At 53.4% G+C, this 230686-nt stretch carries 204 protein-coding genes, 8 tRNA genes and 2 pseudogenes (1 of these 214 running past the window's edge); 142 read left to right on the plus strand and 72 right to left on the minus strand.

The genetic code is table 11. The features are described from left to right. Together arsB and arsC are read left to right on the plus strand one after the other, a co-directional pair. On the plus strand, positions 1–987 hold the 3' portion of the coding sequence (gene arsB / locus P2W74_RS04180) for an arsenite efflux transporter membrane subunit ArsB (protein WP_276294013.1). It extends 303 nt beyond the left edge of the window; only the last 987 of its 1290 coding nucleotides appear in the window; its start codon lies beyond the left edge, outside the window; its stop codon occupies positions 985–987. 12 nt (positions 988–999) lie between these two features. Beyond that, positions 1000–1425, plus strand: coding sequence for a glutaredoxin-dependent arsenate reductase (gene arsC / locus P2W74_RS04185; RefSeq protein WP_276294014.1), 426 nt, complete (start codon positions 1000–1002; stop codon positions 1423–1425). Between the two features lie 221 nt (positions 1426–1646). On the opposite strand, the gene P2W74_RS04190 is transcribed toward arsC, so the two are convergent. Together P2W74_RS04190 and P2W74_RS04195 are read right to left on the minus strand one after the other, a co-directional pair. Beyond that, positions 1647–2762 (minus strand): hypothetical protein, encoded by a 1116-nt coding sequence (locus P2W74_RS04190; protein WP_276294015.1) that lies wholly within the window; start codon positions 2760–2762, stop codon positions 1647–1649. Between the two features lie 23 nt (positions 2763–2785). Beyond that, complete coding sequence (locus P2W74_RS04195) at positions 2786–4096, minus strand: MFS transporter (protein WP_276294016.1); 1311 nt, start codon at positions 4094–4096, stop codon at positions 2786–2788. A gap of 360 nt (positions 4097–4456) precedes the next feature. Between P2W74_RS04195 and P2W74_RS04200 the strand changes: the two genes are divergently transcribed. Then, a complete protein-coding gene (locus P2W74_RS04200) occupies positions 4457–6262 on the plus strand; it encodes a glycoside hydrolase family 2 protein (RefSeq protein ID WP_276294017.1) in 1806 nt (601 codons plus the stop codon). Here the strand turns inward: P2W74_RS04200 and P2W74_RS04205 are convergent. Then, positions 6259–7839 carry a hypothetical protein gene (locus P2W74_RS04205; RefSeq protein ID WP_276294018.1) on the minus strand — a complete coding sequence of 527 codons (1581 nt, stop codon included), beginning with the start codon at positions 7837–7839 and terminating at the stop codon, positions 6259–6261. The genes P2W74_RS04200 and P2W74_RS04205 overlap by 4 nt on opposite strands. A 251-nt stretch (positions 7840–8090) precedes the next feature. Here P2W74_RS04205 and yjdI point away from each other — a divergent pair, with 251 nt between their 5' ends. Together yjdI and P2W74_RS04215 are read left to right on the plus strand one after the other, a co-directional pair. Further along, positions 8091–8321, plus strand: a complete 231-nt coding sequence (gene yjdI / locus P2W74_RS04210; protein WP_276294019.1) for a 4Fe-4S mono-cluster protein YjdI — start codon at positions 8091–8093, stop codon at positions 8319–8321. 11 nt (positions 8322–8332) lie between these two features. Beyond that, positions 8333–8605: a GNAT family N-acetyltransferase gene (locus tag P2W74_RS04215; RefSeq protein ID WP_276294020.1), complete on the plus strand. Its 273-nt coding sequence runs from the start codon at positions 8333–8335 to the stop codon at positions 8603–8605. Positions 8606–8683: 78 nt separating this feature from the next. Here P2W74_RS04215 and P2W74_RS04220 read toward each other — a convergent pair whose 3' ends face one another. Continuing rightward, positions 8684–9613, minus strand: coding sequence for a LysR substrate-binding domain-containing protein (locus P2W74_RS04220; protein WP_276294021.1), 930 nt, complete (start codon positions 9611–9613; stop codon positions 8684–8686). Positions 9614–10004: 391 nt separating this feature from the next. Here P2W74_RS04220 and P2W74_RS04225 point away from each other — a divergent pair, with 391 nt between their 5' ends. From P2W74_RS04225 to P2W74_RS04255, 7 genes are all read left to right on the plus strand, one after another. After that, a complete protein-coding gene (locus tag P2W74_RS04225; protein WP_276294022.1) occupies positions 10005–10610 on the plus strand; it encodes an ankyrin repeat domain-containing protein in 606 nt (201 codons plus the stop codon). A gap of 81 nt (positions 10611–10691) precedes the next feature. Beyond that, complete coding sequence (locus P2W74_RS04230) at positions 10692–11525, plus strand: oxamate carbamoyltransferase subunit AllH family protein (RefSeq protein WP_276294023.1); 834 nt, start codon at positions 10692–10694, stop codon at positions 11523–11525. Further along, positions 11503–13050 (plus strand): acyl-CoA synthetase FdrA, encoded by a 1548-nt coding sequence (fdrA, locus tag P2W74_RS04235; RefSeq protein ID WP_276294024.1) that lies wholly within the window; start codon positions 11503–11505, stop codon positions 13048–13050. Before P2W74_RS04230 ends, fdrA begins: the two co-directional genes overlap by 23 nt. Beyond that, positions 13050–14468: a YlbE family protein gene (locus P2W74_RS04240; protein ID WP_276294025.1), complete on the plus strand. Its 1419-nt coding sequence runs from the start codon at positions 13050–13052 to the stop codon at positions 14466–14468. Before fdrA ends, P2W74_RS04240 begins: the two co-directional genes overlap by 1 nt. A 117-nt stretch (positions 14469–14585) precedes the next feature. Continuing rightward, positions 14586–16136, plus strand: coding sequence for a permease family protein (locus tag P2W74_RS04245; protein WP_276294026.1), 1551 nt, complete (start codon positions 14586–14588; stop codon positions 16134–16136). Between the two features lie 24 nt (positions 16137–16160). Beyond that, positions 16161–17111: a carbamate kinase family protein gene (locus P2W74_RS04250; RefSeq protein WP_276294027.1), complete on the plus strand. Its 951-nt coding sequence runs from the start codon at positions 16161–16163 to the stop codon at positions 17109–17111. Between the two features lie 12 nt (positions 17112–17123). Beyond that, on the plus strand, positions 17124–18506 hold the full coding sequence (locus tag P2W74_RS04255) for an amidohydrolase family protein (RefSeq protein ID WP_276294028.1): 1383 nt from the start codon (positions 17124–17126) through the stop codon (positions 18504–18506). Positions 18507–18578: 72 nt separating this feature from the next. On the opposite strand, the gene P2W74_RS04260 is transcribed toward P2W74_RS04255, so the two are convergent. Next, on the minus strand, positions 18579–19484 hold the full coding sequence (locus tag P2W74_RS04260; RefSeq protein WP_276294029.1) for a nickel/cobalt efflux protein RcnA: 906 nt from the start codon (positions 19482–19484) through the stop codon (positions 18579–18581). A gap of 120 nt (positions 19485–19604) precedes the next feature. Here P2W74_RS04260 and rcnR point away from each other — a divergent pair, with 120 nt between their 5' ends. Continuing rightward, positions 19605–19877, plus strand: a complete 273-nt coding sequence (gene rcnR, locus P2W74_RS04265) for a Ni(II)/Co(II)-binding transcriptional repressor RcnR (RefSeq protein ID WP_192613352.1) — start codon at positions 19605–19607, stop codon at positions 19875–19877. A 31-nt stretch (positions 19878–19908) separates the two neighbouring features. On the opposite strand, the gene P2W74_RS04270 is transcribed toward rcnR, so the two are convergent. Both P2W74_RS04270 and P2W74_RS04275 read right to left on the minus strand, forming a co-directional pair. After that, positions 19909–20223, minus strand: coding sequence for a hypothetical protein (locus tag P2W74_RS04270; RefSeq protein ID WP_276294030.1), 315 nt, complete (start codon positions 20221–20223; stop codon positions 19909–19911). A gap of 71 nt (positions 20224–20294) precedes the next feature. Further along, entirely contained in the window at positions 20295–20996 is a 702-nt protein-coding gene (locus P2W74_RS04275; RefSeq protein WP_276294031.1) for a helix-turn-helix transcriptional regulator, read from the minus strand. A 596-nt stretch (positions 20997–21592) separates the two neighbouring features. Here P2W74_RS04275 and P2W74_RS04280 point away from each other — a divergent pair. Together P2W74_RS04280 and P2W74_RS04285 are read left to right on the plus strand one after the other, a co-directional pair. Beyond that, positions 21593–22438: a winged helix-turn-helix domain-containing protein gene (locus P2W74_RS04280; protein WP_276294033.1), complete on the plus strand. Its 846-nt coding sequence runs from the start codon at positions 21593–21595 to the stop codon at positions 22436–22438. After that, positions 22428–22895, plus strand: a complete 468-nt coding sequence (locus tag P2W74_RS04285) for a hypothetical protein (RefSeq protein WP_276294034.1) — start codon at positions 22428–22430, stop codon at positions 22893–22895. The genes P2W74_RS04280 and P2W74_RS04285 overlap by 11 nt, the downstream gene beginning before the upstream one ends. 65 nt (positions 22896–22960) lie before the next feature. Here the strand turns inward: P2W74_RS04285 and P2W74_RS04290 are convergent, their stop codons facing one another. Next, positions 22961–24190 (minus strand): amino acid permease, encoded by a 1230-nt coding sequence (locus P2W74_RS04290; RefSeq protein ID WP_276294035.1) that lies wholly within the window; start codon positions 24188–24190, stop codon positions 22961–22963. A 142-nt stretch (positions 24191–24332) separates the two neighbouring features. Next, positions 24333–24788, minus strand: a complete 456-nt coding sequence (locus tag P2W74_RS04295; RefSeq protein WP_192613346.1) for a multidrug/biocide efflux PACE transporter — start codon at positions 24786–24788, stop codon at positions 24333–24335. A gap of 104 nt (positions 24789–24892) precedes the next feature. Here P2W74_RS04295 and P2W74_RS04300 point away from each other — a divergent pair, with 104 nt between their 5' ends. From P2W74_RS04300 to P2W74_RS04320, 5 genes are all read left to right on the plus strand, one after another. Continuing rightward, positions 24893–25768 (plus strand): LysR family transcriptional regulator, encoded by an 876-nt coding sequence (locus tag P2W74_RS04300; RefSeq protein WP_276294036.1) that lies wholly within the window; start codon positions 24893–24895, stop codon positions 25766–25768. 111 nt (positions 25769–25879) lie between these two features. Continuing rightward, entirely contained in the window at positions 25880–27058 is a 1179-nt protein-coding gene (locus P2W74_RS04305; protein WP_276294037.1) for an acetyl-CoA C-acetyltransferase, read from the plus strand. 440 nt (positions 27059–27498) lie between these two features. Then, positions 27499–28335 (plus strand): 5-dehydro-4-deoxy-D-glucuronate isomerase, encoded by an 837-nt coding sequence (gene kduI, locus P2W74_RS04310; protein WP_276294038.1) that lies wholly within the window; start codon positions 27499–27501, stop codon positions 28333–28335. A gap of 56 nt (positions 28336–28391) precedes the next feature. Continuing rightward, positions 28392–29153, plus strand: coding sequence for a 2-dehydro-3-deoxy-D-gluconate 5-dehydrogenase KduD (kduD, locus tag P2W74_RS04315; protein WP_192613342.1), 762 nt, complete (start codon positions 28392–28394; stop codon positions 29151–29153). A gap of 205 nt (positions 29154–29358) precedes the next feature. Beyond that, entirely contained in the window at positions 29359–30066 is a 708-nt protein-coding gene (locus P2W74_RS04320) for an aspartate/glutamate racemase (RefSeq protein WP_276294039.1), read from the plus strand. On the opposite strand, the gene P2W74_RS04325 is transcribed toward P2W74_RS04320, so the two are convergent. Then, positions 30038–30973 carry a LysR family transcriptional regulator gene (locus P2W74_RS04325; protein ID WP_276294040.1) on the minus strand — a complete coding sequence of 312 codons (936 nt, stop codon included), beginning with the start codon at positions 30971–30973 and terminating at the stop codon, positions 30038–30040. The two genes, P2W74_RS04320 and P2W74_RS04325, sit on opposite strands and share 29 nt — an antisense overlap. A 119-nt stretch (positions 30974–31092) precedes the next feature. On the opposite strand from P2W74_RS04325, the gene lysA reads away from it, so the two are divergent. Beyond that, a complete protein-coding gene (lysA, locus tag P2W74_RS04330; protein WP_276294042.1) occupies positions 31093–32355 on the plus strand; it encodes a diaminopimelate decarboxylase in 1263 nt (420 codons plus the stop codon). Here lysA and P2W74_RS04335 read toward each other — a convergent pair. Further along, positions 32347–33363, minus strand: coding sequence for a LacI family DNA-binding transcriptional regulator (locus P2W74_RS04335; protein ID WP_276294043.1), 1017 nt, complete (start codon positions 33361–33363; stop codon positions 32347–32349). The two genes, lysA and P2W74_RS04335, sit on opposite strands and share 9 nt — an antisense overlap. 4 nt (positions 33364–33367) lie before the next feature. After that, a complete protein-coding gene (galR, locus tag P2W74_RS04340; RefSeq protein WP_276294044.1) occupies positions 33368–34405 on the minus strand; it encodes an HTH-type transcriptional regulator GalR in 1038 nt (345 codons plus the stop codon). A gap of 601 nt (positions 34406–35006) precedes the next feature. On the opposite strand from galR, the gene aas reads away from it, so the two are divergent. Both aas and lplT read left to right on the plus strand, forming a co-directional pair. Further along, positions 35007–37166: a bifunctional acyl-ACP--phospholipid O-acyltransferase/long-chain-fatty-acid--ACP ligase gene (gene aas / locus P2W74_RS04345; protein WP_276294045.1), complete on the plus strand. Its 2160-nt coding sequence runs from the start codon at positions 35007–35009 to the stop codon at positions 37164–37166. Continuing rightward, positions 37159–38352, plus strand: a complete 1194-nt coding sequence (gene lplT, locus P2W74_RS04350) for a lysophospholipid transporter LplT (protein ID WP_276294046.1) — start codon at positions 37159–37161, stop codon at positions 38350–38352. The genes aas and lplT overlap by 8 nt, the downstream gene beginning before the upstream one ends. A gap of 90 nt (positions 38353–38442) precedes the next feature. Here lplT and P2W74_RS04355 read toward each other — a convergent pair whose 3' ends face one another. The 4 genes from P2W74_RS04355 to mutH all read right to left on the minus strand — a co-directional run bounded on the left by P2W74_RS04355 (position 38443) and on the right by mutH (position 41450). Further along, positions 38443–39483, minus strand: a complete 1041-nt coding sequence (locus P2W74_RS04355; RefSeq protein WP_276294047.1) for an NADP(H)-dependent aldo-keto reductase — start codon at positions 39481–39483, stop codon at positions 38443–38445. 119 nt (positions 39484–39602) lie between these two features. Then, positions 39603–39821: a lipoprotein YgdR gene (gene ygdR, locus P2W74_RS04360; protein ID WP_042288923.1), complete on the minus strand. Its 219-nt coding sequence runs from the start codon at positions 39819–39821 to the stop codon at positions 39603–39605. A gap of 144 nt (positions 39822–39965) precedes the next feature. Further along, positions 39966–40679 (minus strand): TerC family protein, encoded by a 714-nt coding sequence (locus tag P2W74_RS04365; RefSeq protein ID WP_276294048.1) that lies wholly within the window; start codon positions 40677–40679, stop codon positions 39966–39968. A gap of 75 nt (positions 40680–40754) precedes the next feature. After that, entirely contained in the window at positions 40755–41450 is a 696-nt protein-coding gene (gene mutH / locus P2W74_RS04370; RefSeq protein ID WP_276294049.1) for a DNA mismatch repair endonuclease MutH, read from the minus strand. 684 nt (positions 41451–42134) lie between these two features. Between mutH and rppH the strand changes: the two genes are divergently transcribed. From rppH to recD, 12 genes are all read left to right on the plus strand, one after another. Beyond that, positions 42135–42665: an RNA pyrophosphohydrolase gene (gene rppH / locus P2W74_RS04375; protein WP_162381426.1), complete on the plus strand. Its 531-nt coding sequence runs from the start codon at positions 42135–42137 to the stop codon at positions 42663–42665. Between the two features lie 12 nt (positions 42666–42677). Continuing rightward, on the plus strand, positions 42678–44924 hold the full coding sequence (gene ptsP / locus P2W74_RS04380; protein WP_276294050.1) for a phosphoenolpyruvate--protein phosphotransferase: 2247 nt from the start codon (positions 42678–42680) through the stop codon (positions 44922–44924). A gap of 287 nt (positions 44925–45211) precedes the next feature. Then, a complete protein-coding gene (lgt, locus tag P2W74_RS04385) occupies positions 45212–46087 on the plus strand; it encodes a prolipoprotein diacylglyceryl transferase (RefSeq protein ID WP_276294051.1) in 876 nt (291 codons plus the stop codon). A gap of 6 nt (positions 46088–46093) precedes the next feature. Further along, the gene (thyA, locus tag P2W74_RS04390; RefSeq protein ID WP_276294052.1) at positions 46094–46888 is read left to right on the plus strand and encodes a thymidylate synthase; all 795 of its coding nucleotides are present in this window, start codon (positions 46094–46096) and stop codon (positions 46886–46888) included. Positions 46889–47071: 183 nt separating this feature from the next. Then, complete coding sequence (locus P2W74_RS04395) at positions 47072–47542, plus strand: prepilin peptidase-dependent protein (protein ID WP_276294053.1); 471 nt, start codon at positions 47072–47074, stop codon at positions 47540–47542. Continuing rightward, the gene (locus P2W74_RS04400) at positions 47533–48096 is read left to right on the plus strand and encodes a prepilin peptidase-dependent protein (RefSeq protein ID WP_276294054.1); all 564 of its coding nucleotides are present in this window, start codon (positions 47533–47535) and stop codon (positions 48094–48096) included. Before P2W74_RS04395 ends, P2W74_RS04400 begins: the two co-directional genes overlap by 10 nt. Continuing rightward, complete coding sequence (locus tag P2W74_RS04405; RefSeq protein ID WP_276294055.1) at positions 48093–48500, plus strand: DUF2509 family protein; 408 nt, start codon at positions 48093–48095, stop codon at positions 48498–48500. The genes P2W74_RS04400 and P2W74_RS04405 overlap by 4 nt, the downstream gene beginning before the upstream one ends. Beyond that, on the plus strand, positions 48485–48808 hold the full coding sequence (locus P2W74_RS04410; protein ID WP_276294056.1) for a prepilin-type N-terminal cleavage/methylation domain-containing protein: 324 nt from the start codon (positions 48485–48487) through the stop codon (positions 48806–48808). The genes P2W74_RS04405 and P2W74_RS04410 overlap by 16 nt, the downstream gene beginning before the upstream one ends. 12 nt (positions 48809–48820) lie before the next feature. Beyond that, on the plus strand, positions 48821–52189 hold the full coding sequence (gene recC / locus P2W74_RS04415; protein ID WP_276294057.1) for an exodeoxyribonuclease V subunit gamma: 3369 nt from the start codon (positions 48821–48823) through the stop codon (positions 52187–52189). Positions 52190–52367: 178 nt separating this feature from the next. Continuing rightward, positions 52368–55256, plus strand: coding sequence for a pitrilysin (gene ptrA / locus P2W74_RS04420; protein WP_276294058.1), 2889 nt, complete (start codon positions 52368–52370; stop codon positions 55254–55256). Continuing rightward, on the plus strand, positions 55249–58788 hold the full coding sequence (recB, locus tag P2W74_RS04425; RefSeq protein ID WP_276294059.1) for an exodeoxyribonuclease V subunit beta: 3540 nt from the start codon (positions 55249–55251) through the stop codon (positions 58786–58788). Before ptrA ends, recB begins: the two co-directional genes overlap by 8 nt. Then, positions 58788–60632, plus strand: a complete 1845-nt coding sequence (gene recD, locus P2W74_RS04430) for an exodeoxyribonuclease V subunit alpha (protein ID WP_276294060.1) — start codon at positions 58788–58790, stop codon at positions 60630–60632. The genes recB and recD overlap by 1 nt, the downstream gene beginning before the upstream one ends. An 83-nt stretch (positions 60633–60715) precedes the next feature. Here the strand turns inward: recD and argA are convergent, their stop codons facing one another. Next, positions 60716–62047 (minus strand): amino-acid N-acetyltransferase, encoded by a 1332-nt coding sequence (argA, locus tag P2W74_RS04435; protein ID WP_276294061.1) that lies wholly within the window; start codon positions 62045–62047, stop codon positions 60716–60718. 233 nt (positions 62048–62280) lie between these two features. On the opposite strand from argA, the gene amiC reads away from it, so the two are divergent. Beyond that, positions 62281–63534 (plus strand): N-acetylmuramoyl-L-alanine amidase AmiC, encoded by a 1254-nt coding sequence (amiC, locus tag P2W74_RS04440; RefSeq protein WP_276294062.1) that lies wholly within the window; start codon positions 62281–62283, stop codon positions 63532–63534. A gap of 91 nt (positions 63535–63625) precedes the next feature. Here amiC and P2W74_RS04445 read toward each other — a convergent pair. From P2W74_RS04445 to P2W74_RS04455, 3 genes are all read right to left on the minus strand, one after another. After that, positions 63626–63702, minus strand: a tRNA-Met gene (locus tag P2W74_RS04445). A 47-nt stretch (positions 63703–63749) separates the two neighbouring features. Beyond that, positions 63750–63826: transfer RNA gene (locus P2W74_RS04450), tRNA-Met, on the minus strand. A 49-nt stretch (positions 63827–63875) separates the two neighbouring features. Further along, positions 63876–63952, minus strand: a tRNA-Met gene (locus tag P2W74_RS04455). A 206-nt stretch (positions 63953–64158) separates the two neighbouring features. Between P2W74_RS04455 and mltA the strand changes: the two genes are divergently transcribed. Both mltA and tcdA read left to right on the plus strand, forming a co-directional pair. Next, the gene (mltA, locus tag P2W74_RS04460; protein WP_276294063.1) at positions 64159–65256 is read left to right on the plus strand and encodes a murein transglycosylase A; all 1098 of its coding nucleotides are present in this window, start codon (positions 64159–64161) and stop codon (positions 65254–65256) included. Positions 65257–65332: 76 nt separating this feature from the next. Further along, positions 65333–66139, plus strand: a complete 807-nt coding sequence (tcdA, locus tag P2W74_RS04465; protein ID WP_203360150.1) for a tRNA cyclic N6-threonylcarbamoyladenosine(37) synthase TcdA — start codon at positions 65333–65335, stop codon at positions 66137–66139. Between the two features lie 100 nt (positions 66140–66239). Here the strand turns inward: tcdA and csdE are convergent, their stop codons facing one another. After that, entirely contained in the window at positions 66240–66683 is a 444-nt protein-coding gene (csdE, locus tag P2W74_RS04470) for a cysteine desulfurase sulfur acceptor subunit CsdE (RefSeq protein WP_276294064.1), read from the minus strand. Beyond that, entirely contained in the window at positions 66683–67888 is a 1206-nt protein-coding gene (csdA, locus tag P2W74_RS04475) for a cysteine desulfurase CsdA (RefSeq protein WP_276294065.1), read from the minus strand. The genes csdE and csdA overlap by 1 nt, the downstream gene beginning before the upstream one ends. A gap of 192 nt (positions 67889–68080) precedes the next feature. Here csdA and P2W74_RS04480 point away from each other — a divergent pair, with 192 nt between their 5' ends. The 4 genes from P2W74_RS04480 to rlmM all read left to right on the plus strand — a co-directional run bounded on the left by P2W74_RS04480 (position 68081) and on the right by rlmM (position 71082). Continuing rightward, positions 68081–68308 carry a YgdI/YgdR family lipoprotein gene (locus P2W74_RS04480; RefSeq protein ID WP_276294066.1) on the plus strand — a complete coding sequence of 76 codons (228 nt, stop codon included), beginning with the start codon at positions 68081–68083 and terminating at the stop codon, positions 68306–68308. 350 nt (positions 68309–68658) lie between these two features. Continuing rightward, positions 68659–69576 carry a glycine cleavage system transcriptional regulator GcvA gene (gene gcvA / locus P2W74_RS04485; protein WP_276294067.1) on the plus strand — a complete coding sequence of 306 codons (918 nt, stop codon included), beginning with the start codon at positions 68659–68661 and terminating at the stop codon, positions 69574–69576. Positions 69577–69593: 17 nt separating this feature from the next. Next, the gene (locus tag P2W74_RS04490; RefSeq protein WP_192613313.1) at positions 69594–69989 is read left to right on the plus strand and encodes a DUF423 domain-containing protein; all 396 of its coding nucleotides are present in this window, start codon (positions 69594–69596) and stop codon (positions 69987–69989) included. Further along, the gene (gene rlmM, locus P2W74_RS04495; RefSeq protein ID WP_276294068.1) at positions 69982–71082 is read left to right on the plus strand and encodes a 23S rRNA (cytidine(2498)-2'-O)-methyltransferase RlmM; all 1101 of its coding nucleotides are present in this window, start codon (positions 69982–69984) and stop codon (positions 71080–71082) included. Before P2W74_RS04490 ends, rlmM begins: the two co-directional genes overlap by 8 nt. A 19-nt stretch (positions 71083–71101) precedes the next feature. On the opposite strand, the gene fucR is transcribed toward rlmM, so the two are convergent. The 4 genes from fucR to fucI form a co-directional block, all read right to left on the minus strand. After that, positions 71102–71821, minus strand: coding sequence for an L-fucose operon activator (gene fucR, locus P2W74_RS04500; RefSeq protein WP_276294069.1), 720 nt, complete (start codon positions 71819–71821; stop codon positions 71102–71104). A 43-nt stretch (positions 71822–71864) separates the two neighbouring features. Then, positions 71865–72287 (minus strand): L-fucose mutarotase, encoded by a 423-nt coding sequence (gene fucU, locus P2W74_RS04505; RefSeq protein ID WP_276294070.1) that lies wholly within the window; start codon positions 72285–72287, stop codon positions 71865–71867. Between the two features lies 1 nt (position 72288). Next, positions 72289–73707 carry an L-fuculokinase gene (fucK, locus tag P2W74_RS04510; RefSeq protein ID WP_276294071.1) on the minus strand — a complete coding sequence of 473 codons (1419 nt, stop codon included), beginning with the start codon at positions 73705–73707 and terminating at the stop codon, positions 72289–72291. 125 nt (positions 73708–73832) lie between these two features. Then, positions 73833–75608, minus strand: coding sequence for an L-fucose isomerase (gene fucI / locus P2W74_RS04515; protein ID WP_276294072.1), 1776 nt, complete (start codon positions 75606–75608; stop codon positions 73833–73835). 450 nt (positions 75609–76058) lie between these two features. Here fucI and P2W74_RS04520 point away from each other — a divergent pair, with 450 nt between their 5' ends. The 7 genes from P2W74_RS04520 to fucO all read left to right on the plus strand — a co-directional run bounded on the left by P2W74_RS04520 (position 76059) and on the right by fucO (position 84237). Continuing rightward, positions 76059–77558 (plus strand): sugar ABC transporter ATP-binding protein, encoded by a 1500-nt coding sequence (locus P2W74_RS04520; RefSeq protein ID WP_276294073.1) that lies wholly within the window; start codon positions 76059–76061, stop codon positions 77556–77558. Between the two features lie 3 nt (positions 77559–77561). Beyond that, positions 77562–78545, plus strand: a complete 984-nt coding sequence (locus tag P2W74_RS04525; RefSeq protein WP_276294074.1) for an ABC transporter permease — start codon at positions 77562–77564, stop codon at positions 78543–78545. Between the two features lie 73 nt (positions 78546–78618). Then, on the plus strand, positions 78619–79569 hold the full coding sequence (locus P2W74_RS04530) for an ABC transporter substrate-binding protein (protein ID WP_192613305.1): 951 nt from the start codon (positions 78619–78621) through the stop codon (positions 79567–79569). Between the two features lie 54 nt (positions 79570–79623). Further along, positions 79624–81204, plus strand: coding sequence for an FGGY-family carbohydrate kinase (locus P2W74_RS04535; RefSeq protein WP_276294075.1), 1581 nt, complete (start codon positions 79624–79626; stop codon positions 81202–81204). A gap of 64 nt (positions 81205–81268) precedes the next feature. Further along, the gene (locus tag P2W74_RS04540; RefSeq protein WP_276294076.1) at positions 81269–82267 is read left to right on the plus strand and encodes a LacI family DNA-binding transcriptional regulator; all 999 of its coding nucleotides are present in this window, start codon (positions 81269–81271) and stop codon (positions 82265–82267) included. A gap of 146 nt (positions 82268–82413) precedes the next feature. Then, positions 82414–83061, plus strand: a complete 648-nt coding sequence (gene fucA / locus P2W74_RS04545; protein ID WP_276294077.1) for an L-fuculose-phosphate aldolase — start codon at positions 82414–82416, stop codon at positions 83059–83061. 27 nt (positions 83062–83088) lie between these two features. Continuing rightward, a complete protein-coding gene (gene fucO, locus P2W74_RS04550; protein ID WP_276294078.1) occupies positions 83089–84237 on the plus strand; it encodes a lactaldehyde reductase in 1149 nt (382 codons plus the stop codon). Positions 84238–84341: 104 nt separating this feature from the next. Here fucO and xni read toward each other — a convergent pair whose 3' ends face one another. The 5 genes from xni to queF all read right to left on the minus strand — a co-directional run bounded on the left by xni (position 84342) and on the right by queF (position 90785). Continuing rightward, entirely contained in the window at positions 84342–85097 is a 756-nt protein-coding gene (gene xni, locus P2W74_RS04555; RefSeq protein WP_276294080.1) for a flap endonuclease Xni, read from the minus strand. Positions 85098–85208: 111 nt separating this feature from the next. Further along, positions 85209–86576 (minus strand): L-serine ammonia-lyase II, encoded by a 1368-nt coding sequence (gene sdaB, locus P2W74_RS04560; RefSeq protein ID WP_276294081.1) that lies wholly within the window; start codon positions 86574–86576, stop codon positions 85209–85211. Positions 86577–86634: 58 nt separating this feature from the next. Then, positions 86635–87924, minus strand: coding sequence for an HAAAP family serine/threonine permease (locus P2W74_RS04565; protein WP_276294083.1), 1290 nt, complete (start codon positions 87922–87924; stop codon positions 86635–86637). Between the two features lie 535 nt (positions 87925–88459). Beyond that, positions 88460–89824 (minus strand): nucleotide 5'-monophosphate nucleosidase PpnN, encoded by a 1365-nt coding sequence (gene ppnN, locus P2W74_RS04570; RefSeq protein WP_276294084.1) that lies wholly within the window; start codon positions 89822–89824, stop codon positions 88460–88462. 112 nt (positions 89825–89936) lie between these two features. Then, on the minus strand, positions 89937–90785 hold the full coding sequence (queF, locus tag P2W74_RS04575) for an NADPH-dependent 7-cyano-7-deazaguanine reductase QueF (RefSeq protein WP_276294085.1): 849 nt from the start codon (positions 90783–90785) through the stop codon (positions 89937–89939). Between the two features lie 68 nt (positions 90786–90853). On the opposite strand from queF, the gene syd reads away from it, so the two are divergent. The 6 genes and pseudogenes from syd (at position 90854) to P2W74_RS04605 (ending at position 95178) form a co-directional block, all read left to right on the plus strand. Beyond that, the gene (syd, locus tag P2W74_RS04580) at positions 90854–91399 is read left to right on the plus strand and encodes a SecY-interacting protein (protein ID WP_276294086.1); all 546 of its coding nucleotides are present in this window, start codon (positions 90854–90856) and stop codon (positions 91397–91399) included. Between the two features lie 633 nt (positions 91400–92032). Beyond that, positions 92033–92362, plus strand: a complete 330-nt coding sequence (locus P2W74_RS04585) for a YqcC family protein (protein WP_276294087.1) — start codon at positions 92033–92035, stop codon at positions 92360–92362. Continuing rightward, the gene (truC, locus tag P2W74_RS04590) at positions 92362–93144 is read left to right on the plus strand and encodes a tRNA pseudouridine(65) synthase TruC (protein WP_276294088.1); all 783 of its coding nucleotides are present in this window, start codon (positions 92362–92364) and stop codon (positions 93142–93144) included. The genes P2W74_RS04585 and truC overlap by 1 nt, the downstream gene beginning before the upstream one ends. Before the next feature lie 18 nt (positions 93145–93162). Further along, positions 93163–93612 carry a flavodoxin gene (locus P2W74_RS04595; protein WP_276294089.1) on the plus strand — a complete coding sequence of 150 codons (450 nt, stop codon included), beginning with the start codon at positions 93163–93165 and terminating at the stop codon, positions 93610–93612. Between the two features lie 115 nt (positions 93613–93727). Beyond that, positions 93728–93954, plus strand: a pseudogene (gudD, locus tag P2W74_RS04600) (glucarate dehydratase); the annotation flags it as partial. 81 nt (positions 93955–94035) lie between these two features. Further along, on the plus strand, positions 94036–95178 hold the full coding sequence (locus P2W74_RS04605; RefSeq protein ID WP_276294090.1) for a glycerate kinase: 1143 nt from the start codon (positions 94036–94038) through the stop codon (positions 95176–95178). An 84-nt stretch (positions 95179–95262) separates the two neighbouring features. Here the strand turns inward: P2W74_RS04605 and barA are convergent, their stop codons facing one another. After that, positions 95263–98019, minus strand: a complete 2757-nt coding sequence (gene barA / locus P2W74_RS04610; RefSeq protein ID WP_276294091.1) for a two-component sensor histidine kinase BarA — start codon at positions 98017–98019, stop codon at positions 95263–95265. 57 nt (positions 98020–98076) lie between these two features. On the opposite strand from barA, the gene rlmD reads away from it, so the two are divergent. The 5 genes from rlmD (at position 98077) to eno (ending at position 105816) form a co-directional block, all read left to right on the plus strand. Then, on the plus strand, positions 98077–99375 hold the full coding sequence (gene rlmD / locus P2W74_RS04615; protein ID WP_276294092.1) for a 23S rRNA (uracil(1939)-C(5))-methyltransferase RlmD: 1299 nt from the start codon (positions 98077–98079) through the stop codon (positions 99373–99375). 51 nt (positions 99376–99426) lie between these two features. After that, the gene (relA, locus tag P2W74_RS04620) at positions 99427–101664 is read left to right on the plus strand and encodes a GTP diphosphokinase (RefSeq protein ID WP_276294093.1); all 2238 of its coding nucleotides are present in this window, start codon (positions 99427–99429) and stop codon (positions 101662–101664) included. A gap of 112 nt (positions 101665–101776) precedes the next feature. Next, on the plus strand, positions 101777–102568 hold the full coding sequence (mazG, locus tag P2W74_RS04625) for a nucleoside triphosphate pyrophosphohydrolase (protein ID WP_276294094.1): 792 nt from the start codon (positions 101777–101779) through the stop codon (positions 102566–102568). Between the two features lie 227 nt (positions 102569–102795). Continuing rightward, entirely contained in the window at positions 102796–104433 is a 1638-nt protein-coding gene (gene pyrG, locus P2W74_RS04630; protein ID WP_276294095.1) for a glutamine hydrolyzing CTP synthase, read from the plus strand. An 87-nt stretch (positions 104434–104520) separates the two neighbouring features. Next, positions 104521–105816 carry a phosphopyruvate hydratase gene (eno, locus tag P2W74_RS04635; RefSeq protein ID WP_203360178.1) on the plus strand — a complete coding sequence of 432 codons (1296 nt, stop codon included), beginning with the start codon at positions 104521–104523 and terminating at the stop codon, positions 105814–105816. A gap of 56 nt (positions 105817–105872) precedes the next feature. Here the strand turns inward: eno and P2W74_RS04640 are convergent, their stop codons facing one another. Then, entirely contained in the window at positions 105873–106697 is an 825-nt protein-coding gene (locus P2W74_RS04640) for a MurR/RpiR family transcriptional regulator (RefSeq protein WP_276294096.1), read from the minus strand. A gap of 166 nt (positions 106698–106863) precedes the next feature. On the opposite strand from P2W74_RS04640, the gene P2W74_RS04645 reads away from it, so the two are divergent. The 4 genes from P2W74_RS04645 (at position 106864) to P2W74_RS04660 (ending at position 110554) form a co-directional block, all read left to right on the plus strand. Then, positions 106864–108423, plus strand: coding sequence for a PTS transporter subunit EIIC (locus tag P2W74_RS04645; protein ID WP_276294097.1), 1560 nt, complete (start codon positions 106864–106866; stop codon positions 108421–108423). Then, positions 108420–109109, plus strand: coding sequence for an N-acetylmannosamine-6-phosphate 2-epimerase (locus P2W74_RS04650; RefSeq protein ID WP_276294098.1), 690 nt, complete (start codon positions 108420–108422; stop codon positions 109107–109109). Before P2W74_RS04645 ends, P2W74_RS04650 begins: the two co-directional genes overlap by 4 nt. Before the next feature lie 71 nt (positions 109110–109180). Further along, positions 109181–109852, plus strand: coding sequence for a 7-carboxy-7-deazaguanine synthase QueE (gene queE / locus P2W74_RS04655; protein WP_276294099.1), 672 nt, complete (start codon positions 109181–109183; stop codon positions 109850–109852). A gap of 459 nt (positions 109853–110311) precedes the next feature. Continuing rightward, entirely contained in the window at positions 110312–110554 is a 243-nt protein-coding gene (locus P2W74_RS04660; protein WP_276294100.1) for a hypothetical protein, read from the plus strand. A 72-nt stretch (positions 110555–110626) separates the two neighbouring features. Here P2W74_RS04660 and queD read toward each other — a convergent pair whose 3' ends face one another. After that, positions 110627–110989: a 6-carboxytetrahydropterin synthase QueD gene (gene queD, locus P2W74_RS04665; protein WP_203360183.1), complete on the minus strand. Its 363-nt coding sequence runs from the start codon at positions 110987–110989 to the stop codon at positions 110627–110629. A gap of 304 nt (positions 110990–111293) precedes the next feature. Between queD and cysJ the strand changes: the two genes are divergently transcribed. From cysJ to cysH, 3 genes are all read left to right on the plus strand, one after another. Beyond that, complete coding sequence (gene cysJ / locus P2W74_RS04670; protein WP_276294101.1) at positions 111294–113093, plus strand: NADPH-dependent assimilatory sulfite reductase flavoprotein subunit; 1800 nt, start codon at positions 111294–111296, stop codon at positions 113091–113093. Further along, the gene (cysI, locus tag P2W74_RS04675) at positions 113093–114805 is read left to right on the plus strand and encodes an assimilatory sulfite reductase (NADPH) hemoprotein subunit (protein ID WP_276294102.1); all 1713 of its coding nucleotides are present in this window, start codon (positions 113093–113095) and stop codon (positions 114803–114805) included. The genes cysJ and cysI overlap by 1 nt, the downstream gene beginning before the upstream one ends. A 99-nt stretch (positions 114806–114904) precedes the next feature. Beyond that, on the plus strand, positions 114905–115639 hold the full coding sequence (gene cysH / locus P2W74_RS04680) for a phosphoadenosine phosphosulfate reductase (protein WP_276294103.1): 735 nt from the start codon (positions 114905–114907) through the stop codon (positions 115637–115639). Positions 115640–115709: 70 nt separating this feature from the next. Here cysH and P2W74_RS04685 read toward each other — a convergent pair whose 3' ends face one another. Next, on the minus strand, positions 115710–116753 hold the full coding sequence (locus tag P2W74_RS04685) for an aminopeptidase (protein WP_276294104.1): 1044 nt from the start codon (positions 116751–116753) through the stop codon (positions 115710–115712). 251 nt (positions 116754–117004) lie between these two features. On the opposite strand from P2W74_RS04685, the gene cysD reads away from it, so the two are divergent. The 12 genes from cysD to rpoS all read left to right on the plus strand — a co-directional run bounded on the left by cysD (position 117005) and on the right by rpoS (position 126790). Continuing rightward, positions 117005–117913: a sulfate adenylyltransferase subunit CysD gene (cysD, locus tag P2W74_RS04690; RefSeq protein ID WP_203360188.1), complete on the plus strand. Its 909-nt coding sequence runs from the start codon at positions 117005–117007 to the stop codon at positions 117911–117913. 9 nt (positions 117914–117922) lie between these two features. Next, positions 117923–119350 carry a sulfate adenylyltransferase subunit CysN gene (gene cysN, locus P2W74_RS04695; protein WP_276294105.1) on the plus strand — a complete coding sequence of 476 codons (1428 nt, stop codon included), beginning with the start codon at positions 117923–117925 and terminating at the stop codon, positions 119348–119350. Then, a complete protein-coding gene (cysC, locus tag P2W74_RS04700; RefSeq protein WP_276294106.1) occupies positions 119350–119955 on the plus strand; it encodes an adenylyl-sulfate kinase in 606 nt (201 codons plus the stop codon). The genes cysN and cysC overlap by 1 nt, the downstream gene beginning before the upstream one ends. A gap of 49 nt (positions 119956–120004) precedes the next feature. Next, complete coding sequence (locus tag P2W74_RS04705; RefSeq protein WP_276294107.1) at positions 120005–120328, plus strand: DUF3561 family protein; 324 nt, start codon at positions 120005–120007, stop codon at positions 120326–120328. Positions 120329–120534: 206 nt separating this feature from the next. Beyond that, positions 120535–120846 (plus strand): cell division protein FtsB, encoded by a 312-nt coding sequence (gene ftsB / locus P2W74_RS04710; protein WP_276294108.1) that lies wholly within the window; start codon positions 120535–120537, stop codon positions 120844–120846. 17 nt (positions 120847–120863) lie between these two features. Beyond that, a complete protein-coding gene (gene ispD, locus P2W74_RS04715) occupies positions 120864–121574 on the plus strand; it encodes a 2-C-methyl-D-erythritol 4-phosphate cytidylyltransferase (RefSeq protein ID WP_276294109.1) in 711 nt (236 codons plus the stop codon). Further along, positions 121574–122053, plus strand: a complete 480-nt coding sequence (gene ispF, locus P2W74_RS04720; protein WP_003034167.1) for a 2-C-methyl-D-erythritol 2,4-cyclodiphosphate synthase — start codon at positions 121574–121576, stop codon at positions 122051–122053. Before ispD ends, ispF begins: the two co-directional genes overlap by 1 nt. Beyond that, positions 122050–123099 (plus strand): tRNA pseudouridine(13) synthase TruD, encoded by a 1050-nt coding sequence (truD, locus tag P2W74_RS04725; RefSeq protein ID WP_276294110.1) that lies wholly within the window; start codon positions 122050–122052, stop codon positions 123097–123099. The genes ispF and truD overlap by 4 nt, the downstream gene beginning before the upstream one ends. Beyond that, on the plus strand, positions 123080–123841 hold the full coding sequence (gene surE / locus P2W74_RS04730) for a 5'/3'-nucleotidase SurE (protein WP_276294111.1): 762 nt from the start codon (positions 123080–123082) through the stop codon (positions 123839–123841). Before truD ends, surE begins: the two co-directional genes overlap by 20 nt. Continuing rightward, positions 123835–124461 (plus strand): protein-L-isoaspartate(D-aspartate) O-methyltransferase, encoded by a 627-nt coding sequence (locus tag P2W74_RS04735; RefSeq protein WP_192613265.1) that lies wholly within the window; start codon positions 123835–123837, stop codon positions 124459–124461. The genes surE and P2W74_RS04735 overlap by 7 nt, the downstream gene beginning before the upstream one ends. A 140-nt stretch (positions 124462–124601) precedes the next feature. Continuing rightward, a complete protein-coding gene (gene nlpD / locus P2W74_RS04740) occupies positions 124602–125735 on the plus strand; it encodes a murein hydrolase activator NlpD (RefSeq protein ID WP_276294112.1) in 1134 nt (377 codons plus the stop codon). A gap of 62 nt (positions 125736–125797) precedes the next feature. Beyond that, the gene (gene rpoS, locus P2W74_RS04745; RefSeq protein WP_000081498.1) at positions 125798–126790 is read left to right on the plus strand and encodes an RNA polymerase sigma factor RpoS; all 993 of its coding nucleotides are present in this window, start codon (positions 125798–125800) and stop codon (positions 126788–126790) included. A 125-nt stretch (positions 126791–126915) separates the two neighbouring features. On the opposite strand, the gene P2W74_RS04750 is transcribed toward rpoS, so the two are convergent. Next, entirely contained in the window at positions 126916–127320 is a 405-nt protein-coding gene (locus tag P2W74_RS04750; RefSeq protein ID WP_276294113.1) for a MarR family winged helix-turn-helix transcriptional regulator, read from the minus strand. Between the two features lie 170 nt (positions 127321–127490). Here P2W74_RS04750 and P2W74_RS04755 point away from each other — a divergent pair, with 170 nt between their 5' ends. From P2W74_RS04755 to P2W74_RS04765, 3 genes are read left to right on the plus strand one after another with little or no spacing between them, the layout of a single operon-like run. Continuing rightward, positions 127491–128084: a non-oxidative hydroxyarylic acid decarboxylases subunit B gene (locus P2W74_RS04755; protein WP_276294114.1), complete on the plus strand. Its 594-nt coding sequence runs from the start codon at positions 127491–127493 to the stop codon at positions 128082–128084. After that, a complete protein-coding gene (locus P2W74_RS04760) occupies positions 128084–129511 on the plus strand; it encodes a non-oxidative hydroxyarylic acid decarboxylases subunit C (RefSeq protein WP_276294115.1) in 1428 nt (475 codons plus the stop codon). Before P2W74_RS04755 ends, P2W74_RS04760 begins: the two co-directional genes overlap by 1 nt. Positions 129512–129521: 10 nt before the next feature. Next, entirely contained in the window at positions 129522–129758 is a 237-nt protein-coding gene (locus tag P2W74_RS04765) for a non-oxidative hydroxyarylic acid decarboxylases subunit D (RefSeq protein ID WP_276295126.1), read from the plus strand. Between the two features lie 40 nt (positions 129759–129798). Here P2W74_RS04765 and P2W74_RS04770 read toward each other — a convergent pair. Further along, positions 129799–129942 (minus strand): annotated as a pseudogene (locus tag P2W74_RS04770) (protein-serine/threonine phosphatase); the annotation flags it as partial. A 93-nt stretch (positions 129943–130035) separates the two neighbouring features. Between P2W74_RS04770 and P2W74_RS04775 the strand changes: the two are divergent. Next, positions 130036–130566, plus strand: coding sequence for a hypothetical protein (locus P2W74_RS04775; protein ID WP_276294116.1), 531 nt, complete (start codon positions 130036–130038; stop codon positions 130564–130566). A gap of 255 nt (positions 130567–130821) precedes the next feature. Here the strand turns inward: P2W74_RS04775 and P2W74_RS04780 are convergent, their stop codons facing one another. Further along, positions 130822–131676, minus strand: a complete 855-nt coding sequence (locus tag P2W74_RS04780; RefSeq protein ID WP_276294117.1) for a tetratricopeptide repeat protein — start codon at positions 131674–131676, stop codon at positions 130822–130824. A 109-nt stretch (positions 131677–131785) separates the two neighbouring features. Beyond that, positions 131786–134347, minus strand: coding sequence for a DNA mismatch repair protein MutS (gene mutS / locus P2W74_RS04785; RefSeq protein WP_276294118.1), 2562 nt, complete (start codon positions 134345–134347; stop codon positions 131786–131788). A 372-nt stretch (positions 134348–134719) separates the two neighbouring features. Between mutS and P2W74_RS04790 the strand changes: the two genes are divergently transcribed. Further along, positions 134720–134890 carry a hypothetical protein gene (locus tag P2W74_RS04790; protein WP_192613263.1) on the plus strand — a complete coding sequence of 57 codons (171 nt, stop codon included), beginning with the start codon at positions 134720–134722 and terminating at the stop codon, positions 134888–134890. On the opposite strand, the gene P2W74_RS04795 is transcribed toward P2W74_RS04790, so the two are convergent. Continuing rightward, positions 134887–135504, minus strand: coding sequence for a Fic/DOC family protein (locus P2W74_RS04795; protein WP_276294119.1), 618 nt, complete (start codon positions 135502–135504; stop codon positions 134887–134889). The genes P2W74_RS04790 and P2W74_RS04795 overlap by 4 nt on opposite strands. Positions 135505–136393: 889 nt before the next feature. Between P2W74_RS04795 and P2W74_RS04800 the strand changes: the two genes are divergently transcribed. From P2W74_RS04800 to P2W74_RS04845, 10 genes are all read left to right on the plus strand, one after another. Beyond that, positions 136394–136888, plus strand: a complete 495-nt coding sequence (locus tag P2W74_RS04800; RefSeq protein WP_276294120.1) for an SH3 domain-containing protein — start codon at positions 136394–136396, stop codon at positions 136886–136888. A gap of 23 nt (positions 136889–136911) precedes the next feature. Beyond that, positions 136912–137415, plus strand: coding sequence for a type VI secretion system lipoprotein TssJ (gene tssJ / locus P2W74_RS04805; RefSeq protein ID WP_276294121.1), 504 nt, complete (start codon positions 136912–136914; stop codon positions 137413–137415). Positions 137416–137443: 28 nt separating this feature from the next. Then, a complete protein-coding gene (gene tssK / locus P2W74_RS04810; protein ID WP_276294122.1) occupies positions 137444–138787 on the plus strand; it encodes a type VI secretion system baseplate subunit TssK in 1344 nt (447 codons plus the stop codon). A gap of 17 nt (positions 138788–138804) precedes the next feature. Further along, entirely contained in the window at positions 138805–140043 is a 1239-nt protein-coding gene (locus P2W74_RS04815) for a DotU family type VI secretion system protein (RefSeq protein ID WP_276294123.1), read from the plus strand. A gap of 2 nt (positions 140044–140045) precedes the next feature. Continuing rightward, positions 140046–143666 carry a type VI secretion system membrane subunit TssM gene (tssM, locus tag P2W74_RS04820; RefSeq protein ID WP_276294124.1) on the plus strand — a complete coding sequence of 1207 codons (3621 nt, stop codon included), beginning with the start codon at positions 140046–140048 and terminating at the stop codon, positions 143664–143666. 16 nt (positions 143667–143682) lie between these two features. After that, a complete protein-coding gene (gene tagF / locus P2W74_RS04825; protein ID WP_276294125.1) occupies positions 143683–144399 on the plus strand; it encodes a type VI secretion system-associated protein TagF in 717 nt (238 codons plus the stop codon). Positions 144400–144410: 11 nt separating this feature from the next. Beyond that, positions 144411–145427, plus strand: a complete 1017-nt coding sequence (gene tssA / locus P2W74_RS04830) for a type VI secretion system protein TssA (protein ID WP_276294126.1) — start codon at positions 144411–144413, stop codon at positions 145425–145427. A 75-nt stretch (positions 145428–145502) separates the two neighbouring features. Then, entirely contained in the window at positions 145503–146027 is a 525-nt protein-coding gene (gene tssB / locus P2W74_RS04835; protein WP_276294127.1) for a type VI secretion system contractile sheath small subunit, read from the plus strand. 3 nt (positions 146028–146030) lie between these two features. After that, positions 146031–147530 carry a type VI secretion system contractile sheath large subunit gene (tssC, locus tag P2W74_RS04840; RefSeq protein ID WP_203360209.1) on the plus strand — a complete coding sequence of 500 codons (1500 nt, stop codon included), beginning with the start codon at positions 146031–146033 and terminating at the stop codon, positions 147528–147530. Positions 147531–147629: 99 nt separating this feature from the next. After that, entirely contained in the window at positions 147630–148295 is a 666-nt protein-coding gene (locus P2W74_RS04845; protein WP_276294128.1) for a hypothetical protein, read from the plus strand. Positions 148296–148488: 193 nt separating this feature from the next. Here the strand turns inward: P2W74_RS04845 and P2W74_RS04850 are convergent, their stop codons facing one another. After that, positions 148489–148704: a hypothetical protein gene (locus P2W74_RS04850; RefSeq protein ID WP_276294129.1), complete on the minus strand. Its 216-nt coding sequence runs from the start codon at positions 148702–148704 to the stop codon at positions 148489–148491. 270 nt (positions 148705–148974) lie between these two features. Between P2W74_RS04850 and P2W74_RS04855 the strand changes: the two genes are divergently transcribed. The 17 genes from P2W74_RS04855 (at position 148975) to P2W74_RS04935 (ending at position 168270) form a co-directional block, all read left to right on the plus strand. After that, complete coding sequence (locus tag P2W74_RS04855; RefSeq protein ID WP_203360212.1) at positions 148975–149457, plus strand: Hcp family type VI secretion system effector; 483 nt, start codon at positions 148975–148977, stop codon at positions 149455–149457. A gap of 626 nt (positions 149458–150083) precedes the next feature. Then, the gene (locus tag P2W74_RS04860) at positions 150084–150482 is read left to right on the plus strand and encodes a hypothetical protein (protein ID WP_276294130.1); all 399 of its coding nucleotides are present in this window, start codon (positions 150084–150086) and stop codon (positions 150480–150482) included. 103 nt (positions 150483–150585) lie between these two features. Then, positions 150586–150978, plus strand: a complete 393-nt coding sequence (locus P2W74_RS04865; RefSeq protein ID WP_276294131.1) for a hypothetical protein — start codon at positions 150586–150588, stop codon at positions 150976–150978. A gap of 4 nt (positions 150979–150982) precedes the next feature. Further along, the gene (locus tag P2W74_RS04870) at positions 150983–151405 is read left to right on the plus strand and encodes a hypothetical protein (RefSeq protein WP_276294132.1); all 423 of its coding nucleotides are present in this window, start codon (positions 150983–150985) and stop codon (positions 151403–151405) included. Between the two features lie 89 nt (positions 151406–151494). Then, positions 151495–153243, plus strand: a complete 1749-nt coding sequence (gene tagH / locus P2W74_RS04875; protein ID WP_276294133.1) for a type VI secretion system-associated FHA domain protein TagH — start codon at positions 151495–151497, stop codon at positions 153241–153243. Then, positions 153240–154037, plus strand: coding sequence for a PP2C family protein-serine/threonine phosphatase (locus tag P2W74_RS04880; protein WP_203360217.1), 798 nt, complete (start codon positions 153240–153242; stop codon positions 154035–154037). The genes tagH and P2W74_RS04880 overlap by 4 nt, the downstream gene beginning before the upstream one ends. Positions 154038–154053: 16 nt before the next feature. After that, positions 154054–155028 (plus strand): hypothetical protein, encoded by a 975-nt coding sequence (locus P2W74_RS04885; protein WP_276294134.1) that lies wholly within the window; start codon positions 154054–154056, stop codon positions 155026–155028. Positions 155029–155037: 9 nt separating this feature from the next. Then, positions 155038–155850 carry a type VI secretion system accessory protein TagJ gene (locus P2W74_RS04890; protein ID WP_276294135.1) on the plus strand — a complete coding sequence of 271 codons (813 nt, stop codon included), beginning with the start codon at positions 155038–155040 and terminating at the stop codon, positions 155848–155850. Continuing rightward, positions 155843–156406 (plus strand): type VI secretion system baseplate subunit TssE, encoded by a 564-nt coding sequence (gene tssE, locus P2W74_RS04895; RefSeq protein ID WP_276294136.1) that lies wholly within the window; start codon positions 155843–155845, stop codon positions 156404–156406. The genes P2W74_RS04890 and tssE overlap by 8 nt, the downstream gene beginning before the upstream one ends. A 2-nt stretch (positions 156407–156408) precedes the next feature. After that, on the plus strand, positions 156409–158280 hold the full coding sequence (gene tssF / locus P2W74_RS04900; protein WP_276294137.1) for a type VI secretion system baseplate subunit TssF: 1872 nt from the start codon (positions 156409–156411) through the stop codon (positions 158278–158280). Continuing rightward, a complete protein-coding gene (tssG, locus tag P2W74_RS04905; RefSeq protein ID WP_276294138.1) occupies positions 158277–159320 on the plus strand; it encodes a type VI secretion system baseplate subunit TssG in 1044 nt (347 codons plus the stop codon). The genes tssF and tssG overlap by 4 nt, the downstream gene beginning before the upstream one ends. Before the next feature lie 35 nt (positions 159321–159355). Then, positions 159356–161971 carry a type VI secretion system ATPase TssH gene (gene tssH, locus P2W74_RS04910; RefSeq protein ID WP_276294139.1) on the plus strand — a complete coding sequence of 872 codons (2616 nt, stop codon included), beginning with the start codon at positions 159356–159358 and terminating at the stop codon, positions 161969–161971. Positions 161972–161997: 26 nt separating this feature from the next. Further along, positions 161998–163431, plus strand: coding sequence for a serine/threonine protein kinase (locus P2W74_RS04915; RefSeq protein ID WP_276294140.1), 1434 nt, complete (start codon positions 161998–162000; stop codon positions 163429–163431). 37 nt (positions 163432–163468) lie between these two features. Further along, positions 163469–164935: a phospholipase gene (locus tag P2W74_RS04920; protein ID WP_276294141.1), complete on the plus strand. Its 1467-nt coding sequence runs from the start codon at positions 163469–163471 to the stop codon at positions 164933–164935. 41 nt (positions 164936–164976) lie between these two features. Further along, a complete protein-coding gene (locus P2W74_RS04925) occupies positions 164977–165693 on the plus strand; it encodes an ankyrin repeat domain-containing protein (RefSeq protein WP_276295127.1) in 717 nt (238 codons plus the stop codon). 138 nt (positions 165694–165831) lie between these two features. Continuing rightward, on the plus strand, positions 165832–167760 hold the full coding sequence (locus tag P2W74_RS04930; RefSeq protein ID WP_276294142.1) for a type VI secretion system Vgr family protein: 1929 nt from the start codon (positions 165832–165834) through the stop codon (positions 167758–167760). A 45-nt stretch (positions 167761–167805) separates the two neighbouring features. Next, positions 167806–168270, plus strand: coding sequence for a hypothetical protein (locus P2W74_RS04935; RefSeq protein WP_276294143.1), 465 nt, complete (start codon positions 167806–167808; stop codon positions 168268–168270). A 228-nt stretch (positions 168271–168498) separates the two neighbouring features. Here P2W74_RS04935 and sitD read toward each other — a convergent pair whose 3' ends face one another. From sitD to P2W74_RS04955, 4 genes are read right to left on the minus strand one after another with little or no spacing between them, the layout of a single operon-like run. Beyond that, positions 168499–169335 carry an iron/manganese ABC transporter permease subunit SitD gene (gene sitD / locus P2W74_RS04940; protein ID WP_276294144.1) on the minus strand — a complete coding sequence of 279 codons (837 nt, stop codon included), beginning with the start codon at positions 169333–169335 and terminating at the stop codon, positions 168499–168501. Beyond that, positions 169326–170186, minus strand: a complete 861-nt coding sequence (gene sitC, locus P2W74_RS04945; RefSeq protein ID WP_203360232.1) for an iron/manganese ABC transporter permease subunit SitC — start codon at positions 170184–170186, stop codon at positions 169326–169328. The genes sitD and sitC overlap by 10 nt, the downstream gene beginning before the upstream one ends. Before the next feature lie 2 nt (positions 170187–170188). Continuing rightward, positions 170189–171004 carry an iron/manganese ABC transporter ATP-binding protein SitB gene (gene sitB / locus P2W74_RS04950; RefSeq protein WP_276294145.1) on the minus strand — a complete coding sequence of 272 codons (816 nt, stop codon included), beginning with the start codon at positions 171002–171004 and terminating at the stop codon, positions 170189–170191. Continuing rightward, entirely contained in the window at positions 171001–171918 is a 918-nt protein-coding gene (locus tag P2W74_RS04955; RefSeq protein WP_276294146.1) for a metal ABC transporter substrate-binding protein, read from the minus strand. Before P2W74_RS04955 ends, sitB begins: the two co-directional genes overlap by 4 nt. Positions 171919–172107: 189 nt before the next feature. On the opposite strand from P2W74_RS04955, the gene P2W74_RS04960 reads away from it, so the two are divergent. Then, complete coding sequence (locus P2W74_RS04960; RefSeq protein ID WP_276294147.1) at positions 172108–172452, plus strand: nitrous oxide-stimulated promoter family protein; 345 nt, start codon at positions 172108–172110, stop codon at positions 172450–172452. Positions 172453–172551: 99 nt separating this feature from the next. Here the strand turns inward: P2W74_RS04960 and flhA are convergent, their stop codons facing one another. The 6 genes from flhA to hypA form a co-directional block, all read right to left on the minus strand. Further along, positions 172552–174633 (minus strand): formate hydrogenlyase transcriptional activator FlhA, encoded by a 2082-nt coding sequence (gene flhA / locus P2W74_RS04965; RefSeq protein ID WP_276294148.1) that lies wholly within the window; start codon positions 174631–174633, stop codon positions 172552–172554. A gap of 136 nt (positions 174634–174769) precedes the next feature. Beyond that, positions 174770–175780 carry a hydrogenase maturation carbamoyl dehydratase HypE gene (gene hypE / locus P2W74_RS04970; protein ID WP_276294149.1) on the minus strand — a complete coding sequence of 337 codons (1011 nt, stop codon included), beginning with the start codon at positions 175778–175780 and terminating at the stop codon, positions 174770–174772. Beyond that, positions 175777–176898 (minus strand): hydrogenase formation protein HypD, encoded by a 1122-nt coding sequence (hypD, locus tag P2W74_RS04975; protein WP_203360238.1) that lies wholly within the window; start codon positions 176896–176898, stop codon positions 175777–175779. The genes hypE and hypD overlap by 4 nt, the downstream gene beginning before the upstream one ends. Further along, positions 176898–177170, minus strand: a complete 273-nt coding sequence (hypC, locus tag P2W74_RS04980; protein WP_276294150.1) for a hydrogenase 3 maturation protein HypC — start codon at positions 177168–177170, stop codon at positions 176898–176900. The genes hypD and hypC overlap by 1 nt, the downstream gene beginning before the upstream one ends. Then, the gene (gene hypB, locus P2W74_RS04985) at positions 177161–178033 is read right to left on the minus strand and encodes a hydrogenase nickel incorporation protein HypB (protein WP_276294151.1); all 873 of its coding nucleotides are present in this window, start codon (positions 178031–178033) and stop codon (positions 177161–177163) included. The genes hypC and hypB overlap by 10 nt, the downstream gene beginning before the upstream one ends. 3 nt (positions 178034–178036) lie before the next feature. After that, positions 178037–178387, minus strand: a complete 351-nt coding sequence (hypA, locus tag P2W74_RS04990; protein WP_162381912.1) for a hydrogenase maturation nickel metallochaperone HypA — start codon at positions 178385–178387, stop codon at positions 178037–178039. Between the two features lie 200 nt (positions 178388–178587). Here hypA and hycA point away from each other — a divergent pair, with 200 nt between their 5' ends. The 9 genes from hycA to hycI all read left to right on the plus strand — a co-directional run bounded on the left by hycA (position 178588) and on the right by hycI (position 186469). Continuing rightward, positions 178588–179049 carry a formate hydrogenlyase regulator HycA gene (gene hycA, locus P2W74_RS04995; protein WP_203360240.1) on the plus strand — a complete coding sequence of 154 codons (462 nt, stop codon included), beginning with the start codon at positions 178588–178590 and terminating at the stop codon, positions 179047–179049. 144 nt (positions 179050–179193) lie between these two features. Continuing rightward, positions 179194–179805 carry a formate hydrogenlyase subunit HycB gene (hycB, locus tag P2W74_RS05000; RefSeq protein ID WP_192613224.1) on the plus strand — a complete coding sequence of 204 codons (612 nt, stop codon included), beginning with the start codon at positions 179194–179196 and terminating at the stop codon, positions 179803–179805. Next, the gene (hycC, locus tag P2W74_RS05005) at positions 179802–181628 is read left to right on the plus strand and encodes a formate hydrogenlyase subunit 3 (RefSeq protein ID WP_276294152.1); all 1827 of its coding nucleotides are present in this window, start codon (positions 179802–179804) and stop codon (positions 181626–181628) included. Before hycB ends, hycC begins: the two co-directional genes overlap by 4 nt. A 2-nt stretch (positions 181629–181630) precedes the next feature. Further along, positions 181631–182554, plus strand: coding sequence for a respiratory chain complex I subunit 1 family protein (locus P2W74_RS05010; protein WP_192613222.1), 924 nt, complete (start codon positions 181631–181633; stop codon positions 182552–182554). A 16-nt stretch (positions 182555–182570) separates the two neighbouring features. Continuing rightward, a complete protein-coding gene (gene hycE, locus P2W74_RS05015) occupies positions 182571–184280 on the plus strand; it encodes a formate hydrogenlyase subunit HycE (protein WP_203360243.1) in 1710 nt (569 codons plus the stop codon). Between the two features lie 9 nt (positions 184281–184289). Beyond that, positions 184290–184832: a formate hydrogenlyase subunit HycF gene (gene hycF / locus P2W74_RS05020; RefSeq protein ID WP_276294153.1), complete on the plus strand. Its 543-nt coding sequence runs from the start codon at positions 184290–184292 to the stop codon at positions 184830–184832. Next, positions 184832–185599 carry a formate hydrogenlyase subunit HycG gene (gene hycG / locus P2W74_RS05025; RefSeq protein ID WP_192613219.1) on the plus strand — a complete coding sequence of 256 codons (768 nt, stop codon included), beginning with the start codon at positions 184832–184834 and terminating at the stop codon, positions 185597–185599. The genes hycF and hycG overlap by 1 nt, the downstream gene beginning before the upstream one ends. Then, positions 185596–186006 carry a formate hydrogenlyase maturation HycH family protein gene (locus tag P2W74_RS05030; protein WP_276294154.1) on the plus strand — a complete coding sequence of 137 codons (411 nt, stop codon included), beginning with the start codon at positions 185596–185598 and terminating at the stop codon, positions 186004–186006. Before hycG ends, P2W74_RS05030 begins: the two co-directional genes overlap by 4 nt. Beyond that, complete coding sequence (gene hycI, locus P2W74_RS05035) at positions 185999–186469, plus strand: hydrogenase maturation peptidase HycI (RefSeq protein ID WP_276294155.1); 471 nt, start codon at positions 185999–186001, stop codon at positions 186467–186469. The genes P2W74_RS05030 and hycI overlap by 8 nt, the downstream gene beginning before the upstream one ends. Positions 186470–186517: 48 nt before the next feature. Here hycI and P2W74_RS05040 read toward each other — a convergent pair whose 3' ends face one another. From P2W74_RS05040 to P2W74_RS05060, 5 genes are all read right to left on the minus strand, one after another. Next, positions 186518–187942 (minus strand): 6-phospho-beta-glucosidase, encoded by a 1425-nt coding sequence (locus P2W74_RS05040; RefSeq protein WP_276294156.1) that lies wholly within the window; start codon positions 187940–187942, stop codon positions 186518–186520. A 22-nt stretch (positions 187943–187964) separates the two neighbouring features. Then, on the minus strand, positions 187965–189419 hold the full coding sequence (ascF, locus tag P2W74_RS05045; protein ID WP_276294157.1) for a PTS cellobiose/arbutin/salicin transporter subunit IIBC: 1455 nt from the start codon (positions 189417–189419) through the stop codon (positions 187965–187967). 2096 nt (positions 189420–191515) lie between these two features. Further along, the gene (locus P2W74_RS05050; RefSeq protein ID WP_276294158.1) at positions 191516–191971 is read right to left on the minus strand and encodes a hypothetical protein; all 456 of its coding nucleotides are present in this window, start codon (positions 191969–191971) and stop codon (positions 191516–191518) included. 541 nt (positions 191972–192512) lie between these two features. Beyond that, the gene (locus P2W74_RS05055; protein ID WP_276294159.1) at positions 192513–192992 is read right to left on the minus strand and encodes a hypothetical protein; all 480 of its coding nucleotides are present in this window, start codon (positions 192990–192992) and stop codon (positions 192513–192515) included. Between the two features lie 25 nt (positions 192993–193017). After that, the gene (locus P2W74_RS05060; protein WP_276294160.1) at positions 193018–193497 is read right to left on the minus strand and encodes an Hcp family type VI secretion system effector; all 480 of its coding nucleotides are present in this window, start codon (positions 193495–193497) and stop codon (positions 193018–193020) included. A 294-nt stretch (positions 193498–193791) separates the two neighbouring features. On the opposite strand from P2W74_RS05060, the gene P2W74_RS05065 reads away from it, so the two are divergent. The 3 genes from P2W74_RS05065 to hypF all read left to right on the plus strand — a co-directional run bounded on the left by P2W74_RS05065 (position 193792) and on the right by hypF (position 197861). Beyond that, positions 193792–194805 (plus strand): LacI family DNA-binding transcriptional regulator, encoded by a 1014-nt coding sequence (locus P2W74_RS05065; RefSeq protein WP_276294161.1) that lies wholly within the window; start codon positions 193792–193794, stop codon positions 194803–194805. A 145-nt stretch (positions 194806–194950) separates the two neighbouring features. Further along, positions 194951–195496 (plus strand): electron transport protein HydN, encoded by a 546-nt coding sequence (gene hydN, locus P2W74_RS05070; RefSeq protein ID WP_192613214.1) that lies wholly within the window; start codon positions 194951–194953, stop codon positions 195494–195496. A gap of 103 nt (positions 195497–195599) precedes the next feature. Continuing rightward, positions 195600–197861 carry a carbamoyltransferase HypF gene (gene hypF / locus P2W74_RS05075; RefSeq protein WP_276294162.1) on the plus strand — a complete coding sequence of 754 codons (2262 nt, stop codon included), beginning with the start codon at positions 195600–195602 and terminating at the stop codon, positions 197859–197861. A 75-nt stretch (positions 197862–197936) separates the two neighbouring features. Here hypF and norW read toward each other — a convergent pair whose 3' ends face one another. Together norW and norV are read right to left on the minus strand one after the other, a co-directional pair. After that, the gene (norW, locus tag P2W74_RS05080; protein ID WP_276294163.1) at positions 197937–199070 is read right to left on the minus strand and encodes an NADH:flavorubredoxin reductase NorW; all 1134 of its coding nucleotides are present in this window, start codon (positions 199068–199070) and stop codon (positions 197937–197939) included. Continuing rightward, a complete protein-coding gene (gene norV, locus P2W74_RS05085) occupies positions 199067–200515 on the minus strand; it encodes an anaerobic nitric oxide reductase flavorubredoxin (RefSeq protein WP_276294164.1) in 1449 nt (482 codons plus the stop codon). The genes norW and norV overlap by 4 nt, the downstream gene beginning before the upstream one ends. A 187-nt stretch (positions 200516–200702) precedes the next feature. Here norV and norR point away from each other — a divergent pair, with 187 nt between their 5' ends. Next, positions 200703–202220: a nitric oxide reductase transcriptional regulator NorR gene (norR, locus tag P2W74_RS05090; RefSeq protein ID WP_276294165.1), complete on the plus strand. Its 1518-nt coding sequence runs from the start codon at positions 200703–200705 to the stop codon at positions 202218–202220. Here norR and gutQ read toward each other — a convergent pair. Next, positions 202217–203182 carry an arabinose-5-phosphate isomerase GutQ gene (gutQ, locus tag P2W74_RS05095; RefSeq protein WP_276294166.1) on the minus strand — a complete coding sequence of 322 codons (966 nt, stop codon included), beginning with the start codon at positions 203180–203182 and terminating at the stop codon, positions 202217–202219. The two genes, norR and gutQ, sit on opposite strands and share 4 nt — an antisense overlap. A 290-nt stretch (positions 203183–203472) precedes the next feature. Here gutQ and mltB point away from each other — a divergent pair, with 290 nt between their 5' ends. The 15 genes from mltB (at position 203473) to luxS (ending at position 214838) form a co-directional block, all read left to right on the plus strand. Further along, positions 203473–204552: a lytic murein transglycosylase B gene (gene mltB, locus P2W74_RS05100; protein WP_276294167.1), complete on the plus strand. Its 1080-nt coding sequence runs from the start codon at positions 203473–203475 to the stop codon at positions 204550–204552. A 215-nt stretch (positions 204553–204767) separates the two neighbouring features. Then, positions 204768–205265: a nicotinamide-nucleotide amidase gene (gene pncC, locus P2W74_RS05105; RefSeq protein WP_276294168.1), complete on the plus strand. Its 498-nt coding sequence runs from the start codon at positions 204768–204770 to the stop codon at positions 205263–205265. A gap of 80 nt (positions 205266–205345) precedes the next feature. Further along, positions 205346–206407: a recombinase RecA gene (gene recA / locus P2W74_RS05110; protein ID WP_276294169.1), complete on the plus strand. Its 1062-nt coding sequence runs from the start codon at positions 205346–205348 to the stop codon at positions 206405–206407. Between the two features lie 103 nt (positions 206408–206510). Continuing rightward, the gene (recX, locus tag P2W74_RS05115) at positions 206511–207011 is read left to right on the plus strand and encodes a recombination regulator RecX (RefSeq protein ID WP_276294170.1); all 501 of its coding nucleotides are present in this window, start codon (positions 206511–206513) and stop codon (positions 207009–207011) included. A 254-nt stretch (positions 207012–207265) separates the two neighbouring features. Beyond that, positions 207266–209893 carry an alanine--tRNA ligase gene (alaS, locus tag P2W74_RS05120; protein WP_276294171.1) on the plus strand — a complete coding sequence of 876 codons (2628 nt, stop codon included), beginning with the start codon at positions 207266–207268 and terminating at the stop codon, positions 209891–209893. A gap of 238 nt (positions 209894–210131) precedes the next feature. Further along, positions 210132–210317 carry a carbon storage regulator CsrA gene (gene csrA, locus P2W74_RS05125; protein ID WP_000906486.1) on the plus strand — a complete coding sequence of 62 codons (186 nt, stop codon included), beginning with the start codon at positions 210132–210134 and terminating at the stop codon, positions 210315–210317. 344 nt (positions 210318–210661) lie between these two features. Then, positions 210662–210754: transfer RNA gene (locus P2W74_RS05130), tRNA-Ser, on the plus strand. Between the two features lie 3 nt (positions 210755–210757). After that, positions 210758–210834: transfer RNA gene (locus P2W74_RS05135), tRNA-Arg, on the plus strand. A gap of 93 nt (positions 210835–210927) precedes the next feature. Continuing rightward, a tRNA-Arg gene (locus P2W74_RS05140) sits at positions 210928–211004 on the plus strand. Between the two features lie 194 nt (positions 211005–211198). Further along, positions 211199–211275, plus strand: a tRNA-Arg gene (locus P2W74_RS05145). Between the two features lie 62 nt (positions 211276–211337). Continuing rightward, positions 211338–211414 (plus strand) — tRNA-Arg (locus P2W74_RS05150). A 138-nt stretch (positions 211415–211552) separates the two neighbouring features. Next, a complete protein-coding gene (yqaB, locus tag P2W74_RS05155; RefSeq protein WP_276294172.1) occupies positions 211553–212119 on the plus strand; it encodes a fructose-1-phosphate/6-phosphogluconate phosphatase in 567 nt (188 codons plus the stop codon). Beyond that, positions 212116–212544, plus strand: coding sequence for a YqaA family protein (locus tag P2W74_RS05160; RefSeq protein WP_192613202.1), 429 nt, complete (start codon positions 212116–212118; stop codon positions 212542–212544). Before yqaB ends, P2W74_RS05160 begins: the two co-directional genes overlap by 4 nt. 72 nt (positions 212545–212616) lie before the next feature. Continuing rightward, on the plus strand, positions 212617–214173 hold the full coding sequence (gene gshA, locus P2W74_RS05165; RefSeq protein ID WP_276294173.1) for a glutamate--cysteine ligase: 1557 nt from the start codon (positions 212617–212619) through the stop codon (positions 214171–214173). A 149-nt stretch (positions 214174–214322) separates the two neighbouring features. Next, a complete protein-coding gene (gene luxS / locus P2W74_RS05170; protein ID WP_192613200.1) occupies positions 214323–214838 on the plus strand; it encodes an S-ribosylhomocysteine lyase in 516 nt (171 codons plus the stop codon). 127 nt (positions 214839–214965) lie between these two features. Here luxS and emrB read toward each other — a convergent pair whose 3' ends face one another. From emrB to P2W74_RS05235, 12 genes are all read right to left on the minus strand, one after another. Next, positions 214966–216504 (minus strand): multidrug efflux MFS transporter permease subunit EmrB, encoded by a 1539-nt coding sequence (gene emrB, locus P2W74_RS05175; protein WP_276294174.1) that lies wholly within the window; start codon positions 216502–216504, stop codon positions 214966–214968. Positions 216505–216520: 16 nt separating this feature from the next. Then, the gene (emrA, locus tag P2W74_RS05180) at positions 216521–217693 is read right to left on the minus strand and encodes a multidrug efflux MFS transporter periplasmic adaptor subunit EmrA (RefSeq protein WP_276294175.1); all 1173 of its coding nucleotides are present in this window, start codon (positions 217691–217693) and stop codon (positions 216521–216523) included. Between the two features lie 129 nt (positions 217694–217822). Then, positions 217823–218353, minus strand: a complete 531-nt coding sequence (gene mprA / locus P2W74_RS05185; protein WP_271443216.1) for a transcriptional repressor MprA — start codon at positions 218351–218353, stop codon at positions 217823–217825. A 460-nt stretch (positions 218354–218813) separates the two neighbouring features. Beyond that, positions 218814–219998, minus strand: a complete 1185-nt coding sequence (locus P2W74_RS05195) for an MFS transporter (protein WP_276294176.1) — start codon at positions 219996–219998, stop codon at positions 218814–218816. Between the two features lie 132 nt (positions 219999–220130). Further along, positions 220131–221126, minus strand: a complete 996-nt coding sequence (proX, locus tag P2W74_RS05200; protein WP_276294177.1) for a glycine betaine/L-proline ABC transporter substrate-binding protein ProX — start codon at positions 221124–221126, stop codon at positions 220131–220133. 68 nt (positions 221127–221194) lie between these two features. Continuing rightward, positions 221195–222250: a glycine betaine/L-proline ABC transporter permease ProW gene (gene proW / locus P2W74_RS05205; protein WP_276294178.1), complete on the minus strand. Its 1056-nt coding sequence runs from the start codon at positions 222248–222250 to the stop codon at positions 221195–221197. After that, a complete protein-coding gene (proV, locus tag P2W74_RS05210; protein ID WP_276294179.1) occupies positions 222243–223445 on the minus strand; it encodes a glycine betaine/L-proline ABC transporter ATP-binding protein ProV in 1203 nt (400 codons plus the stop codon). The genes proW and proV overlap by 8 nt, the downstream gene beginning before the upstream one ends. Positions 223446–223801: 356 nt before the next feature. Further along, complete coding sequence (nrdF, locus tag P2W74_RS05215; protein ID WP_276294180.1) at positions 223802–224761, minus strand: class 1b ribonucleoside-diphosphate reductase subunit beta; 960 nt, start codon at positions 224759–224761, stop codon at positions 223802–223804. 10 nt (positions 224762–224771) lie between these two features. After that, positions 224772–226916 carry a class 1b ribonucleoside-diphosphate reductase subunit alpha gene (gene nrdE, locus P2W74_RS05220; protein WP_276294181.1) on the minus strand — a complete coding sequence of 715 codons (2145 nt, stop codon included), beginning with the start codon at positions 226914–226916 and terminating at the stop codon, positions 224772–224774. Continuing rightward, on the minus strand, positions 226889–227299 hold the full coding sequence (gene nrdI, locus P2W74_RS05225; protein WP_276294182.1) for a class Ib ribonucleoside-diphosphate reductase assembly flavoprotein NrdI: 411 nt from the start codon (positions 227297–227299) through the stop codon (positions 226889–226891). Before nrdI ends, nrdE begins: the two co-directional genes overlap by 28 nt. Then, a complete protein-coding gene (gene nrdH / locus P2W74_RS05230) occupies positions 227296–227532 on the minus strand; it encodes a glutaredoxin-like protein NrdH (RefSeq protein ID WP_276294183.1) in 237 nt (78 codons plus the stop codon). The genes nrdI and nrdH overlap by 4 nt, the downstream gene beginning before the upstream one ends. 262 nt (positions 227533–227794) lie before the next feature. Next, positions 227795–228226: a carboxymuconolactone decarboxylase family protein gene (locus P2W74_RS05235; RefSeq protein WP_203360273.1), complete on the minus strand. Its 432-nt coding sequence runs from the start codon at positions 228224–228226 to the stop codon at positions 227795–227797. Positions 228227–228317: 91 nt separating this feature from the next. Between P2W74_RS05235 and pdxR the strand changes: the two genes are divergently transcribed. Continuing rightward, positions 228318–229670, plus strand: coding sequence for a MocR-like pyridoxine biosynthesis transcription factor PdxR (pdxR, locus tag P2W74_RS05240; RefSeq protein ID WP_276295128.1), 1353 nt, complete (start codon positions 228318–228320; stop codon positions 229668–229670). Between the two features lie 35 nt (positions 229671–229705). Here pdxR and P2W74_RS05245 read toward each other — a convergent pair whose 3' ends face one another. Beyond that, positions 229706–230032: an ElaB/YgaM/YqjD family protein gene (locus P2W74_RS05245; RefSeq protein ID WP_276294184.1), complete on the minus strand. Its 327-nt coding sequence runs from the start codon at positions 230030–230032 to the stop codon at positions 229706–229708. Positions 230033–230193: 161 nt separating this feature from the next. Here P2W74_RS05245 and P2W74_RS05250 point away from each other — a divergent pair, with 161 nt between their 5' ends. Continuing rightward, the gene (locus tag P2W74_RS05250) at positions 230194–230550 is read left to right on the plus strand and encodes a DUF2002 family protein (RefSeq protein ID WP_276294185.1); all 357 of its coding nucleotides are present in this window, start codon (positions 230194–230196) and stop codon (positions 230548–230550) included. The last annotated feature ends 136 nt before the right edge of the window (positions 230551–230686 follow it).

Raw genomic sequence — 230686 nt, forward strand, 5'->3', positions numbered from 1 at the left:
GGCGCGGCGGTGGCGGCACTGTTCGCCAATGACGGCGCGGCGTTAATTTTGACGCCGATCGTTATCGCTATGCTGCTGGCGCTGGGGTTCAGTAAAAGCACCACGCTGGCGTTCGTAATGGCGGCAGGCTTTATTGCCGATACCGCCAGTCTGCCGCTTATCGTGTCAAACCTGGTCAATATCGTTTCGGCTGATTTCTTCCAACTGGGATTCGCTGAATATGCGTCAGTCATGGTGCCGGTGGATATTGCCGCCATTACTGCCACGCTGGTGATGCTGCATCTGTTTTTCCGCAAAGATATTCCGCCCACTTACGATCTGGCGCGACTGAAAGAACCTGCAAAAGCCATCAAAGATCCGGCGACGTTCAGAACCGGTTGGATTGTACTTCTCCTTCTGTTGGTCGGTTTTTTTGTCCTTGAACCGATGGGGATCCCTGTGAGTGCGATTGCGGCCGTGGGGGCGGCAATCCTGTTTGCAGTGGCCAAAAAAGGTCATGGTATTAACACCGGTAAAGTGCTGCGCGGAGCGCCCTGGCAGATCGTGATTTTCTCGCTGGGGATGTATCTGGTGGTCTATGGGCTGCGCAACGCCGGACTCACAGAATACCTTTCCGGTGTGCTGAACTTACTGGCAGATAAAGGTCTGTGGGCGGCCACGCTGGGGACGGGATTCCTGACCGCATTCCTGTCTTCTATCATGAACAATATGCCTACCGTATTGGTTGGCGCATTGTCGATTGATGGCAGTACCGCGTCCGGTGTAATCAAAGACGCGATGATTTATGCCAACGTCATTGGTTGCGATCTGGGGCCGAAAATCACCCCTATTGGTAGCCTGGCAACACTGCTCTGGCTGCATGTACTTTCACAGAAGAATATGACGATCACGTGGGGATACTACTTCCGCACCGGGATTATCATGACCCTGCCTGTGCTGTTTGTAACGCTGGCTGCGCTGGCGCTACGTCTCTCTGTCACTTTGTAATGAGATACTGATATGAGCAACATTACCATCTATCACAACCCGGCCTGCGGCACTTCGCGAAACACGCTGGAGATGATCCGTAACAGCGGTACCGAGCCGACCGTTATTCATTATCTTGAGACTCCTCCCTCACGTGATGAACTGGTCAAACTCATTGCCAATATGGGGATCACGGTACGGGCGCTGCTACGTAAAAACGTTGAACCGTATGAAACGTTAGCGCTTGCTGAAGACCGCTTTACTGACGATCAGCTTATCGACTTTATGCTGCAACATCCCATTCTGATTAACCGTCCGATTGTGGTGACACCGCTGGGAACCCGGCTGTGTCGTCCTTCCGAAGTGGTTCTGGATATCCTGCCGGATGTGCAGAAAGGGGCTTTTGCCAAGGAAGACGGTGAGCAAGTCGTAGATGTTGCTGGAAAACGACTGAAATAAATATTAAGGGGGCGTTTGCCCCCTTATTCATTACTTCGCCTGTTTTATCAAAAAATAACAGAACGCTATTGTTCATCGTGCAGGGATCGGCTGTAACTTATACCGATATGTATAAGATAGCCTCAGGATATTATCCTGCCTTGCATTATTGTTTATTCAATATCGTCGCTGTCGGGTAATAGCCTGTTGCCGTGAAAATATAACAACGCGCTATAAAGGGTTTATTTTCCGACTGTTGGCTTAAAATAACCAATACCGATCGTTTTACGAAAACGCCAGTTTTGCCACTGTGGCCATAATACATCGGCGATCATCGCAATCGCTATCCAGCGGAACCAGGTGGCGAACGTATTACTATGTCCCTGAGGTTCTTTATATCCCTTCACCCAACCGTCATAACCCCGTTCGCCGAGTAAGGTGTCCGGGAATCCACCGTCTGCATTCTGGAAGTCGAGCAATTTCACCAGCATACTGCGTAACCAGTGCTCAATTTCATCACTGCGCTGTGGGCAACGGGCGTGGCCGTGCGCCAGAATATCGATAATATCGACATCAATGCAGCTGCTGCGGATGGCCAGTGGTTGCTCCAGACAACGACTCATTGACTGGTTGAAATAGGGAATATTTTCATCGAGCGCATAAAAGACATGCAAATTATGCGTCGCACCGCAGAGAGCAAATAATAATGCCTCCTGACTGTATTGCTGACCCGGTCCCCAGAAACCAGAATAGGGCTCGCTTTGCTGATTATGCCAGAAGATCATATCCTGCAAACGCTGAGCCGCAGGGCCGCTTGGATCTCTTTGCTGTTCGAGCAACAGAAAACTGCCCATATTGACGATATTGTTCCCTTCCAGCCAGGGATCGCGCATATCGCGTTGACCTAACCATGCCCAAAAATATTGTGGATCGAGGTACGGTTTCAAGAACGGCAGTTCGAGGCGATCCAGCTGATCCAGAACATCCAGCGTACCCATACAGTAGTTTGTTGTATGAAAGCGCATGTACTGGCGAGTGATATTGGCATCCGGCCCTTTCCAGGTTTCGCTCCAGCACAACCCCGGCAACTGGAAAAAACCTTCCTCTTGCTGATGGCCTAATACCCAGTCCGCCAGCGCTTTTTTCTCCGATATTTCATCGCCTAATAAAACGCGAGCCATTGTCCCATCGTATGTGCCTGGCAACAGCATCTGCGGCCACTGTTCTGGCTGATGAAGTTCGCTGACGCGTAATACGCCAGGCGTTCCGTTAGGGAGTTGCATGCTGTTAAGCCAGAGGAGACTTTTCTCTTTGGCTGCAAGAATTCGTTCCTGTAACAGGCTATCGGTAAATGACATGTTCAGTTCCTATACGATGAAAATTATTTAAATTTAGCCGCAGCCATTGTTGGAATTAAAAAATGCATAATCAGGAAACCCAGCAGATAGGCAAATCCGCCCATCAGGAAAATAGACCAATAGTTGCCTGTCGCTTGCAGGATATGGCCTGTTGCCTGTGTAAAGAGGATTGAACCGAGAGAACCAATTAAGCAGCCAATACCGACAACGGCACCCACAGCCTGTTTAGGGAACATATCCGATACGCTGGTATATAGATTGACTGACCAGCCCTGATGCGCCGCGACAGCAAGTCCAATCAGCGAAACCGCGACCCAAAGATTAGAAGCATTCGAAACCAATAAAATAGGTAGTACGCAAGTGGCGCATAACAATAACGTCAATTTACGCGCTTTATTGACGGCCATACCGCGGTTAACCATCCACGCCGGGAGATATCCGCCAGCAAGACCGCCCATGGTTGCCAGAATATTGATTAAAACCAGTGGCATTGCCATATGAGCCATATCAATGCCGCGGGCGTCATGCAGCCACTTCGGTAACCAGAACAGGAAGAACCAGAAGATCGGATCAGTCAGAAACTTACAAATGGCAAATGCCCAGGTTTGCTTATATTTCAGCAGTCCCAACCAGCTAATTTTTTGCTGTGATTGTTCGGTGGTACCCGCGTCATCATCCTGATTAATCCAGGCTAACTCTTCTTCGTTTACTTTTTTTATCTTCTCCGGTTTTCCGTATAAAAATAACCAGAAAACAATCCAGATAAACCCGACAGCACCGGTTGCGACGAACGCTTCACGCCATCCCCATTGTAATGCAATCCAGGGAATAATAATGGGAGCAAAAATATTACCGACATTGGAGCCCGCATTAAAAATACCGGTAGCAAATGCGCGTTCTCGTTTCGGGAACCATTCAGCAGCAACCTTTACTGCGGAAGGAAAGTTGGCGCTTTCCCCCAGCCCAAGGAATATACGTGCATAAATGAATCCAATCACTGTGCCGACCATACCATGAGCCATCGCCGCCACACTCCAGAGAGCCAGAGCGATAGGTAAGACCAGGCGGGCACCATAAACATCAACGATACGTCCACACAGGAATAAACCTAACGCATAGGCGGCCTGAAATGCCGTCACAATATTGCCGTATTCAATCTCGTTCCAGCCAATATCTTTTTGTAGCATTGGCGCGAGTAACCCTAAAATAGATCTATCAAGGTTATTTATGGTGACTGAAAAAAAGAGTAATGCGCAAATTGTCCATCGATACCGACTGGTTGTTGAATTCATTTTTACTGCTTGCTTACTGACACCACTTTGCAACTGCCCCATCGTATTTCCTCCGTCACGATATGAGATCTTATCCAAACAGACACAGCAAAATTTACGTTCAGCCAGTGTAAGTGACCTGGTCTGAGTCCGTGACGGGTTAGAAAGAGAATTGAGATCCCTGAAGTCCTGCCATAATTTTATGTGAGTAATATCGCTACCCACCGTTGTTAGTGTGATGAAGATCACTACGATAAAATTAATTATGAGATGCTGATCACTCTGAAAGACTCTACATTTTAGACTTTTGTCACATTTACATGTTTTTTCCTCTCTCTCAGCCTCCTGAGCCCGAGGATCGCCATCAAGCCCGGTATATGAGCCGTTATTCTTCAGCAACACCTCTTTTATGAAGGATATCTCATGCTGGAAAAATCTGACCTGGCAGAAAATGCCGTTGAATGCCTGCACAACGAGCAATATGACCAGCCATACAATGCGCAGAATCTTAATCATACCAATCTGTTATTCACTGGCGGTCGCGATCATGAAAGCCTGAGTGGAGAGTGGCGATTTACGCTGGATCTCCACGACACAGGGTTAAGGCAAAAATGGCACCTGCTGGAAAAACGCGATGCTGAAATGCGCCGGGATCCGTATGATTACGATCCCTTTGCCGGTGATACCGTTCCGGTGCCGGGATGCTGGCAGATGATGAACGAAAAATGGTTCTATTTTGAGGGAAGTGCGTGGTACACCCGCGAAATCGACTATATCGTGCAGGACGCTGATGAACGTATTTTTTTACGCGTTGGCGCCGCTAACTACGATTGCAAAGTTTTTCTCAATCATCAGTTCATCGGCAATCATTACGGTGGTTCAACCCCATTTTGTGCTGAGTTAACGCCGCTATTGCAACCAGGCAATAATGTGTTGATGCTGTGCGTGAATAATAATCGCACCACCGACAGGCTTCCTTTGAGAAATAACGACTGGTTTAACTATGGCGGAATATATCGTGAAATCGATATTATCCGAACGCCGCGAACCTATATTCAGGATCTGTTTGTCTATTTAGTCCCTGATGGGAACTATAATCAAATCGCCGTGAGAATAGCGGTTGAAGGTGACGCGACAGAGGTCAATTTCGCCCTTGCTGAGCTGGGTATCTCCGTGACTATGCCGGTGATTGACGGGGTTGCTGAAGCGACATTGTCTGCTGAGCCGCAACTTTGGTCTCCTGAGCATCCTAAATTGTATCGGGTTATGGCGTCGTTGGGACGTGACTGTGTCAGTGACCGCGTGGGGTTCAGACAAATTGAGGTCGTGGGAACGGATATTCGTCTGAACGGTAAGTCGCTCTATCTTCGGGGCGTAAATTGCCATGAAGATGATGTCCTGTTAGGGAAAATGACCAACGAAGCGGATATCCGCCGCCGTTTTCAGGATGCCAAAGAGCTTAACTGCAACTACCTGCGACTGGCGCATTATCCTCACCATGAGATGGCCGCGCGTATTGCGGATGAAGTGGGTTTGTTGCTCTGGGAGGAAATTCCAAACTACTGGGCGATCGATTTTAAAAATCCGGCAACCCAACGTGATGCGCATAATCAGTTGATGGAGCTTATTTATCGTGACCGAAATCGTGCCAGCGTGATTATCTGGTCCGTCGGCAATGAAAATGCCGATACCGATGAGCGACTGAATTTTATGACCTCGCTGGTTGATGCCGCCCGCCAGGCCGATCCTAGCCGTTTGATTTCTGCCGCTTGCCTGGTCAATCATGCCAAAATGAAAATTGAAGATCGTCTGGCAGATTTTCTCGATATCATCGGACTGAACGAGTATTACGGTTGGTATGAAGAGAATTTTGATGATCTGATTGTGCTGGGAGAAAACTCGTCGCCCACAAAACCTGTTGTGATCACCGAAACAGGGGCCGAAGGTGTGATAGGCGATCATGCTCCTCAGTCTGGGCCTTTCTCGGAAAACTATATGGCGGATGTGTACCGCAAGCAGACCGAGTATTTGCCAAAACTCAATTATGTCCGTGGTTTTACCCCCTGGTTATTGTATGACTACCGTACAGAAAGACGTCAGAATCCTTACCAGAAAGGATTCAACTGTAAGGGGCTTATTACCGCTGACAAAATAACACGTAAAAGGGCATTTTATGTGCTGCGCGATTTTTATCAGCAACTCAAAAATGCCGGGTCATTAGCGGATTAATCTGCTGTCAGACTTTCTGCCAGGCTAAGCAGCCTGGCAGGATCAAATAACATGGCCAGATAATGGGGTTGTTGTTGTTCTTCTTTATCGAGCCATTCGGAAATTCGATGCGCTAACAAGCGTAGCTGATTAATCTCTTTGGTTAACTCAAATAAAGAGATACCACTTTGATTTCCGTAGCGGTCTAACATCATTTTCATGGCGACGCATCGAGCGACGCCGTTAAACATCTCGGTGTAGTAGGGGACGCGTTCCCAGACGCGTTTGAACAGGTCTCTTTTCTCTTCCGACATCGCAATCGAATGTATTATTTGGTGTAGCCGATTACGGGAATCCTGGGCCAAAAAGATCGCCCGTTGCTTCTCTAATAATAATTGCTGGTACTGTTCGCGCCCGGTGTCCGGATCGTCCATCGGGAATAATGCCGACATGGTATAATCGTCAGAATGGCGTAAATGTAACTGAAGCTGTTTTACGGCTTGGGCATAGCTTTCAGGTACCTGGCTGTAGTGGTGTAAAACATGTCCTAATATATAGGGCGTTTTTCTCATCCATTCGTAGCTGCAGGTATACAATTGATGAAAGGTGTTTAATTCAGCCGTTCCTACTTTATGCTCAAGCATATCCGTGAGCCAGCAGTGAAATGCCTGTTTTTCAGACATAAATATTTCACGGCCAAACATGGCTAAACCATGTAAATTCACCGAATTTACCGAGTTGATCAGGGAGCTGTTAGAGATCCACTCCCAACTGAGCCTGCCCGTAATTGCTTCAAGGTGCTCGCCAGCCATGCTTTCGACCCAACTCAGACGGCCCTGAATTTCTTCTAATAAGTAACAGGGCAGCAGTGTCCAGCCGTACTCCAGCCCCCACATATCAAACTCAATCCACTTGACCCGCCCTTCGAGTTGAGTCAGTAAAGGATTATTCACAAAGCCGGGGCGATAACCATGAGCCACGGCCTTAATTGATACCCGCACATCCGGTGGTAATACCTGTAACGCATTCACTAATTGCCATGATGCCGCCTCATCCTCCATATAGTCACGCAGGACCATTTTCTTTCCGAGGCTTCGCAGGGTTTGATAAAGGTAAGGGATTGTCGTGACCCAACTGGCTTTGTATGGCTGATGTCGGGGAAGATTCACAATTATGCCATCAATACCGGATAATTGTTGTAAGGCCTCGAAGAGATCCTGCTGATAAAAATTTTTCCAGAAAATTTCGTCCGCGCTACTATTTTCAATTAACGCATATTCGGGATACTTTTCTTGTATTTTTCCATCCCGGGGCAGGGCTTCCCCTTGTAACCAAACACCAATGCCTGATGCCCGACAGTAACGGCATAAACGTTGCAGATATAATAAATGTTCCTGACGCTCGCGTAGTAGATTCTCACGGCCATGCTGACAATAAATTGAGGGCGAGACTAATAAAGATAATAAATTCTGCTGGTTAATGACCAGCCCATTAAATTGGTCCCGAACCATCACCGCAATGACGCTCTGCAAATATGGCCAGTGCCAGATCAGCGAAGAATTCACTTCTAATAAACGAAGCGGAATAGAAGTCTGCACTTAAAGAAACCACGCAAGCAATGTTAATCGTACCTTCTATTTTATAGCCGTTGCTTCTGTCGCACCAGAGTTAGTTGGGGACAATAACAGATTAAAACGCTGCGAAACAGTCGAATGCAAATCAAAAATAGTGTGAGTCCAGAAAGGCGTTCTTATTTTTAAAATATCATTTCGGTGAATGTATCGTAGTCACCAGACGCGTGCAGGACTATGCTTAGTCTCGACACCCTAAAAACAACAGAGGCAATGTCATGGATAAAGAATTACTGGAAGCGGGGTACCGGGCTTATAGCGGTGAGAAAATAGATGTCTACTTCAATACGGGGATTTGCCAGCATTCGGGGAACTGCGTGCGCGGCAGCGCGAAGCTTTTTAACCTGAAACGCAAACCGTGGATTATTCCGGATGAAGTGGATGTCGCCACGGTGGTCAGAGTGATTGATACGTGCCCGAGCGGTGCGCTGAAGTATCGGCATAAATAAGCGAGGGACAAATGGAAATACTCGAAGGTCATAACAAATTTTATGTTAACGATGCTGAAGGCAATCCGGTTGCGGAGATTGTATTTGTACCCACAGGGGAGCATTTGAGCATCATTGAGCATACTGATGTCGATCCCAGTCTGAAAGGGCAGGGGGTAGGTAAAAAACTGGTGGCGAAAGTGGTGGAGAAAATGCGCCAGGAAAACCGCAAGGTCATTCCGCTCTGCCCGTTTGCGAAACACGAGTTTGATAACACTCGTGAATATGACGATATCCGCGCCTGAGTATGGTTTCCCGCCGGATGGCGCTTCGCTTATCCGGCAAACCGTAGGCCGGATAAGGCATAGCCCCCGTCCGGCATATCACTCCCGGTGCAGCAGGTCCTGATAAATTCCCGTTAGTACCCCTTGTGGGCCAAACTCTTTTTTAATCCACTGGGTCACACGGCCTGTAGCCGAATGCTGAGTCGCCAACAACATACGTGAGTCCTGACGAGGGTTGTGGATCTGACGCGTCACCAGCAGCGATTTTTCCATGGCTTCCCGCACCATGTAGTCTGGCAAAAAGCCAATCCCTTCACCCAAAATCTGGCACTGGCACTTGGTGTTGAAATCGGGCACCAGAATCGACTCCTGACCATGCAGCAGCCAGCCCACTTTTTTATTAATCGTGTGCGCCGTATCTTCGACCATGATGTTTGGGTACAAGCGCAGTTGGCTCTCGGAAATGGGCTCCGGCATAAAGGCCAGCGGATGATCCGGGGCGATAGCAAATGCCCAACGGATGGCGCCGATTTCGGTGTAGTCGATACCGCCGCCATCGAGCAGCGTGTCCGGCGCGCCAATCGCGATGTTGGCCTGGTTATTGATAATGGAATCCCAGACGCCGTTGTACACCTCTGTCGTCACCGTGATCTGACAGGTTGGAAACTGCTTTTTCAGCACCTGCAACAGTCGGGCGGTATGTTTTGGGGTATAGAGCAACTGATTGATGCAAATGCGCACTCGCGCTTCAATGCCCTGGGCAATGGTGTCAATACTGCGCTTGATGGCGTGGAAGTCGTTCAGCAGATCGGTCGCTTTGCGAAAGAAATAGCGACCAGATTCGGTTAACTCAATGCTGCGCGTGTTGCGGGTAAACAGAACAACATCAAGTCCCATTTCCATCCGCTTGATGGTGTAACTAATGGCTGAGGTGGTTACGCCAAGCTCCTCTGCCGCCTTACTAAAACTGCCATAGCGGGCAGCCATCGTGAAGGCCAACAGATTCTCCTCGGTAAAAATTGAATTCATCTTTCTCCCCTCATGCCCTGCGTTTGTCGTCTGTCATGCAGCGATTGTTGAATGTATTTGTAATCCTTATGGCAGGCAATCAGTTTTGAACGAAATTTAACACTAAAGTTACATTTGATTTGAAGAGAATCACACTTCTGAACTTTAGTGACAGGCCACACGCTGTGCTGCCTGGCGCGGGGCACTCACGCATTACAACCCAGGATAGAAAGGAGGCTAACCATAAGAGAAAGATTGCTCTGCCGCACATTTTGTCTTTATTGTGAAATTTATTTCAATAATCGACGTGCTTACGATGAATGAAATTTAAGCGGATGTTTTTCTCATCACTCTGTTGCTATTCTCAGGCTATCGGAATTGCAAGAAGTCTAAAAACTGCAGGAGAGGGAATATGTCTGAGAACGAACTCATCACAGAATTTCTGCTAGCAGCAGAGCAGGGCAATGCTGAAGGATTAAAATCCTGTCTGGAAAATAATGTGGATATTAACGCCACTAATCGTCAGGGACGAACTGCGATTATTATTGCCAGTCTGAATAAACACTACGAGTGTGTGTCTTTATTGATTGCGGCGGGTGCGGATATTAATAAGCAGGATCAAACCTGTTTTAACCCTTTCCTCATCAGCTGTCTGGCCAACGATTTAACCCTGCTGCGTACGGTATTACCTGCCAACCCTGATCTCGACCGTCTGAGCCGTTTTGGCGGTGTGGGAATTACGCCAGCCAGCGAAAAAGGTCACGTCGAGATTGTCCGTGAACTGCTCACACGCACGAATATTAACGTCAACCACACCAATTTTGTCGGCTGGACGCCGCTGCTGGAAGCCATAGTGCTTAATGATGGCGGCGCAAAACAGCAGGAAATCGTCAAGCTGCTGCTGGACAACGGTGCGAACCCACACATGACAGACAAATACGGAAAAACCCCGCTGGAACTGGCGCAGGAGAAGGGGTATCACGAGATTGCCGGGCTGTTGATTGCCGCAGGCGCCTGACGGAGGAACACCATTATCGCATCGCCATTACGGCAATGCGTCAGGGCCTTAACGGCAGATAGCGCGTTTCTCGCACAGCGAATGGAGGGACGGGTTGAACAGGTTTTTTCCCGGGCGGTCAACCTGTTCATCCCCGGACAGCAGCGATTACTGACACTCCTCAGCGAACGCTGCGATAACGCCCCCAACAGCTGCCGTCTGGCGCTGACGCATTGCAATCACCTGTTCCGCCCTGGTGAACAGGTCAGATTTACGGCGTCAGGGATCGCAATAGGCGATGATAAATGGATTGAAACCGTTGCCTGCACGCGCTGGTTGATGCCTGAAATATCAATGAGCGCAGACTGTTTTACCGCCATTCCCTGGCGGCGCTGGGCCGGGACGCTGTATCAGCATCTCGGATGTGACGACACTCTGTTTCTGTATACCGGCGATAATTCCTTTTATCGCGAATTAGCCAGAGAACTGCAGCAGCGCCGCCAATATTTACTTTCTGCGCTGCAGCAACAACAAAATATGACGGATGCGATTACCCGCCTGATCGGTCTTGGAATTGGATTAACGCCGTCATCCGATGATTATTTAGTGGGTTTGAGCATTATTTTATTTATCCGCGGACATCCGCTGGAAAAATATCAGGACGCATTTTTAACAGCCTTACGATACGCCGGGGAAAATACCACGCTGTTCAGCAAAATTACGCTGGAAGAGGCCTTTCATCGGCGTTATCGGGAAAGTATTACGCGACTGGTAAAAAATATTATTACCGAGTCAGATAATTTATCTACCCACATTATTACCGACATTAAAAATATCGGTTCAAGTTCTGGCTGCGACATGCTTTACGGTATGGCGGACGCCTGTGCTTTGAGCCACTGGTCCGGAGGGAATTATGTCAATCAGGATAGTTGTTAAAAAGAACACGTATTTTGATTCCGTCTCGCTAATGTCCATCTCCACGCGCGCCAATAAGCTGGAAGGTGTGGAGCAGGCGTTTGTGGCGATGGCGACAGAGATGAATAAAGGCGTACTGAAAAATCTCGGTCTGCTTACGCCAGAGCTGAACGAGGCAAAAAGCGGCGATCTGATGGTTGTGATTAAGGGCACCAGCGACGCGGCGAACGAGCAAACGTTGGTCGCCATCGATGCGTTATTCACGCATAAAGAACAGGGCGGCCAGCATGAAGCGCGCTACGCCACCCTGGCCAGTGCGAAGGCACACGTGGCTGACAGCAACCTGGCGGTGATCTCGGTCAACGGGTTATTCGCAGCGCGCGAAGCCCGGCAGGCACTGCAAAACAACCTTAATGTGATGCTCTTCTCTGACAATGTCTCCATTGAGGATGAACTGGCGCTTAAGCAACTGGCACACGAAAAAGGGCTGCTGATGATGGGACCGGATTGCGGTACTGCCATCATCAACGGTACGGCGCTGTGCTTTGGCAACGCCGTGCGTCGCGGCAGTATCGGTATTGTTGGCGCATCGGGTACCGGTAGCCAGGAACTGAGCGTACGTATCCACGAATTTGGCGGGGGGATTTCTCAGCTTATCGGCACCGGCGGGCGCGATCTGAGTGAAAAGATCGGCGGTCTGATGATGCTGGACGCCATCGGCATGCTGGAGGCCGACCCGCAAACAGAAATTATCGCGCTGATCTCCAAACCCCCTGCGCCTGCCGTTGCCCGCAAGGTGCTAGAACGCGCGCGCAATTGTCAGAAACCGGTGGTGGCCTGTTTCCTCGGTCGTGAAGAACCGCCCGCAGACGAAAACGGCCTGCTGTTTGCACGCGGAACCAAAGAGGCGGCGCTGAAAGCGGTACTGCTGACGGGGGTGAAAAAAGAGAGCCTGGATCTCCATCCGCTCAACTGGCCGCTGATCGAAGAGGTGCGCACCCGCCTGACGCCGCAGCAAAAATACATTCGCGGACTGTTCTGCGGCGGCACGCTGTGCGACGAAGCCATGTTCGCAGCGATGGAAAAACATGACGAGGTTTATAGCAATATCCACCCGGACCCGAGCCGCCGTCTGACCGATCTCAACCGCAGCGTGGCGCACACCTTCCTCGATTTTGGCGATGACGATTTTACCAACGGCAAGCCGCACCCGATGATCGACCCCACCAATCGCATCAGCCGCCTGTTACAGGAAGCGCGCGATCCACAGGTGGGCGTGATCGTGATGGATTTTGTTCTCGGGTTCGGATCGCACGAGGATCCGGTCGGCGTCATGATCGATGCTGTCAAAGAGGCGAAGGCGATCGCCGCCGCAGAAGGACGTCCGCTGGAAATTTTGGGCTATGTGCTCGGCACTGATCTCGACACGCCGTCGCTGGAAAAACAGTGCCAGATGCTAACGGACGCCGGTGTTATCTGGGCGAGCAGCAGCACCAATACCGGATTGCTGGCGCGTGAATTTGTTTGCAAAGGGGAGGAAGCCTGATGAGCCAGTCACTGTTTAACCAGCCACTCAACGTGATTAACGTCGGCATTGCCATGTTCAGCGATGACCTGAAAAAACAGCATGTACCGGTCACCCAACTCGACTGGACGCCGCCGGGTCAGGGCAACATGCAGGTAGTCAGCGCACTGGATCAGATTGCAGATTCCCCGCTGGCGGAGAAAATTGCCGCCGCTAACCAGCAGGCGCTGGAACGCATTATTCAGTCCCATCCGGTACTGATTGGCTACGACCAGGCGATCAATGTCGTACCGGGGATGACCCGCAAAACCATTCTTCACGCCGGACCGCCGATTCGCTGGGAAAAAATGTGTGGCGCGATGAAAGGTGCCGTGACAGGGGCGCTGGTATTTGAGGGGCTGGCGAGCGATCTGGAGCAGGCGGCAGAGCTTGCCGCCTCCGGTGAAATTACCTTCTCGCCTTGCCATGAGCATGACTGCGTGGGGTCGATGGCGGGAGTCACTTCTGCCTCAATGTTCATGCACATCGTGGAGAACAAAACCTACGGCAATCGCGCTTATACCAACATGAGCGAGCAGATGGCGAAGATCCTGCGCATGGGCGCTAACGATCAGAGCGTCATCGACCGTCTGGTGTGGATGCGCGATGTGCTGGGACCGATGTTGCGCGATGCCATGAAACTGGCGGGTGAAATCGATCTGCGACTGATGCTGGCGCAGGCGTTGCACATGGGTGATGAATGTCATAACCGCAACAACGCAGGCACCGCGCTACTGATTCAGGCGCTGACGCCGTGGATTATTCAGACCGGGTATCCGGTGGCGCAGCAGCGTGAAGTGTTTGAGTTCGTCGCCAGCAGCGACTACTTCTCTGGCCCGACGTGGATGGCGATGTGTAAAGCCGCGATGGATGCCGCTCACGGCATTGAGTACAGCACCGTCGTGACCACCATGGCGCGTAACGGCGTGGAGTTTGGTCTGCGCATCAGCGGTCTGCCTGGACACTGGTTCACCGGTCCGGCGCAGCAGGTGATTGGCCCGATGTTCGCCGGTTATAAGCCGGAGGACTCCGGGCGTGATATCGGCGACAGCGCCATCACGGAAACCTACGGTATCGGTGGCTTTGCCATGGCAACTGCGCCCGCCATCGTGGCGCTGGTGGGAGGCACGGTGGAAGAGGCCGTCGATTTCTCCCGTCAGATGAGAGAGATAACGCTGGGCGAAAACCCGAACGTCACCATACCGCTGCTGGGTTTTATGGGGATCCCTACGGCTATTGACATCACGCGCGTCGGCAGTACCGGCATTTTGCCGGTGATCAATACCGCCATCGCGCACAAAGATGCGGGGATCGGCATGATCGGCGCCGGCATTGTCCACCCGCCGTTCGCCTGCTTTGAAAAGGCGATTCTGAGCTGGCGTGACCGCTACTGCCAATAAAAACCACAGGGGCTAACACCGTTAGCCCTACTGTCGCGAAGCTAACAACGTTGTTCACCTGCAGGGCCGGGCGATCGTCGGGATCGCAAATGATGCTTAACCTGTGAAGGATATTCCATGAACAGAATAAAACTAGAGTGGAAACGTGGTGACTGGGCCGCATACTTCGGGCTGATGACCAACAATCTGACTAACCTGCTGACGATGATGGGGCTACTCATCTTTGTCGTGGGGATCCCCAAAGAGATCGTGTATGGCCGCATTGCGCCTGCTTTTGGTCTGGCGGTGCTGGTGGCGAGTATCTTTTATGCCTGGTTTGCCATGCAGATGGCGAAACAGACGGGGCGTACCGATGTGACGGCGCTGCCGTCCGGGCCGAGCGCGCCGTCGATCTTTACCGTAACTTTCCTCGTTCTGATGCCGGTTTACCAGCAAACTCGGGATGCCGACTTCGCCATTCAGATAGGCCTGGTCTGGTGTTTTGTTGAGGCGCTGATCCTGGCGGGCGGTTCCTTCCTCGGCGAAACCATCCGTAAGATGATCCCGCGTACCGTGCTGCTCTCCTGTCTCTCCGGCCTTGGTTTATTACTGCTGGCGATGAACCCGATGCTGCAGGCTTTTGAAGCGCCAACGGTCTCTTTCATCGTCTTGCTGCTGATCTTTATTAACTGGTTCGGTAAAAAACCGATCTTTGCACGTATTCCCACCGGCCTGTTGCTGCTGATTGCCGGTACTGCGCTGGCGTGGATTTCCGGTCTGCAAAGCCCGGAAGCGATTAAAGCGTCGATGTCTTCATTCGGTTTCAACCCGCCGGAAGTCCATGTCGATAGCTTCCTGCAAGGGTTGCCGCATGCGCTGCCGTACCTGGCCTCGGCGGTGCCGTTGGGGCTGGCGAACTACATTTTTGACCTTGAAAACATCGAAAGCGCCCACGCCGCTGGCGATGAGTACAACACCCGCAAAGTGATGCTGGCGAACGGTCTCTCTTCCATGCTCGGCTGTTTGATGGGGAACCCGTTCCCGGTCACCGTTTACGTGGGTCATGCCGGGTGGAAAGCGATGGGCGCCAGCATTGGTTATACCCTGGCGTCGGGCGTCACCATGTTCCTCGTCCCGCTGTTTGGACTGGGGGCATTTATGCTCGCCATTATTCCGATGACCGCCATCGTACCGATTCTGGTCTTTATCGGTGTGGTGACTGCCAACCAGGTGGTGCGCGAAACGCCAAAAATAGAGGTGCCGGTCATTTTCATCTGTCTGTTCCCGTGGATAGCGAACTGGGCGCTGACCATCGTGAATAGCGTGATGGGGGCCGCAGGGACGTCGGCGGCGAAGCTGGGCAGCGATCTGTTGCACAGTAAAGGCGTCTATTACGACGGACTGGTGCATCTTGGCAACGGTGCGCCGCTCGCCAGTATGCTGTGGGGGTGTATCGCCATCTTCGCGATTATCAATAAACCGCTACGTGGCGCGGTGGCTGCCGCCTGCGGCGCGCTGCTGTCGCTGTTTGGGGTGATCCACTCGCCGATGGTGGGGATTGCCGAAGGCACTTCACTGATGTTCGTCCTCGCCTACCTGATGGTGAGCGGCGTGTTTGTACTGAAGCATTTTCTCGACAGTCGGGAAGCGGTGACTGATACCGCGCAGGAACCGACGAAAACCACCTGAATGCGTTGATGGGATGAATACACGATGAAAGAACTTGTGGTCGTTGCCATTGGCGGCAACAGCATTATCAAAGATAACGCCAGCCAGTCGATTGAACATCAGGCTGAGGCGGTGAAAGCAGTGGCGGATACGGTGCTGGAGATGCTGGCCTCGGATTACAACATTGTGCTGACCCACGGTAACGGGCCGCAGGTTGGGTTGGATCTGCGACGTGCGGAAATCGCCCATGAACGCGAAGGGCTGCCGTTAACCCCGCTGGCGAACTGCGTGGCCGATACTCAGGGCGGTATCGGGTATCTGATCCAGCAGGCGTTAAACAACCGCCTAGCGCGTCATGGGGAACAGAAAGCGGTAACCGTCGTGACGCAGGTGGAGGTGGACAAAAACGACCCTGGTTTTGCCAATCCCACGAAGCCAATCGGTGCGTTTTTTAACGCCACCCAGCGCGATGAACTGCAGCGGGCGAATCCGCAATGGCGTTTTGTGGAAGATTCCGGTCGCGGCTATCGTCGGGTTGTCGCTTCGCCGGAGCCGAAACGCATTGTCGAAGCGGATGCCATTAAAACGCTGACACAACAAGGTTTTGTGGTCATTGGCGCGGGCGGTGGCGGGATCCCGGTGGTGCGAAGCCCGCTGGGCGATTATCACAGCGTGGACGCGGTCATTGATAAAGATCTCTCCACGGCGTTGCTGGCCCGCGAGATCCGCGCCGACATTCTGGTGATCACCACCGGCGTTGAGAAAGTCTGTATTCACTTTGGCAAACCTGAGCAGCAGGCGCTGGAGCGGGTGGATATCCCCACCATGACCCGCTACATGCAGGAAGGGCATTTCCCGGCAGGCAGCATGTTGCCCAAAATTGTCGCCAGCCTTGCGTTTCTGCAGCATGGCGGAAAACAGGTGATCATCACCACGCCGGAATGTCTGCCCGCCGCACTGCGCGGCGAAACGGGCACCCATATTGTCCATTCATAAAAGGAAGATGCGATGAAGGAAAACAAAAGCCGCCGTGAGTTTCTGAGTCAGAGCGGCAAAATGGTCACCGCCGCCGCACTGTTTGGCGCGGCGGCGCCGGTCGCGTATGCTGCTAATTCAGTCGGGACAACCGGTGACGCGAAAGGCGCTATGACCATCAACGACACACATTACTATCTGGATAACGTTCTGCTGGAAGCAGGCTTCGATTACGAGAATGCGGTAGCGGTGCATACCCGAACCGAGCTGCAAACCGTTGAGATTCAGGACGGAAAAATGGTTGCGCTACGCGCCAATAAAAGCCATCCGGATGCGACGCTGGCGCATTACGATGCGGGCGGGAAGCTGATGTTGCCCGCGATGCGCGACATGCACATCCACCTGGATAAAACCTTCTACGGCGGGCCGTGGCGATCGCTGAATCGCCCGGCGGGCACCACCATTCAGGATATGATCGCGCTTGAGCAAAAGTTGTTGCCTGAGCTACAGCCGTATACCCAGGAACGGGCAGAAAAGCTGATTGACCTGTTGCAGTCCAAAGGGACCTCTGTGGCGCGAAGCCACTGCAACATTGAGCCGGTATCCGGGCTTAAAAACCTCGAAAATTTGCAGGCGGTACTGGCACGCCGCAAAGCGGGTTTTGCGTGTGAAATTGTGGCGTTTCCACAGCATGGTTTGCTGCTGTCAAAATCAGAACCGCTGATGCGCGAAGCGATGCAGGCGGGGGCGCACTACGTTGGCGGGCTGGACCCAACCAGCGTGGATGGCGCGATGGAGAAATCCCTCGATACCATGTTCCAGATTGCGCTGGATTATGACAAAGGGGTCGATATTCATCTGCACGAAACCAGCCCGGCGGGCGTTGCGGCAGTGAATTACATGGTTGAACGGGTGGAAAAAACGCCGCAGCTCAAAGGGAGGTTAACCATCAGCCACGCCTTTGCGCTCGCTACGCTGAATGAGCAACAGGTGGATGCGCTGGCAACCCGAATGGCCGCTCAGCAAATCACCATTGCCTCGACGGTGCCGATTGGTACGTTACATATGCCGCTCAAACAGTTGCGCGACAAAGGCGTGACGGTGATCACCGGTACGGACAGCGTGATCGATCACTGGTCGCCGTATGGCCTGGGCGACATGCTGGAAAAAGCGAACCTGTACGCGCAGCTCTATATTCGTCCTAACGAACTCAATCTGTCGCGGGCATTATTCCTGGCGACGGGGGATGTGTTGCCATTGAATGATAAAGGTGAGCGCGTCTGGCCGAAAGCGCAGGATGAAGCCAGTTTTGTGCTGGTGGACGCCTCTTGTTCTGCCGAAGCGGTGGCGCGGATTTCGCCGCGTACCGCGACATTCCATAAAGGCAAGCTGGTGTGGGGGAGCGTCGCCAGCTAATGTCTGTGCTCACCGTGGAACCGCATGTCCTGGATCCACGGTGGGCTTCTCCTGCCTCTCACAGCCCCTTATCTAACTGACGATACCCATATAGCCATGGATGCCCATATAGACGCCGACCAGGCCGATTAACAGGCTGGAAAAGTAAGGGGCTTTTCTGGCGAGGCGATTAAATCCGCTCCAGCGTTTAGCCGCTTGCTGGACACTGATTGCCGCTCCTACACCCACTGTCACCAGCGTGAGCGCCAGACCAACACTGAAGCAGAGCACCATCGTTGCTCCCAGGGTGAAGGCTTTAAGCTGGATGCAAATCAGCAGCACGGTGATTGCCGCAGGACAGGGGATAAGCCCGCCGGTCAGGCCAAATAATACAATCTGCCCGTTCGTCACTTCTCTGCCGTGAAAGCGGCGCTGGATGTCACTGGCATGCGCGAGTTCATGGGCGTCCTGATAGGCTTTTGAGCCTGTGGTTAATCCTTCCAGTCCCGTATGGTCGTGATGGTCATGATCGTGGTGATGGTGTTCATGCTTATGGTGGTGATCGTGCTCATGATTATGCTCATGCTCATGCTCATGCTCATGATGGTGATGATCGTGCTCATGGTGATGATGGTCATGCGCTTCCGTCAGCCAGTTCCGCTCACCTTGCCAGGTGCGCCAGAACATCCAGGTCGCAGTGCCCAAAATAATGATCGCGGAAATAAACTGTAGCCAGGGTTCAACCGATTCTGCGGTAAATGCCCGGCTGATATACATGCCTCCAAGCGCGATAAGCCACACAACCGCAGTATGCGAAAGTGTGGCGGCAAGCCCCAGCATTACAGCCTGCCTGACGGTGCCTTTAATCGCGATGATAAATGCCGCCATCATCGTCTTGGAGTGTCCGGGTTCAAGCCCGTGCAATATGCCTAACAAAATCGCGCTGGGAATAAAAAACCAGGCGTTACCTTGCTGAAGAAGTGTCGAGAATTCGCCCATGAGAATGATTCTTAGTTTTTATACCTGTTTTCATTCTACTCCCCCCCAGTACCGAATACTACCCCCCAGTAGAAGCGCAATGCTATAATCCACAATGATTTATGTTAAGGAGGTATTGTTATGTCACATACAATCAGGGATAAACAAAAGCTTAAAGCGCGTACCAGCAAAATTCAGGGGCAGGTCGTTGCCTTAAAAAAAATGCTGGATGAACCCCATGAATGCGCGGCTGTTTTACAGCAGATCGCCGCGATTCGTGGCGCGGTGAACGGACTGATGCGGGAAGTTATCAAGGGTCATCTGACCGAACATATTGTTCATCAGGGCGATGAAGTAAAGCGCGAAGAAGATCTGGATGTGATCCTGAAAGTGCTGGATTCCTATATCAAATAGTCGGGGGCGCCACCCGACTATTGCTGTGTCATTAACAACAAACGAATGTTTGGTTCCGGTGCGTAATATAGCGTTCAACATGTTTAAAACCGCTGATCGACTCCAGCGCCAGTAACAGGCAGGAGACGGCTTGCGCTTCTTGCTGAGCAGATTGATGCGCCAGGGGTACGCTGTGAGCGGCGATATGATTTTGCAGTGCATTTTCACATAAACGCCGTACCGCTGGAGGAAAAGCCAGCTGCCGTAGCGACTGCTCCAGTTCGGCAAACGCCTCGTCTGCCTGCATGGTAAAAATCAATAACAATATGGCGTTTAATGCTCGCGTCTCTTCTTCGTAATATCCCATCTGGATGTCCCTGCATGTCCAAAACGTTGTGGTTTCGGGCTCTCGGTCCTGAAAACCGCTCCTTGTCGATGTTACCGATGCCTTTGCCAATGAATTAGCGAGCTATCAAACTCTTTCTTTACCATCGGAAAGGGCGATTTTCCCTTTGCAATAGGCAGCGAATGAATAAATAGTGTATTTATTTTACCGCCCATTCTTTTTTCGATTCGTTGCTTATAAGCATACACGCTGCGTATATCCGTATTTAGTATTTGAGCTATTTGATGTGGGTTTTGCCCTGACACCATATTTCCCATAATGGTAAATTCCATCTGCGTGAGCGTATTCCCTTTCGAAAAAGACAAGTAGCGCCCAATGAACACTTGCCTTATTTTTTCGTTGGCGATCTCCAGTCCGTCGTCATGGTAGATGACAGCCGAAACGGCAGTATGATTTTTCCGCCAATAGTTCGCTAACGACTGCATATTCCGATCGCTGACCAGTATTATCCCCATTCCCGTACTGGCGAGATAGTCAATCCATTCGGTATTCAGAAACAGCCGCAGGTAGCTAATTGAAAAATCCACGAAAATATAGCCGCTTAATCTGGCATTATGGTTATTATTTAAAATGCCATCCATGACCCCGCGATTAAAATAAACACTTTGTTCTGGCCACATGCAAAAACACGCATTGGTGCAGTACTGTAATCGAGGTGATTTCTCTGGCATGATATTACAACGTAAAGAACAACTGCTGCAGGTAATGTTTTTTAATTTAACATCCAGCCCCATAAAGAACCTCCCTATCCGTAGATAATTTCATAATTTCATCCGTTTTTAAACCTGTCAATACTCCACGTCATACCTTGTTACTGTCGTGAATTCGTTTAAATATCAAAAATTACTACTTTTCTTACTGGTCATATTTTTTGATTTTTCAAAAAATAATTGAATGCTCGTTAACGTTTGCACATCCAGTCGAGAGAGAGGCACAAGCTCATAACGCATGTACGCGTCGACCAGGATTTTTATCTATGGCACCAGGAATAGTTATATTAAAAAAATGTATGAGATTTATCTCTAAATGGCATCAATGGTTAAAGGTTGTGGTTTTGTTAATTTTAACCGTTGATTTGTAACGCGACTATTGAGTTATATAAATGGTAATTTATCTGTTTGTTCGGTTTTTAGTCGTGTCGTAATAATATCCAGGGAAGAGTGAATATTCATCAAAAAGGGTCTTAACTAAGAAAAAATGATCTTATCAACAGTGAAGGTGTTTGATTTATAACTATTTTTGATTGTGTTTTTTGATGCTAATCCCATTAGTTAATATTTATAGTGATCTCAATATAAGAATTTTGTAGCATTACATTCATGATATCAATATGAAAAGGAATACCGTGCCTGACGTGTTAAAACATGCTGGATATTACGCTATTAATCACCTGGTTTACTTTCACACTGGCGAACGTACACTTTCAAATAGTGTTACAGATGAAGTGGTTACCCTGCAAACGCCCGCGAGTCTGATTCTCTTATGTCTAATAATGAATAATGGGAGCGTCGTTTCACAGAAAGAGCTTATCGCTGCGGGATGGGGGGAGAAGAACAGTGTGACATCCGCAAATACGTTTTATCAAACCATTCTTATTCTCAGAAACGCATTAGAAGGCATGGGATTACCGCGTGACATTATCAAAACAATTGCTCGCCGTGGGTTAATGATTGCAGCGGATATTCAGGTTCGCGATATCGTACAAACACCCCCAGCAGCAACGATTTTAATGCCACCGGTTGACGCTCCGATTGAATTACCGGTTACTGAAGCGATTGTTACGCCGATGGTTGAAGCGCAGAAGAGAGCGAAAAACCTGTCGTTTCGTTCTCCTCGGTCTGGCCTGTTGCTTTCTTTATCGCTGCTGGTTGCCATTATCGGCGGGGTCATCGGCACCTTTCAACTGCGTCAGGAGTCTTTGTTATCGTCGTATGATATTTTGGCTACGGATAAATTTCCCTCCTGCACTGTATTTCAGAAGGGAAATGATGTGCTAAAAAATCATTACCTGCGGTTTATGCAAAATCATAATGAATTATGTCGCGAGCATAACTATATCTTTCTCTCTGGAATGAGCAGTGCCAAAAATATTGCAGCCGTGATTTGCCCACAGGATGTCAGGAAAAAGGCGTCCACCAAATGTACAACTTACTATTCGATTAATAATGAAAACTAAAATACTCTTGTTCGTAATTGTTGTATTGGTCTCTCTGGTCACAGGGGGAAGCATCTGGTATTCCAAGAAAACTAACCCAAGAATAGATTGCAGCGGTTATGCCGTCTGGGATATCGACCATGAGGTTTTCTCAGGCGATATTTCTTATCAAATGCATAACAGTCAGGGGGTCATCACCCTTACCGGCATTTTGAAAACGTCTGACTCCCGACTTTACAAAGTGAGTCGCGTCATTTACTTCACGTATAAGAAAATACGTAAACACTATATTCTCACCAGCAGCAGGATTGTTCAGTTCCCGTCCGATAACCTAAAAGACACCGGTGAGCGCAAAGCACTCCCCGCATTGTATTTAGCGCGTGGCGCTTCATTTTCGCTTCTGATTAACAAGTATCGGGAAGGTTGGGCATTTACCACCGTGGGTTCGCCATCGTTGCTCTGTATGGATGCGAATTAACGAGAAGTGAGGGGGAAATTTAACGGCTCAAACACCTTCAGGCGTGTGAGCCGTTAAGATTGTCGTTAGCTAAAAAACATCACGGAAACACAGAGCAGACCAACAATCAGGGTTACCAGATTACTCAGTGAGCGGTAGGGTTTTAGCGTCGGGATCAGATAGGTCGACAGCGTCGGCATGATGAACAAAATCATGGCGATGAGCGGGCCGCTGATCGCGTAAATCATTGAGATTGCATTTGGGTTAATGCAGCAGACAATAAAGGTGATCACCGAAACCAGCATAATGGAAAGCGCGCGATGAAAGGCGCGGCTTTTCTTCACGCCAACCTGCTGTAAGCCGGTTTTCACCACCTCAGTTGCCCCTTCGATCACGCCGAAATAGGTGCCGAGGAATGACTTCGACATGGCGACAACGGCGACAATAATCCCGGAAATCGACAGCCAGGCGGGGGCATTTTGCATCATCGACAGCGCGGACAGAATGGTTACGCCCTCATGTTTGGCCGCTTCAATGTAAGCGGGCGGAATCGAGAGCAGACAGCTAAAGACGAAAAACAACACGCTCAGGCTGATGATCAGGTAGGCGACCTTCATGATTTTTTTGCATTTACCCATGGCCTGCTCGCCATATTTTTCACGCCTGTCGATGGCAAACGTGGAAATAATCGGCGTATGGCTAAAAGCGAAAACCATCACGGGAATAGATATCCATACCTGATGAAGCGTGTGCTGATCGAAAGACATCTGGCTGGTCAATAAAGAGGGTTGCCAGCTTCCGGTCAAATAGAACGAGAGAAATAAAAAGTACGCGATGAGCGGAAACACCAAAAATCCCATCACACGAAGCGTGGCATGGCGCCCCATCAGAAAAATCAGGTTCAGCGTCACCACCACGCCCAGACTGACCAGCATACGGATGCGGAGGTCTACCTGCAGATGCTTTGCCACCTGTTCGGTGAGCGAGTTGGTGATCGCCACGGCATAAATCAGCACGACCACAAAGAAGGCAATAAAATACAACGCGGTGATCAGGCTGCCTACCTTTTTACCGTAGTAGTGTGTTACCGCGCCGGTGATCCCTTCTCCTGCAGAGGTTTTCGACGAGAGGATGAACTGACACAACGCCTTGTGCGGCCAGTAAGTCAATGGCCAGGCGACCAGCGCGGTGATAAACAGAACAATCGCCCCCGCGGAACCCAGCTGTATGGGGAGGAAGAGGGTTCCTGCACCTACGGCAGTTCCATATAACGCGAAACTCCAGAGAGTCTCTTCTTTTGACCAAATTTTCGACATTATCTGAACGTATCAACTATAAAATAAACAAAAAAGAAGCACAATTTACCATAAACAGGGGTTATTGCGGGAGGCTTAAACATAGAGGGAGCGAACAGATAAAATGCCGGAATCACAGCGACTCCGGCAAATCAGAGCGTTATCAGGCAGTAACGCGCTGCTGGCGATGTTTGATCACACGATGGCGCAACGTATCGTAGGCCCAGTTATAGAGCATGGTGTAGGGCAGGAAGAACAGGAAGAAACCTATTTCCAGTGTGAATGCTTGTAGCAGACTGACACTCAGCACATACGCCACAATACTCACCCCAATCACGATAAAGCCGCTTTCAAATCCCAGGGCATGAAAGGCGCGGACTTTGGCGGTACGTTTGACCAGATGCGCAGGCCAAAAACGGTCAAACAGCGCGTTATAGATGATATTCCAGATCATCGCAGTGGTTGCCAGCAGCACGGTGAGGCCGCCCATTTCGAGAACGGAGCGCTGCATTAACCATGCCGTCGTTGGGGCGAGAATAGCCGTTGCGATACCCTCAAAGCAGACGGCATGAAAAATACGCTCAGGTAAGGAGCGGCGTTGTACAGCATCGTGTTGCATAGCGTGAAACCTTCTTTTATGTTCGGAATAGTGTGGAATCCTGGGCATTTTATCGCTTAATGTGATATCTAAAAGATAGTATCCATCGATAAAGTAGATAGTTCATGCGCTACTCTCCTGAAGCATTAACGGCGTTTGTAGAAACCGTCTCCTGCGGTTCCTTTTCTGCGGCGGCGCGGCGGCTGCGTAAAAGCCAGTCCACCATCAGTACGGCGATCGCGCATCTGGAGGCCGACCTCGGTTTCTCGCTATTCGACCGATCGTCGCGGCAACCGGTGCTGACGGAAGAGGGAAAACGGGTGCTCAGCTATGTGCAGGCTATTTTGTCGGCGAGCGACCGGCTGGATGAAGTGGCATTGTCGTTGTCCGGAGAAACGGAAGCGCGCCTGACCTTTGTCCTTTCCGACACTCTGCATCCGGATGTTCTCGAAGAACTGATGGTGCAGTTTGATCGGCAATTTCCCCACACGGAGTTTGAATGCCTGATCGGTGAGGATGAGGACGTTATCGATCTGTTGCAAAAAGGGCGCGCGCAGGTGGGGTTGATAGAGGCCCGCGACGACTACCCTACGGATATGGGCGTCACGCGGTTGCCGATGCAAACCTGGATGGGACTGTATGCCGCCGCAACGCACCCGCTGGCGACGCAGGAAAAAGTCTCCTGGGATCAACTGCATACCTGGCGTGAACTGCGACTGAACACCTATTTTGAAAGCGGCGCCAACGTGGCGAGAGGACCGGTGTGGTCCGCGCCTAACTATTTATTATTGCTCAGTATGGCGGTACAGGGATTCGGCTGGTGTGCGCTGCCCTGTGCGTTGGTCGAAGAATTTGCCGCGGAGAAACCGTTGGTTCAGCTGGATGTACCCGGCTGGCCCAGGGCTATCTCTATCGATCTCCTCTGGAATAAGAAATCTCCCCCAGGAGCTGCGGGAAGCTGGCTCCGATACCATTTGCAACAGGGACGTGTCGCGACGTAGCCCCAACGATACGTATTTCCTTTGTGATAAAACTCACTTTTTTTAAACATTCGAGATAACTATTTTTAACAATCCTCTACTATTGCGGTGTTATTTTGCGCAGAGGTGGTAATGAAAGAGGTTGTGATAGTTGGGGCATTACGAACACCCATTGGCTGCTTCCAGGGAACGCTGGCTCGACATTCTGCCGTTGAGCTTGGCAGCGTGGTCGTGAAAGCGTTAATGGCGCGCACGGGTGTTGATGTACATGCCATCGATGAAGTTATCCTCGGTCAGGTTCTGACAGCAGGAGCAGGGCAGAATCCTGCTCGTCAGTCCGCCATCAAAGGCGGGTTGCCGAATACGGTTTCCGCTATCACCATCAACGATGTGTGTGGCTCAGGGCTAAAAGCGTTGCATCTGGCGACCCAGGCTATCCAGTGCGGTGAGGCGGATATTGTGATTGCGGGCGGACAAGAAAACATGAGCCGCGCGCCGCATGTTCTCACCGACAGCCGGACCGGAGCGCAACTGGGCAACAGCCAACTGGTCGACAGCCTGGTTCACGACGGTTTGTGGGATGCGTTCAACGATTACCACATGGGCGTGACCGCTGAAAATCTGGCGCGGGAATACGGGATCAGCCGCGAGTTGCAGGACGCCTATGCGCTCAGCTCTCAGCAAAAAGCGCGTGCTGCAATCGATGCGGGCCGCTTTAAAGATGAGATCGTGCCTGTTACCACTCAGCGCAATGGGCAATCAAGGGTGATTGATACGGACGAACAGCCGAGAACCGATGCCAGCGCCGAAGGGCTGGCCAGGCTGGATCCCACGTTCGATCGTCTGGGATCGGTAACGGCAGGAAATGCCTCGTCAATTAATGATGGCGCCGCCGCCGTTATGATGATGAGTGAAGCCAAAGCGCAGGCGTTGAATTTACCCATACTGGCGCGTATTCGTGCTTTTGCCAGTGTCGGCGTGGACCCCGCGCTGATGGGGATCGCCCCCGTTTATGCCACTCGCCGCTGCCTGGAACGGGTTGGCTGGCAACTGGCAGATGTGGATCTTATCGAAGCCAACGAAGCGTTTGCAGCGCAGGCGCTTTCAGTGGGCAAAATGCTGGAGTGGGATGAACGCCGGGTGAACGTTAACGGTGGCGCGATTGCCCTCGGCCATCCTATTGGCGCTTCAGGTTGTCGAATTTTGGTTTCGCTGGTGCATGAAATGGTCAAACGTAAAGCGCGTAAAGGGCTGGCGACGTTATGTATCGGCGGCGGGCAGGGCGTGGCATTGGCTATCGAGAGAGACTGATCATCGCCTTGCCGCTGGCATAAAAAAGCCCTCCACACGGAGGGCAAGACCAGTTACAGAAACACTCGAACAAAGAATAATTTATCAAAACATCGTTTCAGTATTTGTGATTCATGACGCAAGTTGATGAGAAACCGCGTCATAACCGCCTCCGCATTTCCTCTCTGTTTACTGCACCTGGCCTCTCTGTTGGGCAATAATCGCAATATTTCAATTATCTCTTTGTTTTTAAATAAATTATTTTTTATTTTTTTGATGCGCTGCGCCTGACCGTGATCGAGACTACACTTTTGACAATAAAAATCATAAAAATGAAACGTTGTTTTATTTATAATTGAAAACAGATTCACGGAGGGATATCATGGCCTCATTAGGTAAAACGGAACAGCGTTTTGCTCTCCGTTCAGGAATTCACGGTCGATTTATCATTGGAGGTAAATATGGACGTAAGACAGAGTATCCACAGTGCGCACGCGAAAACGCTGGACACCCAGCAACTGCGCAATGAGTTTTTAGTTGAAAGCGTGTTTGTGGCTGACGAATACACCATGGTTTACAGCCACATCGATCGCATTATCGTCGGTGGTATTATGCCGGTGGCGAAATCAGTTTCGGTAGGCGGTGAAGTCGGTAAGCAACTGGGCGTGACCTACTTCCTGGAACGTCGCGAATTAGGCGTGATCAACATTGGTGGTCCGGGCACGATTACCGTTGACGGCCAGTGCTATGAAATTGGTCATCGCGATGCGTTGTATGTGGGTAAAGGCGCGAAAGAAGTGGTTTTTGCCAGCGTAGATACCGCAAAACCGGCGAAGTTCTACTACAACTGCGCACCGGCGCACACCACTTATCCAACCAAAAAAGTGACGCCAGCCGATGTGGCTCCGGTCACTTTAGGCGACAACACCACCAGTAACCGTCGCACCATCAACAAATATTTTGTTCCGGATGTTCTGGAAACCTGCCAGTTGAGCATGGGGCTGACCGAACTGGCGCCAGGCAACCTGTGGAATACCATGCCGTGTCATACCCATGAACGCCGTATGGAAGTGTACTTCTATTTCAACATGGACGAAGACACCTGTGTCTTCCACATGATGGGGCAGCCGCAGGAAACGCGTCATATCGTGATGCACAACGAGCAGGCGGTGATCTCGCCGAGCTGGTCTATTCACTCCGGTGTGGGCACCAAAGCGTATACATTCATCTGGGGCATGGTGGGCGAAAACCAGGTCTTTGATGACATGGACCACGTCGCAGTAAAAGATCTGCGCTAGTCGCGAACGGCAATGATGCCTGTCCGTGACAGGTACTAAAAAATTAAGGGTTTACAATGATTCTGAATGCATTTTCTCTCGAAGGTAAAGTAGCGGTCGTTACGGGTTGTGATACCGGTCTTGGTCAGGGTATGGCGCTGGGTCTGGCAGAAGCGGGCTGCGACATTGTCGGGATTAACATCGTTGAACCAACAGAAACGATTGAACGCGTTACCGCGCTGGGTCGTCGTTTTTTAAGTCTGACCGCTGATTTGCGTCAGATCGACGGTATTCCGGCTCTGCTGGAACGTGCGGTGGCGGAATTTGGTCATATCGATATTCTGGTCAACAACGCGGGTCTGATCCGTCGTGAAGATGCGATCGATTTCAGTGAAAAAGACTGGGACGACGTGATGAACCTGAACATCAAGAGCGTGTTCTTTATGTCTCAGGCTGCGGCGAAGCACTTTATTGCTCAGGGTAACGGCGGCAAAATCATCAACATCGCCTCCATGCTCTCCTTCCAGGGCGGTATCCGCGTTCCGTCTTACACCGCATCAAAAAGCGGCGTTATGGGCGTAACCCGTCTGATGGCGAACGAATGGGCGAAACACAACATCAACGTGAATGCGATTGCCCCAGGCTACATGGCCACCAACAACACGCAGCAGCTGCGTGCTGATGAAGAGCGCAGTGCGGCAATCCTCGAGCGTATCCCGGCGGGTCGTTGGGGTCTGCCGAGCGATCTGATGGGTCCGATCGTATTCCTGGCTTCCAGCGCGTCTGATTACATCAACGGCTATACCGTGGCTGTTGACGGCGGTTGGCTGGCGCGTTAATTCGCCAACCGTAAATGCCCGATACTGCGAACGCGGGTCGGGCATTTTCCTCTCCTTTTCCCTTCTTCCCTTCTTCTCTTCGTCTCTTCGCTGGCCTGACTTACTCAGACTGACGTGCCATCCGCGCTTACCGCATCACAATTGAACTGGAAACTTTGAAATAACTTTGTTTCACTGCAATCAGCGTTCAACGAAGGAGTGCGCAATGAAAACGATTGGTTTGCTGGGCGGCATGAGCTGGGAATCCACCATTCCCTACTACCGTTTAATCAACGAAGGCATTAAGCAACGTCTGGGCGGTTTGCACTCTGCGAGCCTGTTGCTGCATAGCGTTGATTTTCATGAAATTGAAGCGTGCCAAAGCCGCGGCGAGTGGGACAAAGCGGGCGATATTTTGGCGCAGGCGGCGCTGGGCCTTGAGCAGGCGGGCGCTGAAGGGATCGTGCTGTGTACCAACACGATGCATAAAGTGGCGGATGCCATTGAATCTCGTTGCCGGTTACCGTTTTTGCACATTGCCGATGCGACGGGGCGCGCCATTACCCGCCAAAACATGACGCGCGTGGCTTTGTTGGGAACGCGCTATACCATGGAGCAGGATTTCTATCGGGGACGGCTGGCGCAGCAGTTTGCGATTGAAACCCTGGTTCCGGAGGTTGATGCGCGTGACAAAATTAACCAGATTATTTTCGATGAGCTGTGCCTTGGCGAGTTTTCCGCGCGGTCACGTCATTATTACCTGCAGGTGATCGAGAGCCTGGCGGCGCAAGGCGCGCAGGGCGTTATTTTTGGCTGCACCGAGATTGGCTTGCTGGTCCCGGAAGCGGACAGCGCGCTCCCGGTGTTTGATACCGCTGCAATTCATGCCGCAGATGCGGTGGAGTTTATGCTTTCGTCGTCTGCGAAAGAATAGCGTCCAGCGGATCGATAAGGCGTGGCAACGAGGCTTGTAGATGTTCACTGAACGCGTCGACCAGCGCGGAGGATGGGCGGTGTAAGGGGCGGATCAGGCTGACGGTAAAGGGAACGTCGATACTGAAACGCCGCACGGTAACCCCGCTTGCCGCATAATCCAGGGCGGTAAACGGGTTGACGACGGAGATCCCGGCTCCCGCGCGCACCATCGCGCAGACCGAGGCGGCGCTGTGGGTTTCGATAACCATACGGCGCTTAACCTGATGCTCATTGAACAGCGTATCCAGCAACTGACGGTAACTATCAGTGCGCGACAGGCTAATGTAATTTTCCCCCTGAAAATCGTCAGGCGTCAGCACGGACTTTGCCGCAAGCGGATGACCTGATGGCAGGACGCACACTTCATTTCGCGTGAGCAACGCGGTGCGTTCAGTCCCCGCAGGTGCATGCAGGGTTTCGGTCAGACCAAGATCGTGGCGCTGCGCGGAAAGCCACTCTTCCAGCAACGGCGATTCCTGCGGCACAATGTTCAGGCTGACATCCGGGTAACGGGCAAGAAAAGGCTGCAGCAGCGCCGGTAAAAAGGATTGCGAGAACACCGGCAGACAGACGATAGACAACTCCCCCTGGCGGAATTCACGTAAACTTTCCGCCGCGCTCACAATGCGATCCAGCCCATACCAGGAACGCTGGACTTCCTCGAACAGCCGCAGCCCTTGTACCGTTGGATGTAGTCGCCCGCGAGTCCGTTCAAAGAGTTTTAATCCCAGCACTTTTTCGAACCGCGCAAGTTCCCGGCTGACGGTCGGCTGCGAGGTATGCAGCAGGTTCGCCGCCTCGGTCAGATTCCCGGCGGTCATCACCGCATGGAAGATTTCAATATGACGAAGATTCACGGCGGCCATCGGTTTTCCTTAGTGGGGATAATCCATATCATTTTTGCATAGAGTCAGGATAAAACGATATTTTTTATTCTCTTCAGGTTGTGGCGTAATCATAAAAAATATCTTGCCCGGAGCCCGCTATGCCACATTCACTGACCTGCACAGAGACCTCGCTTAACGCTGAGAATTTGCTTCACTTACCGGCTGAGTTTGGTTGCCCGGTCTGGGTGTATGACGCGCAGGTTATTCGCCGCCAGATAGCGGCCCTGCAACAGTTTGATGTGGTGCGTTTCGCCCAGAAAGCCTGCTCGAACATCCATATTTTGCGCTTGATGCGTGAGCAAGGGGTAAAGGTCGACTCCGTGTCGTTGGGCGAGATCGAGCGCGCGCTGGCGGCGGGGTACAATCCGCAAACGCATCCGGATGACATTGTATTCACCGCCGATGTGATTGACGCCGCCACCATCGCCCGCGTTAGCGAGTTGCGTATTCCGGTCAATGCCGGGTCCGTGGACATGCTGGATCAGCTCGGCCAGGTTTCTCCCGGGCATCGGGTCTGGCTGCGTGTGAATCCTGGATTTGGTCATGGTCATAGCCAAAAAACCAATACCGGCGGTGAAAACAGCAAGCACGGTATCTGGCATACCGATCTTCCGGCGGCGCTGGCGGTGATACAACGCCACCAGCTTAAGCTCGTGGGCATTCATATGCATATCGGTTCTGGCGTTGACTACGGTCATCTGGAGCAGGTGTGCGGCGCGATGGTGCGTCAGGTTATCGAATGTGGTCAGGATCTGGAGGCGATTTCCGCAGGCGGTGGATTGTCGATTCCCTACCGCGACGACGAAGAATCCGTTGATACGCAACACTATTACGGTTTGTGGAATGCCGCGCGTGAGCAAATTGCACGTCACCTTGGGCATCATGTGGCGCTGGAAATTGAACCGGGGCGCTTTCTGGTCGCGCAATCCGGTGTCCTGGTGACGCAGGTGCGCAGCGTAAAACAGATGGGGAGCCGACACTTTGTGTTAGTAGATGCCGGTTTTAACGATCTTATGCGCCCGGCCATGTACGGCAGTTATCATCGTATCAGCGCCCTGGCGGCAGATGGACGCTCGCTGGAAACGGCACCGCAGGTGGATACCGTCGTTGCGGGCCCGCTGTGCGAATCAGGCGATGTGTTTACCCAACAGGAAGGCGGAAAAGTGGAAACCCGCGCGTTACCGGCGGTTGCTCCCGGTGATTATCTGGTGCTGCACGATACGGGGGCGTATGGCGCATCCATGTCCTCAAACTACAACAGCCGTCCACTGTTACCGGAAGTGTTGTTTGATAACGGCGAAGCAAAACTGATTCGCCGTCGTCAGACTATCGAAGAGCTGCTGGCGCTGGAGTTATTCTGATTGGTAATACGGCCCGGTGGTGACGGAATCGCGGAGTACCAGGGTTCCCGTAAAGGGAGGGATGGGCTCCAGCGCCTTGCCGCTGACCAGCCGTATGGCCTGATCGATAGCCGTGGTTATCATATTATCAATGGGCAGATAAACCGTAGAAAGCCCCGGCTCAAGCCATTTTGCGCTGGGGGCATCGTCAAAACCGAACAGTGAAATATCCTGTGGGATCCGAAGCCCAGCCTGATGTAGCGCTTTCGAGGCGCCCAACGCCATATCGTCGTTACAGGCGAAAAGGGCGCTAAACGTCACACCTTCATCGAGCAATTCACGGCACGCATCGTAGCCACGCATCATGCTGGAGTCCCCGTATTTTACCTTTGCTGGATCCCAGGCAATGCCGTTTTTCTCCAGCGCTTTACGATACCCCATTAAGCGGGATTTTCCGGTTGGGGTGTGGATGGGAACGGTAATACAGGCGATATCACGATGGCCCTGCGTGATCAGATAATCCACGACCTGAAAGGCGGCGTCTTCCTGTTCGAAAAAGACGGCGCGATCCCGGGCCAGGCTGACGTCGCGATTGATCACCACCAGCGGCATGGCGATCGTATTGATAAGCGCCATGATCGCCTTTTCGCTCATATAGCGGGTATAGAGAATGATGGCGTCACATTGCCTGTCGGCAAGCATCTGTACCGCTTCCTGCTCGCGCTCCGGCGTATCGTGACCGTCGGTGACAATCAACTGCTTACCGTGAGATTCCGTCTGGCGCGAGGCCTGTTGCAGTAGTCGACCGAAGTAGAATCCGTCAAACGTCGACACCACCAGACCAATGCTGTTACTGGTACGGTTCGCCAGCGATCGCGCCAAAAAGTTGGGGCGATAATCCAGGGCTTCCATCGCGTTAAAGACTTTTTGCCGCGTGCTCTCTTTTACCTGTCCTGTCCCGTTAAGCACGCGAGAAACAGTCGCCTTTGATACGCCCGCACGACGTGAAACATCCAGCATTGTTGTCATGACGCTATTCCGGTGATTCGTTTGACGAAGAATTCCCTGACTCCGTCGGCGTCGAAACAGAGTGTCGACGGACCAGAGTGGGGCTAAACACATGAGTGATGTCCGGCACAGGACGCTTTTCCGCCAACGCGAGCGCCAGCTCCGCGGCCTGCGTCGCCATCGTCACAATAGGATAACGCACGGTGGTTAGCCGTGGGCGTACATAGCGGGAAACCAGAACGTCATCGAAACCAATCAGGGAAATCTTCGACGGGACGTCGATGCCGTTATCATTTAATACCCCCATGGCACCAGCCGCCATGGAGTCGTTATAACAGGCGACAGCGGTGAAGTTTCGCCCACGGCCTAACAGCTCCGTCATGGCCTGTTCGCCCCCGCTTTCGTCGGGTTCGCCAAAGGTCACCAGCCGATCGTTACTCGGCAGGTGACTCTCTGCCAGCGCGTCGTAATAACCTTGCAGACGGTCTTCCGCGTCCGAAATGGTGTGGTTTGAACACAGATAGCCGATCCGGGTGTGTCCTTGCTGAATAAGGTGACGGGTGGCAAGCCAGGCGCCGTAGCGATCGTCCAGAGCAACACAGCGTTTCTCAAATCCTGGCAGGATCCGGTTGATCAATACCATGCCGGGAATTTGCTTCATGAGCGAGGCCAGCTCGGCATCCGGGAGCATTTTTGCGTGAACAACCAGTGCTGCGCAGCGGTGACGGATCAGCTGTTCAATCGCCTGACGCTCTTTGTGTTCGTTGTGGTAGCCGTTGCCAATCAGTAAAAAATTACCGGTGTGATAGGCCACTTGCTCAACCGCTTTCACCATCGCGCCAAAAAAAGGATCGGACACATCGCCCACCACCAGACCGACGGTCTCCGTCGATTGTTGGGCAAGGGCGCGGGCATTGGCATTGGGGTGATAACTGAGAGATTCCATCGCGCTGGTCACCGCAAGACGAGAGGCTTCACTGGCTTTGGGGGAATCATTGATCACGCGAGAAACGGTGGCGACTGAAACACCAGCCAGTCGGGCCACATCCTTTATGGTCGCCATGACACTAGTACCTATTGAGGGTAAACGCTTACATCCTGTCAGTGTTACGGAAAAAGAGGGGCTATTCAAGCAGATTGCCCATCCTGACCTCGCAAATGTGAGCGCACACCAATGAAGTAAGACAGAAAATAGAGAATACAAACCTTTGGTTACACTTTGCTAAAGGCTGTTTCGATTGTTCGCTGGTGGGGAATTAGCGCGAATTGATAGAGTCGAGATCCCAGAGGTATTGATAGGTGAAATCAGCTTTCGGGTTGATCACACGAATTACACCAACCTGCGCAGATGCGCAGGTTTTTTTTGCACCTACGACAATCTGTAAACAGTAACACATAATTTACACAACTCGTTGCATTTGCGTTCATTCCTTTGCGTTTTCGCACTGGCGCACATTCAGCGTGGAGACCACAATCAAGATCCCAGAGGTATTGATTGGTGAGATTATTCGGTACGCACTTCGTACCCTGTCTCTTGCACCAACCTGCGCGGATGCGCAGGTTTTTTTTCGTCTCTGTTTTGCTGCCACTGTCGCCCCCATTGCCCATCTCGTGTAATCTGCCTCCACTCATTTTTACCGAATTGATGGACAAAGGGAGTGGTAATGCTATTTGGATTTTTTCGTAACCTGTTCCGCGTGCTGTACCGCGTACGTGTCACGGGGGATACCGGAGCGTTGCAGGGACAGCGTGTTTTAATCACCCCAAACCACGTTTCTTTTATTGATGGCATATTGCTGGCGCTATTTTTACCGGTTCGCCCTGTCTTTGCGGTCTACTCCTCTATCAGCCAGCAGTGGTACATGCGTTGGCTCACGCCGCTGATTGATTTTGTTCCGCTCGATCCCACCAAACCGATGGCCATTAAACATCTGGTGCGTCTGGTTGAGCAGGGACGCCCGGTCGTTATCTTCCCGGAAGGGCGTATTTCGACGAGCGGTTCGTTGATGAAAATCTACGATGGCGCCGGATTTGTGGCGGCGAAATCGGGGGCGACAGTGGTGCCGGTCCGGATCGAAGGTGCCGAGTTAACGCGTTTTAGCCGCCTGAAAGGTCTGGTGAAGCAGCGCTTTTTCCCGCAAATTCGCCTGCACATCCTGCCGCCGACGCACTTACCGATGCCAGAAGCGCCGCGTGCGCGCGATCGCCGAAAACTGGCAGGGGAGATGCTGCATCAAATCATGATGGAAGCGCGCATGGCCGTGCGGCCGCGTGAAACGCTGTATGAGTCGCTCCTGACGGCTCAGTATCGCTACGGCGCAGGCAAAAACTGCATTGAAGATATCAACTTCACGCCGGATACGTATCGTAAACTGCTCACTAAGACGCTGTTTGTTGGCCGTATTCTGGAAAAATACAGCGTCGAAGGTGAGAAGATTGGCCTGATGCTGCCAAACGCGGGCATCAGCGCGGCGGTGATTTTCGGCGCGGCTGCGCGTCGCCGTATTCCAGCCATGATGAACTACACGGCAGGCGTCAAAGGGCTGACCAGTGCGATTACCGCCGCCGAAATCAAAACCATTTTTACCTCTCGCCAGTTTCTTGATAAAGGCAAACTCTGGCATCTTCCCGAGCAACTGACGCAGGTTCGCTGGGTGTATCTGGAAGATCTCAAAGCGGATGTCACCACTGCCGATAAAGTGTGGATTTTTGCCCATTTGCTGATGCCACGTCTCGCGCAGGTGAAACAGCAGCCTGAAGATGCCGCGATGATCCTCTTTACCTCCGGTTCTGAGGGGCACCCGAAAGGAGTGGTACACAGCCATAAGAGTCTGCTGGCAAACGTGGAGCAGATCAAAACCATCGCGGACTTCACCGCCAATGACCGTTTTATGTCCGCATTGCCGCTGTTCCACTCATTTGGACTGACGGTCGGGTTGTTCACACCGTTACTGACTGGCGCAGAAGTCTTCCTCTATCCCAGCCCGCTGCACTATCGCATCGTGCCGGAGCTGGTCTATGACCGTAACTGCACCGTCCTGTTTGGCACATCAACGTTCCTGGGCAACTACGCGCGTTTTGCCAATCCGTATGACTTCTACCGTCTGCGCTACGTGGTAGCGGGCGCGGAAAAACTGCAGGACAGCACCAAACAACTTTGGCAGGACAAATTCGGCCTGCGTATCCTGGAAGGGTACGGCGTCACCGAATGTGCGCCAGTGGTCTCGATTAACGTTCCGATGGCGGCAAAACCGGGCACGGTTGGCCGGATCCTGCCAGGAATGGATGCGCGTTTGCTTGCGGTTCCCGGTATTGAAGAGGGCGGTCGTCTGCAGCTTAAAGGTCCCAATATCATGAGCGGATATTTGCGGGTCGAGAAACCGGGCGTGCTGGAAGTCCCAACCGCCGAAAATGCGCAGGGTGAGACGGAACGCGGCTGGTATGACACCGGAGATATTGTGCGCATTGACGAAAATGGTTTTGTGCAAATTCAGGGGCGCGCCAAACGCTTTGCTAAAATTGCAGGCGAGATGGTCTCACTCGAAATGGTGGAACAGCTGGCGCAGGGCGTGTCGGCTGAAAAAATGCACGCCACGGCCATCAAGAGCGACGCCAGCAAAGGGGAAGCACTGGTTCTTTTCACGACCGATGGCGAGCTCACGCGTGAAAAACTGCTGCAATATGCCCGCGCTCACGGCATCCCTGAACTGGCTGTCCCACGGGATATTCGTTACCTGAAACAACTTCCGCTTCTTGGCAGCGGCAAGCCCGATTTTGTGACGCTGAAAAGCCGGGTGGATGAACCGGAAAAACATAATGAGTGAGTCAGTGCACACTAACACTTCAATTTGGTCGAAGGGGATGATGTCCGTTATTGTCGCGCAGTTTCTCTCTGCGTTTGGCGATAACGCACTGCTCTTTGCCACGCTGGCGCTGTTGAAAGCGCAGTTTTATCCGGACTGGAGTCAGCCGATCCTGCAAATGGTGTTTGTGGGCGCTTACATTCTGTTTGCTCCTTTTGTCGGGCAGGTCGCGGACAGTTTTGCCAAAGGCCGGGTCATGATGTTCGCCAATGGTCTCAAACTGCTGGGAGCCGCCAGTATCTGCTTCGGGATTAACCCATTTGTCGGCTATACGCTAGTCGGGATTGGTGCCGCCGCTTATTCTCCGGCGAAATACGGCATCCTCGGCGAGCTGACCACGGGCGATAAGTTAGTGAAAGCTAACGGCCTGATGGAAGCGTCGACCATTGCCGCTATCTTATTGGGTTCTGTTGCGGGCGGCGTGCTGGCTGACTGGCACGTGATTGCCGCGCTGGCTGCCTGTGTTCTGGCGTATGGCGGCGCGGTGGCGGCGAACGTCTTTATTCCTAAACTGGCTGCCGCGCGCCCGGGGCAATCCTGGCACCTGGGCAAGATGGCGCGTAGCTTTTTCCACGCCTGTAGCTCGCTGTGGCGCAATGGCGAAACGCGATTCTCTCTGGTAGGCACCAGCCTCTTTTGGGGGGCTGGCGTTACGCTACGTTTCCTGTTGGTGCTGTGGGTGCCTGTGGCCCTGGGGATCACCGATAACGCCACCCCGACCTATCTTAATGCGATGGTGGCGATCGGGATTGTGGTCGGCGCGGGCGCGGCGGCAAAACTGGTCACGCTGGAAACCGTGGCACGCTGTATGCCTGCGGGGATCCTGATTGGCGTGGTGGTGCTTTTATTCTCCCTGCAGCACGCGCTGCTCCCGGCCTATGCCTTACTGATGCTGATTGGCGTACTGGGCGGTTTTTTTGTGGTTCCGCTCAATGCGTTATTACAGGAGCGCGGTAAAAAAAGCGTTGGCGCAGGGAATGCTATCGCCGTGCAGAATCTGGGCGAAAACAGCGCGATGTTGCTGATGTTGGGCATCTACTCGTTAGCGGTTCTGGTGGGTATTCCGGCGGTCGCGATTGGTATCGGGTTTGGGGCGCTATTTGCGTTGGCGATAACGGCGCTGTGGATCTGGCAGCGCCGCCAGTAATTGGTGTGCCGGGTGGCGGCTTTGCCTCACCCGGCCAACACATCATGCGTGTGTCGGCCCGATCCGCGTAGCGCGATCAGGTTCTCTCCATCACGGTGCCGGGTAGGTATAAACCTGATGCACCGCTTCAATCTCTGCCAGCACCTCTTCCGTTAATTCAAGATGCAGGCTCTCTATGTTGGTTTTCAACTGATCGAGAGTCGTTGCGCCCAGCAAGGTACTGGCGACAAACGGCTGACGACGGACAAAGGCCAGCGCCATCTGCGCCGGATCGAGGTTATGGCGTTTTGCGATATCGACATACGCCGCGACGGCTTTTTGCGTCTGCTCGCCGCTGTAGCGCGTAAAGCGGCTAAACAGTGTATGACGTGCGCCAGCCGGTTTTGCGCCATTCAGATATTTTCCGCTCAGCGTTCCAAATCCCAGGCAGGAATAGGCCAGCAGTTCCACCCCTTCGTACTGACTGACTTCCGCCAGTCCGACTTCAAAGCTGCGGTTGATCAGGCTGTAAGGATTCTGGATGGTGACGATGCGCGGCAGATCGTGTTTATCCGCCAGATGCAGATAACGCATCACGCCGAAGGCCGTTTCGTTGGAAACGCCGATATAGCGAATTTTACCCGCCCGCTGGAATTCGGTCAGCGCTTCCAGGGTGTCTAGCAGTGAAATAACCGGCGCGGAATCCGTCCAGCTATAACCCAGTTTTCCGAAGCAGTTGGTCGGACGCTGCGGCCAGTGAACCTGGTATAAATCGATATAATCGGTCTGTAGACGCTTGAGGCTGCCGTGCAACGCCTCGCGGATATTTTTACGATCCAGTGCCTGATGGGGGCGAATGCTGTTGTCATTGTTACGCGCTGGACCGCTGACTTTGGTGGCGACGATCAGTTTCTCGCGGCTGCCGTGTCTGGTGAGCCAGTTACCCACATAAGTTTCTGTTAATCCCTGAGTTTCCGGACGAGGCGGCACCGGATACATCTCGGCAACGTCAATCAAATTGATGCCGTTAGCCACGGCATAGTCGAGCTGTGCATGTGCGTCGGCTTCGCTATTTTGTTCACCAAACGTCATTGTGCCCAGCCCCAGTGTACTTATTTCAAGCGAGCTGTGGGGTATACGGTGATATTGCATAGCCGTTTCCTTTTTATTATTACGACATAAGGACTATAAAAATGGCAGAGGGAAGGGAAAAGGGGAAGCGAAAATTCTAAAGGCCAGCAGGAGGCTGACCTCAATCTCGGGGAGGTATGTTAGCGCTCGATAATCTGGGAGACATCATCACGGTTAATCTGCATGGCGTTGCCCTGCTGATCGTGATAGCTCACCAGACCGGTATCGTCATCAATTTCTGGTTTGCCGTCGGTCAGGATCATGCGGCCATCTTTCGTTGCCATGACATAATCACTGCTACATCCAGATACAGCAAAAGCCAGTCCTACAGCGGAAATCACTACTGCCCATTTTTTCATCCATTTATCCTCGCGTGGCTTGAGTCTGGTAATAGTCTAGTAATAACGCGAAGTTATGCCTGGCGAAAGCAGGAAAATCTGAAACTGTGAGGATCGGAGAGGGAAGTGAGTCTTCGCTCCTCCGAAGAGGAGCGAAGGTGTCAATCAGAGTGGATTCTTTTTATTACGCAGCAGATTCAGGGTCTCTACGGCAATAGAGAAGAACATGGCGAAATAAATGTACCCTTTAGGCACATGTATCTCGAAGCTTTCCAGAATCAGGGTGAAGCCCACCAGAATCAGGAAGGCGAGCGCCAGCATTTTCACCGAAGGGTGACGATCGACAAAATCACCGATTGAGCGCGCGGCAAACATCATCACGCCAACAGAAATGATGACCGCCGTCATCATAATGAACAGATGATCGGAAAGGCCTACTGCGGTGATCACCGAATCCAGGCTGAAGATAATGTCCAGCATCATGATCTGCACAATGGCGCCCAGGAAGGAACTCACGCGGGTTTTAAGCCCCTCCTCTTCACCCTCAATCGATTCATGGATCTCTTTGCTGGCTTTCCAGATAAGGAACAAGCCCCCCAGAAACAGAATGAGATCGCGTGCGGAAATGGCTTGACCCATCACCTCAAACAGCGGATTAGTCAGACTGATTACCCAGGAAATTGACGCCAGTAAACCTAAACGCATCAACATGGCGCCCGCCAGCCCAAGACGACGGGCGTGACTGCGTTGCGCTGTCGGGAGTTTTGCGACGACCAGAGAAAGGAAAATGATGTTGTCGATCCCGAGAACGATCTCCAGAATCGTCAGCGTACCGAGCGCAAGCCAGGCGTTAGGATCGTATATCCATGCAAATAACATCGAACAAAGTCCTGCAAAAAAAATGAAGCGGTGATTATATGCGTCTAACGCGGCAGGGGAAAGGCCATGGCGTGCCTAATCGCCCTGTATTAAAAAATGGCGTTCCAGAAGTGGGCGAGTGAAGCTTTTTTTCAGGTAAAAACCACGCGGTAACGTCAGGATTCCCTGGCCCTGCGCGCCAATGGCCTCTGTCAGCGCTTTGGCGTTGGCGGCCTTTGGCCGCAGTTGTAAAAATTCGCCATGGCGGGCGGTGATCCGCTCAACCTGACCCAGCACGATCATGTCCATTAACTCTTCCCAGTCGAGACGTAATTGCTGCTCTTCTTCTTCATTTGGGCTCCAGAGCAGCGGCGAACCGACGTGACGCTCTGCCAGCGGGATGGAGCGCTCGCCCTCAACGGGTATCCACAGCACCCGCTTTAATTTGTGGCGGACGTGGCTTGTCTCCCATGTCACGCCGCTGTTTCCGGTCAATGGCGCAACACACACGAAGGTGGTCTCAAGAGGTCGTCCCTGACTATCCACCGGGATGGTTTTCAGTTCCACCCCTAATGCCGCGAAATCTTGCTCTGGCTTACTGCCTGCGCTGGCGCCAAGCCAAATCTCCAGCAGTACGCCGATCCAGCCTTTGTCCCGTTTCAGATCCTTCGGCGTCACGATCCCTGCCAGCGCTGCCAGTTCACCCAATGTGTAGCCTGAAAGCCGCTGTGCCTGGGCCAGCAACAGCGCCTCGGATTCGGGCGGTGAAAGTAATGGGCGGAGTCCGGACATCGGGTTATCCCTTAGGTGAAAAAATGAACAATGATTTTATACCGTGTGAACAGAGTTTATCTTTTTCCACACGCTATGTTCAATCTCATGATTTATATTGATTTTTAGTTTGCTGATCGACGAGTTGCGCAACGGCGAAATGAGTTTTCCAATTCTGGTCACTGAAAATAAACAGGATCTTACACCATGTTATCCACAGAAAGATGGGATAACTGTGCAAAACCCTCACTACTGTTTCAATTTACAGCCTTGACGTGAGACGAAAATCGAATTTTCACACAAATTGTGCCTAACTTATTGGCACAATCTGTGGATAAAACCGACGCTGGTCGATCTTTCATCAGTCCGATGATCCTGGATGTGATGTCCATCACGATTCTATGCTCTGAGTAGCGAATATGACAGTTAACTCAATGAATATACGCGGCTATTTTTTCACGGTTTTCAGAGTCCCATTCAGACTGTTCCGGGTTTTCCCGTGGTAATTCCATACTTCTTCACAACTATATCCACAGAAAAGGTGAATAAAATCGCCTGCAAGTCCCTCCCTCTGTTTATAACTCGGTCCTTAACTGTGAGTTATTCAATTGTTATTAGAAATGTGTGCGGTTAAGAGAGTGGTTTACCGTCTCCCTGTAGTGTGAAACAATCGTTTATATATAAGGTTTATGTTGAGGTAGTCCGGTGATTGATGACGATGGCTACCGCCCAAATGTAGGGATCGTAATTTGTAATCGTCAGGGGCAGGTTATGTGGGCCCGGCGGTTTGGTCAGCACTCCTGGCAATTCCCGCAAGGTGGAATCAATCCAGGAGAATCAGCAGAACAGGCGATGTACCGGGAACTGTTTGAAGAGGTAGGGTTAAGCCGCAAAGATGTGCGGATCCTTGCCTCTACTCGCAACTGGTTGCGTTACAAGTTACCGAAACGTTTGGTGCGTTGGGATACGAAGCCGGTGTGTATCGGCCAGAAACAGAAATGGTTTCTACTGCAACTGATGAGCGGTGACGCGGAAATCAATATGCAAACCAGCAGCACTCCTGAGTTTGATGGTTGGCGCTGGGTGAGTTACTGGTATCCGGTCCGACAGGTGGTATCATTTAAACGCGATGTCTACCGCAGGGTGATGAAAGAGTTCGCAAGTGTTGTGATGGCGCTTCAGGAAAGTACCCCTAAGCCGCAAAGTGCACCTGCTTATCGACGTAAAAGAGGTTAAGCCACGCAAATTATGCTCACCCGCCTGCGAGAAATAGTCGAAAAGGTGGCCAGTGCCCCGCGTCTCAATGAGGCGCTTAATATTCTGGTCACTGACATCTGTCTTGCGATGGACACAGAGGTCTGTTCGGTATATCTCGCCGACCATGACCGACGTTGTTATTACCTGATGGCGACCCGGGGGCTAAAAAAACCACGAGGTCGCACAGTCGCGCTCGCGTTTGATGAAGGTATCGTCGGCCTGGTAGGCAGGCTGGCGGAACCGATCAACCTTGCTGATGCGCAAAAACACCCCAGCTTTAAATATATTCCTTCCGTGAAAGAAGAGCGCTTCCGCGCGTTTTTAGGTGTGCCGATCATTCAGCGTCGGCAACTTTTAGGCGTGCTGGTCGTACAGCAGCGTGAGCTGCGTCAGTACGATGAAAGTGAAGAGTCTTTCCTGGTGACGCTTGCCACACAAATGGCAGCCATTCTTTCCCAGTCCCAGCTAACCGCTCTGTTTGGTCAATACCGACAGACACGAATTCGCGCGCTGCCCGCAGCACCTGGGGTGGCGATTGCTGAAGGCTGGCAGGATGCAACGTTGCCGCTGATGGAGCAGGTCTATGAAGCCTCGACGCTGGATGCGGCGCTTGAGCGAGAACGACTGACCGGGGCGCTCGAAGAAGCGGCAAATGAATTCCGCCGTTACAGCAAGCGTTTCGCAGCTGGCGCGCAGAAAGAGACGGCGGCTATCTTCGATCTTTACTCGCATCTGCTTTCGGATGCCCGACTGCGTCGGGAACTGTTCGCCGAGGTCGACAATGGATCGGTCGCTGAGTGGGCCGTCAAAAAGATCATCGAGAAGTTTGCCGAACAGTTTGCCGCATTAACCGATGTGTATCTCAAGGAACGCGCTGGCGATTTACGTGCGCTCGGTCAGCGACTGCTGTTCCACCTCGATGATTCCATTCAGGGACCCAACGCCTGGCCTGAACGCTTTGTGCTGGTGGCCGACGAGCTTTCCGCAACGACGCTGGCCGAACTGCCTCAGGACAGGCTGGTTGGCGTCGTGGTGCGTGACGGCGCGGCCAACTCGCATGCGGCGATAATGGTGCGTGCGCTCGGCATTCCGACCGTCATGGGCGCGGATATTCAACCGTCAGTTTTGCACCGCCGTACGCTGGTGGTTGATGGCTATCGCGGTGAATTGTTGGTGGATCCTGAACCTGTATTGATTCAGGAATATCAGCGCCTTATCAGTGAAGAGATCGAGCTGAGCCGCCTGGCGGAAGATGACGTTAATCTCCCCGCGCAACTGAAAAGCGGCGAGCGGGTGAAGATCATGCTCAACGCCGGTCTGAGTCCGGCGCATGAAGAAAAACTGGGCAGTCGGATTGACGGCATCGGGCTATATCGCACCGAGATCCCCTTCATGCTGCAAAGCGGTTTCCCCTCGGAAGAAGAGCAGGTTGCGCAGTATCAGGGCATGCTGCAGATGTTCAACGACAAACCGGTGACGCTACGCACGCTGGATGTCGGAGCGGATAAGCAATTGCCCTACATGCCGATCAGCGAAGAAAATCCGTGCCTGGGCTGGCGCGGGATCCGCATAACGCTCGATCAGCCCGAGATCTTTTTGATCCAGGTTCGCGCCATGCTGCGTGCCAATGCGGCGACCGGTAATTTGAGCATTTTGCTGCCGATGGTGACCAGCATTGATGAAGTGGATGAAGCGCGCCGCCTGATTGAACGTGCCGGACGCGAAGTGGAAGAGATGATCGGATACGCGATCCCGAAACCGCGCATTGGCATCATGCTGGAAGTGCCTTCGATGGTGTTCATGCTGCCGCACCTGGCGAATCGGGTCGACTTTATCTCGGTGGGGACCAACGATTTAACCCAGTATATTCTGGCGGTCGATCGTAACAACACCCGGGTTGCCAATATTTATGACAGTCTGCATCCAGGGATGTTACGCGCATTGGCGATGATCGCCCAGGAAGCGGAAAAAAACGGTATCGATCTGCGTCTGTGCGGCGAAATGGCGGGCGATCCCATGTGCGTCGTTATCCTGATTGGTTTGGGCTTCCGGCATCTGTCGATGAACGGTCGTTCGGTCGCACGTGTGAAATATCTGTTGCGGCATATCGATTTTGACGAAGCGCAAACCCTTGCGCAACGTAGCCTGGAAGCGCAACTGGCGACCGAAGTACGTCATCAGGTGGCGGCATTTATGGAACGTCGCGGGATGGGAGGCTTAATTCGCGGGGGACTGTGACAGGCACTCTGCCCTTGATTGCCGGATGGCGGCAAAATCGATTTTTCCGGCCTACACATTGCGGCGTTCTCACGGGATTGCGCTTAGTCTGTAGGCCTGATAAGCGCTGCGCCATCAGGCATTCCAGGATATGTCATTGATAGCCTATACAGATCTTTTACATCTTCCCGGCATCTCCGATGCACCCCTTGTGCTATTATTCGCACCTTTGGAGCGCCTGTAACCTTCAGGCGCGCTTATCAATCGCTGTCTGATTTCAGCGAAATAACAAGAAATTGTGGTGACAGATGACCAGTAGCTATCTGCATTTTCCGGAATTCGATCCGGTCATTTTCTCAATTGGCCCCGTTGCACTTCACTGGTACGGCATGATGTATTTGGTGGGGTTTATTTTCGCGATGTGGCTGGCGACTCGCCGTGCTAATCGCCCGGGTAGTGGCTGGACTAAAAACGAAGTTGAAAACTTACTTTATGCAGGCTTCCTCGGGGTGTTCCTCGGTGGGCGTATCGGCTACGTGTTGTTCTACAACTTCCCTCTTTTCCTTGATAATCCGCTTTATCTGTTCCGCGTCTGGGATGGCGGTATGTCCTTCCACGGCGGTCTTATCGGCGTGATTTTGGTGATGATTATCTTCGCCAGACGTACGAAGCGCAGCTTCTTCCAGGTTTCTGACTTTATTGCACCGCTGATTCCGTTTGGTCTGGGCGCGGGGCGTCTGGGTAACTTTATCAACGGTGAACTGTGGGGACGTGTCGACCCTAACTTCCCGTATGCCATGTTGTTCCCGGGATCCCGTACAGAAGATATTTTGCTGCTGCAAACCAACCCGCAGTGGCAGTCCATTTTCGATACCTACGGCGCGTTGCCGCGCCATGCTTCCCAGCTTTATGAGATGGTACTGGAAGGGATTGTGCTGTTTATCATCCTTAACCTGTTCATTCGTAAACCGCGTCCGATGGGCGCAGTTTCTGGCTTATTCCTGATTGGCTATGGTGCGTTTCGTATCATCGTTGAATTTTTCCGCCAACCGGACCAACAGTTTACTGGCACCTGGGTACAGTACATCAGCATGGGGCAGATCCTCTCTATCCCAATGATTGTCGCGGGTATCATCATGATGGTTTGGGCGTACCGTCGCAGCCCACAGCAACACGTTTCCTGAGGAACCATGAAACAGTATTTAGAACTGATGCAAAAAGTGCTGGATGAAGGCACACAGAAAAACGACCGTACAGGTACCGGAACGCTGTCCATTTTTGGCCATCAGATGCGTTTCAATCTGCAGGAAGGATTTCCGCTGGTTACGACGAAACGCTGCCATTTGCGCTCTATCATCCATGAACTGCTGTGGTTCTTACAGGGCGACACCAATGTTGCGTACCTGCATGAAAACAATGTCTCAATCTGGGACGAGTGGGCTGACGAAAACGGTAATTTAGGTCCGGTTTACGGCAAGCAATGGCGTGCGTGGCCAACGCCAGATGGCCGCCATATCGACCAAATCACTACCGCGCTTAACCAGTTGAAAAACGACCCGGATTCCCGCCGTATAATTGTTTCTGCGTGGAACGTGGGCGAACTGGATAAAATGGCGCTGGCGCCGTGCCATGCTTTCTTCCAGTTTTACGTTGCGGATGGCAAGCTCTCTTGTCAGCTTTATCAACGCTCCTGCGATGTTTTCCTCGGCCTGCCGTTCAACATCGCCAGCTATGCGTTGCTGGTGCATATGATGGCGCAGCAGTGCGACCTTGAGGTCGGTGACTTTGTCTGGACGGGCGGGGATACGCATTTGTACAGCAATCATATGGAACAGACGCATCTGCAGCTGAGCCGCGAACCGCGTGCGTTGCCGAAGCTGGTGATTAAGCGTAAGCCGGACTCTCTCTTCGATTATCGTTTCGAAGACTTCGAGATTGAAGGCTACGATCCGCATCCGGGCATTAAAGCGCCGGTAGCCATCTGACGACGGCAATCCTGTCATAACCGACGCCAACGTGCGTCGGTTTTTTTTGCGCTAATTTCCCTGGTTCGGCGCGGATTCCCGAAACGTTGCAACGTACTGCAACAGCGTAAACACCCCTCGTAGCGTCTCGCACAGTCTGAATTCTCCCCTCGTGTTTATTTCTCATCGTTCCATACTGCCGCCATGAAAAAACAGCTGGGTTACACGCTTATTGAAATGATGGTGGCGATGATCCTGATTGCCGTCCTTAGCGCTACGGGCCTGTATGGCTGGCAGCGTTGGCAGCAACAGCAACGCCTGTGGCAAACCGCCTTTCAGGTGCGCGACTACTTGCTGCAACTGCGTGAGGACGCCAATTGGCATAACCGGGACCATGTCATCAGCATCAACAGGGAAGGGACGTCATGGTGTTTTATCAGTTCGGTTGTCCCACAAAGCACCTGCTCATCCAGGAGCTCTTTCGTCTTTACGCCGTTATGGGCCGATGTCGAGATGGCGGAGATAACACCGTCGCTGGCATTTTTCGGTTTACGAAATACCGCGTGGGCTGGGCATATCTATCTGAGAAATGCCGCAGGCGAGTGGCGAGTGATCGTCTCCGGGATGGGGCGGATCCGACTTTGCGAGCGCGATGAAGGGGATGTATGCCGGTAAACGAGCGGGGTTTTTCCCTCCTGGAAGTGATGATAGCAATGGCGATAAGCAGCATTTTACTGATGGGTGCCGCAAAGTTTTTACCTGCGTTGCAGCGTGAGATTTTGTACAACACGCGCAAGCTTTCGCTGGAGGATGAAGTCTGGCAACGCGTCTATACCGTGGCAAAGCATCTACAGCGAGCGGGATACTGCCATGGACAATGCGCAGGTGTTGGGCTGGTGATTACCGCGCAAGGGGACTGCGTCATTGCGCAGTGGGATGCAAACAATAACGGCGTCTGGGATGCGTTACCGGTTAAAGACGCGGAACAAACAGGATTCCGCCTAAAAGACAAGGCGTTGGAAACATTGCGCGGGGCGACGTCATGCGAAGGTAAAGGGTGGGATAAAATGACTGACCCTGAGACTCTCCTGATAACGACATTTCAGGTTGAACGCCAGAAAATAGCGGGGTTTTCGCCAATCTTCACCGTCCATCTTCGGGGGGCGACTAAATCGGAGCCCCGGATAGCCATTGAGGCCGATTACAGCGTCACGGGGTTCAATCAGTGAATCGTGAGCAGGGCATATCGTCGCTGGCAATGGTGCTATTGCTGTTGATTCTGGGGAGTTTGATGCTCCAGGGGATGAATCAACAGCAGGTGAGTTTCACGAACCGTGTCGCGATGGAACGTCAGTCATTACAACGCCAGGCCGTTGTGCAGTCAGCGATGGAGTGGGGGCGGGTACAGCCCTGGCTGCTCCAACCTGCAGTGCAGTGTCGGGCGTATTCGTCAACGGAGGCTCGCGTGTGTCTGCGTGTGCTTTCTGATGATGAACTCTTGCTGATTGCACAATATGAGGGTGTTTCCCTTTGGCGTCTTGGAAACGTCGTGGAGGGACGTCTGGTCTTTTCCCCGCAGGGGTGGAGCGATTTTTGTCCATTAAACAAGGCATTGCTATGTCAGATACCCTGAATGCGCAACGTGGTTTTAGCTTGCCGGAAGTGATGCTGGCGCTGCTTTTAATGGTGATGGTCGTTACCGCGTTGTCAGGTTATCAGCGCGAGTTAATGAACGGCTTTGCCGTCAAAAATCAGTATCAGCAGCTTTGGCGAAACGCCTGGCAGCAAACGGCGCTGCGTTCATTTTCACCGCCTGAGAACTGGCAGGTCAGCCGAATGCAGACAACCTCGGCGGGATGTGTCAGCATCAGGAGTAAAATTATTTCTCCCCTGGGCAGGCAAGGCCAAATGACGCGCCTACATTGCCCAACAAGTCAGTAGCCAGGAGTTTCTATGTTAAGGGTCTACCACTCCAATCGTCTGGACGTGCTGGAAGCGTTGATGGAATTTATCGTCGAGCGCGAGCGTCTGGACGATCCGTTTGAGCCGGAGATGATACTGGTGCAGAGCACCGGTATGGCGCAGTGGCTACAGATGACCCTTTCACAGAAATTTGGCATTGCCGCCAATATTGATTTTCCGCTACCTGCGAGTTTTATCTGGGATATGTTCGTGCGCGTACTGCCGGAGATCCCCAAAGAAAGCGCCTTTAGCAAGCAAAGCATGAGCTGGAAGTTGATGACCTTGCTGCCGCAACTGCTGCATCAGGATGATTTTACCCTACTGCGCCACTACCTGATTGACGACACAGACAAACGTAAGCTGTTTCAGCTTTCTTCTCGCGCTGCAGACCTGTTTGACCAGTATCTGGTCTACCGTCCGGACTGGCTCACGCACTGGGAGGCGGGGCGTTTAGTGGAGGGGTTGGGAGAAGCTCAAATCTGGCAAGCGCCTCTGTGGAAGGCGCTTGTCAATTACACAGAGGAACTGGGGCAGCCCCGCTGGCATCGTGCCAATCTCTATCAGCGTTTTATTCAGACGCTGGAAAACGCGACAACCTGTCCAGCGGGACTGCCCTCACGGGTTTTTATTTGTGGCATTTCGGCATTGCCGCCCGTTTATCTCCAGGCGCTACAGGCGCTGGGTAAACATATCGAAATCCACCTGCTGTTTACCAACCCGTGTCGCTACTACTGGGGCGATATCAAAGATCCGGCATATCTGGCAAAGCTGATCGCTCGCCAGCGCCGCCACAGTTTTGAAGACCGCCATTTGCCGCTATTTCGCGACGGCCAAAACGCTGAGGGATTATTTAACAGCGACGGCGAACAGGATGTGGGGAATCCCCTGTTAGCGTCATGGGGAAAACTGGGGCGGGATTATATTTATCTGCTTTCCGAACTGGACAGCGCGCAGGAGCTGGATGCGTTCGTTGATATCACGCCGGACAATCTGCTGCATAACATTCAGTCAGACATCCTTGAGTTAGAAAGTAAAGCAGTGGCAGGGGTGAATCTTGAAGAGTATTCCCGTAGCGACAACAAACGACGGCTCGACCCGAACGACAACAGCGTGAGCTTTCACGTCTGCCACAGTCCGCAACGAGAAGTTGAAATATTGCATGACCGACTGCTTACCATGCTGGAAGCAGACCCCACGCTGACGCCACGAGACATTATTGTCATGGTGGCGGATATCGACAGCTACAGTCCGTTTATTCAGTCGGTGTTCGGCAGCGCGCCTGCTGAACGCTATCTGCCTTATGCCATTTCGGATCGTCGCGCCCGTCAGTCGCACCCGGTTCTGCAGGCATTTATCAGTTTGCTTTCGTTACCAGACAGCCGCTTTGTCTCTGAAGATGTATTGGCATTGCTGGATGTTCCTGTTCTGGCTGCCCGTTTTAACATCAATGAAGAAGGGCTGCGTTATCTTCGCTTGTGGGTTAATGAGTCGGGAATTCGTTGGGGGATTGATGATGACAACGTCCGCGAGTTAGCGCTACCCGCCACCGGCCAGCATACCTGGCAATTTGGTTTGACGCGCATGTTGCTGGGATACGCTATGGAAAGCGCGCAGGGAGAGTGGCAGTCGGTGCTTCCGTATGACGAATCCAGCGGTTTGATTGCCGAGCTGGTCGGTCATCTGGCCTCGTTACTGATGCATTTGAATATCTGGCGTCGGGAGCTGGCGCAGGAACGTCCCCTGGACGCCTGGCTGCCGGTTTGCCGCAACATGCTGAATGATTTTTTCCTGCCAGACACTGAAACGGAAGCCGCAATGACGCTCATTGAGCAACAGTGGCAGGCAATTATTTCCGAGGGTGTCGGCGCTGAGTATGCCGAAGCGGTACCGCTGACTCTGCTACGCGATGAGCTGGCGCAACGGCTAGATCAAGAACGCATCAGCCAGCGTTTTCTCGCCGGGCCGGTGAATATCTGTACGCTCATGCCGATGCGTTCTATTCCTTTCAAGGTGGTGTGCCTGCTCGGTATGAACGATGGGGTATACCCCCGACAGCTGGCACCTCTCGGTTTTGATCTGATGAGTCAGAAACCGAAGCGCGGGGATCGCAGTCGCCGTGATGACGATCGCTACCTGTTTCTGGAGGCGCTGATCTCCGCGCAGCAGACGCTCTACATCAGCTACATCGGGCGTTCCATTCAGGATAACAGCGAACGATTCCCGTCAGTGCTGGTTCAGGAACTGATGGATTACATCGGTCAAAGTCACTATTTGCCTGGCGATGCGTTACTGACCTCTGATGAGAGCGAGGCGCGTGTAAAAGCGCACATCGTCCACCTGCATACCCGTATGCCTTTTGATGCGCAAAACTATCAGCCTGGTGAGTGGCAAAGTTATGCCCGTGAATGGCTGCCAGCGGCAAATCAGTCTGGGGAGGCACATGTGAATTTTGTACAGCCTATCCCCTTTGTCATGCCTGAAACACTTACACTGGAAGCGCTGCAGCGGTTCTGGGCGCATCCGGTGCGCGCGTTTTTCCAGATGCGCCTGCAGGTGAATTTTCGCTCCGAAGAGAGCGATATTCCTGAAACCGAGCCGTTCACCCTCGAGGGGTTAAGTCGTTATCAGCTTAATCAGCAGTTGCTTAATGCCCTTGTGCAGCAGGAGGACGCAGAACGCCTGTTTCGCCGATTCCGTGCTGCAGGCGATCTGCCCTATGGCGCGTTTGGCGAGATCCTCTGGGATACGCAACATCAGGAAATGCAAGGGCTTGCGGAAAGGGTCATCGCCTGTCGCCAGCCATGTCAGAGCATGGAAATCGATCTCATCTGTAACGGCGTACACCTGACCGGTTGGCTACCGCAAGTGCAGGAGGATGGGTTGTTGCGTTGGCGTCCATCATTAATCAGCGTTGCTCAGGGGATGCAACTTTGGCTGGAACATCTTGTCTATTGTGCGTGCGGGGGAACCGGAGAAAGTCGTTTATTCCTGCGTAAAGAAGGGGAATGGCGTTTTCCGCCGATGGATATCGAGCAGGCGCAGGGTTACCTGGCGCAGTTAATTGACGGTTATCGGGAAGGCATGTCTTCCCCGCTCTTTGTGCTACCTGAAAGCGGTGGCGCATGGATAAAAACTTGTTACGACGCGGCAAATGATGCCATGGTAGATGACGATGACACGCTGCAAAAAGCCCGGGCTAAATTCCTGCAGGCGTACGAAGGCAACGTGATGGTGCGTGGCGAAGGGGATGACATCTGGTATCAGCGCCTGTGGCGTCATCTGGAGCCAGACACTATGGAAGCCATTATCCATACGTCGCAGCACTATTTATTACCGCTATTTCGTTTTAATCAGTCTTGATGATTGTATAAAAATTGCGCAACTGAGTGTCTTCTACTATGATGCGCTCTCTGTCACGGACTGATTTTTACATAAAGAGAGGCTGACGGGTTCAGCACAAAGTCTTTGCCCTGTTCAATCAGACATCCTCGCGGTGTTGGGTACGAGCAGGAATGAAAGTTAATGATGAGGTTCGTGAATGCCCCGCAGCACCTGGTTCAGCGCGTTATTGTTGTTTGTCGCCCTTTGGGCACCTTTAAGTCAGGCAGATACAGGTTGGCAGCCTTTGGCAGAAACCATCCGTAAAAGCGATAAAGACACCCGCCAGTATCAGGCCGTGCGCCTGGATAATGGCATGGTGGTATTGCTGGTATCCGATCCGCAAGCCGTAAAGTCGCTTTCTGCATTAGTGGTTCCTGTGGGATCGCTGGAAGATCCGGAAGCGCATCAGGGGCTGGCGCATTACCTTGAGCACATGAGTCTGATGGGCTCGAAAAAATATCCGCAGGCAGACAGTCTGTCTGAATTCCTCAAGATGCACGGCGGCAGCCACAATGCCAGCACCGCGCCTTATCGCACCGCGTTCTATCTGGAAGTTGAAAACGATGCGCTGGTGGGGGCGGTGGATCGCCTGGCCGATGCCATCGCAGCGCCTCTGCTGGATAAAAAATATGCCGAACGCGAACGCAATGCCGTTAACGCTGAACTGACACTGGCGCGGACGCGAGATGGTATGCGTATGGCGCAAGTGAGTGCGGAAACCATTAACCCAGCGCACCCCGGTTCACGTTTTTCTGGCGGGAATCTGCAAACATTAAGCGACAAACCCGGTAAGCCGGTGCTGCAGGCTTTGCAGGAGTTTCATGAGAAATACTATTCAGCCAACCTGATGAAGGCGGTGATTTATAGCAATAAACCGTTGCCAGAGCTGGCGCGTATTGCTGCCGATACCTACGGTCGGGTACCGAACAAAAATACCGTAAAACCCGAAATCACGGTACCGGTGGTCACTGACGCGCAAAAAGGGGTCATCATCCATTATGTGCCTGCGCTGCCGCGTAAAGTGCTGCGCGTCGAGTTTCGTATCGACAACAACAGCGCTCAGTTCCGTAGCAAAACCGACGAACTGGTGACCTATCTGATTGGCAATCGTAGCCCCGGCACCCTCTCTGACTGGTTGCAGAAGCAAGGACTGGTGGAAGGTATTCGCGCGGATTCCGATCCTGTTGTCAACGGTAACAGCGGCGTACTGGCCATTTCAGCCACGCTTACCGACAAAGGTCTGGCGAATCGTGATGAAGTTGTCGCGACCATCTTTAGCTATCTCAATCTGTTACGCGAAAAAGGCGTGGATAAACGCTACTTTGATGAGCTGGCGCACGTACTGGATCTCGATTTCCGTTATCCGTCCATCACGCGTGATATGGATTATGTGGAATGGCTGGCTGACACCATGATTCGCGTGCCCGTCGACCATACTCTGGATGCGGTTAACATCGCCGATCAGTATGACGCTGATGCGGTAAAAGCCCGTCTGGCGATGATGACGCCGCAGAATGCCCGCGTCTGGTACATCAGCCCGAATGAGCCACATAACAAAACCGCCTACTTTGTTGATGCTCCTTATCAGGTCAACAAAATCGACGACAAAACCTTTGCCCAGTGGCAGCAAAAAGCACAGGCGATTTCGCTCTCTCTGCCGGAACTCAACCCCTACATTCCTGATGACTTCTCGTTGATTAAGAGCGAGAAGCAATATGCGCATCCGGAATTGATCATCGATAAACCGGATTTGCGCGTGGTGTATGCGCCGAGCCGTTACTTTGCCAGTGAGCCAAAAGCCGATGTGAGCGTGGTGCTGCGTAATCCAAAAGCCATGGACAGCGCCAGAAATCAGGTGATGTTTGCGCTGAATGATTATCTGGCAGGCATTGCGCTTGATCAGTTAAGCAATCAGGCCGCCGTGGGCGGGATAGGGTTTTCGACTAATGCCAATAATGGGTTGATGCTGAACGCCAATGGTTACACCCAGCGTTTGCCGCAGCTTTTCCAGGCGTTGCTGGAAGGCTACTTCAGCTACTCTGCAACACAAGAGCAGCTGGAACAGGCGAAGTCCTGGTATGCGCAGATGATGGATTCTGCCGAGAAAGGTAAAGCCTACGATCAGGCCATTATGCCCGTGCAGATGATTTCTCAGGTGCCTTACTTCTCACGTGATGAACGCCGTAAGTTGTTGCCATCAATCACCCTGGAAGAGGTTATGGCGTATCGCGATGCGTTAAAAGTGGGAGCCCGTCCGGAGTTTCTGGTCATCGGCAACATGAGTGAAACGCAGGCAAAAACCATGGCGCAGGATATCCAGAAACAGCTGGGCGCGAAGGGTTCAGAATGGTGTCGCAACAAAGACGTACTGGTAGATAAAAAACAGTCGGTCATTTTTGAAAAAGCGGGCAGCAGTACGGATTCTGCGCTGGCGGCGGTGTTTGTACCTGCGGGATACGATGAACACACCAGTACTGCGTACAGCGCCATGTTGGGGCAAATCGTTCAGCCATGGTTCTACAACCAACTGCGTACCGAAGAGCAGTTAGGCTATGCGGTGTTTGCTTTTCCGATGAACGTGGGTCGCCAGTGGGGGATGGGTTTCCTGCTGCAAAGCAGCGACAAACAGCCGGCGTATCTCTGGGAGCGCTATAAAGCCTTTTTCCCGACGGCGGAAGCGAAGCTGCGGGCAATGAAACCGGCCGAGTTTGCACAAATTCAGCAGGCGGTCATTGCGCAAATGTTAGAAGCGCCGCAAACGCTGGGCGCGGAAGCCTCGCAGTTAAGCAAAGATTTCGATCGAAGTAATATGCACTTCGATTCGCGTGATAAAATCGTGGCTCAGATTAAACTGCTGACGCCGCAAAAACTTGCCGACTTCTTCCATCAGGCGGTGGTAGAGCCGCAAGGCATGGCGATACTGTCACAGATTTCCGGAAGCCAGAACGGGAAAGCAGAATATGCGACCCTGGAAGGCGGGAAAGTGTGGCAGACCGTCAGCGCGTTGCAGCAAACCTTGCCCCTGATGAGTGAAAAGAATGAATGATGCTGAGTCTCTTGATCCTCTACGCTTGCCCCTCACGGGCGAGCGCCTGATTGAAGCGTCCGCAGGCACTGGCAAAACCTTTACTATCGCAGCGCTCTATCTGCGTCTGCTACTTGGACTGGGCGGTTCTGCCGCCTTTCCCCGTCCGTTAACCGTAGAAGAGTTATTGGTGGTGACCTTTACCGAGGCCGCCACCGAAGAGCTACGCGGTCGAATCCGCAGTAATATCCATGAATTGCGCATTGCCTGTCTGCGGGAATCGACCGATAACCCGCTCTATGCCCGCCTGTTAGACGAAATTAACGATAAAAAGCAGGCCGCACAGTGGTTATTGTTGGCCGAACGGCAGATGGATGAAGCTGCGGTTTTCACCATTCACGGTTTTTGCCAGCGCATGCTGAGTCTGAATGCGTTTGAGTCGGGGATGTTGTTCGAGCAACAGCTTATCGAAGACGAATCCCTTCTGCGTTATCAAGCCTGTGCGGACTTTTGGCGTCGTCACTGTTACCCACTCCCGCGTGAAATTGCCCAGGTTGTCTTTGAAACATGGAAAGGCCCGCAGGCGCTGCTAAAAGATATTGACCGCTACCTGCAGGGTGAAGCTCCGGTGATTAAAGCCCCTCCGTCAGACGAAGAGACGCTGGCATCGCGCCATGCGCAGATTCTGGCACGAATCACCCGGATCAAGCAGCAATGGTGCGAAACGGTTGCTGACATTGACGCGCTGATCGAATCGTCAGGCATCGATCGCAGAAAGTTCAACCGTGGCAACCAGGCAAAATGGATCGAGAAGATTACCGCATGGGCGCAGGCGGAAACGCAGACTTATCAGCTACCTGAAGCGTTGGAGAAATTCTCGCAGCGCTTTTTAGAAGAGCGAACCAAAGCGGGCGGCGTGACGCCTGAGCACGCACTGTTTGTGGCAATTGACGAACTCCTTGCAGAGCCGCTGACGATTCGCGATCTGGTGATCACCCGGGCGCTGGCGGAGATTCGGGAAACTGTCGCCCGGGAAAAGCAGCGCCGGGGAGAGTTAGGCTTTGATGACATGCTCAGCCGCCTCGATGCGGCGCTGCGAAGTGAAAGCGGCGAGGCGTTGGCATCGGCCATTCGCGGTCGTTTTCCGGTGGCGATGATCGATGAATTTCAGGATACCGATCCGCAACAGTACCGTATTTTTCGCCGCATCTGGCAGCAACAACCGGAGACGGCGCTGCTGCTGATTGGCGATCCAAAACAGGCGATTTACGCGTTTCGCGGCGCGGATATCTTCACCTATATGAAGGCGCGCAGCGAGGTGACGGCGCACTATACGCTCGACACGAACTGGCGTTCTGCGCCGGGCATGGTCAACAGCGTCAATACGCTGTTTGGTCAGATGGATGACGCCTTCATGTTTCGTGAGATCCCGTTTACGCCGGTGAAGTCCGCCGATAAAAATCAGGCGCTGCAATTTGTGTTGAACGGCGAAACGCAACCCGCCATGCGCATGTGGTTAATGGACGGTGAGAGTTGTGGTATTGGCGACTACCAAAGCACCATGGCGCACGTTTGCGCCGCGCAAATCCGTGACTGGCTGAAAGCGGGGCATTCGGGTCAGGCGCTGCTGAACCGCGGCAAAACCTCGCGACCCGTTCGCGCTTCGGATATCAGCGTACTGGTGCGCAGTCGTCAGGAAGCCGCTCAAATTCGTGATGCGCTGACGCAATTAGATATCCCGTCTGTGTATCTCTCTAACCGCGACAGCGTTTTTGACACCCTTGAAGCGCAAGAGCTGCTGTGGATTTTACAGGCGGTGATGACGCCTGAGCGCGAAAACACGCTGCGCAGCGCGCTTGCCGCCTCGATGATGGGTCTCAATGCGCAGGACATCGACAGACTTAATAATGACGAGAACGCCTGGGACGCGGTTGTGGAGGAGTTTGACGGCTACCGTCAGATCTGGCGCAAACGCGGTGTGATGCCCATGTTGCGCGCGCTGATGTCGCAGAGAAACATTGCGGAAAACCTGCTGGCGACAGCGGGAGGCGAGCGCCGTCTCACTGATATTCTGCACATCAGCGAACTTTTGCAGGAAGCGGGATCGCAACTGGAGAGCGAACATGCGCTGGTACGCTGGCTTTCGCAGCATATTCTGGAACCCGACAGCAATGCCTCCAGCCAGCAAATGCGTCTGGAAAGCGATAAGCATTTGGTGCAAATCGTCACCATTCATAAATCGAAAGGGCTGGAGTATCCGCTGGTCTGGCTGCCCTTTATTAGCCATTTCCGTATTCAGGATCAGGCCTATTATCACGATCGCCGCTCCTTTGAAGCGGTACTGGATCTCAGCGAAGCGGACGAGAGCATTGAACTGGCGGAAGCCGAACGGCTGGCGGAAGATCTCCGCTTGCTCTATGTTGCGCTGACCCGTTCCGTATGGCATTGCAGTCTTGGTGTTGCACCGCTGGTGCGCCGCCGTAGTGATAAAAAAGGCGAGACGGATGTGCACCAGAGCGCACTGGGCCGTCTGCTGCAAAAAGGTGAACCGAAAGATGCCGCCGGGCTTCGCGCGTGCATTGAATCGTTGTGTGGTGAAGATATCGCCCTGCAAATAACGGGCGCGCCGGACACCGAACGCTGGCAGACGGCGCAAGCCGCCCGCGCCGAACTGAGTGCGAAAGTGTTACAACGCTCCCTGGGCGATAGCTGGCGGGTAACCAGTTATTCCGGCTTACAGCAACGGGGTCACAGTGTTGCTCAGGACTTAATCCCTCGCCTTGATGTTGATGCCGCTGGTGTCGCTGAGGTGACGGTTGAGCCGGGGTTAACCCCACATCAGTTTCCGCGCGGCGCATCGCCGGGCACCTTCCTGCACAGCTTGTTTGAAGATCTCGATTTTACTCAGTCTGTTGATGCCGACTGGGTAGAAGGAAAACTGGCGCTGGGAGGTTTCGACGCACACTGGGAACCGGTTTTGACCGCGTGGCTGGAGGCCGTCTTACAGGCACCGCTTAACGATACTGGCGTGAGTCTTCGTCATCTCTCCGATCGCGACAAACAGGTAGAGATGGAGTTTTATCTGCCGATAGCCCAGCCGCTGAATGCCAGTCAACTGGATGCACTCATTCGTCAATACGATCCGCTCTCTGCCGGGTGCCCGCCGCTGGACTTCATGCAGGTGCGCGGCATGTTGAAAGGGTTTATTGATCTGGTGTTTCGCCATGAAGGGCGTTACTACCTGCTCGATTACAAATCTAACTGGCTGGGTGAGGACAGTGCCGCCTACACCCAACAGGCGATGGCTTCGGCGATGCAGGCGCACCGTTACGACCTGCAATATCAGTTGTATACGCTGGCCCTGCATCGGTATTTGCGCCATCGCATCGCGGACTACGACTACGAGCGCCATTTCGGCGGCGTTATCTATCTCTTCCTGCGCGGCGTGGATAGCGAACAACCACAGCAAGGCATTTACGCGACTCGTCCGGACAGCGAATTAATTGCGCAGATGGACGAGATGTTTGCAGGCGCGGTACGGGAGGAGGCGTAATGACAATCCAGAAACGCTTACTGGATGCGGTAGACCAAAAGCAGCTAAGACCGCTGGATGCGCAGTTTGCGCTGGCGGTTGCCGGCAATGACGATCCGGCAGTGACGCTGGCGGCGGCGTTGCTCAGTCGTGATGCGGGGGAAGGCCACGTCTGTCTGCCGCTTTCACGGCTGACCATCACGGAAGACGCGCATCCGCTGTTGCTGACATGGCTCAACGAAGCGCCAGAGCGCATCGACTGGACGCAACGCCTGTTAACGTCTGCCGCGGTGAGCCGTGGCGAACGACCAACGCCGCTCATTTTGCACGACGATCGCCTCTATCTGAACCGAATGTGGCGTAATGAACGTACGGTAGCGCGCTTCTTTAGCGAGGTGAATCAGGCCATTGAACTGGATGAGCAGCAGCTAACCCAGACGCTTGATGCGCTTTTCCCACCCACCGATGAAATCAACTGGCAAAAAGTGGCGGCTGCCGTGGCGTTGACCCGTCGTATCTCGGTGATTTCCGGTGGTCCGGGGACGGGCAAAACGACGACCGTGGCAAAGCTGCTGGCGGCGTTGATTCAGATGGCTGACGGTGAACGCTGTCGTATCCGGTTGGCGGCGCCCACGGGCAAAGCGGCGGCGCGACTGACGGAATCGCTGGGGAAAGCATTACGTCAATTACCGCTTACCGATGAGCAAAAAAAACGGATCCCGGATGACGCCAGCACCCTGCATCGACTGTTAGGCGCGCAGCCTGGCAGTCAGCGTCTGCGTCACCATGCGGGCAACCCGCTGCATCTGGATGTGCTGGTGGTTGATGAAGCATCAATGATTGACCTGCCAATGATGTCGCGCCTAATCGAAGCATTGCCGACGCACGGGCGGGTCATTTTTCTGGGCGATCGTGACCAGCTTGCATCCGTTGAGGCGGGCGCTGTGTTGGGGGATATCTGTGCCTGTGTGAAGGACGGCTTTACGCCTGCACGTGCGCAGCAGCTCAGTCGGCTTACCGGATGCCAGGTTTCGGCTGGAGCAGAAACAGATGCCGCCGCTTCACTGCGCGACAGCCTTTGTTTGCTGCAAAAAAGCTACCGTTTTGGCAGTGATTCCGGCATTGGCCAACTGGCTGCTGCCATTAATCGCGGCGATAAATCTGCAGTTAAGGCGGTCTTCCAGCAAGGATTTAGCGACATTGAAAAACGGACGCTGATGAGCCGTGAAGATTACGCAGCGATGCTGGATGAGGCCGTGGCTGGGTACGGGCGGTATCTTGATCTGCTGCGGGCGGGGGCCGAACCCGATTCCATCATTCAGGCGTTCAATGATTACCAGCTGCTGTGCGCGCTGCGCGAAGGGCCATTTGGCGTTAACGGACTGAATGAACGTATCGAACACGTGATGCGGGAAAAACGCAAAATTGCCACGAATGCGCACTCGCGCTGGTATGAAGGGCGGCCGGTAATGATTGCGCGAAACGACAGCGCGTTGGGATTATTTAACGGCGATATCGGCATTGCGCTCGATCGCGGCCAGGGGCTGCGAGTCTGGTTTACGATGCCGGACGGCGCTATTAAGTCCGTACAACCGAGCCGTCTACCGGAACATGAAACGACCTGGGCGATGACGGTGCATAAATCTCAGGGTTCGGAGTTTGATCATGCGGCGCTCATTCTCCCTACACAGCGTACGCCGGTTGTGACGCGCGAACTGGTGTATACCGCGGTTACCCGTGCGCGCCGTCGCCTGTCGCTGTATACCGATGAGCGGGTGTTGAATGGTGCAATCGCGACCCGAACCGAGCGTCGTAGCGGGCTGACGGCCTTGTTTAACGAGGGTATTGCGCAGCAGGATTTGTAGGCCGGATAAGCGTTAGCGCCATCCGGCAATGTGCCTGATGGCGACGCGAAACTGTTTTATCAGACCGGCAACGTATTAAGCCGCTACCCCAAATCCGCCATCAACACTTTTGAACGGCGCTGATAGTTGTACATCTCTTTTTTGCTCTCGGGGAGCAGGTCGATATCCACCGGCGTAAAGCCACGCTCCTGAAACCAGTGAATGCTCCGCGTGGTCAGCACAAACAGCTTGCTAAGCCCGATTTGTCTGGCCTGCGCGGCAATCCGCTCCAGCAGGACCTCTCCCCGCGATGAACTGCGATAATCCGGATGCACCGCCACGCAGGCCATTTCGCCGATCTTCTCTTCCGGGAAAGGATACAGCGCCGCGCAGGCGATGGTCAGGTTATCACGCTGAATAATGGTGAATTTGTCGATCTCCATCTCCAGCTGTTCACGGGAACGGCGCACCAGAATCCCTTGCTGTTCCAGTGGGCTGATAAGCTCGAGAATTCCGCCAATATCATTAATGGTGGCGCGGCGGATTTGTTCGGCGCTTTCCATCACGATCTGCGTGCCGATACCGTCACGCGAGAACAATTCCTGTAACAGTGCGCCATCTTCCTGATAGCTGATCAAATGGCAGCGACGTACACCGCTGCGACAGGCTTTCACCGCACCGCGCAGGAAACGCACGGTGCCGGAGTTGTAATCCTCTTTCTCTTCCTGTGCTTCTACGCGGGCCTGCGCTTCATTCGGGAACAGTTCAGAAACAATGTCGCCATCGTCGTTGGTAACCCCTTGTGAGGAGCAAAAGCCAATCATTTTCTCCGCCTTCAGTTTGATGGCGAGCTGGGTGGCTATCTCTTCTGAGGTCAGGTTAAAACTTTCACCGGTGACAGAGACGGCGACCGGTCCCATCAGGACAATCGCGCCGTTGTCGAGCTGGCGGTGAATCGCCTCTTCATCAATACGACGGATACGTCCGCTGTGGCAGTAATCGACACCATCATCAACGCCCAGTGGCTGTGCGATGATAAAGTTGCCGCTGACCACGTTGATGTGCGCGCCCTGTAGCGGCGTGTTATTGAGGCTCATCGACAGACGTGCGGTGATATCCAGCTGTAATGTGCCAGCCGCCTGCTTGACCAGCTCCAGGGTTTTGGCGTCCGTCACACGCGTATTTTTGTGGTACACCGGCTCATGATGGTGTGCGGCCAGGTTCGCATCGATTTGCGGACGTGCGCCATACACGACCACCAGGCGAATGCCGAGGCTGTGCAGAAGCCCGATGTCATTGACGATACTGGAGAAATTATCATGCTCGATGGCTTCGCCGCCCAGCATAATGACAAACGTTTTCCCCCGATGGGTATTGATATAGGGAACAGAATGGCGGAATCCCTGTACCAGTTCGGTTCTACGTTCCTTCACCACGGCACACCCTCTTTGCATGATTATTCGTATTAAGTGTATTTTTATTCTGTTTTTTCTCCGGGCGCAAGTGCAAATTTGCCTGCAGTCGAAGGTATTTATCAGTAATACCGTGAATATAAAAAGAAAGTTTACCGTTTTATAGATGACAGATTATGCGTCATTCGCTAAAGTTTCCGGTCAATTCAGACGTTTTGTAAATCAGCACCGTTAGATTTGTTTTGCTCGGGAGAAGCATGTCGGGATCCAATCCAGCAATCAGCCGCCGTCGTTTACTGCAAGGGGCGGGCGCCATGTGGCTATTGAGCGTAAGCCAGGTCGGTCTGGCTGCGGTCAGCCAGGTCGTTGCGGTTCGTATTTGGCCAGCATCCAGTTACACCCGTGTGACGGTGGAATCGAACCGCGAGTTGAAATACAAGCAATTTGCCCTGAGTAATCCTGAGCGCGTCGTGGTGGATATTGAAGGTGTGAACCTGAATTCCGTGCTCAAAGGCATCGGAACCCAGATCCGCCCGGATGATCCCTACATCAAGTCGGCGCGAGTGGGGCAGTTTGATCCGCAGACTGTGCGCATGGTGTTTGAACTGAAACAGAACGTGAAGCCGCAGCTGTTTGCTCTCGCGCCGGTGGCGGGCTTTAAAGAACGCCTGGTGATGGATCTTTACCCTGCAAATGCGCAGGACATGCAGGATCCGCTGCTGGCGTTGCTTGAGGATTACAACAAAGGCGATCTGGAGAAACAGGTCCCGCCTGCGCAGAGCGGCCCACAGCCGGGTAAAGCGGGGCGCGATCGTCCGATTGTGATCATGCTTGATCCGGGGCACGGCGGCGAAGACTCCGGTGCCGTGGGCAAATACAAGACGCGTGAAAAGGACGTGGTATTGCAGATCGCCCGTCGCCTGCGGGCGCTGATCGAGCAAGAAGGCAACATGAAGGTCTATATGACGCGAAATGAAGATATCTTCATTCCGCTGAAAGTGCGCGTCGCGAAAGCCCAAAAACAGCGTGCCGACCTTTTTGTCTCAATTCACGCGGATGCATTTACCAGTCGACAGCCCAGCGGGTCGTCGGTGTTTGCCCTTTCCACCAAAGGCGCAACCAGTACGGCAGCAAAATACCTGGCGCAAACCCAGAACGCCTCGGATTTGATCGGGGGGGTCAGTAAAAGCGGCGACCGCTACGTCGATCACACGATGTTCGACATGGTGCAATCGCTGACCATTGCCGACAGCCTGAAGTTCGGGAAAGCGGTGCTGAAGAAACTTGGCCAGGTCAACAACCTGCACAAGAATCAGGTAGAGCAGGCAGGGTTTGCCGTCTTGAAAGCGCCAGATATCCCTTCGATTCTGGTTGAAACAGCCTTTATCAGTAACGTTGAGGAAGAGCGGAAGCTCAAAACCGCGACGTTCCAGCAGGAAGTGGCGGAATCGATACTGGCGGGGATCAAAGCTTACTTCGCCGATGGGGCGACGCTGGCGAGAAGAGGATAATAAAAAAGCGCTGAGAAGCGCTTTTTTTACAGATGCTTTTTTTACAGACGCCAGAAACAAAAAAAACACCCATCAGGGTGCTTAATTTTGTTGGTTGCGGGGGCCGGATTTGAACCGACGACCTTCGGGTTATGAGCCCGACGAGCTACCAGGCTGCTCCACCCCGCGTCCGTCTTTCTACTCTTCCATCGAGTAATTTCTTCTTCACAATGTGTTGGTTGCGGGGGCCGGATTTGAACCGACGACCTTCGGGTTATGAGCCCGACGAGCTACCAGGCTGCTCCACCCCGCGTCCGTCTGTTACTCTGCTATCAAGTAACTTCTTTTTCTTCACATTGTATTGGTTGCGGGGGCCAGATTTGAACTGACGACCTTCGGGTTATGAGCCCGACGAGCTACCAGGCTGCTCCACCCCGCGTCCGTGGATGCGCACTATACTCTGCTAACGTTTTCATGCAACCCTTTTTTTAACCAGATCATAAATTTGGTACGAGAGTGGTTAAAAATAGTCCTGACGGCTCGTTTTTTGCACAAAATTTGCGGCAAGGGCTGTCTGCGCATTTCATTAGGTCCGGGGGTTTGTTATCTTCATCTCGCATTATTGGCAACTTAAAGACGAGAACAATGAAAGGACGTTGGGCAAAATATCTTCTCACCGGAGCCGTCGTGGCGATGCTTGCTGCGTGTTCCTCTAAACCCACCGATCGCGGACAGCAGTATAAAGACGGGAAGTTTACCCAGCCTTTCTCACTGGTGAACCAACCTGATGCGGTCGGCGCGCCGATTAACGCGGGCGATTTTGCCGAGCAGGTGAATCAGATTCGCAGTTCATCACCGCGTTTATATGGTAATCAGAGCAACGTTTATAGCGCTGTTCAGGACTGGCTGCGTGCTGGCGGTGATACGCGCAGTATGCGTCAGTTCGGTATTGATGCCTGGCAGATGGAAGGCGCGGATAACTACGGCAACGTACAGTTCACCGGCTATTACACGCCAGTCATCCAGGCGCGCCATACGCGTCAGGGAGAGTTCCAGTACCCGATTTACCGGATGCCGCCAAAACGCGGACGCCTGCCGTCCCGTGCGGAGATCTACTCCGGCGCACTGAGCGACAGCTACATTCTGGCTTACAGTAATTCGTTGATGGATAACTTCATCATGGATGTACAGGGCAGCGGCTATATTGATTTTGGCGACGGCAGCCCGCTCAACTTCTTCAGCTATTCCGGGAAAAACGGCCATGCTTACCGCAGTATCGGTAAAGTGCTGATCGACCGGGGTGAAGTAAAGAAAGAAGATATGTCGATGCAGGCGATTCGCCATTGGGGTGAAACGCACAGCGAAGCAGAAGTGCGCGAGCTGCTGGAGCAGAACCCTTCATTTGTCTTCTTTAAACCGCAATCTTATGCACCGGTGAAAGGGGCCAGCGCGGTACCGTTGATTGGTCGCGCCTCTGTTGCCTCAGACCGTAGCATTATTCCTCCGGGCACAACGCTGCTGGCGGAAGTGCCGCTGCTGGATAATGACGGTAAGTTTACCGGCCAGTATGAACTGCGCCTGATGGTGGCGCTGGATGTCGGCGGCGCAATTAAAGGCCAGCACTTTGACATTTACCAGGGCATTGGCGCGGACGCCGGGCACCGTGCAGGCTGGTATAATCACTATGGTCGTGTCTGGGTGCTGAAGAGCGCGCCTGGCGCAGGTAACGTGTTTAGCGGCTGATTATGGTATTCTGAACACCATTTCTACGGAAAAGACAGGGTGAGGATATTCTCACCCTTTTTAATTCTGAGGTTGTATGTCTGTTGTGATAAGTGATGCCTGGCGTCAGCGTTTTGGCGGCACCGCGCGCCTGTATGGTGAAAAAGCGCTGCAGCTGTTTGCCGACGCGCATATCTGCGTGGTTGGGATCGGTGGGGTGGGGTCGTGGGCGGCAGAAGCGCTGGCGCGAACCGGAATTGGCGCGATCACGCTGATTGATATGGATGACGTTTGCGTCACCAATACGAATCGTCAAATTCATGCCCTGCGCGATAACGTTGGGCTGGCGAAAGCGGAAGTGATGGCGGATCGTATCCGTCTGATCAACCCGGAATGCCGGGTGAACGTTGTCGATGATTTCGTGACGCCGGATAACGTTGCTGAGTATATGAATGCGGGTTTTTCATATGTGATCGATGCGATTGACAGCGTACGCCCGAAAGCGGCGCTGATTGCGTATTGTCGGCGTAATAAAATTCCGCTGGTCACCACCGGCGGTGCGGGTGGGCAGATCGACCCTACGCAGATTCAGGTCGTCGATTTAGCGAAAACCATTCAGGATCCGCTGGCGGCAAAACTGCGTGAGCGGTTGAAAAGTGATTTTGGCGTGGTCAAAAACAGCAAAGGCAAGCTGGGCGTTGACTGCGTGTTCTCTACCGAAGCGCTGGTGTATCCGCAGTCGGACGGGTCTGTCTGCGCAATGAAAGCGACGGCGGAAGGGCCAAAACGCATGGACTGCGCCTCTGGATTCGGTGCGGCGACCATGGTGACCGCCACTTTCGGTTTTGTTGCTGTTTCCCACGCGCTGAAGAAAATGATGGCAAAAGCGGCTCGCGAGGCTTAATGGTGTCGGATGGCGCTACGCTTATCCGACCTACGGTTCGTACGGCTTTGCAGGCCGGATAAGGCGCATCAGCGCCGCCATCCGGCACAACAAACAATCCTCACACGTTGCGGGCTGCCTCCACAACAGCCTCGCTAAGTGCATTCAGCCCCTGGCTGCGCGAAGCGCTGAGCTGCGCGCGTAAACCCAGTTCATCAAACAACGACAGCGGGGATGTGGCCAGCAATTCAGTCGCGGTTTTACCTTCTATCGCCGTGAGCAATACGGCCAACAGGCCGCGCACAATACGGCCTTCACTGTCACCAAAAAAGTGCAGGGTGCCATTGGCCGACAGGGTATGCCCCAACCAGACGCGGTTTTCACATCCGGCAATCTCTTTTGCCTGTGCTTTTAACGCTTCCGGTAACGCGGGAAGCTGCTTTCCCAGCAGGATCAATTGGCGATATTTATCCTCCCACTGTGTCAGCGGGGTGAACGTATTACGTAACGTCTCTTCGGTTACGTTTGTGCCAAACGGGTGTCCAGCGAACAGAGGGTTTGTCATTAATCCACCAGTATTTCCAGCGCGCGGTCAATCGCATTGACCAACGCATCGACATCGCTCTTTGTATTATACGGCGCAAAAGAGGCGCGCAAAGTCCCGGTGACGCCCATTTCCGCCAATAACGGTTGAGCGCAGTGCTGTCCGGCACGTAGCGCGATGCCATATTCAGCCAGTAACGTCACCATATCGCTGTGGTGTACCCCGGCAAAGTCGAAGGCCAGCAGGCTGGAGTCCTGGCAGCGGAACGAGCGAAAACCCGGACGGGTAGCCAGTGCTTCTTCTGCCAGAGTGGCCAGCCCACGACTCCAGCTTTCGGCCTGCACGATATCGATCTCCGCCAGCCATTCCAGCGCGGCGCTCAGGCCAATAACCCCTGCAACGTTCGGCGTCCCCGCTTCCAGCTTCCACGGCGCGGATTGCGTGGTAAATCCCTCGAAGCTGACTTCATTGATCATTTTGCCGCCACCGAGCCAGGGCGACATCGCATCCAGCAGTTCTGGTTTACCGTAGAGTACGCCAATGCCGGTCGGGCCATACAGTTTGTGGCCTGAGAATGCGTAGAAATCGATGTCGAGTAGCTGTACGTCGGCGGGGAAATGCACCGCCCCTTGCGCGCCATCGACCATCACGATCATCCCGGCAGCATGCGCGATCGCGATCGCGCGTGCCAAATCCGGGCATCCGCCCGTCACGTTGGACATTTGTCCCAACGCGAGAATGCGGCTGCGCGGGGTAATCAAATCGGACAGACGCTCAACATCGGGAACAAAATGCGCATTGAGCGGCAGTTTGACGACCTTTGCGCCCGTCTGCTCTGCCACCATCAGCCAGGGCACGAGATTGGCATGGTGCTCGGCTGCGCTCACAATGATTTCATCACCCGGTTGCAGGCGAGGGCGGGCGTAGCTTTGCGCCACCATGTTGATCGCTTCTGTGGTGCCTCGGGTCCAGACGATCGCTTTGTCGTCGGGGGCATTGATCAACTGCGCGACTTTTTCTCTGGCCGCCTCGTAACGTGCGGTCAGGCGCTGGGCTTCGGCGAATTGGCTGCGATGGACGTTTCCGGCGCTCAGACTGTAAAACTGATGCGTGGCGTCGATCACCGCCTGCGGTTTGAGGGCGGTGGCGGCGCTGTCGAGATAGACACCGGCATCAATGAGTGCGGGAAACTGCGCACGAAACTGCGCGGGATTAAAAGCGTTCATGGAATTCCTCTGTTCAGTCAACAGATCGTGGCGCAAAAAGAGCCCTGATACAAGGTTTGTCCTGACCCTCGGAATCGTCTGCTTATCCATGTGAAATCCGACCAGTGGCTTATGCTGAATAGTGTTGGGCAAATGCTTTTGCCTGTTATGAACATTTATTTAGATAGCATAAATCGCTGTAAGGAGAAGAAGATGAATAAGACAGCCGCCATTATCTCTGCCTGTATGCTGAGTTTTGCCCTCAGCGCCTGTTCCGGTTCCAATTATGTGATGCACACCAATGATGGGCGAACCATTGTCTCTGAGGGGAAACCGAGGACAGATGATGAAACGGGGATGATTTCGTATAAGGACGCTAACGGCAACAAACAGCAGATTAATCGTACTGACGTGAAAGAGATGGTTGAACTGGATCATTAACCGGTCAGTCATGGGCAAAAAAAAGCACCGCAATTTGGCGGTGCTACATTAATCACTATGGACAGACAGGGTAAATGTACAGGAAGTGAAAAAGGGTAGCCTTGCTACCGTGGTCTGAATCGCAGACCAATTGCAAACACAACAACACAACATCACAACCGTAAGCCAAAAGCTCACCAGAACACGCATTCCGATAAAACTTTTCGTTCCGGCTCAGGAAGTGACGCCACTATAGGTATTTGCTGGTAGAACCTCAACGGACAAATTATAATGGCTCAGATTAAAAAAACTAATAGGTTACATAACGTTACCTAATTGTTAAATTCTTTTAACATCAAAGTTTAAAACCCATGTCAAAACGATTACCACCCCTGAATGCATTACGTGTTTTTGATGCCGCCGCAAGGCATTTGAGCTTCACGCGCGCGGCAGAAGAGCTTTTTGTGACACAGGCCGCAGTAAGCCACCAAATCAAGTCTCTTGAGGATTTTTTGGGACTTAAGCTGTTTCGCCGTCGCAACCGATCGCTCCTCCTGACGGAGGAAGGGCAAAGCTATTTCCTCGACATTAAAGAGATTTTTTCGCAATTAACCGAAGCGACGCGTAAACTTCAGGCACGCAGTGCAAAAGGTGCCTTAACCGTCAGTTTATTGCCCAGTTTTGCCATTCAATGGCTGGTGCCCAGACTCACAAGCTTTAATTCAGCTTATCCGGGGATCGATGTCAGAATTCAGGCTGTGGATCGCCAGGAAGATAAACTGGCGGATGACGTGGACGTCGCGATTTTTTATGGGCGCGGGAACTGGCCGGGTTTGCGTGTCGAAAAATTGTACGCAGAATATTTACTGCCAGTCTGTTCGCCCTTGCTGCTCACCGGCGACAAACCACTGAAGACGCCGGCGGATCTGGCACAGCATACGTTACTGCATGATGCTTCACGGCGTGACTGGCAAACCTATACCCGCCAGTTGGGGCTGAATCATATTAATGTGCAGCAGGGACCTATCTTCAGCCACAGCGCAATGGTGCTGCAGGCTGCCATCCATGGACAGGGTGTCGCGTTGGCCAATAACGTGATGGCGCAGTCCGAAATTGAGGCCGGACGTCTTGTTTGTCCGTTTAATGATGTTCTGGTCAGCAAAAATGCTTTTTATCTGGTTTGTCATGACAGTCAGGCAGAACTGGGTAAAATAGCTGCTTTTCGTCAGTGGATACTGGCAAAAGCGGCCACTGAACAAGAAAAATTCCGCTTTCGTTACGACCAATAATTTATGTAGGTACTGCCATGACCAGCCGTTTTATGCTGATTTTCGCCGCCATTAGCGGCTTCATTTTTGTTGCTCTGGGCGCCTTTGGGGCGCATGTCCTGAGCAAGACCCTTGGCGTGGTTGAAATGGGTTGGATCCAGACCGGCCTTGAATATCAGGCATTTCACACGCTGGCGATTTTTGGTCTTGCGGTTGCTATGCAGCGACGCATCAGTATCTGGTTTTACTGGAGCAGCGTTTTTCTGGCCTTAGGCACGGTGCTGTTTAGCGGCAGCCTCTATTGCCTGGCGCTGTCCCATTTACGCCTGTGGGCGTTTGTTACTCCTGTCGGCGGCGTGAGTTTTCTGGCAGGTTGGGTGCTGATGTTAATTGGCGCCATCCGTTTGAAACGTAAGAGCGTTAGTCATGAATAAGGTTGTGTTGTTGTGTCGCCCGGGGTTTGAAAAAGAGTGTGCTGCAGAAATCACGGATAAAGCAACTCGTCGGGAAGTGTTTGGTTTCGCTCGCGTGAAAGACAATGCGGGTTACGTTATTTATGAGTGCTATCAGCAGGATGATGCGGAAAAGTTAGTGAAAGAACTGCCGTTCAGTTCGCTGATTTTTGCCCGCCAAATGTTTGTCGTCGGTGAGTTGCTGCAATATTTGCCGCCGGAAGACCGCATTACACCGATTGTCGGTATGCTGCAGGGCGTTGTGGAGAAAGGCGGCGACCTGCGTGTCGAAGTGGCTGACACCAACGAAAGCAAAGAGTTGGTCAAGTTTTGCCGCAAATTTACCGTACCGCTGCGCGCGGCGCTGCGCGAAGCCGGCGTACTGGCAAAATATGAAACGCCAAAACGTCCGGTCGTCCATGTTTTCTTTATCGCGCCGGGCTGTTGTTACACCGGCTATTCCTGGCCTGATAATAACTCACCGTTTTACATGGGCATCCCGCGTCTGAAGTTCCCGGCTGATGCGCCGAGTCGTTCAACGCTGAAGCTGGAAGAAGCGCTGCATGTTTTTATTCCGGCAGATGAGTGGGATGAGCGTCTGGCAAACGGTATGTATGCGGTGGATTTAGGTGCCTGTCCTGGCGGTTGGACTTATCAGCTGGTGAAACGGAACATGTGGGTTTACTCCGTTGATAATGGTCCGATGGCGCAAAGCCTGATGGATACCGGGCAGGTGACCTGGCTGCGTGAAGACGGATTTAAGTACCGCCCGAATCGCAACAACATCTCGTGGATGGTCTGCGATATGGTGGAGAAGCCTGCAAAAGTGGCCGCGCTGATGGCACAGTGGCTGGTCAATGGCTGGTGCCGTGAGACTATCTTCAACCTTAAGCTGCCGATGAAAAAGCGCTACGAAGAAGTGTCGCAGAACCTGGCGTATATTCAGGCTCAACTTGATGAACACCACATTAATGCGCAGATTCAGGCGCGTCAGCTTTATCATGACCGTGAAGAAGTGACGGTGCACGTGCGTCGTTTGTGGGCTGCCGTCGGCGGTCGTCGCGACGAGCGATAACATCCGGAGGCCGGGTGCGTTATCCGGCCTCAACCTGTCTTGTGTCCGACACAATATGCGTCACATCATCCAGATGCCCAATCTGCGCCTCTCCCGAACGATTGAATTTACTCTTATCGATCAGCAATAACGATTGTGATGCGCGTTTCAGCAACGTGGATTTGAAATCCGCATTGAACGTGCTGGAATCCCACAATATGCCGCGGTTATCGATCCCTTCGCAGGAGAAAATAAACAGGTCAATGTCGAGCGGTTTTAGCTGCGAGAGCAACGACGGATTGACATAGCAGCCGTGTTTGCGTTGTAGCGTGCCGCCAGAACTGATGAGCTGGATCTGCTCGCGCCTTCCCAGTTCAAGGCAAATCGGGTGGCTGTTGGTGAACACCTGCAGGTTAATGTCCGGTAGCTGGCGGGCGAGATGCCAGCATGTCGAGCTGGCGTCCAGCGCGATCACCATCCCTTCTTCTATCCAGGTCAGCGCTTCGCGGGCAATGTCCGCTTTGTGCGCGTAGTGACTTTTCCGTCGAAGATGAAAGGGGGCGCCACCGTCCGGATTTTCCCGATGAATCAGTGTGGCGCGTCCGTGGTGACGTCGTACTTTTCCCTGCGATTGCAGCGCGTTCAGATCGCGTCGAATGGTCTCCTGACTGACGTTAAGCCGTGCAGCCAGCGTCTCCGTGGTCAGGCTTTGGTTATGAATGAGCAGGTCTACAATCGCATTCTGGCGTGTCGTCTTCATTTTTCTCACTCCATCATTCGTGTACACCTGCCAGGGGATGAGATTACGGCGTAACGCCTTTCTTTAAAAGAATATTGCCGTATTTTGCCCGTTCACCGGTTATCACGATTGCAAAGGCTTTTTGCGCCCGTTCGTAGAATGCAAAGCGGTCGATACGGGAAATGTCAGGGCATATGCCTTGCAAGGAGAGCGCATCACGATAGCGGGACTCTACCTCCGGGTCGAGCGAATCCCCCTCAACGGCGGCCATCATCACCAACGGCGGAGCGTAGCTGTCCAGTTCAAACAGTGGAATGATGGCCCTGAGGAGGTCGCTGACCATCAGACCGTCGGCGCGGATAACCTGCGGCCCCAGGCTGTGAGCCGGGAAATGGGCGTCAGAAAAGATAATTTCATCCCCATGGCCCATTTGTGCCATGACTTTCAGTAGTTCAGGGGAAATTAACGGCGAAATTGTTTTCAGCATTTCACACTTCCTCAATGCGTTCGGATTCGGTTTGTGGATAAAAATAACGATACTGATAACGCACTTGCGCTCTGGCCTGTTCCGGGCTGGCAAATTCCCCCACGCCAAACCAGGCGAACATCGCCGCGCCGGCAACGGTGGTTTCTGCGTCATCCAGCACTTTGATCGGAATGCCAAGCGTGTCGGCTTTAATTTGATTCCACAGCGCGTTACGGCTGCCACCGCCTACCAGCAGCAGCTCTGTCGCCCTGAACTGACCGATCTTTTCCAGCGTCTGCAGGTTTTGCCTGAGTTGAGCCGTTAATGACTCGAGTGCGGCACGGTACAAGTGGCCCCGGGTGCTGGTGAGCGAGACGCCCTGCCATCCGGCCTGCGCGTTGGTCAACAGATCGCTGTGCATTTTCACGCCGTCGGCGCCTGCGGGGATGGCGCGCGCTTCATCAATCAGCGTTTGCCAGGGCGTCTCCGGGCTCCACAGCAGTGTGCGTACCCACTCCAGCACCCCGGACGCCAGCCACTGCATTCCCGGATTGGTGAGGCCTCGCTGGCTGTCCAGTTCAGCGGTTGAACCGGGATACTGACTTAACAACGGGGTATCTACCCGGGAACTGCGTACCATCAGAATTTCCCATGTTCCGGAGGACAGCACGGGCTCATCCTGCTGGGCACCCGCGCCAAACAAGGCAAATTGCGTGTCGTGCCCGGCGGAAATCACCGGAATACCCGCCGGTAATCCCAGTCGACGAGCGATGTCGGATTGCAGCGTGCCGATTTTCTCTCCCGCTTCGACTAACCGTGGAAACAGACGGCGTGGCAAACCGGCGGCCTGCAGGATCTCCGGACTAAAATCGCGCTGGTGGATATCCAGTAACTGGCTGGTTCCTGCCATGGTGATGTCGGTGGTGAACTCACCGGTCAAACGATGGTTGATTAAGGATGAAATAAACAGCCAGGCATGAGCCTGTTCAGGCAGGTGAGGATGATTCTCTGTGAGCCACAGTAGTTTATACAATGTGTTGAAGCTGAATGCGCCAACCCCGGAAATTTCCTGCAACCGCTGTGGCGTCATCATGCGGCTGATGTTGTTCATCACTGTGGCAGTGCGCGGGCATTTCCAGCTGATGATCGGATAAAGTAGCTTGCCGTGTTCATCGACCAGCGCGCCATCGACACCAAACGTGGTGACCGTAATGCCGCGTATCTGGCATGCTGAGAGTTGCGCAGAGAGCGTTTGGCAGCAATCGGCAAAGCGCTGCAAAATGTCCTCCAGCGACCACTGATGCCAGGCGGTATTTTCCGTGGCGAGTTCGCTGGCATTGGGGGTTGCGGCCCGGGCGACAATGTTTCCCTGGCGGTCGACGGCGATGGCCCGTACGTTGGTTGCGCCGCAGTCGAGAACCAGAATAACCTCTTGCTTCATAAAAACTCCTGGAACTTTGCCGGATGGCATTGCGCTTCTCCGGCCTACAAAACCACTAAACAATGCGTTGTTGTAGGCCCGGCAAGCTTGCGCCACCGGGCAAAGTAATTAGAGAGCGGGACACATCAACGTTTGTACAGCGGACCGTAGTTCTCGCAGGCGCGGTAATCCTGGCCTTCGATGTCCATACCGTGCGCTGACCAGGAAGAGGGACGATAGATCTGTGCCGGTTCCACGTTGTGCATGCAAACCGGAATGCGCAGCATCGCGGCGAGGGTAATGAAATCAGCTCCGACGTGTCCAATGGTCAGCACGCCGTGGTTTGCTCCCCAGTTTGCCATCACGGAATAGACGTCGGTGAAGGGGCCTTGTCCCGTCAGACGCGGGGCGAACCAGGTCGTTGGCCAACTGGAGTCGGTACGTTTGTCGAGGGTGTCATGAACTTCTTTCGGCAGTTCGACGCTCCAGCCTTCGGCAATTTGCAGTACCGGACCCAGACCTTTGATGATGTTTACGCGCGTCATGGTGAACGGCACGCCGCCTTCAGTCAGGAAGCGCGAAGAGTAGCCGCCGCCACGGAAATATTCGTGGATTGCCGGGCACCATTCGGTTGCCGCCAGGCAATCATCTGCCTCTTTGGGGCTGATATCCCAGTGAGGTTTCATGGTCGGTTTGCCTTCGTTATCGCGCTGTTTGCACGTGCCGTCGAGGGCGGCAGAACCCGAGTTGATCAGGTGGATGATGCCGTGTTCCGCCAGCCCGGTCAGCGGTTGTCCCGTCACGCGCTCTACGGCTTCCGGCGACCAGTAGGTGCGCACATCGGCGAACACTTGTGCCGTGCCGGTGAGCTGATGTCCGAACAGCATCGCCACACCATTCAGACTGTCGTTTTCGGTCGCCACAACAAAAGGTTCGCGTATACCGTTCCAGTCAAAGGAGCTGTTCAGCAGCGCTTCAGCCGTGTCGCCATTGGGGTATTGATCGGTCCAGTGACGCTGTCCCTGGAAGCCCGCAGCAATGGCGTTGTAGCCCAATGATTCTTCTACGCGACCGATCTCCGCCAGTTTACTGTTACCCTGCATCATGTCGCGAATACACATCGCCATCAGCAGGCTTTCGCGCAGGATCTCCCGGTTTTGTTCGGCGTTGCGCTGGTACTGCTGGGCGTTTTTATCTTCGCCATAGCGGAAGTGCTGATCGGCCCAGGCCAGCGCCATTTCCAGCTCGGTTTCGTCATAAATTTTATGATCGATGCGGCGGCGCAGTTCGGTCATGTCGACGGCCTGTACTTTCATACCCAGCCAGGATTCGAAGAAATCGTGATCGACGATGGAACCGGCAATGCCCATCGAAACCCCGCCCAGCGAGAGATAGCTTTTGCCTTTCATCGTGGCGACAGCTAAACCCGCTCTGGTGAAGCGCAGCAGTTTTTCTTCCACGTCGGCCGGAATTGAGGTGTCATTGGCATCCTGTACGTCCTGACCGTAAATGGAAAACGCGGGGAGTCCCTTTTGACTGTGGGCGGCCAGCGCAGCGGCCAGATACACCGCCCCCGGGCGTTCCGTACCATTGAATCCCCAAATGGCTTTTGGTCGCGTGGGATCCATATCTATCGTTTCACTGCCGTAGCACCAGCACGGCGTGACGGTAATGGTTAAGCCAACATTTTGACTGCTGAATTTCTCTTCGCAGGCTGCGGATTCTGCCATACCTGCGATACAGGTATCCGAAATGACACACTCAACGGGGGTGCCGCAGGCGTGGCGGAGCTTCTCGGTAAGAAGGGCCGCGGTGGCCTTCGCCATATTCATGGTCTGCGTTTCCAGCGATTCACGCACGCCCATGCGGCGTCCATCAATGACCGGGCGAATACCAATTTTCGGTAGGCTGATTTTCTTCATTCGTGGTTCCTCATCTCACTTTATGGCGCTCTGCTCTGGTGGACGTTGGACCCCACCTCAGCAGTCGGCTGAATGACTCATTTTGCTAACTCGAGTTAGCTTAGGTATTGGGGCGTTTTTTACACAACTTTTTTATTGTGGATATGTGAGTGGCTTCACGAGAAGTGGTTAAAATTCGATCTACGTCAAATAAATAATAGTGACCTTATGATTTTAAAATCTTTTAAATCATGAAGTTATAATAAATTGTCTGTTCGGCGTCACAATTTCAAATCAAATGATTTGGCTATTTTGGGTGGCTAAAATAGCTTTAAAAGGCAATCGCTAACTCGAGTTAGCAAAATTAGATATGTTGACTGGACGTATTCGTATTAACGGTGACGAGGATTCCCTGGCATGTTCATCGCCTGATTCACTGACTGCCATTTCTGATGATTGAGGAAAGCAGCAATGTCCGAAACATTTTTACAAATGAGTCATATTACCAAACGATTCCCTGGCGTGTTGGCGTTGAGTAATGTGGATTTTAGTTTACGCAGAGGCGAAGTGCATGCGCTATTAGGTGAGAATGGTGCGGGAAAATCCACTCTGATGAAAATCTTATCAGGTGTTTACCAACCTGACGAAGGTGGTATTGTTTTTGAAGATCAGCCCGTTTCATTTTCAAGTCCGCTAAGTGCGCAGCAGGCTGGAATTACAATTATTCACCAGGAGTTTAATCTTTTCCCAGAATTAACCGTTGAAGAAAATATATTTATTGGCAGGGAGTTTTGCAAAAATAATCGCTGGCGTCTGGACGAAAAACAACAGCGACAGGCGGCGACTGAAATTTTGCAAAAATTGAACCTGAATATTTCGCCGGACACTCTGGTTGCCGACCTTACCGTTGCACAACAGCAAATGGTCGAAATTGCGAAAGCTATTTCGGTGAATGCCAAAATCCTTATTATGGATGAGCCTACTGCGGCACTGACGGAAACCGAAATAGAAAGTTTATTTCAGGTGACGCGCTTGCTTAAATCTCAGGGGACGGGAATTGTCTACATTTCGCATCGACTGGAGGAGCTGGCGTTGATTGCCGATCGTGCCACTGTCATGCGTGATGGGCAGTACATTGACACCGTCGACTATGATGCGGTCAAGATCAGTGACCTGATTACCATGATGGTCGGACGCGATCTGGGGAACATCTATCCGCGTCGTGAAGCGCTGGCTCACCAGACGCCCGTGCTGGAAGTCAGCGGCCTGACGCGAAAAGGCGTCCTGAATAATATCGATTTCACGCTTTATCGCGGCGAGATTTTAGGGTTTGCCGGTCTGATGGGGGCCGGGCGTACGGAACTGGCCAGAGCCATTTTTGGCGCAGACCCGATTGATGCCGGAACCATCAAACTCAACGGTAAAGTGACGGTGATTAAAGATATCCCTGATGCGATAAAACAGGGGATTAGCTATTTAACGGAAGACCGAAAAAAAGAAGGTCTGGCATTAGGCTTGTCCGTTGAGCGTAATATCATGCTGGGAAATTACCCTGAATATTCCGATCGCTATGGCAATGTGGATAGCAAACGCTGCCAGACCACGAGTCAGGAACAGGTCAGTGCGCTCAGGATTAAGACCCCGCATCTGGAACAGGCGGCCCTGAATTTAAGTGGTGGTAATCAGCAGAAAATCATTATTGCTCGTTGGGTGTGTAAGGATACCGATATTCTCATTTTTGATGAGCCTACCCGAGGTATTGATGTCGGTGCGAAACTGGAAATTTATGAATTAATGAATCGCCTGGTGGCAAAAGGGAAGTCAATTATTATGATTTCCTCTGAATTACCGGAAGTACTGGGTATGTGCGATCGCATTTTAGTGATGCGTAATGGACGTATTACCGGGGAGTTAACTTCTGATGACGCCACACAAGAAAAAATCATGCAATATGCGACGTTAGAGGATTAAATTATGACTATCTCTGTAACCTCTTCAGACAGCAATAATAAGAAAATAAAAATTAATAAAGAACTCTTGATGCGCCTTGCGCCACTCTTTAGCCTGATTATTTTAGTGGTGTTTTTCAGTTTCAGTTCACCTTTTTTCTTTAATACCGAAAACATTATGACGATTGCTCTGCAAACGTCGGTGATCGGGATTATGGCCATTGGCGTCACCTTCGTGATTATTACCGCCGGGATCGATCTTTCGCTGGGGTCGGTGGTGGCCTTTTCCGGCGTTGCGGTCGGGATTTGCGCCAGTTTTGGTATGCCGTTGCCTGTCTGCATTCTGGCGGGGGTATTAGCTGGAGGGCTGTGCGGTTATGCCAATGCGCTGCTGGTCACGAAAGCCACCATCCCTCCCTTTATTGCCACCCTGGGTCTGATGATGTCTATCAGGGGGATCAATATGGTCATGACCGATGGCCGCGCCATTTACTTTGCTGACTACCCCTCATTCAAAATGCTGGCGCAGGGACGGTTATTCGATGTGCTTCCTTATCCGGTGTTTTACCTCGTCATCGTGGCGCTGGTGGCCAGCTACATCCTGAAGAAAACCGTTATTGGTCGCTATGTTTACGCCGTCGGCAGCAATGAAGTGGCTGCTCACCTTTCCGGGATTAAAGTTCAGCGCGTCAAGATATTCGTCTACGCCTTCTGTGGCCTGCTGACAGGGATCGCGGGTGTCATCCTGGCATCGCGTCTGAACTCAGGACAGCCGACGGTCGGTGTGGGCTATGAACTGGAAGCTATCGCGGCAGTCGTCATTGGCGGCACAAGCCTGATGGGGGGAATCGGTACTATTGGCGGCACGATTATTGGCGCATTCATTATGAGTGTGCTGAAAAACGGCCTGAATCTGATGGGCGTTTCACAGTTCTGGCAAATGGTGGCGATGGGTATCGTGGTGATCGCTGCCGTCTATCTCGACACATTACGCAAAAAGATTCGTTGATTTACGCTCCCGGAAGTCACGGGGAACAATGACCCTGACGTTAAGGGTGACTCACTTAAAACGGAGTACCACAATGAAAACCAGGCATTTTGTCTATGCGTTATCTCTGCTGGCTTGCATGACATCCAGCGCGTTGGCTAAAGATTTGAATCTTCCTGTCGTCAGTAAAGGTTTCCAGCATGAATTCTGGCAAACCGTAAAAATGGGGACAGAAGCAGCGGCTAAAGAGCTGGGCGATAAAACCAGCTATGTCGGTCCTGCAGATGAAACCCAGATTGCTGAGCAAATCCAGCTGGTTGAAAACGCGATGGCGAAAAAACCGAACGGATTGCTGCTGGCTGCGTTAGACGCCAATGCCCTTGCTCCGCTGGTGGAAACCGCTAATTCACGCGGGATCAAGGTGGTGACGTTTGATTCTGGCGTCAATTCCGATATTCCGGTCAGTTTTGTGGCGACAAACAACCGTAAAGCGGGAGCCGAAGCCGCAGATGCGCTGGCGGCACAGGTCAATAATAAAGGCAAAGTCGGCATTATTGCTCACGTGGCGGGCACCTCTTCAGCGATTGAGCGTTCGGAAGGATTTGTCGCCCGCATGAAGGAAAAATACCCTGATATCAAGGTGCTGCCGGTCCAGTACAGTGATGGCGATCCACAAAAGGCGATGGATAAAACCATTGATATGATCCAGGCGAACCCGGATCTGGCGGGGATCTACGGCACCAATGAAGGATCGACACTGGGCGTCGCGAACGCAATTGATAGTCAAAACCTGAAAGGCAAAGTCAAAGTTATTGGTTTTGACAGCACTGAGGCCATTATCAATTTCCTGAACTCCGGCGTCATTCAGGGCTTCGTCGTCCAGGACGCTTTCCAGATTGGCTATCAGGGGATCAAAACGCTGAATGCTTCGCTGTCTGGTCAAACCGTACCGAAAGAAATCGATATTCCGGTGAAATTCGTTAATGCGCAGAACATTAATACGCCGGAAATTGAGAAGTTATTACACCCATTTGGTAAGAAATAAAATCGTGGGGGCAACCCTTTTGCCCCCCTTTTAAGCCAGCGTCAGGGAGTCATTATGCGTAGTGGATATTTCCTCGGTGTGGATGTCGGTTCGGCCAGCGTAAGGGCGGGGATATTTGATGCCAGTGGAACGCGACTGTCTTTTGCCACGCTCCCGATTTCTCAATTTCGACCGGGTGGGGAGCGGGTGGAGCAATCTTCCGCTGAAATCTGGCGGCAGGTGTGCCTGGTTGTCAAAGGGGCTGTCGCCAGTGCTGACATTCCAGTCACCGCGATTCGCTCGTTAGGGTTCGATGCAACCTGTTCTCTGGTTGCGCTGGATGAGCAGGGAGAAGGGCTGGCGGTCTCGCCTGGAGAAGTATCCGATCACGACATTATTATGTGGATGGATCACCGCGCAACCGCAGAGGCTGAGCGCATTAATGCCACCCAGGACGCTGCACTGCGTTACGTTGGCGGCGACGTTAGCGTTGAAATGGAACTGCCCAAGGTGCTCTGGTTGAAAAGCCATTTTCCAGAAACCTGGAAGCAGGCCCATCGCTTTTTCGATCTGGCCGATTTCCTGGTGTGGAAAGCCACCGGCAATGATGTTGCCGGGCTGTGTACACTGACCTGTAAATGGAACTACTTAGCGCACGAACAACGCTTTAGCGATTCTCTGCTGGAGGCTGTCGGGTTGAGCGACTTGCTCAGTAAAATTCCTCGGCGGATCCTCCCGCCAGGCGCCGCCGCAGGAACGCTCAGTCCTGACGCCGCACAGGCCTTAGGGTTGACGACAGACGTTGTGGTGGCCAGCGGAATGATTGATGCCCATGCTGGCGGCGTTGCGCTTGCGGGGGCGCAGCCTGCGGGGACTCTGGCGCTGATCAGCGGAACGTCAAACTGCCACATGTTATGCAGCGAGCAGGAGATCCACACGGCGGGTGTGTGGGGGCCTTACTGGTCGGCGATGCTGCCGGGCTACTGGCTGACGGAAGGTGGGCAAAGTGCTGCGGGAGCGTTGGTTGACTGGACGCTACAGGAATCCGGCGCCAGTGCGGCGTTGTTTAGCAAGGCTGAACTGCGGGGATGCCATCCGGTTGAATTGGTCAATGAATGGGTGGCGGCGCTGGAAGAGGAAGAACATGAGCCGACTCGCTATCTGCATGTGCTTGCCGATCATCATGGTAACCGTTCACCACGTGCGCGTCCGGATGCCAGGGGGAGCGTTTGCGGCCTGACACTGGAGAGAGGTGAATCTCAGGTGGCGCGTTTGTACCTTGCCACGCTACAGGCTATCGCCTGTGGTACGCGACATATTATGGATGCCATGCGCGAAAGCGGACATACGATTTCCCGGCTGACATTATGCGGCGGCGCAACGCACAATCCGCTGTGGCTGCGTGAATATGCAGATGCCACGGGCTGCGACATTCATCTTATGCAAGAGGAGGATGCGGTAACGCTGGGGGCGGCAATTACCGGGGCAGTGGCAAGCGGTAGCTGGCCAGATTTCTCATCCGCATGCCAGGAGATGGTGGCAGTTGGTGAGGTGATTAAGGCAAACCCCGCGAGACAGGACTTTTTTGACCGCAAGTATCAGGCTTACCTCGCCCTTTGGGAGCAGCAGCAGGTACTTAACCGACTGATGCAGTAAGACAAATGTTCAAAATACTTTTATGATTGGGCATGGGTGTTTGAGAGTGTACTGAGGCACATAAATGGCTAAAACAGTAGAGCAGATAGCCAGCGATCTGGATTTATCGGTGACGACCGTAAGACTGGTGCTAAATGGAAAAGCTGAACAGTATAGGATCAGCGTCAAAACACAAACGCGCATCAATGAGTATGTAGAACGATATGGTTATGTGATTAATCATTCGGCCCGGAGTCTGAAGCTTAATAAGACGGATACGCTGGGTTTGATCGTGCCCAATATTTCCAACGTCTTTTTTGCAACGCTTGCTGAAAAACTTGAGCAGCGCTGTCGTCGCTCTGGCTATCAATTAATGATTAGTTGTACTTATGATGATGTTGATTACGAAAATAAATTAACGAAAGCGTTAATCGCCCGGAATGTTGATGGCCTTTTTATTGTGCCTTCAACATTAGAGAACCAGCAGCATCATTTACGCCAGGTCAGAAAGCCAATGGTATTACTTGACCGTGACTTTAAGTATACGGATAACGCTCTGGTCGAAAGTCACAATATCGCTGGCGGTGAAAAATTGACGCAAAGCATACTGGATGCCGGCAAATCGCCAGTATGGCTTTTAGTTGGCGATGCCGGGTTGCCCAGTATTAGCGACCGTATTACCGGTTATCTTAACGCACTGGAAAAAAACGGCATTTGTCATCGGGAGTGGGTTCGCGAAGGCCCGGTTAATACACCGGAAGGTGGCTATCTGATTATGGAGCGGTTGATCGGTGAATGGGGCTGCCCGCAGGCGTTTATCGCCTCATCGTTGCCGGTGCTGGAAGGGGCTGTCAGAGCTATTCGCGATCGCTTCGGCGTGGTTCCACCGGAGATCAACATTGGCACATTCGATGAACACCCCATGCTGGGGTTCCTGTCCAATAATGTATGGTCAATGCAACAGGATGAAAATGCCTGGGCGGAAAAAGCATTCGATATGATGTTGAGTGCTATTGAGGAACGACCCATTAAAGAGACGGTAAAAGTTGAGATGAAACTTATTAAGCGCGTACGACAAAAATAATACGCAACAGTAATTTAAATAAAACAGCCATATGAATAAGAATAAAAGTATTCAGTGGCTGCCCTTACCTGAAACCTGACCCGTCTTCATTTGCGGTTGTGTCTTTTCGCGATAAAGACGAGGGGAACTGTACCCGGAGAATAAAGATGGAAAGATCGCGTTTATCTCGTGAAATAATTGAAACCTGTCTTGAAATGACACGTCTTGGTTTAAATCAAGGCACCGCAGGTAATGTGAGTGCGCGCTATGAACAAGGAATGTTAATTACGCCCAGCGGAATTCCTTATGAGCGACTCACTGAAAATATGATCGTGTATGTTGATAATAATGGGAAATATGCAGAAGGGCAGCTGCCTTCCAGCGAATGGCGTTTTCATCTTGCGGCCTACCAGACGCGGCCTGATGCAAATGCTGTGGTTCACAATCACGCCATTCATTGTACTGCTGTATCGATCCTCAACCGTCCTATCCCAGCGATTCACTACATGATTGCCGCCGCAGGGGGAAACTCTATTCCTTGTGCTCCGTATGCCACATTTGGCACGCAGGCCCTGTCCGAATTTGTCGCTACGGCATTAAAGAATCGCAAAGCAACGCTGTTACAACATCATGGGCTCATCGCCTGTGAAGTTAATCTGGAAAAAGCCCTGTGGCTGGCGCATGAAGTGGAAGTGTTGGCGCAGCTTTACCTCAGTACGCTGGCGATTACCGATCCCGTACCGGTGTTGGATGATGAAGAGATTGCCGTGGTACTGGAGAAATTTAAAACCTACGGGTTACGTATTGAAGAGTGATTTCGCAAGGCGAAAAGGAGACGGACGATGGCGAACAGAATGATTCTGAACGAAACGGCATGGTTTGGCCGTGGGGCGGTAGAGGCGTTAACCGGCGAGGTGACGCGCCGTGGTTACCGTAAGGCACTGATTGTGACCGATGAAACGCTGGTACAGTGCGGCGTGGTCGCGAAAGTCACCGATAAGATGGATGCAGCAGGGCTGACCTGGGAGATCTACTCCGGGGTGATCCCAAATCCGACTATCGGTGTCGTCAAAGAGGGGCTGAGCGTATTCCAGCAAAGCGGGGCAGATTATCTCATCGCGGTCGGCGGTGGTTCTCCGCAGGATACCTGCAAGGCAATCGGCATTATCAGCAACAACCCGGAGTTTGCCGACGTGTGCAGCCTGGAAGGATTGTCACCGACGCGCCACCCGAGCGTGCCAATTATGGCGATCCCTACCACTGCGGGTACTGCGGCCGAAGTCACCATTAACTACGTGATCACCGATGAAGAAAAGCGGCGCAAGTTTGTCTGCGTGGATCCGCATGATATTCCTCAGGTGGCGTTTATTGATGCCGACATGATGGACGGTATGCCTGCCGCGCTCAAAGCGGCAACCGGCGTTGATGCGCTGACGCACGCTATTGAGGGGTATATTACGCGTGCCGCCTGGGCTCTGACCGATGCGCTGCATATCAAAGCGATTGAAATTATTGCTGGCGCGCTGCGGGGTTCCGTTGCCGGAGATCTTGACGCAGGAGAGGCCATGGCGCTGGGGCAGTATGTGGCCGGCATGGGGTTTTCCAATGTGGGGCTGGGACTGGTGCATGGGATGGCGCATCCGCTCGGCGCGTTTTATAACACGCCTCATGGTGTCGCCAATGCGATTCTGCTCCCTCATATCATGCGCTATAACGCAGAATTTACCGGGGAAAAATTCCGTGACATTGCCAGAGTCATGGGGGTAAACGTAGAACGCCTGAGCCTGGAAGAGGCACGCAATGCGGCGGTTGATGCTGTCTTTGCCCTCAACCGCGATGTCGGTATCCCGCTACACCTGCGCGATGTCGGTGTGCTTAAAGAGGATATTCCGGCGCTGGCGCAGGCTGCGTTTGACGATGTTTGCACCGGTGGGAACCCGCGTGAAGCGACGCTTTCCGATATCGTCGAGCTGTACCATACTGCCTGGTAATTGGGCGGGGTAAAAATGGCCGGAGGCGCTGCGCATATCCGGCTTACAGTGTCAGTGATATTGTCGGCCGGATACGGTATTTGCACCGCTATCCGGTCGCACAATTACCGCGCCAGCCGAAGCTGCTGTAAATTTCCGTCGAGATGTAAATCCGTTTGCAGGCGGGCAATGTCACGGCATAAAAACGCCATCTCTTTGTGCGCTTCAAGTTTTTTCCGCCACTTCTCCGGCACCTTGTCTAACTGCGCGTAGATCCCTTCCAGCGTCTGGAACTGAACCAACAGTTGCGTGGCGCTTTTCGGGCCTATCCCGGCGACGCCGGGCACTTTCGAACTGCTGATTCCCGCCAGCCCCCAGTAATCGGGTAGCTGCTGAGGAAGTACGCCAAACTCTTTCTCAATAAAGGGGGCATCCAGCCAACGTTTTTGGAAATAATCACGAATGCGCAATGTGGGGGAAAGTAGCTGGCAGTAGCCTTTGTCGGTCGAGACGATGGTGGCCTGGTGTCCGGCCTGGGTGACTTTTACGGCCAGGGTGGCCGCTAAATCATCGGCTTCATTCCCGCCAGAGACCCAACAGGGCACACCCTGCTGTTCAAAGGCGGCGCGTAACGTGGGCATTTCGCGATGCAGGTCGTCAGGCATGGGCGGGCGGCCCGCTTTGTAATCCGGGAGTCGCTGGTGGCGCCAGCTATCGTTGCGTGCTTCGTCATCAAACACGGCGACTGCGTGCGTTGGTTGGCTGTGCATGATCAATTGATCGAGCGCGCGCTGACAGGTTTCGACGCAGGGAGAACCCTGAACCGCATGAATACGGCGAATCAAATTAAGTGCATCGACAATGAGCAGATGGACGGCCACGGCGTTCTCCCTGATAGATCATGCGCTAAGGGTAACATTCACGGCAAAGTCAGGCTATTCACAGCGGTGAAAATGGGAAAGAGCTTCGCAAAACGAAGCCCTTTGGGGAGATTAATCGCAGGTGACAATCTTCATGGCCAGACCGCCACGAGAGGTTTCGCGGTATTTGGCGTTCATGTCTTTACCGGTTTCGTACATGGTCTCGATAACTTTATCGAGGCACACGCGCGGCTCACTGGTGCGACGTAGCGCCATACGAGCAGCATTGACCGCTTTTACAGAAGCGATCGCGTTACGCTCGATGCAAGGAACCTGTACCTGACCGGCAACCGGATCGCAGGTCAGACCGAGGTTGTGTTCCATGCCGATTTCTGCGGCAATACACACCTGAGTCGGGCTACCGCCCAGTAACTCGGCTAAACCCGCAGCGGCCATAGAGCACGCCACGCCGACTTCACCCTGACAACCCACTTCCGCACCGGAAATAGAGGCGTTCATCTTGTACAGGGAGCCAATCGCGCTGGCGACCAGCATATAGCGCGCCAGTGAGTTAGCGTTTACTTCGCGAATAAACTTGTCGTAGTACGCCAGCACTGCCGGAACAATACCGCATGCGCCGTTGGTTGGCGCCGTGACCACGCGTCCACCGGCGGCGTTTTCTTCGTTAACGGCCAGTGCGAACATATTGATCCAGTCAACAACCGCCATCGGGTCGGTGGTGGTTTTGTCGCTGCTGACCAGCATACGGCGAAGCGCTGCCGCACGACGCGGAACGCGCAGTTTACCCGGCAGTACGCCTTCGGTGGTGATACCGCGCTCAATACCGCCGCGCATCACTTCCCAGACGTTGGCAAAGTGCTGTTCCAGCTCTTCTTTGCTGTGCAGCGCCAGCTCGTTTTGCATCATCAGACCGGAAAGCGACAATCCCGTTTCCTGACAGTGTTTCTGCAAATCGGCTGCGGATTTATACGGATACGGTACGTTAACTGGCGCGCTATTCGGCAAACCAAAATGTTCTTCATCAACGATGAAACCACCGCCGATGGAATAGTAGGTCTGGCTGTAAATGGCCTTTTCGCCCGCCAGTGCCGTAATACGCATCCCGTTCTCATGGAGAGACAGGTTGTCGGCATGAAAATTCATGCACTTGTCTACCGGGAATTCGACTTCATGCTGACCATTTGCCAGCAGCAAGCGCCCGTGGGTATTCACATCCTGAATAAAGGAGGGAATAGAATCGATGTCGACGGTGTCCGGCAGATTTCCCGCCAGGCCCATAATAATGGCGATGTCGGTATGGTGACCTTTCCCCGTCAATGACAGTGAGCCATAAACATCAACGACGACGCGGGTGACATCAGTGAGTATGTTGCGTGCAATCAGGTCATCCGTGAATTGTTTGCCTGCTTTCATTGGTCCGACGGTGTGAGAACTGGAAGGGCCAATGCCGATTTTGAAGATATCGAATACGCTAATCATAAGGCATCCATTGCGGTGGTGTCGGAAAGAGGCGCCGCCCGCAAGCGGCGCTTAAGAACTAGCTGAACAGAGAGTAGAAAATCGCAGAGATAGCAATCAGACCCATCACGACAACGAAGACGTTGCTGATGTGGCCGCTGTACTTACGCATTGCAGGTACTTTCTGAATAGCATACATCGGCATCAGGAACAGAATCATCGCGATGATTGGGCCGCCCAGGGTTTCAATCATGCCCAGGATGCTTGGGTTCAGGGTTGCCACGATCCAGGTGGTAACCAGCATGAACAGCGCAGTGATTTTGTTCAGTTTGTTGATTTCGATGGTTTTACCTTTACCACGCAGAGACTTAATCACCATACCGTTAAAGCCTTCACGTGCGCCCAGGTAGTGGCCCAGGAAGGATTTGGTGATAGCAATCATCGCAATGATCGGCGCCATCCATTCGATAAACGAGACGTTAAAGTGGTTTGCCAGGTAAGACAGAATCGAGATGTTCTGTGCTTTCGCGGCAGCCAGGTCTGCTGGGGTCAGGCTCAGTACGCAACTGAAGACGAAGAACATGACCGTCAGCACCATCATCACGTGTGCGCACGCCAGGATTTTGGAACACTTCTTCTCAGCTTCCTGACCGTACTCTTCACGTTTCGCGACTGCGAAAGAGGAGATGATCGGGGAGTGGTTAAAGGAGAAGACCATCACCGGGATTGCCAGCCACAGGGTCATCCACAGACCTTTACCGGTCGAAGCAGCGGAATCAAAGGAAAGTGTTTCCAGCGCCGCGCCGCTCCACTGAGGGATCAGGTACAGTGCCAGCAGCATCAGGGCTGCAACGAACGGGAACACCAGAATACTCATCGCCTTAACGATCATCTGCTCACCGAAGCGAACGATAGTCATCATACCGATGATCAGGATCAGCGACAGAATCGCACGCGGCGGCGCTGTCATCTGTAACTGGTGAGTCATGAAGCTTTCAACGGTGTTGGTGATTGCCACGCTGTAGACCAACAGAATCGGGTAGATAGCGAAGAAGTAGAGCAGGGTAATCAGTTTACCTGCGCCAACGCCGAAGTGTTCTTCAACAACTTCAGTGATGTCTTCGCCCGGGTTTTTACCGGACAGCACGAAGCGAGTCAGGCCGCGGTGGGCAAAGAAGGTCATCGGGAAGGCGAGGATCGCCATGATGATCAGCGGGATCATACCGCCAACGCCGGCGTTAATAGGCAGGAACAAAACGCCTGCGCCGATTGCTGTGCCGTACAGACCCAGCATCCACATGGTGTCTGTCTTGCGCCATCCGCTGCGGGTCTGGCCCGTAACGACAGTGCTGGTTTGAGTGGTTTCCATCTGTTTCTCCTGGAGGAATTTAAATGTCAGTTTTTTGGACTTAGCCAAAAAAAGAAGACTGACCGTAAAATGAAATTCGTTAAGCGACGATTTTTATATAATTTTTCGCCGTAATTATTTGAGGGCGGAAAGATACATTTAAGTTATGAATGTATCAGTGATCGCGATCTCAAATGCCATAATCCACCTTTTATGTGGATAAATTTGGACCATTAATCTGTCAAAAAATCATCAAAGCGGATTTATGGGCGCGAAGGCTACCATTAACGAGATATGTCCAGAAAGAGCAGGTCGCGAGATACCCATAATTGGTCGTAAATTGTGCTGTTTTTGGTGAATTATTGCGATTAATGGCGATTTTTTGTGATAAATCACGGTTTCACTTGCAGGGTAAACGTTTGCGTTTTTCGGGGTTTTAGTGGAAAGATAAGCAGAATTAACGAATGGGGATTTGCTATGTGACTGGTATCACTAAAAAATCTGGTTCTGCGGGCAAAGCGTGAGGCCCGACAGCTGGCGCTGCCGGGCATGAGAATTACCTGCAAATTTCGTAGCAGGGGATATAGGCGGAGCCAGGCAGCTTCATGCGGTGTTGCGCGACAAAGCCCTGTAGCAGGTCATCCATACGGCGCATCATCTCGCGATCGCCGTGGATTTTATACGGACCAAATTCCTCAATGGCGCGAATGCCAACCTCTTTGACGTTACCCGCAACAATACCGGAGAAGGCGCGACGCAGGTCTGCCGCCAGGATCTCAACCGGTTGATCGGGATACAGTTTCAGGTTCGACATGTTGTCATGCGATGGCTCGAACGGCAGTTGCAGATCCGGCGCAATACGAATGGACCAGTTAAAGCTGTAAGCGTCACCGGTATCACGACGGTTCTCTTTGACCAGCGGCATCGCTTTTTTCATCAGTCGCGCCACTTCCGCCGCGTCGTCAACGATGATGCGATAATGACGTCGCGCTTCCTCGCCCAGCGTGTGCACAACAAACTCATCAAGCACGCGGAAGTAGTCCGCACTCTCTTTGGGTCCGGTGAGGATCAGCGGCAGAACCTGATCTTTATTCGCCGGGTTCATCAGTATTCCCAGCAGATACAATAACTCTTCCGCCGTGCCGACGCCGCCAGGGAAGATGATGATACCGTGGGCGATACGAACAAACGCCTCTAGCCGTTTTTCAATATCGGGCATGATGACCAATTCATTGACCAGCGGGTTAGGCGGTTCCGCCGCAATGATGGACGGCTCCGTCATACCGATAAAACGACTGTCTTTATAGCGTTGCTGTGCGTGACCTACTGCGGCGCCTTTCATTGGGGCTTCCATCGCGCCCGGCCCACAGCCGGTACAGATGTTCAGCTCACGCAGACCTAACTGGGTACCAACGCGACGCGCGTACAGGTACTCATTTTCGTTAATGGAGTGACCGCCCCAGCACACCACCATATTCGGCGCTTCCCCGACGTGCAGCGCACGGGCGTTACGCAGAATGGAGAACACGAGGTTGGTAATGTGCACGGAACTGTCGAGATTCAGGTGTTGAAAACGACCCGCGTTATGAATTTGACCGTTGACAAAAAGAATGTCGCGCAGCACGGCAAACAGGTTGGCCTGCAGAGCACGGATAATACGGCCGTCAACAAAAGCGTCTTCAGGTGGGTTGATCAATTCCAGCTTCACGCCACGCTCGCGACGGAGCACGTTGATGTCGAAATTTTCAAAGCGAGACAGCAATTCTTTGCTGTTGTCGGTCAAACTGCCGGAGTTCAGTACAGCAAGAGAACAGTTACGAAACAGTTGATAAAGGTCGCTGCTGGCGGTGCGTTTAAGCATATCGACTTCCAGCTGCGACAACATGTCCATTGAGCCAAGCGGGCTAATATGTGTAATCAAGTAAACTCCTTATGGGACGCAACACGCCATTCCCTAATGATTACAATAGCGCTGGCTTATGACCTTTCACAACCTTGCGCGCGGAATCCGACGCGCAAAATTGAGAAAAAAATTACTGACGGACCAGTCTTCCGATGGCAGGTACGAAATCGGTGTTGGTACGCCAGGGGTTAATGTCCAGGCCGCCGCGTCGTGTGTAGCGCGCGTAGACACTCAGTTTCTCTGGCTGGCAGAAGCGCAAAATGTCATTGAAGATCCGCTCCACACACTGTTCGTGGAACTCATTGTGATGGCGGAAAGAGACCAGGTAACGTAGCAATTTCTCACGATCTATTTTTCGACCGCGATACTGAATTTGTATGGAACCCCAGTCTGGCTGGTGAGTGATCAGGCAGTTGGATTTCAACAAGTGACTGACCAGCGTCTCTTCCACTACTTTCTCACCGCTGGCGGCATTTTCCAGATAGTCGGTGCTGAACTGGTAGTTATCAATGGCGATATCCTGGTCGTCGATGCAGCTACCGTGGAAATGGGCGATGGGTAGCCCTTCCAGTTCATCAAGCCGGTACAGCGCAACGCTGACATCGCCCTGGGCGCAGGCGCGCAGATCGTTTTCCAGCGTTTGGCGGACATCCTCCCAGCTGTCAAAGCGTGTCTGGTTAAAGCTGTTCAGGTAGAGCTTAAAGCTTTTTGATTCAATCAGATTGAGGCTGGTGTAATCCAGCTCGACATGACCCACGGCAACTTGCGGCAGCCCTTTCGCATTCAGCCATGACAGTTCATACAACGTCCAGATATCCGCGCCATGAAAAGGCAGATTATCTGCTTTTAAATCCAGCGGATCGCGATTCAGGCTGCGCGGGACGCCCTGCAACAAACTTGCGTCGTAAATATCCCGGTAATCTGTTGATTTACCGAGAGTCAGGCCGTCAAGCGCCTGATGGTTTTCGTAAGAAGACATGTTTCACCGTCATAAACCAGATACACTATGTGTCAAGTGTATCCTGGCTTTTGTTAAGAGAGAAATCGGTGGACGAACAGACAGCACAGGCCCTGAAGGCCTTTACAACACGTTACTGTGATGCCTGGCATGAAAAAAACGGCAGTTGGCCGCTGAGTGAAGAACTCTACGGCGTTCCTTCACCCTGCATTATTTCGTCAACCAGTGAGGCCGTGTTCTGGCAGCCGCAACCTTTTGAAGGCGAGGCAAATGTAAACTCGGTTGAACGGGCTTTTGATATTGTGATACAACCCGCAATTCATGCGTTTTATACCACCCAGTTTGCCGGGGATATGCCCGCGCAGTTTGCCGATGAGACATTGACGCTGCTGCAAACCTGGAGTGTGGATGATTTCAGACGCGTTCAGGAAAACCTGATCGGTCATCTGGTCACGCAGAAACGTCTCAAGTTATCGCCGACGCTGTTTATTGCCACCCTGGAAAATGAACTCGAGGTCATTTCGGTGTGCAATCTGTCTGGAGAAGTGTGCAAAGAGACGCTGGGCACGCGTAATCGTACTGTCCTGGCCGCCTCTCTTGCGGATTTTCTCACTCAGCTTAAACCTCTTCTGTAATCCCCATCGCCCATTTCTTTGTGAGAGATCTCTTACAAACCCTGTAAGAGATCGCCAGGATATAAGTAAAGGCTTAACCCCATAAGAAAGAGTTTAATTAATATAAATCATACAGTTAATGTTTCAATGTTCACTTTCAAATGAAAATATCCTTAAGGTATTGCCTGTAAGTGCCTTGTAAGACATGACGAAACAGGCGATTCTATGTCTGTCGACAAGGAGTCGCACACCGAAGTGAACATCAGGATGATGACACTTCAGCAGGACACACCAGGACGGTGTAGCAAGGAAAGGCTTCAGGATGAAGTGAAGAGGACAGCGCAGGATGCGTTAAAGGACACCTCCAGGAGGGAGAACGAGAGCCGGTCAGGATGTTCGGTGGGTCAGGATGGCCAGGAAACTTCAGGATGAAGTTAATCGCACTGGGGTGGTGTGAAGCAGGATGCTGATGTTCAGGATGAACAGGTCGCAAGACCACAGGAAAAGTTGTCATGGATGAGCAGGGAGCACTAAAAGTAGCTGGATGGCTGCGAAACGAACCGGGAGCACTGTTTATACAGTGCTCCCTTTTTTTATTTGCCCGTCTATAAATGCTATTCTTCGCGCCAATTTTTCATCAATGAGGTTTTTATCGTGACGACTCATGAACGTGTGCGCCAGCAGTTACATGCGCTTGAAGCTCTGCTGCGTGAACATCAACACTGGCGAATGGACGAACCACAAGCTCACCTGTTTACCAGCACACAGCCTTTTTGTATGGATACCATGGCGCCTGTCGAATGGTTGCAATGGGTGCTGATCCCCCGTATGCATGCGTTGATCGACAACGCGCAGCCGCTCCCCGAAGCCTTTGCTATTGCCCCTTATTATGAAATGGCGCTGGAGGCCGATCATCCGCAGCGCGAGGTACTCCTGCAGGCATTGCAAGAACTGGATGCGTTGTTCACGAGCGATAAAGCCTGATGCTGGAAATTCTGTATCAGGACGAGTGGCTGGTTGCCGTCAATAAGCCCTCCGGTTGGTTAGTTCACCGAAGCTGGCTGGATCGCGATGAAAAAGTCGTGGTGATGCAAACGGTGCGTGACCAGATTGGCCAGCACGTATTTACCGTTCATCGACTCGACAGACCCACCTCTGGCGTACTGCTGATGGGATTATCCAGCGAAGCCGGGCGTCGGCTTTCACAGCAATTTGAACAGCACCAAATCCAGAAACGCTACCATGCGATAGTCCGTGGCTGGTTAATGGATGACGCTGTACTGGATTACCCGCTGGTGGAAGAGCTGGATAAAATTGCCGATAAGTTTGCCCGCGATGATAAAGGCCCGCAGCCTGCGGTGACGCATTATCGCGGCCTGGCGACCGTTGAAATGCCGGTGGAGACCGGGCGTTACCCAACGACCCGTTATGGTTTAGTCGAGCTGGATCCCAAAACGGGTCGTAAGCACCAGCTCCGGCGCCATCTGGCGCATTTGCGCCATCCCATCATTGGTGATAGCAAACACGGTGATTTGCGCCAGAACCGCAGTGCCGCAGAGCATTTTGGTTGCCAGAGATTGATGCTGCATGCGAGCCAGCTTGAGCTGATACATCCATTCACTGGCGAACCGCTGACGATTCGCGCCGGGCTGGATGCGGTCTGGATGCAGGCGTTATCACAGTTTGGCTGGCGCGGACTTCTCCCTGAGAATGAAAGGGTTGAGTTTAGTGAGCTCTCCGGTCAGGATGAGAATCATCAGGTTTAATTCAGGGAGAAAATCGTCATGGCGGAAATTGGTATTTTTGTCGGCACAATGTATGGAAACGCGTTGCTGGTCGCGGAAGAGGCGGAAGCTATCCTTACCGAGCAGGGTCATAAAGCTACGGTGTTTGAAGATCCCGAATTGACCGACTGGCAGCCGTATCTGGAGAAAGTCGTTCTGGTAGTGACCTCAACGACAGGTCAGGGCGATCTTCCCGACAGTATTGTGCCGTTGTTCCAGGGCATCAAAGAGAGTCTCGGCTTTCAGCCAAATCTACGCTATGGCGTGATTGCACTGGGCGACAGTAGCTACGCCAATTTCTGTAACGGCGGTAAACAATTTGATGCGTTATTGCAGGAACAACGCGCGCAGCGCGTGGGTGAAATGCTGCTGATTGATGCAGGCGAACACCCGGAACCCGAAAGCGAATCAAATCCCTGGGTTGAACACTGGGGCACGTTACTCTCCTGAAGCAAAGCCCCCAATGAGGGGGCATCCTCTCTTTTTTGCCACTCAACAAAACGTGATGCACCAGCTGCCGCCTGTGACGTTCAGTGTGCGCGAGCGTTAGGCATCTGCACCAAAAGCGGCGCCTGGTAAGATCACGGCTATCGATACGCACTGGATTTGGCTGGAAGGCAATCAACGCCTGACCAAAGAACCGTTTGAAATTAAAGGCGATATGGACCAGGTGATGAAAGCGCACGAGTTGTATCAGCAACACGGTCTGGGGCGCGTGATGACGCCATGGGAATGCAGTACCTGACCCCTAACTGGACATTCGACAACAAGCGCCCGTGCATGGTACGCTAAGAGTCATGGTACCGCTCCCACGGAAAGCGGTTCTTCTCTCGGTGTATGCTTAACAGAGTCAACATGCATTAAGGATGCTTTATGAAAATAGTGATCGCGCCGGACTCATATAAGGAAAGTTTGAGTGCTCTTGAAGTGGCGACCGCCATCGAGCAGGGGTTTCGCGAAATCTGGCCTGATGCGGATTACGTGAAGATTCCGGTTGCTGACGGTGGAGAAGGAACGGTCGAGGCTATGGTGGAGGCGACGGCGGGTCGTATTGTTCGTGTTAAGGTGACGGGACCTTTGGGAAAGCCTGTTGACGCATTTTACGGATTGTCTGGCGATGAGCGCTCGGCCTTCATCGAAATGGCCGCCGCCAGCGGTCTGGAACTCGTCCCACCGGGACTGCGCGATCCGCTAAAAACGACCTCGTGGGGGACGGGAGAGCTTATTCGCCACGCCTTAGATGCGGGCGTCGAACACATCATTATCGGCCTTGGCGGCAGCGCCACAAATGATGGCGGCGCGGGCATGATGCAGGCGCTGGGCGCAAGATTACTGGATTCCCGGGAAAACGAGATAGCGCCGGGCGGTGCAGCGCTGGAAGCGCTCGCGCAGATCGAGATCGGTCAACTGGATACGCGCCTTGCCGCGTGCCGCATTGAAGTGGCGTGCGATGTGACCAATCCATTGACCGGAAAAGAGGGCGCGTCGGCTGTTTTTGGTCCGCAGAAAGGGGCGACACCGGAAATGATCGTACGCCTGGATAAGGCACTGGCGCATTACGCGCAGTTGATTGCCCGCGATCTGAATGTTGATGTCTCCGGGCTGGCTGGTGGCGGTGCGGCGGGTGGAATGGGCGCGGCACTGTACGCGTTTTGCGGCGCTGAATTGCGCAGAGGGATTGAGATAGTGACCGATGCCCTGCAGTTGGATGCCTGTGTCATCGATGCAGATTTGGTGATCACCGGGGAAGGGCGGATCGACAGCCAGACGGTTCACGGCAAAGTCCCCGTCGGCGTCGCCAGCATCGCGAAACGCTACAATAAGCCGGTGATAGGCATTGCCGGAAGTTTAACTGCGGACGTCGGCGTGGTGCACCAGCATGGCATCGATGCTGTGTTTAGCGTGATTTATAACATTTGCACTTTGGACGACGCGCTGAAAAATGCCGCCGAGAATGTGCGGATGACCGCGCGAAACGTGGCTGCGACCATCAGGTTGGGGCAACTTATACGCTGAATGTCTGTTGATGCGTCGCTTATCGGGCCAGGGCGTGTGAGCCATCAGGCCAGATAAGCCGTATTGCCATCCGGTCCTGGCGTTTTATCCCAGCATCTTTTTGGCTTCCCGCGCGACGTTATCCATTTCATCGAGCAGCTCCAGCAGTTCCGGCTCCAGCTCTTCTTCTTTAATTCCGCTACGCAGTTGTTGCTCAATGAACTGACAAAGGCTCTTCATGCGCGGTACGCCGCTGTAACTACAGCTACCATGCAATTTGTGGATTAAATCAACAAGACCTTCCGGGTTTTCCCCGACCAGTTGTTCTTCAATTTTATTGCGAACCTCCGGCAAAAAGGCGAGCAACATTTGCAGCATATCTCGCGCCAGGGAGGATTTTCCGGCAGCCTGCCTGAGCGCCAGTTGCCAGTCGAGCGTGGCATTCGGGTTGAAGATAAATTCGACCGGTTCGGGCGCTTGCAATCGGTTGGTAACTCCCGCCCCCGGCTTGTAGCGCAGCAGCAGGTTGTAGAGCTTCTCTTCTTCAATCGGTTTAGCCAGATAGTCGTTCATCCCCGCACTCAGCAGCTTCTCTTTTTGCCCCGCCATGGCATGTGCGGTGACGGCAATTACCGGTGTTTGCTGTTGGTGAGGGAGTTGATGAATCAGTTCGCAGGCGCGAATGCCATCCATATCCGGCATCTGAATATCCATCAGGATCAAATCAAACTGTAGCTGTTTGGCGCGGTCCACCGCCTGATGACCGCTGTCGCAAAGCTCGACGTGCTGCACGATATCTTCCAGCAGCGCGCCGATCAGCTTCAGGTTGGCGGGGTTGTCATCCACCGCCATAACCGACATCGCAATTTTACTTTCTTTAACGGGCAGGGACTCGACGCTTTTATTCAGATGGCAATATTCGCTCAATACCGGCAGTAAACGGGTGGACGTCAGCGGTTTCAACAGACAGGCGGCCGCGCCTCCCTGTTTGAGCTCTTCCGCGTTGATTTGGGCATGGCAAGGCAGCGCCAGGAGCAGGAATTCGGTCATTGATGCCGCTTTTGCCAGTCTTTCATGCTGCATGGTGAGTGGCTCGCGGAGCGTCACCGGCACGCTCAGCAGCAGAATATCGTAGTGATCGATCGGTAAGGCCGAAAATGTCGGGCTGTAAATCACCTCAAGCGGCGTGTCACTCAGCAGATCCAACGTACATTGCGCGGCGGTGGCATTAGGTTCGACATACGCCAGGCGTTTACCCGCCAGGCAGCGGGTCGAGGGACCATCGCTGATAACGTTAGGGTTGAGATCCAGATTGATGTGGAACCAGAATGTAGAGCCGCGATTCGGCTGGCTGTGGAAGGAGATATCCCCGCCCATTTCGTTGACCAGTCTTTGCGTAATCACCAGTCCTAACCCGGTCCCCCCGTGGCGGCGCGAAATGCTGGCGTCTGCCTGACGGAATGCCTGGAACAACCGCGACTGATCGCGTTCAGGAATACCGATGCCGGTATCGCGGATCTGCACTTCAATCTGCACCTTGGTGTTACTGAGCGCGCGTTTCTCCACCAGAATATCGATATTACCGCTTTCGGTGAATTTAATGGCGTTCCCCACCAGATTGGTGATCACTTGCTGTAAACGCAGCGGATCGCCAATAACGTTGTCCGGCACGTCATTTTTAATATTGAGCGTCAGCTCCAGCCCTTTATCGTGTGAGGAGTGGGCTAAGAGGGTCACGACTTCATCAAGCGCATTACGCAGCGGGAAGGGAATACTCTCCAGTATTAGTTTGCCTGCTTCCAGCTTGGAGAAGTCGAGCACATCATTAATGATCGCCAGCAGGTTATTCGCCGAACGTTCAATGGTATTCAGGTGATCGCGCTGGGTTGGGTTTAACTCGGTTTTCAACGTCAGGCGGGTAAAGCCAATCACGCCATTGAGCGGGGTACGCAGCTCGTGGGACATGTTCGCCAGAAACTCAGACTTAATGCGCGCGGCCTCCTGGGCGCGTTTTTTCGCCAGGTCCAGCTCAACGTTCTGGATCTCCATCTGCTCCAGCGTTTCGCGCAGATCCGAGGTCGCCTGATCAATGTTGTGCTGCATCTCTTCATGATAAGCCGCAAGCGACATCGCCATTGAGTTGATGCCGTTTTTCAGCATATCCAGCTCGCCCAGCATGAACCCTTCGACGCGACTGTCGAGCTGCCCACGGCGGATCCGATCAACGGTATTCACCATATTACGAATAGGACCGGTGACGTCGCGCATCAGCCGCCAGCCGAAAATTAACGCGATGCCGATGCAAAACAGCATCATGACGCTGGAAATAAAAATTTCTTTGTACTGCTGGAGTCGCACCGAGCGGAGATCCAGTTCCAGCGCCACATATCCCAACATGTTTTTGGTGTTTTTGGCGTCGCTCACCGCAGACTCATCCGGCGAATAGCTCTCGGAAATAATGGGCGTGCGAAGGATCATGATATCCCCGTGGCGGGTCACGCTTAGCCTTCGGGGGAACGGTGCGCCAGTGGCGAGCTGCATGTCTGTCGGGTCGAGGTGAAAATTCGAGGTGACGAACAGCCGGTTGTTTTCATCAAAGACCGAAATCGCCCGCACAATATCGGAATGACGGCGATGCAGGACGCTGATCAATTGCCCAATGGATTCGCGGTTCTGCAGATTCATGCCATATTCGCTGGAGACAGCAAGGGGTTCGATAATGCTGGCACCGGCATCTTCCAGTTGACGCTGCAAGTCGTTATAGCGATGCACGACAAAAAAGATACTGAGCAGTAAACCAATAAGGACAGTCGGTGCCAGGATCAGAATCATCATGCGTGCGCGCAGGCTGTAGTTGGTCATGGAGTTCCGTTATGGGACAATTAGGGTCACACTGTTAAATTGAGAAAAATCTCGTCGATGGCGCAATTCTACTCTGCAAAACGACGCGTGACGACGCGTCAGATCATAACCGTTACAGTCAATGACCTGGATCCCTTTGGCCAGGGCGTTGCTCGCCACAACGGAAAGGCCTTGTTTATCCCGGGATTACTGCCGCAAGAAAGCGCTGAAGTCGTTATTACCGAAGATAAAAAACAGTACGCCCGCGCCCAGGTTAAACGTCGTCTGAAAGAGAGTCCGGAGCGTGAAACGCCACGCTGTCCGCATTTTGGTGTCTGCGGTGGATGCCAGCAACAACATGCCAGCATTGCCCTGCAACAGCAAAGCAAAAGTGCCGCGCTCGCGCGTTTAATGAAAAATGATGTTTCTGACATCATTGCCGATTCTGCGTGGAATTACCGTCGTCGCGCGCGACTGAGCCTGAACTATCAGCCCAAAACGCAGCATCTTCAGATGGGATTTCGCAAAGCCAATTCCAGTGACATTGTTGAGGTGATGCAGTGCCCCGTTTTGGTGCCCCAGCTTGAGGCATTGCTGCCCGGTCTCAGGGCATGCCTTGCCGACCTGCAGGCAATTCGCCATCTTGGGCATGTTGAGCTGGTGCAGGCCGAGAATGGCACGCTGATGATCTTGCGGCATACCGGGCCATTAAGCGCGGCAGACAAAGAAAAACTGGAACGCTTTTCGCATTCTGAGGGACTGTTTCTGTTTCTGGCGCCTCAAAGCGACATACTTGAGCCGATTTCCGGGGAGGCGCCCTGGTACGATTCAAACGGGCTACGCTTAACCTTCAGTCCGCGTGACTTTATCCAGGTTAACGCCGGGGTAAACCAACTCATGGTCGCGCGAGCGATAGAGTGGCTGGATATCCAACCCGACGATCGCGTATTAGATCTTTTCTGCGGTATGGGCAATTTTACCCTGCCATTGGCAACGCGCGCGCGTCACGTGGTGGGCGTAGAAGGCGTTCCTGCCCTGGTAGAAAAAGGGCGTGAAAATGCGTTGCGCAACGGATTACACAATGTGACATTCTTTCACGAGAATCTCGAAGACGATGTGACTCAGCAGCCGTGGGCGGCTGAAGGCTTTGACAAAATCTTGCTCGATCCTGCTCGCGCTGGGGCTGCAGGCGTAATGCAACATATTATAAAATTGAACCCTGGTCGCATTGTTTATGTATCCTGTAACCCAGCCACGCTGGCTCGTGATAGCGAAGCGTTGTTGAGCGCAGGTTACCAAATTAAGCGGCTGGCGATGCTCGACATGTTCCCACACACTGGGCACCTGGAGTCGATGGTGTTGTTTGAGCAGTTGTAATGAATTACGGTTTGCTGATCCTGGCAGACCTGGTCCCTTAAGGAGAGGACGATGGTTGCGGTAAGAAGTGCACATCTTAATAAAGCGGGTGAATTTGATCCGAAAAAATGGATCACGAGTCTGGGAATCACCAACCAGCCGTCGTGTGAGCGCTTAGCCGAAACCTGGGCGTATTGCCTGCAACAGACACAGGGACACCCGAATGCCGAGTTGTTGCTGTGGCGCGGCGTGGAGATGGTGGAAATCCTCTCTATGCTGAGTATGGATATCGACACGTTGCGGGCTGCGCTGTTGTTCCCTCTGGCGGATGGTAATGTTGTCAGTGAGGATGTTCTGCGCGAGAGCGTAGGTCAGTCCATCGTCAATCTTATTCATGGCGTTCGCGACATGGCGGCAATCCGCCAGCTTAAAGCGACGCACACCGACTCCGTCTCGTCTGAACAGGTTGATAACGTTCGCCGGATGCTGCTGGCGATGGTGGACGATTTCCGCTGCGTGGTGATCAAGCTGGCGGAACGTATTGCGCATCTGCGTGAAGTGAAAGACGCGCCGGAAGACGAACGCGTGCTGGCGGCAAAAGAGTGCACCAACATCTACGCACCGCTGGCAAACCGCTTAGGGATCGGGCAACTGAAATGGGAACTGGAAGATTACTGCTTCCGTTACCTGCACCCGGCAGAATACAAACGCATTGCCAAACTGCTGCATGAGCGGCGCATTGACCGTGAACACTACATCGACGAGTTTGTCGGTCACCTGCGCGCGGAGATGAAGACCGAAGGCGTGAAAGCGGAAGTGTACGGTCGCCCGAAACACATCTACAGCATCTGGCGCAAAATGCAGAAGAAGCAGCTGGCGTTTGATGAGCTGTTCGATGTACGAGCCGTACGCATCGTGGCGGAGCGTTTACAGGATTGCTACGCTGCGCTGGGGATTGTGCATACGCACTATCGCCATCTCCCCGATGAGTTTGACGACTACGTCGCCAATCCGAAACCCAATGGTTATCAGTCTATCCATACCGTTGTACTTGGACCGGGTGGCAAAACCATAGAAATTCAAATTCGTACCCGACAGATGCATGAAGACGCCGAACTGGGCGTCGCCGCGCACTGGAAGTACAAAGAGGGCCCCGCTTCGGGGGCGGCGGCGCGTTCTGGTCACGAAGACCGGATTGCCTGGCTGCGTAAGCTGATTGCCTGGCAGGAAGAGATGGCGGATTCCGGCGAAATGCTGGACGAAGTACGTAGCCAGGTCTTTGATGACCGTGTGTACGTCTTTACCCCGAAAGGCGACGTGGTGGACTTGCCTGCAGGCTCCACGCCGCTCGACTTTGCTTACCATATCCACAGTGATGTGGGGCACCGCTGCATTGGGGCGAAAATTGGTGGCCGCATTGTGCCGTTTACCTATCAGCTGCAAATGGGGGATCAGATAGAAATTATCACCCAGAAGCAGCCGAACCCCAGCCGCGACTGGCTCAATCCGAACCTGGGCTATGTCACTACCAGCCGTGGTCGGTCAAAAATTCATGCCTGGTTCCGCAAGCAGGACCGGGATAAAAACATCCTTGCGGGTCGCCAGATCCTTGACGATGAACTGGAGCATCTGGGCATCAGCCTGAAGGAAGCTGAAAAGCACCTGCTGCCACGCTACAGCTTTAACGAGCTGGATGAACTGCTGGCGGCGATTGGCGGAGGGGATATCCGTCTGAATCAGATGGTGAACTTCCTGCAGTCACAGTTCAATAAACCCAGCGCCGCCGAACAGGATGCTGCCGCGCTGAAACAGCTGCAGCAGAAATCGTCTGCGCCGCAGAACCGTCGCAAAGATGATGGCCGTGTTGTGGTGGAAGGTGTAGGCAACCTGATGCACCACATTGCCCGCTGCTGCCAGCCTATTCCGGGTGATGAGATCGTCGGTTTTATCACTCAGGGGCGCGGTATTTCCGTGCACCGTGCGGACTGCGAGCAGTTGACGGAGCTGCGTTCCCACGCACCGGAACGGATTGTGGATGCGGTCTGGGGCGAAAGCTATTCTGCCGGTTATTCGCTGGTTGTGCGTGTTCAGGCCAACGATCGCAGCGGGCTGTTGCGCGACATCACCACCATTCTGGCGAACGAAAAAGTGAACGTACTGGGCGTCGCCAGCCGCAGTGATACTAAGCAACAGCTTGCTACTATCGATATGACCATCGAAATTTACAACCTGCAGGTGCTGGGCCGCGTGCTCGGTAAGCTGAACCAGGTGCCGGATGTGATCGACGCACGTCGTTTGCACGGAAGTTAATTTTAATCTTTAGGCCGGGTAAGGCATTAGCCGCTATCCGGCATTTTTTTGCCTGATGGCGACGCAAGACGTCTTATCAGGCCAACATTGGTTACAACTCTCAGGATCTCACATGAATCAAATCGACCGCCTGCTCGGCATCATGAAGCGTCTGCGTGACCCGGAAAATGGCTGTCCGTGGGATAAAGAGCAAACTTTTGCCACCATTGCGCCACACACGCTGGAAGAGACTTACGAAGTGCTGGATGCGATAGCCCGCGAAGATTTTGACGATCTGCGTGGTGAATTGGGCGACCTGTTGTTTCAGGTCGTGTTTTACGCCCAGATGGCGCAGGAAGAGGGGCGATTCGATTTTAACGATATTTGCGCCGCCATTAGCGACAAACTTGAACGTCGTCATCCGCATGTGTTTGCCGATGCGTGCGCCAATACCAGTACCGAAGTGCTCACGCGCTGGGAGCAGATCAAAACGGAAGAACGCGCCGGCAAAGCACAGCTTTCGGCACTGGATGATATTCCCCGCAGTTTACCGGCATTAATGCGCGCGCAAAAAATCCAGAAACGCTGTTCAAATGTTGGCTTTGACTGGACAACGCTCGGACCGGTCGTCGACAAGGTTTATGAAGAGATTGACGAGGTCATGTTTGAGGCGCGGCAGGCCGTCGTAGACCAGGCTAAACTGGAGGAGGAAATGGGCGATTTGCTGTTTGCTACAGTGAATATGGCCCGTCATTTAGGCACCAAAGCGGAGACTGCGTTACAAAAAGCGAACGAAAAGTTCGAACGTCGTTTTCGTGAGGTTGAACGCATTGTCGCAGCCCGCGGTCTGGAAATGACTGGGGTAGATTTGGAAACCATGGAAGAGGTCTGGCAGCAGGTAAAACGCCAGGAAATTGATCTCTAAGGAATTTAAGCGGTCAAGGGCGTTTTGTGTGATTTTTTAAATAACAAGCTCTTGATTTGCGTCAAAAACATTTAGCCCAAAGGGGCTATTTTCTCACTCCCAATATTAATGTGAGCCTGATGAAGAGGAGGAATAATGAAAGTTTGTGGCGTACGTCATGTTCGGGTATACTGCTTTCCCGTCTTGGTTATTCCATCGTCTTTTAAACCTAACTTCTCAGGTTCAGCATGACAACGAACTATATTTTTGTGACCGGCGGGGTTGTATCCTCTCTGGGAAAAGGCATTGCCGCAGCCTCCCTCGCAGCCATTCTTGAAGCCCGTGGTCTCAATGTGACCATGATGAAACTGGATCCGTATATCAACGTCGATCCGGGCACTATGAGCCCAATCCAACACGGGGAAGTGTTCGTTACTGAAGACGGCGCTGAAACCGATCTGGACCTGGGGCACTATGAGCGTTTCATCCGCACCAAAATGAGCCGCCGCAACAACTTCACCACTGGTCGTATCTACTCCGACGTTTTGCGTAAAGAACGCCGTGGCGATTATCTTGGCGCAACCGTACAGGTTATCCCGCACATCACCAATGCGATTAAAGAGCGCGTTCTGGCGGGTGGCGAAGGTCACGACGTGGTGCTGGTTGAAATCGGCGGTACCGTCGGTGATATCGAGTCCTTACCGTTCCTTGAAGCGATTCGCCAGCTGGCAGTGGATATCGGTCGTGAACACGCGCTGTTCATGCACCTGACCCTGGTGCCTTATCTGGCCGCGGCCGGTGAAGTCAAAACCAAACCGACTCAGCACTCTGTAAAAGAGCTGCTGTCCATCGGTATTCAGCCTGACATCCTGGTTTGCCGTTCTGACCGTGCGATTCCGGCCAACGAACGTGCAAAAATTGCATTGTTCTGTAACGTGCCAGAAAAAGCCGTTATTTCAATGAAAGATGTCGATTCCATTTATAAAATTCCAGGCCTGTTGAAATCTCAGGGGCTGGACGATTATATTTGTAAACGATTCAGCTTGAACTGTCCGGAAGCTAATCTGTCAGAATGGGAACAGGTTCTCTATGAAGAATCCAACCCGGCAGGCGAAGTGACGATTGGTATGGTCGGCAAGTACATCGAACTGCCGGACGCCTATAAGTCGGTTATCGAAGCGTTGAAACACGGTGGTCTGAAGAATCGTGTCTCCGTCAACATCAAGCTTATCGATTCGCAGGATGTTGAAACGCGTGGCGTCGAAATTCTGAAAGATTTGGATGCTATTCTTATCCCGGGCGGCTTCGGCTACCGTGGCGTAGAAGGCAAGATCGCTACCGCACGCTATGCGCGTGAGAACAATATTCCTTATCTGGGCATCTGCCTGGGTATGCAGGTTGCGTTGATTGAGTTTGCACGTAATGTCGTCGGTATGGACAACGCCAACTCGACGGAATTTGTGCCAGACTGTAAGTACCCGGTGGTGGCCCTGATTACCGAATGGCGTGACGAAGACGGTAATGTTGAAGTCCGTACCGAGAAGAGCGATCTGGGCGGCACAATGCGCCTTGGCGCGCAGCAGTGTCAGTTGGACGACGAGAGTCTGGTGCGTAAGCTGTACGGTACGCCGACGATTGTTGAACGCCATCGCCACCGCTACGAAGTCAACAATATGCTGTTGAAACAAATTGAAGCTGCGGGTCTGCGCGTTGCAGGCCGTTCCGGTGATGATCAGTTGGTCGAGATCATTGAGGTACCGAATCATCCGTGGTTCGTGGCCTGTCAGTTCCATCCGGAATTTACTTCCACGCCACGTGATGGCCATCCGCTGTTTGCGGGCTTTGTGAAAGCCGCCAGCGAGCATCAGAAGCGTCAGGTGAAGTAAGAAGTAAAAAGTTAGAACGGCAACGCGTACCTTAGGTACGCGTTGTTTGTCTGGAGTTTTAGTTTAACTTGTACTGAGGAAAATCTAATGTCCAAAATCGTTAAAGTCATCGGTCGTGAAATCATCGACTCCCGTGGTAACCCGACTGTTGAAGCCGAAGTACACCTGGAGGGTGGTTTCGTCGGTATGGCAGCTGCTCCGTCAGGTGCTTCTACTGGTTCCCGCGAAGCGCTGGAACTGCGCGATGGCGACAAATCCCGTTTCCTGGGTAAAGGCGTAACCAAAGCTGTTGGCGCGGTTAACGGCCCGATCGCTCAGGCACTCCTTGGCAAAGACGCCAAAGACCAGGCTGGCATCGATAAAATCATGATCGACCTGGACGGTACTGAAAACAAATCCAACTTCGGTGCGAACGCAATCCTGGCTGTGTCTCTGGCTAACGCCAAAGCTGCTGCTGCCGCTAAAGGCATGCCGCTGTACGAGCACATCGCTGAGCTGAACGGTACTCCGGGCAAATACTCTATGCCGGTTCCGATGATGAACATCATCAACGGTGGTGAGCACGCGGATAACAACGTTGATATTCAAGAGTTCATGATTCAGCCTGTTGGCGCGAAAACGCTGAAAGAAGCCATCCGTATGGGTTCTGAAGTGTTCCACACCCTGGCTAAAGTTCTGAAATCTAAAGGCATGGGTACTGCTGTTGGTGACGAAGGTGGCTACGCGCCGAACCTGGGTTCCAACGCAGAAGCGCTGGCTGTTATTGCTGAAGCGGTTAAAGCTGCAGGTTACGAGCTGGGCACCGACATCACTCTGGCGATGGACTGTGCAGCGTCTGAATTCTACAAAGACGGTAAATACGTTCTGGCTGGCGAAGGCAACAAATCTTTCACCTCTGAAGAATTTACCCACTTCCTGGAAGACCTGACTAAACAGTACCCGATCGTTTCCATCGAAGACGGTCTGGACGAGTCTGACTGGGATGGTTTCGCATACCAGACTAAAGTTATGGGCGACAAACTTCAGTTAGTTGGTGACGACCTGTTCGTAACTAACACCAAAATCCTGAAACGTGGTATCGACAACGGTATCGCTAACTCCATTCTGATCAAATTCAACCAGATCGGTTCTCTGACCGAAACTCTGGCTGCGATCAAAATGGCGAAAGACGCTGGCTACACTGCAGTTATCTCTCACCGTTCTGGCGAAACTGAAGATGCGACCATCGCTGACCTGGCTGTTGGTACTGCTGCAGGCCAGATCAAAACCGGTTCTATGAGCCGTTCTGACCGTGTTGCTAAATACAACCAGCTGATTCGTATCGAAGAAGCGCTGGGTGAAAAAGCACCGTACAACGGTCGTAAAGAGATCAAAGGTCAGTAATCTGAACCTTACCTCTTAAGAAAAAACCCGCTTCGGCGGGTTTTTTTATGCCTGCGCTACAGCAGCAGTGGTAGCGTCGCGCTGGCCGTTTGTTGGCTTACATTGCTGTAACTCTCATCCAGCGCAATCAGCGACGTGGTGAGCAGCTCAACTAACAGCATTACCCCGACTTTGGCATTCAGTGCCCCGGCGCTCAGCGGCCCTTCGGGTTTGGCGGCCACCAGTTGGAAATCACTCAATGAACCCAGCGGGCTTCGCGGCGTATTACTCAGGACCAACACCGGAACGCCACGCTTGCGGGCAAGCTTAACCACATGCAGTAAATCGCGGGTCGAGCCTGAACTGGAGATCGCCACCACCAGCGTCTCTTTTGACAGCGTCGCGGCATTCATGGCGGCACGATGCATGTCGCTGAACAGCTGCGCAGGTTTACCGAGTCGCAGGAGCTTGTAATGCAAATATTCCCCAAGAATCGCACTGGCGGCCACGCCGTAGATCTGCACAGCGTGCGCCTGATGCAGCGCCAGCGCGGCTTTTTCCAGTAACGCTCTGTCGAGTAATTTTGCCGTGTCCTGCAATGCCTGCACAGACTCATTGACGACGTTATCAATCTCATCGCCGCTCTGCTGAGCGGGTTGTCCCTGCTGGATATCCAGCGCCAGCGCCATCTTAAATTCGTTATAGCCTTTACATCCCAGCGTGCGGCATAAGCGCGTGACGCTTGCTTCACTGGTGTCGCTTTCCCGGGCCAGTTCGGTAATCGTCAGGTAGAGCACTTTTGCCGGGTCGTTCAGGACAAACTCTCCCAGCTTTTGCTGAGTCGGGCTGTATCCGGAAACCCCCTGGCGCAGCCTCAGCAACAGATTTTCATTTTCTGACATGCAAGATCCTTAATGCGTTTCTCTGCGGCTAGTGTGGCGGAAAGCAGGGGATCGATGCCAGTTATTTTAAAAAAGTATGATCCGCTTCCTGGATTTTTGGTGATAATTTTCACTTTTATAAATTTATATGGTAAAAATTTTCATCAGTTAATGGGGAAGTGAAAAAATGATGCAAATGTTCAGTGGTGCCTCCTCGGGGGCCTGGTTTGAAAAGGCGCAGCGGTTTGGTAAATCGTTCATGCTGCCAATTGCGGTGTTGCCTGCCGCGGGCTTGTTATTGGGGATCGGTGGCGCGCTGTCGAATCCGAATACCATAACAGCCTATCCGTTTTTGGATATCGGCTGGTTACAGGCCATTTTTACGATCATGAGCAGCGCGGGCTCAATTGTGTTTGCCAACCTCTCAGTGCTGTTTGCCGTTGGGGTCGCGGTCGGGCTGGCGAAAACCGATAAAGGCACCGCAGGGCTTGCGGCGCTGCTGGCGTTTTTAGTGATGAACGCCACGATCAACGCCTTACTGATCCTGACCGGTACGCTGGCGCTTGAGAATCCTGGCGCGGTAGGGCAGGGGATGACGCTGGGTATTCAGACCCTGGAAACGGGGGTCTTCGGCGGCGTGGTGATTGGTCTGGTGACCTGCGTTCTGCATCAGCGCTTTAACAAAATTGCGTTGCCGCAGTTCCTGGGCTTCTTTGGCGGCTCACGTTTTGTGCCGATCATCAGTTCGCTGGCGGCGATTCTGGTTGGCGCGGCGATGACCGTGGTGTGGCCGCATTTCCAGAAACTGATTTTTGGTCTGGGTGGCCTGGTGGATGCGACAGGGTATCTGGGGACGTTTCTGTACGGCTTTATTCTGCGCATGCTGGGCCCGTTCGGTCTGCACCATATCTTCTATCTGCCCTTCTGGACGACGGCGCTGGGGGGAAGTGAAATCGTCAATGGCCAACTGGTTGAAGGTACGCAGCGTATTTTCTTCGCCCAGCTGGCCGACCCTACTGTCCAACAGTTTTACATCGGTACCTCGCGCTTTATGTCCGGTCGCTTTATCACCATGATGTTCGGCCTGATTGGTGCGTGTCTGGCGATGTATCACACGGCGAACGCTGAGAACAAGAAACGGGTTGCCGGGTTGCTGTTATCTGCCGCGCTGACCTCTTTCCTGACGGGGATCACCGAACCGATTGAGTTCTCCTTCCTGTTTGTGGCGCCGGTTCTGTATGTCATTCATGCCTTCTTCGACGGGCTGGCGTTTATGATCGCGCATATCTTGCATATCACGATCGGTCAGACGTTTTCTGGAGGGTTTATCGATTTCATTCTCTTTGGTGTGCTGCAGGGCGAAGCCAAAACGCACTGGATGTACGTCCCGCTGGTCGGTGTACCGTGGTTCTTCCTGTACTACTTTACGTTCCGCTTCCTGATTAACCGCTTTGGTTTTCTGACGCCGGGGCGTGAGAAAGAGACGACAGTAGAAAGTGTGCTCCCGCAAAGCGAACGCGCGGCGGCAGTGATTGCCGGATTGGGCGGCAAAGACAACCTTGAAGAAGTGGACTGCTGTGCAACGCGTTTGCGCGTCACGGTCAAAGAGGGGGCAAAGGTGGATGAAGCGGCATTGAAAGCGACCGGCGCGCGTGGCGTCATCCTGCGAGGTAACGGGGTCCAGGTCATTTATGGCCCGCACGTCACGATCATCAAAAATGAAATTGAAGAGACATTATCGCAATGAAAACTGTACTGGATAACCTGAAAGGCAAGTTAGTCGTCTCCTGCCAGGCGCTGGAACATGAACCCTTACACAGCCCGTTTATTATGTCGCGCATGGCGCTGGCGGCAGCACAAGGCGGAGCGGTAGCGATCCGCGCGAATAGTGTGGTGGATATTGCCGCCATCAAACAGCAGGTCTCTTTGCCGGTGATTGGCATCATCAAGCGTGATTACCCGGACAGCGAGGTATTTATTACCGCCACGATGAAAGAAGTGGATGAGCTGATGAGTGTGGGGCCGGAAATTATTGCTCTCGACGCCACCGCGCGTCCACGCCCGCAGGGGCAAACGCTGGAAGCGCTGGTTGCGCAGATCCGTTCCCGCTATCCGGCGGTTTTACTGATGGCGGATATTGCCAGCGTAGAAGAGGCTGTCACGGCGCAGGCGCTGGGTTTCGATTGTGTAGGGACCACACTCTATGGCTACACCGCAGAAACTGCAGGTCACCGCTTACCGGAAAATGACTGCCGCTTTTTACGCGATGTGCTGGCTGCCGTGACGGTTCCGGTGGTGGCGGAGGGGAATGTCGAAACGCCGGAGCTGGCAGCGCGTTGCCTTGCGTTAGGCGCACACACCGTTGTGGTGGGTGGTGCGATCACCCGTCCGCAGCAGATCACGGAACGCTTTATTGCGGCAATCACAGCGTAAAGCACCGATGGGGCATGATACTTTGGCGGGGATCTGCGATAATTATCGTTTATCCCCACATTGAGATGATTATGCAGTACCCGATTAACGAGATGTTCCAGACCCTGCAAGGTGAGGGTTATTTTACCGGTGTCCCCGCCATTTTTATTCGTTTACAGGGATGCCCGGTCGGCTGTGCCTGGTGCGATACCAAACACACCTGGGATAAGCTTGAGGATCGGGAAGTTTCCCTGTATAGCATCCTGGCCAAAACCAAAGAGAGCGACAAATGGGGCGCGGCGAGCAGCGAAGATCTGCTGGCGGTAATTGGCCGACAGGGTTATACCGCACGTCATGTGGTGATTACCGGCGGTGAGCCCTGCATTCATGATTTGATGCCGCTCACCGAGTTGCTGGAAAAGAACGGTTTCAGCTGCCAGATTGAGACCAGCGGCACCCACGAAGTCCGCTGTTCGCCCAATACCTGGGTGACGGTTTCTCCGAAAGTGAATATGCGTGGTGGCTATGACGTGCTCTCACAGGCGCTGGAGCGTGCCAATGAAATCAAACATCCGGTTGGGCGGGTTCGCGATATCGAAGCGCTGGATGAACTGCTGGCCACATTGACCGATGATAAACCGCGCATTATTGCTCTGCAGCCTATCAGCCAGAAAGAAGACGCGACGCGTCTGTGCATTGAAACCTGCATCGCCCGCAACTGGCGTCTCTCCATGCAGACGCACAAATATCTGAATATCGCCTAACTTCGCGAATCTACTGACTGAAATTGTGGTTGGTGTAGTGTCGATTCCAGACGGACAGCTCAGACTGTCCGTTTTTGTATTCCCTTCATAATTTGAACCCTTTCGATTTGAGAGATTCCCGGCAATCTCACCGCTTTCTTGTTTTCGATAATAATAATCCGCACGTAAAAGATAACGTTTGTTTGTTAACAGAGAGAGAATTGGTTTATCGATTGGTGGTTTTGGACTGGATTTAACAGACAATGATTTTTCTTTTTAAATTAAATAATTAGACGCTCCTTGATCATATGGGTTTGTGATGAAAGTGTTGGCCAAAAGTTGGTAGACTGCTGGGTGTGAAAAAGGTGTTTTTAAACAAATTGATAGGATTATAAAGCTCCTCACGTCAGCGAGGATAATCCACAATACATGGCTCATATCATCAGAGTGACGAGATGTTTCCATACGAATGGAGTCATTATGGCTATATATATTGAAATAAATAAAAAATATGAAGATAAGCTGGTCGTTATTTACATCTATTCTCCGTCAGGCAAGCACAGCGGCGAATTATTAATCCACAAACACAATTTTGAGCTATGTTCTATTCTCTCTGCGGAGGGAGAAGAAGATGATTTTTATGTTTTTCGTGCCTGGTCTGCAATCAGAAAATGCTACAGCCGTGATGGTCAGTTTCCTGAAACAGCATGTTATGCCGCTTGAAGAGTAAGACCGTTCCCTGCGAACGCAAGGAACGTGTGGTAACTGTATTTGGGGGCGTAGCAAACTCGATTCTTACTCGCCGCGATAAATGCAGCCCGCTGTGCAGGTTTCTTTCACCATCACCGCGCTTAGCAGAGGGACGACAGGTTTAACCTGGTCCCAAATCCAGTGCGCCAGCACTTCACTGGTCGGATTCTCCAGACCAGGGATATCGTTCAGATAGTAGTGATCCAGACGATCGTAGGTCGGTTTGAACGCCGCTTTGAGTTCGGCGAAATCGATGATCCAACCCGTATGCGGATCCACTTCACCGGTAATTTCGAGTCGCACCATGAACGAATGACCGTGCAGACGGCCACATTTATGCCCGGCAGGTACATGCGGCAGGCGGTGGGCGGCTTCGAAGGTGAAATCTTTAAACAGGGTGGTGGTCATGATTAGCTCTCAATGATACGAAAAACCGCCGTAGGGTACCGGAAAGTACATTTTTTATCATTAACTAAAACGGCGCTCAGCCGCTGATTACGCTATTTATCCCGGTTAACTTTTTTATTTTCTTTAATTTCATGGGATTAGATAATCGTTTTTGCTGTTAATAAGTATAGTTAAAACAGGTTAGTCCATTTGGTTATTTGTTATTTCCATCCCTTCTTTAATTGTTACTATCCTCGCCGTTAACCTTATCATCAGTTTGGGTTTTATTGCTTAAATCCGCATAGCTTACTGGACACAACGACGCATGACGACACAGGCCCCACCTTCCGCTTTGCTTCCGCTGAACCCGGAGCAACTGGCACGCCTTCAGGCGGCCGCGACCGATCTCACGCCTACGCAGCTTGCGTGGGTTTCCGGCTATTTCTGGGGCATGCTCAATCAGCAACCCGGTTCGGCGGCTATGGCACCTGCTCCTGCGGCTGAAATGCCGGGCATCACGTTGCTTTGCGCATCGCAAACGGGCAATGCGCGCCGTGTGGCCGAAGCCCTGCGCGACGATCTGCTGGCGGCAAAACTCTGCGTCACGTTGGTCAATGCGGGCGACTACAAATTCAAACAGATCGCCAATGAAAAACTGCTGATCGTTATTGCGTCGACGCAGGGGGAAGGGGAGCCGGCAGAAGAAGCCGTCGCACTGCATAAATTCCTGTTCTCGAAAAAAGCGCCAAAACTCGACGGCACCGCGTTCGCAGTCTTTGGTCTCGGCGATACCTCCTATGAGTTTTTCTGCCAGTCCGGTAAAGATTTTGACAGCAAACTGGCGGAACTTGGCGCAGAGCGCCTGCTGGACAGGGTTGATGCCGATGTGGAATACCAGCCAGCCGCATGCGAGTGGCGTGCACGGGTGGTAGAGGTACTGAAAGCGCGTGCGCCGGTTGCCACACCTTCACTGTCGGTTGCGACAGGGGCGGTCAACGAAATTCATAGCAGTCCGTATACCAAAGAAGCGCCGCTTACCGCGAGCCTTTCCGTTAATCAGAAAATTACTGGTCGTGATTCTGAAAAAGACGTGCGTCATATCGAAATCGATTTAGGCGATTCCGGCCTGCGTTATCAGCCTGGCGATGCGCTGGGCGTCTGGTATCAAAACGATTCGGCGCTGGTCAAAGAGATTGTGGAACTGCTGTGGCTGAAAGGGGATGAACCCGTCACCGTCGAGGGCAAAATTCTGCCGCTTTCAGACGCATTGGCGTGGCATTTTGAACTGACGGTCAACACCGCCAATATCGTTGAAAACTATGCCACGCTGACGCGCAGTGAATCGCTGCTGCCGCTGGTGGGCGATAAAGCGAAGTTGCAGCACTATGCCGCGACCACGCCGATAGTCGATATGGTGCGTTTCTCTCCGGCGCAACTGGACGCTGAAGCGTTAGCAGGTCTGCTGCGTCCGCTGACGCCGCGTTTGTACTCCATCGCCTCGTCGCAGGCGGAGGTGGAGAGCGAAGTGCACGTTACCGTTGGCGTGGTGCGCTATGACATCGAAGGCCGGGCCCGTGCCGGTGGCGCCTCCAGCTTCCTCGCCGATCGCATAGAGGAAGAGGGTGAAGTACGTGTATTCATCGAACACAACGACAACTTCCGTCTGCCTGCCAACCCGGAGACGCCGGTTATCATGATTGGCCCGGGTACCGGTATCGCGCCGTTCCGCGCCTTTATGCAGCAGCGTGCGGCGGATGAAGCGCCGGGCAAAAACTGGCTGTTTTTTGGCAACCCGCACTTTACGGAAGATTTCCTTTACCAGGTCGAATGGCAGCGCTACGTCAAAGAGGGCGTGCTGAACCGCATCGATCTGGCCTGGTCCCGCGACCAAAAACAAAAAATATACGTACAAGACAAACTGCGCGAACAGGGCGCGGAACTGTGGCGCTGGATCAATGATGGTGCCCACCTTTATGTCTGCGGCGACGCTAATCGCATGGCGAAAGACGTTGAACAGGCTTTGCTGGACGTGATTGCTGAATTCGGCGGTATGGACGCCGAAGCAGCGGATGAATTTTTAAGTGAGCTGCGCGTTGAGCGCCGTTATCAGCGAGATGTCTACTAATGAGCGAAAAACACCCTGGGCCTTTAGTGGTCGAAGGCAAACTGACGGACGCCGAGCGCATGAAGCTGGAAAGCAACTACCTGCGCGGCACTATTGCAGAAGATTTGAATGACACGCTTACCGGCGGTTTCAAAGGCGACAACTTCCTGCTGATCCGCTTCCACGGCATGTATCAGCAGGATGACCGCGATATCCGCGCCGAGCGTGCCGAACAGAAGCTGGAGCCGCGTCATGCGATGCTGCTGCGCTGTCGTCTGCCGGGTGGGGTGATCACCACCAAACAGTGGCAGGCGATTGATAAATTCGCCCATGACAACACCATCTACGGCAGCATCCGTCTGACTAACCGCCAGACTTTCCAGTTCCACGGCATTTTGAAGAAGAACGTGAAACCAGTGCATCAGATGCTGCACTCGGTGGGGCTGGACGCGCTGGCAACCGCCAACGACATGAACCGTAACGTGCTCTGTACGTCGAACCCGTATGAGTCCGAACTGCACGCTGAAGCCTACGAATGGGCGAAGAAGATCTCTGAGCATCTGCTGCCGCGCACCCGCGCCTATGCGGAGATCTGGCTCGATCAGGAGAAGGTTGCGACCACCGATGAAGAACCGATCCTCGGCCAGACCTATCTGCCGCGTAAGTTCAAAACCACGGTAGTGATCCCGCCGCAGAACGACATCGATCTGCACGCCAACGACATGAATTTCGTGGCGATTGCCGAAAACGGCAAACTGGTGGGCTTTAACCTGCTGGTGGGCGGTGGGCTTTCCATCGAACACGGCAACAAAAAAACCTACGCCCGTACGGCGAGCGAATTTGGCTATATTCCGCTGGAGCACACGCTGGCGGTGGCGGAAGCAGTGGTCACTACCCAGCGCGACTGGGGCAACCGTACCGACCGTAAAAACGCGAAAACCAAATACACGCTGGAGCGCGTTGGCGTTGACACCTTCAAAGCGGAGGTTGAACGTCGCGCGGGCATCACGTTTGCGCCGATCCGCCCGTATGAATTTACTGGGCGTGGCGATCGTATCGGCTGGGTAAAAGGCATCGACAATAAATGGCATCTGACGCTGTTTATTGAGAACGGCCGTATTCTGGATTATCCGGGGCGTCCGCTGAAAACCGGTCTGCTGGAGATCTCGAAGATCCACAAAGGCGAGTTTCGAATCACTGCCAACCAGAATCTGATCATCGCCGGGGTGCCAGAGAGCCAGAAAGCGAAGATCGAAAAACTGGCGCGCGATAGCGGCCTGATGAACTCGGTCACGCCGCAGCGCGAAAACTCAATGGCCTGCGTGTCGTTCCCGACCTGTCCGCTGGCGATGGCGGAAGCAGAGCGTTTCCTGCCAACGTTTATCGATAATATCGACACGCTGATGGCGAAGCACGGCGTCAGCGACGAACATATTGTGATGCGTGTTACCGGGTGTCCGAACGGTTGCGGTCGCGCCATGCTGGCAGAAGTCGGCCTGGTCGGGAAAGCGCCAGGGCGTTACAACCTGCACCTGGGCGGTAATCGCATCGGGACGCGCATCCCACGGATGTTCAAAGAGAATATCACCGAGCCGGAAATTCTGGCCTCTCTCGATGAGCTGATTGGGCGCTGGGTGAAAGAGCGTGAAGCGGGTGAAGGCTTCGGTGACTTTACGGTGCGTGCGGGCATCATTCGCCCGGTGCTCGACCCGGCCCGCGATTTTTGGGAATAGTGCGGTCTGTTGCCCGGTGGCGCTACGCTTACCGGGCCTACGGATTTTGTAGGCCGGATAAGCGCAGCGCCATCCGGCAAAGCAAACAGTGAGGAACCTATGTCCGTATTCGATTTACAGGCGTTGAACGCGCTGCCGAAAGTTGAGCGGGTGATGGCGTTGGCGGAAATCAACAGCCAGCTGGAAAAACGGGACGCTGAAGAGCGCGTGGCGTGGGCGCTGGAGAATCTGCCCGGCGAATACGTGCTCTCTTCCAGCTTCGGCATCCAGGCGGCAGTCAGCCTGCATCTGGTCAATCAGATCCGCCCGGATATCCCGGTGATCCTCACCGATACCGGCTATCTGTTCCCGGAAACCTACCAGTTTATTGATGAATTAGCAGACAAGCTCAGGCTGAACCTGAAGGTCTACCGCGCGACGGAGAGCGCCGCGTGGCAGGAAGCGCGCTACGGTAAGTTGTGGGAGCAGGGTGTTGAAGGCATTGAGAAATACAATGAAATCAACAAAGTGGAACCGATGAATCGGGCGTTAAAAGATCTTAACGCACAAACCTGGTTTGCTGGCCTACGCCGCGAGCAGTCCGGCAGTCGCGCACATTTGCCGGTGTTGGCTCTTCAGCGTGGGATCTTTAAAGTGCTGCCGATTATCGACTGGGACAACCGTACGGTTTATCAGTACCTGCAAAAACATGGCCTGAAATATCACCCGCTGTGGGATCAGGGGTATCTGTCGGTCGGTGACACTCACACCACTCGCAAATGGGAACCCGGAATGGCCGAGGAGGAAACCCGTTTCTTCGGACTCAAGCGCGAGTGCGGACTGCACGAAGGTTGAGTTTTCTCACTACATACAATCAACGCCTCCAGCCGCAGGGCCGGGGGCGTTTTTTTAATCTGTGAACCCGCTAGGCTTTCTCTGCTTTTGCCAGCTCTTTCACCAGCGGTAGCATGATGCGAACCACGTCGCGGCTACGATGCTCAATGCGTCCAGGCAGCGCCTTGTCGATATGCTGCTGGTTATCCAGCCGCACATTGTGCCAGCTATTCCCGGCAGGGAAAGAGGCGGTTTTCGCACGTTGCTGATAACCGTCTTTTTTGCCCAGATTCCAGTTAGTGGCTTCAACAGAGAGCACCGCGATCCCCGCTTTGTCGAAAACCTCTGCATCGTTGCAGCATCCTGTTCCTTTTGGATAGTTCTTGTTAAAACCGGGGTTGGAGCTGGCGGCAATGCCATGATGACGGGCGATAGCCAGGGCGCGATCGCGCGTCAGTTTACGCACCGCTTCCGGGGTTTTTTGCCCGCTATTGAAGTAGAGCTTATCGCCGACGATCAGGTTATCGAGATTGATCACCAGCAGCGTATTTTTCTTCTCGGTGGCGCTCATCCGCTTAAGCAGGTTTTCGGCGCCCAGTTTTCCTTCTTCTTCGCCGCTGGTGGCGATAAAGCGAATACTGTATTCGGTGGGAACATCCTTCAGTCTTTCCGCCAGTTCCAGCATGACGCCCAACCCTGCGGCGTTATCGTCAATGCCCTGTAACGTCAGTCCGCCAAGATTGGCATCGGCGTCCGCATCGTTTTGCGGTGCGTAGGTATCCAGGTGCGCCATAATAATAATCTGCTGTGGCACTTTACCTTCATGCGCGGCAATAACAGTACTGCCCGTAATGTTATGCCAGTTTTTGCGATTGTCCCTGGCGGTATAAATATAACGACTATTAAACGTCCGAATATCACTGCGATATCCCATCTGTTCAAATTGCTGACGAAGATAATCGGCAGACAGCATTTCCGCGGGAGAACCGGTCATTCGTCCTGGAAAAAAGGTCGCAATATGTCGAGCCTGGGTATTTGCAATAGTGCCAGTGTTCGGCGACGTCGCGTGTGCGGGAAGGATAAAGCATACGCCGAGCGCCAGGGTAGCGGTACGGTGGCGCAATGCGGAAAACATAGTGAGTCCTTAAATGCAAAGCAGAAATTTTTACCCGCCTAGTATGAAACCGTGACAGAGGTAAGACAATTTCATTTGCTCCGAAATGCCCGAATTTCGGTGGGTTAAGCACTTTTTGATATTTGCTTTCTCAAATCGTTATTCTTTTGAGGAACTACTCATTCCAATTCGTAATTTCATTCGTTCCCCTGCGCTCCCTATAGTCGGGATATCTGATAGTAAAAAAATAGCGGTATTGCAAAGGAACGGTTATGGACCAAAAACGACTCACCCACCTGCGGCAGCTGGAAGCGGAAAGCATCCATATCATCCGCGAGGTGGCCGCCGAATTCTCTAACCCGGTGATGATGTATTCCATCGGTAAAGATTCCAGCGTGATGCTGCATCTGGCGCGTAAAGCGTTTTATCCAGGCTCGCTGCCGTTCCCGCTGCTGCATGTTGATACTGGCTGGAAATTCCGCGAGATGTATGAATTTCGTGACCGCACCGCCAAAACCTACGGCTGCGAATTGCTGGTCCACAAAAATCCGGAAGGGGTGGCGATGGGGATTAACCCCTTCGTCCACGGCAGCGCGAAACATACCGACATCATGAAAACCGAAGGGCTGAAACAGGCGCTGAATAAATACGGTTTTGATGCCGCATTTGGCGGAGCGCGTCGCGATGAAGAGAAATCACGCGCCAAAGAACGTATCTATTCCTTCCGCGATCGCTTTCATCGCTGGGACCCGAAGAACCAGCGCCCGGAACTGTGGCACAACTACAACGGGCAGATAAACAAAGGCGAAAGCATTCGTGTCTTCCCGCTCTCCAACTGGACTGAGCAGGATATCTGGCAGTACATCTGGCTGGAAAATATTGAGATCGTCCCGCTGTATCTGGCGGCTGAACGCCCGGTGCTGGAGCGTGACGGCATGCTGATGATGATCGATGACAACCGGATCGATCTGCAGCCTGGTGAAGTGATCAAAAAGCGGATGGTGCGCTTCCGTACGCTGGGCTGCTGGCCGCTGACGGGCGCGGTGGAGTCGAATGCGCAAACGCTGCCGGAGATCATCGAAGAGATGCTGGTTTCAACCACCAGCGAACGTCAGGGGCGCGTGATCGACCGCGACCAGGCGGGCTCCATGGAGCTGAAGAAACGTCAGGGGTATTTCTAAGGAGCCGCTATGAACATCGCACTTGCACAACAAATCGCTAATGAAGGCGGCGTCGAAGCCTGGATGGTCGCCCAACAACATAAAAGTCTGCTGCGCTTTTTAACCTGCGGTAGCGTGGACGACGGTAAAAGTACGCTGATCGGTCGATTGCTGCACGATACGCGCCAGATTTATGAAGATCAGCTTTCTTCGCTGCATAATGACAGCAAACGTCACGGTACGCAGGGCGAGAAACTCGATCTGGCGTTGCTGGTGGATGGCCTGCAGGCCGAGCGCGAGCAGGGGATCACGATTGACGTGGCCTACCGCTATTTCTCTACCGAGAAACGCAAATTTATCATTGCTGATACCCCTGGCCATGAGCAGTACACCCGTAATATGGCGACAGGCGCCTCAACCTGCGATCTGGCGATCTTACTGATCGATGCCCGTAAAGGGGTATTGGATCAGACCCGTCGCCACAGTTTCATCTCTACGTTGTTGGGGATCAAACACCTGGTGGTCGCCATCAACAAAATGGATCTGGTGGATTTCAGCGAAGAGACATTTGTCCGTATTCGTGAAGATTACCTGACGTTTGCCGAACAGTTGCCGGGCAATCTGGATATTCGCTTTGTCCCGCTCTCTGCGCTGGAAGGCGATAACGTGGCATCTCAGAGTGTGAACATGCGGTGGTACAGTGGTCCGACGCTGTTGGAAATGCTGGAAACGGTCGAAATTCAGCGCGTGGTCGATACCCAGCCGATGCGTTTCCCGGTGCAGTATGTGAACCGCCCGAATCTGGATTTTCGCGGTTACGCCGGAACACTCGCCTCGGGTAGCGTAAAGGTTGGTCAGCGCATCAAAGTGCTGCCCTCCGGCGTTGAATCCAGCGTGGCGCGCATTGTGACCTTAGACGGAGACTTACTGGAAGCGCATGCGGGTGAAGCCATCACCCTGGTGCTGAAGGATGAGATCGACATCAGTCGCGGTGACCTGCTGCTTGATGCCGGCGAAACATTACCTGCGGTACAGCGCGCCGCCATTGATGTGGTATGGATGGCGGAGCAGCCGCTGTCGGCGGGGCAGAGTTATGATATTAAGATTGCCGGGAAAAAGACCCGCGCCCGTGTTGATCATGTTCAATATCAGGTTGATATCAATCATCTGACCCAGCGCGAGGTAGAAAACCTGCCGCTGAATGGCATCGGCCTGGTGAATTTTACCTTCGATGAACCCCTGGCCCTGGAGAGCTATCAGCAAAACCCGGTGACCGGGGGGCTTATCATTATTGATCGCCTGAGTAATGTGACCGTCGGAGCAGGCATGGTACGCCAACCGCTCGCGGAGTCTGTCTCAACACCGTCTGAATTCAGCGCGTTTGAGCTGGAACTGAATGCATTGGTTCGCCGTCACTTCCCGCACTGGGGTGCGCGTGATTTGCTGGGAGGCCAATAATGGCGCTGCATGACGAAAACGTCGTCTGGCATGCGCATCCCGTAACACCGCAACAGCGTGAGCAACACCACGGTCACCGTGGTGTCGTTCTGTGGTTTACCGGGCTTTCCGGCTCGGGTAAATCCACGGTGGCGGGGGCGCTGGAAGAGGCGCTGCATCAACGCGGTGTGAGCACCTACCTGTTGGATGGCGACAATGTACGCCACGGGTTGTGCAGCGATCTCGGCTTTAGCGAAGCCGATCGCAAAGAGAACATCCGTCGGGTGGGCGAAGTCGCGAATCTGATGGTCGATGCCGGACTGGTGGTGTTGACGGCGTTTATTTCGCCGCATCGCGCCGAACGGCAGACGGTACGTGAACGCGTCGGGAGCGGGCGCTTTATCGAAGTCTTCGTGGATACCCCCCTGGCGATCTGTGAAGCGCGCGATCCGAAAGGGTTGTACAAAAAAGCACGGGCGGGAGAGTTGCGCAATTTCACCGGCATTGACTCTGTTTACGAAGCGCCTGAATCACCAGAAATTCACCTGAATGGTGAACAATTAGTAACAAATTTAGTCGGCCAATTATTAGATCTACTGAGAGAGGGCGATATGATCAGATCCTGAGACACTACCGGGCTTGCGTGCCTGGCTCGTCACGGTCACAGGATTAAATATGCGTAATAGCCATAACATTACTATCACAACGTCAGATACGTTCACAGCCGAAGACGAAACCACCTGGTCGTTACCCGGGGCCGTTGTCGGTTTCGTGTCGTGGTTGCTGGCGTTGGGTTTCCCTTTCCTCATTTATGGCTCTAACTCGCTGTTTTTCTTTCTTTATACCTGGCCCTTCTTTCTCGCGCTCATGCCCGTTGCCGTGGTGGTAGGCATTGCCCTGCATTCACTGATGAAAGGCAAGCTGCTGTTCAGTGTTATCTCAACCTTGTTAACCGTCGGCGCGATGTTTGGCGCATTGTTCCTGTGGCTGCTGGGGTAGGTCGCTCCTCTTCTTTTTTTGATGACTGCTGCGGGTGGTCATAATTCAAACCGTAACCAACAATTAGATTATGTTCTCCCTGTTCGAGGTGTGCGGATCGGGGGATAAATGTGGTACATTTGCCCGCGTTGTCGCGGCATTCCCGCCCTCTGAGTAGAGTCTCAGAGGAAGTTATGGGATGATGGCGCCGTTTTTCAGGGGGCAGGATGGGTAAACTAACGCTGCTGTTGCTGGCTTTACTGGTCTGGCTGCAGTATTCACTGTGGTTCGGTAAGAACGGCTTACACGACTATAGCCGCGTCAATGATGACGTCGTCGCGCAGCAAGATACAAATGCGAAGCTCAAAGCGCGTAACGATCAGCTTTTTGCCGAAATTGACGATCTTAATGGCGGCCAGGAAGCCATCGAAGAGCGTGCTCGTAACGAACTGAGTATGACTAAACCGGGCGAAACCTTTTATCGTCTGGTGCCTGACGCGTCTAAGCGCGCTCAGACGGCGGGGCAAAACAATCGATAAACAGCCAAGGATTTAACATGGCAGCCACTTTTTTGGACGTTTGCGCCGTGGTGCCGGCTGCCGGATTTGGCCGTCGGATGCAAACGGAATGTCCTAAGCAGTACCTCTCAATCGGTGATAAAACCATTCTTGAACACTCGGTTCATGCGCTATTGGCGCATCCCCGGGTGTCACGCGTTGTCATTGCAATCAGTCCCGGCGACAGTCGCTTTGCGCAACTGCCTTTGGCGCAACATCCGCAGATTACGGTCGTCGATGGCGGCAATGAGCGCGCAGACTCCGTGCTCGCCGGGTTGCAAGCCGTCGGTGAAGCGCAGTGGGTGCTGGTACATGACGCCGCCAGACCCTGTCTGCACCAGGACGATCTCGCCCGCCTGCTCGCCCTCAGTGAAACCAGCCGTACGGGAGGCATCCTTGCCGCGCCAGTACGCGACACCATGAAACGCGCCGAGCCGGGTAAAACGGCCATTGCGCATACCGTGGAGCGTACCGATTTATGGCATGCGTTAACCCCGCAATTTTTCCCTCGCGAGCTGTTGCACGATTGCCTGACCCGCGCGCTCAATGAAGGCGCGACCATCACCGATGAAGCCTCAGCGCTGGAATATTGTGGTTATCATCCTGCGCTTGTTGAAGGACGCGCTGATAATATTAAAGTGACCCGTCCGGAAGATTTGGCGCTGGCTGAATTCTATTTGACCCGAACCATCCACCAGGAGAATGCATAATGCGAATTGGACACGGTTTTGACGTACACGCCTTTGGTGGCGTTGGCCCAATTATCATTGGTGGCGTGCGTATTCCGTATGAAAAAGGGTTACTGGCGCATTCGGATGGCGATGTTGCGCTGCATGCGTTGACCGACGCGTTGTTAGGGGCGGCGGCGCTGGGGGATATCGGTAAACTTTTCCCTGACACCGATCCGGCCTTTAAAGGGGCGGACAGCCGTGAACTGCTGCGAGAAGCCTGGCGTCGCATTCAGGCCAAAGGCTACACCCTGGGTAACGTGGATGTGACCATCATTGCCCAGGCGCCGAAGATGTTGCCGCATATTCCGCAAATGCGCGTGTTCATTGCCGAAGATCTCGGCTGCCATATGGATGACGTTAACGTTAAAGCGACCACCACGGAAAAACTCGGCTTTACCGGGCGTGGGGAAGGGATTGCCTGTGAAGCGGTGGCGCTACTCATTAAGGCAACGAAATGACACAGTTTGAAAACCTGACGTACCTCCACGGTAAACCACAAGGTAGCGGTTTGTTGAAGGCAAACCCGGAAGATTTTGTGGTCATCGAAGATTTAGGCTTCGAGCCAGACGGGGAAGGTGAGCATGTTCTGGTGCGTATTCTCAAAAACGGCTGCAATACCCGTTTTGTGGCTGACGCGCTGGCAAAGTTCCTGAAAATTCATGTCCGTGAAGTCAGCTTTGCCGGGCAGAAAGACAAACACGCGGTCACGGAACAGTGGCTGTGCGCGCGCCTCCCGGGCAAAGACCTGCCCGATCTGAGCGCATTTCAGCTAGAAGGTTGTAAAGTGCTGGAATACGCCCGCCACAAGCGTAAGCTGCGGTTAGGTGCGCTGAAAGGCAATGCGTTTACGTTGGTTCTGCGCGAAGTGAGCCATCGTGATGACGTTGAAGCGCGTCTGCAGGCGATTAGCGAGCGGGGTGTGCCGAACTATTTTGGCGCGCAGCGCTTCGGCATTGGCGGCAGTAACCTGCTGGGCGCGCTACGTTGGGCGCAAAGCGATGCACCGGTACGCGATCGCAATAAACGCAGTTTTTGGTTGTCGGCAGCCCGCAGTGCGTTGTTTAATCAAATTGTCGATGAACGTTTGAAAAAAACAGACTTTAATCAAGTTGTTGACGGCGATGCGCTACAATTAGCGGGGCGCGGTAGCTGGTTTGTCGCGACAACGGAAGAACAGGCTGAATTACAACGCCGCGTCGATGATAAAGAATTAATGATTACAGCTGCGTTACCTGGCAGCGGTGAGTGGGGAACCCAGCGTGATGCGCTGGCGTTTGAAGAAGCTGCCATCGCCAGTGAAACTGAGCTGCAATCGCTGTTGTTGCGGGAAAAGGTGGAGGCTTCGCGCCGCGCCATGCTGCTGTATCCGCAACAATTAAGCTGGAACTGGTGGGATGACGTAACCGTCGAGTTAAGCTTTTGGCTACCGGCAGGGAGTTTTGCCACCAGTGTTGTAAGGGAACTTATCAACACATTGGGTGATTATGCGCATATTGCTGAGTAACGATGATGGGGTTCACGCGCCTGGTATACAAACGCTGGCAAAAGCCCTGCGTGAGTTTGCTGACGTACAGGTGGTTGCCCCCGATCGTAACCGCAGCGGCGCGTCCAACTCGCTGACGCTGGAATCTTCGCTTCGCACATTTACCTTTGATAACGGTGATATCTCCGTACAAATGGGGACGCCAACTGACTGCGTTTATCTCGGGGTCAACGCATTGATGCGTCCGCGTCCGGACATCGTGGTGTCAGGAATTAACGCGGGCCCGAATCTGGGCGATGATGTCATCTATTCCGGCACGGTCGCTGCGGCGATGGAAGGACGTCACCTCGGTTTTCCGGCGCTGGCGGTCTCACTGGATGGCCATAAACATTACGATACCGCCGCCGCGATCACCTGCACTATTTTGCGTGCTCTGCGTCGTGAACCTCTGCGAACCGGCCGCATTCTGAATATCAACGTACCGGATCTTCCGTTGGATCAAATCAAAGGCATTCGTGTGACGCGTTGCGGCACCCGCCATCCGGCGGATAAAGTGATTCCGCAGCAGGATCCCCGCGGCAATACGTTGTACTGGATTGGCCCGCCAGGCGATAAATGCGACGCCGGTCCGGACACCGATTTTGCTGCGGTAGATGAAGGATACGTCTCTGTTACGCCGCTGCATGTGGATTTAACCGCATACAGTGCGCATGATGTTGTTTCAACGTGGTTAGAGAGCGTGGGAGTTGACACGCAATGGTAAGCAGACGCGTACACACCCTTCTTGAACAATTGCGCGCTCAGGGGATCCGCGATGAGCTGGTGCTGAACGCACTTGCCGCAGTACCGCGCGAAAAATTCATTGATGAAGCGTTTGAACACAAAGCCTGGGAAAACATTGCATTGCCGATAGGCCAGGGGCAGACGATTTCGCAGCCATATATGGTGGCGCGAATGACGGAGTTACTGGAACTGACGCCGCAATCCCGGGTGCTGGAAATAGGTACCGGTTCGGGATACCAGACGGCGATACTGGCGCATTTGGTGCACCATGTATGCTCCGTCGAGCGTATCAAAGGGCTGCAATGGCAGGCGCGTCGCCGTCTGAAGCAGCTCGACTTACACAATGTTTCGACCCGTCATGGCGATGGCTGGCAAGGCTGGCAAGCTCGTGCCCCGTTTGATGCCATCATTGTGACGGCTGCGCCGCCAGAGATTCCCACTGCGTTAATGGCACAGTTGGATGAAGGCGGTATTCTCGTCTTGCCTGTGGGTGATGAGCACCAGTATTTGAAACGGGTGCGTCGTCGGGGAGGCGAATTTATTATCGATACCGTGGAAGCCGTTCGTTTTGTTCCTTTAGTCAAAGGCGAACTGGCATAGCGCATTCCTGAATACCTGGATTTTTCCTGGTTATTTTGTAAAGGGTAAGCGTATGGTGAACACGTTTTCCAGTGTTCAGCCTGATGCATTGCACGGTTATTACGTCACTGGTTATTAACCAAATTTTTCCTGGGGGATAAATGAGCGCGGGAAGCCCAAAATTCACCGTTAGCCGCATTGCGGCATTGTCACTGGTTTCGCTATGGCTGGCAGGGTGTACCAACACCTCTAACCCGCCTGCACCCGTCAACTCTGTTGATGGCGGCGCACCGTCGGGCACCAATTCAGGTATGCTGATCACGCCTCCGCCCAAAATGGGGACAACGGCGACGACGCAACAAACGCCGCAAATTCAGCCCGTGCAGCAGCAGCCTCAGATCACCCAGCCTGCGCAAATCCAGCCTGTCGCGCAACAGCCCGTGCAGACGGAAAACGGCCGTATTGTTTACAACCGTAAATACGGGAACATTCCAAAAGGCAGCTACACCGGCGGCAGCACCTACACCGTTAAGAAGGGCGACACCCTTTTCTATATTGCCTGGATCACCGGAAACGACTTTCGTGACCTTGCTCAGCGCAACAACGTTGCGGCTCCCTACGGGTTGAACGTAGGACAAACGCTTCAGGTGGGTAATGCATCCGGCGCGCCAATTACGGGTGGAAATGCGATCACCCAGGCGGATGCAGCACAGCAAGGAGTTGTGACCAACCCTGCACAAAATTCCACCGTTGCTGTTGCGTCCAAACCGACAATTACGTATTCTGAGGACTCAGGTGAACAAAGTGCTAATAAAATGTTGCCGAACAACAAGCCCGCTGGGACGGTTGTCACAGCCCCTGTAACGGCATCAACAACGAGCACAACCCAACCGACTGCAAGCAGTATGTCTACCAGTGCGCCAATCTCTAAATGGCTCTGGCCGACGGACGGCAAAGTGATCGAAAACTTCGCGGCTACCGAGGGTGGCAATAAAGGCATCGACATTGCAGGCAGTAAAGGACAGGCAATCGTCGCGACCGGAGATGGACGCGTTGTGTATGCCGGTAATGCTCTGCGCGGTTACGGTAATTTAATTATCATCAAACACAATGATGATTACCTGAGTGCCTACGCCCATAACGATACGATGCTGGTCCGGGAACAACAAGACATCAAGGCGGGGCAAAAAATCGCTACCATGGGTAGCACCGGAACCAGTTCAACACGCTTGCATTTTGAAATTCGTTACAAGGGGAAATCCGTAAACCCGCTGCAATATTTACCGCAGCGATAAAGCGTCGGAACCAGGCTTTCACTTGCTAGTTCCGTCAAGGGATCACGGGTAGGAGCCACCTTATGAGTCAGAATACGCTGAAAGTTCATGATTTAAATGAAGACGCGGAATTTGATGAGAACGGAGTAGAGGCTTTTGATGAAAAAGCCTTGAGTGAAGAGGAACCCAGTGATAACGACCTGGCTGAAGAAGAGCTGTTATCGCAGGGTGCTACACAGCGTGTGTTGGACGCGACTCAGCTTTACCTTGGTGAGATTGGTTATTCGCCACTGTTAACGGCCGAAGAAGAAGTTTATTTCGCGCGTCGCGCACTGCGTGGAGATGTTGCCTCTCGCCGTCGGATGATTGAAAGTAACCTGCGTCTGGTGGTGAAAATTGCCCGCCGTTATGGCAATCGCGGTCTGGCATTGCTGGATCTGATTGAAGAGGGCAATCTGGGACTTATCCGTGCCGTCGAGAAGTTCGACCCTGAGCGTGGGTTCCGCTTCTCAACATACGCAACCTGGTGGATCCGCCAGACGATTGAACGGGCGATTATGAACCAAACCCGTACGATTCGACTGCCGATTCACATTGTTAAAGAGCTGAACGTCTATCTGCGTACTGCGCGTGAGTTGTCGCATAAACTGGACCACGAACCGAGTGCAGAAGAGATTGCAGAGCAACTGGATAAACCGGTTGATGACGTCAGCCGTATGCTTCGTCTTAACGAGCGCATTACCTCGGTAGACACCCCGTTGGGTGGCGATTCCGAAAAAGCGTTGCTGGATATTCTGGCCGATGAAAAGGAAAACGGGCCGGAAGACACCACGCAAGATGATGATATGAAACAAAGTATCGTCAAATGGCTGTTTGAACTGAACGCCAAACAGCGTGAAGTGCTGGCACGTCGTTTCGGTCTGCTGGGATATGAAGCTGCGACACTGGAAGATGTGGGTCGTGAAATTGGCCTCACGCGTGAACGTGTTCGTCAGATTCAGGTTGAAGGCCTGCGTCGTCTGCGTGAAATCCTGCAGACTCAGGGGCTGAATATCGAAGCGCTGTTCCGCGAGTAAGCAAAGTTCTATCAAGAAAGGCCAGTCTCATTGAGGCTGGCTTTTTTCTTTTGCGTGCGCCAGGTATGACGCGAAGCGGTTGTGGGCCTGATAAGCGAAGCGCCATCAGGCAATGTTACCCGGAATCACCCCATCATCTTCCTGACCAGCCGCGTAAATTGCTCGCGCTCTTCATCACTTAAACGGCCCAGAAACTCCTCATCAACGCGATTTCCCAGCGGCGTAACGCTCGCCAGTAATGCTGCCCCTTCTGTCGTCAGATGCACAAAACGACGCCGCTTATCCTGAGGATCGTTTTCCCGCTTCACCAGACCCCTGTTTTCCATCCGGCTGAGCATCTCTGCCAGCGTCGCTTTGGTACTGACCGCGGCTTCCATTAAGGCGACCTGCTCAATGCCGGGGCGCTCCGCAATAGCACGCATCACCGCATACTGAGGTTTGGTCAGCTCCGGCAATTCATGCTGCCAGCGAGCAGTATGTTGCTGAAAAAGCTGACGTAGCAGGTGAAACGCTTTGTTTCGTAACTCCATGAGAACTCCGGGATGACTGTCTGCGTCTATCATAACGGGTTCCAGCCGGTTTTTTAATGCGGGAATTTTTAAGCGTTCAGTGCGGCGCGTTACGCTGCGACTTGTCGTGACGATATCTCAGGCGTATTTTATCCGAAACGTTCGTATGCGAACAAATATTGAGGCGATGAATGAGACTGATTGTTGGAATGACTGGCGCCACGGGGGCACCGCTCGGCGTCGCGCTACTTCAGGTGCTGCGCGAGATGCCAGATGTTGAAACCCACCTGGTGATGTCGACGTGGGCGAAAACCACCATTGCGCTGGAAACGCCCTGGAGCGCCCGCGAGGTTGCTGCATTAGCCGATTATCGCTACAGCCCCACGGACCAGGCGGCAACCATTTCATCTGGTTCATTCCACACCGACGGCATGATTGTCATTCCGTGCAGCATGAAAACGCTGGCGGGGATTCGCGCCGGTTACGCCGATGGCCTGGTGGGGCGCGCTGCCGACGTAGTGCTGAAAGAGGGGCGCAAGCTGGTGCTGGTGCCGCGCGAAATGCCGCTCAGCACTCTTCATCTGGAAAACATGCTCGCACTTTCGCGCATGGGGGTGGCGATGGTGCCGCCCATGCCCGCGTTCTACAACCATCCACAAAGCGTTGATGACATCACACAGCACATCGTGGCACGCGTGCTGGATCAATTTGGCCTTAAACACCCGCACACCAGGCGCTGGCAAGGATTGCAGCAGACACTGAATTTTTCTCAGGAGGACGAATAATGGCATTTGATGATTTGCGCAGCTTTTTACAGGCGCTCGATGACCACGGGCAGTTGCTGAAAATCAGCGAGGAGGTCAACGCCGAGCCGGACCTGGCCGCTGCCGCTAACGCCACCGGGCGTATTGGCGACGGTGCTCCGGCGCTGTGGTTTGATAACATTCGCGGTTTTACCGACGCTCGCGTCGCAATGAACACTATCGGTTCCTGGCACAACCACGCGATTTCTCTCGGCCTGCCGCCCAATACTCCAGTCAAAAAGCAGATTGATGAGTTTATCCGCCGCTGGGATAACTTCCCCATTGCGCCGGAGCGTCGCGCTAACCCGGCGTGGGCCGAGAATACCGTCGACGGCGAAGAGATTAATCTGTTCGATATTCTGCCGCTGTTTCGTTTAAACGACGGCGACGGCGGTTTTTATCTCGATAAAGCCTGCGTGGTGTCCCGCGACCCGCTTGATCCTGAACATTTCGGCAAGCAAAACGTCGGTATCTACCGCATGGAAGTGAAGGGCAAACGTAAGCTCGGCCTGCAACCGGTGCCGATGCACGATATCGCCCTGCACCTGCATAAAGCGGAAGAGCGCGGCGAAGATCTGCCCATCGCGATTACGCTGGGTAACGATCCGATCATCACCCTGATGGGCGCGACGCCGCTGAAATACGATCAGTCCGAGTACGAAATGGCGGGCGCGCTGCGTGAAAGCCCGTACCCGATCGCCACCGCACCGCTGACCGGTTTTGATGTGCCGTGGGGGTCAGAAGTCATTCTCGAAGGTGTCATCGAAAGCCGCAAACGCGAAATCGAAGGACCGTTCGGCGAATTTACCGGGCACTACTCCGGCGGGCGCAACATGACGGTGGTGCGCATCGATAAAGTCTCTTATCGCACGAAACCGATTTTTGAATCGCTCTATCTCGGCATGCCGTGGACCGAAATTGACTACCTGATGGGACCGGCCACCTGTGTACCGCTCTACCAGCAACTGAAAGCCGAATTCCCGGAAGTGCAGGCGGTAAACGCCATGTATACCCACGGCCTGTTGGCGATTATTTCCACCAAAAAACGCTACGGTGGTTTTGCCCGCGCGGTTGGCCTGCGCGCAATGACCACGCCGCATGGTCTGGGTTACGTGAAAATGGTGATCATGGTCGATGAAGACGTTGATCCGTTTAACCTGCCGCAGGTGATGTGGGCGCTCTCCTCGAAAGTGAATCCGGCGGGCGACCTGGTGCAGTTGCCGAATATGTCGGTGCTGGAACTTGACCCCGGCTCCAGCCCGGCGGGGATCACCGACAAACTGATTATCGACGCCACCACGCCGGTCGCGCCGGACAAGCGTGGTCACTATAGCCAGCCGGTGGTGGATTTACCGGAAACCAAAGCCTGGGCTGAAAAACTGACCGCCATGCTGGCCGCACGCAAATAAGGAGAAGATGATGATTTGCCCACGTTGTGCTGATGAACAGATTGAAGTGATGGCGACATCGCCGGTGAAAGGTGTATGGACGGTTTACCAGTGCCAGCACTGCCTCTATACCTGGCGTGATACCGAACCGCTGCGCCGCACCAGCCGCGAACACTATCCAGAAGCGTTCCGGATGACGCAAAAAGATATTGATGATGCGCCGATGGTGCCGAGCATTCCGCCGCTGCTGGCGGAGGATAAGCGCTAATAAAACAGTGCCGGGTGACGGCTTCGCCTTACCCGGCCTGGGAAATAAGCAGGTCTGTTTCGGTGCGAAAATTGAGCGCATGCAGGCGCGCTTGCAATAATTAATAGTTATCGTGAATGTTACCAGCTACCCATATATGACGATAGCTATGTGCATCTATTTTTTGATAACGAACGGCGGACATTAGCGTAAACTCAACTTTTATATGAGGTGTTATTATACCCTGTAGGGTTATTTAATTATTTGGATCCGCATACCATGAATAGGATGATGGGATATGCTCAGACATTGTTGTACTTTTCTGCTGATAAGTTGTTTTTTAGTATTTTTCGCGGATGCCGCATCAATAGAAGAGATAAATCGGTTTGATAAAATAATAGAAGTTGGTGATGTATTGAAGTGCTCGGCTTCTTTTAATCTAAAGAATAATGATAAAGTTTATAAAATAGATTCTTGGGCGATAATGAAAGTCCTTTCTTCTGAAGAAAATAAAAAGCGCTATCGCACAACACAATATTTTCGTCTGCAAGGTACGCAGGTTCCCTATATCCGTTATGAAAGTATTGTTGTTGTTACTCGGGAAAGCCGTGGAGGAAGAGAAGAGATCGAGCCAGACAGTGTGCAGGTATTTTACCCGACAGCGCCAGAGCAGGAGGCCGCACTGGTCAAGGAGGTACGCAATATGGCACCGTTCTATTACTCCTTTGAGAATATCACCTTTACGCATTTCCCTGACTACACAGGAAAAGTGAAATACCCGGCAGTAGAAGAGGAAGTGACTCTGTATTGCCATTTGCTCGGGAAATAAACATTGATATGCCCGGCAATGTTGCGCTGCCGGGCATAGCGTTATTATACCAGACTCTTCTACCGGTAATGCCACCCGGTGGGCAACCGACAGGAGTGGGTAGGCCTGATAAGCAAAGCGCATCAGGCAAAGGGTAATCAGCATGCGTTATCATGCGCAGGCTTATAATCAATCACCGGTTACCCGTATATGGCGATAACTCTGTGTATCTATTTTTCTGATAGCTGACATTAAAAATACATCGGGGCCAGGACGTTAATCCAGTTTCTTTGCCATGATGGCATTAATTTTCTCGTCAGAGATTGCGCCCTCTGCTTTGGCTTTATTTAACCAGTATAATGCTTTTTCTTTATCAACACCTTTGACATCAAAACCCCAGGCGTAGATTCGACCTAGTGAAATTTGTGCATCAGGTAAGTTTTGAGCGGCCGATTTTTCAAACCAGTACTTAGCCTGTTGCATATCTTCGGGTACACCACTGCCTGCTAAAAAAAGCGTTCCATAATTATACTGTCCAATTCTATCACCTTTTTCGGCGGCAAATTTCAGGTGCGAGGCCGCTTCTTCATAATTTTCTGCAACAGATGCGATAATTCCTAAGTTGGCATGAGCAATAGGATCGCCCTTTTCCGCTGCTTTGGTTAACCAGAACTTTGCCTTATCAAGATTCTGGAATTCCTTTGGACCAAATTGGTAGATGTTTGCGCAGTTCACCTGTGCCTGAATATTACCTTGATTTGCCGCTTTCTCGTACCAGGTGATCGCATTTTGATAGTCAGGGGGCGTGTTTTTATCCCCTTTTTGGGATATCAGTCCTAAATAAAATTCCGCTGCCGCATCACCCCGATTTGCCGCAAGATTGAACCAGTAAATCGCTTTATCGCGGTTTATGACACCGGTAGTGCCTTCGTTGTATAAAAGACCTAACACTTTTTGTGATTCGATATCACCGCTCTGCGCTTTGGTGATGGTATCGCTCAGGATATCTTGTTTAGTTTGAGAGTAGCGCTTTTCAGCCTGAATAAGATCGTCAATCGATGGGGCCGCTGCAGAATAGCCTGTAATGGGGATTTGAAGAATTAATAGTGCAAATAGAATTATTTTTTTCATATGTATTTTGAATGCTTCGTTGAATTACATTCTTTATTATACGCCACCTATTATTTGTCAAAAATAATCAATTGTCCCCAATGGCTAAAAAACATCGGGGACAACACAATTACACCAAGCTCTTTAACCGATAAATCCACTCCAGCGCCTGGCGTGGCGTCAGGGAATCCGGGTCGAGGTTCTCCAGCGCCTCAACGGCAGGGGAGGTCTCTTCCGGGACTGACAGCAGAGACATCTGCGTACCGTCTACCTGCGTGGCGGCGGCATTCGGCGAAATGCTTTCCAGCTCGCGTAGCTTCTGGCGTGCGCGTTTAATCACCTCTTTCGGCACGCCCGCCAGCGCGGCAACCGCCAGGCCGTAGCTCTTGCTGGCTGCGCCATCCTGCACGCTGTGCATAAACGCGATGGTTTCACCGTGCTCCAGCGCATCCAGATGGACGTTGGCGACGCCCTCCATTTTCTCCGGCAACTGAGTCAGTTCGAAGTAGTGGGTGGCAAACAACGTCAACGCTTTGATTTTGTTTGCCAGATTTTCTGCACAGGCCCACGCCAGCGACAGGCCGTCGTAGGTGGAGGTGCCGCGACCAATCTCATCCATCAACACCAGGCTGTTTTCAGTGGCGTTGTGCAGGATATTGGCGGTTTCGGTCATCTCCACCATAAAGGTTGAGCGACCGGAAGCCAGATCGTCTGCTGCGCCGACGCGGGTGAAGATACGGTCGATAGGTCCGATCTCCACGCTTTGCGCCGGAACATAACAGCCGATGTAGGCCAGCAACGCAATCAGCGCAGTTTGACGCATATAGGTACTTTTACCGCCCATGTTGGGGCCGGTAATGATCAACATCCGACGCTGTGGAGAGAGGGTTAGCGGGTTGGCGATAAACGGTTCAGAGAGCACCTGTTCCACCACCGGATGGCGACCTTCGATAATCCGAATGCCCGGTTTATCCGTAAAGGTTGGGCAGGTGTAATTCAGTGTATACGCGCGCTCGGCGAGATTTATCAGGACGTCCAGCTCAGCAAGCGCATTGGCGCTCTGCTGCAACACGTCCAGATGCGGTAACAGCAGGTCAAACAGCTCGTCATACAGCTGTTTTTCCAGCGCCAGCGCTTTGCCTTTGGAGGTGAGAACTTTGTCTTCGTACTCTTTCAGCTCTGGGATAATGTAGCGCTCGGCGTTCTTCAGCGTCTGGCGACGCACATAGTTAATTGGCGCGAGGTGGCTCTGGCCACGGCTGATCTGAATGTAATAACCGTGCACCGCGTTATAGCCGACTTTCAGGGTATCCAGGCCGGTACGCTCGCGCTCGCGAATTTCCAGTCGGTCGAGATAGTCGGTTGCGCCATCTGCCAGCGCACGCCACTCGTCCAGCTCTTCATTGTAACCCGGAGCAATGACGCCGCCGTCGCGCACCAGCACCGGTGGCGCATCGACAATCGCCCGTTCCAGCAGCTCGCGTAGCTCCGTAAATTCGCCCATTTTTTCACGCAGCATCTGTACGGGATCTCTGTTCACCGTTTCTAGCTGCGCGCGCAGTTCCGGCAACTGCTGGAAGGCGTGACGCATGCGGGCGAGATCTCGAGGGCGGGCGGTTCGCAGCGCCAGACGGGCGAGAATACGTTCCAGATCGCCAACCTGCCGCAGTACGGGTTGCAGTTCGCTGGTGGCATCCTGCAACGCGCCAATGGTTTGCTGTCGTTCGGTCAGAATTTTGGTGTCGCGCACCGGCATATGCAGCCAGCGCTTGAGCATTCGACTGCCCATCGGGGTGACGGTGCAATCAAGTACGGAAGCCAGCGTATTTTCCACGCCTCCTGCCAGGTTTTGCGTGATCTCCAGGTTGCGGCGTGTGGCCGCATCCATGATGATGCTGTCCTGCTGGCGTTCCATGGTGATGGAACGAATGTGCGGCAGCGATGTGCGCTGGGTATCCTTCACGTACTGCAACAGACAGCCCGCGGCGCATAATCCGCGCGGGGCGTTCTCGACGCCAAAACCGATCAAATCCCGCGTACCAAATTGCAGGTTCAGCTGCTGGCGAGCGGTATCGATTTCAAATTCCCACAGCGGACGGCGACGCAGGCCGCGACGGCCTTCAATCAGCGTGGTTTCAGCGAAATCTTCCGCGTAGAGCAGTTCGGCGGGGTTGGTGCGTTGTAACTCTGCGGCCATGGTTTCACGATCGGCGGGTTCGCTTACGCGAAAACGTCCGGAACTGATATCCAGCGTGGCGTAACCGTAGCCTTTACCGTCTTGCCAGATAGCAGCCAACAGATTGTCCTGACGTTCCTGCAACAACGCTTCATCACTGATGGTGCCTGGCGTAACAATACGTACGACCTTGCGCTCAACCGGGCCTTTGCTGGTCGCCGGATCGCCAATCTGTTCGCAAATCGCCACGGACTCGCCCTGATTGACCAATTTGGCGAGGTAGTTTTCGACCGCATGATGCGGGATGCCCGCCATCGGGATAGGTTCGCCCGCAGAGGCGCCGCGTTTAGTCAGCGAGATGTCGAGCAGTTGAGACGCACGCTTAGCATCGTCATAAAACAGTTCGTAAAAATCGCCCATGCGATAGAACAGCAGGATCTCCGGATGCTGTGCTTTCAGCTTGAGATACTGCTGCATCATGGGGGTATGAGAATCTAAATTTGCTATTGAAGTCATTGGTTTGTGATGTCCATTTTCTTTAATTTTAATGAGTGAGTGATTTTTGTTGTTCTCATTAAGTTTCACGGCGTCTCATTGGATCTCATGAACGTCTGCATTATCTGTTCATGGCTACATAGAGAGCATGATAACGGACTCTTTATGGCAGGAAAACAAGAGGCAGAGCCTCTGTCGTTTAAAACGCCAGAAATGATGATGTCAGGTGATAAGCGAAAATCGGATCTTGTACATTTCTCGCGGTACAACCGGAGTTGTGTCTTTCTTTTACCGGAACAACCGCCCTACAACTGACCATCAGATTATATGAAGTCGTGTAGAAACCTTGGTATAATGGTTATAGATTACACATTCGATAGCTGAGGAACCGCGATGAGCAATAGCAAAAAAACGCAGGCGTATTATGTTAAGCCGTCTCGTGCCGACATCGTTCGCTCGGTAGCTACGTCAACCGCAGTTGAAACGGGTCAATCCTCTGAGAAGATCGAAGCTTCGCTTGAAGCTACGCGCAAAAAATTCGCCCATCTTCGCCTTGCCGTTTAGTCACTGCGCAACGCCGTTTTGACCCAATAGCACATTGGGTTGTAGTCCATCGACATACCTGCATGGATAGCCGAAATGTATTTGGCTTTGTTTTGCTCCCAACTTTGATAATCCAGTGGTTTGTATCCTCCCTGAACCGCCATCACATCGGCTAAAAGTCGCGATAAACGTCCGTTGCCTTCCCTGAATGGATGGATGAGTATCAACTCTACATGGGTTACAGCAATAGCCTCAATGAGTTGTTCCTTGCTCATGTCGGTACAGGGTGTATATCGGGCCAGGTACTTAGTGTCGAATTCGTGTAGTAGCTTTGGCAACTGTGCAGAGGGGGCGAACATAAAGCTGCCCTTGCTGATGTTTACCGCTCTCTCTTGCCCAGCCCACTCGTAGATGTTCCCCAGCCAGCGGCGGTGCCAGTTTTTCAGCAGAGCAATGGTGAGCTGTCCTTGTGGAAACTGCTCTTCAAAAACAAACCGATAGAGTTGTTCTAACAGGACAAGTTCTGCCTCATCCATCTCATCAGAATGAGTAATCCCCAGCTTGTTTGCCAGAATTTGCTCACCAGAGTTTTTCTCATACAGTCCTTCACTACCGGAGACATGGTATCGGCTCATGGGAACATCCTGCGTTAATGGGGGAAGAGATCGTTGGAAAACAAGAAAATTATAACGCTGGACGAGTAGGACAACAATTTTTCATAATCAGATAGTTACAAGATCTCCGGTTAAAATATAGTTTTCTGTTTTAATAGAAAAAATCGTTAAAAATCAGTATTAACAGAACAATGCACCATGGGAGATTTAAAATCTAAATTTGCTATTGAAGTCATTGGCTTGTGATGTCCATAGCCGTTCCCCCCGCCCGATTTACGGGTTAATTGACCCGGATTAATAATCTGCATCTCGCGGTACACCGCTGCATCGGGAAACATTTCGCCATAGTATGATGTTATTTCAAGCCGCAAAATTAATATCGCTGACTATTAATTCCAATTGCATTAATAATAATTGAAGCAAGAATTAAACATGTCCTTAAAATGCAACAAACGGTTCATTTGAAATATATTCTTTAGCCACCATAATGGGTAATTCTACTAATTATGGTAGTAGAAGTGATTGCTGGGATGGGGTAATGAAATTTATTGTGTATTTAATTTTATTGATTATAAATCAATGTGATGAGTTGTTTTTGTTGAATCTAACAAGACAAAGAAGACCTTTTAAAAACCTTTGCCAGGATTAATCCTATAATAGCCTTAAACCCTCTAATTATGGTGGGGAATGGCCGGATAATATTGAATTGACGAAAAGCTTATGTAAACTTGTTTCCTGTTTGTTAAAAAATTCAGGATGAAATCGGGCCTTATTCTGTAAGGCTTTTGCGGTAGCTATACCCAAAGAATAGTAACACTCATAAAATGTCTGGAATATTCTTAGCGATCGCATTCAAATCAAATTCACCTCTCATATTGATCATTATCTAAATATCGCTACGGAAAAGCATATGAAAATGCGCGTACTGTTTTCACTTCTGTTTGTAATGGCAGTGGCGGGCTGTAAAGCGCCGCAGAAACCTGTGATTACCGACGATACCATCGTGACCAGCCAGGTGAATGGTGTCACGTTAACCCACCGACATGTTGTTGTTCCGCCTGCGGAATTTACGCCAGTGAACGAACCTTATCGCGCAATGTATCCGGCTTCTCTGATGAGCCGCCCAGACTACAGCGGAAAAGTCATCCGTACCCTTGAGACCGGTAAAACCTACACGGTACTGGGACAGGTAGAGTCCTTCTGGATGGCGCTCGCCGACGAGGGCAACGATCAGTTGATCGGTTATGTGCCAATGCGGGCCGTGATTAAGGCCGACCAGTATGACGCGACGGTACGTAAGCAGGCCATGCGGCCGAAAGCGCGTAAGAAAACGACCTGCGTAGACGTGGACGGTAACAGCAAAGCCTGCAAAGACAGCGCCAACGGGACCTGGATCCTGAACTAAACGGGCTTCACGAGCTTATTTTTATGAATAATAAAAATTTTCACAGGATGTGGTTGGCGTTTTTCGTGGTGCTATTCACCCTGGTTAGCGGTTGTTCATCGTCTTCACACAGCGATCCCTCCCGCTACAATCTGCAGTTTCAGGCCCATCCGCAAATCAATGATTCGGCGCCGCTCAAAGTGAGAGTGCTGCTGCTGAAATCCGATGCGGATTTCATGTCCAGCGACTTTTATTCCCTACAGAACAACGCGTCGGCCACGCTTGGCGCGAATCTGCTTAACAGCGATGTGTTCTTTCTGATGCCCGGCCAGCTTTCGAAAACCCTGAGCGGACAAAGCTCGCCTGAAGCACGCTACATCGGCGTGATGGCGGAATACCAGATGCTGGATGGAAAAAAGTGGCGCGTCTCTCTCCCGTTGCCTGTCCCTGGCGAAAATCATCTTTACCCGTTCTGGAAAGGGTCCGCAGACGAACTGCAGGCCAGCGTCTTTCTTGATGTAAACGGGATCCGGGTCATCAGCCAGTAACGCGCTTCATAACAGGAATCACATCATCATGACGAAAGCAGAAAAGGTCGTCTGGACCGAAGGGATGTTTCTGCGTCCACACCATTTTCAGCGGACAGAAAGTTACCTGCTCAACCACGTGCGTGAATGGGGAGCGCTGCAACGATCGTATCTGTGGGGATTTCTCGATGTTGAACTGGACGAGGCGATGCTTCGTCAGGGATGCATTGCGCTGAGCTACGCGAGCGGGCTACTTCCCGACGGCACCTTTTTCCACCTGCGCACTGGCCGCAACGCGCCGCCGCCGCTGAAAATCCCTGACAACCTCACCAATGAAAAGGTCGTGCTGGCATTGCCGGTTCGCCGGGGTGAGCGTGAAGAAGTCATCTTTAGTGAAGAGCATGCTTCGCTGGCGCGCTTCATGGCCTATGAGCAAGACGTTGAAGACGATAACGCGATGTCGGTAGGCGACGCCACGGTACAGTTTGGTCGGCTGCGTCTGAAATTGATGCTGGAAAAAGATCTGACGGCAGAATGGACCGCTATCGGCGTGGCGTTCGCCACCGAGAAGCGTAACGACAATCACGTGCGGCTGGATAACAGCTACATCCCGCCGATGCTGAATGCCAACAACAGCCCGCCGCTTTACAGCATGATTAACGATCTCCACGGTTTGCTGGTTCAGCGCAGCCAGCAGATTGGCGGTCGTTTGCGCCAGCCTGGGCGCTTTAACACGTCTGAACTGATTGAATTTACGCTGCTTTCGCTGGTGAATCGCCACTTGGGCGAAGTGTCGCATTTCAAAACGCTCCCGCTGCTGCACCCGGAAACGCTCTGGCGCAGCTGGCTGCCGTTTGCCACCGAACTCGCTACCTGGACGTCGCAACGCACCGCAGAAAGCGTACTGCCCGTGTACGATCATGACGACCTGGCGGGCTGCTTTAGCAAACTGATGCTGATGCTCCGCCAGGGGCTGTCGCTGGTGATGGAAGACCATGCGATTCAGCTGCCGCTCAACGAACGCTCCCACGGCCTGAATATTGCCACCGTACCGGAAACGAGCATGGTGCGTGAGTTTGGTTTCGTGCTGGCCGTTAAAGCCAACGTGCCGGGCGAGCAGCTGCAAACCCATTTCCCTGCGCAAATGAAAGTGGCGCCCGTCTCCAAAATCCGCGATCTGGTTCAGCTTCAGTTGCCGGGCATTATGCTGCGCGCTATGCCCGTCGCGCCGCCGCAGATCCCCTGGCACGCTGGCTACAGCTACTTCGAGCTGGAAAAGGGGGGAGAACTGTGGAACGAGATGGATAAGTCCGGCGCGTTCGCCCTGCATCTTGCGGGGGAGTTTCCGGGACTCGATATGGAGTTTTGGGCCATCCGTAGCCCGACAGAATAATAAGGCGAGCGCTTACTATGCAGGAACGACAGGAGCCCGGCAGCGATGCCGCGTTTACCACAGCGAGTGGGAATAACCCGCTGGTGGCGGCCGCCAATCCGCTGCTCAATGCGATTGCGCAAATCCGTCATTCGGTCTCTCACGATGATCAGTTGGCGTTACGCCAGCGCTTAATCGACGAAATTCGCCGCTTCGAAGTGCGCTGCCAGCAGGCAGGATTGCCGTATGAAGTGATCGTCGGCGCGCGCTACTGCCTGTGCACGGCGCTGGACGAAGCCGCCGCGCTCACCCCCTGGGGCAGCAGCGGCGTCTGGTCCAGCAGCGGACTGCTGGTGACCTTTCATAACGAAACCTGGGGTGGGGAGAAATTCTTCCAGCTGTTGGCGCGCCTGTCGCAGAACCCGCGTGAACACCTCCTGTTGCTGGAAATGATCAACTACTGTCTGCTGCTCGGTTTCGAGGGACGTTATCGGGTGCTGGATAACGGTCGTACCCAGCTTGAAACCATCAAGCAGCGGCTGTGGCAGATGATCCGTGGCGTGCGCGGCAGCTATCCGCCTGCGCTCTCTCCGCATCCGGAAGATAGCCCGGTGCTGCGCAAACTCTGGCGGCCGATGGTGCCGCTGTGGGCCTGCGTGGCGCTGGGCGGTTTTATCGCCTGCCTCTTCTATATCGTTCTCAACTGGCGCCTCGGTGACAGCACCAATCCGGTGCTGGCGAAGATCTACCAGTCTCAACTGCCGGAAACCACGATTCAACATCCGGCGCAACACTTGCCTGCGGTGCTGAACCTGCGCGGTTTCCTGAAACCTGAAATTGATGCCGGGCTGCTGGTGGTGAAGGATGAAGCGGATCGCAGCGTGGTGATTCTGAAAGGTGACGGTCTGTTCGCTTCCGCCTCCACGGTGGTGCGTGACCGCTATGAACCGGTCATCGACCGCATCGCCCAGGCGATGAATAACGTCAGCGGCAAAATTCTGGTGGTGGGGTACAGCGACAACCTGCCGATTCGCAGCGCGCGCTTCGCCTCCAACTATGAGCTTTCGCTGGAACGTGCACGCTCAGTACAAAAACAATTGCAGGGAAGACTCTCGCAACCTGAACGCGTGAAAGCGGAAGGGCGAGGCGAGATCAATCCCGTCGCGCCAAACAACACGCCAGAAAACCGCGCCCGTAACCGCCGTGTGGAAATTACTCTGCTGGTGTCGCCTGAAAATACCCAGGCTGAGCTGAACGGATTGCCGCAAGGAAACTAAGGATGCTGACAACTCTTCTTTCCATTCTCACCAATCGCGTGCTGTGGAGCCTGCTCGGCGTAACGGCGCTCGCTGCGGTGATCTGGATGATTGGCCCGCTGCTCTCCATTGTGGATACCCGGCCGCTCGAATCTGAACAAAACCGCATCATCAGCATCGCGGTGGTCTACCTGATCTGGGCCCAGAGCCATATCCTGCCGCGTTTGTATAACGCCTGGCTAAACCGCAAGTTGATGGACAAGCTCAATGAGAATACCACCAGCCCGGAAGCGGCGGATCCCCAGAAGCGGCTGAACAGCGAGGAGCAGATCCTCGCAGGACGTTTCGACGAAGCGGCGCAGATGCTGAAAAAAGCCCACTTTAGCAAAGCGGGTAACCGCACGCAGTGGACCCAGCGTTTCAGTACGCAATATCTCTATCAGTTGCCGTGGTATGTGATTATCGGCGCGCCGGGTTCCGGCAAAACGACAGCGCTGGCCAATTCCGGGCTGCAATTCCCGCTGGCGGACCGCTTCGGTAAAACCGCGCTGCGGGGCATCGGTGGCACCCGTAACTGTGACTGGTGGTTTACCAACGAGGCGGTGCTGCTGGACACCGCCGGGCGCTACACCACACAAGAGAGTGAGCAGGTGCAGGACGCCAGCGAATGGCTGGAGTTCATCGCGCTGCTGCGTAAATACCGTCGCCGTCAGCCGATTAACGGCGTCATTATCACCATAAGTCTTTCCGACTTGCTGACCCAGTCCGCGGAGGCCTCCCGCCAGCAGGCGGTAAACCTGCGCCAGCGTCTTTCTGAACTGCATGAGCAACTGGGTATTCGCTTCCCGGTCTATGTGATGGTGACCAAGGCCGACCTGCTCAAAGGCTTCCGCGCCTGGTTTGCTGATTACGACAAAGCGCAGCGCGATCAAATCTGGGGCTTTACGCTCCCCTGGGAGCAGACCAAACACGCCGACTTTGATCTGATGGGCAACTTCACCCGGGAGTTCTCGCTTCTGCAACAGCGTCTGGATGCGGGTCTGCCGGAAACCATGCTTAAAGAGCACGATGCGAAAACCCGCGCCGACGCGTATCTCTTCCCGCAGGAGTTCGCCGCGCTGCGCCCGCTGCTGGCGGACTACCTGAGCACGGTCTTCGCCCGTTCTAACTTTGAAACTGAGTTCTCACCGCGCGGGATCTACTTCGCCAGCGGGACTCAGGAGGGGATGCCGTTCGACCGCGTGATGGGCGAACTGAACCGCGCGCTCTCGTTGCCGGAAGGCGAGGAAAGCGATAGCTGGGATTCTGTCAGCAAGGCGTCGCCGATCCCGGGCGCGAAAGGCCAGAGTTTCTTCATCAAAAACCTGCTGCAAAACGTCATTTTCCAGGAAGCGGGTATCGCCGGGGAAAACCGCTGGTGGGAACTGCGCAATCGTGCCGTTACCTGGTCTGGTTATGCGGCGATCCTCGCTCTGTTGGTTATCCTTAGCGGGCTGTGGCTCATCAGCTTTAACCGGAACAAGGCGTATCTGGAAGAGGTGGATGCAAAAGTGCCGCACCTGGAGCAGCAGAGCAAAGCGTTGCAAAACCAGCCACAGCGCGATCTGTTTGCCCTCCTGCCGCTGCTCAACGATCTGGTGGAACTACCAAAAAGCAACGCATTTGACGTCAACGATCCTCCGGTGACTCGCCGTATGGGGCTTTATCGCGGTGATGACGTCAGCGACGCCTCGCAGTCTCTGTATCAGAAAGCGCTGGATCAGATGCTGCTGCCTGCCGTGGCGATGCACATCACCACCTGGCTGCGTAACGATAACGGCAGCGATGTGGAATACAGCTACGAGGCGCTGAAGGCGTATCAGATGCTCTATCAGCCGAAGCATTACGACGGCAAGTTTTTGCACTCGTGGGTGATGCTGAATTTACAACGCAATCTGCCGCAAAACGTCACGCAGGCGCAGCTTCAGCAGCTCGAATGGCATCTGACGCAACTGCTGGAGCCGCAAATTCAGTCTTCGCCGTATGCCCAGGACGAGACGCTGGTGGCGCGCGAGCGGGCGCTGATCAACCAGCAGCCGCTCTCCACCCGTGTCTATGGTCGTCTGAAACGTCTGCTTGAGCATGATGAAAATCTGCAGCCGGTTTCGCTGGCGGACCTGGGCGGCCCGCAAAGCGAACTGGTCTTTTCACGTAAAAGCGGCAAACCGGTGAGTGAAGGCGTGCCGGGCCTCTACACCCCGGACGGCTACTGGAAGAGCTTTAACGGTCAGATAGACAACGTGACCACCGCTCTACACGAAGATGATGCCTGGGTGCTGGGCGCGACGTCGTCGCAGGAAGACAAACCGCAGATCGATAACGCCGTACGCCAGCTCTACATGCGTGACTTTATCGCGAACTGGGATCGCTTCCTTGCGGATATTCAGCTCAACAACAGCGCCGATCTCTCCCAGCGAATCAATACGGCGCGCCTGCTCTCCGGCGCTAACTCGCCGCTGCGCCGTCTGGTTCAGAATCTGAGCCAGGTGCTGGATCTGTCGCACAATGCACCAGCGCCCGAGGATGCCGGGAAAGTCCAGGAGCAGGGCAACGGGGCCACCCGCACGCTGGAAGCGCTGTTCAGCAACAATGACGCAGCGCCGACACAGCGCGCGGTCATGACGCAAACCCCTGAACAGCGGGTTACCGAGCATTATGCGCCGATGATTGAGCTGGCGCAGCCGCTGGAGAAGGGCGGTAAAACGCTCGTTTTTGATGATTTTCTCAAGCAGGTGGATGAGCTTTACCGCTACCTGACGGCCGTCCAGGACGCCGCTAACAGCGGCATGCCGGCACCGGGCGGCGAAGCGATTAGCCGTCTGCAGGCCAGCGCGGGTCGTCTGCCTGGCGGACTGCAAACCATGTTCAGCAATATGGCGGTTGGCGCCAGCAGCGATACTCAACGTCGAGATCTGGAAAACGTCCGCAAGCGGATTAACGTGGAAGTCGGCGGTTTCTGTCGCCAGGCGATAGCCGGTCGTTACCCACTGGTTCGCAGTGCCAGCACAGAGGTCACGCCTGACGATCTCGCCCGCATGTTCGCACCGGGCACCGGGCTGATGGACACCTTTTTCCGCGACAATCTGACTAACAAGGTGGATACCACCCAGGCGAACTGGCGCTTTATGCCGGGCATCGATGGCAAAACTCTGCCGGGGAGTGAAGGGCTGCTGCGCCCGTTCCAGCAGGCGCAGTCAATCCGGGACGCGTTTTTCGCCAACGGCGCAACCACCCCCTCTTTCAAGGTGACGGTGCGCACTGTGCGGATGGACAACACCATTCTGAACCTGACGCTGGACGTGGACGGGCAGCAATTGCGCTACAGCCACGGCCCACAGGCCGTGCAGATAATGAACTGGCCGGGGCCGGGCGGCACAAATCAGGTGCGTATGCAGTTAGGGCTGGCGAATGGCAGTACGGCTACGCTGGTGACCAACGGTGCCTGGGCGCTGAACCGCTTTTTCGATAAAGCGCGCACCAGCCCCGGCGCGGGCAGCCTGAGCCGTCAGGCTACCTTCAGCGTGGACGGCCATCAGGTCACGCTGGAATTTGCGCCAAACAGCATTCGTAATCCGTTCCAGCTTCCCCGTTTCTCATGCCCATAACCGCAAGGACAGCCGTATGACGAATCCCCCTGCGATGAACCTCTACAGCTGGTATGGCAAATTACCCAGCGCAGGCGACTTTCTGCAGCGTCGTTTTCCTGACGCGTTACAACGCCAGTGGTCCCACTGGTTTCAGGTCGGCCTGCTGGCCTGGCAACAGGAAGAGCAGCGCAGCGGCGAGCGCCAGTTCGCCAAAGCCCCGGTATGGAATTTTGTCGTACCGCCGATGCTGGGTAGCCAGATGATCCAGATGGGCTGTCTGCTGCCAGCCCGTGACAGCGTGGGGCGACAGTATCCGGTCTGCGTTCAGCTTAGCTTTACGCCTGCCGAGTGGTCGCCGCGCATGCTGGGGCAGGCTGAAAGCTGGTACCAGCAGCTTGGCCGGGTGGTACTGCACGCGGTGCGCAACGGTTACTCCGCCGCGCAACTGGAGGAGGCGCTGATGATGATTCCACCGCCACAGCCCGTTGAGCCGCAGATGCGCTCCGACATTCTGGACGTGATTGGTTATGCCGAAGACGACCCGGTAACCCTGGGGTGGCCGCAGGCGGCAGAGTGCTTCGACCCGCAGCGCCAGGCCAGCTTCTGGTGGACCAACCGCTGCGATGGCTACCCGCTTTATACCCACGTTCACAGCGGAAACTTTACCGGGCAGCTTTTTACGCTGCTGTTCGATCCGGCAGGCGGCGCCCGACCGGGCCGTCACGGCCTCTATCCGCCGATGTTTGAATAAGCAGGGACTCCATGAATATTGATGAAATTCTCGCGCCGATAAGCCATGAAAACCCCTGCGGCGAAAATCTTGAGTACGACGCCGACTTTCAGGCCATGGGGCAGGCAAGCCAGGGCAAAGCCGAACAGCAGTTCGGCGACACCATTATTCCTGCGGAACCTGCCGACTGGAATACGGTGGAAAAGCTCGCCACCCGTCTGTTGGGGCGCACCAAAGATCTGCGCGTCATGCTGGCGTTAACCCATGCCTGGACACGGCGTCGGGGGCTATCGGGATACGCGGACGGGCTGTTGCTGGTCGAGCAGGCGCTTTCCCGCTACTGGGAACCGCTGTATCCACGGCTGGAAGAGTATGGCGAAACCGATCCGTTCTACCGTATTAACGCCCTCGCGGGGCTGGGCGATAAGTCCGATCTCACTTTCGCGCTGCGTAATGCCTCGCTGTTGCGTTCAAACGGCGACGAGATTTCGCTGCGCGATGCTCAGGCGCTGCTCGATGGCAGCAAAACCGAATGCCCGGATTATCCCGGCGGCCGTCCAAGGCTGATTGATGAACTGGCCCGTGGCGGCCAGCCTGGCACCGAAGCGGTTTTCTTGATTAACGAACGGCTGCTGGCGATTCGCGATCGGCTGGTCGGGCACCTCGGGGAGAGCGGCGTACCGGAAATGGAACAACTGCTGAAAACCGTTGGGCTGGTGGCCAGCGCCTGTCAGGTGACCGATATCAGCACGCTGTTGCCGGGCGCTGAGGCGTCGGTTGAACAAAGCGCAACGCCGCCGACCGCCGCAGTTCCGCCCGTTTCGCAGGTCGCGGACTGGCGCAGCGTGCAGGTCACCAGTCGCGCCGACGCGCAGCTGATGCTGGAGAAAGCGAAGCAGTATTTTGCGCAGTATGAGCCGAGTCACCCCGCACCGTTGATGATTGAACGGGTGCAGCGGCTGTCTGAACTCAACTTTATGGACATTATTCGCGACCTGGCGCCGGACGGCGTTAACCAACTGGAAAACATTTTTGGACGCCGCGAATGACGCGTCCAGGCATTATGACGACAGGCATGACGTCTGCCGTTTCACCTTCACCGCGCATCTTTGACGGAGAACATCATGGCAATGAGTAACAGTGGGCAGAAATTCATCGCACGTAACCGTGCCCCCCGCGTGCAGATCGAGTACGACGTAGAGATCTACGGTGCAGAACGTAAAATTCAGCTGCCGTTTGTGATGGGCGTAATGGCCGATCTGGTGGGCAAACCGGTCGAAAGCCTGCCTGCGGTCGACGAGCGTAAATTCCTTGAAATCGACATCGATAACTTCGACGAACGTATGAAAGCGCTGAAGCCGCGCGTCGCATTCCAGGTGGATAACACGCTAACCGGCGAAGGTAAGCTCAACGTCGATCTGACCTTCGACAGCATGGATGACTTCCTGCCGGATGCGGTGGCCCGCAAAGTTGAACCGTTGAACAAGCTGCTGGAGGCGCGTACCCAGCTCTCCAACCTGCTGACCTATATGGACGGCAAAAACGGCGCGGAAGAGCTGATCGCTAAAATTCTGCAGGATCCGACGCTGCTCAAATCCCTGAGCCAGTTGCCGAAAAATGACGATAGCGCGAAAGGTAGCGAGGAATAATCGATGAGCAACCAGACTCAACAACAAGAGCTGCAGGCAGATCAGGCGTTCAGCCAGGACGAATTCAGCGCGCTGCTGAACAAAGAGTTTCGCCCCAAAACCGATCAGGCGCGTTCGGCGGTGGAGAGCGCGGTAAAAACGCTGGCGCAGCAGGCGCTGGAAAATACCGTCACCTTCTCAAACGACACCTACCGCACCATTCAAAATCTGATTGCCGGTATTGATGAGCAGCTTTCGCAGCAGGTGAATCAGATTATTCACCATGACGAGTTTCAGAAACTGGAAAGCGCGTGGCGTGGCCTGAGCTATCTGGTCAACAACACTGAAACCGACGAGATGCTGAAGATCCGCTTTATGAGCATCTCCAAACAGGAACTGGGTCGTACCCTGAAACGTTACAAGGGCGTGGGCTGGGACCAGAGCCCGATCTTCAAGAAAATCTACGAACAAGAGTACGGTCAGTTTGGCGGCGAGCCGTTTGGCTGCATCGTCGGTGACTACTATTTCGACCATAGCCCGCAGGATGTTGAGCTGCTGGGGGAAATGGCGCGCATCGGTTCTGCGGCACACTGTCCGTTCATTACCGGTACAGCGCCGGGCGTGATGCAGATGGAGTCCTGGCAGGAGCTGGCCAACCCGCGCGATCTGACCAAAATCTTCCAGAACACCGAATATGCCGCCTGGCGTTCGCTGCGTGAATCGGAAGATGCCCGCTATCTGGGGCTGGTGATGCCGCGTTTTCTGTCTCGTCTGCCGTATGGCATTCGGACTAACCCGGTCGACAGCTTTGATTTTGAAGAGCAAACCGATGGCGCTAACCACAACAATTATTCCTGGGCGAACGCCGCCTACGCGATGGCCGCCAACATCAACCGCTCCTTCAAAGAGTATGGCTGGTGCACCTCGATTCGCGGCGTGGAGTCCGGCGGAGCAGTCGAAAATCTGCCGTGCCATACTTTCCCAAGCGATGATGGCGGCGTGGACATGAAATGTCCGACCGAAATCGCCATCAGTGACCGTCGTGAAGCTGAGCTGGCGAAAAACGGTTTTATGCCGCTTATTCATCGCAAAAACTCCGACTTTGCGGCGTTTATCGGCGCGCAGTCGCTGCAAAAACCGGCGGAGTACCACGATCCGGATGCCACCGCCAATGCCCGTCTGGCGTCACGTCTGCCCTACCTGTTCGCCTGCTGCCGTTTCGCGCACTACCTGAAGTGTATCGTGCGCGACAAAATCGGTTCCTTCCGCGAGCGCGAAGAGATGGAACGCTGGCTGAATGACTGGGTGATGAACTACGTGGACGGCGACCCGGCCAACTCCTCCCAGGAAACCAAGTCCCGTAAACCGCTGGCGGCGGCCGAAGTGCAGGTGCAGGAAATCGAAGATAATCCGGGCTACTACGCCGCGAAGTTCTTCCTGCGCCCACATTATCAGCTGGAAGGCCTGACCGTTTCGCTGCGTCTGGTTTCTAAACTGCCGTCGCTGAAGACGCAGGACGCGTAATGAAGATTACCGGCTCTACGGGGCCGGTAATCTATTCAGTATTGACCTAACTCGTGAAATATAACCATCGACATTCATTAACCTCAGGGAGGCTCTACATTGGGAACGAGTTCACCAAAAGAAATTGCTGATGGCATGTTGAAGATTTTTGATGCGCGTAAACAGAGCAACCCAGAAATATTTGCCCGCGGCGCGGTTAGCGGTTTTATGTCAATTCCAGAAGATCTGTGGATGTTAACTAAAGATTTTCTGGATTCAGATAATCGATGGCGAAATGAAACCGATAAAATCAGACTCCTGACGCTTATCAAAAAAGGGTTGACCTCAGAAGACGTGCGCCACTTAATAAACACGGTGATAAAACGTTATTTGTCTGGATTGTCTGAAGAACAATCCAGAGAACTCCTCCTTAAAGTAGGTGGGTCGCAAGTGGGGGGGGTTGCCTTTAAAATGATTTTCGTCAACGAGTTAATTACGTTGTTTGTCTCTAAAATTGTCCCGCGATTTCTTGTCTCTGCAGGTATTACAGGGGTACTGAGTGTTGGTGCTTCGATTTCACGCTCAGTGTATACATCCTATGATCTGCTAAAATTAAACAAGGATGTTTATAATGAATTGCGCGGTGCAGGTGATTTGGATTTGTTATATTTCTTGGTTGAGGATAACGTTAAACCTTTTATTGAGGCGATAAATTTCCAACAAAGCCATGGCGCTATAGATAAAGAGATATTTAGCCGATTTTTAACAGGAGTTTCTCGTGTTTGAAAAATTAGTTAGATATATTTTTGTCTATTTTCTTTTGCTTGTTTCGTTTATGCTTTTTTTTACGTCGTTAGGCTATTATGTTTTTGTGTTTAACTGGGGTGTAAGTATTCTAAAAATAGCGATAAATGCACTTCTGTTAATCTCTGTGATAGCAGTATCTATCGCTATTTATTATTTTGCTGAAAAAATGAAGTCAAGGCTTTGACGTGCGCCAGCATTTCAGTGAGAAACGAAGGCCAAAAAGGATTAGGATTAGAAAAACGATTTTTCCAAAAAGAAGGCCAGCAGACATTGCAGTAAATGTCTCAAGTGTAATGACATACCATGCTGACTGGAAAATATCGACAATAGTGAAAATCCCAATAATGAAAAACACGACTGTTAATATTAATGAGGCAATCTTTTTCATTCACTAATCCTTTCTTGTTCAAAATTAATTGAAATTATTCTAGATGATACAAAGGTTGGTTGTCTAGCACTTAGTCACCGTCATGAATGGCTGAGTATCATTTAGGGTGGTTGCAATCGCTGCCACTCTGGATATTCTGAGCGAATGTGATTTCGTCAGATTAGAGGCAGAGGTAAAATATGGACGGTTTTATTCAGCCCCATGCTTTCCTGTTTGCCATATAAGTGCTTTTTCGAAAGCAATAATGTTAATCCACGAAGAGTAGATATTATGGCTATTGATATGTTTCTGAAGGTCGAGGGTGTTACGGGCGAATCTAAAGATTCTAACCACACTGGCTGGACTGATATTACCTCCTTCTCCTGGGGCGCGTCCCAGCCGGGAAATATGAGTGTCGGCGGCGGTGGTGGTGCAGGTAAAGTTAATTTTAACGATCTGCACGTCAATGCACTTATCGACAAATCTACCACCGCCGTTTTGAAACACTGCGCGAGCGGTAAGCACCTGAGCAAAGTTGAACTGTCTGTCTGTAAAGCGGGCGGCCAGCAGGTTGAATACACCCGTATCACGCTGGAAGATGTGCTGGTGACTGCGGTTCAGTACACCGGCGCAGACAACGGCGATACCGTTGGCGTGACCTATGCATTCCAGGCTGCGAAAGTGAAACAGCAGTACTGGGAGCAGACCACTGCGGGTGGTAAAGGTGCTGAAAGCAGCGCTGGCTGGAATATCAAAGAGAACAAAGAAGCATAATTTGCGTATACGTGGCCGGGGATTACTCCCCGGTCATTATCGTAAAAATAACGATTAAAAGTTTGTGTAAGTCCTCGTTGCCAGGATTTTGTACACAGGCGGATTGGGTTATGAAGAGAGCGCTAAGTACAATAGCGATAACGTGTCTATGTAGCGCCTGCATATCGCATCCTGCGCAGTACAACGTCTGACGGTCTCATTAGAAAATAACGCACCGTGCTTTCGTTTTCCTCAGGATTCTGGGCTTACATATCCGATCACCGCTTATGCGCCAACGGTGATGAAGCAAGAAGGCGAGCAGTGGAAAAGGATCTCGTTGTCTGGTTTTAACACCCCCATAGTTTTGTTAAAACCCGGAGTTTGTCATCAATGGAGTGGGATCACCTGGCAGGCCGGAGAATTCGATGTTGCACTAAGAGCTGCAGACAAGAATGGAGCCTTCCGATATGCCGCACGGTTTGAATTATATAAGGATACCGGTGGTCAACTACGGATTAGACAGAACGAATAAGTAGAGAGCATTCCAAATGCCGGCGTTGTTGTTCTCAGCGCAACTGTTGAAGGAACTCAGTTAGTAGGATTGGTTGGTGATCAGCGTCATCATTTAATTTACCGCGGAGATTCATGTGAGCTTTGAAAATGTTTACTCAATTTCCGTCATTTTACTGTTCATTATTTTTATTACTATTGTGGTGACGTTTTATGCTGATTACAGAAAACGCTCCCCTCAGATAGCTAAAGTCTATGAATTATTAAAGCAGCAGCAACTCATTCGGAGTGATGATTATAATATTTGGGAAGGGTTAGGGTTTTGGGGATTTGGTTTTCGAGTGACGATAATATCAAGGCTGTTGAACGGAAAACGCGTTAAGTTAACCCAGTCTCGTTGGCTTGAACCAGTCCCGGTTAAGAATGCGCTGTGTGATTTTGATTTGACATGGATTAATACTTATATCATGAAAAATAAAATTGCGTTGATTGTTTTTGCTGTATTATTAACGCTGTCTTTCTTACATGATATTTGAGTTTGCTATTTATTTCACCAAAGTATGCTTAAAATCATCCTGTGAAATAAAAGCGGGGCGAACAGGAGAAAGGATCAGGGATTGGTTTTCTGGAGACTAATAAATGTATGAGATGATCCGCCTCATAGCGCTCTTTTTTGTTTTTTTGGGATTGCTTATTTCTTTGTTTTTTTACTTTTATTTTTATCGTAAATATTCTGCAGAGCTATCAAAATCATTTCATTTTTTGAGTGATAAGCAATGCTTAGATGTAAATGATTATCTATTTTATGAGCAACTTGGCCTGCCCGGCTTTGCGCATCGAGTGTTATTAATGAAAAAGATTCTGTCCGGCAAAGCCACCACAACAAATGGTAAAATAATTCTTTCTCCGGAGGTAAGTCAGTTAATAGCATCGACTTACAATTTTTCATGGATAAAAACGTTTTACAAAATGACAATTTTTGTAGCATTTTTAATGCTGCTATTGCTTTTAATGGTTGCCACAGGAAAATAAAGGCATGCCATGCTTAAGCTTAACAAATGTAACGTTATTGGCTCTTGTGATTTTGTTTGCCGCTCTTGTTATCATGGACTTCTACAGTTCTTGTTATTTTAGAAAGCACGAAAATGATTATAAATTACTTCTTTCAGAATATCGGCAAAGAGGCTACGATCTCGATCTGATGACAAATTATGAATCATTTTTTGGTTCGTTGGCGAATTATCAAAAAATAATTTGGTTTGTTCGTCTTCGCAAAGGCGTGAAGATGAAGTTTTCCAAAGACAGAAATGTACAGGTTGAAGCCTATCAATTCGTTCAGTCTTTACCGGAAGAGAGAATCAGCTGGATATTGAAACTGCATCGACGCTATAAAGCTCAGGCCTTACTTTTTACATTATGGCTCCTTACCGGCATTATTTTTCTAAATATAGTCAAATAGCTTAAATCAGCTATTAACCCCCAAACGCCGCCGTTCTCACCCTGAGAGCGGCAGCGTTTGAGCGCTAATCATACCAGCAGGAATACGCCATGCGATTCACGATTATTTCGACAAAACCCGGTCATCAGCCGCCGCAGAGCCGCTGTGATTTTTACGCCCCGGGGGGCACCATTGGTCGCGGTACGGATAACAATCTGGTACTGCCGGACAATGACCGCACCATCTCGCGTCTGCAGGCCATCGTCCATGTGGATGCGCAGGGCGAATGCCGCATGACCAATCGCGGCAGCGTTACCCGCGTGGTGCTGAACGATATTCCGCTGGAGCGGGGCCGTCAGGTTGAACTTCAGGATGGCGATATTCTCGATATTGATGATTATCGTATCGAAGTGGCCGATCTTATTCAGGATACCCAGCCGATTAGTCGGATGGCCGCGAGTATCGCTTCACGTCCAGTGGTGACGCCTGTGCCTGCGGCAGAACCGAAACCTGTCAGTGCGTCGCAACGCGTCGAGGCCGTACCCACCGCGGTACCGACGGAAATCTGGGACAGCCTGATGCAGGAGTTTTCCATCTCCGACAGCATCTCCAGTGGCCGCGCGAAACCGCAGCCTGCCGCGTCTCACGATCCATTCTCACAGCCCAGCGAGCCGGAGCGCAATACCGACGATCCGCTGGCGCTGTTCAGTGACAGCAATCCACAGCTTGAGCGCAAAAACGTCAATACTGATGCGCTGTTTAGCGATGAAGCGTTGTTTAAAACGGAGAGCATCTTTAACGACGTCACGCCAACCACGCTGGTGGCGCCGGAAGACAACAAACCAACATTGTCAAAAGAAGAGACGTTGGATGAACTCGATCCGCTGGCGCTTTTTGGCGGTTCAGCCAGCGCCCCCGCCGCGCGCAATGACGATCCGCTCGGGCTAATGAGCGGCGCGCCGTTAACGTACCCTGACGAAATTATTGCTGAGCAGCCCGTCATGGCGCAGGAAGAGGACGCGCTTGCGGAATCACCGCTGTTTGCGCCAGAGGTGCAGGAGGAACCGCGCGCTGAAGAGGCGGCGTTAGGGTGTCAGGATTACGCCGGGTTCACAATGCCGACGCCACAGGCCGTCGCGCGCAGCAACGCCCAGCCGCCAAAAGGACGTCTGCGTATCGACCCGGTAAAAAACGCCGCGTCACCGTCGCCCATCGCCCATAACACCGAGAAGGGCGACGTCCTGCAGGGCGAATTACTGGACGCGTTGCTTGAAGGTATGGGGCTGAGCGAAATGCAGCCGGTGCCGCAGTTCGACCGTGAAAATATGCGCCAGCTTGGCCAAATCCTGGGCATGTTCTCGCAGGGGACGGTAGCGCTGCTTTCATCGCGTTCCATTCTGAAGCGCGGCGTGAAAGCGGATATGACGATGGTGCTCGATGATGCGAACAACCCCTTCAAACTGCTGCCTTCCGGTAAAACGGTGCTGATCCAGATGTTCGGCACCCCGATGCCGGGCTTTATGCCGCCGACAAAATCGGTGCGTGACGCGCTCATCGATTTGCAGGCGCATCAACTGGGGATGATCTCCGGTATACGCGCCATTATTGCCGCCATGCTGCAATCCTTTAACCCGGAGCAGCTTGAAGAGCAGGCAAAACAGAACGGCGTGAGCTCCCGCCTGGCGCTGCCGGGTAGCCGCAAAGCCGCGCTGTGGGACTATTTTGTCCGCAGTTATGGTGAGACGGCCGGTGAAATTGAAGATGACTTCCACACCCTGTTTGGTGAAGCCTTCCTTCATGCTTACGACATGGAGGTGAATCAGTACAAAGACTCACAGAGTGGATCGGAAGAAAAATGAAGATCGCAACGGCTTCTCTCTCCCGCCAGGGAACGCGCGCCAGCAACCAGGATCAGACGGGAGAAACCATTGGGGAACGTTCAGCCTGCTTTGTCGTCTGTGACGGCATCGCCGGACTGCCCGGCGGCGAGATGGCCGCTGAGCTTGCCCGTAACAGCATTATCTCCCGCTTTGATGGTGACAAACATCTTAACGCCCAGCATATCCGTGACTACGTACAGACGGCGAACCGCACCATTCTCAGTGAACAGCAGGCCGTGCAGGATTACCACCGGATGGGCACGACGCTGGTTAGCCTGTTTATCGACAGAGATTATCGTCTGGCTTACTGGGCGCACGCCGGGGACAGCCGCCTGTACCTGTTTCGCCGTGGCTGGCTGTGGCAGGTGACGACCGATCATAGCCTGATTCAGCAGATGAAAGACGCCGGTCATCAGACGGAAAACCTGAACAGTAATCTGCTTTATCTGGCGCTGGGTATTGAGAACGGCGGCCCGGAAGCCAGCTACAGCGACGTGGTGCCGGTTGAAGACGGCGATGCCTTTTTGCTCTGCACCGATGGCTTCTGGCATGGCGTCAGCGAAGAACAAATGCAGCAGTCGCTGCACATGGTTAATACGCCGCAGGAGTGGCTGACATTAATGCAGCAAATTATTCAAAAGAACGGCGAACAGGAGGGCAATGCACAGGATAACTACACCGCGATTGCGGTGTGGATGGGAAGTCCTCAGGACACCACCTTGCTGCATACGCTCTCTGACGCAACTCAATTTCTTCCCTGCGGAACTGATTAGACATACAAGGATTGATATGAAAATTTGGCTATCGGGTTTGGCGCTTCTGGTGGTGGCAACCACCGCGCAGGCTGAAAACTACCGCATCGTACAGTCGCCTGCGCAAAAGCTGGATATCTGGATCGACGACATTAAAGACAAAACGCCGCAGAGCTGGTGTAAGTCAGAGGTGGCGTTGCGCATTGTGGCGAACGGCAATAAAGAGGTCACTATCCTCGAAAATTTTGTCCCTCGTCTTGGCGCGTTGCTGAAAAACCAGTGCGGCAAGCTGGATAAGCTGACGTGGAAACTGAACGATCCCGCAGGCGTCACGCTGGCGCGGGGCACGGCAAACAAGGCGCAGGACTGGGCATTGGTGGTCAAACAAGAGAAGACGGCCACCGCCCGCGTCGAACTCGTGCCACCTGAGCTAAACCCGGAATCGAACTCGGTTGCCGCAGACCGCACGCCGTGGCAGGAATTTACGCTGCAGGATGGCTGTCATCTGCGTACTTTCTGGCAGGGCGGTACCTCTGCGCCAGCGTTGTTTATTCCGGACTCCGACACCACCCGTTGTGAAAACGGCAGCTGGCTGAGCGGCCATACGGTCATCTCTCAGACCCGTAACGGGGCTAAAAAAGAGATGCCCGTTACCTGGATCCACGGTTTCCCGGTGATGGGATTGAGTGAGAAGGTCGATCCGGAAAAAGCGCTGATCACCTCCGTCAATAAAGAACGCATGGTGTTCAGCACCCAAAACAGCAACCAGAGCTGGATGCTTCTGCCTTACGACCCGGCGCTGGGCGGCTGGAAGATAGACGGCACGGTGGCGGTAGAAATTTCCCGCGAGATGGCCAGTGACGATGCGAAGTTACAGGCGCGGATTAACGCGGTCAGGCAGACCTGGAGTCCGTGGCTTGCCCCAGGGACTTCTCTCAATATTGTCCTGATCGACACGCTGCGCCCTCAACTGCGCGATCCCGCTATTGGCGCCTGGCGCGCGGCGAATTAAGGAGCGGCTATGAATACGCTTTATCGACATCTGGCGGGCGAGTCGCTGAACGACGCACTGCTACGCCTTGAATCACAGATCAAAGCCCGGCCCGCAGACGCCGACCTGCGAGCCGCTTTCGTGCAGTTTTTAACGCTAAGCGGAAACTGGGCGCGCGCATTGACCCAGCTTAAGAGCTGGCTGGCGCTGAAGCCTCAGGCGAAACCCACCGTGACGCTGCTTGAACAGTCCATTCAGGGCGAACAGCAGCGTGCGCAGGTACTGGCAGGCCTGGCCGCTCCCGCGATGCCACACGCACAGTGGCCGTGGCTGACCACGCTCGCCGCCGCACTCACGGAAAGCGGTGAGCACGCCCGGACGCTACGTCTGACGGCGCTGGAACAGGCACAGGCGAGCGCGGGTCAGCTTGCGTTCGACAATGAAGAGACACAGGATTTCGAATGGCTGATGGACGGCGATGCCCGGCTGGGCCCCGTGTGCGAAACAATCGTCAACGGCCGCTATTTCTGGCTACCATTTAGCGCCATTGCGAAGATCCAATTTCAGGCGCCCGCCAGCGTCACGGATCTGGTCTGGCGCCACGCGCGGGTATGTCTGACCGACGGCAGCGAACAGGTCTGTCAGATACCTGCGCGTTATCCTTTTGCCAATGAGGCGGCAGACGTCGTCAAGCTGGCACGCACCACCGAATGGCGACCGTTGGATAACGACGGCCTGCTTTATCTGGGGCAGGGGCAGAAAGCCTGGCTGAGCGAGCAAAGCGAAAATCCGCTGCTTTCGCTGAGCCTCGTCACGTTTGCCCCGGACGCGGCAAATGAGTAATCCCGCCGGTGAAGGCTACCTGCTGCGTAGCGGCTGGCGTGCCCGTAGCGGGCAGGAAAACGTCGGCGCGCGCGACAAAATGCAGCCCTCGCTGTTGGACCGCCTGACGGATAACGCGCCGGAACAAAAACGCGAGTCGGCCAACAGCAACCTGATTACCCATGCCGCGCTGCGTCGCCATGTGCTGCGGGATTTGCAGTGGCTGTTTAACACCATCAATCACGACTCGTCATACAACCTGAGCGCGTTGCCGCAGGTGAGTCGTTCCGTCGTGAACTTTGGCGTCGCCCCGCTGGCGGGCAAGCGGATGTCGGATATTGAATGGCACGATATCCAACGCAAGCTCACCGAAGCCATCATTCATTTCGAGCCGCGTATTTTGCCCCAGGGGCTACAGGTGCGCTGCGTCTCTGACACCTCCTCGCTGGATCTGCATAACGTTTTATCGATCGAGATAAAAGGGCGATTGTGGTGTGTGCCGTATCCGCTGGAGTTTCTGTTTCGCACAGATGTCGATCTGGAAAACGGCCATTTTGAACTTAAAGACGCGGGGTAATCATGGAAAGTAAACTGCTCGAGTATTACAACCGCGAACTGGCCTACCTGCGCGAAATGGGGGCGGAGTTTGCCGAACGCTATCCGAAGGTCGCAGGACGGTTGGGCATGCGCGGTATTGACGTGGCGGACCCTTATATCGAGCGGCTGATGGAAGGCTTCGCCTTTCTGACCTCGCGCGTGCAGCTGAAAATGGACGCGGAATTTCCGCGATTTTCCCAGCGTATGCTGGAGATGATCGCGCCGAATTACCTGGCCCCCACGCCGTCAATGGCGATTGCAGAGCTACAGCCCGACAGCAGTCGTGGCGATCTGAGCAACGGTTTCCTGGTTCCACGCGGCACCATGATGGATAGCCTGGCGCTGAAAAAAAACGGCGTCACGTGCAGTTATACCACCGCCCATGAGGTCAATCTGCTGCCGCTGAAAATAGAGAAAGTGGCGCTGGGCGGTATCCCCGCCGATCTGCCGCTGGCGCAGCTTGGCCTGAGCCAGCGCGGTGCCTGTAGCGCATTGCGTATTCGCATTGCCTGCGATGGCCCGCAAAACCTCGGACACCTCGATTTTGACCGACTGGCGTTTTTCCTCAGCGGCCCGGACATTGAGGCGCTGAAGCTGCTGGAACTGGTGATGGAGCATCATGTCGGCATCGTCTGTCAGACCCTGAGCGAGCAGCCATTGCGCCAGGTACTCCCGCCAGACGGGCTGCGCCAGGAAGGCTTTGAGCCGGAACAGGCGCTGCTCCCGGACGATCTGCGCAACTTTGACGGGTATCGTCTGTTGCAGGAATACTTCGCCTTTCCGGCGCGCTTCCGGTTCATTAGCCTGAGTGGGATCGGCAAGCTGATTCAACGCTGCGAAAGCGAAAAAGCCTTCGATATTTTCATTCTGCTGGGTAAAACCGATGAGCAACTGGAGCGGGTGGTTGATGCCAGCCATCTGGCCATGCACTGCACCCCGGTCATCAACCTGTTCCCCAAAGTGGCAGCGCGCCAGAAGCTCAGCGAAGGCCAGCACGAATACCATCTGGTGGTGGATAACATCCGCCCGCTGGATTATGAAATCTACGCGGTAAAGGCGATTTACGGCAGCGCCGACGGTCAGCGTGACGACCAGACGTTTCGTCCGTTCTGGAGCACCTGGAGCCAGGACGCGGGCAACTACGGCGCCTATTTTTCTCTGCGCCGCGAACAGCGCGTACTCTCTGAACATGCCCTGCGCTACGGCACGCGTACCGGCTATGTCGGCTCTGAAGTGTTTGTCTCGCTGGTGGACGAGCGGCACGCGCCGTGGCAGGACACCCTGCGCTATATCTCCGCAGACGTCCTGTGCACCAGCCGCGATTTACCCCTGATGCTACAGCAGGAGCTGGGGCAATTTATCATGGCCGATTCCATGCCGGTCAAATCCCTGAGACTGCGAAACGGTCCAACGCCGCCGCGCCCGGCGCTGGCGGAGGGATTTAGCACCTGGCGACTCATCAGCCAGCTACAGATGAACTACCTCAGCCTGATGGACAGCGAAAACGAAGAGGGCGCGGCGGCGCTGCGTCAGCTGTTAGGTCTTTATGCAAACCTGGCGGAAACGCCGGTTGCGCGGCAGGTAGACGGTGTTCGCCACTGCGTGCTGGAGCCGGTACACCGTCGCGTTCCGGAACCCGGCCCGGTGGTGTTCGCCCGCGGGATCGGCATTACGCTGACGGTGGACGAACGCGCCTTTTCCGGGGCCAGTCCGTGGCTTTTCGGCAGCGTGCTGGAGCGCCTGTTTGCCCGCCTGGTCTCCATCAACAGCTTCACGGAGTTCACTCTGAAAAGCCAGCAGCGCGGTGAGATTGGTTACTGGGCGCCGCGAATGGGGAAAAGGGCGCTGATATGAGCGACGTGATCCCCGCACCGCTGCGCGTGCATCGTCTGACGCCACTGCCGGAGGCGTTCTGGCGCGACGTCAGGGAGACTCCGTGGCGCTACGATCTGTTTCAACTGTTACGGCGCATTGATGCACAGGGCGGAGAACGTTACCCGCTGGGACGTGCGCCGCTGCCCAAATTTGAGCCGTTACGTATTGGTCAGCAGCCGTCAATGGGGTTTGCGGCCTCGACGGTCGCACACGTGCGCCAGCGCGAAGATCAAGGCTTGCATGAGGTCTCGATCCTGAGCTTCGGCCTGTTTGGCCCCAACGGCCCGCTGCCGGTTCATATGACGGAATATGCCCGTGAGCGTATTCATCATCACCAGGACGATAGCCTTAGCGCATTTGCCGACCTGTTTCACCACCGCCTGACGCTGCTGTTTTATCGCGCATGGGCGGATGCGCAGCCTGCCGTCTCGCTCGACCGCGCCGACAACAGACGCTTTGAGGGCTATCTGGCTTCGCTGATCGGTATGGGGCAGCCCGGTCAGATGGAAAAAGGCAGCCTCAGTCCGCACGCCCGCTTTACCCACGCCGGGCACCTGACCCGCCACGGACGCGATCCGGAAGGGCTGGAGAAAATCCTGCGCGACTATTTCAAGGTTCCGATGAAGCTGGTCAGCAATGTGCCGCAGTGGATGCCGCTTACCCGGCGTGAACAGGCGCAACTGGGCGAAGGACGTCGCCTGCCGCGCATGGGCGAGTCCGCATTTCTCGGGATTGCGGTACGCGACGTGCAGCACAAGTTTCGTCTCGAGATAGGCCCGCTGAGCGCACAAGAGTACAACCACTTCCTGCCCGGTACGGCCCAGGTGACGGCATTACGCGATTGGGTTCGCCAGTACGCTGGCCTGGAATATGAATGGGAAACGCGCGTGATACTGCGCGCCGAGGCGGTGCAGGGTGCCACCCTCGGTCGTGGCGGGCGGCTAGGCTACAACACCTGGCTGGGTATTCAGCCTGAGCCCATACCGCGTGGCGATCTGGTCTATCCCGCAGAGCGGTAGTTTCTTCTACAACATTGTTATCAACGGAACCGAACATGTCAGAAATCAGCCGTGCCGTTCTTTTCGGCAAACTGGACACGCTGTTATTTACCTCTCTGGAAAGCGCTACCGCGTTCTGCAAGCTGCGCGGCAACCCTTACGTTGAGCTGGTGCACTGGCTGCATCAACTGATGCAACAGCAGGATGGCGATCTGCAGCAGGTGATCCGTCACTTTTCACTCGATGATCAACAGCTGACGCGGGATATTGTCGCCGCGCTGGATGCGCTACCGCGCGGGGCAAGCTCGGTCTCTGATCTCTCCGAGCATATCGATAGCGCCGTTGAGCGCGCCTGGGTGTATGGCTCGTTGAAATTCGGCGTCAGCCGTATTCGTGGTGGGCATCTGCTGATCGGCATACTGAAAACCTGGAATCTGGCGAACGTGCTGAAGAGCATCTCTGCCCAGTTTGGCCGTCTCAACGTTGAGGTGTTGATCGCGCAGTTCGACACCATCTGTGCGCAGAGTAAAGAGGCGCAACAGGCCGCTGCTGCGGTGGATACGCCAGCCGGTACGGTGCCTGCCGCCCAGGGGACGCTGGCCCAGTATGGGCAGGATCTGACGGCGCGGGCCCGGGAAGGCAAAATCGACCCGGTGGTTGGGCGTGATGAAGAGATCCGCCAGATGGTCGATATTTTAATGCGCCGCCGGCAGAACAATCCGCTACTGACCGGGGAAGCCGGGGTTGGTAAAACGGCGGTGGTCGAAGGGCTGGCCCTGCGTATCGCCGAAGGTGACGTGCCGGAGCCATTGCAAAACATCCAGCTGTGGCTGCTGGATATCGGCATGCTGCAGGCGGGAGCGGGGATGAAAGGCGAATTTGAAGCCCGTCTCCAGGCGTTGATCAATGAAGTGCAGTCCAGCGCGACGCCGATCATCCTGTTTATCGATGAGATCCACACCCTGATTGGCGCCGGTGGCCAGCAGGGAACCGGCGACGCCGCTAACCTGCTGAAACCTGCGCTGGCGCGTGGGCAACTGCGCACCATCGGTGCCACCACCTGGGCGGAATACAAAAAGTATATTGAGAAAGATCCGGCGCTGACCCGCCGCTTCCAGACGGTGCAGGTGCACGAGCCGGACGAGGCGAAAGCCGTCCTGATGCTGCGCAGTACCGTGTCGCCGCTGGAGACCCATCATCAGGTATTACTTCTTGATGAAGCGGTCAGCGCGGCGGTGAAGCTCTCACACCGCTATATTCCGGCGCGTCAGTTGCCGGATAAAGCGGTCGCCCTGCTCGATACCGCCTGCGCCCGCGTGGCGGTCAGCCAGAGCGCGCCGCCGCCTCAGCTTGAAGACTGTCTGCGACACCTTGCCGCACTGGAGGTGGAAATGGAGATTGCAGTGCGTGAAGCGCGCGTCGGCGCGGGCGAGCCTGAACGCGTCGCAGCGTTAAAAGCGGCGCGCGATGACTACGAAGCACAGCGCGATGTCCTGACCCGTCGCTGGCATGAAGAGCGTAGCCTGGTCAGCGAGATCGTGGGCCTGCGCGCTGCATTGTTTGCCGCCGGGGATGAGGAGACGACCGAACTGCGCAGCCAGCTTGCCCAGCAGCAGCAAGCGCTGAAAACGTTACAGGGCGATGCGCCGCTGCTGTTCGCCGCAGTGGATGAAAACGTGGTGGCGGCGGTGGTTTCTGACTGGACCGGCATCCCGCTTGGCCGGATGGTGAAAAATGAAATCGACGCGGTGCTGAACCTGGCCGACACGCTGAATCAGCGGGTGATTGGACAGCGGCACGGTCTTGACCTGATTGCCCGTCGCGTCAAAACCTCGCGGGCGAAGCTTGACGATCCGAACAAACCGGTCGGTGTGTTTATGCTCTGCGGCCCGTCCGGCGTGGGGAAAACGGAGACTGCGCTGGCACTGGCGGAGTCGTTGTACGGCGGTGAACAGAATGTCATCACCATCAACATGAGCGAATTCCAGGAGGCGCACACCGTCTCTACCTTAAAAGGTGCGCCTCCGGGTTATGTGGGTTATGGCGAAGGCGGCGTGTTAACCGAGGCCGTACGCCGTCGTCCTTATAGCGTGGTGTTGCTGGATGAAATTGAAAAAGCGCATCCGGACGTGCATGAGATTTTCTTCCAGGTCTTCGACAAGGGCTGGATGGAGGACGGCGAAGGGCGACACATCGATTTTCGCAACACCATAATTATTCTCACCTCCAACGTCGGCACCGATCTGATAGGCGCCATGTGCGCCGATCCCGAACTGATTCCAGAACCGGACGCGCTCGGCGCTGCGCTGCGCCAGCCGTTGCTGCAGGTGTTTCCGCCTGCGCTGCTGGGACGTCTGCTGGTGGTGCCGTATTACCCGCTCAGCGACGAGATGCTGGGGCAGATTGTTCGCCTGCAACTTCGACGCATCCAGCGTCGTCTCGAAGAGAATCACACTATCCTCTCGACGTTTGACGACAGCGTTGTGGAACAGATTGTTCAGCGCTGTACCGAGGTGGAGTCCGGCGGACGTATGGTGGACGCTATTTTGACCAACACCTTACTGCCCCAGATGAGCCAGATTTTACTTACCGCCAGCCGCAGCGACGCGCAGTACCGACGTCTGCATGTCACCTGTGAGCACGGCGAGTTTCACTGTCAGTTTGCCGCGTAATGCAATCATCAAGAGAACTGTTAAAGATGACGGATAATGATAACAATCGGACTGTCCCCAATGCGCTCCCTGTCGGGTACCGTTTCAATGAGTTTGAAATTAAAGAAGTAATTGGCGGTGGGGGATTCGGCATCGTTTATCGCGCCTGGGACCATCAGCTCGAACGCACTATTGCGATCAAAGAGTTTATGCCCGCCTCGCTGGCGTTGCGCGGCGATGATATGACGCTGGTGCTGCGCAGCGAGCGATTTAGCAAAGCGTTTTCAGCAGGCCTGAACAGCTTCATTCAGGAAGCCCGTTTGCTGGCGCGCTTTAATCATCCCAACTTGCTGCACGTGCTGCGTTTCTGGGTGCAGAACGACACCGCGTATATGGGCACGCTGTTCTACAGCGGCACCACGCTTTCGCGCTTGCGCGAAGAGAAGCCGGAGCAGATCAACGAAGCCTGGATCCGTCGCATGCTGCCGATGCTGTTTGGGGCGATCAAGACGATCCACGACGAGGGCTATCTTCACCGTGATATCTCGCTGGATAACATTCAGATCCAGGATAACGGCCTGCCGGTGCTGCTCGATTTTGGCTCGGCGCGCCGCACCATTGGTAATCTCTCCGACGAGACGGAAACCATGCTGCGCCCCGGCTTTGCGCCGATCGAGCAGTACACTGACGATAACGAAAGCGAGCAGGGACCGTGGACCGATATTTACGCTCTCGGCGCCGTCTTGCGCACCCTGATCGTTGGCTCACCGCCGCCGGTGAGCGTGGTGCGTTCGATTCAGGATACCTGTAAGCCGCTGATGGAACTGCAACCTCAGGGATACTCTGTGTCGCTGCTGCAGGCCATTGACCGCGCGCTGGCGCTACGCATGGAAGACAGACCGCAGTCGATCGACGAATTTGCGGCGCTTATTGAGATGCCGGTCGCGGGTATCGATGATGTGCTGAGCGCAAAAAAACCGGGCACCATGCTGGTGCCGGTCGAAGAGAAAAGCGTATCGACCGCTGCGTTTGACTGGCGACGTTACACGATCCCGGCGATTGGCGCCGCAGGCGTACTCGTGGGGATTGTGACGGGGGCGATGCTGTTCAGTGGCGGTCACGAGACGGAAAATCAGACCGCGGAAGTCCGTCCGGTTGAAACCGCGACAGCGACCGCCGTCAGCGAACCGGTCGCGGCTCAGCAAACCACCACCGCGCAGGTTCAGCCGCCTGCCGCTGCGGATTCCAGCCCGTCGCCAGTAGTAGAAGCCAGCCCTGTCGCGTTGATCTATATCCGTATGCTGGAGGGGGAAAACCTGCGGGTAAATGGCGAGCGTAAAGCGCTGCGTCCGGCAACGAACGGCTATGCCTCACTTAAGCTCCCGGCAGGACAATTCACGATTGAATTGCAGGGAAGCGGTAAAACGCGGGCCCAAATCCTCGACATCGCGAAACCTGGCACCTGGCTGGTGAACCCGTAAACGAAGCAAGGCAGGGACTGGTTACAGGACGGAGCGCATGTATAACATCAAATTTATCTACCTTTTTAACGAGAATGTATCGCCCGCGTTATTTGCGAAAATCATCCGCCCATCCGTCGCCGGACAGTGGATTATGTCGGTACCGGATAATTCGTTACGCTCGCTGTTCACGCGCTACGATCTCCTCCACTCAATAACTGGGGCGAATCCGTATCAGTCGGGGCGAAATACCCGCACGCTGATCGTGCAGGATTTAGACATGGGCAGGGTCGTTGCGATTGATGAAAGTCATCGTAACTGGTCGTCGGTGACGGAAGTTTTTTATATCAATGAAAAAGGCAGGCTTCAGCCTGCCTCGCTCACCGGACTGGGCTGGTATCCGGTGAGCACTATCGTCGACCGATACGAAACCATGGTGAGAACCTATGGTTTCCGTCCTGAGCCTACGGTGCTACCGACGCAGGTCGTGAAAGCCAAAACGGCGCAGGTGCCGGACCAACCGACGCCGGGCAAAGAGGGCAAAACCTATGCCGCACAGTTGCAGGAGATGACGAAGGCACAACGCTGGCAGGCGCGTAAGGATCTGATTGGTCAGGGCAGTAATAGCCTGTACCCGGATGCGCAAATCGCGGCTAAACGGCTGGCGGCCAATAATATCGCCGTGGAAAAAGCGAAGCTCGCGGGGAATGTTTACAAGACCGTTAATCCGCTGGAAGCGACGCCGAACGTGCCGGAAGGGTGGAAAGATATTAGTAATGACAGTGAGTTACTGAATAAATTTGGTCTTAAAAGCAAAATGCTTTACGACAATGAAACGTCACCGGATTTTCTGGCGCGTGTCTATCAGCCTGATCCTGACGTCTTTGGCAATGATATGAATCCTACGCTGGTGTTCAGGGGATCACGAGAACCCGGACTTGCGTCATTAAAAGACAACGTCTCTTCGCTATTGAGCAAAGGGGAATTGGCTCCGGTTAAAAACGGCGCTGACTGGGCAAACAATGGCGCGCAGGGCATGGGGATGGAGTCTGCCTATTATCGAAATGCAGTAGGCATGGGGAATATATTGGCGAGCTCGGGCCAAAACATCGATATCGCCGGACATTCGCTCGGCGGCGGGCTCGCGTCTGCAACGTCAATGGCCAGTGGTAAAGCGGGTTGGACATTCAACGCTGCGGGACTTAACAGTGACACGGTTGAACAATATGGCGGGAGTGTGCTGGGAAATACGGACAATATTCAGGCCTACCGTGTTGAAGGTGAACTGCTGACCAAAATTCAGGAAGTGAATCTTTGGGAAGATTTAAAAACGGTGAAGGGACATGTACCGGCATTAATTCTCAAAGAAGAAATCTCTGCCCTCAGTCCTAACGCGGCCGGGATTGCACACGATCTTCCGGGCGGGACTGGAAGCGCGCTGGACCGTCATGGGATCGATCAGGCGATTAACTGTATTGAGCAGCAGAAGGACGAGGACATTTCAATCATCAGGAGTCGCTTGTGAAAACGTTTTTAGTAGGCTGCTTCGCACTGTGTTTTACGTTCATGATTCAGGGGTGTAAACAAGATATGGATTTAAATCCGCAGGATTATTTTAGCGGCCAGCAACTCACATTAGCCAATGCGATTGAACACGGTGACGTCGATGACGTTGTTAAACTGGCTTCAGAAACTGATTTAAACAAACCCGGGAAAGAGGATATGACGCTCCTGTTCTGGGCCATCATGAATGCGATCTACGATAAGAAAACGCCCACGCAATTAAAGATGATGACCGTACTGGTTAAGGCAGGTGCCGATCCGCTCCAGCCGCGACCAGCGGGAAAAAGCAGTCCGGCGGAATACGTTTTAAAAGCCGACAGCGGTGACTGGATTAAGGCGTTGCTTGACGGCGGTTTATCGCCAGATGCGAAAGATAAAACGTATAAAGAGCCCATTATTTTTGAAACGATCAAGGCCAAAAATACCGAGACTCTGGCGGCGATGCTCGATATGGGAGCCAATATCAATATCACTGACTCGTTAGGTAATACGCTTCTCATTGAGGCGTTAAATTTTGGCAAATACGATCATGTGTTGTTATTGCTTGAACGCGGAGCCGATGCTGAGATTCGAGGCCACGGTGGCTTGACGATGGGAAGCCTGCTTCAACGCCTGCTGGATGGCGCAAAAGAAGGTAGCGAACAATATCAAACGCTGACCAAAATAAAAGAGACGCTGATCCAGCACGGAGGGACGTGGCCGCCTGCGCCTGTTAGATAACGTTCTGATGGAATATCAATTCGCCTGTATGGATAGCCCTTTTCATTCAGGTATACACAACCAGATTCTCCTTTAGTTTTCTGCTTTTCTACCGCCACACCTTTTTGTGCCGCATAAAACAATTACGGAATAACGATTATGCTTAACCGAATTACCGTCCAGCTCCCGGTTGAGGGGCTGCTGTTCTGGAAACTGTCTGGCCGTGAGGCGATGTCCGAATCGTTTGCGCTGACGCTGACGCTGCTCGGCGCGGACGCGCGCATTGACCGCAGTAAACTGCTGGGACAGCCAGTGACGGTGACACTCCCAACGCAGAGCCTGCTCTCGCCGCGCTACATCAACGGCAAGGTGACGCGGGTGGCGGTCAGCGCCGTGGAGCTGACGGGAACCCGCTACGCGGTCTACCAGCTGACGGTGGAGCCGGATCTGTGGCCGATGAAGCGTGACCGTAACCTGCGTATCTTCCAGGGGCAGACGGCACCGCAGATCGTTAAGACGCTGCTGGGGGAACATCAGGTCAATGTAGAAGACAAACTGACCGGCAGCTATCGGGTATGGGACTACTGTGTGCAGTATCAGGAGTCGAGTCTGGACTTTATCAGCCGCCTGATGGAGCTGGAGGGGATCGCCTTCCACTTCCGCCACGAGGCGGACAAACACACCCTGGTGCTCACCGACGCGGCGACGCAACATCTGCCGTTCAGTGGTTATGAGATTATTCCCTACCATCAGACGCCGTCGGGTGGCAGCACGGACGAAGAAGGCATCAGCCAGTGGGCGCTGGAGGACAGCGTGACGCCGGGGATTTACAGTCTTGACGACTACGACTTCCGCAAACCGAACGCGTGGCTGTTCCAGGCGCAGCAGAACCCGGCCTCGCCCCAGCCTGGCAGCATTGACGTGTACGACTGGCCAGGGCGGTTTGTGGATCATGGTCATGCCGAGTTCTACGCCCGCATCCGTCAGGAGCGCTGGCAGGTGGAACACCAGCAGATACAGGCCACGGCGACGGCCGCCGGTATCGCGCCGGGGCACACGTTTACCCTGAGCAACGCGCCGTTCTTCAGCGACAACGGTGAGTATCTGACCACGGCGGCGAGTTACCACTTCGAAGAAAACCGCTACGCGAGCGGCGAGGGGGAAACCATTCATCGCACCGACTTCACCGTTATCCCGTCGTCGGTGGCGTATCGTCCGGCGCAGACCACGGCGTGGCCGCGCACCTACGGCCCGCAGACGGCAAAAGTGGTGGGGCCGCAAGGGGAGAGTATCTGGACGGACAAATACGGCCGGGTGAAGGTGAAATTCCACTGGGACCGCCTCGCGAAAGGTGATGACACCAGTTCCTGCTGGGTACGCGTGTCGAGCGCCTGGGCGGGTCAGGGGTACGGCGGGGTGCAAATTCCGCGTGTGGGTGATGAAGTGGTGGTGGATTTCATCAACGGCGATCCGGACCGCCCGATTATCACCGGTCGCGTGTACAACGAAGCGAGTATGCCACCGTGGGCGCTACCGGCAGCGGCTACCCAGATGGGTTTCATGAGCCGGAGCAAGGACGGCGCGGCGGACAATGCCAACGCCCTGCGTTTTGAGGACAAAGCGGGTGAGGAACAGGTGTGGATCCAGGCCGAGCGTAATCTGGACATTAACGTTAAAAATGATGAATCCCATTCGACAGAAAAAAACCGTACCCAATATGTGGGGGAGAATGAAACCCTGCGGGTAGCCAAAGATCAGCAGGCGGGGATCAAAGGGGACGTCATTTGCCTGGCCGGAAAAAGCCGAAGCGATAAAGCCGTGAACAACTATACGCTTTCTGCGGGCAATACGTTGCGACTGGAGTGTGGTGAAAGCGCGATTGAATTATCGAAAGATGGCAGCGTTAATATTATCGGTAATAACTTCAATTTTACCGCGAAACAGCAGGCACAAATTAATACGCTTTCTGGCGAACTGCATTTAAACCCGAACGGTGGCAGCAATGCTATCGATCCACCAGGGGCTGCCCATCAGGCCGATCTCCAGCATGAAGTGGACAGTTTCTTTGTGTTTAATGCCAGTAAGTAAGAGTAACCCGGTAGCGTTAATCACAGCAAAGGGGATAGTTACGTAATGAAATGGATAGGTTTTACTCTATTTATAATAATCACACTGATTTATATCTGGGATGGGAAGGATCTGTTTACAAAAAAAGAGTGGCGTGGCTTTGGAATAAAATTCATCTCAGTGCTGATTGGCGCATTTGCCTTGGTGTTTATTCTGGTTGGCATTTCAAAGTTTATCCCTCTAATTACTAAAGAAACAGCGCGTGCGTTATCTGCAATTATACCAGTTTCATTCATGGCAATATTAGTATCAAAGTTTTTCGTCGTTATGCTAAGTGCCATCTTTGAAATTATTATGCGTTTTCATGAACGCTATAATACTGCTGCGAACTATTCAAAGTTATCATCATTGTTTAACAAGTATGGACCAAAATTGCGGTTGCTGGCAAAGTGTCTGGCATCGTTTGGCTGTATCCTTATGTTCTATGGTATTTGGTTTGGCAGTACGGTCCGAGTTGATGAGGTTTTATGAACACCAGGAGTCACTATGCTTTTCCCGTAGCTTATCAGCGTGGGAAAAAACGGGTGCTATCCAGAGTGGGTCTGTAGATACAGTAATCATCATGATGACCACTTCGAGGCAAATAAACGCTGCCTTGAAATTATCCTGGCGACGCTGAATATTGAAAAAAGCTAAGTCAGGGTAATATTGACCTCTTATGTATAAACAACCTGATATTACCCCGGATAAAGCCATGCTTCAGCCATAAGTTTCAGAACGCCGGTCTCGCATCGTTGTATAGACAAAGGCTATGATAAAGATCACCGTAAATAAAACGACGATGGTGGGGGCGGGGGCGCTGTCGATAAAAAATGACAGATAGACGCCCAGAAATGAGGTGATGACTGAAAGCACGGTGGCCAGCATCAGCGCCTGGGCGAAACGGCGGGTGAGTAAAATGGCTATCGCGCCTGGGGCAATCAGCAGAGATATCGACAAAATGATGCCCACGGATTTTAGCGTGGCGACAATGGTTAAGGCGATCATGCACAGCAGCCCGTAATGCAGCAACGTGGTGTTCAGACCGCTGGCTCTGGCCTGATTCGGATCAAACGCGTGCAGCAATAAATCTTTCCATTTCAGACCGATAACCAGCGCTATCCCCAGCGCAATCAGCGCGGTTTGCGCAATATCGGTCAGCGAAACGCCCAGCATATCGCCAAACAGAATGTGGTCCAGATGAACGTCTGACTGGATAGAAACATACAGCACCAGCCCCGCGCCAAACATGCCGGAAAAGACAATCCCCATGATGGTGTCGCGCTTAATACGGCTGTTGTCGTCGAGATAACCCGTCGCAACGGCGCAGAACAATCCGGCGATGAACGCGCCGATAGCCAGAGGAATACCGGCCATCCAGGCAAGGACGATCCCCGGAAAGACCGCATGACTCATCGCATCGCCCATCAGCGCCCAGCCTTTCAATACCAGGAATACCGAAAGCAGTGCGCAGGGCACGGCGACAATGGCGGAGACGGCCAGCGCATTGAGCATAAAGTCGAACTGGAAGGGTTCCAGCAGCGTGGTTAGGAACATGAGGACTCCTTGTTCATTCGCGCGCGGCGACGGTTTGCCAGCAGGCCATGTTTCGGCGCGAAGACAAACGCGGTCAGGAACAGCAGGGTTTGCAGGACGACGATAATCCCGCCCGTTGCGCCATCCAGCCAATAGCTGAGCCAGGCGCCAAAAAAGCTGGTCAGACTGCCGATAGCCACGGCGATGACGAGCAGGCGAGGGAAGCGGTCGGTCAACAGCCAGGCGGTTGCGCCGGGGGTCACCACCAGGCAGATAACCAGAAACGCGCCGACCGTTTGCAGCGCCGCGACGGTGGAGACGGAGAGCAGCGTGAAGAACAATAACTTTAAGCGACCCGGATTGAGCCCAATGGAACGGGCATGATTTTCATCGAAAAAAGTTACCATCAGATCTTTCCATTTCAATAGAAGGATCGTCAGAGAAACGGCACCTATAATGGCCAGTTGCACAATATCTTCCGGCGCGATGGCCAACACGTTGCCCAGAATAATGGTCTGAATGTTGACGGACATCGGATTGAGCGAAACCATAAACAGTCCGATGCCAAAGAACGACGAGAAGATCAGACCAATAATGGCGTCTTCTTTCAGACGCGATCGCTGGTTGAGAAACAGCATGCAGCCTGCGGCGAGTCCCCCGGAGAGAAACGCGCCGAGCGAGAAGGGCAATCCCAACATATACGCCCCCGCCACGCCGGGGACGATAGAGTGCGATAGCGCGTCGCCAATCAGCGACCAGCCTTTGAGCATTAAATAGCAGGAGAGAAAAGCGCACAGCCCGCCGACCATCGCTGACACCCACATGGCATTGAGCATGTACTGGTAACCAAAGGGTTCCACAAGCCAGTTCATGATTAATCTCCCTCGTTGGCGGTTCGCCGCGAGATAAATGGGCGCTCATCATCGGTAATGATGTGCTCTTCGCTACCACTCAGCGCCACATGGCGCAATACGCCGCTGAACGCCAGTTCGAGATTTTCTGCCGTGAAGGTGGTTTCAGTGGGGCCGCTCGCCAGCACCGTCCCTTTGATCATCACCGTGTAATCACAAAACTCCGTCACCGACCCCAGGTTATGGGTGGACACCAGCATGGTGCGGCCTTCATCGCGCAGTTCACGTAACAGCGTGATGATTCGCGCTTCGGTTTTTACATCCACGCCGGTAAAAGGCTCGTCCAGCAGGATCACCTGACCATCCTGGGCAATCGCTCGGGCAAGAAAAACCCGCTTTTTTTGCCCGCCGGAGAGTTCGCCTATCTGGCGATAGCGGTACTCCAGCATGTCCACGCGCGCCAGCGCGGCGTCAACGCTCGCGTGGTCGTGTGCCTTAGGACGACGTAGCCATCCCATGTGGCCGTAACGCCCCATCATCACGACATCTTCCACCAGCACCGGAAACGACCAGTCCACCTCTTCTGACTGGGGGACATAGGCGATCAGATTCTGCTTCAGCGCTTTGTTCACCGGCTGTTGCAAGATCGATATCTCTCCAGCCGCCAGACGGACAAACCCCATCAGCGCCTTAAACAGCGTGGATTTACCCGAGCCGTTGACGCCCACCAGGGCGGCAATCGAGCCGCCGGGGATCTGAAACGTGGTGTTCCGTAGCGCGGTGTGACCGTTGCGATAGGTCACCGTGACACTGTCGGCGGTAATGGCAGCGTGGCTCATTTCTGACTCCTCAGACCGTCATTGATACCGCTGACGATGGTTTCAGTGGTGACGCGCAGTAAATCCAGATAGGTCGGTACCGGGCCATCGGCAGTACTCAGGGAATCGACATACAGTACGCCGCCGTAGTGCGCGCCAGACTCACGGGCGACCTGACGAGCGGGTTTATCAGAGACGGTACTTTCGCTGAAGACGGTGGGGATCTGATGTTGTCTGATCGCATCGATCACTTTGCGTACCTGTTTCGGCGTGCCCTGTTGATCGGCATTGATCGGCCACAGATACAGCTCCCTGAGATTGTTATCCCGCGCCAGGTAGGAGAATGCGCCTTCACTGGTGACCAACCAGCGTTTATCGGTGGGGAGCGTGGCCAGTTCGTCGCGCAGCGGATCCAGCGTCTGGCGAATCTTCACCTTATAGCGCTCGGCATTTTTTTGATAAACCGCCGCGTTTTGCGGATCGTACTTCGCCAGCGCATCGCGAATATTATCGACATAAATGAGCGCGTTTTCTGCCGACATCCAGGCGTGCGGGTTGGGTTTGCCATTGTACGGACCTTCGCTAATGCCCATCGGTTTCACGCCCGCAGAGACCGTGACTTCCGGTACGCCGGAAAGATGCTGATAAAATCGGGCGAACCACAGCTCCAGATTCATACCATTGGAGAGAATAAGCTGCGCGCCTTGCGCCCGTTTGATGTCGCCGGGGGTGGGCTGATATTCGTGAATCTCGGCCCCCGGTTTGGTTATCGAACTGACTTCCGCCGCGTCACCCGCCACATTTTTTGCCATATCAGCAATGACCGTAAAGGTGGTGATTACCTTGAATTTCTCTGTGGCCCAGGCGGGCGTCAGTGTTAGCGATGCCAGGACACCAGCAAGGAAAAAGGACGTCAAACGAGGCAGGTTCGGCATAGTATCCCTCATGGAAAAGTGGTTAATTATTCTTCAAATATAGCCTTTGCTATGTTATATAGCACACAGCATAGTTAAATGAAAATAATTCTTATTTGCGTAGCTGGCTAAGCATGTGTCACCTTCGGGTGATAGTCTGCAGGGGGAATAAGTTGTAAAATAAATGCACTTTAATGTGGTGGAGGCACTATGTCCGGCAAGCGAATCGCGCGTGAAAAACTGACGATCAAAAAAATGATCGCGTTATACGAGAGCCAGTGTCCACAGGCCCTGGATGAACCAGGGCATTACGCCGCGCTGTTTGCCTATGCGGAAAAGCGGCTGGACAAGTGTGTGTTTGGCGAGGAGAAACCGGCCTGTAAACAGTGTCCGGTGCACTGTTACCAGCCAGCAAAGCGTGAAGAGATGAAACAGATTATGCGCTGGGCGGGGCCGAGAATGCTCTGGCGTCACCCGATGTTGACCGTACGTCATCTGATCGACGACAAACGTCCCGTCCCGGAATTACCGGAAAAATATCAACGTAAAACGTGAGTGTGAAATGCCTGATGGCGCTGCGCTTATCAGGCCTACGGACAAACCCCACCTGTAGGCCGGATAAGGTGCTTGCACCGCCATCCGGCAACGCTTCGTTTACACCAACGCATCCTTATCAATACCCAGCCGCTTCATCCGTGAAAGCAGCGTGGTTCGCTTAAGCCCCAGACGCTGGGCTGCGCCTTTCGGTCCTGCCACGACGCCATTCGTCTCTTTCAGCACACGCAGAATCAACTGAAATTCATCTTCGCCATCCTGTGCAACTTCGGTGGCGACCGGCGGCGTGGCCTGCGTGAATATGCCGACATCCGGAAGCGAGAGTTGTAACACATTGCCCCGGGTCAGCAGCACGGCGCGCTCCACCACGTTTTCCAGTTCGCGAACGTTACCAGGCCACTCCATATTGCTCAGGGTACGTAGCGTTTCTGCGGGGATGCTGTCGATGTTACGTCCCATCCGACGGGCGATTTTAAAGGTGAAGGCTTTCACCAGCAGCGGAATATCTTCCGGGCGTTCGCGCAGCGGTGGGAGCTGGATCGGAAAGACATTCAGGCGGTAATAGAGATCGTTGCGGAACTCGCGATCGGCCACCATCTTTTTCAGATCGCGGTTGGTGGCGGCGATCAGTCGCACATCGGTCTGGATCAGCTTATTGCTGCCCAGGCGTTCGAACTCCTGCTCCTGGAGAACACGCAGCAGTTTAGGCTGCAGCTCCAGCGGCATGTCGCCCACTTCATCGAGAAACAGCGAACTTTTATCCGCCAGCTCAAACCGCCCGATACGCTGGGCGCTGGCCCCTGTGAACGCGCCACGCTCATGACCAAACAGATCGCTTTCCAGTAGTCCGGCAGGCATCGCGGCACAGTTCATTTTCACCATGCGACGCGTGTTACGTCCGCTCAGGTTGTGAATCGCGCGGGCGATCAGTTCCTTACCGGTGCCGGTTTCTCCCAGAATCAGCACCGTACTGTCGCTTTGCGCCACCATCTCGACCTGCTTGAGGACGTTGTACATCGCCTCGCTGCGTCCAATGATCTCGCCAAAATCACTGTCGACATTATTCAGCTGTTCGGTGAGCGCCAGGTTTTCGTCCACCAGGCGCTCCTTGAGACGGTGGATTTCCTGATAGGCGAGGGCGTTATCGACGGCAATCGCCACGCGTTCGGCGATTTGACGTAGCAATTTCAGGTTGGTGGTGGTGAAGATTTTCTCTTCGCATTGCGCCAGTTTCAGCACGCCGAGCATAGTGTTGCCGGACATCAGCGGCAGCAGGCACAGCGTTTGCAGTTGATTACCCCAGGTGTCGAACAGCATACGTTCGTAAGGGGCAAGCGCATCCCTTTCGTTCAGGTTAATCAGCAACATCTCTTTGCTTCTGAACACCCGTTCAGTGAGGGTGCCAGCTTCATCCACTTCACTTTGCTGGTGAGCGGGATGCGTTTTATCCAGATAATGGGTAGACCAGATATTCAGTTTATTTTTGTGATGGCTGCGCAGAACAATACTGATCGCGTCAATGTTGAAGTAGTAGTGGATCTCTTTCGCCACTTCGCTGACCAGCTCGTCGATGTCGAGACGCGAGAGCACCGCATTGGTGATCGCCACCAGAATACGGAAGTTATCGCGTTCGCGGCACAGCAAATCGTAATCGACGTTGTTCGAAACCCGACACTGAATTTGCTCGGCAACCACCGAGACAATCTGGGTAAAGGTCTGCAGGCGCTGGTACTCTTTTTCGCTCCACGGGCGGTCTTCTTTGCGGATAAATTCGCAGCCGCCAAAAATACGCCCGTCTGCCGCCAGCGGTAGCAGGCAATAGTGGCCAAATTCACCGTATAACCCGGAGGAGGCCAACTGCGGCCAGGTTTCAGTAAACTCATGGAAGTTACAGTGCAATGCGTCGGGACGAGACAGAATACGGCGAACCGGGCCGTGCGCCAGCACCGTTTCGTCTTCATATTCGATCGGCTTACTGTTTTCTTCGCGCGTCGCGTAATAGCGTGCGCGCTGTGTTTGTGCCTGCCATAACACAATAGCCGCGCTGTCGGCTAATGCCGAGCGCCTGACCAGTTGGGAAAGCGCTTCACTGAGCGAAGCCAGATCGGGCTGCTGCAATAATGTACGAGTAATATCGAACAATCCCTGCTGTCCAAGATCGCTCATCGGTGTATACGACATGTTGCTTTTCCAGGAAAGTACCGCTTCGTGGTGCAAAAAGGTACATGAATTATAGGTATTCTTTTTAAACTTCTGCCGGATGGCGGTTACGCCTTATCCGTAGGCCCGGTAAGCGTAGCGCCACCGGGCAATATCATCAGCAAATACGTGGCAGAGGTTCAGAGTGCGGCAAATCAAGGGTACGTTTGACGCCATACAAACCCGCGAGACGAACGCCTTTACGCTCGACCACTTCGCCAATCAACGCGGCATCACGTCCCAGAGGATGTGAACGGAGCGCTTCCAGTACCTGTTCAGCCGCCTGACGTTCAACGGCAATCACCAGCTTACCTTCATTGGCAAAGTTAAGGGCATCCAGTCCCAGTAGTTCGCACACGCCACGCACCGCCGGTTTTACCGGGAGGGCGCTTTCAGACAGCTCAATACCGCAACCGCTGGCGGCGGCGAATTCATGAGTGACCGCGTTGACACCGCCACGGGTGGCATCGCGCAGCGCCTTCACGCCGGTAATATTGCGTAACGTCTGAATCAGCGGGGTGAGTACGGCGCAGTCGCTCACCAGCTCGCCATCCAGCCCCAGCTGTTCGCGCAGATTGAGAATGGTCGCGCCATGATCGCCAAGCGTTCCGCTTACCAGCAGAACGTCGCCTGGGGTCAGGGTTTGCGCGCCCCAGTGAATATCGGCCGGAATGGCCCCCATACCGGCGGTGTTGATGAACAGCTTGTCTGCCGCGCCGCGCTGAACGACTTTGGTGTCGCCGGTCACAATGGCGATACCCGCTTCGCGAGCCGTTGCCGCCATACTGTTCACCACGGTTTTCAGCGTCTCCATCGGCAACCCTTCTTCAAGGATAAAGCCGCAAGACAGGTAACGCGGGATCGCGCCGCTGACCGCAACGTCGTTCGCGGTGCCGCAAATGGCCAGTTTGCCAATGTTGCCGCCGGGGAAAAATAACGGGTCAATAACGTAGCTGTCGGTCGAGAAGGCAAGACGATCGCCTTCTGCCATTAATTGCGCCAGATCCAGACGCGCCTGATCTTCTTGTTCCGCCAGCCACGGGTTGGCAAAAGCTTCCATAAACAGACTGTTGATCAGCTGCTGCATGGCTTGTCCGCCACTTCCGTGGGCGAGTTGTACGCTATTCATGCTTCACACTCCTGCTGACGATACTGATACCAGGCGGCACATGCGCCTTCGGAAGAGACCATCAGTGCGCCAAAGGCGGTTTGTGGGTTACAGGTGTTACCAAACAACGAGCATTGATTCGGCTTGCATTTTCCGGTCAACACTTCTCCGCAACGTGCGCGCGGATCGTCGTATACCTGCTGCGGCGCCGGTTGGAAATGCGCTTCAGCATCAAACCGTTGGTAGTCTGGCATCAGATGAACGCCGGAGGATTCAATCACGCCAAGACCGCGCCATTCGCTGTCACCAGTCACGCAGAACACCTCGGCAATCGCCTGTTGCGCCAGGGCATTACCAGCATCCGGCACCACACGGCGATACTGGTTTTCGACCAGACTATGGGCCGCGATTTTCTGCTCAACCAGCATGGCGACGCCTTGCAACAGATCAAGCGGTTCGAATCCTGCGACCACCAGCGGACGATGAAACTCACTGGCGATAAAGTTATAGGCGTCGGTACCGATCACCATGCTGACGTGGCCCGGCGCGAGGAAAGCGTCGATGCCGCTGTCCGGCTGTTCCAGCAGGCAGCGCAGCGTGGGGATAAGCGTGATGTGCTGGCAGAAAAAGTAAAAGTTCTGCACGTCTCGCGCTTTTGCCTGTTGCAGCGTAATGGCGGTGGTCGGCATGGTGGTTTCAAAACCCAGCCCGAAGAACACGACTTTACGCGTCGGGTTTTCCTGCGCCAGTTTGAGCGCATCCATCGGGGAGTAAACAATGCGGACATCGGCGCCGCGCGCTTTGGCCTGCAGGAGAGAACCCTGCTTGCCCGGTACGCGCATCGCATCGCCAAAGGTGCAGAAAATCACTTCCGGGTGGCTGGCGATTTCGACACAGCTATCAATTCTGCCCATCGGCAGTACACAGACCGGGCAGCCAGGACCGTGAATAAACTCCACGTTCTCGGGCAATAACTGGTCGAGGCCGAATTTGAAGATAGCGTGGGTGTGGCCGCCGCAGATTTCCATGATACGCAGCGGGCGTTCGGCAGTGTATGGGAGATGGACCGCGCGCTCACGCAGATGGTCAATTAACTGCATCACCTGCTCCGGTGCGCGATATTCGTCAACAAAACGCATTATTTTTCCTCACCAAACAGCAAAGCGCCGACGTCCGGCTCAACTTCAAACATGTTTTGTAGCGCATCGAGGGTATCGCGCGCTTCGGCTTCATTAATGACACTCATGGCAAAACCGACGTGGACCAGCACCCACTGGCCTAAACGCGGCTGACCGTGTTCATCGCAGCTGCCGACCAGCGTCAGGTCGACGTCGCGCTGAATGCCGCAAACGTCGACTTTCGCCTGGTTACCGTCAATGGTACGGATTTGACCCGGAACGCCTATGCACATCGCTGTGCCTCCAGCCAGTTCAGCCACTGATCCATCCCTTCGCCGCTGGTGGCGGAAATCAGAATAATTTCAATCTCCGGGTTCACTTCACGTGCGCTGGCGATGCACTTCTCAACATCGAAGTTGAGGTAGGGCAGCAGGTCGATTTTGTTGAGCAGCATCAGCGAGGCGGCAGCAAACATGTGAGGGTATTTCAGCGGTTTATCTTCACCTTCGGTGACGGAAAGCACCGCTACTTTATGACGTTCGCCGAGATCAAAACTGGCCGGGCACACCAGGTTGCCGACGTTTTCAATAAACATAATGCCGTTATCTTCTAAAGGCAGACGCGGCGCGGCATCGGCAATCATCTGCGCGTCCAGGTGGCAGCCTTTACCGGTGTTCACCTGGATGGCCGGCGTGCCGGTGGCGCGAATACGGGCTGCGTCGTTGACGGTCTGCTGGTCGCCTTCAATCACCGCACACGGTACGCTTTCTTTCAGCTTCATCAGCGTTTCGGTGAGCAGCGTGGTTTTGCCGGAGCCAGGGCTTGAGACAAGGTTAAGCACCAGATGCTGGCGGGCAGCGAAGCGAGCGCGGTTACGTTCGGCCAGGCGGTTGTTTTTGTCCAGCACGTCGATTTCAACTTCCAGCATACGGCGCTGGCTCATGCCTGGCGCGTGGGTTCCGGCTTCGCCGTGCCCATAATGCAGGTCGCCTTCTTCCGTCTGGCTTGGGGTAAAGTTGGATGTCTTCACGCCGGTAATATTGAGCGCCGGGCGAGCCGCCGGGGCAAATGGCGCACCACGAAACGCCGAATGAGGGTTATGTTCATCACCCTCGATATAAAGGTTGCCTTCAGCGCAACCGCATGTTGTACACATCGCTCACTCCTGGTCGATTTCTATTCTTCTAATCTGTAAGCCGTCATCGGCCACGATTCTCAGTGTGTCGCTGTTGCATTGCGGACAACGGCGGACGCGCTGTGTCAGCAACGTGACGTATTGCTGACAAGACTCGCACCAACATTCGGCTTCTTGTTCTTCGAGGTGCAGTTTACAACCTTCCGCCAGGGTGCCGCGGCATACCAGATCAAAACAAAAGGCGAGAGCGCTGGTTTCGACACAAGAAAATGCGCCAATTTTGAGCCAGACCCCAGTTACCTTTTGCGCACCGTGTTGTGCGGCCTGTTGTTCGATCAATTCCAGTGCCCGTTGGCAGAGGGTTATTTCGTGCATATCGCCTCCCATCATCTATTGCTGCGGTAAAAGCAATAAACATGCCAGTTATTGTTTTTGGCACGCTGACACTGACGACGATGACGAAATGACATGTCGTCACCGCGTTATTTGCTTATATCTTAATGAAAAATAAGATATTTAAAGTTGGCATGGAACGTGCTTAAGGCAGGCTATCTCACGTAAACGGGTAACCTGACATGACAATTTGGGAAATAAGCGAAAAAGCCGATTACATCGCTGAACGGCACCGTCGCCTACAGGACCAGTGGCGTATCTACTGCAATTCGCTGGTTCAGGGGATCACCCTGTCGAAAGCGCGCCTGCATCACGCAATGAGCTGCGCGCCGGACAAAGATCTTTGCTTCGTTCTTTTTGAACACTTCACGATCTACGTCACGCTGGCTGACGGTTTCAACAGCCACACCATTGAGTACTACGTTGAAACGAAAGATAGCGAAGAAAAACAACTCATTGCGCAAGCGCAGCTGACCATCGACGGCAAAGTTGACGAGCATGTCAGCAACCGCGATCGCGAGCAGGTGCTGGAGCACTATCTCGAGAAAATCGCCAGCGTTTACGACAGCCTGTATGCCGCAGTGGAAACCAACACTCCGGTAAATATGCACCAACTGGTAAAGGGACAAATCCCGGCGGCGTAAGCCAGAGGTTTTGCCCGTTTTGTTCGCGATGCGGTCTGAAGCCGCGTCACGACTGTTTTGGGGATGGGCGTGTCGACGAGTGTCGAAAATGACACTTGATGGACATGTTTTCGTCAAAAATGACTATCACCTGAGGAATGCCTGGTGAATCGTTTTGTAATTGCTGACTCCACGCTCTGTATTGGCTGCCACACTTGTGAGGCCGCCTGTTCAGAGACGCATCGCCAGCATGGCCTGCAGTCAATGCCGCGCCTGAAAGTGATGCTTAATGAAAAAGAATCCGCGCCACAACTTTGCCATCACTGCGAAGATGCGCCGTGCGCGACCGTGTGTCCTGTCAACGCCATCAACCGCGTAGATGGCGCTGTACAGCTGAATGAAAGCCTGTGCGTAAGCTGCAAACTGTGTGGGATTGCCTGCCCGTTCGGCGCGATAGAGTTTTCCGGCAGCCGTCCGCTGCATATTCCGGCTAACGCCAATACCCCGAAAGCGCCGCCAGCGCCTCCCGCTCCGGCTCGCGTCAGCACGCTGCTGGACTGGGTGCCGGGTGTCCGCGCCATCGCCGTGAAATGCGATCTGTGCAGTTTTGATGAACAAGGTCCGGCCTGTGTGCGGATGTGCCCAACCAAAGCCCTGCATCTGGTAGAAAACACCGATATCGCCCGCGCCAGCAAACGTAAGCGTGAGCTGACGTTCAATACCGATTTTGGCGATCTCACCTTGTTTCAGCAGGCTCAGAGTGGGGATGCAAAATGAGCGTAATTTCACTGATTAATAGCGGCGTGGCCTGGTTTGCCGCCACGGCGGTTCTGGCGTTTCTGTTCTCCTTTCACAAAGCGTTGAGCGGCTGGATTGCGGGCGTGGGCGGGGCCATTGGCAGCCTGTTCACCGCGGCGGCGGGTGCCCTTGCGTTGACTCACGCATTGGCGGTCAGCGGTGTGATGCCGTTTATCGGACATACCCTGCAAGTGACGCCGTTAAATGCTATCTGGTTGATTACGCTCGGTCTGTGCGGGCTGTTTGTCAGCCTGTACAACATTGACTGGCATCGTCATCCGCAGGTGAAAGCCAACGGTTTGCTGGTGAATTTATTAATGGCGGCAGCGGTCTGCGCCGTGGTCGCCAGCAACCTCGGCACGATGGTGGTGATGGCAGAAATTATGGCGCTGTGCGCCGTGTTCCTGACCGGTGGCAGTAAAGAGGGCAAGCTGTGGTTTGCGCTTGGCCGTATTGGCACACTGCTGCTGGCGGTTGCCTGCTATCTGGTGTGGCAGCGCTACGGCACCCTGGAGCTACGTCTGCTCGACCTGCGCACGCAGGCATTGCCGCTCGGCTCCGACATCTGGCTGCTCGGCGTGGCCGGTTTTGGTCTGCTGGCCGGAATTATCCCGCTGCACGGCTGGGTACCGCAGGCGCATGCCAACGCCAGCGCACCTGCTGCGGCGTTGTTCTCCACCGTTGTTATGAAGGTCGGTTTGTTAGGGATTCTGTCTCTGTCGCTGATTGGCGGTAACGCGCCGCTGTGGTGGGGTATTGCACTGCTGGTGTTGGGCATGATCACCGCGTTTGTCGGTGGTCTGTATGCGCTGATGGAACATAACATTCAGCGTCTGTTGGCCTACCACACCCTCGAGAACATCGGCATTATTTTGCTCGGTCTTGGGGCTGGCGTGACCGGTATTGCGCTGCAACAACCGACGCTGATTGCCCTCGGTCTGACGGGCGGTCTTTACCATCTGGTTAACCACAGTCTGTTCAAGAGCACGCTGTTTCTCGGTGCTGGCAGTATCTGGTTTCGCACCGGTCATCGCGATATCGAAAAACTGGGCGGCATCGGCAAACGCATGCCGGTGATTTCTATCGCCATGCTGGTCGGGCTGATGGCGATGGCCGCGCTGCCGCCGCTGAACGGCTTTGCCGGTGAGTGGGTTATCTACCAGTCTTTCTTCAAACTGGGTAACAGTGGCTCATTTATTGGTCGTTTGTTAGGGCCGTTGCTGGCGGTAGGGCTGGCCATTACCGGTGCGCTGGCGGTGATGTGTATGGCGAAAGTCTACGGTGTCACCTTCCTCGGCGCGCCGCGGACCAAAGAGGCGGAGAACGCCTGTTGCGCGCCATTCCTGATGGCGGTGAGCGTGGTGGCGTTGGCGATTTGCTGCGTGTTGGGCGGTGTTGCCGCGCCGTGGCTGCTGCCGCTTCTCGCCTCCGCCGTGCCTCTGCCGCTGGAAACCGCGAACACCACGGTTTCTCAGCCGATGATTACCCTGCTGTTGATTGCCTGTCCGCTGCTACCTTTCATCATCATGGCGATTTTCAAAGGCAACCGCCTGCCGTCGCGTTCACGCGGTACGGCATGGGTGTGTGGTTACGATCACGAGCAGTCAATGGTGATCACCGCACACGGTTTTGCCATGCCGGTGAAAGAGGCCTTTGCTCCGATACTCAAACTGCGTAAATGGCTTAATCCGGTGTCACTGGTTCCGGGCTGGCAGAACGCGGCCGCGCCGGTGCTGTTCCGTCGTCTGGCGCTGATTGAGCTGGCGGTGCTGGTGGTGATTGTGGTTTCACGAGGAGCCTGAGAATGAGTGTTTTATATCCGTTAATTCAGGCGCTGGTGTTATTTGCCGCTGCGCCGTTACTGTCTGGTATTACCCGCGTGGCGCGTGCCCGTTTGCACAACCGTCGCGGACCGGGCGTTTTGCAGGAATATCGCGACATTATCAAACTGCTGGGTCGCCAGAGTATTGCGCCAGCGGATTCCAGCTGGGTTTTTCGCCTGACGCCATTTGTGATGGTGGGCGTGATGCTGACCATCGCTACCGCGCTGCCGGTGGTGACCGTTGGTTCTCCGCTGCCGCAACTGGGCGATTTGATCACCCTGATTTACCTCTTCGCGATCGCCCGTTTCTTCTTTTCTATCGCCGGTCTGGATACCGGTAGCCCGTTCACCGCGATTGGCGCCAGCCGTGAAGCGATGCTCGGCGTACTGGTAGAGCCGATTCTGCTGCTGGGCCTGTGGGTCGCGGCGCAGGTGGCCGGTTCCACGCATATCAGCAATATCGCCGACACGATTTACCACTGGCCTGTGGCCCGCAGTATTCCGCTGATTCTGGCGCTGTGCGCCTGCGCCTTCGCCACGTTTATCGAGATGGGCAAACTGCCGTTTGACCTCGCGGAAGCGGAGCAGGAGTTGCAGGAAGGTCCGCTGACCGAGTACAGCGGCAGCGGTTTTGCGGTGCTCAAGTGGGGCATCAGCCTGAAACAACTGGTGGTGCTGCAAATGTTTGTCGGCGTATTCCTGCCGTGGGGACAGATGGAAACCTTTACTGCGGGCGGATTGCTGCTGGCGCTGGTGATTGCCGTCGTCAAGCTGGTTGCTGGCGTACTGGTGATCGCGCTGTTCGAAAACAGCATGGCGCGTCTGCGTTTTTGCGCCACTTCACGCGTGACCTGGGCCGGTTTTGGGTTTGCGTTTTTAGCCTTCGTCTCCTTGCTGGCGGCGTGATTAAGAGAGTTTGAGCATGTCTGAAGAAAAAGTAGGTCAACAATACCTTGCGGCGCTGCACCAGGCATTTCCGGGCGTCGTACTGGACGAAGCCTGGCAGACCAAAGATCAGCTGACGATTACGGTGAAGGTGAACTACCTGCCGGAAGTGGTCGAGTTCCTGTATTACAAGCAGGGCGGATGGTTGTCCGTGCTGTTCGGTAACGACGAACGCCAGCTGTGTGGCCGTTATGCCGTGTACTACGTACTGTCGATGGAGCAGGGCGTTAAATGCTGGGTCACCGTCCGTGTTGAAGTGGATGCCAATACGCTGGAGTTCCCGTCTGTTACCCCACGTGTTCCGGCGGCGGTCTGGGGCGAGCGTGAAGTCCGCGACATGTACGGTCTTATCCCGGTAGGTTTGCCGGACGAGCGTCGTCTGGTATTGCCGGATGACTGGCCGGATGAACTCTATCCGCTGCGTAAAGACAGCATGGATTACCGTCAGCGTCCGGCGCCGACTACCGACGCTGAGACTTACCAGTTCATCAACGAACTGGGCGACAAGAAAAACAATGTGGTGCCGATTGGCCCGCTGCATGTGACCTCCGACGAGCCGGGTCACTTCCGTCTGTTCGTTGACGGCGAGAACATTATCGACGCCGACTACCGTCTGTTCTATGTCCACCGCGGCATGGAGAAACTGGCGGAAACCCGTATGGGGTATAACGAAGTCACTTTCCTGTCGGATCGCGTCTGCGGCATCTGCGGCTTCGCTCACAGCACCGCGTATACCACGTCCGTTGAAAACGCGATGGGCATCGTGGTGCCGGAGCGCGCGCAGATGATCCGCGCCATTCTGCTGGAAGTAGAGCGTCTGCACTCGCACCTGCTGAACCTCGGCCTGGCGTGCCACTTTACCGGTTTTGACTCCGGCTTTATGCAGTTCTTCCGCGTGCGTGAAACCTCCATGAAAATGGCGGAGATCCTCACCGGGGCGCGTAAAACTTACGGTCTGAACCTGATCGGCGGGATTCGCCGCGATCTGCTGAAAGAGGACATGATCCAGACTCGCCAGCTGGCGCAGCAGATGCGCCGCGACGTGCAGGAGCTGGTGGATATGCTGCTCAGTACGCCGAACATGGAGCAGCGTACCGTCGGTATTGGTCGTCTGGACCCGGAAATCGCCCGTGACTTCAGTAACGTTGGTCCGATGGTTCGCGCCAGCGGTCATGCCCGCGACACCCGCGCCGATCACCCGTTTGTGGGTTACGGTCTGCTGCCGATGGAAGTTCACAGCGAGCAGGGTTGTGACGTGATCTCCCGTCTGAAAGTGCGCATCAACGAAGTCTATACCGCACTGAATATGATCGACTTTGGCCTCGACAATCTGCCGGGCGGCGCGCTGGCGGTGGAAGGCTTTACCTATATTCCTCATCGCTTTGCGCTGGGCTTCTCGGAAGCGCCGCGTGGGGATGATATCCACTGGAGCATGACCGGCGACAACCAGAAGCTGTACCGCTGGCGCTGCCGTGCGGCGACCTACGCCAACTGGCCGACGCTGCGCTACATGCTGCGTGGCAACACCGTTTCCGATGCGCCGCTGATTATCGGTAGTCTCGATCCTTGCTACTCCTGTACTGACCGTATGACCGTCGTCGACGTGCGTAAGAAGAAGAGCAAAGTCGTGCCGTACAAAGAACTTGAGCGCTACAGCATTGAGCGTAAAAACTCGCCGCTGAAATAAGGAATCGCCATGTTTACCTTTATCAAAAAAGTCATTAAAACCGGCACACCGACCTCGTCTTATCCACTTGAGCCGATCGCGGTTGATAAAAACTTCCGTGGTAAGCCGGAGCATAACCCGCAGCAGTGTATTGGCTGCGCGGCCTGCGTGAATGCCTGTCCGTCAAACGCGCTGACGGTCGAAACCGATCTGACCACCAATGAACTGGCCTGGCAATTCAACCTCGGTCGCTGCATCTTCTGTGGCCGTTGTGAAGAAGTCTGCCCGACGGCGGCGATTAAGCTGTCTCAGGAATATGAGCTGGCGGTATGGAAGAAAGAAGACTTTCTGCAGCAGTCTCGCTTTGCGCTGTGCAACTGTCGCGTGTGCAATCGTCCTTTTGCTGTTCAGAAAGAGATCGATTACGCCATTGCGCTGCTTAAGCACAACGGCGACAGCCGTGCGGAAAATCACCGTGAAAGCTTTGAGACCTGCCCGGACTGTAAGCGCCAGAAATGCCTGGTGCCGTCCGACCGTATTGAACTGACTCGCCATATGAAAGAGGCCAGCTGATGAGCAATTTATTAGGCCCACGTGATGCCAATGGTATTCCGGTACCGATGACGGTGGACGAATCCATCGCCAGCATGAAAGCGTCGTTACTGAAAAACATTAAGCGTTCGGCGTACGTCTACCGTGTGGACTGCGGCGGTTGCAACGGTTGCGAAATTGAAATTTTCGCCACCCTCTCTCCGCTGTTTGACGCCGAGCGTTTTGGTATCAAAGTGGTACCGTCGCCGCGCCACGCAGACATTCTGCTATTTACCGGCGCGGTCACCCGCGCAATGCGCTCACCGGCGTTACGTGCCTGGCAATCTGCGCCAGATCCGAAAATTTGTATCTCTTACGGGGCCTGCGGCAACAGCGGTGGTATATTCCACGATCTTTATTGCGTCTGGGGCGGCACCGACAAAATCGTACCGGTGGATGTCTACATTCCTGGCTGTCCGCCAACGCCTGCGGCAACGCTGTACGGCTTTGCGATGGCGCTGGGTCTGCTGGAGCAGAAAATCCATGCGCGCGCGCCAGGTGAACTGGATGAACAGCCTGCTGAGATCCTGCATCCGGAGATGGTGCAACCGCTGCGCGTGAAGATTGATCGCGAAGCGCGTCGTCTGGCCGGTTATCGCTATGGCCGCCAGATTGCCGATGATTACCTGCGCCAGTTAGGGCAGGGCGAGCATCAGGTGGCGCGCTGGCTCGAAGCAGAGAACGATCCGCGTCTGACCGAGATCGTCACGAATCTTAACCATGTTGTTGAAGAGGCGCGTATCCGATGAGTGAAACGGTGGTGTTCAGTCAACTGAGCCGTAAATTTATTGATGAGAATGATGCAACGCCCGCCGAGGCGCAGCAGGTCGTCTATTACAGCCTGGCGATTGGCCACCACCTGGGGGTCATTGATTGTCTGGAAGCGGCGTTGACCTGCCCATGGGATGCCTACCTGGCCTGGATCGCCACGCTTGAAGAGGGCAGTGAAGCCCGCCGTAAAATGGAAGGCGTTCCGAAGTACGGCGAAATCGTCATTGATTTTAGCCATGTGCAAATGCTGGCGCGCGCGTTTGATAACGCGCTCGCCGTGCAGACGCCGCCACAACAGGCGTGGAGCAAGCTGATGCTCAGCATGCTTCATGATATTCATCAGGAAAGCGCCATCTATCTGATGGTGAGGAGACACCGTGACTGACGTTTTATTGTGTGTCGGCAACAGTATGATGGGTGACGACGGCGCAGGCCCGCTGCTGGCGGAAATGTGTGCCGCAGCGCCGAAAGGTGACTGGATTGTCATTGACGGCGGCAGCGCGCCGGAAAACGACATCGTGGCGATTCGCGAATTACGCCCGAGCCGCCTGCTGATTGTGGATGCCACCGATATGGGGCTCAATCCCGGTGAGATCCGCATCATCGATCCTGACGACATCGCCGAGATGTTTATGATGACCACCCATAATATGCCGCTCAACTACCTGGTCGATCAGCTCAAAGAGGACGTTGGCGAGGTGATTTTTCTGGGGATTCAGCCGGATATCGTTGGGTTCTACTATCCGATGACTCAGCCGATCAAAGATGCCGTAGAAACGGTTTATCAGCGCCTGGAAGGCTGGGAAGGCCACGGTGGATTTGACGAATTAGAAGCGCCGGACGAGTAATCATCATTAAAGCCGGATAGCAGCGAAAATGCCATCCGGCACTGCCCGTTACGCTAAATCTTCCCCGTTACTGGCAATCACTTTCTTATACCACCAGAACGATTTTTTCCGCGTCCGTTCCAGCGTACCGTTTCCGGAGTCGTCCCTGTCGACATACACGAATCCGTAGCGCTTGCTCATTTCGCCGGTAGACGCCGAAACCAGATCGATACACCCCCAGGTGGTGTAGCCCATCAGCGGCACGCCGTCTTCGATAGCGTCGGCCATCGCCCGAATATGCTCGCGCAGATAGCTGATCCGGTAATCGTCGTTGATGTTGCCGTTGGCATCGATTTCATCTTTCGCGCCGAGACCGTTTTCCACCAGAAATAACGGTTTCTGATAGCGGTCGTACATCATGTTCATGGTGATGCGCAGACCGAGCGGGTCAATGCCCCAGCCCCATTCGCTCACCGTGATGTGGGGGTTACGCAGGGACTTCACCACGTTGGCTGCGGTGGTGTTTTTCGTGTTCATCTCCGCCGAGGCGCAGCGTGACGCGTAATAGCTGAAGGAGACGAAATCGACGGTATTTTTCAGGATCGCATCATCTTCCGGGGCTTTCTCAATCACCACGCCTTTTTCGCGGAATACGCGAGCGGAATAGGCGGGATACGCGCCGCGCGCCTGCACATCAATAAAGAACAGGTTTTCGCGGTCTTTTTCCAGCGCCGTCCAGACATCTTCCGGTTTGCAGGAATAGGGGTAAAAGTTCCCGCCCGCCAGCATACAGCCGACCTGGTTTTGCGGGTTGACCTCATGGGCGATTTTGGTCGCCAGGGCGCTGGCGATCAGCTCATGGTGCGCGGCCTGATATTTCACCTGATCCTGGTTTTCCCCCTCTTCAAACACCAGACCGGCACCGGAGAACGGGCTGTGCAGCATAATGTTGATTTCGTTGAAGGTGAGCCAGTATTTCACCAGACCATCAAAGGCCTCGAAGCAGGTACGCGCATAACGGGTAAAGAACTCTACCATCTTACGGTTACGCCAGGAGCCGTACTCCGTGACCAGATGCATCGGCACATCGAAGTGACACAGCGTGACTAACGGCTCGATACCGTACTTTTTGCACTCGGCAAACACCGCGCGGTAAAACGCGATGCCTTCCTCGTTCGGTGTCAGTTCGTCGCCGTTAGGGTAAAGGCGGCTCCAGGCAATAGAGGTGCGAAACACCGTGAAGCCCATTTCCGCCATCAGCGCGATATCATCTTTATAACGATGATAAAAATCAATTGCCTCGTGGCTCGGATAAAACTCGTCATCCCGCAACTGGAAACGCTTTTCCTGACCCAGTTTCACCGGCATACGGCGCTCGCCGTGTGGGATCATATCGACGGTGGTCAGCCCTTTGCCGCCTTCCCGGTATGCCCCTTCAGACTGGTTGGCGGCCAGTGCGCCGCCCCATAAAAATCCTTGCGGAAATACAGACATAGTAAACCTCAATTAATGCCAGTCAGACGCTGGCGCCTTTCGCAGTATTCGGTTGTGTGGCCTGGTTTTTTCTGGCCTGTTCAGCCGCATCTTCGACAGGAATATCTTCAAAGCCAAGGAGTAACGTCAGCACAAAGGACAGCACTACTGCTAACGCCATTACCCCAAACACCCACACGATAGTCATCGGATTGGCGGGGTCGAAGAACTGAACGCTGGTGAACAGCCCCGGTGCGGCCATTGAGTGGCTGGCAAGACCTGCCATCCCGGCGACCGCGCCGCAGATAAAGCCGCTGATAAGACTCGCAATCAGCGGGCGTTTCAGACGTACCGCCACCCCGTAGAGCGCCGGTTCAGAAATCCCGGCCATAATGGCGGAGGCGGCGGCGGCCAGCGCCGTCTGGCGCAGTTCCGGGTTTTTGGTTTTCCAGGCGACGGCTAAAGATGAACCGCCCAGCGACAGGTTGGCGCCAATTTCTGACGGCATTACCATGCCTTCTTTGCCTGTTTCAGCGATGGTCTGGATGATGGTTGGGGTAAAGACGCGGTGCATCCCGGTCATTACCAGCAGCGGCCACAGTGCGCCCATAATGGCGACGGAAAGCCAGCCGAGATAGCCGTGGATGGTGTAGACCAGCGCGGAAATGGCGCTACCGATCCAGATGCCAATCGGGCCAATCAGCACAATGGCGAGCGGGGCGGCGATCAGGACGATCAGCATCGGTTTGAGGAAGTTTTTGGTCACCGCTGGTGTAATACGATCGACCCAGCGTTCGATGTACGACAGACACCAGGTCATTACCAACGCCGGGATCACCGTGTAGGTATATTTCACCGCGGTCACCGGGATCAGGGCGAACTCCACGTGCTCACCCTGGGCAGCTTTCGCCATCAGATCGATAAAGCTCGGATGCACCAGCACGCCCGCGATGGCAATTGCCAGCGACATATTGGTTTTGAATTTAATGGCTGCCGACGCCGCGACCATCAGCGGCAGGAAGAAGAACGCGCCGTCGCCGATCACGGTCAGGATGGTTAGCGTCGAAGAGCCTTTCACCAGCACACCGGTCATTTCCAGGATCATGGCCAGCAGTTTCAGCATCGATCCGCCGATAATCGCCGGGATCAGCGGGGACATGGTGCCGATCAGCGCGTCAAGGATCCCCGCGCCAATGCGTTTGAGCGTCAGCTTCGGTTTGCCGACAGGCGCTGCGGGCTGCATCTCTCCAGGAAGCAGATTCACGATTTCACGATAGGCCTGTGAAACGGTGTTGCCGATGATCACCTGACATTGGTTGTCATTGCGGACCACGCCGAGTACGCCGCTGAGCGCTTTTAAGGTTGCGCTATCGACACGTGAGTCTTCTTTGACGACGAAACGCAAACGCGTCATGCAGTGTGTGACGGCAGTAATGTTGTCGACACCACCCAAAGCCGACACGATGGAGCCCGCCAGTGCCGCATAATTCTTGGACATCGGATTTTACCCTGTTTTATCAGTAAGGTACGTTATATTTTTGCCGCACGCTCGCCTGAGCGATCGTCAGTGATGAAACTCGATGAGAAACCGGTTCCACAAAATAATGAATATATTGAAAATATTAAGCAAGTAATGCGGTGTATTAATTTTTATTTTGTGACTTACGTCAAATTACAGCACTGCAAGACGACAACTTACACTAGAAACAGCGTGACGTTTTTTTTGGTCTGGTGAGATGCTCGCAGGTGATATAATTTATTCCATGGTGCTATTCAGAAAAACCATGGGTATTAATCTTATGGCAAATATCATGGTCAGTCACAAAGTAATGTTCGATCGCTATTTCTTTGCAATGTTTATAAGGGGTAAACAGAGTAATGTTTAAGTAAACCACAGACTAATAAAAAATCCTGGCAAATTCTATTATCAGCCACGTAGTAATTTTTTAATGTTGGATCCTGGCAAGGTTCATAAGCTGTAAACATGGCAATGTACAAGTAAATAATAAGAGAAGAAATTTTAATAAAATGAAAAGAGAGAAAAACAGGATTGCAATTATCGTCGCATATCTTTGGAATCTCTTAGGTGGTTCATTATTTTTTGAAAACAATGAAAGGAAAGCATATAAAATGACATAGATAAACATTGGCGATGTGCAGGCCAGTGCGATGACCTTCCCGTTGAACCAGAAATAATTACTACTGGTAAAGAAGAGAAGCAGATATCGCCAGGGCAGATTGAGGGTGAGAAATACAAAAATACTGAGAATGATAATGGTGAATATACAGGCCGCTCGTATTTTTATTCTGTCGAAAGTGGTTGGGGGACTTTCTTTCATATGTTTTCTCAATTATGTGAATTATAAGCCAGAAGAATGTTCGTGGTGGTTTTTTTCAAGGCTCATGCAAATGTCATTATTGTTCACGTAATAATCCTGAGTTTCGAGTTCTTGACAGGGTTTATAGTAAGTGAAGAATGATATGTAAAAATACAAAAATAAAGATAGTGCATTTATTAATAAAAAAGCAGAAAGAAGAGTAATCCCAAATAGATTAACTCTATAAGTCATGTTTATTGATGGCTCATAATTAGTGATGAACATTGTGATTGATATATATATTATTGCAAAAATGCATGCTGGGGCGACGGAAAGAAGAGAGAGGCTTCTGCCATTGAACCAAAAATGATCGCTATTTTTGAATATTAATGAAAGGTCATGATATGGTATATCTATTATATTGAATAGTAAAACACAGAGTATAGTAATAGAGAGAATTCCCCCTGCTATTCTTAGCGCTTTTTTTAGAATAAATGTTAGCGTTGTATTCATATTTTTCTCAATTATGGATACTAAAAAATAAAACTTCACGTCCTAGTTTCGCACTACCGCACGTGAGGAAGATGAGTGTATCGTAGATGAAACACTTAAAAATCTGTTACGATTAAATACATCTCCAGTTAGAGCAAGTGTCAATATCACAACCTGATTAATAAAAGAGTCTTTTCTCAAGATGCCTGCAAATATTGTAGTCTGTCACATAGTAATTTTTTAATGTTGGTTCCTGACATTGTTTGTAAGGAGATGAAATTCCAATGTAAAGGTAAAAGATGATGGAGGATACATTTATTAAAATAAATGTTATGAGCGAGATTAATCCGAAGATATTCACACAATAAGTCATTTTATTTGATGGTTCATAGTCAATGAAAAATAGAGTGATTGCCACATAAATGATTGTAAAAATACATGCTGGTGCAAATGAACATAGTGCAATATGCCTTCCGCTGAACCAGAAATGATCGCTATGACTAAATAGTAATAGCAGTTCGTTATAGGGGATATGAAAATCAAAGTACAGCATTGCACTGAGCGCAGTAATGGAGAAAATTCTTGCAAATGTTAGTGTTAATCGTTGCGACAATGTGTTCTCTTTTTTCATTTTTTGCTCCGTTATAAAGATGATAATATAAAGGCATGCTGCGCATTAGCTTATGTGATTTAAATCAGGATTTATTTTCTCGAGCATGTCACGGGTCCCCCCTGTTGGTATGATGAGTGAATGTGCAAGAGGGCGTTTATTTTCAAGATAAGGTTAATAAAAACCGTGCGTATCAATCTTAGAACAAACCTTATCATTAATAACATAATAGTTTTTTAGCTCAGGAATTTCACAAGGTTTGAAGGGGGAGAATAACATAATGTAGAAATAAAAAAACAGAGTGGCTATATTAAGTAGTGTAAAAAGCACCATGCAACTTATAGCAAATATGTCCCCAAAAATATCTAGTTTTTTTGGGGAGCGATGTGTTTTAGAGAAAATTGCAAAAAATGACATAACAATGCAATATGTTAATAATGGCACTGCGGATAAACATGCAATGCGTCTGCCATCGAACCAAAAATATTCATGACTTTTAGTAATGAAAATCATATTATGAAAAGGTAGGTTGACTGCTAACACGATGAGTGCGCCCATTAGCACAGCAACTGCCATAATTACAAGGCGCAGGCCTATCTGTTTCAATAAATTAATGCAGTAGCTTTTCATGTTTTTATCAATTATTCAGGTTATAAAAAAGTGTGAAAGCCTTGGTGTCGATTATTGCCATGTTTTCTTAATGTGGGCTATTCAGAAAAACCGTGGGTGTTAATCTTATGACAAATTTCAGGGTCAGTCACAAAGTAGTGTTCGATCGCTATTTCTTTGCAATGTTTATAAGGGGTAAATAGAATAATATATAGATAAAAAAACAAAGATGCTATGTTCAACAATAGAAGAGATAGTATGGTGATAACTGCTATAATCCTACCAAATGTATTCAGTCTGCCCGGAAACTGATGGTCTTTGGTGAATATAACAATCAGGAGAGTGAACATAACGAATGCCAGCAATGGGACTGCAGATAAGTAAGCAATGTGTCGTCCATCGAACCAGAAATATTCGCTTTCCGTGAAAAACAACGCAATGTCATGATAAGGGATGTCTATCGCAAACGATAACGCCATGCATAATATGATGATTACACCTACTGCCCATATGATTATTGCTATGTTTTTTAATGGAACGATAGTCATGATTTCTCCTATAGTTAACTAAATGGACTTTGAACATGCAGGTTTTTTGCTTTATAACGGGTTCCATTAAGAATACGTCGCAGACTGGGGTAGCCGGTGATTTTAATGTAGGACACGCCATTGTATTTACAGGTTGTCGCGGCGATGCCTAAACCTTTAAAATTGAACGTCAGTTGATTGGCTTCATTAAGGTATGTCGTGAAATCCCTGGCCGCATGCGCCCCATCCCAGATATCTTTGATGTTGCCGCCGCCCAGCTTGTAAGAGAAAAAATCGTCGGCTTTACCAATGAGATCGCTCAGGATGCCTCTGGCTTCCTGTAGCGTAAATAACATGATGTAGCGCGTGTTTCTGGCTAACAACTCCTCCATATGGGGAAGCGTGTCAATGTAAGGGTGGTTGGGTACCAGTTGGTTGATGGGTTGCTGACCGCGCAGAATATCGCCCATTGAATCAGCCCATGAATCCCCTCTGAGGTCTTGTCCATATCTCATCCTTGCTTCTCCTGATGATACGTTGTCAGAAAATTCGCTCTTCCCACAGACTGTAGGTGCTGGTGCCTGCTACACAGTGCTCCCAGCTAATGGATTTATAGGTAAAAGATATTCTTTCCTGCACCTCTTCTCCGTCGTGGTGAATATTGTGAGGAACGTGGAGATCAATTTCAGCAATGCGCGCATCGGTCAGTTTTATCTGGTAGTAACGTTCGTTACAGCCGGTTCTGTCCGTTCGATAAAAATCAAAAGTGCAACTGAGGGATTCATTCTCTGAAATGGCTTTCGCTAACAGTGGGGACGATTTATCAATCGGCTTAATGATCGAGATGTTGTGGTGATTCACATTTTGTTCGCGCGAAAGGGTATGTGCCAGGGTGAAAATAAATATTTGATCGTTATGCGCAATTTGCGCCTTATTACCGACAGATGCCAGACTCAGGCATCCGGAGGATATCAGCCCTTGTTGCTCACCTTCTAGCGTGAGGTAAATTAACCCGGCCATATGAACACTCCTTATTCATTCATTATATGTATCTAATCAGCATCAAATAGAAAATATAAAACTTCTGCAGTATTCTCCGTTCGGAAATACAAATAAATCAGAAACGCGTGCAACGGTTAATTTTGCGCACTAATAGATAAAAACGTTTATTAATGGTTTAGGTAATTAACGTAAAGGAATCCAATATATCCTGATAACCATGATAGTGAAGAGGTGAGGGCCGTGGACTAAACGCTGCAAATTCGGTTGCGCTGAAGTAAACTTCCCGCCATCAAAACGTAAGGAATGAGTAATATGACGACGATGCTGGAAGTGGCGAAGCGCGCCGGTGTGTCGAAGGCGACGGTTTCCCGGGTGCTTTCAGGTAACGGCTACGTCAGCCAGGAGACCAAAGACCGCGTATTTGAGGCTATCGAAGAGAGCGGATATCGCCCTAACTTGCTGGCGCGCAGTCTGGCGGCCAAGAGCACCCAGACGCTCGGCCTGGTGGTGACAAATACCCTGTATCACGGCGTCTATTTTAGCGAGTTGCTGTTTCATACGGCGCGTATGGCGGAAGACAAGGGCCGTCAGTTGCTTCTTGCCGATGGTAAACACAGTGCCGAGGAAGAGCGTCAGGCGATCCAGTATCTGCTCGATTTGCGCTGCGACGCGGTGATGATCTACCCGCGTTTTCTCAGCGTGGACGAGATAGACGACATCATCGACAGCCATTCTCAGCCGATTATGGTGCTTAATCGTCGGTTGCGGAAAAACAGCAGCCACAGCGTCTGGTGCGATCAAAAACAGACCAGCTTTAACGCCGTCACGCAGTTGATTGCCTCCGGTCACCAGGAGATCGCGTTTATTACCGGCTCAATGGATTCCCCGACGGGCGTGGAACGTCTTTCTGGTTATAAAGATGCGCTGGTGCACCATGGCATCGCCTTAAATCATGATCTGATTGTGAACGGAAAATGGACGCCCGCCAGCGGAGCGGAAGGCGTCAACACGCTGCTCTCGCGTAACGTCAATTTCACGGCGCTGGTCGCCAGTAATGACGACATGGCGATTGGCGCAATTAAACAGCTCCACGAGCAGGGAATGAGCGTACCTGCGCAGGTGTCGGTGATAGGGTTCGATGATATTGCGATGGCACCGTATACCATTCCGGCACTTTCCAGCGTCAAAATTCCGGTCACCGAGATGGTTCAGGAGACGATTGGGCGACTTATCTTCATGCTGGACGGCGGGGCATTTACGTCTCCCAAATCCTTTACCGGCGAGCTTATCCGCCGCGACTCGCTAGCGCTGTCACATCCGGGCTAAGGGTTGTCAATTGTCATCGTCACTAGTGACGATGACACCTCAAAATCGCACAGCATAAATAAAAATTCGTTTGATAACAGTCAGTTAAAAACTGGCACGAATTATGAATACTTCGGCACATAATCTGTCATTGCTGGAGAATTTGATGAACCGTTTCATCATTGCTGACGCTACGAAATGCATTGGTTGCCGTACTTGTGAAGTGGCCTGTGTGGTATCCCATCAGGAAGACCAGGACTGCGCGTCGCTGACCCCTGAAACCTTTTTACCGCGCATCCATGTTATCAAAGGGGTGAATGTCTCCACGGCGACGCTGTGCCGTCAGTGCGAAGACGCACCGTGCGCGAATGTCTGCCCGAACGGTGCAATCAGCCGTGATAAAGGGTTTGTCCACGTCATGCAGGAGCGTTGCATTGGCTGTAAAACCTGCGTGGTGGCGTGCCCGTACGGTGCGATGGAAGTGGTTGTCCGTCCGGTGATCCGCAACAGTGGGGCGGGCCTGAACGTACGTGCAGAAAAAGCAGAAGCCAATAAATGTGACCTGTGTCATCACCGCGACGCGGGCCCTGCCTGTATGGAAGTGTGTCCGACTCACGCACTGATCTGCGTGGATCGCAACAAGCTTGAGCAACTGAGCGCAGAAAAACGTCGTCGTGCGGCGCTGGATTCTACCGCATCGCTGCTTTTCTGATTGCCGACGCACAAAATCATTCAGGAAACGTTCTGGCATCAAGGGAATTCCCGGAAATATTTGTAAAATACTTTTCGGGATTCACGATGGCGAGAACGACCACATGGCACTAAACAATCACTCCGGCGTACAGCTGCGTATTCGCGGTAAAGTGCAGGGCGTCGGGTTTCGCCCCTTTGTCTGGCAACTGGCGCAGCAACTGCAACTGCACGGCGATGTCTGTAATGACGGCGATGGCGTCGTCGTTCGCCTGCTGGAAGAGCCCACCACGTTTATCGCTGAACTGCATCAGCATTGTCCGCCGCTGGCGCGTATCGACAGCGTTGAGAGTGAGCCATTTGTCTGGTCGCAGCGGCCTGCTGACTTCGCCATTCGCCAAAGTGCGGGGGGGACGATGAACACGCAGATCGTCCCGGATGCCGCCACTTGCCCCGCCTGTCTGACCGAAATGCGTACCCCTGGCGAGCGGCGCTACCGTTACCCCTTTATCAACTGTACCCACTGTGGCCCACGCTTCACCATTATTCGCGCCATGCCGTACGACCGCCCGTTTACCGTGATGGCGTCGTTTCCGCTCTGTCCGCAATGCGACAAGGAGTACCGCGACCCGTATGACCGTCGCTTCCACGCGCAGCCTGTCGCGTGTCCGGCGTGCGGGCCGCATCTTGCGTGGTGCTCTGCCGATGTGCAGGCAGAAAAAGAAGAGGCGTTGCAGGCGGCGGTGGCGATGCTGAAAGCCGGGGGTATTGTTGCCATCAAAGGGATTGGTGGTTTTCACCTGGCCTGCGATGCGCGCAACAGCGATGCGGTAGCCATGCTGCGGGCGCGTAAGCATCGTCCGGCAAAACCGCTGGCGGTGATGTTGCCGACAGAAAAAGGTCTGCCGGAAGCGGCACGCCGTCTGTTGACCACACCCGCCGCCCCGATTGTGCTGGTGGATAAACAGTACGTTGATTCGCTCTGCGACGGCATTGCGCCCGGGCTTGCGGAAGTCGGCGTGATGCTGCCCGCCAATCCGCTACAGCATCTGCTGTTGCAGGAGATGAACTGCCCGTTGGTGATGACCTCCGGCAATCTGAGTGGTAAACCTCCCGCCATTACCAACGCACAGGCGCTGGACGATTTGCAGGCGATTGCCGACGGCTTCCTGTTGCATAATCGCGACATCGTGCAGCGGATGGATGATTCCGTGGTGCGTGATAGTGGCGAAATGCTGCGCCGTTCACGGGGTTATGTGCCGGACGCGCTGGCGTTACCGCCGGGTTTTCGCAACGTGCCACCGATGCTTTGCCTGGGGGCCGATCTCAAAAATACCTTCTGCCTGGTGCGCGGCGAGCAGGCGGTGCTGAGCCAGCATCTGGGCGATCTCAGCGATGAGGGTATTCAGACTCAGTGGCGTGATGCGCTGCGCCTGATCCAGAGCATTTATGACTTTACGCCGCAACGCATTGTCTGCGATGCGCATCCGGGGTACGTCTCCAGCCAATGGGCGAGTGAGATGAATCTGCCGACTGAGATTGTGTTGCACCATCATGCCCACGCGGCGTCGTGCCTGGCCGAACATGGTTGGTCGCTGAACGGCGGCGATGTGATCGCCCTGACGCTGGACGGCATCGGGATGGGCGAAAACGGCGCGCTGTGGGGTGGCGAGTGTTTACGGGTTAATTATCGTGAATGTGAGCATCTTGGTGGACTGCCCGCCGTGGCGCTTGCCGGTGGCGATCTTGCCGCGAAGCAACCCTGGCGTAATCTGTTAGCGCAGTGTCTGCGTTTTGTGCCGGACTGGCAGCGCTATCCGGAAACCGCCGACGTGCAGCGACAGAACTGGAGTGTGCTGGCGCGGGCGATTGAGCGCGGGATTAATGCACCGCTGGCCTCGTCATGTGGGCGTCTGTTTGATGCCGTTGCCGCCGCGTTAGGCTGTGCGCCAGCGTCGCTGAGCTATGAAGGGGAAGCGGCCTGTACGCTGGAAGCATTGGCTTCACAGTGTCAGGGCGTTGAACATCCGGTGACGATGCCATTGATCGGAAATCAACTGGATCTGGCGACCTTCTGGCACCAGTGGCTGAACTGGCAGGCAACGCCCGGTGAACGCGCGTGGGCTTTTCACGATGCGCTGGCGCGAGGGTTTGCCGCCATGATGCGTGAACAAGCCGCATCGCGCGGGATTACGACGCTGGTATTCAGCGGTGGGGTGATGCATAACCGCTTGCTGTCGTCGCGGCTGGCCTTTTATCTTGCTGATTTTACGCTGTTGTTCCCGCAGCAATTACCGGCGGGCGATGGCGGGCTTTCGCTGGGGCAGGGGGTGATTGCCGCAGCGCGCTGGCTGAACAATTGTGATATGCCGGATGGCGACGCGTAGCATCTTATCCGGCGCTACAAAGCGCCATATGTCGTGGGCCGGATAAGGCATAGCCGCCATCCGGCACAACGTCATTTACACCGGCAGCGTTTTCAACAGGGCGAAAGCCTCCTTCATTCTGTCTTCACTGACGACGAAGGCGCGCAACTGGCCTTCGTCGTTCATCCCTCTGGCAACCATTCCGTCGGCTTCTGCGGCGATGTGCCAGTTCAGATCCCGACGCTGGGTTTCCCCGGCCAGATGTAACGGCAATTCCGGTGTTTTGATTTTCACGAGCATGGCGGGCAGCTTCAGCGGAACGTTGCCGCCGAGCAGGTTTTTCGCCAGGTACATCGCGCTGAGCTGAATCGGCTGCAGGAAGGGCAGTACCTGACCATTGATTTCCGCGCAGTCACCGAGGGCATAAATATCCGGATGACTGGTTTGCAGGTAGCTGTCCACGCAAATGCCGCGATTGAGAGTTAAACCGGCGCGACGCCCCAGCGCCGTTTCCGGACGCAAACCGGTAGCGGCGATCACCACGTCGACCTCAACACTGCGCTGACGATCGAACGTGGCACGAATACCGGACGCCGTTTTCTCCAGCCCCTGAAGCTGTGATTTCAGCAACAGATGCACGCCCATATCGGTAAGACGATGCTGTAAGCGACTGCTCACTTCCGGCGGCATCAGTGAAGCCAGAATGCAGGCGGCGTTATCAATCAACGTCACGGCTTTGCCCGCCCGGCAGAAATCCATCGCCAGCTCGCTGCCGATCAGACCGCCGCCGACAATCAACACCCGGTGCGCGTCGCGCAGTTGCGTTTCACACGCGCGGTACTCCTGCTGACTGTTCAGAGTGAGCATTAACTCACGCCCGGTAACAGGAGGGACAAAGGCTGAAGCCCCGGTCGCCAGCACCAGCTTGTCGTATCGCCACTGCATGTTCTGACTTTTCACCACATGGGCATCGGCATCAATGTCGGTGACCCAGGTATGCGGGAACAGGCGTAAAGTAAACTGTTCGGCAAACTCACCCGCCGACTGGCGGGTGAGGTCGTCAGCGCGCTGTGCCTGGCTGATAACGTGGCTGAGGTCGGGCTTGTTATATTCATCCATGCTGTCAGCCGCAATCAGGGTTAACGGGATATCAGCATCCTGTTTACGGATGTTTTTGACTAACTGGCGGGCGGCGAAGCCCGAACCAATAATGACAATTCCGTGGCTCATTTTGCCTCCGTTGCCAGTACGTCGAAGACCTCTTTACCCAATGAACATTCCGGGCAGAGGAAGTTGTCCGGAACGTCGCTCCACGGTGTTCCCGGAGCGACATCCTGCAGGGGTTCGCCTTTGGCGGGATCGTAAATCCACTGGCAGACGCTGCATTGCATGCAGGGGCCGAGGTCGGCTGCCGCTGCGGCAGCACAGACGCACGCTTCCTCTTTGGCGGTCGCTGTGACATGGGTTTCCGGCAGCGGAGCGAGTGCCCACTGACGCGCAATCTCACGACCATGCTGACGGCACAGTTCCAGCGCATCCAGATCCGGGCGCCATTTGGCTTTCAGGCTCAATGACATTTCAAAACCGGCATCCTGCAAGCGGGTAGAGAGACGGTCAACCGCGCCGCCGCTCCAGCCGTGAGATCCAAAGGCGCTGGCGCGTTTGTTGCGAAAACGCAGGCCGGTCATCTCTTCGACCAGGCCAGCGATTTTCGGCATCATCACGTTGTTCATCGTGGAGGTGCCGACCAGCACGCCTTTGGAGCGGAAAACGTTGGTCAGAATTTCGTTTTTATCGCTGCGGGCGACGTTAAAGATTTTCACCGCCACGTTTGGGTCCACTTCGTTAATCCCCTGAGCGATGGCGTCCGCCATCATGCGGGTATTGTTCGACATGGTGTCGTAGAAAAGAGTGATGCGGTCTTCCTGATAATCCGCCGCCCATTTCAGGTACATCTCAACAATCTGCGTTGGGTTGTCGCGCCAGACCACGCCGTGGGAGGTGGCAATCATATCGACCGGCAGATTAAAACCGAGGATTTCGGTGATTTTTGGCGTCACCAGGCGGCTGAATGGGGTCAGAATGTTGGCATAGTAACGCTGGCACTGTTCGAACAGTTCGGTCTGATCCACTTCGTCATTAAACAGACGTTCATCGCAATAGTGCTGACCGAAGGCGTCATTACTGAACAGAACCGCATCGCCGGTCATATAGGTCATCATGCTGTCCGGCCAGTGCAGCATCGGGGTTTCAACGAAGATCAGCTGTTTGCCGTTGCCGATATCCAGTGCGTCGCCGGTTTTCACCACGTTGAAATTCCACTCCGGATGATGATGATGGCCGGTGATAGAATCAATGGCATTCGCGGTGCAGTAGATAGGCGTATCGGGGATCTGCATCATCAGCTCGGTCAGCGCACCGGCGTGGTCCTCTTCTGCGTGGTTGATGATGATGTAATCAATGTCTGCGAGGTCAATTTCACTGCGCAGGTTTTGCACGAATTCACGGCTGAACTTATGGTCGACGGTGTCGATCAGCACATTTTTTTCTTCACGGATGAGATAGCTGTTGTAGCTGCTGCCGCGCAGCGTTTTATATTCAGTCCCGTGAAAATCACGGACTTCCCAGTCACGTTGGCCAACCCAATGGATGTTATTTTTAACCAGAATAGACATAGCAACCTCAATGAATTCAGTGTTTTCCCCAAAAGATGTCTTTCTGATTGCAGGTTGTGTGCCAACTTTTTAACATTATGATTTTAAACTGTTTTTAAAATAATACTCATAAATTGGTAGTCAAAATGACTATTCATTAAATGGTCACTATGACAGTATGAATGGTCAAAATGACAATGAGGGTGTTATGCGTTTTTCCGTTGATGTACTGGCGAGCATCGCCATTGAATTACAACGCGGTATCGGCCATCAGGACAGATTTCAGCGCCTGATCACGACGCTGCGGCAGGTGCTGGAATGTGATGCCTCCGCATTGTTGCGCTACGAGGCGCGCCAGTTTATCCCGCTGGCGATTGATGGCCTGGCGCGCGATGTGCTCGGCAGACGCTTTACGCTGGAAGGGCATCCGCGCCTGGAGGCCATCGCCCGCGCCGGGGACGTGGTGCGCTTCCCGGCCGACAGCGATTTACCCGACCCCTATGACGGATTGATTCCAGGGCAAGAGAGCCTGAAGGTACACGCCTGTATTGGCCTGCCGCTGTTCGCCGGACAGAACCTGATTGGCGCGCTGACGCTCGACGGCATGGCGCCGGACCAGTTTGATGTTTTCAGTGATGAAGAACTGCGTCTGATTGCCGCGCTGGCGTCCGGGGCGCTGAGTAATGCGCTGCTGATTGAACAACTGGAAAGCCAGAATATGCTGCCGGGTTCATCCTCCGCGTTTGAGCCGGTGAAAGAGACGCAGATGATTGGCCTTTCACCCACCATGATGCAGTTAAAAAAAGAGATAGAGATTGTGGCGGGCTCTGACCTCAACGTGCTGATCAGCGGCGAAACGGGAACCGGTAAAGAGTTGGTGGCAAAAGCCATCCATGAAGGCTCGCCGCGGGCGGTGAATCCGCTGGTCTATCTCAACTGCGCCGCGCTGCCGGAAAGCGTGGCGGAGAGTGAACTGTTTGGCCATGTCAAAGGGGCGTTTACCGGAGCCATCAGCAACCGCAGCGGTAAGTTCGAAATGGCCGATAACGGCACCCTGTTCCTGGATGAGATTGGTGAACTGTCATTAGCGCTGCAGGCCAAGCTGCTGCGTGTTTTGCAGTACGGCGATATTCAGCGTGTCGGCGACGATCGTAGTCTGCGCGTTGATGTACGCGTACTGGCGGCGACCAACCGTTGCCTGCGTGAAGAAGTCCTGGCCGGGCGTTTCAGGGCCGACCTGTTTCACCGTTTGAGCGTTTTCCCGCTTTCCGTGCCGCCTCTGCGCGAGCGCGGTGAGGATGTGGTGCTGCTGGCAGGCTATTTTTGCGAGCAGTGTCGGCTGCGGTTGGGACTTTCGCGCGTGGTGTTGAGTCCCGCCGCGCGCAGTCACCTGTTGCACTATGGCTGGCCTGGGAACGTGCGCGAACTGGAACATGCGATCCATCGTGCCGTGGTGCTGGCGAGGGCAACGAAAGCAGGGAATGAAGTGCTGCTGGAAGCCACGCATTTTGCATTACAGGACGCGTCGGCTGTACCTCAGCCGGAACCGACGACAGAATTGCCGCTCAATCACAATTTGCGGGAGGCGACGGAGCGTTTTCAGCGGGAGATTATCCGCCGGGCGCTGGCGCAAAATAACCACAATTGGGCGGCCAGCGCGCGGGCGCTTGAAACAGACGTCGCCAACCTGCACCGACTGGCGAAGCGTCTGGGACTCAAAGATTAGAGAATGCCTGCCTGATAAAAATCCTGCAGGTTAATCGCGCCGGTGAGTTTACCGTTTTCATCCACCACCGGGGCGGCGGTAATTTTGCGCTTCATCAGGATCTCTTTGGCGTCAATGGCGCGGCTTTGTGCCTGTAGCGTGACGCCATTGTGAGTCATCGCGTTACTGACTGGCGTGGTGAGCGCACCGCCGCCCACTAACCAGCGACGCAGGTCGCCGTCGGTAAATACGCCTTTCACATAGGCTTCATCGTCACAGACCGCGACCAGACCCAGCCCGGTACGGCTCAATTCCAGCATCGCGTCCATCACGCTGGTGGCAAGCTGAACCTGAGGCACCGCATCGTCGCGGCGCATCAGATGATGCACGTTATTCAACAAACGTGCGCCCAGTGCGCCAGCCGGGTGAGAGCGGGCGAAGTCTTCCTCGTTAAAACCGCGCGCCTGCATTACGGCCATCGCCAGCGCATCACCCATCATCAGGGTATTTACCGTACTGGAGGTTGGCGCCAGATGCATCGGGCAGGCTTCACGTTCGACGGAGATATCCAGCACGGCTTTCGCCGCCAGACCCAGCGGGGAGGTGGGTTTCCCGGTCATCGCCAGCAGGGCGACCGATTTGTCTTCGAGGCGCGGAATGATGAGATCCAGCTCTTTCGCGCCGCCGGAATAGGAGATAAACAGCATAACGTCACGGCTTTCGATCATCCCCAGATCGCCGTGCAGCGCTTCCGCCGGGTGAACAAAAAAAGCCGGAGTGCCAGTGCTGGCGAGGGTTGCCGCGATTTTTTTGCCAATATGACCGGACTTGCCGATACCGGAGACAATCACCTTGCCTTCGCAGTGGATAATGGTATTCGCGGCGCGGATAAAATCATCGCCCAGACGCTCCGGCAGACGGCTCGCTTCCTGTAACTCCAGCATTAATGTCTGACGGCCCGCGTTCAGTAGTGCATCACTCATTGGTTTCTCCGGTTATGATCACTTCAACCCCTTTTGCCGATGATCAGGAACAACGAAAACTGCCGCTGTTCCCGCTTATTCACGCAATAGCAGTACGCGATGATAGTGCATTCAGGGGGCGTGAATCATAGAAAAAGATCATGTTGAAGAGGGATTCATCACTAGCGTGATAAAAGGAATCGCGATTTTTGCTGCTAAAAATAGGTAGCGATAGCGACTACCGCTTCCTTGTGCGACGGAGGATGCTTTACCATACTTCACCCTGGCTGAATTTGTTTAATGGATGTCTCATGTTCAAGCGTCGTTATGTAGCGTTACTTCCCCTTTGTGTGTTGCTGGCTGCCTGTAGCAGCAAACCGAAACCTTCAGAGACTCAAACGACAACGGGGACGCCGTCCGGCGGTTTCCTGCTTGAGCCCCAACACAACGTGATGCAGATGGGCGGCGATTTCGCCAATAACCCCAATGCGCAGCAGTTCATCGACAAAATGGTGAGCAAACACGGCTTCGACCGCCAACAGTTGCAGGAGATCCTGTCACAGGCTAAACGTCTGGATTACGTGCTGCGTCTGATGGACAGACAAGCCCCGACGGCTCAAGCGCCTACCGGACCTAACGGCGCATGGCTGCGCTATCGCAAGCAGTTCATCACCCCGGATAATGTGCAAAATGGCGTGGTGTTCTGGAATCAGTACGAAGATGCGCTGAACCGCGCATGGCAGGTTTATGGCGTACCGCCGGAAATCATCGTCGGGATTATCGGAGTTGAAACGCGCTGGGGGCGTGTGATGGGCAAAACGCGCATTCTGGATGCGCTGGCGACGCTGTCGTTCAACTACCCACGCCGGGCGGAGTACTTCTCCAGCGAGCTGGAAACCTTCTTACTGATGGCGCGTAATGAACAGGATGACCCGCTGGATCTGAAAGGTTCCTTTGCGGGTGCGATGGGGTACGGACAGTTTATGCCGTCCTCCTACAAAGAATATGCGGTTGACTTCAACGGCGACGGTCATATCAACCTGTGGGATCCGGTCGATGCCATCGGTAGCGTTGCAAACTACTTTAAAGGACACGGTTGGGAGAAAGGCGATACGGTGGCGGTGATGGCTAACGGCCAGGCGCCAGGCCTTGAGAATGGCTTTAAAACCCAGTACAGCCTCTCCCAACTTGCCGCTGCCGGGTTAACGCCGCAGCAGTCGCTGGGTAATCATCAAAAGGCCAGCTTGCTGCGTCTTGATATCGGTACCGGCTACCAGTACTGGTACGGTTTACCGAACTTCTACGCCATTACCCGCTATAACCACAGCACCCATTATGCCATGGCGGTCTGGCAGCTTGGCCAGGCCGTCGCGCTGGCACGCGTACAGTAATACTCTTTTGCCGGATGGCGGCTTTGCCTTATCCGGTCTATGGGGCTGAGTTCCTTTGTAGACCGGATAAGATGCCAGAGCATCGCTATCCGGCACTATTTTTAACGCGGTTAGTCTATTTCCTGAATCCTCCTCGTAAAATGGTCACCTCATCCCCATCTCAACGAGGGAAGTGGTATCTTGTCCGGCATATTTTTTAACTGACAGAGGTCGGAATGACTGACAGTGAACTGATGCAGTTAAGTGAACGGGTGGGGCTGGCGTTAAAAGCGCGCGGCGCCACCGTAACGACAGCGGAATCCTGTACGGGCGGTTGGGTGGCGAAAGCCATTACCGATATCGCCGGGAGTTCTGCCTGGTTTGAACGCGGATTTGTCACCTACAGCAATGAAGCAAAAGCGCAGATGATCGGCGTTCGCGAAGAGACGCTGGCTCAGCATGGCGCGGTCAGTGAACCCGTGGTGGTAGAAATGGCAATTGGTGCGCTGAAAGCCGCCAGAGCGCACTTCGCTGTCTCGATTAGCGGAATTGCCGGGCCGGAGGGCGGCAGCGAAGAAAAACCTGTCGGTACGGTCTGGTTTGCCTTTGCCAGCGCCAGTGGCGAAGGGATTACGCGTCGGGAATGTTTCAGCGGCGACCGCGAGGCGGTACGTCGTCAGGCGACGGCTTATGCGCTGCAAACCCTCTGGCAACAATTTCTACAAAACACTTGATACTGTATGAGCATACAGTATAATTGCGGCAACAGAACAGAATTTATTATCCGGTTTCATCCGGCATGACAGGAGTAATAATGGCTATCGACGAAAACAAACAGAAAGCGTTGGCGGCAGCACTGGGCCAGATCGAAAAGCAATTCGGTAAAGGCTCCATCATGCGCCTGGGTGAAGACCGTTCCATGGATGTGGAAACTATCTCCACCGGTTCGCTTTCACTGGATATCGCGCTGGGTGCGGGCGGTCTGCCGATGGGGCGTATCGTCGAAATTTACGGACCGGAATCTTCCGGTAAAACAACCCTGACGTTGCAGGTGATCGCCGCAGCGCAGCGTGAAGGCAAAACCTGTGCGTTTATCGATGCAGAACACGCACTGGACCCAATCTATGCCCGTAAGCTGGGTGTCGACATTGACAACCTGCTGTGTTCTCAGCCGGATACCGGTGAGCAGGCGCTGGAAATCTGTGACGCGCTGGCGCGTTCGGGTGCCGTTGACGTTATCGTGGTCGACTCCGTTGCGGCACTGACGCCGAAAGCGGAAATCGAAGGCGAAATCGGCGACTCCCACATGGGCCTCGCGGCACGTATGATGAGCCAGGCGATGCGTAAGCTGGCGGGTAACCTGAAACAGTCCAACACGCTGCTGATCTTCATCAACCAGATCCGTATGAAAATTGGCGTGATGTTCGGTAACCCGGAAACCACCACCGGTGGTAACGCGCTGAAATTCTACGCTTCTGTTCGTCTGGACATCCGTCGTATTGGCGCGGTGAAAGAGGGCGACAACGTGGTCGGTAGCGAGACCCGCGTTAAAGTCGTGAAGAACAAAATCGCGGCACCGTTTAAACAAGCTGAGTTCCAGATCCTCTACGGTCAAGGCATCAACTTCTATGGCGAACTGGTTGACCTGGGCGTGAAAGAGAAGCTGATCGAGAAAGCTGGCGCCTGGTACAGCTATAACGGCGAGAAGATCGGTCAGGGTAAAGCGAATGCGACAAGCTGGCTGAAAGAGAATCCGGCGACGGCGAAAGAAATCGAGAAGAAAGTACGCGAACTGCTGCTGAGCAACCAGGATTCAACGCCAGATTTCTCCGTTGATGATGGTGCAGACGTTGCGGAAACCAACGAAGATTTTTAATCGTTACCATGCCTGATGGCGACGCTCTGGCGTTTTATCAGGTTTACAATCAGAGGGCTGCATTTATGCGGCCCTTTTTGCATTTTATTTTTCGAAGGTTGTTATGAGCGAATCTACACCGCGCCGACCCGTTTATTCCCGTCTGTTAGACCGTGCCGTTCGCATTCTGGCGGTACGTGACCACAGTGAACAAGAGTTGCGCCGTAAGCTCTCTGCGCCGGTGATGGGTAAAAATGGGCCGGAAGAGATCGACGCGACGGCAGAGGACTATGAGCGGGTTATCGCCTGGTGCTATGAGCACCATTATCTTGATGACCATCGGTTTGTCGCACGCTTTATCGCCAGTCGTAGCCGCAAAGGTTATGGTCCGGCACGTATACGCCAGGAACTGAATCAGAAAGGTATTGCGCGTGAAGCAACAGAAAAGGCCATGCGTGAATGCGAGATTGACTGGTGTGGGCGCGCGCGCGACCAGGCTTTCCGAAAATACGGCGAACCACTGCCGACAGACTTTTCAGAAAAGGTAAAGATTCAGCGTTTTTTGCTCTATCGCGGCTACCTGATGGAAGATATCCAGGATATATGGCGAAATTTTGATGATTGAGCACATACGGGATTTTACTTCCCCGTAAAGAAAACTTATCTTATTCCCACTTTTTTCCGTTCAGGCGAGGGGCGTTTTATGATGACCTACGTCTGCGACGAATATTCCTTAAATACACCAAATCATTCAAGCCGCTCAAGGTGGCAAGTGAGTGAATCCCCTGGAGCTTACTGGAGTAAGTGACTGGGGTGAACAAGCGCAGCCAACGCAGAGGCGGTTTGAAAGATGAAGTGTAGATTGATTTCAGGATAATTATGAGCAAGAGCACCGCTGAGATCCGTCAGGCGTTTCTCGACTTTTTCCATAGTAAGGGACATCAGGTAGTTGCTAGCAGCTCTCTGGTTCCAAACAATGACCCCACTTTGTTGTTTACCAACGCCGGGATGAACCAGTTCAAGGATGTTTTCCTTGGGCTCGACAAGCGTAATTATTCCCGCGCAACGACCTCTCAGCGCTGCGTGCGTGCGGGTGGTAAGCACAACGATCTGGAAAACGTCGGTTACACTGCACGTCACCATACTTTCTTCGAAATGCTGGGTAACTTCAGCTTCGGCGACTACTTCAAACACGACGCGATTCAATATGCGTGGGAACTTCTGACCGGTGAAAACTGGTTTGCCCTGCCAAAAGATCGCCTGTGGGTGACCGTCTACGAAACCGACGATGAAGCCTTTGAAATCTGGGAAAAAGAAGTCGGCATTCCGCGCGAACGTATCATCCGCATTGGTGATAACAAAGGTGGTGCGTATGCGTCTGACAACTTCTGGCAGATGGGCGACACCGGTCCTTGCGGCCCGTGCACCGAGATTTTCTATGACCACGGCGACCATATCTGGGGCGGCCCTCCGGGAAGCGCAGAAGAAGATGGCGATCGCTACATTGAGATCTGGAACATCGTCTTCATGCAGTTCAACCGTCAGGCTGACGGCACCATGGAACCGCTGCCGAAGCCTTCTGTGGACACCGGTATGGGGCTGGAACGTATTGCGGCTGTGCTGCAACACGTTAACTCCAACTATGAAATTGACCTGTTCAGCTCGTTGATTAAGGCCGTGGCGAAAGTCACTGGCGCGACTGACCTCAATAACAAGTCGCTGCGCGTTATCGCTGACCACATCCGCTCCTGCGCATTCCTGATTGCCGATGGCGTTGTACCGTCGAACGAAAACCGTGGCTATGTGCTGCGTCGCATCATTCGTCGTGCAGTTCGTCATGGCAACATGCTGGGCGCGAAAGAGACATTCTTCTACAAGCTGGTTGGCCCGCTGGTAGAAGTGATGGGATCTGCTGGTGAAGAGCTGAAGCGTCAGCAGGCTCAGGTTGAACAAGTTCTGAAAACTGAAGAAGAGCAGTTTGCCCGTACGCTGGAGCGTGGTCTGGCGCTGCTGGATGACGAACTGGCGAAGCTGACTGGCGATACGCTGGACGGCGAAACTGCTTTCCGTCTGTATGACACCTACGGCTTCCCGGTTGACCTGACGGCGGACGTTTGCCGTGAGCGCAACATCAAAGTTGATGAAGCAGGCTTTGAAGCCGCTATGGAAGAACAGCGCCGTCGCGCGCGTGAGGCCAGCGGTTTTGGTGCGGACTACAATGCGATGATTCGCGTTGATGGCGCGTCAGAGTTTAAAGGCTACGACCATCTGGAACTGAATGGTAAGGTCACCGCGCTGTTCGTCGATGGTAAAGCGGTGGAAGTGATTAACGCAGGGCAGGAAGCGGTTGTCGTTCTCGATCAGACTCCGTTCTACGCTGAATCCGGCGGCCAGGTTGGCGATAAAGGCGAACTGAAAGGTGCAGGCTTCGCATTTGCAGTGAGCGACACGCAGAAATACGGCCAGGCGATTGGTCATATCGGTAAGCTCTCTGCGGGTTCTCTGAAAGTGGGCGACGCCGTGCAGGCCGATGTGGATGATGTTCGCCGCGCACGTATTCGTCTGAACCACTCCGCAACGCACCTGATGCATGCGGCGTTGCGTCAGATTCTGGGCACGCATGTGGCGCAGAAAGGTTCCCTGGTTAACGATAAAGTTCTGCGTTTCGACTTCTCCCATAATGAAGCCATGAAACCGTCTGAAATCCGTGCCGTGGAAGACCTGGTGAACGCACAGATTCGTCGTAACTTGCCGGTTGAAACCAATGTCATGGATCTGGACGCGGCGAAAGCGAAAGGGGCAATGGCGCTGTTTGGCGAGAAGTATGACGAGCGCGTTCGCGTACTGAGCATGGGCGATTTCTCCACCGAGCTGTGCGGCGGTACGCACGCCAGCCGTACCGGGGATATTGGTCTGTTCCGCATTGTTTCCGAGTCCGGTACTGCGGCAGGCGTTCGCCGTATTGAAGCGGTCACTGGCGAAGGTGCGATAGCGACTCTGCATGCGGAAAGCGATCGCTTAAACGATATCGCGCAGCTGCTGAAAGGCGATAGTCAGAATCTGGGTGATAAGGTTCGTTCTGTACTGGAACGTACGCGTCAGCTTGAAAAAGAGTTGCAGCAGTTGAAGGAACAGGCCGCAGCGCAGGAGAGTGCGAATCTTTCCAGCAATGCTGTCGACATCAACGGCGTGAAGCTGCTGGTCAGTGAGCTTGCGGATGTTGAACCGAAAATGCTGCGTACCATGGTTGATGATCTGAAAAATCAACTGGGGTCTACGGTTATCGTTTTAGCAACGGTAGCTGAAGGTAAGGTTTCTCTGATTGCGGGCGTGTCTAAGGATGTGACCGACCGTGTGAAAGCCGGAGAACTGGTAGGTATGGTCGCTCAGCAGGTGGGCGGTAAAGGCGGTGGTCGTCCGGACATGGCGCAAGCCGGTGGTACGGATGCTGCGGCTCTGCCTGCAGCGTTAGCCAGTGTGAAAGGCTGGGTCAGCGCAAAACTGTAATAACTATAAGCGTTAGCGAGCGCCGTAGACCTTGGTTTACGGCGTTTGCATCAACGCTATCGACAACGATAAAGTCAGGTTGAAGTTGTGTATATCGGCTAAACTTAGGTTTAACAGAATGTGATGCCGTGACTGCTTACACGAAGGTGTTTGTCATCGCTTACTTTTTGGCGTTATATGATGGATAATGCCGGGATACAGAGAGACCCGACTCTTTTAATCTTTCAAGGAGCAAAGAATGCTGATTCTGACTCGTCGAGTTGGTGAGACCCTCATGATTGGAGATGAGGTCACCGTGACAGTTTTAGGGGTGAAGGGCAACCAGGTACGTATTGGCGTAAACGCCCCGAAAGAAGTCTCTGTCCATCGTGAAGAGATCTACCAGCGTATCCAGGCTGAAAAATCCCAGCAGTCCAGTTACTAAGGTTTTCGCGTCTCATCTCGTTCGGTGAGGCGCAACCTGATTCCCGCTTTAAACCCTCTTTTTTATCTCACAAGTTCCATTTCCTCATTCTGTCTCTCCTTTTGCCGACATGCTTTTTCATTTGCCTCGTTTTTTTGTCCCTCCGCTTAGCGGGCTAAACACCGATTTGTCTGTTGATAAAACACTCTTTTTGCCGTTTTTGCAGACTAATTGCGCGTGAAGTGTGCAAACGATAAAAGTGCAGGAAAAATTGTTTGACTTATAAGTCCCAGAAAGTAATATGTGCGCCACGCAGCGACGAAGAGCTTTTAACGAGTTCTCCGAAGCACTCGCAAGAGGCGTTTGGTGAGGTGGCCGAGAGGCTGAAGGCGCTCCCCTGCTAAGGGAGTATGCGGTCAAAAGCTGCATCCGGGGTTCGAATCCCCGCCTCACCGCCATTTGCATCCGTAGCTCAGCTGGATAGAGTACTCGGCTACGAACCGAGCGGTCGGAGGTTCGAATCCTCCCGGATGCACCATATTCTCTTTTACTTTCAGTAATGAAAGTATGAGTGAGCGATACGGCTTTAGCAGCGGTATCAAAAATCTGCAGTAAAGTAAGTTTCCCTGATGCATCCGTAGCTCAGCTGGATAGAGTACTCGGCTACGAACCGAGCGGTCGGAGGTTCGAATCCTCCCGGATGCACCATCTTCTCAGAAATAACAATCGGTTTGTTGTTTCATGGTCTGCGATAACATCGTAGGTGCCAGGGAGGATAACGTTGCTTTAGCAACGACCCACAGGGCGAGGCGCAGCCGAGTAATCCTCCCGGATGCACCATCTCTTACTTGATATGGCTTTTGTAGCGATATCAATATCAGCAGTAAAATAAGTTCCCTGATGCATCCGTAGCTCAGCTGGATAGAGTACTCGGCTACGAACCGAGCGGTCGGAGGTTCGAATCCTCCCGGATGCACCATCTCTTATTTGATACGGCTTTTGTAGCGGTATCAATGTCAGCAGTAAAATAAGTTCCCTGATGCATCCGTAGCTCAGCTGGATAGAGTACTCGGCTACGAACCGAGCGGTCGGAGGTTCGAATCCTCCCGGATGCACCATCTTCTGCAAAACACTTCTTTTCTTCACACAAACACTTCTTTGCTTCACACACTGAACAATCCTCACTATCTCCATCAGCGACAAAATCAATCAATTACGATAAAGTAACGTCTGGTCATTAGGTTTGTGAGAACGCAATGTACGAACGTTATGCGGGTTTGATTTTTGATATGGATGGTACCCTCCTGGATACTGAACCGACGCACCGTAAGGCGTGGAGTGAAGTATTAGGGCGCTACGGCCTGCGTTTTGATCTTCAGGCAATGGTAGCACTCAACGGTTCCCCAACCTGGCGCATTGCTCAGTCAATCATTGAACTCAATCACGCCGATCTTGACCCCCATTCGCTGGCGCAAGAAAAAACCGATACGGTAAAAAGCATGCTGCTGGACAGCGTTGAACCGTTGCCTCTGGTCGAGGTGGTGAAGGCCTGGTATGGCCGTCGCCCGATGTCAGTGGGAACCGGTAGTGAAAGTGCCATCGCTGAAGCGTTGTTGACTCACCTGGACTTACGTCGCTATTTTGATGCGGTCGTCGCGGCTGATCATGTTCAGCATCACAAACCCGCCCCTGATACGTTCTTGCTGTGCGCGGAACGTATGGGCGTGATTCCTGCGCAGTGTGTGGTGTTTGAAGATGCCGATTTTGGTCTGCAGGCGGCACGTGCGGCGGGAATGGATGCTGTGGACGTTCGATTATTGTGAGTGATGGACTGTCGCTCCTGTCCCTGTTTGCCAGTAGTTTTCTCAGCGCCACGTTATTGCCCGGAAATTCAGAAGTTGTTTTAGCGGCGATGTTAGTTTCCGGGGTGAGTCATCCCTGGGTCTTAGTCTTAACCGCAACAATGGGTAATAGCCTTGGGGGGTTAACTAACGTTATCCTTGGGCGTTTCTTCCCGTTACGTAAAACGTCGCGCTGGCAAGAAAAAGCCACGGGCTGGCTTAAGCGTTATGGTGCAGTCACCCTGCTATTAAGCTGGATGCCGGTCGTGGGGGATTTACTGTGCTTACTGGCGGGATGGATGCGCATCTCATGGGGGCCAGTGCTCTTTTTTTTATGTCTTGGTAAAACGTTGCGCTATGTTGTGGTCGCAGCGGCTACTCTTCAGGGCATGATGTGGTGGCACTAATTGTAGATAGACACACATGGTCACCATTACAATTATGCTAAATAAAACGATTTTGACAGGCGGGAGGTCAATTTGATCCCGGACGTATCACAGGCGTTAGCCTGGCTGGAAAAGCATCCTCAGGCGTTGAAGGGGATTCAGCGCGGGCTAGAGCGCGAAACACTGCGTGTTAATGCTGATGGCACATTAGCAACGACAGGCCATCCAGAGGCGTTAGGCTCTGCGCTGACGCATAAATGGATAACCACCGACTTTGCCGAAGCGCTGCTGGAGTTTATCACTCCGGTCGATGGCGATATTCAACATATGCTGACATTGATGCGCGATCTGCATCGTTTCACGGCCAGAAACCTGGGCGATGAGCGGATGTGGCCGCTGAGCATGCCTTGCTATATTGCCGAAGGGCAGGATATCGAACTGGCGCAGTATGGCACCTCTAACATCGGTCGTCTGAAAACGCTGTATCGCGAAGGGCTGAAAAACCGCTACGGCGCGTTGATGCAAACCATCTCTGGCGTGCATTACAACTTCTCGCTGCCCATGGCGTTCTGGCAGGCGAAGTGTGGCGTAACGGAAGGCGAAGATGCGAAAGAAAAAATCTCTGCCGGTTATTTCCGTCTGATCCGTAACTATTACCGCTTTGGTTGGGTGATCCCGTACCTGTTTGGCGCGTCTCCGGCGATTTGCTCTTCGTTCCTGCAGGGAAAACCGACCACGCTGCCGTTTGAGAAAACGGAGTGCGGCATGTACTACCTGCCGTATGCAACGTCTCTGCGCTTAAGCGACCTCGGTTATACCAATAAATCGCAAAGCAATCTCGGTATTACGTTTAACGATCTGCATGAGTATGTGGCAGGATTAAAGCGCGCGATCAAAACGCCTTCCGAGGAGTATGCGGAGATTGGGCTGGAGAAAGACGGCAAGCGCCTGCAAATTAACAACAACGTTCTGCAGATTGAAAACGAACTCTATGCGCCAATTCGTCCGAAGCGTGTAACGCGTAGCGGCGAATCGCCGTCAGATGCGCTTTTGCGCGGCGGTATTGAGTACATCGAAGTGCGTTCGCTGGATATTAACCCGTTCTCGCCGATTGGCGTGGACGAGCAGCAGGTGCGTTTCCTTGATCTGTTTATGGTCTGGTGCGTATTGGCGGATGCGCCGGAAATGAGCAGCGACGAGCTCCTGTGTACGCGTACTAACTGGAATCGGGTGATTCTGGAAGGGCGTAAGCCAGGTCTGACGTTAGGTATTGGCTGTCAAACGGCGCAGTTCCCGCTGCCGAAAGTCGGTAAAGATTTGTTCCGCGATCTGAAACGCGTGGCACAAACGCTGGACAGCATCCACGGCGGAGAGGAATATCAGAAAGTCTGCGATGAACTGGTCGCCTGCTTCGATAATCCGGAACTGACATTCTCGGCACGCATCCTGCGGTCTATGATTGACACAGGGATTGGCGGAACAGGCAAAGCACTGGGCGAGGCCTATCGTAATTTGCTGCGTGAAGAGCCGCTGGAAATATTGCAGGAGCAGGACTTTATTGCTGAACGCGAGGCATCGAAACGTCGTCAGCAGGATGTCGAAGCGGCGGATACCGAGTCGTTTTCAGCGTGGCTGGAAAAGCACGCCTGACAGAAAAGAAAAAGGCCACTCGGGAGTGGCCAAAATTTCATCTCTGAAAACAGGGATGATGATAACAAATGCGCGTCTTTCATATACTCAGACTCGCCCCGGAACAAAGAGTTCAGTTTATTTTTAAAATAATTATCGGAGGTGGCGAAATGCCGTTGTTAGATAGCTTCACTGTCGATCATACCCGGATGGAAGCACCTGCAGTCCGGGTCGCGAAAACGATGAACACCCCGCATGGCGACGCCATTACCGTGTTTGATCTGCGTTTTTGCATCCCAAACAAAGAAGTGATGCCGGAAAAGGGTATTCACACGCTGGAGCACCTGTTTGCAGGCTTTATGCGTAATCACCTTAACGGTAACGGTGTTGAGATCATCGACATCTCCCCGATGGGCTGTCGTACAGGTTTCTATATGAGCCTGATTGGTACGCCGGACGAGCAGCGCGTGGCGGATGCCTGGAAAGCAGCGATGGCGGACGTGCTGAAAGTGCAGGATCAAAATCAGATCCCGGAACTGAACGTGTACCAGTGCGGTACATATCAGATGCACTCACTGAGCGAAGCGCAGGAGATTGCGCGTCATATTCTGGAGCGCGATGTTCGCGTGAACAGCAATGAAGAGCTGGCGCTGCCAAAAGATAAGCTGCAGGAACTGCATATCTAGTTGCTGTGCCGGATGGCGATGCTGACGCATCTTATCCGGCCTACAATGAGAAATGTCCTCGTAGGTCGGGTAAGCGAAGCCGCCACCCGACACAAAAAAAGCCAGTTCAAAAGAACTGGCTTTTTTACTAGTGCGCACCGCCGCCGCCACCGCCCGCACCAAAGGGCGGTTTGGCGAACCAGACCAGTCCGAGCAACACCAGAAATATCCCCGCCGACATCCAGAAAATTTCATTGGCAGAGATAATCAGCCCCTGGCTGGTTATCTGCTGGGCGAGCCAGCCAGAAGCCTGCTGTTCGGTCATGCCCAGCCCCTGGAGCTGATCGTACATGGCTTTTGCATTGGGGTTATACGGATTCACCGCCTCGGTTAACTGTGCATGGTGCATGGACTCGCGGCTGGTCCACATGGTGGTCGTAATTGAAGTACCAATGGAGCCCGCCAGTGTTCGCGTAAAGTTCGACAAACTCGACGCTGCCGCCAGACGTTCAGGCGGCAAACCGGAGAGGGTGATCGTCGTCAGCGGCATAAAGAAGCAGGCCACGGCGAAACCCTGAATAAACTGCGGCCAGGCCGATGCGCCGAAATCCATGCCCGGCTCGAACGTGTATGCACGCCAGTAGAAGCAGACGGCGTACATAATAAAGCTGAACGTGACCAGCCTGCGCATATCAAGCTTGTGCGCGAAGCGTCCGATAATGGGCGACAAGATCACCGGAATAATCCCCACCGGCGCAGATGCCAGACCGGCCCACGTCGCGGTATAGCCATACACTTCCTGCAATAGCTGCGGCAGCAGGACGATAGCGCCGAAGTAGAGCATATAGGCCAGACTGATACACAGACACCCTATCGTGAAGTTTCGCGACTTAAACAGCGAGAGATCGACAATGGGGTTATCGTCCGTCAGTTCCCAGACAATCAGGAAGCTGATGGCGACCACGGCGACCACGGTCAGAATGATAATCTCCTGCGAGGCGAACCAGTCCAGCTCTTTGCCGCGGTCGAGCATAATCTGTAAGCTGCCGATCCCGACCACCAACAGCGCGAGGCCGATGGCATCAATCCGCCGCTGCTCGGTGCGGGTTTCCCGTCCGCGCAGGGTTTGCAGCGTCATCAATACGACCACCGCGCCGATAGGCACGTTGATGAAGAAGATCCAGCCCCAGTGGTAGTTATCGCTGATATAGCCGCCGAGAATCGGGCCGCAAATCGGCGCGACAATCACCGTCATCGACCATAACGCCAGAGCGATGGAGCGCTTGGCGGGCGGATAGTTATTCAGCAACAGGCTCTGAGAAAGCGGAATTAATGGCCCGGCAACAATCCCCTGTATCACACGAAAGAAGATCAGCATGTTGAGGCTGTTGGAGACGCCGCAGGCCCATGACGCAATGACAAAGGCGACGGTGGACCACATGAACAGCTTCACTTCGCCGACGCGTTTCGCCAGCCATCCGGTGATCGGAATCGAAATGGCGTTTGCCACCCCGAATGAGGTGATCACCCATGTTCCCTGGCTCAATGAAGATCCAAGGTTCCCGGCGATAGTCGGGATCGCCACGTTAGCAATGGTGGAGTCCAGTACCTGCATGAATGTTGCCAGCGACAACGCGATCGTCATAATGACGAGCTGTGCGCCTTCCAGCGGTTTTTGCTGTTGCATCACACGCACCTCAGGATTAACCCGCGTTGGCCTGGACGATTTCTTCGATCAGCTTATTGACCGGAGCGAGGCTGATTTCTCGGGCATTGCTTTCAGAAACTGGCGTTGTGCGTACCTGACTTGCCAACACCTGCCCATCGCGATTTGAGGTATCTACCGTCACTAATGTCGATAAACCGATGCGCAGAGGATGCTGCGCCAGTTGCTGCGCATCCAGTTCAATACGTACTGGCAGACGTTGCACGACTTTGATCCAGTTACCGGTCGCATTTTGCGCAGGGAGCAGCGAGAAGGCGCTACCTGTTCCCATATCGAGACCGACGACTTTCCCGGTATATTTCACGTCATCGCCGTAAATATCGCTGATGATGGTGGCCGGTTGGCCAATGCGCATATGCGCCAACTGCGTTTCTTTAAAGTTGGCATCGACCCACAGATTGTTCGCCGGAACGACCGCCATCAGCGGTGTGGTCGGGCTAATCTGGGCGCCAGGTTGAACGGAACGGCGAGAAACGTATCCCGTCATCGGGCTGACGATTTTCGTACGTTCCAGCGCCAGCCAGGCATTACGGACTTCAGTCGCCGCTTGTTGCACGGCTGGCTGATCTTCCAGCCGACTACCGAGGATCATGGCCTGATTGGCGTTATATTGTTGAATTGCGACGTCCAGTTGCGCCTGAGCGCTGGCGACGGCATCACGCGCGTGTTGCAGCTCTTCACGGCCAATCAGGTTGGCATTACCCAGCGGAACACGACGATTAAAGTCGCTTTGCGCCTGGGCCAGCGCGGTTTTCTGCACCTCAATGCTCGCCTGCAACTGCTTGCTGTTGATCATCAACTGGTGTGTTTGACGCACGCTGGAGGCTAATGCTGTTTTGGCTTTTTCAAACGCCTGTTTGGCATCGGTCTGATCGAGTGTGACCAGCACATCGCCTTTTTTCACAAAGTCAGTATTATCAGCCCAGACTTTGGTCACACTGCCGGATACCTGCGCCATGATTTGCACCTGGTTCCCTGCCACGTACGCATCATCGGTCTCTTCGACATGACGCAGTACTAAAAACCAATAAATCCCATATGCCACGGCAATAATAATAAAGAGCAAGGTAAGAAGGATAAGCATACTTTTACGCTTGCCATTCTTCTTAACCGGTTGCTGCGGGGTTTGAGTCTCCGCATTTGCGCTCATGTTGTTCTCCACGATCTTATTTTTTCACATCGGCTGAGCCGACCTGTTTGTCAGAAAGGCCAGCAGTATGACGTGCTGGCCTGTCAGTTTTTTCTTTTATAAATCTGGATGTTTGAGCGGGCCGACGCGCTAGCGCAGCGCCTCAAGAACGGCGCCATCTTTATCCATCTGATCAAGACGGGTCAGGAGTTTACGCGTGATGTGCTCAAGCTGATCTTTTTCGGCGGTGCTGAGTGATGACCAGAGCTGATGCAGGCAGTTATGCTGAGGTGGGAGAACCTCGCGCAAAAAATCATGCCCCTTTTCAGTCAATTGCAGGTGCAGACAACGACGGTCGTTATCGCTTTCGCGACGTTCGATCCAGCCGCGCTTTTCTAACTCATCCGCGATTCGTGTTGCGTTAGTACGGGACGAACCGAGCGCACAACTCAGTTCCGATGGCTGAATACTGTGGTTTTCCTGAGACTCCAGCGTAATCAACGCCATAAACAACGTCTCGTTAATCCCTTGAGCTTTCAGCATTTTATTGCGGTTTTCCAGCAACTTGCCCTGCATATGCATGCAAAGACGGGTCAGAAGAATTTCCTGATATGGGAAATCTTCGTAGCGGCTGGCGCGAAATTTTAGCATTTGTTCAATGGGCGTAAACGAACTATCCATTTGGGCATGACCTCATTAATTTCAGCCGATATAGTAACGACAGTGACAAATAAAGTAAATGTATTATTAAATTAGAACAATTCTTGCTGATTATAAAATCGCCAGTATTTTCCAGGCTAATCCGTAGTCTGGAAAACGCAACGATGCGGGGAGCGAGCAAACAACGAATAAGCAGTACGGGAGGCATGAAACCTGACGTGACCCCAGCGGGGGGAAACCCCCGACGGGTAAACGCAAAAGCGAACGGGTTACCGCTGATGACTATCGGTAAGCTGTCTTCACATCCCTCAGCGAACGTCGCCGGACTGGGATCAGACAGGGGGGCAGGGCTTTCCATAGGATTATATGATTCGTCACCGATGTTAAATAATCAGGATAAATAATTCCTATAACCTTAACAGACTGGGGGGCACCTTAACACCCTAAGGAGCCCAAACAGGCATAAACGCTTAGCGTCTGCTTAATTTACGGCTTCTTGTCGATGAAAACCTCGCCACCAGACCAGCAGGTTAAGTACGGCAACAGTCATGCCCGCCAGACAAACGCCAGCCCACCCCGCATGCTGCCAGGCGGATGCCGAAATCAGCGAACCGGCAGCGCCGCCGATAAAATAGCAGGTCATGTAACCCGCGGTCAGACGGTTACGCGCATCCGGGTGAATGCGATAGATAACCGTTTGATTGGTGATGTGTACGCCCTGAACCGTCAGATCCAGCACCAGAATACCGACAACCAGCGCCAGCACTGAGGTGTGTCCATACCAGATAGCCAGCCAGGAGAGCAGCAACAACAGCAGGCCGAGGGTGGTCGTGAGATGGGATTTTCCTTTATCGACAAAACTGCCTGCAGGCCGTGCACCCAACGCACCTGCGGCGCCTGCCAGACCAAACAGGCCAATCATCCCTTCGGAATAGTTAAACGGCGGCGCGGCAAGCAAAAAGGCCATTGAGGTCCAGAGGATGCTGAAGTTGGCAAAGGTCAGGCATCCTAACAGCGCGCGGGTGCGCAGCAGTTTGTCGTGGAGAAACAGACTGAATACGGAACCCAGCAGCTGCGGATAGTTGAGATGGGTTTCCGGTTTCATCTTCGGCAGTCCACGCCACAGCGCGAGAGCCATCAGCGCCATCAGGACAGAAGCAACCCAGAACACGGTTCGCCAGCCGCCGAGATTTGCGAGCAATCCGGCGACGGTTCGCGCCAGTAAAATCCCCAGCAGCAAACCGCTCATGATAGTGCCGACCACCTTGCCGCGCTTATCCGGCGTGGCGAGGGAGGCGGCCAGAGGGACCAAAATTTGGGCGACGACCGAGAACAATCCGGTGAGCGCCGTCCCCAGGATCATCATGGCAAGCGACTGACTGCTGGCGGTGATCAGCATGCCGCCAGCCGCCAGCAGTGTCATCGAGACAATCAGCGTCCGGCGTTCAAACATGTCGCCCAGCGGAACCAGAAACAATAACCCGGCAGCATAGCCCAACTGCGCGGCAGTGACGATAAATCCGGCGGAGCTGGCCGAAAGCGAGAATGTGCGAGCGATAGTGTCGAGCAGCGGCTGCGCGTAATAGTTGCTGGCGACTGCCAGACCGGTGGCGACAGACATCAGGACAATCAGTGCAGGACTCAGTGGATGTGTGGGGTTATTCATTGTTATCAGTAGATTTTGATTGAGTGATAACAATCATAACGAATGAAAATGAATTCAGGTGCTGGATTGTGCGGTTTAGGGAAGAGGTGAATTGTGCCGGATGACGATTAGCCACCCGGCACAACGTTTACATTACTTCTGCGTGGCCAATGCTTCTTTCACCCAGCCGTCAAATTGCTGCTGGTGGGCTTTGATCCAGCCATCAACATGACCCTGAACATCGGCTTCAGAGGCTTTGCCTTCATGCATCATGGCGTTCTGGGCGTTAATATCCGCCAGCGGCAGTTTCATGAGGGCAAACAGTTTCGCCGCCGCCGGGTTTTTCTCCGCCCAGGCTTTATTGGCAACGATATGCATCGTGTTCACCGGGAAGCCGTAGTTAGCGCCGTTGGGCAATTTGGTGTCGATATCTTTTTGCTCGCCAGGCAGGGAAGAGAAGGGCACCTGCAACCAGACCACATCTTTACCCGGCTTCATCACGTCGCTCACCCAGTACGGCGTCCAGGTGTAATAGAGAACCGGTTTGCCTTCTTTAAAACGGGTAATGGTGTCGGCCATCATCGCGGCATAGTTACCGTGGCTGACATCGACGGTTTTTTCCAAATCAAAGGCTTTGTTCTGGTGATTGATCACGGCTTCACAACCCCAGCCCGGTGAGCAGCCCATCATATCCGCTTTGCCGTCGCCATTGGTATCAAAGACTTTGGCGATTTTCGGGTCTTTCAATTGCGCGATATTGGTGATGTTGTACTGTTCGGCGGTTTTTTTGTCGATCAGATAACCCTGGGCAGCCCCCGTGACAAATACCCCCTCGCGATAGAACTTCTTGTCTCCACCTGCAGCAGCGTACATATCATCATGCAGCGGCTGCCAGTTCACGGCGGTAAACGTGGCATCGCCAGAGGCAATGGAGGTATAGCCCACGTTGTAGTCGACTTCACTCGGTTTGTTGACGGTGTAACCGAGTTTTTCCAGCGCGCGGCTGACCAGCAGGGTCTGGAAGGTTTCTTCGGAAATAGTGCTTTGAATTGGCTGTACGGTGACGCCTTTGCCCGGCAGGTCAGCAGCGAAAGCGCTGGTAGAGACAAGGGTGGCAAACGCTGTGGCAATGATTATTTTCTGTCGCATCGTTGTTCCTTAATTATTGGAGGGACGCTGAGGCCCGGCAGGCATAACGCTACCGGGCAACAGGTGAATTACTTGATGAAAGGGCGGGTAAAAAGCCCAACAGGACCGGTGGTGTACCAGCGGCGGTTACCACGGCTGCGCGAGTCGCGCCCCACGGCCTGCGTCAGACGGTCCAGAATGATGGCGAGGATCACAATGCCAACCCCGCCGACGGTGGCCAGTCCCATATCGAGGCGGCCGATACCGCGCAGAACCATTTGGCCCAGTCCGCCCACGGCAATCATGGAGGCGATAACGACCATGGAGAGGGCGAGCATCAGCGTCTGGTTGACCCCTGCCATAATGGTGGGCATTGCCAGCGGCAGCTGAACTTTGAACAACATCTGGCGCGGACTGGCGCCAAATGAGCGCGAAGCCTCAATCAGATCTGCCGGGACCTGGTTGATCCCCAGAATGGTCAGACGCACAATTGGCGGCAGGGCGAAGATGATGGTCACTACCACGCCTGGCACGTTGCCGATACCAAACAGCATCACAATCGGCACCAGATAGACGAACGCCGGGGTGGTCTGCATCGCATCCAGCAGCGGACGGATAATTTTCGCCGCTCGCGGACTGCGCGCCAGCCAAATTCCCAGCGGTAACCCGATAATGACGCAGAACAGCAGCGCGGTGAGCACCAGCGCGAGCGTAATCATCGCCTGCGACCAGGCTCCGATCGCGCCAATGGCGATCAGCGAAATCAGCGTCGCGACGCCCATCCCGACCCCGGAAATCTGCCAGGCTACCAAGGCGAAAAGGATAATCGCCACCGGCGCAGGCATCCCCAACAGCAGTTGCTGGAAACCGTTGAGAATGTAATCCACCGGGACACGGATGCCCTGGAAGAGCGGACGGAAATGGGAAACGACCCAATCGATCCCTTCAGTGACCCAGCTATCCAGTGGGATCAACGTTTTATGGAAGGGATCCATAATATTAAAATGTTCCGGCGCTGGCGCAGGCGCGCTGTTCAGCCAGTCTGCGCCGCCGTCGGCAGCAGGTGTGCTGCCCCAGGCATCAGCCGATTGTGCGGCGTTCTCTGCCGCCGGTGCGGTATCCCACGGATTGGTTTGATCAGCCATTGTTTGCCCCCTCGCGATCTAAAGCCTGTAGCAGCATGCGTTTCGAAATGATGCCGACATACTGTTGTTCCTCATCGACGACCGGTACTGCACAGGGCGCCTGACCAACATGAGAAAGCAATTCGCTGAGTGGGGTTTGCGCATCCACGGCTAACGGCTGTTCGATTAACGCCGCTTCAATGTTTTGCGCCTGACTTAATGCCGATTTTAAGGAGTCAATAGACACCACGCCGACATACTTATTTCCGCGTTCAATGACGTAGCCAAATTCACGATCTTCATCCTGTAATAATTTCAGCGCAGAACGTGGACCGAACCCTGGGGTTTTACGAATTAATCCCTCGGGGCTGCGGCGGGCAATATCTTTCGCGCTGAACACCTGGCTAATATCAACGCCGCGGAAGAAGGTGCGGACATAATCATTCGCCGGATTATTCAGAATCTCATCCGGGGTCCCGACCTGTACGACTTCGCCATTTTGCATAATGGCAATACGATCGCCAATACGCATCGCTTCATCCAGATCGTGGGAAATAAAGACCACGGTACGCTGATGCTTCGCTTGCAGTTTTACCAGTTCATCCTGCATTTCAGTACGAATTAACGGATCGAGGGCCGAGAAGGCTTCATCCATTAATAAGATGTCAGGATTTATGGCTAATGCGCGGGCGAGACCGACACGCTGACGCATGCCCCCGGAAAGTTCATCCGGGTAGCCGTGAGCATAATTCTCCAGCCCAACCTGGCGTAACGCATCGAGCGCTTTTTCCCGACGTTCATTCGCAGCAATACCGGCTAATTCCATGCCGAATGCTGTATTGTCCAGCACCGTCATGTGCGGCATTAATGCAAATGACTGGAACACCATCGCAATCTTTTTTCTGCGCACCTCGCGAAGTTCTGCGTCGGATATTTTTGCAATATCGACACCGTCAATCAGAACTTGCCCGCGGGTGGGTTCAATCAGGCGATTGAGAAGGCGTACCATTGTGGATTTACCCGAACCGGATAATCCCATGATGACAAATATCTCGCCTTCTTCAATGGCCAGACTGGCGTCTTTAACGCCAAGCGATAGCCCCGTTTTATCCAGAATTTGCTCTTTCGAAAGTCCTTTTTCAATATATTTGAAAGCTCGCTGCGGATGCTCACCAAATATCTTATAGAGATTTTTAACTTCTAATTTAATTGCCATGCAATAGATTGATTCCTGTTATTTATATATGTCGATATGCTACCTGATAGAAATAGTCACCTTTTTCTACCCTAACATACTGAGAATCTGAGACAACCCTGAATTTGTTAATGATGTTAAAGCAATGGAATGCCATTCGGCAGGATTTCCCGTGATATAAGGGCTGAGCGCCAATGATGACAGTGGGATATTTTTTGTAAGGGGCATTTGAAATGCGCCTGAATTGTCTGAATTCAGGCGGATAAAGCGGAGGATATTGAGTGTAGATCACACAATAATAATTGAATGACAAAAGTGTGATCTTGTTAAAAATATTAACGCAAATATCAGTGCGATATTTCCGTCAATAGCCATCATCAGAAACTCCAGTCCTCGTCTTTGGTTTCTACCGCTTTGCCCATGACATACGATGATCCCGACCCGGAGAAGAAATCATGATTTTCATCGGCATTGGGCGACAGCGCTGCAAGAATTGCCGGATTAACGTCGGCCATTTCTGCCGGAAATAACGCGTCATATCCCAGGTTCATTAGGGCCTTATTGGCGTTATAGCAAAGGAAGGCGTTGACCTCTTCGACCCAGCCGGTTTCTGCGTACAATTCTTCCGTATAGCGGACTTCGTTGTCATACAGTTCCATCAGCAGTTCAAGGGCGAAATCCTTCAGCGACTCACGTTCTGATTCTGAGAGTTTCTCCAGTCCTTTCTGGTACTTATAACCAATGTAATAGCCGTGGACCGCTTCATCGCGAATGATCAGGCGGATCAGGTCGGCGGTGTTGGTCAGTTTGCCGCGGCTGGAAAAGTACATCGGGAGCCAGAAGCCGGAGTAGAACAGAAATGACTCCAGAAATACGCTGGCAATTTTCTTCTTCAGCGGTTCCTCGCACGCGTACCAGGTCAGGATAATTTCTGCTTTACGCTGTAACGGCTCGTTGCGCTCACTCCAGGCATAGGCGGCGTCGACATCTTTGGTCTGACACAGCGTCGAGAAGACAGAGCTATATGAACGGGCATGTACAGCTTCCATAAAGCTGATATTCGACAGCACCGCTTCCTCATGCGGGGTCAACGAATCCGCCATCAACGAGGGAGCGCCCGCGATATTCTGAATGGTATCGAGCAAGGTTAAACCGGTGAAGACGCGAATAGTCAGTTGTTGTTCAACAGCGCTCAGTGATTGCCAGGCTGGCGTATCGTTAGACAGTGGCACCTTCTCGGGCAGCCAAAAGTTGCTGGTCAGGCGATTCCACACTTCCAGGTCTTTATCGTCCTGGATCTGGTTCCAGTTAATGGCGCTGATGCGTGATAGTTTCACTTCGTTCTCCTTACAGCGCGCATGATACGCAGCCTTCAATTTCAGTGCCTTCCAGCGCCCTCTGGCGTAGTCGGATGTAATAGAGCGTCTTGATGCCTTTGCGCCAGGCGTAGATCTGCGCTTTGTTGATATCGCGGGTGGTGGCGGTATCGGGGAAAAACAGCGTCAGCGATAGCCCTTGATCCACATGCTTTGTGGCTTCGGCATAGGTATCGATAATTTTCTGTGGACCAATCTCATAGGCGTCCTGGTACATCTCCAGATTCTCGTTGGTCATAAACGGCGCCGGGTAGTAAACGCGCCCGGTTTTGCCTTCCTTGCGGATCTCCACTTTCGACACAATGGGATGAATACTTGATGTCGCATGGTTAATGTAGGAGATCGAACCGGTCGGCGGCACCGCCTGTAAATTCTGGTTATAGATACCGTAGCGCATCACATCATCGCGCAGTTGCAACCACATTTCGCGGGTCGGCAACGTGACACCCGCGCGGGCAAACAGCGCCCGGACTTTCCCGGTTTTTGGCTGCCAGTCGCCGTGCAGATACTGCGCAAAATAGTCGCCGCTGGCGTAGCGGGATTGTGTAAATCCAGCAAAGGTTTTACCGCGCTCGCGCGCCAGCAACATCGAGGTATGTAGCGCATGCCAGGTGACGGTGTAGAAATAGAGATTGGTGAAATCCAGTCCCTCCGCAGAACCATAGGCAATCCCTTCCCGCGCCAGATAGCCGTGCAGGTTCATTTGTCCAAGTCCGATGGCATGTGAAGCGGCGTTGCCCGCGTCAATCGAAGGGACGCTACGCATATGACTCATGTCCGATACCGCCGTCAGAGCGCGAACGGCGATTTCCACGGTGCGGCCAAAATGGGGTGAGTCCATGGTGTGGGCAATGTTCAGCGATCCGAGGTTACAGGAGATATCGTGACCGATGTCTGCGTAATCCAGGTTTTCGTCATAGGTGGATGCGCTGTTGACCTGCAATATCTCCGAGCACAGATTGCTCATATTAATACGCCCGGCAATGGGACTGGCGCGATTGACCGTGTCTTCATACATGATGTACGGATAGCCGGACTCAAACTGGATCTCAGCAAGGCGCTGGAAAAAGTCGCGGGCGTTAATGGTTTTTTTACGGATGCGTTCGTCGGCAACCAGCTCATGATACAGCTCGCTGACCGCAATATCGCCAAACGGCTTACCGTAAATGCGCTCCACGTCATAGGGTGAGAACAGCGCCATTTCGGCGTTCTCTTTGGCTAACTGAAAAGTGATATCCGGGATCACCACGCCAAGCGACAACGTTTTGATACGGATTTTTTCGTCGGCATTTTCACGTTTGGTATCGAGAAAACGCAGAATATCCGGATGATGCGCGTGCAGCCAGACCGCGCCTGCCCCCTGACGTGCCCCGAGCTGGTTGGCATAGGAGAACGCATCTTCCAGCATTTTCATTATGGGGATCACACCCGAGGACTGGTTTTCAATGCGTTTAATTGGCGCACCGGCTTCGCGTAAATTAGAGAGCAAAAACGCCACGCCGCCGCCACGTTTAGACAGCTGAAGCGCCGAGTTTACCGCCCGCCCAATCGACTCCATGTTGTCTTCAATGCGCAACAGGAAACAGGAGACCAGTTCACCGCGCTGGCGCTTCCCGCAGTTTAAAAAAGTCGGCGTCGCAGGCTGAAAGCGACCGGAGAGCATCTCATCGGCGAGCTGGATCGCCAGCGTTTCGTCGCCCTGCGCCAGCGTCAACGCCACCATGGCGACGCGGTCTTCGACGTCTTCCAGATAGCGTTTACCGTCAAAGGTTTTCAACGTGTAGCTGGTGTAGTACTTCCATGCCCCGAGGAACGTCTGGAAACGAAAACCGCTGGCGCGCGCCCGCGCAAACAGCGATACCACGAACGCGCGGTTATAGCGGCTAAGCACGTGGTTATCGTAATAGCTTTCACGTAGCAGATAATCCAGACGCTCATCCTGGCTGGCGAACGCCACGGAATTGGGCTTCACATGCGTGGTAATGAATACCTCTACCGCCTGGCGGTCTTTGTCGAACTGAATATGGCCCGCTTCGTCATACAGATTCAGCATGGCATTCAGGGCATGATAATCCGTGGTTGTCGGCGTCACGCGTTCTGCGGTAGTCGTTGCCAAAATTCGTTCACTCCTTTTCGGACATTGTCGATATCGGCAGGCGTTCCCATCAGCTCAAAGCGATACAGGCAGAGTACGCCGCATTTTTGTGAAATAACGTCTCCGGCGCGGCCATACGCTTCACCGAAATTGCGATTGCCGGAGGCAATAACGCCGCGAATTAACGCCCGGTTGTGTTCATCGTTTAAAAAGCGGATCACCTGCCGGGGTACCGCGCCCGCAGTGCCTCCACCGCCATAAGAGGGCACCACCAGAAGGTAAGGTTCATCCACACGGATCCGTTCTCGCTCATTGAGCGGGATACGGATGGCAGGCAACCCCAAACGCAACATAAAGCGGTGCGTATTTTCGGAGCTGCTGGAGAAGTAGACGAGCTGGCTCATGCGCGGGGTTCAGCGCGCAGACGGTTGATCATGTCGGGGCGGAATCCAGACCAGCTGGTTTCCCCGGCAATCACGACCGGTAACTGGCGAAAACCCTGTGCGCGTAGGGTTTCTGCCGCATCAGGAAGTCGGTCGACGTTCACCATCTCAAAATCAAATCCACGGCTTTCCATCGCCCGTTTCGTGGCGTGGCACTGAACACAATTGTCTCGAGTGTAAATAGTAATTCGCATGATTCGTATTTCCATTTAAAGTGAAGAAACGGCGCGAAGATATGCGTCTGGTTGTGCGTCGTGATAAATGGAATACTAGATGTAGTTGAAAAAAGATTCAACCATACAATATATGGGAAATTTAGATTGATTACGCCCCACTAATGCGCTCAGCGGGGAGGGGGCGTTATTGGGGGAAATTGCCGGATGGCGACGCAAGCGTGTTATCCGGCCTGGGACATCTGCACAGCTGTAAGCCTGATGCGCCATCAGGCAACAAAAGTTACATGCGCATACTGACAGCAAGTCGGTTAAAGCAGTTCATCAGGCCGATCGCAAAGGTCAGATCGCTTACCTCTCTGGCGCTAAAATGGTCGAGCAACGGCAGATAAACGTCATCTTCCGCGCGGGTGCCAACAATATCCGTCACGGATTCAGCCCACGCCAGCGCCGCGCGTTCCTGTTCACTGAAACGGTGGCTTACCCGCCAGCCTGCCAGCGCATCCAGTTTGGTTTGCTCAACGCCGGATTTACGCAGCGCTTTGCTGTGCATTTCAAGGCAAAACGCGCAGCCATTGATCTGCGAGATGCGCAGATAAACCAATTCCATCAGCGTGGTATCCAGCGCGCTGTTTTCCAATGCTTGTTTCGCCTGAACCAGAGCGTTATAGACTTCAGGGCTAAGTTCATAATAGGGCTGGCGTAATGTTGTCATGGTGTTTCTCCTCGTTTCAATGGCTGCACTGTAGCACTATAATGGACTGTTAAAGAGAACCATATTTTCACATAAAAAGCAGACCATAATGATGCCGCGCTATCAGCAAATCGCCCGTCAGTTAAAAAATACCATTGAACAAGGTGAACTCAAACCTGGCGCACGGTTGCCGTCCAGCCGCACGTGGGCGCAGGAGTTGGGCATTTCCCGCTCAACGGTAGAAAATGCGTACGGTGAGCTGGTGGCTCAGGGCTGGCTGGAGCGGCGTGGACAAGCCGGAACGTTTGTCAGTGGTCATTTGCGTTTAGAAAAACCGCATGCCGCGCCTGCTGTTTTTGCCGGAGAAAGCCAGACGCCGCAGCCTTTTCAGATGGGATTACCCGCGCTGGATCTCTTCCCGCGTGAGATATGGGCGCGTGTCATGGGACGCCGTCTGCGTACCCAGACGCGTTTTGACCTGGCGCTGGGCGAGGTTTGCGGCGAAGCCGTGTTGCGTCAGGCGATTGTCGACTATCTGCGGGTCTCACGCAGTATTGAGTGTCAGCCGGAGCAGGTGTTTGTGACGTCCGGATATGCGTCCTCGATGATGCTCATCCTGCGGGCGCTGGCACAACCGGGGGACGGCATGTGGGTGGAAGACCCCGGTTTTCCTCTGATTCGCCCGGTTATCGAGCAGGAGCGGGTTGAATTGTTGCCCGTACCGGTCGATGGCGATGGTCTGGATGTGTCGGCGGGGATCCGCGCTTACCCACAGGCGCGTTTTGTCCTGCTAACGCCTGCACATCAGAGTCCGCTGGGCGTGGCGCTGTCATTGACGCGTCGCCATCAGCTCCTGGAGTGGGCCGCCAGTTCACAGGCGTGGATTATCGAGGATGACTATGACAGTGAGTTCCGCTATCACGGTAAGCCGTTGCCTCCGCTGAAAAGTCTGGATGCGCCGCAGCGCGTGGTGTATGCCGGAACATTCAGCAAGTCACTCTTTCCGGCGCTGCGCACGGCATGGCTGGTGGTGCCGATGAATCAGGTCGCGCGATTTCGTGAGCAGGCGGCATTGATGGCCAGCAGCGTGCCGGTGTTATGGCAACAGACGTTGGCAGATTTCATTCGCGACGGCCATTTCTGGCGACATTTAAAAAAGATGCGTCAACATTACGCAGAGCGTCGTCGCTGGATAGAAGAAGCGTTAACGGAACAGGGCTTTCGCGTGGTGGCGCAGGAAGGGGGCATCCAGATGGTGATTTCAGTAGAGGGTGAGGACGTTGCTCTGGTAGAGAAGGCGAATCATGCCGGGCTGGCCGTTCAGGCGTTGAGTCGCTGGCGAATCAGAGAGGAAGGGCAGGGCGGATTCCTGCTGTCGTTTACCAATATCACCACCGCCGCGATGGCGAAACAGGTCGCGCGACAGCTCAGGCAGGCGATAGCGTCGCGAAACAATGCCGGATAAGACGTTTTGGCGTCATCATCCGGCAAATCAGTCTGTTAGCGACGCAGACTCAGTAGCGCGCCGAGAAAAATACCGACTGCCGCTGCGGTTCCCACGCTGCACCAGGGTTTGTCGCGTACAAAAGTATCCGCGCAGCCGATGGCGTCCCGGGCTGCCTGCTGGACGCGAGTGCGGCCATGCATACGTGCGCGAGTCTCTTTCAGCAAAGCCTGCGCTCTGCGTCGTGCGTCCTCCGCTTCGTCTTTGGCGTCACTCCCCCAGGACTTAAGCACCTCTTCCAGACTGTCAGCTAATCGACTGGCATCGTTATGAATATCCTGTACATCTTCATCTACGTCGTTTCGGTTGGGTCTGTTAAACATATGATCCTCCATTGATTTCGATGTGCTTTTCAGTGTAGACCATAATTGTATCTTCCGACGTTCATCACGCTGTATTCGTATGTTTATGGACTTTTCTGAAAGCGCTGCTAATGCTGAATCAGGTATGGTAAGGCCGCGGTAAAAGATGACGAGGAAAATATATGTATTTACGACCCGATGAGGTGGCGCGCGTACTTGAAAAAGCGGGCTTTACCGTCGATGCAGTGACACAAAAAGCGTACGGTTACCGACGTGGCGAAAATTATGTGTACGTTAATCGCGAAGCGCGTATGGGGCGAACCGCATTAGTGATTCATCCGACATTAAAAGAACGAAGCTCTTCACTGGCTGAGCCTGCAACGGATATTAAAACCTGCGATCACTACCAGCAATTTCCACTGTATTTAGCGGGCGAAACGCACGAGCATTACGGTATTCCGCACGGATTTAGCTCGCGTATTGCGCTGGAACGTTATTTGAATGGATTGTTTGGCGAAGCGAAACTGAGCGAAAACTAATATACGCTAAATAATTCGGGTTGCAGGGAGGCGGTAAGCGAGGGAATCCCCAGAAGCTTACTAAAGCCAGTGACTGGGGGAGCGAACACAACCGCAGCACATGCAACGTGAAGTATGACGAGTATAAAGCGACTGG

It is taken from the genome of Citrobacter enshiensis (genome assembly GCF_029338175.1).
Taxonomy (GTDB): Bacteria; Pseudomonadota; Gammaproteobacteria; order Enterobacterales; family Enterobacteriaceae; genus Citrobacter_D; species Citrobacter_D enshiensis.

Bases quoted from the DNA above. Each gene is read 5' to 3' on its own strand.
- arsC (WP_276294014.1), top strand. From the start codon at position 1,000: ATGAGCAACATTACCATCTATCACAACCCGGCCTGCGGCACTTCGCGA.
- P2W74_RS04190 (WP_276294015.1), bottom strand. From the start codon at position 2,762: ATGTCATTTACCGATAGCCTGTTACAGGAACGAATTCTTGCAGCCAAA.
- P2W74_RS04195 (WP_276294016.1), bottom strand. From the start codon at position 4,096: ATGGGGCAGTTGCAAAGTGGTGTCAGTAAGCAAGCAGTAAAAATGAAT.
- P2W74_RS04200 (WP_276294017.1), top strand. From the start codon at position 4,457: ATGCTGGAAAAATCTGACCTGGCAGAAAATGCCGTTGAATGCCTGCAC.
- yjdI (WP_276294019.1), top strand. From the start codon at position 8,091: ATGGATAAAGAATTACTGGAAGCGGGGTACCGGGCTTATAGCGGTGAG.
- P2W74_RS04215 (WP_276294020.1), top strand. From the start codon at position 8,333: ATGGAAATACTCGAAGGTCATAACAAATTTTATGTTAACGATGCTGAA.
- P2W74_RS04220 (WP_276294021.1), bottom strand. From the start codon at position 9,613: ATGAATTCAATTTTTACCGAGGAGAATCTGTTGGCCTTCACGATGGCT.
- P2W74_RS04225 (WP_276294022.1), top strand. From the start codon at position 10,005: ATGTCTGAGAACGAACTCATCACAGAATTTCTGCTAGCAGCAGAGCAG.
- P2W74_RS04230 (WP_276294023.1), top strand. From the start codon at position 10,692: ATGGAGGGACGGGTTGAACAGGTTTTTTCCCGGGCGGTCAACCTGTTC.
- fdrA (WP_276294024.1), top strand. From the start codon at position 11,503: ATGTCAATCAGGATAGTTGTTAAAAAGAACACGTATTTTGATTCCGTC.
- P2W74_RS04240 (WP_276294025.1), top strand. From the start codon at position 13,050: ATGAGCCAGTCACTGTTTAACCAGCCACTCAACGTGATTAACGTCGGC.
- P2W74_RS04245 (WP_276294026.1), top strand. From the start codon at position 14,586: ATGAACAGAATAAAACTAGAGTGGAAACGTGGTGACTGGGCCGCATAC.
- P2W74_RS04250 (WP_276294027.1), top strand. From the start codon at position 16,161: ATGAAAGAACTTGTGGTCGTTGCCATTGGCGGCAACAGCATTATCAAA.
- P2W74_RS04255 (WP_276294028.1), top strand. From the start codon at position 17,124: ATGAAGGAAAACAAAAGCCGCCGTGAGTTTCTGAGTCAGAGCGGCAAA.
- P2W74_RS04260 (WP_276294029.1), bottom strand. From the start codon at position 19,484: ATGGGCGAATTCTCGACACTTCTTCAGCAAGGTAACGCCTGGTTTTTT.
- rcnR (WP_192613352.1), top strand. From the start codon at position 19,605: ATGTCACATACAATCAGGGATAAACAAAAGCTTAAAGCGCGTACCAGC.
- P2W74_RS04270 (WP_276294030.1), bottom strand. From the start codon at position 20,223: ATGGGATATTACGAAGAAGAGACGCGAGCATTAAACGCCATATTGTTA.
- P2W74_RS04275 (WP_276294031.1), bottom strand. From the start codon at position 20,996: ATGGGGCTGGATGTTAAATTAAAAAACATTACCTGCAGCAGTTGTTCT.
- P2W74_RS04280 (WP_276294033.1), top strand. From the start codon at position 21,593: ATGAAAAGGAATACCGTGCCTGACGTGTTAAAACATGCTGGATATTAC.
- P2W74_RS04285 (WP_276294034.1), top strand. From the start codon at position 22,428: ATGAAAACTAAAATACTCTTGTTCGTAATTGTTGTATTGGTCTCTCTG.
- P2W74_RS04290 (WP_276294035.1), bottom strand. From the start codon at position 24,190: ATGTCGAAAATTTGGTCAAAAGAAGAGACTCTCTGGAGTTTCGCGTTA.
- P2W74_RS04295 (WP_192613346.1), bottom strand. From the start codon at position 24,788: ATGCAACACGATGCTGTACAACGCCGCTCCTTACCTGAGCGTATTTTT.
- P2W74_RS04300 (WP_276294036.1), top strand. From the start codon at position 24,893: ATGCGCTACTCTCCTGAAGCATTAACGGCGTTTGTAGAAACCGTCTCC.
- P2W74_RS04305 (WP_276294037.1), top strand. From the start codon at position 25,880: ATGAAAGAGGTTGTGATAGTTGGGGCATTACGAACACCCATTGGCTGC.
- kduI (WP_276294038.1), top strand. From the start codon at position 27,499: ATGGACGTAAGACAGAGTATCCACAGTGCGCACGCGAAAACGCTGGAC.
- kduD (WP_192613342.1), top strand. From the start codon at position 28,392: ATGATTCTGAATGCATTTTCTCTCGAAGGTAAAGTAGCGGTCGTTACG.
- P2W74_RS04320 (WP_276294039.1), top strand. From the start codon at position 29,359: ATGAAAACGATTGGTTTGCTGGGCGGCATGAGCTGGGAATCCACCATT.
- P2W74_RS04325 (WP_276294040.1), bottom strand. From the start codon at position 30,973: ATGGCCGCCGTGAATCTTCGTCATATTGAAATCTTCCATGCGGTGATG.
- lysA (WP_276294042.1), top strand. From the start codon at position 31,093: ATGCCACATTCACTGACCTGCACAGAGACCTCGCTTAACGCTGAGAAT.
- P2W74_RS04335 (WP_276294043.1), bottom strand. From the start codon at position 33,363: ATGACAACAATGCTGGATGTTTCACGTCGTGCGGGCGTATCAAAGGCG.
- galR (WP_276294044.1), bottom strand. From the start codon at position 34,405: ATGGCGACCATAAAGGATGTGGCCCGACTGGCTGGTGTTTCAGTCGCC.
- aas (WP_276294045.1), top strand. From the start codon at position 35,007: ATGCTATTTGGATTTTTTCGTAACCTGTTCCGCGTGCTGTACCGCGTA.
- lplT (WP_276294046.1), top strand. From the start codon at position 37,159: ATGAGTGAGTCAGTGCACACTAACACTTCAATTTGGTCGAAGGGGATG.
- P2W74_RS04355 (WP_276294047.1), bottom strand. From the start codon at position 39,483: ATGCAATATCACCGTATACCCCACAGCTCGCTTGAAATAAGTACACTG.
- ygdR (WP_042288923.1), bottom strand. From the start codon at position 39,821: ATGAAAAAATGGGCAGTAGTGATTTCCGCTGTAGGACTGGCTTTTGCT.
- P2W74_RS04365 (WP_276294048.1), bottom strand. From the start codon at position 40,679: ATGTTATTTGCATGGATATACGATCCTAACGCCTGGCTTGCGCTCGGT.
- mutH (WP_276294049.1), bottom strand. From the start codon at position 41,450: ATGTCCGGACTCCGCCCATTACTTTCACCGCCCGAATCCGAGGCGCTG.
- ptsP (WP_276294050.1), top strand. From the start codon at position 42,678: ATGCTCACCCGCCTGCGAGAAATAGTCGAAAAGGTGGCCAGTGCCCCG.
- lgt (WP_276294051.1), top strand. From the start codon at position 45,212: ATGACCAGTAGCTATCTGCATTTTCCGGAATTCGATCCGGTCATTTTC.
- thyA (WP_276294052.1), top strand. From the start codon at position 46,094: ATGAAACAGTATTTAGAACTGATGCAAAAAGTGCTGGATGAAGGCACA.
- P2W74_RS04395 (WP_276294053.1), top strand. From the start codon at position 47,072: ATGAAAAAACAGCTGGGTTACACGCTTATTGAAATGATGGTGGCGATG.
- P2W74_RS04400 (WP_276294054.1), top strand. From the start codon at position 47,533: ATGCCGGTAAACGAGCGGGGTTTTTCCCTCCTGGAAGTGATGATAGCA.
- P2W74_RS04410 (WP_276294056.1), top strand. From the start codon at position 48,485: ATGTCAGATACCCTGAATGCGCAACGTGGTTTTAGCTTGCCGGAAGTG.
- recC (WP_276294057.1), top strand. From the start codon at position 48,821: ATGTTAAGGGTCTACCACTCCAATCGTCTGGACGTGCTGGAAGCGTTG.
- ptrA (WP_276294058.1), top strand. From the start codon at position 52,368: ATGCCCCGCAGCACCTGGTTCAGCGCGTTATTGTTGTTTGTCGCCCTT.
- recB (WP_276294059.1), top strand. From the start codon at position 55,249: ATGAATGATGCTGAGTCTCTTGATCCTCTACGCTTGCCCCTCACGGGC.
- recD (WP_276294060.1), top strand. From the start codon at position 58,788: ATGACAATCCAGAAACGCTTACTGGATGCGGTAGACCAAAAGCAGCTA.
- amiC (WP_276294062.1), top strand. From the start codon at position 62,281: ATGTCGGGATCCAATCCAGCAATCAGCCGCCGTCGTTTACTGCAAGGG.
- mltA (WP_276294063.1), top strand. From the start codon at position 64,159: ATGAAAGGACGTTGGGCAAAATATCTTCTCACCGGAGCCGTCGTGGCG.
- tcdA (WP_203360150.1), top strand. From the start codon at position 65,333: ATGTCTGTTGTGATAAGTGATGCCTGGCGTCAGCGTTTTGGCGGCACC.
- csdE (WP_276294064.1), bottom strand. From the start codon at position 66,683: ATGACAAACCCTCTGTTCGCTGGACACCCGTTTGGCACAAACGTAACC.
- csdA (WP_276294065.1), bottom strand. From the start codon at position 67,888: ATGAACGCTTTTAATCCCGCGCAGTTTCGTGCGCAGTTTCCCGCACTC.
- P2W74_RS04480 (WP_276294066.1), top strand. From the start codon at position 68,081: ATGAATAAGACAGCCGCCATTATCTCTGCCTGTATGCTGAGTTTTGCC.
- gcvA (WP_276294067.1), top strand. From the start codon at position 68,659: ATGTCAAAACGATTACCACCCCTGAATGCATTACGTGTTTTTGATGCC.
- P2W74_RS04490 (WP_192613313.1), top strand. From the start codon at position 69,594: ATGACCAGCCGTTTTATGCTGATTTTCGCCGCCATTAGCGGCTTCATT.
- rlmM (WP_276294068.1), top strand. From the start codon at position 69,982: ATGAATAAGGTTGTGTTGTTGTGTCGCCCGGGGTTTGAAAAAGAGTGT.
- fucR (WP_276294069.1), bottom strand. From the start codon at position 71,821: ATGAAGACGACACGCCAGAATGCGATTGTAGACCTGCTCATTCATAAC.
- fucU (WP_276294070.1), bottom strand. From the start codon at position 72,287: ATGCTGAAAACAATTTCGCCGTTAATTTCCCCTGAACTACTGAAAGTC.
- fucK (WP_276294071.1), bottom strand. From the start codon at position 73,707: ATGAAGCAAGAGGTTATTCTGGTTCTCGACTGCGGCGCAACCAACGTA.
- fucI (WP_276294072.1), bottom strand. From the start codon at position 75,608: ATGAAGAAAATCAGCCTACCGAAAATTGGTATTCGCCCGGTCATTGAT.
- P2W74_RS04520 (WP_276294073.1), top strand. From the start codon at position 76,059: ATGTCCGAAACATTTTTACAAATGAGTCATATTACCAAACGATTCCCT.
- P2W74_RS04525 (WP_276294074.1), top strand. From the start codon at position 77,562: ATGACTATCTCTGTAACCTCTTCAGACAGCAATAATAAGAAAATAAAA.
- P2W74_RS04530 (WP_192613305.1), top strand. From the start codon at position 78,619: ATGAAAACCAGGCATTTTGTCTATGCGTTATCTCTGCTGGCTTGCATG.
- P2W74_RS04535 (WP_276294075.1), top strand. From the start codon at position 79,624: ATGCGTAGTGGATATTTCCTCGGTGTGGATGTCGGTTCGGCCAGCGTA.
- P2W74_RS04540 (WP_276294076.1), top strand. From the start codon at position 81,269: ATGGCTAAAACAGTAGAGCAGATAGCCAGCGATCTGGATTTATCGGTG.
- fucA (WP_276294077.1), top strand. From the start codon at position 82,414: ATGGAAAGATCGCGTTTATCTCGTGAAATAATTGAAACCTGTCTTGAA.
- fucO (WP_276294078.1), top strand. From the start codon at position 83,089: ATGGCGAACAGAATGATTCTGAACGAAACGGCATGGTTTGGCCGTGGG.
- sdaB (WP_276294081.1), bottom strand. From the start codon at position 86,576: ATGATTAGCGTATTCGATATCTTCAAAATCGGCATTGGCCCTTCCAGT.
- P2W74_RS04565 (WP_276294083.1), bottom strand. From the start codon at position 87,924: ATGGAAACCACTCAAACCAGCACTGTCGTTACGGGCCAGACCCGCAGC.
- queF (WP_276294085.1), bottom strand. From the start codon at position 90,785: ATGTCTTCTTACGAAAACCATCAGGCGCTTGACGGCCTGACTCTCGGT.
- truC (WP_276294088.1), top strand. From the start codon at position 92,362: ATGCTGGAAATTCTGTATCAGGACGAGTGGCTGGTTGCCGTCAATAAG.
- P2W74_RS04595 (WP_276294089.1), top strand. From the start codon at position 93,163: ATGGCGGAAATTGGTATTTTTGTCGGCACAATGTATGGAAACGCGTTG.
- P2W74_RS04605 (WP_276294090.1), top strand. From the start codon at position 94,036: ATGAAAATAGTGATCGCGCCGGACTCATATAAGGAAAGTTTGAGTGCT.
- barA (WP_276294091.1), bottom strand. From the start codon at position 98,019: ATGACCAACTACAGCCTGCGCGCACGCATGATGATTCTGATCCTGGCA.
- rlmD (WP_276294092.1), top strand. From the start codon at position 98,077: ATGGCGCAATTCTACTCTGCAAAACGACGCGTGACGACGCGTCAGATC.
- relA (WP_276294093.1), top strand. From the start codon at position 99,427: ATGGTTGCGGTAAGAAGTGCACATCTTAATAAAGCGGGTGAATTTGAT.
- mazG (WP_276294094.1), top strand. From the start codon at position 101,777: ATGAATCAAATCGACCGCCTGCTCGGCATCATGAAGCGTCTGCGTGAC.
- pyrG (WP_276294095.1), top strand. From the start codon at position 102,796: ATGACAACGAACTATATTTTTGTGACCGGCGGGGTTGTATCCTCTCTG.
- eno (WP_203360178.1), top strand. From the start codon at position 104,521: ATGTCCAAAATCGTTAAAGTCATCGGTCGTGAAATCATCGACTCCCGT.
- P2W74_RS04640 (WP_276294096.1), bottom strand. From the start codon at position 106,697: ATGTCAGAAAATGAAAATCTGTTGCTGAGGCTGCGCCAGGGGGTTTCC.
- P2W74_RS04645 (WP_276294097.1), top strand. From the start codon at position 106,864: ATGATGCAAATGTTCAGTGGTGCCTCCTCGGGGGCCTGGTTTGAAAAG.
- P2W74_RS04650 (WP_276294098.1), top strand. From the start codon at position 108,420: ATGAAAACTGTACTGGATAACCTGAAAGGCAAGTTAGTCGTCTCCTGC.
- queE (WP_276294099.1), top strand. From the start codon at position 109,181: ATGCAGTACCCGATTAACGAGATGTTCCAGACCCTGCAAGGTGAGGGT.
- P2W74_RS04660 (WP_276294100.1), top strand. From the start codon at position 110,312: ATGGCTATATATATTGAAATAAATAAAAAATATGAAGATAAGCTGGTC.
- queD (WP_203360183.1), bottom strand. From the start codon at position 110,989: ATGACCACCACCCTGTTTAAAGATTTCACCTTCGAAGCCGCCCACCGC.
- cysJ (WP_276294101.1), top strand. From the start codon at position 111,294: ATGACGACACAGGCCCCACCTTCCGCTTTGCTTCCGCTGAACCCGGAG.
- cysI (WP_276294102.1), top strand. From the start codon at position 113,093: ATGAGCGAAAAACACCCTGGGCCTTTAGTGGTCGAAGGCAAACTGACG.
- cysH (WP_276294103.1), top strand. From the start codon at position 114,905: ATGTCCGTATTCGATTTACAGGCGTTGAACGCGCTGCCGAAAGTTGAG.
- P2W74_RS04685 (WP_276294104.1), bottom strand. From the start codon at position 116,753: ATGTTTTCCGCATTGCGCCACCGTACCGCTACCCTGGCGCTCGGCGTA.
- cysD (WP_203360188.1), top strand. From the start codon at position 117,005: ATGGACCAAAAACGACTCACCCACCTGCGGCAGCTGGAAGCGGAAAGC.
- cysN (WP_276294105.1), top strand. From the start codon at position 117,923: ATGAACATCGCACTTGCACAACAAATCGCTAATGAAGGCGGCGTCGAA.
- cysC (WP_276294106.1), top strand. From the start codon at position 119,350: ATGGCGCTGCATGACGAAAACGTCGTCTGGCATGCGCATCCCGTAACA.
- P2W74_RS04705 (WP_276294107.1), top strand. From the start codon at position 120,005: ATGCGTAATAGCCATAACATTACTATCACAACGTCAGATACGTTCACA.
- ftsB (WP_276294108.1), top strand. From the start codon at position 120,535: ATGGGTAAACTAACGCTGCTGTTGCTGGCTTTACTGGTCTGGCTGCAG.
- ispD (WP_276294109.1), top strand. From the start codon at position 120,864: ATGGCAGCCACTTTTTTGGACGTTTGCGCCGTGGTGCCGGCTGCCGGA.
- ispF (WP_003034167.1), top strand. From the start codon at position 121,574: ATGCGAATTGGACACGGTTTTGACGTACACGCCTTTGGTGGCGTTGGC.
- truD (WP_276294110.1), top strand. From the start codon at position 122,050: ATGACACAGTTTGAAAACCTGACGTACCTCCACGGTAAACCACAAGGT.
- surE (WP_276294111.1), top strand. From the start codon at position 123,080: ATGCGCATATTGCTGAGTAACGATGATGGGGTTCACGCGCCTGGTATA.
- P2W74_RS04735 (WP_192613265.1), top strand. From the start codon at position 123,835: ATGGTAAGCAGACGCGTACACACCCTTCTTGAACAATTGCGCGCTCAG.
- nlpD (WP_276294112.1), top strand. From the start codon at position 124,602: ATGAGCGCGGGAAGCCCAAAATTCACCGTTAGCCGCATTGCGGCATTG.
- rpoS (WP_000081498.1), top strand. From the start codon at position 125,798: ATGAGTCAGAATACGCTGAAAGTTCATGATTTAAATGAAGACGCGGAA.
- P2W74_RS04750 (WP_276294113.1), bottom strand. From the start codon at position 127,320: ATGGAGTTACGAAACAAAGCGTTTCACCTGCTACGTCAGCTTTTTCAG.
- P2W74_RS04755 (WP_276294114.1), top strand. From the start codon at position 127,491: ATGAGACTGATTGTTGGAATGACTGGCGCCACGGGGGCACCGCTCGGC.
- P2W74_RS04760 (WP_276294115.1), top strand. From the start codon at position 128,084: ATGGCATTTGATGATTTGCGCAGCTTTTTACAGGCGCTCGATGACCAC.
- P2W74_RS04765 (WP_276295126.1), top strand. From the start codon at position 129,522: ATGATTTGCCCACGTTGTGCTGATGAACAGATTGAAGTGATGGCGACA.
- P2W74_RS04775 (WP_276294116.1), top strand. From the start codon at position 130,036: ATGCTCAGACATTGTTGTACTTTTCTGCTGATAAGTTGTTTTTTAGTA.
- P2W74_RS04780 (WP_276294117.1), bottom strand. From the start codon at position 131,676: ATGAAAAAAATAATTCTATTTGCACTATTAATTCTTCAAATCCCCATT.
- mutS (WP_276294118.1), bottom strand. From the start codon at position 134,347: ATGACTTCAATAGCAAATTTAGATTCTCATACCCCCATGATGCAGCAG.
- P2W74_RS04790 (WP_192613263.1), top strand. From the start codon at position 134,720: ATGAGCAATAGCAAAAAAACGCAGGCGTATTATGTTAAGCCGTCTCGT.
- P2W74_RS04795 (WP_276294119.1), bottom strand. From the start codon at position 135,504: ATGAGCCGATACCATGTCTCCGGTAGTGAAGGACTGTATGAGAAAAAC.
- P2W74_RS04800 (WP_276294120.1), top strand. From the start codon at position 136,394: ATGAAAATGCGCGTACTGTTTTCACTTCTGTTTGTAATGGCAGTGGCG.
- tssJ (WP_276294121.1), top strand. From the start codon at position 136,912: ATGAATAATAAAAATTTTCACAGGATGTGGTTGGCGTTTTTCGTGGTG.
- tssK (WP_276294122.1), top strand. From the start codon at position 137,444: ATGACGAAAGCAGAAAAGGTCGTCTGGACCGAAGGGATGTTTCTGCGT.
- P2W74_RS04815 (WP_276294123.1), top strand. From the start codon at position 138,805: ATGCAGGAACGACAGGAGCCCGGCAGCGATGCCGCGTTTACCACAGCG.
- tssM (WP_276294124.1), top strand. From the start codon at position 140,046: ATGCTGACAACTCTTCTTTCCATTCTCACCAATCGCGTGCTGTGGAGC.
- tagF (WP_276294125.1), top strand. From the start codon at position 143,683: ATGACGAATCCCCCTGCGATGAACCTCTACAGCTGGTATGGCAAATTA.
- tssA (WP_276294126.1), top strand. From the start codon at position 144,411: ATGAATATTGATGAAATTCTCGCGCCGATAAGCCATGAAAACCCCTGC.
- tssB (WP_276294127.1), top strand. From the start codon at position 145,503: ATGGCAATGAGTAACAGTGGGCAGAAATTCATCGCACGTAACCGTGCC.
- tssC (WP_203360209.1), top strand. From the start codon at position 146,031: ATGAGCAACCAGACTCAACAACAAGAGCTGCAGGCAGATCAGGCGTTC.
- P2W74_RS04850 (WP_276294129.1), bottom strand. From the start codon at position 148,704: ATGAAAAAGATTGCCTCATTAATATTAACAGTCGTGTTTTTCATTATT.
- P2W74_RS04855 (WP_203360212.1), top strand. From the start codon at position 148,975: ATGGCTATTGATATGTTTCTGAAGGTCGAGGGTGTTACGGGCGAATCT.
- P2W74_RS04865 (WP_276294131.1), top strand. From the start codon at position 150,586: ATGTATGAGATGATCCGCCTCATAGCGCTCTTTTTTGTTTTTTTGGGA.
- P2W74_RS04870 (WP_276294132.1), top strand. From the start codon at position 150,983: ATGCCATGCTTAAGCTTAACAAATGTAACGTTATTGGCTCTTGTGATT.
- tagH (WP_276294133.1), top strand. From the start codon at position 151,495: ATGCGATTCACGATTATTTCGACAAAACCCGGTCATCAGCCGCCGCAG.
- P2W74_RS04880 (WP_203360217.1), top strand. From the start codon at position 153,240: ATGAAGATCGCAACGGCTTCTCTCTCCCGCCAGGGAACGCGCGCCAGC.
- P2W74_RS04885 (WP_276294134.1), top strand. From the start codon at position 154,054: ATGAAAATTTGGCTATCGGGTTTGGCGCTTCTGGTGGTGGCAACCACC.
- P2W74_RS04890 (WP_276294135.1), top strand. From the start codon at position 155,038: ATGAATACGCTTTATCGACATCTGGCGGGCGAGTCGCTGAACGACGCA.
- tssE (WP_276294136.1), top strand. From the start codon at position 155,843: ATGAGTAATCCCGCCGGTGAAGGCTACCTGCTGCGTAGCGGCTGGCGT.
- tssF (WP_276294137.1), top strand. From the start codon at position 156,409: ATGGAAAGTAAACTGCTCGAGTATTACAACCGCGAACTGGCCTACCTG.
- tssG (WP_276294138.1), top strand. From the start codon at position 158,277: ATGAGCGACGTGATCCCCGCACCGCTGCGCGTGCATCGTCTGACGCCA.
- tssH (WP_276294139.1), top strand. From the start codon at position 159,356: ATGTCAGAAATCAGCCGTGCCGTTCTTTTCGGCAAACTGGACACGCTG.
- P2W74_RS04915 (WP_276294140.1), top strand. From the start codon at position 161,998: ATGACGGATAATGATAACAATCGGACTGTCCCCAATGCGCTCCCTGTC.
- P2W74_RS04920 (WP_276294141.1), top strand. From the start codon at position 163,469: ATGTATAACATCAAATTTATCTACCTTTTTAACGAGAATGTATCGCCC.
- P2W74_RS04925 (WP_276295127.1), top strand. From the start codon at position 164,977: ATGATTCAGGGGTGTAAACAAGATATGGATTTAAATCCGCAGGATTAT.
- P2W74_RS04930 (WP_276294142.1), top strand. From the start codon at position 165,832: ATGCTTAACCGAATTACCGTCCAGCTCCCGGTTGAGGGGCTGCTGTTC.
- P2W74_RS04935 (WP_276294143.1), top strand. From the start codon at position 167,806: ATGAAATGGATAGGTTTTACTCTATTTATAATAATCACACTGATTTAT.
- sitD (WP_276294144.1), bottom strand. From the start codon at position 169,335: ATGTTCCTAACCACGCTGCTGGAACCCTTCCAGTTCGACTTTATGCTC.
- sitC (WP_203360232.1), bottom strand. From the start codon at position 170,186: ATGAACTGGCTTGTGGAACCCTTTGGTTACCAGTACATGCTCAATGCC.
- sitB (WP_276294145.1), bottom strand. From the start codon at position 171,004: ATGAGCCACGCTGCCATTACCGCCGACAGTGTCACGGTGACCTATCGC.
- P2W74_RS04955 (WP_276294146.1), bottom strand. From the start codon at position 171,918: ATGCCGAACCTGCCTCGTTTGACGTCCTTTTTCCTTGCTGGTGTCCTG.
- P2W74_RS04960 (WP_276294147.1), top strand. From the start codon at position 172,108: ATGTCCGGCAAGCGAATCGCGCGTGAAAAACTGACGATCAAAAAAATG.
- flhA (WP_276294148.1), bottom strand. From the start codon at position 174,633: ATGTCGTATACACCGATGAGCGATCTTGGACAGCAGGGATTGTTCGAT.
- hypE (WP_276294149.1), bottom strand. From the start codon at position 175,780: ATGAATAGCGTACAACTCGCCCACGGAAGTGGCGGACAAGCCATGCAG.
- hypD (WP_203360238.1), bottom strand. From the start codon at position 176,898: ATGCGTTTTGTTGACGAATATCGCGCACCGGAGCAGGTGATGCAGTTA.
- hypC (WP_276294150.1), bottom strand. From the start codon at position 177,170: ATGTGCATAGGCGTTCCGGGTCAAATCCGTACCATTGACGGTAACCAG.
- hypB (WP_276294151.1), bottom strand. From the start codon at position 178,033: ATGTGTACAACATGCGGTTGCGCTGAAGGCAACCTTTATATCGAGGGT.
- hypA (WP_162381912.1), bottom strand. From the start codon at position 178,387: ATGCACGAAATAACCCTCTGCCAACGGGCACTGGAATTGATCGAACAA.
- hycA (WP_203360240.1), top strand. From the start codon at position 178,588: ATGACAATTTGGGAAATAAGCGAAAAAGCCGATTACATCGCTGAACGG.
- hycC (WP_276294152.1), top strand. From the start codon at position 179,802: ATGAGCGTAATTTCACTGATTAATAGCGGCGTGGCCTGGTTTGCCGCC.
- P2W74_RS05010 (WP_192613222.1), top strand. From the start codon at position 181,631: ATGAGTGTTTTATATCCGTTAATTCAGGCGCTGGTGTTATTTGCCGCT.
- hycE (WP_203360243.1), top strand. From the start codon at position 182,571: ATGTCTGAAGAAAAAGTAGGTCAACAATACCTTGCGGCGCTGCACCAG.
- hycF (WP_276294153.1), top strand. From the start codon at position 184,290: ATGTTTACCTTTATCAAAAAAGTCATTAAAACCGGCACACCGACCTCG.
- hycG (WP_192613219.1), top strand. From the start codon at position 184,832: ATGAGCAATTTATTAGGCCCACGTGATGCCAATGGTATTCCGGTACCG.
- P2W74_RS05030 (WP_276294154.1), top strand. From the start codon at position 185,596: ATGAGTGAAACGGTGGTGTTCAGTCAACTGAGCCGTAAATTTATTGAT.
- P2W74_RS05040 (WP_276294156.1), bottom strand. From the start codon at position 187,942: ATGTCTGTATTTCCGCAAGGATTTTTATGGGGCGGCGCACTGGCCGCC.
- ascF (WP_276294157.1), bottom strand. From the start codon at position 189,419: ATGTCCAAGAATTATGCGGCACTGGCGGGCTCCATCGTGTCGGCTTTG.
- P2W74_RS05050 (WP_276294158.1), bottom strand. From the start codon at position 191,971: ATGAAAAGCTACTGCATTAATTTATTGAAACAGATAGGCCTGCGCCTT.
- P2W74_RS05055 (WP_276294159.1), bottom strand. From the start codon at position 192,992: ATGAGATATGGACAAGACCTCAGAGGGGATTCATGGGCTGATTCAATG.
- P2W74_RS05060 (WP_276294160.1), bottom strand. From the start codon at position 193,497: ATGGCCGGGTTAATTTACCTCACGCTAGAAGGTGAGCAACAAGGGCTG.
- P2W74_RS05065 (WP_276294161.1), top strand. From the start codon at position 193,792: ATGACGACGATGCTGGAAGTGGCGAAGCGCGCCGGTGTGTCGAAGGCG.
- hydN (WP_192613214.1), top strand. From the start codon at position 194,951: ATGAACCGTTTCATCATTGCTGACGCTACGAAATGCATTGGTTGCCGT.
- hypF (WP_276294162.1), top strand. From the start codon at position 195,600: ATGGCACTAAACAATCACTCCGGCGTACAGCTGCGTATTCGCGGTAAA.
- norW (WP_276294163.1), bottom strand. From the start codon at position 199,070: ATGAGCCACGGAATTGTCATTATTGGTTCGGGCTTCGCCGCCCGCCAG.
- norV (WP_276294164.1), bottom strand. From the start codon at position 200,515: ATGTCTATTCTGGTTAAAAATAACATCCATTGGGTTGGCCAACGTGAC.
- norR (WP_276294165.1), top strand. From the start codon at position 200,703: ATGCGTTTTTCCGTTGATGTACTGGCGAGCATCGCCATTGAATTACAA.
- gutQ (WP_276294166.1), bottom strand. From the start codon at position 203,182: ATGAGTGATGCACTACTGAACGCGGGCCGTCAGACATTAATGCTGGAG.
- mltB (WP_276294167.1), top strand. From the start codon at position 203,473: ATGTTCAAGCGTCGTTATGTAGCGTTACTTCCCCTTTGTGTGTTGCTG.
- pncC (WP_276294168.1), top strand. From the start codon at position 204,768: ATGACTGACAGTGAACTGATGCAGTTAAGTGAACGGGTGGGGCTGGCG.
- recA (WP_276294169.1), top strand. From the start codon at position 205,346: ATGGCTATCGACGAAAACAAACAGAAAGCGTTGGCGGCAGCACTGGGC.
- recX (WP_276294170.1), top strand. From the start codon at position 206,511: ATGAGCGAATCTACACCGCGCCGACCCGTTTATTCCCGTCTGTTAGAC.
- alaS (WP_276294171.1), top strand. From the start codon at position 207,266: ATGAGCAAGAGCACCGCTGAGATCCGTCAGGCGTTTCTCGACTTTTTC.
- csrA (WP_000906486.1), top strand. From the start codon at position 210,132: ATGCTGATTCTGACTCGTCGAGTTGGTGAGACCCTCATGATTGGAGAT.
- yqaB (WP_276294172.1), top strand. From the start codon at position 211,553: ATGTACGAACGTTATGCGGGTTTGATTTTTGATATGGATGGTACCCTC.
- luxS (WP_192613200.1), top strand. From the start codon at position 214,323: ATGCCGTTGTTAGATAGCTTCACTGTCGATCATACCCGGATGGAAGCA.
- emrB (WP_276294174.1), bottom strand. From the start codon at position 216,504: ATGCAACAGCAAAAACCGCTGGAAGGCGCACAGCTCGTCATTATGACG.
- emrA (WP_276294175.1), bottom strand. From the start codon at position 217,693: ATGAGCGCAAATGCGGAGACTCAAACCCCGCAGCAACCGGTTAAGAAG.
- mprA (WP_271443216.1), bottom strand. From the start codon at position 218,353: ATGGATAGTTCGTTTACGCCCATTGAACAAATGCTAAAATTTCGCGCC.
- P2W74_RS05195 (WP_276294176.1), bottom strand. From the start codon at position 219,998: ATGAATAACCCCACACATCCACTGAGTCCTGCACTGATTGTCCTGATG.
- proX (WP_276294177.1), bottom strand. From the start codon at position 221,126: ATGCGACAGAAAATAATCATTGCCACAGCGTTTGCCACCCTTGTCTCT.
- proW (WP_276294178.1), bottom strand. From the start codon at position 222,250: ATGGCTGATCAAACCAATCCGTGGGATACCGCACCGGCGGCAGAGAAC.
- proV (WP_276294179.1), bottom strand. From the start codon at position 223,445: ATGGCAATTAAATTAGAAGTTAAAAATCTCTATAAGATATTTGGTGAG.
- nrdI (WP_276294182.1), bottom strand. From the start codon at position 227,299: ATGAGCCAGCTCGTCTACTTCTCCAGCAGCTCCGAAAATACGCACCGC.
- nrdH (WP_276294183.1), bottom strand. From the start codon at position 227,532: ATGCGAATTACTATTTACACTCGAGACAATTGTGTTCAGTGCCACGCC.
- P2W74_RS05235 (WP_203360273.1), bottom strand. From the start codon at position 228,226: ATGACAACATTACGCCAGCCCTATTATGAACTTAGCCCTGAAGTCTAT.
- pdxR (WP_276295128.1), top strand. From the start codon at position 228,318: ATGCCGCGCTATCAGCAAATCGCCCGTCAGTTAAAAAATACCATTGAA.
- P2W74_RS05245 (WP_276294184.1), bottom strand. From the start codon at position 230,032: ATGTTTAACAGACCCAACCGAAACGACGTAGATGAAGATGTACAGGAT.
- P2W74_RS05250 (WP_276294185.1), top strand. From the start codon at position 230,194: ATGTATTTACGACCCGATGAGGTGGCGCGCGTACTTGAAAAAGCGGGC.